This is a genomic window from Hahella sp. KA22 (assembly GCF_004135205.1).
Classification (GTDB): Bacteria; Pseudomonadota; Gammaproteobacteria; order Pseudomonadales; family Oleiphilaceae; genus Hahella.
This window is the reverse complement of sequence record NZ_CP035490.1, coordinates 3,873,934-4,104,619: the sequence shown is the minus strand read 5'-3', so window position 1 is coordinate 4,104,619 and position 230,686 is coordinate 3,873,934. Positions and strand designations below refer to the sequence as shown.

Annotated in this window: 173 protein-coding genes and 1 pseudogene (2 of these 174 running past the window's edge); 103 read left to right on the top strand and 71 right to left on the bottom strand. The window is 55.8% G+C overall.

Annotated features, from left to right (window positions below; genetic code table 11):
* The 9 genes from EUZ85_RS18145 to EUZ85_RS18105 form a co-directional block, all read left to right on the top strand.
* Positions 1-3,436, top strand: partial view of a beta-ketoacyl synthase N-terminal-like domain-containing protein gene (locus EUZ85_RS18145; RefSeq protein ID WP_127970617.1) — the 3' portion only. The gene continues 1,649 nt to the left of window position 1, outside the view; the window shows 3,436 of its 5,085 coding nt (coding positions 1,650-5,085); its start codon lies off the left edge, out of view; its stop codon occupies positions 3,434-3,436.
* Positions 3,420-4,262, top strand: coding sequence for a polyketide synthase dehydratase domain-containing protein (locus EUZ85_RS18140; RefSeq protein ID WP_164887285.1), 843 nt, complete (start codon positions 3,420-3,422; stop codon positions 4,260-4,262). Before EUZ85_RS18145 ends, EUZ85_RS18140 begins: the two co-directional genes overlap by 17 nt.
* A gap of 14 nt (positions 4,263-4,276) precedes the next feature.
* The gene (locus EUZ85_RS18135) at positions 4,277-10,024 is read left to right on the top strand and encodes an SDR family NAD(P)-dependent oxidoreductase (RefSeq protein ID WP_164887284.1); all 5,748 of its coding nucleotides are present in this window, start codon (positions 4,277-4,279) and stop codon (positions 10,022-10,024) included.
* A gap of 60 nt (positions 10,025-10,084) precedes the next feature.
* On the top strand, positions 10,085-10,966 hold the full coding sequence (locus EUZ85_RS18130) for an ACP S-malonyltransferase (protein WP_127970614.1): 882 nt from the start codon (positions 10,085-10,087) through the stop codon (positions 10,964-10,966).
* Positions 10,967-10,984: 18 nt separating this feature from the next.
* Positions 10,985-12,403, top strand: a complete 1,419-nt coding sequence (locus tag EUZ85_RS18125; RefSeq protein ID WP_127970613.1) for an FAD-dependent oxidoreductase — start codon at positions 10,985-10,987, stop codon at positions 12,401-12,403.
* Positions 12,404-12,415: 12 nt separating this feature from the next.
* Positions 12,416-12,970: an isochorismatase family protein gene (locus EUZ85_RS18120; RefSeq protein ID WP_127970612.1), complete on the top strand. Its 555-nt coding sequence runs from the start codon at positions 12,416-12,418 to the stop codon at positions 12,968-12,970.
* Positions 12,971-13,089: 119 nt separating this feature from the next.
* A complete protein-coding gene (locus tag EUZ85_RS18115; protein WP_127970611.1) occupies positions 13,090-20,211 on the top strand; it encodes an SDR family NAD(P)-dependent oxidoreductase in 7,122 nt (2,373 codons plus the stop codon).
* Positions 20,201-23,290, top strand: a complete 3,090-nt coding sequence (locus EUZ85_RS18110) for an alpha/beta fold hydrolase (RefSeq protein WP_127970610.1) — start codon at positions 20,201-20,203, stop codon at positions 23,288-23,290. The genes EUZ85_RS18115 and EUZ85_RS18110 overlap by 11 nt, the downstream gene beginning before the upstream one ends.
* Positions 23,291-23,409: 119 nt before the next feature.
* Positions 23,410-24,654, top strand: a complete 1,245-nt coding sequence (locus EUZ85_RS18105; protein ID WP_127970609.1) for an MFS transporter — start codon at positions 23,410-23,412, stop codon at positions 24,652-24,654.
* 107 nt (positions 24,655-24,761) lie between these two features.
* Here the strand turns inward: EUZ85_RS18105 and EUZ85_RS18100 are convergent, their stop codons facing one another.
* Positions 24,762-25,034, bottom strand: coding sequence for a hypothetical protein (locus EUZ85_RS18100; RefSeq protein ID WP_127970608.1), 273 nt, complete (start codon positions 25,032-25,034; stop codon positions 24,762-24,764).
* A gap of 535 nt (positions 25,035-25,569) precedes the next feature.
* Between EUZ85_RS18100 and EUZ85_RS18095 the strand changes: the two genes are divergently transcribed.
* The 4 genes from EUZ85_RS18095 (at position 25,570) to EUZ85_RS18080 (ending at position 34,450) form a co-directional block, all read left to right on the top strand.
* Positions 25,570-29,439 (top strand): G8 domain-containing protein, encoded by a 3,870-nt coding sequence (locus EUZ85_RS18095; RefSeq protein WP_127970607.1) that lies wholly within the window; start codon positions 25,570-25,572, stop codon positions 29,437-29,439.
* 398 nt (positions 29,440-29,837) lie between these two features.
* On the top strand, positions 29,838-30,563 hold the full coding sequence (locus tag EUZ85_RS18090) for a transporter substrate-binding domain-containing protein (RefSeq protein WP_164887283.1): 726 nt from the start codon (positions 29,838-29,840) through the stop codon (positions 30,561-30,563).
* Between the two features lie 256 nt (positions 30,564-30,819).
* A complete protein-coding gene (locus EUZ85_RS18085; RefSeq protein ID WP_127970606.1) occupies positions 30,820-31,581 on the top strand; it encodes an ABC transporter substrate-binding protein in 762 nt (253 codons plus the stop codon).
* 763 nt (positions 31,582-32,344) lie between these two features.
* Positions 32,345-34,450 carry a DUF262 and DUF1524 domain-containing protein gene (locus EUZ85_RS18080; protein ID WP_127970605.1) on the top strand — a complete coding sequence of 702 codons (2,106 nt, stop codon included), beginning with the start codon at positions 32,345-32,347 and terminating at the stop codon, positions 34,448-34,450.
* 164 nt (positions 34,451-34,614) lie between these two features.
* Here the strand turns inward: EUZ85_RS18080 and EUZ85_RS18075 are convergent, their stop codons facing one another.
* On the bottom strand, positions 34,615-35,496 hold the full coding sequence (locus EUZ85_RS18075; RefSeq protein ID WP_127970604.1) for a LysR family transcriptional regulator: 882 nt from the start codon (positions 35,494-35,496) through the stop codon (positions 34,615-34,617).
* Between the two features lie 110 nt (positions 35,497-35,606).
* On the opposite strand from EUZ85_RS18075, the gene EUZ85_RS18070 reads away from it, so the two are divergent.
* From EUZ85_RS18070 to EUZ85_RS17970, 22 genes are all read left to right on the top strand, one after another.
* A complete protein-coding gene (locus EUZ85_RS18070) occupies positions 35,607-36,515 on the top strand; it encodes an MBL fold metallo-hydrolase (RefSeq protein WP_127970603.1) in 909 nt (302 codons plus the stop codon).
* 121 nt (positions 36,516-36,636) lie between these two features.
* Positions 36,637-37,407 carry a hypothetical protein gene (locus EUZ85_RS18065; RefSeq protein ID WP_127970602.1) on the top strand — a complete coding sequence of 257 codons (771 nt, stop codon included), beginning with the start codon at positions 36,637-36,639 and terminating at the stop codon, positions 37,405-37,407.
* 313 nt (positions 37,408-37,720) lie between these two features.
* Positions 37,721-38,446, top strand: coding sequence for a hypothetical protein (locus tag EUZ85_RS18060; protein ID WP_127970601.1), 726 nt, complete (start codon positions 37,721-37,723; stop codon positions 38,444-38,446).
* 283 nt (positions 38,447-38,729) lie between these two features.
* Positions 38,730-39,779 (top strand): DUF3365 domain-containing protein, encoded by a 1,050-nt coding sequence (locus EUZ85_RS18055; RefSeq protein ID WP_127970600.1) that lies wholly within the window; start codon positions 38,730-38,732, stop codon positions 39,777-39,779.
* The gene (locus tag EUZ85_RS18050) at positions 39,764-40,468 is read left to right on the top strand and encodes a methyl-accepting chemotaxis protein (RefSeq protein ID WP_127970599.1); all 705 of its coding nucleotides are present in this window, start codon (positions 39,764-39,766) and stop codon (positions 40,466-40,468) included. The genes EUZ85_RS18055 and EUZ85_RS18050 overlap by 16 nt, the downstream gene beginning before the upstream one ends.
* A 406-nt stretch (positions 40,469-40,874) precedes the next feature.
* A complete protein-coding gene (locus tag EUZ85_RS18045; protein WP_127970598.1) occupies positions 40,875-42,158 on the top strand; it encodes an ATP-grasp domain-containing protein in 1,284 nt (427 codons plus the stop codon).
* A 623-nt stretch (positions 42,159-42,781) separates the two neighbouring features.
* Complete coding sequence (locus EUZ85_RS18040; protein ID WP_127970597.1) at positions 42,782-43,033, top strand: acyl carrier protein; 252 nt, start codon at positions 42,782-42,784, stop codon at positions 43,031-43,033.
* The gene (locus tag EUZ85_RS18035) at positions 43,026-44,177 is read left to right on the top strand and encodes an acyl-CoA dehydrogenase family protein (protein WP_127970596.1); all 1,152 of its coding nucleotides are present in this window, start codon (positions 43,026-43,028) and stop codon (positions 44,175-44,177) included. Before EUZ85_RS18040 ends, EUZ85_RS18035 begins: the two co-directional genes overlap by 8 nt.
* Before the next feature lie 154 nt (positions 44,178-44,331).
* Positions 44,332-45,882, top strand: a complete 1,551-nt coding sequence (locus EUZ85_RS18030) for an amino acid adenylation domain-containing protein (RefSeq protein ID WP_127970595.1) — start codon at positions 44,332-44,334, stop codon at positions 45,880-45,882.
* On the top strand, positions 45,883-50,469 hold the full coding sequence (locus tag EUZ85_RS18025; RefSeq protein ID WP_129498751.1) for an AMP-binding protein: 4,587 nt from the start codon (positions 45,883-45,885) through the stop codon (positions 50,467-50,469).
* A gap of 8 nt (positions 50,470-50,477) precedes the next feature.
* Entirely contained in the window at positions 50,478-51,719 is a 1,242-nt protein-coding gene (locus EUZ85_RS18020; RefSeq protein WP_241566801.1) for an ACP S-malonyltransferase, read from the top strand.
* Positions 51,716-55,081 carry an AMP-binding protein gene (locus EUZ85_RS18015; RefSeq protein ID WP_127970592.1) on the top strand — a complete coding sequence of 1,122 codons (3,366 nt, stop codon included), beginning with the start codon at positions 51,716-51,718 and terminating at the stop codon, positions 55,079-55,081. The genes EUZ85_RS18020 and EUZ85_RS18015 overlap by 4 nt, the downstream gene beginning before the upstream one ends.
* Positions 55,078-61,656: a type I polyketide synthase gene (locus EUZ85_RS18010; RefSeq protein ID WP_127970591.1), complete on the top strand. Its 6,579-nt coding sequence runs from the start codon at positions 55,078-55,080 to the stop codon at positions 61,654-61,656. The genes EUZ85_RS18015 and EUZ85_RS18010 overlap by 4 nt, the downstream gene beginning before the upstream one ends.
* A complete protein-coding gene (locus EUZ85_RS18005) occupies positions 61,649-64,795 on the top strand; it encodes a serine hydrolase (RefSeq protein WP_127970590.1) in 3,147 nt (1,048 codons plus the stop codon). The genes EUZ85_RS18010 and EUZ85_RS18005 overlap by 8 nt, the downstream gene beginning before the upstream one ends.
* Complete coding sequence (locus tag EUZ85_RS18000) at positions 64,785-70,730, top strand: non-ribosomal peptide synthetase (RefSeq protein WP_210408474.1); 5,946 nt, start codon at positions 64,785-64,787, stop codon at positions 70,728-70,730. Before EUZ85_RS18005 ends, EUZ85_RS18000 begins: the two co-directional genes overlap by 11 nt.
* Complete coding sequence (locus EUZ85_RS31390) at positions 70,616-71,284, top strand: condensation domain-containing protein (protein ID WP_210408479.1); 669 nt, start codon at positions 70,616-70,618, stop codon at positions 71,282-71,284. The genes EUZ85_RS18000 and EUZ85_RS31390 overlap by 115 nt, the downstream gene beginning before the upstream one ends.
* Before the next feature lie 72 nt (positions 71,285-71,356).
* Positions 71,357-77,812 (top strand): AMP-binding protein, encoded by a 6,456-nt coding sequence (locus EUZ85_RS17995; protein WP_127970588.1) that lies wholly within the window; start codon positions 71,357-71,359, stop codon positions 77,810-77,812.
* A gap of 76 nt (positions 77,813-77,888) precedes the next feature.
* A complete protein-coding gene (locus EUZ85_RS17990) occupies positions 77,889-82,883 on the top strand; it encodes an SDR family NAD(P)-dependent oxidoreductase (protein ID WP_127970587.1) in 4,995 nt (1,664 codons plus the stop codon).
* A 12-nt stretch (positions 82,884-82,895) separates the two neighbouring features.
* Positions 82,896-84,005, top strand: a complete 1,110-nt coding sequence (locus tag EUZ85_RS17985) for a cupin-like domain-containing protein (protein ID WP_127970586.1) — start codon at positions 82,896-82,898, stop codon at positions 84,003-84,005.
* Positions 83,998-84,819: a thioesterase II family protein gene (locus EUZ85_RS17980; protein WP_127970585.1), complete on the top strand. Its 822-nt coding sequence runs from the start codon at positions 83,998-84,000 to the stop codon at positions 84,817-84,819. Before EUZ85_RS17985 ends, EUZ85_RS17980 begins: the two co-directional genes overlap by 8 nt.
* Positions 84,820-84,925: 106 nt before the next feature.
* Positions 84,926-85,633 (top strand): GNAT family N-acetyltransferase, encoded by a 708-nt coding sequence (locus EUZ85_RS17975; RefSeq protein WP_241567074.1) that lies wholly within the window; start codon positions 84,926-84,928, stop codon positions 85,631-85,633.
* A gap of 232 nt (positions 85,634-85,865) precedes the next feature.
* Positions 85,866-86,717, top strand: a complete 852-nt coding sequence (locus EUZ85_RS17970) for a 3-hydroxyacyl-CoA dehydrogenase family protein (RefSeq protein WP_127970583.1) — start codon at positions 85,866-85,868, stop codon at positions 86,715-86,717.
* Between the two features lie 92 nt (positions 86,718-86,809).
* Here EUZ85_RS17970 and EUZ85_RS17965 read toward each other — a convergent pair whose 3' ends face one another.
* Positions 86,810-87,556 (bottom strand): hypothetical protein, encoded by a 747-nt coding sequence (locus tag EUZ85_RS17965; RefSeq protein WP_127970582.1) that lies wholly within the window; start codon positions 87,554-87,556, stop codon positions 86,810-86,812.
* A 705-nt stretch (positions 87,557-88,261) separates the two neighbouring features.
* On the opposite strand from EUZ85_RS17965, the gene EUZ85_RS17960 reads away from it, so the two are divergent.
* Positions 88,262-88,939, top strand: coding sequence for a PEP-CTERM sorting domain-containing protein (locus EUZ85_RS17960; RefSeq protein WP_127970581.1), 678 nt, complete (start codon positions 88,262-88,264; stop codon positions 88,937-88,939).
* Between the two features lie 199 nt (positions 88,940-89,138).
* Here EUZ85_RS17960 and EUZ85_RS17955 read toward each other — a convergent pair whose 3' ends face one another.
* Positions 89,139-89,432, bottom strand: a complete 294-nt coding sequence (locus EUZ85_RS17955; protein ID WP_127970580.1) for a hypothetical protein — start codon at positions 89,430-89,432, stop codon at positions 89,139-89,141.
* Between the two features lie 409 nt (positions 89,433-89,841).
* Between EUZ85_RS17955 and epsL the strand changes: the two genes are divergently transcribed.
* The 15 genes from epsL (at position 89,842) to EUZ85_RS17880 (ending at position 105,952) form a co-directional block, all read left to right on the top strand.
* The gene (gene epsL, locus EUZ85_RS17950) at positions 89,842-91,065 is read left to right on the top strand and encodes an XrtB/PEP-CTERM-associated polysaccharide biosynthesis outer membrane protein EpsL (RefSeq protein WP_127970579.1); all 1,224 of its coding nucleotides are present in this window, start codon (positions 89,842-89,844) and stop codon (positions 91,063-91,065) included.
* Positions 91,066-91,174: 109 nt separating this feature from the next.
* Positions 91,175-92,137, top strand: a complete 963-nt coding sequence (locus EUZ85_RS17945; RefSeq protein WP_127970578.1) for an EpsD family peptidyl-prolyl cis-trans isomerase — start codon at positions 91,175-91,177, stop codon at positions 92,135-92,137.
* Between the two features lie 14 nt (positions 92,138-92,151).
* Entirely contained in the window at positions 92,152-92,988 is an 837-nt protein-coding gene (gene epsE, locus EUZ85_RS17940; protein ID WP_127970577.1) for a polysaccharide export protein EpsE, read from the top strand.
* A gap of 28 nt (positions 92,989-93,016) precedes the next feature.
* Complete coding sequence (gene epsF, locus EUZ85_RS17935) at positions 93,017-94,465, top strand: chain length determinant protein EpsF (RefSeq protein ID WP_127970576.1); 1,449 nt, start codon at positions 93,017-93,019, stop codon at positions 94,463-94,465.
* A complete protein-coding gene (gene epsG, locus EUZ85_RS17930) occupies positions 94,465-95,334 on the top strand; it encodes a chain length determinant protein tyrosine kinase EpsG (protein WP_127970575.1) in 870 nt (289 codons plus the stop codon). Before epsF ends, epsG begins: the two co-directional genes overlap by 1 nt.
* Before the next feature lie 29 nt (positions 95,335-95,363).
* A complete protein-coding gene (xrtB, locus tag EUZ85_RS17925; RefSeq protein ID WP_127970574.1) occupies positions 95,364-96,242 on the top strand; it encodes an exosortase B in 879 nt (292 codons plus the stop codon).
* Complete coding sequence (gene epsI, locus EUZ85_RS17920; RefSeq protein ID WP_127970573.1) at positions 96,235-96,915, top strand: exosortase-associated protein EpsI, B-type; 681 nt, start codon at positions 96,235-96,237, stop codon at positions 96,913-96,915. Before xrtB ends, epsI begins: the two co-directional genes overlap by 8 nt.
* Positions 96,916-96,984: 69 nt before the next feature.
* Positions 96,985-98,490 (top strand): hypothetical protein, encoded by a 1,506-nt coding sequence (locus EUZ85_RS17915; protein WP_127970572.1) that lies wholly within the window; start codon positions 96,985-96,987, stop codon positions 98,488-98,490.
* Positions 98,487-100,088, top strand: coding sequence for a lipopolysaccharide biosynthesis protein (locus EUZ85_RS17910; RefSeq protein WP_127970571.1), 1,602 nt, complete (start codon positions 98,487-98,489; stop codon positions 100,086-100,088). The genes EUZ85_RS17915 and EUZ85_RS17910 overlap by 4 nt, the downstream gene beginning before the upstream one ends.
* Positions 100,085-101,350, top strand: coding sequence for a glycosyltransferase family 4 protein (locus EUZ85_RS17905; protein WP_127970570.1), 1,266 nt, complete (start codon positions 100,085-100,087; stop codon positions 101,348-101,350). Before EUZ85_RS17910 ends, EUZ85_RS17905 begins: the two co-directional genes overlap by 4 nt.
* Before the next feature lie 4 nt (positions 101,351-101,354).
* Entirely contained in the window at positions 101,355-102,428 is a 1,074-nt protein-coding gene (locus EUZ85_RS17900; protein WP_127970569.1) for a polysaccharide pyruvyl transferase family protein, read from the top strand.
* Complete coding sequence (locus EUZ85_RS17895; RefSeq protein ID WP_127970568.1) at positions 102,425-103,534, top strand: glycosyltransferase family 4 protein; 1,110 nt, start codon at positions 102,425-102,427, stop codon at positions 103,532-103,534. The genes EUZ85_RS17900 and EUZ85_RS17895 overlap by 4 nt, the downstream gene beginning before the upstream one ends.
* A gap of 2 nt (positions 103,535-103,536) precedes the next feature.
* Positions 103,537-103,980 (top strand): UDP-N-acetylglucosamine--LPS N-acetylglucosamine transferase, encoded by a 444-nt coding sequence (locus tag EUZ85_RS17890; RefSeq protein WP_127970567.1) that lies wholly within the window; start codon positions 103,537-103,539, stop codon positions 103,978-103,980.
* Complete coding sequence (locus tag EUZ85_RS17885) at positions 103,977-104,459, top strand: glycosyltransferase (protein ID WP_127970566.1); 483 nt, start codon at positions 103,977-103,979, stop codon at positions 104,457-104,459. Before EUZ85_RS17890 ends, EUZ85_RS17885 begins: the two co-directional genes overlap by 4 nt.
* 377 nt (positions 104,460-104,836) lie before the next feature.
* Positions 104,837-105,952, top strand: a complete 1,116-nt coding sequence (locus tag EUZ85_RS17880; RefSeq protein ID WP_127970565.1) for a hypothetical protein — start codon at positions 104,837-104,839, stop codon at positions 105,950-105,952.
* A gap of 126 nt (positions 105,953-106,078) precedes the next feature.
* Here the strand turns inward: EUZ85_RS17880 and EUZ85_RS17875 are convergent, their stop codons facing one another.
* Together EUZ85_RS17875 and EUZ85_RS17870 are read right to left on the bottom strand one after the other, a co-directional pair.
* Complete coding sequence (locus EUZ85_RS17875; protein WP_127970564.1) at positions 106,079-107,611, bottom strand: hypothetical protein; 1,533 nt, start codon at positions 107,609-107,611, stop codon at positions 106,079-106,081.
* A gap of 73 nt (positions 107,612-107,684) precedes the next feature.
* The gene (locus EUZ85_RS17870) at positions 107,685-109,073 is read right to left on the bottom strand and encodes an undecaprenyl-phosphate glucose phosphotransferase (protein WP_241567073.1); all 1,389 of its coding nucleotides are present in this window, start codon (positions 109,071-109,073) and stop codon (positions 107,685-107,687) included.
* A 419-nt stretch (positions 109,074-109,492) separates the two neighbouring features.
* Here EUZ85_RS17870 and EUZ85_RS17865 point away from each other — a divergent pair, with 419 nt between their 5' ends.
* The gene (locus EUZ85_RS17865; protein ID WP_164887282.1) at positions 109,493-110,074 is read left to right on the top strand and encodes a rhomboid family intramembrane serine protease; all 582 of its coding nucleotides are present in this window, start codon (positions 109,493-109,495) and stop codon (positions 110,072-110,074) included.
* A 32-nt stretch (positions 110,075-110,106) separates the two neighbouring features.
* Here the strand turns inward: EUZ85_RS17865 and EUZ85_RS17860 are convergent, their stop codons facing one another.
* From EUZ85_RS17860 to EUZ85_RS17850, 3 genes are all read right to left on the bottom strand, one after another.
* Positions 110,107-112,215 (bottom strand): 3-hydroxyacyl-CoA dehydrogenase NAD-binding domain-containing protein, encoded by a 2,109-nt coding sequence (locus EUZ85_RS17860; protein ID WP_206618106.1) that lies wholly within the window; start codon positions 112,213-112,215, stop codon positions 110,107-110,109.
* Between the two features lie 15 nt (positions 112,216-112,230).
* Positions 112,231-113,538, bottom strand: a complete 1,308-nt coding sequence (locus EUZ85_RS17855) for an acetyl-CoA C-acetyltransferase (RefSeq protein ID WP_127970562.1) — start codon at positions 113,536-113,538, stop codon at positions 112,231-112,233.
* A 290-nt stretch (positions 113,539-113,828) separates the two neighbouring features.
* Positions 113,829-114,662: an NPP1 family protein gene (locus EUZ85_RS17850; RefSeq protein WP_164887281.1), complete on the bottom strand. Its 834-nt coding sequence runs from the start codon at positions 114,660-114,662 to the stop codon at positions 113,829-113,831.
* A gap of 288 nt (positions 114,663-114,950) precedes the next feature.
* Between EUZ85_RS17850 and EUZ85_RS17845 the strand changes: the two genes are divergently transcribed.
* Positions 114,951-116,936: a galactose oxidase-like domain-containing protein gene (locus EUZ85_RS17845; RefSeq protein ID WP_127970560.1), complete on the top strand. Its 1,986-nt coding sequence runs from the start codon at positions 114,951-114,953 to the stop codon at positions 116,934-116,936.
* A gap of 187 nt (positions 116,937-117,123) precedes the next feature.
* A complete protein-coding gene (locus EUZ85_RS17840; RefSeq protein ID WP_127970559.1) occupies positions 117,124-117,654 on the top strand; it encodes a hypothetical protein in 531 nt (176 codons plus the stop codon).
* A gap of 200 nt (positions 117,655-117,854) precedes the next feature.
* Here EUZ85_RS17840 and EUZ85_RS17835 read toward each other — a convergent pair whose 3' ends face one another.
* Positions 117,855-118,262: a GFA family protein gene (locus tag EUZ85_RS17835; RefSeq protein WP_127970558.1), complete on the bottom strand. Its 408-nt coding sequence runs from the start codon at positions 118,260-118,262 to the stop codon at positions 117,855-117,857.
* Between the two features lie 392 nt (positions 118,263-118,654).
* On the opposite strand from EUZ85_RS17835, the gene EUZ85_RS17830 reads away from it, so the two are divergent.
* From EUZ85_RS17830 to EUZ85_RS17820, 3 genes are all read left to right on the top strand, one after another.
* On the top strand, positions 118,655-119,827 hold the full coding sequence (locus EUZ85_RS17830; protein WP_206618105.1) for a serine hydrolase: 1,173 nt from the start codon (positions 118,655-118,657) through the stop codon (positions 119,825-119,827).
* Between the two features lie 112 nt (positions 119,828-119,939).
* Positions 119,940-120,554 carry a hypothetical protein gene (locus tag EUZ85_RS17825; protein WP_127970557.1) on the top strand — a complete coding sequence of 205 codons (615 nt, stop codon included), beginning with the start codon at positions 119,940-119,942 and terminating at the stop codon, positions 120,552-120,554.
* 181 nt (positions 120,555-120,735) lie between these two features.
* Positions 120,736-121,221, top strand: a complete 486-nt coding sequence (locus EUZ85_RS17820) for a VOC family protein (RefSeq protein ID WP_127970556.1) — start codon at positions 120,736-120,738, stop codon at positions 121,219-121,221.
* Between the two features lie 118 nt (positions 121,222-121,339).
* On the opposite strand, the gene EUZ85_RS17815 is transcribed toward EUZ85_RS17820, so the two are convergent.
* Positions 121,340-122,266 carry an alpha/beta fold hydrolase gene (locus EUZ85_RS17815; protein ID WP_241567072.1) on the bottom strand — a complete coding sequence of 309 codons (927 nt, stop codon included), beginning with the start codon at positions 122,264-122,266 and terminating at the stop codon, positions 121,340-121,342.
* 117 nt (positions 122,267-122,383) lie between these two features.
* On the opposite strand from EUZ85_RS17815, the gene EUZ85_RS17810 reads away from it, so the two are divergent.
* Positions 122,384-122,767, top strand: coding sequence for a helix-turn-helix domain-containing protein (locus tag EUZ85_RS17810; protein WP_127970554.1), 384 nt, complete (start codon positions 122,384-122,386; stop codon positions 122,765-122,767).
* 34 nt (positions 122,768-122,801) lie between these two features.
* Here the strand turns inward: EUZ85_RS17810 and EUZ85_RS17805 are convergent, their stop codons facing one another.
* Positions 122,802-123,713: a LysR family transcriptional regulator gene (locus EUZ85_RS17805; protein WP_127970553.1), complete on the bottom strand. Its 912-nt coding sequence runs from the start codon at positions 123,711-123,713 to the stop codon at positions 122,802-122,804.
* Positions 123,714-123,841: 128 nt separating this feature from the next.
* Between EUZ85_RS17805 and EUZ85_RS17800 the strand changes: the two genes are divergently transcribed.
* The 3 genes from EUZ85_RS17800 (at position 123,842) to EUZ85_RS17790 (ending at position 126,356) form a co-directional block, all read left to right on the top strand.
* Entirely contained in the window at positions 123,842-124,519 is a 678-nt protein-coding gene (locus EUZ85_RS17800) for a type 1 glutamine amidotransferase domain-containing protein (protein ID WP_127970552.1), read from the top strand.
* A gap of 316 nt (positions 124,520-124,835) precedes the next feature.
* Complete coding sequence (locus EUZ85_RS17795) at positions 124,836-125,747, top strand: NYN domain-containing protein (protein ID WP_127970551.1); 912 nt, start codon at positions 124,836-124,838, stop codon at positions 125,745-125,747.
* Positions 125,748-126,113: 366 nt separating this feature from the next.
* Complete coding sequence (locus EUZ85_RS17790; RefSeq protein WP_206618103.1) at positions 126,114-126,356, top strand: hypothetical protein; 243 nt, start codon at positions 126,114-126,116, stop codon at positions 126,354-126,356.
* A gap of 289 nt (positions 126,357-126,645) precedes the next feature.
* Here EUZ85_RS17790 and EUZ85_RS17785 read toward each other — a convergent pair whose 3' ends face one another.
* The 6 genes from EUZ85_RS17785 to EUZ85_RS17760 all read right to left on the bottom strand — a co-directional run bounded on the left by EUZ85_RS17785 (position 126,646) and on the right by EUZ85_RS17760 (position 133,245).
* The gene (locus EUZ85_RS17785) at positions 126,646-127,419 is read right to left on the bottom strand and encodes an Imm49 family immunity protein (protein ID WP_127970550.1); all 774 of its coding nucleotides are present in this window, start codon (positions 127,417-127,419) and stop codon (positions 126,646-126,648) included.
* A gap of 3 nt (positions 127,420-127,422) precedes the next feature.
* Positions 127,423-128,001 (bottom strand): imm11 family protein, encoded by a 579-nt coding sequence (locus EUZ85_RS17780; RefSeq protein ID WP_127970549.1) that lies wholly within the window; start codon positions 127,999-128,001, stop codon positions 127,423-127,425.
* Positions 128,002-128,279: 278 nt separating this feature from the next.
* Entirely contained in the window at positions 128,280-129,053 is a 774-nt protein-coding gene (locus tag EUZ85_RS17775; RefSeq protein ID WP_127970548.1) for an ABC transporter substrate-binding protein, read from the bottom strand.
* A gap of 166 nt (positions 129,054-129,219) precedes the next feature.
* A complete protein-coding gene (locus EUZ85_RS17770) occupies positions 129,220-131,289 on the bottom strand; it encodes a protein-disulfide reductase DsbD (RefSeq protein ID WP_206618101.1) in 2,070 nt (689 codons plus the stop codon).
* Between the two features lie 88 nt (positions 131,290-131,377).
* Positions 131,378-132,442, bottom strand: coding sequence for a TlpA disulfide reductase family protein (locus EUZ85_RS17765; protein ID WP_127970546.1), 1,065 nt, complete (start codon positions 132,440-132,442; stop codon positions 131,378-131,380).
* 194 nt (positions 132,443-132,636) lie between these two features.
* A complete protein-coding gene (locus EUZ85_RS17760; RefSeq protein WP_127970545.1) occupies positions 132,637-133,245 on the bottom strand; it encodes an FMN-dependent NADH-azoreductase in 609 nt (202 codons plus the stop codon).
* Between the two features lie 111 nt (positions 133,246-133,356).
* On the opposite strand from EUZ85_RS17760, the gene EUZ85_RS17755 reads away from it, so the two are divergent.
* Both EUZ85_RS17755 and EUZ85_RS17750 read left to right on the top strand, forming a co-directional pair.
* Positions 133,357-134,748, top strand: coding sequence for a PLP-dependent aminotransferase family protein (locus tag EUZ85_RS17755; protein WP_127970544.1), 1,392 nt, complete (start codon positions 133,357-133,359; stop codon positions 134,746-134,748).
* A 354-nt stretch (positions 134,749-135,102) separates the two neighbouring features.
* On the top strand, positions 135,103-135,867 hold the full coding sequence (locus EUZ85_RS17750) for an ABC transporter substrate-binding protein (RefSeq protein WP_164887280.1): 765 nt from the start codon (positions 135,103-135,105) through the stop codon (positions 135,865-135,867).
* 107 nt (positions 135,868-135,974) lie between these two features.
* Here EUZ85_RS17750 and EUZ85_RS17745 read toward each other — a convergent pair whose 3' ends face one another.
* The 4 genes from EUZ85_RS17745 to EUZ85_RS17730 form a co-directional block, all read right to left on the bottom strand.
* The gene (locus tag EUZ85_RS17745; protein WP_127970542.1) at positions 135,975-136,205 is read right to left on the bottom strand and encodes a hypothetical protein; all 231 of its coding nucleotides are present in this window, start codon (positions 136,203-136,205) and stop codon (positions 135,975-135,977) included.
* 230 nt (positions 136,206-136,435) lie between these two features.
* Positions 136,436-138,310: a GEVED domain-containing protein gene (locus EUZ85_RS17740; RefSeq protein ID WP_127970541.1), complete on the bottom strand. Its 1,875-nt coding sequence runs from the start codon at positions 138,308-138,310 to the stop codon at positions 136,436-136,438.
* A gap of 560 nt (positions 138,311-138,870) precedes the next feature.
* On the bottom strand, positions 138,871-140,907 hold the full coding sequence (locus tag EUZ85_RS17735; protein ID WP_127970540.1) for a pyridoxamine 5'-phosphate oxidase family protein: 2,037 nt from the start codon (positions 140,905-140,907) through the stop codon (positions 138,871-138,873).
* A gap of 34 nt (positions 140,908-140,941) precedes the next feature.
* Positions 140,942-141,586, bottom strand: coding sequence for a glutathione S-transferase family protein (locus tag EUZ85_RS17730; RefSeq protein ID WP_127970539.1), 645 nt, complete (start codon positions 141,584-141,586; stop codon positions 140,942-140,944).
* Positions 141,587-141,805: 219 nt separating this feature from the next.
* On the opposite strand from EUZ85_RS17730, the gene EUZ85_RS17725 reads away from it, so the two are divergent.
* A complete protein-coding gene (locus tag EUZ85_RS17725; RefSeq protein WP_127970538.1) occupies positions 141,806-142,711 on the top strand; it encodes a LysR family transcriptional regulator in 906 nt (301 codons plus the stop codon).
* 13 nt (positions 142,712-142,724) lie between these two features.
* Here the strand turns inward: EUZ85_RS17725 and EUZ85_RS17720 are convergent, their stop codons facing one another.
* The 5 genes from EUZ85_RS17720 to EUZ85_RS17700 form a co-directional block, all read right to left on the bottom strand.
* The gene (locus tag EUZ85_RS17720; protein ID WP_127970537.1) at positions 142,725-143,957 is read right to left on the bottom strand and encodes a carboxylesterase; all 1,233 of its coding nucleotides are present in this window, start codon (positions 143,955-143,957) and stop codon (positions 142,725-142,727) included.
* Between the two features lie 65 nt (positions 143,958-144,022).
* On the bottom strand, positions 144,023-144,415 hold the full coding sequence (locus tag EUZ85_RS17715; protein ID WP_127970536.1) for a GFA family protein: 393 nt from the start codon (positions 144,413-144,415) through the stop codon (positions 144,023-144,025).
* 13 nt (positions 144,416-144,428) lie between these two features.
* On the bottom strand, positions 144,429-144,866 hold the full coding sequence (locus tag EUZ85_RS17710) for a hypothetical protein (RefSeq protein ID WP_127970535.1): 438 nt from the start codon (positions 144,864-144,866) through the stop codon (positions 144,429-144,431).
* 118 nt (positions 144,867-144,984) lie between these two features.
* Positions 144,985-146,136 (bottom strand): hypothetical protein, encoded by a 1,152-nt coding sequence (locus EUZ85_RS17705; RefSeq protein WP_127970534.1) that lies wholly within the window; start codon positions 146,134-146,136, stop codon positions 144,985-144,987.
* Between the two features lie 18 nt (positions 146,137-146,154).
* Positions 146,155-146,649 (bottom strand): type III secretion system chaperone, encoded by a 495-nt coding sequence (locus tag EUZ85_RS17700; RefSeq protein ID WP_164887279.1) that lies wholly within the window; start codon positions 146,647-146,649, stop codon positions 146,155-146,157.
* Positions 146,650-146,945: 296 nt separating this feature from the next.
* Here EUZ85_RS17700 and EUZ85_RS17695 point away from each other — a divergent pair, with 296 nt between their 5' ends.
* From EUZ85_RS17695 to EUZ85_RS17670, 6 genes are all read left to right on the top strand, one after another.
* Complete coding sequence (locus EUZ85_RS17695; RefSeq protein ID WP_127970532.1) at positions 146,946-149,993, top strand: WGR and DUF4132 domain-containing protein; 3,048 nt, start codon at positions 146,946-146,948, stop codon at positions 149,991-149,993.
* Positions 149,990-151,084, top strand: a complete 1,095-nt coding sequence (locus tag EUZ85_RS17690; RefSeq protein WP_127970531.1) for an AAA family ATPase — start codon at positions 149,990-149,992, stop codon at positions 151,082-151,084. The genes EUZ85_RS17695 and EUZ85_RS17690 overlap by 4 nt, the downstream gene beginning before the upstream one ends.
* Positions 151,084-153,420 carry a DUF5682 family protein gene (locus EUZ85_RS17685; protein WP_127970530.1) on the top strand — a complete coding sequence of 779 codons (2,337 nt, stop codon included), beginning with the start codon at positions 151,084-151,086 and terminating at the stop codon, positions 153,418-153,420. The genes EUZ85_RS17690 and EUZ85_RS17685 overlap by 1 nt, the downstream gene beginning before the upstream one ends.
* Positions 153,410-154,525, top strand: coding sequence for a VWA domain-containing protein (locus EUZ85_RS17680; RefSeq protein ID WP_127970529.1), 1,116 nt, complete (start codon positions 153,410-153,412; stop codon positions 154,523-154,525). The genes EUZ85_RS17685 and EUZ85_RS17680 overlap by 11 nt, the downstream gene beginning before the upstream one ends.
* A 62-nt stretch (positions 154,526-154,587) precedes the next feature.
* Positions 154,588-156,573 carry a hypothetical protein gene (locus EUZ85_RS17675; protein ID WP_127970528.1) on the top strand — a complete coding sequence of 662 codons (1,986 nt, stop codon included), beginning with the start codon at positions 154,588-154,590 and terminating at the stop codon, positions 156,571-156,573.
* Between the two features lie 420 nt (positions 156,574-156,993).
* A complete protein-coding gene (locus EUZ85_RS17670) occupies positions 156,994-157,806 on the top strand; it encodes an ABC transporter substrate-binding protein (RefSeq protein WP_241567092.1) in 813 nt (270 codons plus the stop codon).
* 182 nt (positions 157,807-157,988) lie between these two features.
* Here EUZ85_RS17670 and EUZ85_RS17665 read toward each other — a convergent pair whose 3' ends face one another.
* Positions 157,989-158,780 (bottom strand): ABC transporter substrate-binding protein, encoded by a 792-nt coding sequence (locus EUZ85_RS17665; RefSeq protein ID WP_127970527.1) that lies wholly within the window; start codon positions 158,778-158,780, stop codon positions 157,989-157,991.
* A gap of 222 nt (positions 158,781-159,002) precedes the next feature.
* Here EUZ85_RS17665 and EUZ85_RS17660 point away from each other — a divergent pair, with 222 nt between their 5' ends.
* The 4 genes from EUZ85_RS17660 to EUZ85_RS17645 all read left to right on the top strand — a co-directional run bounded on the left by EUZ85_RS17660 (position 159,003) and on the right by EUZ85_RS17645 (position 163,371).
* Complete coding sequence (locus EUZ85_RS17660) at positions 159,003-160,142, top strand: FIST signal transduction protein (RefSeq protein WP_127970526.1); 1,140 nt, start codon at positions 159,003-159,005, stop codon at positions 160,140-160,142.
* Complete coding sequence (locus tag EUZ85_RS17655; protein ID WP_127970525.1) at positions 160,142-162,025, top strand: bifunctional diguanylate cyclase/phosphodiesterase; 1,884 nt, start codon at positions 160,142-160,144, stop codon at positions 162,023-162,025. Before EUZ85_RS17660 ends, EUZ85_RS17655 begins: the two co-directional genes overlap by 1 nt.
* Before the next feature lie 102 nt (positions 162,026-162,127).
* On the top strand, positions 162,128-162,580 hold the full coding sequence (locus tag EUZ85_RS17650; protein WP_127970524.1) for a MarR family winged helix-turn-helix transcriptional regulator: 453 nt from the start codon (positions 162,128-162,130) through the stop codon (positions 162,578-162,580).
* A 59-nt stretch (positions 162,581-162,639) separates the two neighbouring features.
* A complete protein-coding gene (locus tag EUZ85_RS17645) occupies positions 162,640-163,371 on the top strand; it encodes a siderophore-interacting protein (protein ID WP_127970523.1) in 732 nt (243 codons plus the stop codon).
* Between the two features lie 73 nt (positions 163,372-163,444).
* On the opposite strand, the gene EUZ85_RS17640 is transcribed toward EUZ85_RS17645, so the two are convergent.
* Entirely contained in the window at positions 163,445-163,660 is a 216-nt protein-coding gene (locus tag EUZ85_RS17640) for a phosphate ABC transporter substrate-binding protein (RefSeq protein WP_129498750.1), read from the bottom strand.
* A gap of 108 nt (positions 163,661-163,768) precedes the next feature.
* The gene (locus EUZ85_RS17635) at positions 163,769-164,092 is read right to left on the bottom strand and encodes a hypothetical protein (RefSeq protein WP_127970521.1); all 324 of its coding nucleotides are present in this window, start codon (positions 164,090-164,092) and stop codon (positions 163,769-163,771) included.
* Between the two features lie 126 nt (positions 164,093-164,218).
* On the opposite strand from EUZ85_RS17635, the gene EUZ85_RS17630 reads away from it, so the two are divergent.
* Positions 164,219-164,833 (top strand): histidine phosphatase family protein, encoded by a 615-nt coding sequence (locus EUZ85_RS17630; protein WP_127970520.1) that lies wholly within the window; start codon positions 164,219-164,221, stop codon positions 164,831-164,833.
* Between the two features lie 28 nt (positions 164,834-164,861).
* Here the strand turns inward: EUZ85_RS17630 and EUZ85_RS17625 are convergent, their stop codons facing one another.
* Entirely contained in the window at positions 164,862-165,296 is a 435-nt protein-coding gene (locus EUZ85_RS17625) for a hypothetical protein (RefSeq protein ID WP_127970519.1), read from the bottom strand.
* A gap of 221 nt (positions 165,297-165,517) precedes the next feature.
* Here EUZ85_RS17625 and EUZ85_RS17620 point away from each other — a divergent pair, with 221 nt between their 5' ends.
* The 3 genes from EUZ85_RS17620 to EUZ85_RS17610 all read left to right on the top strand — a co-directional run bounded on the left by EUZ85_RS17620 (position 165,518) and on the right by EUZ85_RS17610 (position 169,531).
* Positions 165,518-166,051: a hypothetical protein gene (locus EUZ85_RS17620; protein ID WP_127970518.1), complete on the top strand. Its 534-nt coding sequence runs from the start codon at positions 165,518-165,520 to the stop codon at positions 166,049-166,051.
* Positions 166,052-166,563: 512 nt separating this feature from the next.
* Positions 166,564-167,595 carry a vWA domain-containing protein gene (locus EUZ85_RS17615; protein ID WP_127970517.1) on the top strand — a complete coding sequence of 344 codons (1,032 nt, stop codon included), beginning with the start codon at positions 166,564-166,566 and terminating at the stop codon, positions 167,593-167,595.
* A 118-nt stretch (positions 167,596-167,713) separates the two neighbouring features.
* A complete protein-coding gene (locus EUZ85_RS17610) occupies positions 167,714-169,531 on the top strand; it encodes a tetratricopeptide repeat protein (RefSeq protein WP_164887278.1) in 1,818 nt (605 codons plus the stop codon).
* A 42-nt stretch (positions 169,532-169,573) separates the two neighbouring features.
* Here the strand turns inward: EUZ85_RS17610 and EUZ85_RS17605 are convergent, their stop codons facing one another.
* From EUZ85_RS17605 to EUZ85_RS17590, 4 genes are all read right to left on the bottom strand, one after another.
* Positions 169,574-170,641: a macro domain-containing protein gene (locus EUZ85_RS17605; protein WP_127970515.1), complete on the bottom strand. Its 1,068-nt coding sequence runs from the start codon at positions 170,639-170,641 to the stop codon at positions 169,574-169,576.
* Complete coding sequence (locus EUZ85_RS17600) at positions 170,641-171,285, bottom strand: DUF4433 domain-containing protein (protein WP_127970514.1); 645 nt, start codon at positions 171,283-171,285, stop codon at positions 170,641-170,643. Before EUZ85_RS17600 ends, EUZ85_RS17605 begins: the two co-directional genes overlap by 1 nt.
* 4 nt (positions 171,286-171,289) lie before the next feature.
* Entirely contained in the window at positions 171,290-171,889 is a 600-nt protein-coding gene (locus tag EUZ85_RS17595) for a DarT ssDNA thymidine ADP-ribosyltransferase family protein (RefSeq protein ID WP_127970513.1), read from the bottom strand.
* Positions 171,890-172,377: 488 nt separating this feature from the next.
* Entirely contained in the window at positions 172,378-173,196 is an 819-nt protein-coding gene (locus EUZ85_RS17590; protein ID WP_241567071.1) for a DUF429 domain-containing protein, read from the bottom strand.
* A gap of 512 nt (positions 173,197-173,708) precedes the next feature.
* Here EUZ85_RS17590 and EUZ85_RS17585 point away from each other — a divergent pair.
* On the top strand, positions 173,709-175,193 hold the full coding sequence (locus EUZ85_RS17585; protein WP_127970512.1) for a ricin-type beta-trefoil lectin domain protein: 1,485 nt from the start codon (positions 173,709-173,711) through the stop codon (positions 175,191-175,193).
* A gap of 66 nt (positions 175,194-175,259) precedes the next feature.
* Here the strand turns inward: EUZ85_RS17585 and EUZ85_RS17580 are convergent, their stop codons facing one another.
* From EUZ85_RS17580 to EUZ85_RS17550, 7 genes are all read right to left on the bottom strand, one after another.
* Complete coding sequence (locus tag EUZ85_RS17580) at positions 175,260-176,267, bottom strand: LacI family DNA-binding transcriptional regulator (RefSeq protein WP_127974506.1); 1,008 nt, start codon at positions 176,265-176,267, stop codon at positions 175,260-175,262.
* Positions 176,267-177,055 (bottom strand): inositol monophosphatase, encoded by a 789-nt coding sequence (locus EUZ85_RS17575; RefSeq protein WP_127970511.1) that lies wholly within the window; start codon positions 177,053-177,055, stop codon positions 176,267-176,269. Before EUZ85_RS17575 ends, EUZ85_RS17580 begins: the two co-directional genes overlap by 1 nt.
* Positions 177,036-177,848: an MBL fold metallo-hydrolase gene (locus tag EUZ85_RS17570; RefSeq protein WP_127970510.1), complete on the bottom strand. Its 813-nt coding sequence runs from the start codon at positions 177,846-177,848 to the stop codon at positions 177,036-177,038. Before EUZ85_RS17570 ends, EUZ85_RS17575 begins: the two co-directional genes overlap by 20 nt.
* Complete coding sequence (locus tag EUZ85_RS17565) at positions 177,838-178,956, bottom strand: ABC transporter ATP-binding protein (RefSeq protein ID WP_127970509.1); 1,119 nt, start codon at positions 178,954-178,956, stop codon at positions 177,838-177,840. The genes EUZ85_RS17570 and EUZ85_RS17565 overlap by 11 nt, the downstream gene beginning before the upstream one ends.
* Positions 178,957-178,967: 11 nt before the next feature.
* Positions 178,968-179,861: a carbohydrate ABC transporter permease gene (locus EUZ85_RS17560; protein WP_206618098.1), complete on the bottom strand. Its 894-nt coding sequence runs from the start codon at positions 179,859-179,861 to the stop codon at positions 178,968-178,970.
* On the bottom strand, positions 179,858-180,724 hold the full coding sequence (locus EUZ85_RS17555; protein ID WP_127970508.1) for a carbohydrate ABC transporter permease: 867 nt from the start codon (positions 180,722-180,724) through the stop codon (positions 179,858-179,860). The genes EUZ85_RS17560 and EUZ85_RS17555 overlap by 4 nt, the downstream gene beginning before the upstream one ends.
* Positions 180,725-180,809: 85 nt before the next feature.
* The gene (locus EUZ85_RS17550) at positions 180,810-182,048 is read right to left on the bottom strand and encodes an ABC transporter substrate-binding protein (protein ID WP_127970507.1); all 1,239 of its coding nucleotides are present in this window, start codon (positions 182,046-182,048) and stop codon (positions 180,810-180,812) included.
* A 583-nt stretch (positions 182,049-182,631) separates the two neighbouring features.
* Between EUZ85_RS17550 and EUZ85_RS17545 the strand changes: the two genes are divergently transcribed.
* Together EUZ85_RS17545 and EUZ85_RS17540 are read left to right on the top strand one after the other, a co-directional pair.
* Positions 182,632-182,853 (top strand): hypothetical protein, encoded by a 222-nt coding sequence (locus EUZ85_RS17545; RefSeq protein WP_210408473.1) that lies wholly within the window; start codon positions 182,632-182,634, stop codon positions 182,851-182,853.
* A gap of 226 nt (positions 182,854-183,079) precedes the next feature.
* Positions 183,080-183,340 carry a hypothetical protein gene (locus EUZ85_RS17540; protein ID WP_127970506.1) on the top strand — a complete coding sequence of 87 codons (261 nt, stop codon included), beginning with the start codon at positions 183,080-183,082 and terminating at the stop codon, positions 183,338-183,340.
* A gap of 403 nt (positions 183,341-183,743) precedes the next feature.
* Here the strand turns inward: EUZ85_RS17540 and EUZ85_RS17535 are convergent, their stop codons facing one another.
* Together EUZ85_RS17535 and EUZ85_RS17530 are read right to left on the bottom strand one after the other, a co-directional pair.
* Positions 183,744-184,139 carry a CesT family type III secretion system chaperone gene (locus EUZ85_RS17535; protein WP_127970505.1) on the bottom strand — a complete coding sequence of 132 codons (396 nt, stop codon included), beginning with the start codon at positions 184,137-184,139 and terminating at the stop codon, positions 183,744-183,746.
* Positions 184,140-184,236: 97 nt separating this feature from the next.
* The gene (locus tag EUZ85_RS17530) at positions 184,237-186,927 is read right to left on the bottom strand and encodes a LuxR C-terminal-related transcriptional regulator (protein WP_127970504.1); all 2,691 of its coding nucleotides are present in this window, start codon (positions 186,925-186,927) and stop codon (positions 184,237-184,239) included.
* Between the two features lie 290 nt (positions 186,928-187,217).
* Between EUZ85_RS17530 and EUZ85_RS17525 the strand changes: the two genes are divergently transcribed.
* From EUZ85_RS17525 to sctV, 10 genes are all read left to right on the top strand, one after another.
* Complete coding sequence (locus EUZ85_RS17525) at positions 187,218-187,823, top strand: hypothetical protein (RefSeq protein WP_241567070.1); 606 nt, start codon at positions 187,218-187,220, stop codon at positions 187,821-187,823.
* 113 nt (positions 187,824-187,936) lie between these two features.
* On the top strand, positions 187,937-188,239 hold the full coding sequence (locus EUZ85_RS17520; RefSeq protein ID WP_127970503.1) for a hypothetical protein: 303 nt from the start codon (positions 187,937-187,939) through the stop codon (positions 188,237-188,239).
* 18 nt (positions 188,240-188,257) lie between these two features.
* Positions 188,258-188,818: a SycD/LcrH family type III secretion system chaperone gene (locus EUZ85_RS17515; protein ID WP_127970502.1), complete on the top strand. Its 561-nt coding sequence runs from the start codon at positions 188,258-188,260 to the stop codon at positions 188,816-188,818.
* Complete coding sequence (sctE, locus tag EUZ85_RS17510) at positions 188,815-189,954, top strand: type III secretion system translocon subunit SctE (protein WP_127970501.1); 1,140 nt, start codon at positions 188,815-188,817, stop codon at positions 189,952-189,954. The genes EUZ85_RS17515 and sctE overlap by 4 nt, the downstream gene beginning before the upstream one ends.
* Positions 189,955-190,011: 57 nt before the next feature.
* A complete protein-coding gene (locus EUZ85_RS17505; RefSeq protein WP_127970500.1) occupies positions 190,012-191,172 on the top strand; it encodes a hypothetical protein in 1,161 nt (386 codons plus the stop codon).
* 247 nt (positions 191,173-191,419) lie between these two features.
* Positions 191,420-192,553, top strand: coding sequence for a type III secretion system gatekeeper subunit SctW (gene sctW / locus EUZ85_RS17500; protein WP_127970499.1), 1,134 nt, complete (start codon positions 191,420-191,422; stop codon positions 192,551-192,553).
* Between the two features lie 49 nt (positions 192,554-192,602).
* Positions 192,603-192,980 (top strand): YopN chaperone SycN-like protein, encoded by a 378-nt coding sequence (locus EUZ85_RS17495; protein ID WP_127970498.1) that lies wholly within the window; start codon positions 192,603-192,605, stop codon positions 192,978-192,980.
* 11 nt (positions 192,981-192,991) lie between these two features.
* On the top strand, positions 192,992-193,393 hold the full coding sequence (locus tag EUZ85_RS17490; protein ID WP_127970497.1) for a hypothetical protein: 402 nt from the start codon (positions 192,992-192,994) through the stop codon (positions 193,391-193,393).
* Positions 193,390-193,773 carry a hypothetical protein gene (locus EUZ85_RS17485; RefSeq protein ID WP_241567069.1) on the top strand — a complete coding sequence of 128 codons (384 nt, stop codon included), beginning with the start codon at positions 193,390-193,392 and terminating at the stop codon, positions 193,771-193,773. The genes EUZ85_RS17490 and EUZ85_RS17485 overlap by 4 nt, the downstream gene beginning before the upstream one ends.
* Positions 193,770-195,860 (top strand): type III secretion system export apparatus subunit SctV, encoded by a 2,091-nt coding sequence (gene sctV / locus EUZ85_RS17480; protein ID WP_127970495.1) that lies wholly within the window; start codon positions 193,770-193,772, stop codon positions 195,858-195,860. The genes EUZ85_RS17485 and sctV overlap by 4 nt, the downstream gene beginning before the upstream one ends.
* 392 nt (positions 195,861-196,252) lie before the next feature.
* Here sctV and EUZ85_RS17475 read toward each other — a convergent pair whose 3' ends face one another.
* Positions 196,253-196,654: a cupin domain-containing protein gene (locus EUZ85_RS17475; RefSeq protein WP_127970494.1), complete on the bottom strand. Its 402-nt coding sequence runs from the start codon at positions 196,652-196,654 to the stop codon at positions 196,253-196,255.
* A gap of 285 nt (positions 196,655-196,939) precedes the next feature.
* Complete coding sequence (locus tag EUZ85_RS17470; protein WP_241567068.1) at positions 196,940-197,740, bottom strand: DUF6216 family protein; 801 nt, start codon at positions 197,738-197,740, stop codon at positions 196,940-196,942.
* 39 nt (positions 197,741-197,779) lie between these two features.
* Here EUZ85_RS17470 and EUZ85_RS17465 point away from each other — a divergent pair.
* Positions 197,780-198,938 (top strand): annotated as a pseudogene (locus EUZ85_RS17465) (IS3 family transposase).
* A gap of 373 nt (positions 198,939-199,311) precedes the next feature.
* Here the strand turns inward: EUZ85_RS17465 and EUZ85_RS32025 are convergent.
* Genes EUZ85_RS32025 through EUZ85_RS17450 form a run of 4 tightly spaced genes read right to left on the bottom strand, consistent with a single transcriptional unit; the run spans position 199,312 to position 201,829 of the window.
* Entirely contained in the window at positions 199,312-199,740 is a 429-nt protein-coding gene (locus EUZ85_RS32025) for a DUF6527 family protein (protein ID WP_370454954.1), read from the bottom strand.
* Entirely contained in the window at positions 199,727-201,175 is a 1,449-nt protein-coding gene (locus EUZ85_RS17460) for a ThiF family adenylyltransferase (protein ID WP_127970492.1), read from the bottom strand. Before EUZ85_RS17460 ends, EUZ85_RS32025 begins: the two co-directional genes overlap by 14 nt.
* Positions 201,172-201,576, bottom strand: a complete 405-nt coding sequence (locus EUZ85_RS17455) for an E2/UBC family protein (protein WP_127970491.1) — start codon at positions 201,574-201,576, stop codon at positions 201,172-201,174. Before EUZ85_RS17455 ends, EUZ85_RS17460 begins: the two co-directional genes overlap by 4 nt.
* Positions 201,577-201,580: 4 nt before the next feature.
* Positions 201,581-201,829: a multiubiquitin domain-containing protein gene (locus EUZ85_RS17450; protein WP_127970490.1), complete on the bottom strand. Its 249-nt coding sequence runs from the start codon at positions 201,827-201,829 to the stop codon at positions 201,581-201,583.
* Between the two features lie 260 nt (positions 201,830-202,089).
* Between EUZ85_RS17450 and EUZ85_RS17445 the strand changes: the two genes are divergently transcribed.
* The 10 genes from EUZ85_RS17445 (at position 202,090) to sctU (ending at position 210,130) form a co-directional block, all read left to right on the top strand.
* Positions 202,090-202,449, top strand: a complete 360-nt coding sequence (locus EUZ85_RS17445) for a helix-turn-helix domain-containing protein (RefSeq protein ID WP_127970489.1) — start codon at positions 202,090-202,092, stop codon at positions 202,447-202,449.
* Positions 202,446-203,258, top strand: coding sequence for an ImmA/IrrE family metallo-endopeptidase (locus EUZ85_RS17440; RefSeq protein WP_206618093.1), 813 nt, complete (start codon positions 202,446-202,448; stop codon positions 203,256-203,258). Before EUZ85_RS17445 ends, EUZ85_RS17440 begins: the two co-directional genes overlap by 4 nt.
* Before the next feature lie 262 nt (positions 203,259-203,520).
* Positions 203,521-204,867: a type III secretion system ATPase SctN gene (sctN, locus tag EUZ85_RS17435; RefSeq protein ID WP_129498749.1), complete on the top strand. Its 1,347-nt coding sequence runs from the start codon at positions 203,521-203,523 to the stop codon at positions 204,865-204,867.
* Positions 204,868-204,880: 13 nt separating this feature from the next.
* Positions 204,881-205,393 (top strand): type III secretion protein, encoded by a 513-nt coding sequence (locus EUZ85_RS17430; protein WP_164887277.1) that lies wholly within the window; start codon positions 204,881-204,883, stop codon positions 205,391-205,393.
* Entirely contained in the window at positions 205,390-206,007 is a 618-nt protein-coding gene (locus EUZ85_RS17425; RefSeq protein ID WP_127970486.1) for a type III secretion HpaP family protein, read from the top strand. Before EUZ85_RS17430 ends, EUZ85_RS17425 begins: the two co-directional genes overlap by 4 nt.
* On the top strand, positions 206,004-207,197 hold the full coding sequence (sctQ, locus tag EUZ85_RS17420; RefSeq protein ID WP_164887276.1) for a type III secretion system cytoplasmic ring protein SctQ: 1,194 nt from the start codon (positions 206,004-206,006) through the stop codon (positions 207,195-207,197). Before EUZ85_RS17425 ends, sctQ begins: the two co-directional genes overlap by 4 nt.
* A complete protein-coding gene (gene sctR / locus EUZ85_RS17415; RefSeq protein ID WP_127970484.1) occupies positions 207,184-207,831 on the top strand; it encodes a type III secretion system export apparatus subunit SctR in 648 nt (215 codons plus the stop codon). Before sctQ ends, sctR begins: the two co-directional genes overlap by 14 nt.
* 104 nt (positions 207,832-207,935) lie before the next feature.
* The gene (sctS, locus tag EUZ85_RS17410) at positions 207,936-208,205 is read left to right on the top strand and encodes a type III secretion system export apparatus subunit SctS (protein WP_127970483.1); all 270 of its coding nucleotides are present in this window, start codon (positions 207,936-207,938) and stop codon (positions 208,203-208,205) included.
* Between the two features lie 36 nt (positions 208,206-208,241).
* Complete coding sequence (sctT, locus tag EUZ85_RS17405; RefSeq protein ID WP_127970482.1) at positions 208,242-209,027, top strand: type III secretion system export apparatus subunit SctT; 786 nt, start codon at positions 208,242-208,244, stop codon at positions 209,025-209,027.
* Positions 209,028-209,092: 65 nt separating this feature from the next.
* Positions 209,093-210,130, top strand: a complete 1,038-nt coding sequence (gene sctU, locus EUZ85_RS17400) for a type III secretion system export apparatus subunit SctU (RefSeq protein WP_127970481.1) — start codon at positions 209,093-209,095, stop codon at positions 210,128-210,130.
* 420 nt (positions 210,131-210,550) lie between these two features.
* Here the strand turns inward: sctU and EUZ85_RS17395 are convergent, their stop codons facing one another.
* The 20 genes from EUZ85_RS17395 to EUZ85_RS17290 all read right to left on the bottom strand — a co-directional run bounded on the left by EUZ85_RS17395 (position 210,551) and on the right by EUZ85_RS17290 (position 229,360).
* The gene (locus EUZ85_RS17395) at positions 210,551-211,033 is read right to left on the bottom strand and encodes a hypothetical protein (protein WP_127970480.1); all 483 of its coding nucleotides are present in this window, start codon (positions 211,031-211,033) and stop codon (positions 210,551-210,553) included.
* On the bottom strand, positions 211,034-211,306 hold the full coding sequence (locus EUZ85_RS17390; RefSeq protein WP_127970479.1) for a hypothetical protein: 273 nt from the start codon (positions 211,304-211,306) through the stop codon (positions 211,034-211,036).
* 18 nt (positions 211,307-211,324) lie between these two features.
* Positions 211,325-212,359, bottom strand: a complete 1,035-nt coding sequence (locus EUZ85_RS17385; RefSeq protein WP_129498748.1) for an IS630 family transposase — start codon at positions 212,357-212,359, stop codon at positions 211,325-211,327.
* A 355-nt stretch (positions 212,360-212,714) separates the two neighbouring features.
* A protein-coding gene (locus tag EUZ85_RS17375; protein ID WP_127970478.1) for an IS3 family transposase occupies positions 212,715-213,874 on the bottom strand; the annotation gives its coding sequence in 2 pieces (ribosomal slippage) (positions 212,715-213,610 and positions 213,610-213,874; 1,161 coding nt in all).
* Positions 213,875-214,115: 241 nt separating this feature from the next.
* Complete coding sequence (locus EUZ85_RS17365; protein WP_127970476.1) at positions 214,116-214,427, bottom strand: hypothetical protein; 312 nt, start codon at positions 214,425-214,427, stop codon at positions 214,116-214,118.
* 369 nt (positions 214,428-214,796) lie between these two features.
* Positions 214,797-215,189, bottom strand: coding sequence for a hypothetical protein (locus tag EUZ85_RS17360; RefSeq protein WP_127970475.1), 393 nt, complete (start codon positions 215,187-215,189; stop codon positions 214,797-214,799).
* 8 nt (positions 215,190-215,197) lie between these two features.
* The gene (locus EUZ85_RS17355; protein WP_127970474.1) at positions 215,198-215,632 is read right to left on the bottom strand and encodes a hypothetical protein; all 435 of its coding nucleotides are present in this window, start codon (positions 215,630-215,632) and stop codon (positions 215,198-215,200) included.
* Between the two features lie 53 nt (positions 215,633-215,685).
* The gene (locus EUZ85_RS17350) at positions 215,686-216,057 is read right to left on the bottom strand and encodes a hypothetical protein (RefSeq protein WP_011397082.1); all 372 of its coding nucleotides are present in this window, start codon (positions 216,055-216,057) and stop codon (positions 215,686-215,688) included.
* Between the two features lie 19 nt (positions 216,058-216,076).
* Positions 216,077-220,381, bottom strand: a complete 4,305-nt coding sequence (locus EUZ85_RS17345) for an RHS repeat-associated core domain-containing protein (protein WP_127970473.1) — start codon at positions 220,379-220,381, stop codon at positions 216,077-216,079.
* A 229-nt stretch (positions 220,382-220,610) separates the two neighbouring features.
* A complete protein-coding gene (gene sctL, locus EUZ85_RS17340) occupies positions 220,611-221,240 on the bottom strand; it encodes a type III secretion system stator protein SctL (protein ID WP_127970472.1) in 630 nt (209 codons plus the stop codon).
* Positions 221,219-221,914 (bottom strand): SctK family type III secretion system sorting platform protein, encoded by a 696-nt coding sequence (locus tag EUZ85_RS17335; RefSeq protein ID WP_127970471.1) that lies wholly within the window; start codon positions 221,912-221,914, stop codon positions 221,219-221,221. Before EUZ85_RS17335 ends, sctL begins: the two co-directional genes overlap by 22 nt.
* Before the next feature lie 31 nt (positions 221,915-221,945).
* Complete coding sequence (gene sctJ / locus EUZ85_RS17330) at positions 221,946-222,743, bottom strand: type III secretion system inner membrane ring lipoprotein SctJ (protein ID WP_127970470.1); 798 nt, start codon at positions 222,741-222,743, stop codon at positions 221,946-221,948.
* A gap of 2 nt (positions 222,744-222,745) precedes the next feature.
* Positions 222,746-223,159 (bottom strand): type III secretion system inner rod subunit SctI, encoded by a 414-nt coding sequence (sctI, locus tag EUZ85_RS17325; RefSeq protein WP_127970469.1) that lies wholly within the window; start codon positions 223,157-223,159, stop codon positions 222,746-222,748.
* A gap of 2 nt (positions 223,160-223,161) precedes the next feature.
* The gene (locus EUZ85_RS17320; protein ID WP_127970468.1) at positions 223,162-223,563 is read right to left on the bottom strand and encodes a hypothetical protein; all 402 of its coding nucleotides are present in this window, start codon (positions 223,561-223,563) and stop codon (positions 223,162-223,164) included.
* The gene (locus EUZ85_RS17315; protein WP_127970467.1) at positions 223,560-223,784 is read right to left on the bottom strand and encodes an EscF/YscF/HrpA family type III secretion system needle major subunit; all 225 of its coding nucleotides are present in this window, start codon (positions 223,782-223,784) and stop codon (positions 223,560-223,562) included. The genes EUZ85_RS17320 and EUZ85_RS17315 overlap by 4 nt, the downstream gene beginning before the upstream one ends.
* The gene (locus tag EUZ85_RS17310) at positions 223,768-224,019 is read right to left on the bottom strand and encodes a hypothetical protein (protein WP_241567067.1); all 252 of its coding nucleotides are present in this window, start codon (positions 224,017-224,019) and stop codon (positions 223,768-223,770) included. Before EUZ85_RS17310 ends, EUZ85_RS17315 begins: the two co-directional genes overlap by 17 nt.
* On the bottom strand, positions 224,003-225,403 hold the full coding sequence (gene sctD / locus EUZ85_RS17305; RefSeq protein ID WP_127970465.1) for a type III secretion system inner membrane ring subunit SctD: 1,401 nt from the start codon (positions 225,401-225,403) through the stop codon (positions 224,003-224,005). Before sctD ends, EUZ85_RS17310 begins: the two co-directional genes overlap by 17 nt.
* 152 nt (positions 225,404-225,555) lie before the next feature.
* Positions 225,556-227,277 carry a type III secretion system outer membrane ring subunit SctC gene (gene sctC / locus EUZ85_RS17300; RefSeq protein WP_127970464.1) on the bottom strand — a complete coding sequence of 574 codons (1,722 nt, stop codon included), beginning with the start codon at positions 227,275-227,277 and terminating at the stop codon, positions 225,556-225,558.
* 202 nt (positions 227,278-227,479) lie between these two features.
* Positions 227,480-228,484: a hypothetical protein gene (locus EUZ85_RS17295; protein ID WP_127970463.1), complete on the bottom strand. Its 1,005-nt coding sequence runs from the start codon at positions 228,482-228,484 to the stop codon at positions 227,480-227,482.
* Between the two features lie 249 nt (positions 228,485-228,733).
* Positions 228,734-229,360 carry a bifunctional 2-polyprenyl-6-hydroxyphenol methylase/3-demethylubiquinol 3-O-methyltransferase UbiG gene (locus EUZ85_RS17290; RefSeq protein ID WP_127970462.1) on the bottom strand — a complete coding sequence of 209 codons (627 nt, stop codon included), beginning with the start codon at positions 229,358-229,360 and terminating at the stop codon, positions 228,734-228,736.
* 87 nt (positions 229,361-229,447) lie between these two features.
* Here EUZ85_RS17290 and EUZ85_RS17285 point away from each other — a divergent pair, with 87 nt between their 5' ends.
* Positions 229,448-230,350: a LysR family transcriptional regulator gene (locus EUZ85_RS17285; RefSeq protein ID WP_127970461.1), complete on the top strand. Its 903-nt coding sequence runs from the start codon at positions 229,448-229,450 to the stop codon at positions 230,348-230,350.
* A 39-nt stretch (positions 230,351-230,389) separates the two neighbouring features.
* On the opposite strand, the gene EUZ85_RS17280 is transcribed toward EUZ85_RS17285, so the two are convergent.
* Positions 230,390-230,686, bottom strand: the 3' end of a protein-coding gene (locus EUZ85_RS17280) for a leucine-rich repeat domain-containing protein (protein WP_127970460.1). 696 nt of this gene lie beyond the right edge of the window; only the last 297 of its 993 coding nucleotides appear in the window; the start codon falls outside the window, past its right edge; it ends in the stop codon at positions 230,390-230,392.

Genomic DNA, 230,686 nt, shown 5'->3' with positions numbered 1-230,686 from the left:
CATGGACCCACTGCTGCCCGATGAACGGCTCAGCTACATGATGGATGTGGCCAATGTCGGCGTCCTCCTGGTGGATGCGCGCACGCGCTCCCGAGCGGAAACGCTGTTTCCCGGCGCCGCGATCATCGACGTCGACGCTTCGCTCGCCCTGGCGACCACAGAGTCCGCCATTGCGGACGACAGGGTTGAACAGGCATTGACGACGGACGCGCCCCCTGACGCCACGGCCTATGTGATGTTCACCTCCGGATCGACAGGCAGACCCAAAGGCGTGGCCATCAGCGAAGGCAATCTGGCGAACTTTCTCTTGTCAATGCAGGCCTCACCGGGCTTTCAGGCTGGCGAGCGGATGTTGGCCCTGACGCCCATCAGTTTCGATATTTCCATCCTTGAGTTGCTATTACCGCTGATGTGCGGCGGTGAGCTGCATATCGTCTCCGATCAGACCCGCGTGAGCGCGGAGCTGTTAGGGGAAGCGCTCAATCAATGGCGGGCGGACGTGGCGCAGGCGACGCCGTCAACCTGGCGTATGTTGCAGCAGGCGGGCTGGCGCGCCGCTGGCGAACTGACCATTCTGTGCGGCGGCGAAGCGTTGGATAAAGAGCTGGCGCAATACCTGCTGCAACAGACCGGACAGTTATACAACATGTACGGGCCCACCGAGGCGACGATCTGGGCCAGCTGCCGCCGGGTGACGGACGCGGACCGGATTCCTCTGGGGCGGCCTGTCTTCAATAGCGACTACTACATTCTGGATGCGGAGGGCGACTCCGTGCCGCCGGGAATGCAGGGCGAACTGACGATCGCGGGCGAATGCGTTGGCAAAGGCTATTTGAACGCGCCCTCAGAGCAGGCTTTTGTCACTTTGCCGAATGGCGTCCGCGCCTATAAAACCGGCGATATCGTGCATTACCTGTCCCATCAGGACATAGAATACGTCGGCCGCCGGGACAGTCAGTACAAAGTAAACGGCTATCGGGTCGACACTGGCGAGGTGAGTCACCGCCTGAAAGAGTTCGCCCCGGACGCCGCCGTTTTCACCGTAGTCAGGCATAAACCGGAAGCGCATCTGTGTTGCTTTGTCTGCGCCCCGGAGAGCAGCGGATTCGACGTTGCAGCCGCGATGCAATGGCTCCAGCGCGCCTTGCCTTATTACATGGCGCCGAAAGCGCTGCATCGCTTGAGCTGTATTCCGTTAACCGCCAACGGCAAAGCGGATGTCAAACTCCTGAGCGAAGCTGCGTTGGCCGACCTACCGCTTATAACGCAGCCGTTACCGGCGTCGTCAGCGTCGTTAGAAGCGGCTCCGCAAGAACCGGGACTGCAGCAGGAGATACGGAATCTACTCCGGGAAAAACTCGATGTCATCGCGCCGGACCTTGATCAGCCTCTTGGGTGGCTGGGTCTGAACTCCATTAGCTACAACCTGCTTGCCGCGGCGATTCAGCAGCGTTTCGGTATCAGGTTTCGCAGCTATGAGTTCTATCAGTTCAACACCATCAACGAGGTGGCCGGGGCTATCCGTCAGCGTCAATCTCCGGAGCGGATCGCCAACTCGCAAGAGCGCCGAACTGATCGTCGCCGTGACAAAAACCAAAACCGAAACAACGATGACAGACTGGCCATCGTCGGGATGGCCGCCACTTTGCCGGGCGGGGACGATGCGGAAAGCTTCTGGCGCGCCTTATTGGATCGTAAGGACTGTATCGCCGCTGCGCCGGCGGACCGCTCTTTGTCGGGCTACCGCGCCGGATATATTTCCTCGGTCAGACGTTTTGACGCGCGCTTTTTCTCTATATCGCCCCTGGAAGCCACCAGAATGGACCCGCGTCAGCGAATGTTGCTGCAGGCCGCCTGGAGAGCGCTGGAGGACGCGGGCTATGCGCCATCTCAATTAGCTGGCGGCCGCATAGGATGCTATATGGCGGCCACCGGCAGCGACTATGCCTTACTGCAGGCTCGCGACGGCGAAAAACAGACGCCGTATTCGCTGTCGGGACATTCGCTGAGCATTCTGGCCAACCGCATTTCCGCCTTTTTTGACTGGAATGGTCCGTCATTTACCTTGGACACGGCTTGCTCCGGAGCGTTGACGGCGCTGGTGAAGGCCTGTCGGGATCTGCAGTCACAGGTCTGCGACGCCGCCATGGTGGGAGGCGTCAACCTGATTCTGGATGCGCAGATTAACGAAGGCCTGGATGCGGGGCGTTTTATGTCCCCGGACAGCCGTTGCGCCACTTTCGACGCCAGCGCCAATGGCTATGTAAGAGGGGAAGGCGTGGGCTGCTTTATGGTCAAGCGCTTGCAGGACGCGCAGGCGGACGGAGACCTCATTCACGCTGTGATTGAAAGCGTGGCGGAGAACCACGGCGGCAAGGCTAATTCGCTGACGGCGCCGAACCCCAACGCCCAGTATCGCCTGCTGCTGGATGCTTACACGCCGGAACTGGCGCAACGGGTCAGCTATATCGAAACTCACGGCACAGGCACCCGCCTGGGCGATCCCATCGAAGTGGCGGCGCTGAAACGCGCCTTACAGGAGTTGACCGACGGCAATACCGCTCAAACGGTCTGGCTTGGCGCGGTTAAATCCAACATCGGCCATCTGGAGCCGGCGGCTGGCGTAGCGTCAGTGGTGAAAGTCATCAAAGCCTTCGAGCACGAACAACTGCCCGCGAATCTGCATTTCCAGCATCTGAACCCGGAGATTGATCTGTCAGCGTCGCCATTTCAGGTGTTGGCGGACGCCATTCCCTGGCGCAGCGAGCACCCGTTGACGGCGGGAGTCAGTTCCTTCGGTTTCGGCGGCGCCAACGCCCACGTAGTTCTTTCCGCGCCCCCGCGGCGGGAGCGCCGTGCAGTGAGTCCGTATGACAAATACCTGATTCCTGTTTCCGCGCGCACCGCCGGCGCGTTGCAGAAACAGGTGGCGGCGCTGGCGCATTTCGTGGCTGAACGCCGCGTGGAGCTAGGGGAGAGCGGATTGCTCGATCTGGCCTTCACGTTGAGCAACGGGCGCGAACATTTCGAGTATCGCCACGCCTGGCTGGTGAGCGGCGTGGATGAATTACTGACGCAACTCCGATCCGGTCATGTTGGCGTGCATGCGCCTCGACACGGCCAATCTCAGAATGAACCAAGCCAGAACAATCAAACGCTGGCCGCAGATGAGGCGATAGCCCCAGGAAACCTTGACGATCCAACCTGTCTGGCGCAGCTGCAATCGCGTTTCCTGCAAGGGCTCCATATTGACTGGCGGCGTCTGTACGAAGGCGCCGGCGCCGCCAAAATGAGGCTGCCGACCTATGCGTTCGACGAACGCGACTATTGGTATACCAAGAATCAGACAGGGCAGTACGCCAAACAGCAAGCAGGATTGGCGCAGGTAACAACAACAGCTAAGGATGGCGAGACAGATTATGAGCGCAAGCGTTAGAGCCAGAGACTCTTTTTTCGATACCGAAGGGCAATGGCGCAGCCTGCCAGCCGGCGATGGATTTCGCGTCAGCCTGAGAGACGATCACCCTTACTTTTCGCACCATCGCGTGCGCGGCTGGAAAGTCCTGCCCGGCGTGGTGTATCTGGAGCTGGCCCTGAGCGCCATCGCCAAGGCGCGGCCGGACTTCAAAACCGGATTTATCGATGACGTGGTCTGGTTGCGTCCCGTTCTTGCGGGTGCGCCAGTGACGGACATCGACGTGCAATTGACGCCGATAAGCCCCACGCGCATTGAGTTCCGCATAGAGCATGCGGGGGAGACGTGCGGCGGCGGCGTTTTGAACGCGCAAACAGTCACCGGGCGCGCTGATCCATTGGCGACGCCCTTGTGCGTGCGCAGCCAGGTCGGTGCGGAAACCCGGGATCACTTTCCGCGAAGCGAGGTCTACGCCGCCTTCGCCGACATGGGGATCGTCTACGGCCCTTACTTTCAGCGCATCAGCTACGTGCAACGCCTCTCCAACAAAGCGTTGTCCTGGCTCAGCAACAACGACGGCGTTTTTCTGGGCTGGGCCAGCCTGCTGGACTGCGCGTTTCAGGCGGGCATGGCGATTTCCATCGGCGAGCGCAGGGAAAGTCTGATGCCGTATTCCCTGGGCCGACTGACCTTACATCGAGCGCTGCCCGATCAGGCCCTGGGCAGCGCCTTTGTGCTGACGGAGAAGCTGTCTCCGTTTCGCACCAACCTCACCATTTTTGACGAAGCCTACACCCCCTTGCTGTCTGTTTTTGACCTGGGCGTCAAACCATCACATTTACAATAAGGAGTATGAGGGATATGGAGTTTGCCGGAATTTCTCAAACGGCTATTGATTCGCTGGTATTTTCTCCCGAATGGAAAACCCTGCCTCTACCTGCGGCCCCGGAGGACGAGGTGGAGGAAGAGCAGCAGCCCCGGATCATCATTGTTCCACCATCGCAAGCGGCGCTGCGCCAGGAAATTGCCGAGCGTTCGCCTCAGGCGGACGTGCGCCTGCTGAACCCTCAATCCATCGATGATCTGGCGCGGGCGGTGGCTGGGAACGCCGCGCTGCGTCTATGTTTCGTGACGCGCACTCCCTGGCGCGCCGCCGTTCCGGATGAAGACGTCAGCGCCTTTTTTCAGCTGCTGAAAGCGCTGGGGGACAAACCTGCGGTCAAGCTGGACGTGTTCACGGACAAAGCCGTCGCCTGTCCGTTGTTTGACAGCGTCACCCATCCTGTGGATGGCGTCTACGTGGGGCTGGCGCAGACTCTGGCCAAGGAGCGTCCGGAATGGACAGTGCGCAGTTTCTCACTGCAAAAACTGACGGCGGACGTACTGCAGGACCTGTTGCGCATATCTCTGCCGACGTTGCCCGGAACGCCAGTCTGCATTGCAGACGGACGCTATGGCGTCGCCGACATGCAGCCGACGACCTTGCGCCCATGGCCTGCGCAATCCGCTTTCCGCCAGCAGGGAACCTATGTGATTCTCGGCGGCGCCGGCGGGTTGGGCGGTAAGCTGGCGGAATATCTGGCCGCTCGTTATCAGGCGAAACTGGTTATCCTCGGGCGCCGTCCTGAGGCTCAAGACTTATTGATGCGACTGCGCGACCTGGGCGCTGCGGAGGCGCGTTATCACTCCGTCGATCTCGGCGACCGCGCCGCATTGCAGGCGGTGCTGGACCGGTACGCGGTGATTCATGGCGTGGTGCATTCTGCGCTGGTGCTGGAGGACGCGTCCTTGACGGCGATGTCCGAGCAGACGCTGTTCAATGTGCTGCGGCCGAAAGTTCACGGGGCCTACAATCTGGCGCGGGCGTTGAAGGGACGGACGCTGGATTTCTGCCTGTTTTTCTCTTCCATTCAGTCCTATATCGCCAATCCGGGGCAGGGCAACTACACCGCCGCCTGTGTGGCCAAAGACGCCTTCGCGGATTTATTGCACAACGGACTGATGATCAACAGCAAAGTCATCAACTGGGGCTTCTGGGGTTCGGTAGGCGTGGTGGCCTCGGAGCACTACCGCGAGCGCATGAAAAAGCTGCAAATCGGCTCCATTGAAGTGGACGAAGGCCTCGCCGTCATTGAGCGGTTTCTGGTGACGGAGGGCAGGCAAATTACGGTGGTGAAGGCCTCAGATCTGGCGTTGAAACGCCTGCATATTACGCCTCATGCAATTAATCAAAATACAACGAATCAAAAGACAACGAATCAAAATACAACTGTAATTAATCAAAATATAACGCCTGCAAGCGGCGCCGACGCCGACCTGATCCCGGCTTATCGCACGCAAGACCCGTTAGTCGCCCGTAACGAAGCGATGTCCGCCGCGTTGCAGGAGTACGCGCGCTGGCGTCTGGGCCAAACATCCATGCCGGAGGCCATTGCGCCCAAGTTCGGCAAGCTGGCGGCGGCGCTTAGAAGCATTAAGGCGGGGCATTCGCCGCAGCGGGAGGAAGTGGTGCGCCGCTATCCAGAGCTGCAAGGGCATATCCGTCTGCTGGATCAATGCATCGAAAATCTGCCAGCCATTTTGCGCGGGGAGACCAATCCGCTGAGCGTGATCTTCCCTGATGGCGGCTTTGAGCTGGTGGAGCCGGTGTACCGGGACAACCCCATTGCGGACTACTTCAACCAGGTGGCGGCCAGAATCGTCGCCAACTTGCAAAAGGCGCGCGCGGGACGTCCTCTGCGCATTATCGAAATCGGCGCCGGCACCGGCAGCACTACTCAGTTTGTGTTGCCGCAACTGACGCCTGACAACGTCAGCTACACCTTTACCGACCTGTCTTTTGCGTTTTTGAACAAAGCCAGACGCCGGTTCGCCGACTATCCCTTTGTGGAATACAAAATCTGCAATATCGAGAAGCCGCCCGCGTTCGAAGAACCTTTCGATGTGGTCATCGCCACCAACGTCATCCACGCCACGTCGGACTTGCCGGAAACCTTGCGGCAGGTGCGGCGTTTGTTGCGTGACGACGGCGTATTCGTGCTCAACGAAATCACTTCCTGCCAGGATTACGCGACCCTGACCTTCGGCCTCACGGACGGCTGGTGGCTGAGCCAGGACTCGTATCGCATTCCCAACAGTCCCTTACTGTCTGGAGACAGTTGGCGGCGCTTGATTTTGCAGGCGGGATTCCAGGGTGTGGACGCCCACGGCGGCGAAGATCAGCAAGTCATCGTCGGCTTCGCCGGGGCGGCCATGCAGCAAAGCGCAGCGCCTCAAAAAACGGCGCTTCAGGCGCAGGATTTTCCGCCCGAAGAGACGTCTCAGGCTGACGCGAAGCCTGCGCAAACCGCGCCTCAGGAAGGCGTCGCCAGTCAGGCGTCTATTGAAGCGTTTTTGCAGGCGGTTATCGCCGAGGTGCTGCAATTCGACCCCAGCGAAATCGAGCGTGACATGCCGTTCAGTGAAATGGGCGTCGACTCGTTGATTTCCATGGAGCTATTGAAACCGATCAAGGAAAAAACGGGGTACTTGCCCGCCACGATTCTGTTCGAATATCCCACTATCCGACAGCTGGCGGAGCATATACTGACCGCCGGGCTGGGCTGGAGTGAAAGAGAGACAAGCGCAGCGCCGGTTGCGCCTCAGGTCGCAGTAGAGGAAACGCCGCCGAAACAGGACAGTCTGGCGGAAATCATGAATCAGGTTCGCGCGGTCATTGCGGACACCATGATGATGGAGCCGGAGGACGTGGAGGCGGACACGCCGTTTCAGGAGTACGGCGTTGACTCCATTATTTCGCTGGAGCTGATTCGTCCATTGAAGGAGATATTCGGATATCTGCCCGCCACAGTGCTGTTTGAGTATCCCAACCTGCGCCAACTGGCGGAATACCTGGCGACTACTGTAGCGACGGCGTCCTCCGAAGAAGTGGCGGCAGACAGTGCGACGGCGCAGGTCTCTAAGGCAAGTGAGCTTCCCGACGATCATAATGATCCAGATGCGCAGCTATCCCCTGTCGATCCAGCAGCGTTGTTATGGCGTCCGGGCGACATCGCCATTATCGGCATGTCGGCGCGCTTACCCAAGGCGCAGGATGTGGCGCGTTTCTGGGACAATCTGCGCCAGGGGCGCGACTGCACCGATGTGATTCCGGCGGAGCGCTGGAAGCAGGAGGGATTCCTCACGGAGGCGCCACTTAATGGTCGCGGCAGCTACACCAATCGCGGCGCCTTTATTGACGACGTGGACGCCTTCGACCATGTGTTTTTCAATCTGACGCCCAACGAAGCCGCGCGAATGGACCCGCAAGAGCGGATTATGCTGGAGCAGACTTACCGCTCAATGCTGGACGCGGGTTATACCCGCAAGCAGTGGGCGGGCAGCGACACCGCGGTGTTCGTGGGAGTGATGAACGGCGATTACGCCTGGCACACCCCAGTGCAAACGACCACTGCGCCGGCGACCTCGCTGTTCTGGTCGATGGCGAATCGCGCGTCCTACTTCTTTGACTGGCGCGGACCCAGCATGGCGGTGGATACGGCGTGTTCCGCCTCGCTAACCGCATTGCACCTGGCCTGTCAGGCGTTGAAAAACGGCGACTGCGAACAGGCGGTAGTGGGGGGCGTGAATCTCATTACCCATCCCCGACACTACGAGCAACTATGCGGTCTGCACATGCTGTCCCGCAGCGAACAATGCAAGCCTTTCGGCGCCAATGCGGACGGCTTTGTCGATGGCGAAGGCGTGGTCTGTCTGGTGATGAAACGGGCGGAAGACGCCATGCGCGACAATGATCGCGTTTACGGCTTCATCAAAGGCTCCGCCATCAACGCCGGCGGCCGCTCCAACGGCTATACCGCGCCCAATCCGGAGGCTCAGGCGGCGTTGATCGGCAAAGCGCTGCAAGCCGCCGGCGTATCCGCCCAGGAGGTGGGCTATGTGGAGGCGCACGGCACAGGCACGGAACTGGGCGACCCCATCGAACTGCGCGCGTTAAGCAAAAGCTACGCGGCGGCCGCGCCCCAGAGTATTCGTCTGGGGTCGGTGAAATCGAACGTGGGGCATCTGGAATCGGCGGCGGGTCTTTGCGGCGTGCTAAAAGCCGTTCTGCAGATGCATCACGGCGAGTGGGTTCCCTCGCTGCACGCGGAGCAACTTAATCCCCATCTGGATTTTGCTCAGACTCCATTTCAGTTGAACAGGGAACGGCGCGCATGGGACCCAGCGGCGCCCAGAGTGTCAGCGGTCAGCTCCTTCGGCGCCGGCGGCGGCAACGCCCATGTGGTAATTCAGGGCGTTGCGCAGGCGTCGCCGCGAACCCTGAGCGACGCTGCGCAGAGCGCAACCCAACCAGAGATCTATGTCATTCCGCTGTCCCATCACAGCAGCGCAGGACTGCAGCAGACTCTGGACGGTCTGCGAGAATGGCTGCAGGGACAGCAGGTGGATATGGACGCGCTGGCGTATACGCTGGCGTGCGCGCGGGATCATGAGCGCTTCCGCCGGGCCCTGGTGTGTCGCGATCAGGCTGATCTGATTCAACAACTGGGACGGGATCTGCAAATGACGGGCGTCGCGTCACAGAAAGAGACATCAGGACAAGCGCAACAAGCGTCCCCACAACAACTGACCCATGACAACGCGGAAAGCGTCGCCGCCCTGTACGAAGCCGGAAACGATTTGCCCTGGCGCGAGTTCTACCCGCAGCGGCGGCTGGCGGCGGTCCCGGAGTATGTGTTCATTCGCCACCGTCACTGGATTGACTCGGTTGAATCCAACTTCAAGGGCTTCCACTCGTTGACGCAGGCTCACCGCATTAACGGGCGCACCATGGCGCCCGCCGCCTGGACTTTGTCGACCCTGTGCGAAAACGCCGATGAAGGCGGCTTCGTCAACATTATGTGGAAAGACATGATCACCGATCCGCACAAGGTGGAGGTGATTGAGGAAGGCGGCCGCACGCTCTTCGTCGGACGCGGCGGCTTTACCCAGTATTGCAGTGCGGAACGAACCCAGGACGTTAGCGCTCCGCAAAATATCTCCGCCGTACTGGCGCGTCTGGGCATGGAAAACCCTTTGCAGGCGATGGACATAGACAACGCTCCGCGCCGGCCTCAGGCGGAAATCTATGCGGGCTTCAAGCAGCGCGGTTATGACTATGGTCAGCCGCTGCAGGGCATTCGCTGGGCGCACATCAGACCGGGCCTGGTCAGAGCCTTTTTACAGGTCGATCACGACTGGGGACAGCTGGTGTCTCCCGCGCTGCTGGACGCCGGCCTGCAACTGGCGATTCTGGCGCCGGAGGGCTCCACCGCAAATACCGGCGGCGGCGAGAAAGCCGTCTTTATGCCCTATCACCTGGGGCGTTTGGCGGTCAACCGGCTGCCGGACAATGAAGCCGTGTACGCCTATTGCCTGGAGAAAACCAGCGCTCAGGCCAGTAAAGCCCGACGCTTTGATTTCTACTTCACCGACAGGCGCGGAGACGTGCTGATCATGCTCGAAGACATGGTGTCTGTCGTGGCGCGTCCGCACACGGAGGACGATGTTGATACGCGCCCCCGGCAAGTGCGGCCAGAGCCCCGGTTTGAAGTCTTTGACCTGAGCTGAGGCCGCCCGGAACGACGGTGAAACCGTCTGATAAACCACAACGATGGAAGTGTTGAAACCATGGAAATACTGATGTTTCCCGGCCAGGGATCGCAACATCCGGGCATGGGAAAAGACGTGTTCGAGCGCTACCCGACCCAGTGTCAGGATGCGGAAGCGGTCCTGGGTTACTCCCTCGCCGAATTGTGTCTGCAGGACCGGGAAGGGCGCTTGAACCAGACCGCTTATACACAGCCGGCGCTGTACTTTGTGTGCTGTCTGACCTATCTGGACCACCTGAGTCAGGCCGGTCGAAGCTTTCATGACTCCCATGACGGTTGTTTGCTCGGACACAGCCTGGGGCTGTTTCCGGCGCTGTTTGCGGCCGGCGTGTTTGACCTGATGACCGGGCTTCGCATTGTCGCCAGACGCGGAGAGCTGATGCAGGCCATCCGTGGCGGCGGCATGTTGGCGGTGCTGGGCGCCAGCGCCGACAGGTTAAGAGAAAAGCTGATCCAGCTTGATTGTTTCGATGTGGATGTGGCGAACGACAACGCGCCGGGGCAAGTGGTGTTGAGCGGCAGGGAAGAACGCATGCGACAGCTATCTCCGCTGCTGGAAAAGGAAGGGCTGCGCTGTGTGCCGTTACCGGTCAGCGGGGCGTTTCATTCCCGCTACATGGAGCCCTGCCGGGTGCAGTTCGCGGACTTTCTGCGGGGTCTCGACCTCAAAGCGCCGCAGAAGACGGTGATTTCCAGCACCAGTGGCGACCCCATTGGCGGCGAGCACCTCGTCGAAGAAATGGCTTTTCAGCTGGTAAAACCCGTGCGCTGGTCGCTGACCATTCAGAGCCTGTTGCGGCGCTACCCGCAGGCGCGTTTTGTCGAGTTGGGGCCGGGACGGGTGCTCACCAACCTGCAGGGAAAAATTCAGCATGCGGTCGCAACCCCCGCACAGGCTTAACCCAGAGAGGTAAACAAGATGAAAGGAAGCAACATCGCCGTGATCGGCGGGGGCGGCGCAGGCGCAATGGCCGCGTGGCTGCTCAGTAAAGACAATCAGGTCACGCTGTTCGAAGCCAGCGACTATCTGGGCGGCCACGCCTACAGTCACCCTGTCGCAACCGAGACGGGAACGCAGTATATCGACATGGGCGTGGAGTATTTCAATGAGCGCCTGTCTCCTAACTTATGCGCCTTGCTGACGCATTTCGGCGTCGACAGTTATGTGGCGCCGCTGACCATGCACGTGGATTTTCCCGGGGAAGGGCGGTTCTGGAACAATCTCAACGGCAAAGGCGAGTTAGGCGCGGAGCTGTTGCAGGAGTTTGACCGCTTTCATCTGGACATGGCCGCCGTGCTCAGTTCCGGGGATGAGCGTTACAAGAAAATGAGCATCGGCCAGTATCTGGACGCAAACGACTATTCGGAAGCGTTCAAATATCAGGCGCTGGCGCCGTTGATGACCGTCTATTCCGGCTGTAACGCGCCGTCCCTGGACTACACGCTGATGTACGTCGCCATTTCCTTCAACATGAATCTGCTGTCGTTCTTTTCGCCGGGCTACTGGCGCAAAGCCAAGGGGGGAATAAACGGCTACCTGAAACGCATCGCTCAGGAACTGGGCGACCGGGTGAAACTGAATACGCCGGTGCAGCGCGTGACCCCGTCCGCCTCCGGGGTCACGGTGGAGTTCAACGGTAAGAGTCAGCGTTTCGATCAAGTGATATTTGCTACTCATGCCGACGTGACTTTATCGATGCTGGCCACCACGGAAACCGTTTACCAGGAGATTTTAGGCGGGTTTGAACATGTTCCCGTGAGGAGTTACCTGCATCACGACGAGAGCTGGATCAGCGCCCAGGGCGAGGGTCTCTACTGTCAGTTCAAAATGCCGGACAGCTTCGATATTACGGCCCCGGAGGCGCAATTCGGCACGCTGACCCGGGTCAATAACGCACTGCCGCCGTATCGGGGCGTGGACAAGCCGCTGCTGGTCACTTTCGATCCGAAAGCCGAGATCAAACCGGAGCGCATCGCCTGCGAAAGATCATGGAAGCTGCCCAAGCTCAGGCCCGTGGACTTCTATCGCAAGACCCGCATCAAAGAGATTCAGGGCGTTAATAATCTTTGGTTCTGCGGCACAGACACCAGCCTGACCGGGCACGAAGGCGCCATTGTCTCGGCGATGGTGATCGCGGATCGGCTGGGCGCCGCCTATCCCTATCGGGACAACACGCTGGCCTACGTACAGTTCAAAGTGATCAAGGACATCATGGGCGTCAACAAGCCGGGGGAAAAATTCGCCTCCTGGGTTGGCGACCTGATCTTCAAGACGGCCAAGGCGCTATCCCTGCACAAAGAGCAATCCCACAAATTCATCAAGGACTTAATGGTTTAAAGGAGTCGGACAATGTTGTTACAGAAAGAAAAAGCGTCTGTGGTTATTTTCAACATGCAGTTGGAGCTGATTCCACTGCTGCAAAACGGCACCCAGTTATTGAACGACTGCCGCTGGCTGGCGGACATGTGTTGCGATCTGCAGGTTCCCACCCAGATCATCGAGCACAAAAAGCTCGGCAAGCTGTCGCAATCTCTGACCGAGGTGGCGAAAGACGCGGAATATCTGGAGAAAACCCACTTCGATTTCATGCAGGAACAGGCCGTCGCTCACTCTGTGGAGGCCGCCAGACGCGATCATTACGTGCTGGCGGGAGCGGAAACCCACGTCTGCCTGTTGCAATCTGCGCTGCGCTTAAAAGCCCAGGGCAAAGAGGTGTTTGTGCTGGCGGACACCTGCTCAGCGCGCTCGCAAACCGACCATCAGGCGGCGCTGCGACGTCTTGAGCAAAACGGCGTGCAACTGATCACCCGGGAAATGTTCTTCTTCGAGCTGATCCGGCATTCCGAATACCCCAATTATCTGGATCTGGCGATGAAATATCTGGATGGGCGCTACATTCGTTAATCGCGCTGGCTGTGGGCGAAAGCATAGCGTCGCTGGCGGCGCTATGGGGATGGTTTGGCTGTAAAAGGCTTCGGCGCAGCAACACGGAAGACTCAACGCATATTTACAGTGGTGTTTGAATGGAAATATTAAGACGGCAATTGACGGAGGTCGCCGCGCCTCCCTACGGCGAAATTCAGGCGGAGCGAGTGCTGGTGGCGACGGACAGCGCCGAGGCGGCGGAGGCTGCACGCCATATGGGCGCAGCGGTTCTGCGCCTGGATCAGGTCGCGGATGAGGCGGCGATGCAGGCCGAATTGGCCCGGATCGACGGCGGTCGGGATATTGTTGCAGTGATTGCCGGACGCAATCAGGCTGTGGCCTCGCTGACTCAGGGGAGCTGGATGTCCCATAGCCGTCGCAGCCTTGAGTTGCTGCGCTGGGTATTCGCTCAGAATCGCCAGATGCGCCTGCTGTCGTTCCATTCGCAATCCGATGCGCTCAGTGCATTATTCGACGGGCTGGCCCGTTCCGCCTGTCTGGAAATGCCCCGTTGCGTCTTCACTTCCGCACGCATTCCCTCCGGTCCTGTTGGGGCATCGTTATCAGGCCGCATCTCCGCCGCGCTCGCCTGGCCGGGACGCCGCCTGCGCTTTGACGAGTCGGGCCTGCGCGCTGAGTCCTGGATCGCCGCGGGGCAGGGCGATGCGGGTCAAACCCCGTTCCACGACGGCGACAATATTGTGCTGATCGGCGGCGCCGGCGGCGTGGGCCAGGAACTGATTCGCGTGCTGCAGTCTTCCCGTCGGCTGAATTTATTCGTACTGGGCCGCAAAGCGCCTGACGCCGCCTTGACGCAGACTTTGAAGGCGTATGGCGTGAAAAGTTACCTGCGCGTCGACGCCACGGACTATGGCGTGCTGAAGGCGGCTTTCACTCATATCGAGCAGGGATTCGGACCGATCAAGGCGGTGTTCAATCTGGCGGGAACGCTGGACGATTGTCTTTTCCATAACCTGAATGCGGAGCGCCTGCACCGGACCCTGCTCGCCAAAGTCGGCGTGGTGTTGAATCTGGCGGCGTTGCAGCAGGATTACCGGCCGCAGTACGTGGTCAACTTCAGTTCCCTGACGGCGACGCTCGGCAACATCGGGCAATGCGCTTATGGGGCGGCCAATGAGTTCGTTGAACTGGCGTCGGAGCAATTGCCTAACTGGTATAGCTTCGCCTGGGGCCTGTGGCGTTCTCAGGGTATGCAGATGACCGACGGGTCAGCACTGCGTCCCATGGAGCCGGGCCCCGCCTGTGAGCGCATGCTATCCGCCTTGGTCGCGGGAGAACGCCATTTGGTGATCTACGACGGCGCAGCGGAAGGAATGGCGGCATTGCGCGGGGACAGGGAGGCTCCAGCGAGAGAGGCGCAAACTCAGGTCGCCCCTGACTCCTCAGCGCCAGTATCGTCAATGTCTGTATCGTTAACAGACAAGGGCGCATTAGAAGAGAAAACGAGACGCTGGCTGAAAGACATCGTACGTCGCCATAGCGGACTGAAAACCCTGAAGGATGATGACAACCTGCTGGACAAAGGCCTCGACAGCGTCGCCAGCATTCAGATCAGCACAGACATCGCGGCGCAGTTATCGCCCGAGGGCGAGTTCAAACTCAGTCGCGCTATCTTGTTTGAGTGCTCCACCATCAGGCAACTGGCGGAGCATTTGATGGAGCGGGCGCAGCCGCTGTTATGCGCCTGTCTGGCGGACACGGACGGCGCTGCGGCGTCCCAGCAAGTGGAAACAGCACCTGCCGAACAAGCGCAAATTGACGCCACAGACAATACGCCTGACGGCAAAGAAGCTAACTCTGAGCATGTCAAAACTCATGGCGGCGGCGCTACCCCAACGTTGACCAATGAACCCAAACTCTCGACGGACGCTTATCGGGACGACGACATCGCCATCATCGGCATGGCGGGGGAGTTTCCCAATGGCGCGACGCCGGAAGCGTTCTGGCGTTCTCTGGCGGAGGGCGAAGACGCTGTGTGCGTCATCCCGCAGGATCGCTGGGACTGGCGGCGGGATTACTCCGCCTCTGCCACGCAGGCGGGTGCCGCTTATGGCCGTCATGGCGGTTTTATGGCGGGCGTCGCTGAGTTCGATCCGGCTTTTTTCAACATTGCCCCGGTGGACGCAGCGCTGCTTGATCCTCAGGAAAGACGGTTTCTGCAAGTCAGCTACCATGCCTTGGAAGACGCCGGCTATTTCGCTTCGCCCACCCAGGAGGTGGGCGTGTTCGCCGCCGCCATGTTCGGCCATTATCAGGACCTGGACGCCCCCGGCAGAGTCGTGAGCAGTTCGTTCGCCGCCATCGCCAATCGCGTGTCCTATGCGTTCGATCTGCAAGGCCCCAGTCTCACCGTGGACACCATGTGCTCAGGGTCTTTGACCGCGCTGCACATGGCGTGCAACAGCCTGCGTCTGGGGGATTGCCGCATGGCGCTGGCCGGCGGCGTGAATATCATGGCGCACCCGGGCAAATACCGGCTGCTGTCGCAAGGCAAGTTCCTCAGCGCCAGCGGCCATTGTCACGCGTTCGGCGTGGAGGCGGACGGCTATGTTCCCGGCGAAGGAGCGGCGGTGGTGGTGTTAAAGACCGTCGCCGACGCCATACGCGATCAGGACGTGATTTACGCCATCGTGCGCGCCACAGCGATTAATTCCGGCGGCAAGACCAGCAGCTTTACGGTCCCGTCGGCGCGGGCGCAACAACGGGTGATTCAGGACGCCATACGTAAGTCCGGCGTGAATCCCGCCCAGGTTAACTACATCGAGGCCCATGGCGCCGGCACCAGTCTGGGCGACCCCATTGAACTGCAGGCGTTGCAAAACGCATACGGCGCTGATCTGGAGGGTGCGGACGCGCCTTGTTACCTCGGCTCGGTGAAAAGCAACATCGGGCATCTGGAATCCGCCGCCGCGATGGCGGGACTCTTCAAGGTGGTCCAGCAGTTCGCCCATGAACAGCTTGCCCCAACACTGCATTGCGCCATTGAGAATCCCTATCTGAATATCGAACAAACCCGCTTTCAACTGGTGCGGGAAAAGCAGCACTGGCCTCTGGCGGGAGCGGTCACCCGCTTCGCCGGGCTCAGCTCTTTCGGCGCCGGTGGCGCCAATGGCCACGTTATTCTGCAGCAGTACCTGGCGAGGGAATCCGCCGGAACAGCTCCGGCGCAATCGCACTATCTTATTGCCCTGTCGGCGCCCAATCGCAGCGGTCTGCGACGGGTGAAACAGCAACTGGCGGCGTATTTGCGCGCGCAGCCGCAAATCAATTTATACAGCCTGAGCTACACCCTGTGTTGCGCCCGCCAACATCACGCCGAGCGGGAATGCTACGTCGTAGAGTCCGCAAGCGTATTGATTGACAGACTGGAAAGCGCAGACAGTCTGCAAACGGACAGTCCGCAAACAAATAGCCTGCAAACGAATAGCCCGGCGAACGGGTCATTGGCGTCGTTAATGCGTGCATACCTGCAAGGGGATCGCGTGGATTTCGCCGCCGTCTTTCCAGTGAAGTCACTGCTGCGAGACGCGCCTAAATATCCTTTCGCCCGCGATCTTTACTGGGCGCCGACGCTGCAGGCGGAAGCTGTTTCGGCAGAGTCTAAAACGGCTAAACCTGTCGGGCCATCTTCAGCGCTGAGACCGGACTCGACGCCCGCCGTACTGTTGGCGCCGGTATGGCGACACACGGAACCCCCAACGCTGTCGAAGCCCATTCCGCTGGTGGCGGTGATGGCGCCGTCAGAGCAGGCATTGCCGACATTGATCGACGGCGCGCGGGTGCTGCTCATCCGTCCGGGCGCGGCGTTGAGTTTTCAGCATGACGTACTGACCCTGCGGCCTGATAACCTGGACGACTATACTCAGGCGCTGAATTACATCGCCCATGAACTGAATCAGGAAGAGATTTATTGGATTAACTGCAACCTGTCCTGGAGCGACGCGTCGGCGTTGAATCTGGCGAAGGCGATGCAGGCCTGTTCGCGCCCTTGCGTCATACTGAACGTCAACGACAGCAGGCAAATCCCGGAGAACATCGCCATGGGCGGAGTTTTCCGAGTGCTGGCGCTGGAGAATGCTCATGTTAGCTACCGGCAGGCGCAGATCGCCATACCTGCTGAGTCCTGGGACCAGCAGGACTGGGGCTGGCTGTTAGCCGAACTGGCCGAAACCGGAGAGGATTTCAAGGAAGTCGAACGCGGTGAAGGTGAGCCCAGGGAAAGAAATAATCAGAAAGGGGAACGCTGGGAGCGCAGCCTGACCTGCATTGAACCCGCTCAGGGAGCACGTCTGCGCCAGGAAGGCGTATATCTGATCAGCGGCGGCATGGGCATGATCGGCAAAGAAATCGCCCAACGTCTGCAAGCGGACTACAACGCCAACGTGATTCTGGTCGGACGGTCAGCGCTGTCGCCAGAGCGGGCGGCCTGGCTGCAGCAATGGCCGCAAGGAGAAATCAGTTATCAGCAAGCCGATATCGCTGACCCGGTTCAAGCGCAGCGCCTGATTGCGGATGTACTGCAAAAGCACGGTCGTTTGCACGGCGTCATTCAGTCCGCCGGCGTATTGAAAGACGCCCAGGTGCAGAACAAGTCGCTGGCGGACTTTTCCGCGGTCATGGCGGCGAAGGTGGAGGGGACCCGACAACTGGACCGTTGCACGGCCCACCTGGAGCTGGATTTCTTCTGCCTGTTTTCTTCCATGTCCAGCATCATGGGCAATGTGGGGCAGTGCGACTACGTCGCCGCCAACCGCTTTCTTGACGAGTTTGCGGCGGAGCGCAATCGACGGGTCAAACAAGGGGCGCGCAAGGGCCATACGCTGTCTATCAACTGGCCGCTGTGGATCGACGATCAGGATAGCGAAAACCTGATGGATCAGTATCGCTCTCTGGCGGATTACCTGCGGCGTCATTATGGGTTTACGCCGTTGACGCTGGCGCAGGGCGCGACGCTCTTCATCACCTGGATTAACGGCGTCGCCGATCAGTATGACCAGGTTATGGGACTGGTGGGCGATCAGGAAAAGATCCGCGAGCGCTTCACGTCGACGACCGTCCAAGAGCCTAAACAACAGGGTAAAAGCGCCAGTCAAAACCCGTCTCAGGCCGTCGCCTCCGAAGCGCAAATCCAGGCGGGGCTGACCCGTCTGGTGCAAGCCTTAACCCGGCTTTCGGAAGAGGATATCAGTGCAGACAAAAGCTGGGGCGACCTGGGCCTCAACTCCGTCATGATGCAGACCCTGGCGCAGGATATTGGCAAGACCTTTGGCGCCCAGGTTCCGCCTAACGCCTTATTCAGCTACAACAATATCCAGCGACTGGCGGAATATCTGCTGCAACAGGGCGCCACTCTGGCGGACGCCGCCTCGGACGACACTGATGCGCAGACCGAGGCGGCGTTATCCGGCGAGTCATCTCAAGCGGACGTTGTTGCGTCGGCGCCGCAGACGTCTGCGGAGGGACGCTCCGAGGAGACAGTATCAGAGCAAGGCTTCGCCATCATTGGCATGAGCGGCGTCATGCCGGGAGCGGCGGATCTGGACGCATTCTGGGAGCTGCTGACGGCGAACCGCAGCGCCATTCGCCGCGTGGAGCGCTGGGGAGATAAAAACTATTACGCGGGAACCATTGACGATATTGAGCGTTTTGACGCCCGCTTCTTTGGCCTGTCCGCCCGCGAGGCGATGCTGATGGACCCGCAGCACCGTCTGTTTTTGCAGACCAGCTACAACGCTCTGACCGACGCCGGGTATGCGCCGGCATTACTGAGTAATGTCGGCGTTTTCGCCGGGGTGCAGTTCAACGATTATCAGACCTTGCTGCAGACCTGGGGGCAAAGCTCGCACCCCTACGCCGCCACTGGCAACGCGCACGCCATGCTGGCCAACCGGGTGTCGTACCTGCTCAACTTCAACGGCCCCAGTCAGACCATCGACACCGCCTGTTCCAGCGCGCTGGTGGCGGTGAATCGCGGAGTGATGTCATTGCAGCGCAACGAATGCGATGTGGCCTTGGTGGGCGCGGTGAGTCTGCTGATCGACCCGGCTATCAGCGATGCCGCGCACAGCATGGGCGTACTTTCTCCGGATCACCGCTGCGCGACCTTTGACGACAGCGCCAACGGCTATGTGCGGGCGGAAGGCGTAGGGTGCGTGGTGATCAAGCGTCTGGCGGATGCGCAGCGGGATGGCGACAGCATTTACGGCGTGATCGAAGCCTCTGCGGAAAACCATGGCGGGCGCGCGAACTCGTTGACCGCGCCGAATCCACAGGCGCAGTCAGCGTTGCTGCAAAAGGCCTACACGCCGGAACTGGCGCAGCGGGTCAGCTATATCGAGACCCATGGCACCGGCACGCAACTGGGCGACCCCATTGAAATCGACGCCCTGCATCAGGCGTTCCGCGCGCTGGCGCCGAACCGACGCGAGGGAAGTATCGCGCTGGGCGCGGTGAAATCCAATATCGGTCACCTGGAGCCTGCGGCGGGAATGGCGTCGCTGCTGAAGGTGCTGCTGTGTCTGCAACATCGGCGACTGCCGGCGAATATCCATTTCCATCGCCTGAATCCCATGATTCGTCTCAACGAGGGCCCGTTCCGTCTGCTGACCGAGAATTGCGCCTGGGAAGCGGCGGTCCCGAGGGTGGCGGGGATCAGTTCGTTCGGATTTGGCGGCTCCAACGCGCATGTCATTGTGTCAGAGCGGTTGCCGTCGCCGGTCGTCAAACGGGCGGAGAGGCCATGCTGGTTAGTCACCCTCAGCGCCAAAACGCCGTACTCGCTGGCGGGCATGAAGGCGCAATTACTGGACCGCCTGCAAGCCTCCGATCACGGGTTGGCGGACATTGCTTTTACGTTGAATACCGGCCGCGAGGCCTTTCCTTATCGCCTGAGTTGGATCGCGCGCTCCACCACAGATCTGGTGGAGCAGATTCGCCAGACTGACGCCGCTCGTCAGGAAAAGTGCGCGGGCAAAGCTTCGCACTGGACGCCTGACCTGTCGCAAAACGACTGGACGGCGGTGATGCAGGAAGCCAAAGCGCAATATCAACAGGGGGCGCTGATTGATTGGACGCCCTTGTTTACGGACGGCGCTTATCGTCGTCTGCATTTACCGGGTTATGTCTTCGATACGAAGCCTTATTGGTTTGAACAGGCGGCGGACAGCGCCGCGATGAAAGAGGTGAATCATGGAAGTTAAAGAGCGCCTTGTTGCGCTGTTTGCAGAGGCTCTATTAGCGGACCCAGGCGATATTGAGACGGCGGCGGAAGTCGCCTCCCTCGGCGTGGACTCTATTCTGGCGGCGCAATTGAGCAAGCTGATCAATCGCCATTTCGACATTGCGATCACGCCGACGGATATCTACGAGTGCATCAGCCTCGACGGGCTCGCCGTCCGCGTCAGCAAGGCGCTGGCGGACAAGCCGCAAATAGGGGCGTCGGGCCAGTTGAGTAAGACCACGCAGGCGGCCCGGGGCGAAGATCTGCAAGACGACATCCAGGATGACGCCATTGTTGTCGTGGGCATGGCGGCCCAGTTCGCCGGTTGCGACGGCCTGGAGGCCTATTGGCGGGCGATCATGCAGAGGACTTCCCAACTGACGGCGACAGAGCGTTGGCCTCGCTCGGGAGCAGGGGAGTTTGTGGGAGGCTTTCTGCCCGACTACGACCACTTTGACGCCGGATTTTTCAAAATCTCTCCCAATGAAGCCAAGTGCATGGACCCGCAGCAACGCCTGCTGATGCAGTCCGCGCAGCACGCCATTGACGACAGCTACCTGGGACTGGACGAATTGCGGGAGATGCAGTGCGGGGTATTCGCCGTCAGTCTGCCCGGCGACTATAAATTCGTGGTGGCGGGACGTCCTGACCAGGCGTTCAGCACCCACAGTTTTCTGGGCAATGCGACCTCGACCTTGTCCGGCAGGATCTCCTATTTCTATGATTTCAACGGGCCGTCGCTGACCCTGGATACCGCCTGTTCTTCTTCGCTGAGCGCCTTGCATGAAGCCTGCCTCAATATTCAGGCGGGCCATTGCGGCGCGGCGATCGTGGCGGCGGCTTCTGTGTTCAGCACGCCGGAGCTGTTTGAGTTTGCGCAACGCTCCAACATGTCGTCGCCAAGCGGGCGCTGTGCGGCGTTCAGCGATGATGCGGATGGTTTTACGCCGGCGGAAGGCTGCGCGTCGATTATTGTGATGCGCTACGGAGAAGCCCGACAGCGAGGGCTGCGTGTGTACGGCGTTATCGCGGCGACAGGTTTGAACCATGACGGCAAGAGCAACGGCTTGATGGCTCCGAATGCCGCGTCGCAAAGAAAACTGATCAGCGGGCTTTATCAAAAGCATGAAGTGGATATTGATCAGCTCGCCTATGTGGAAACCCATGGTACCGGCACCCATCTGGGCGATCCTATTGAAATGCGCGGTTTGACCGGGGCGTTCAAGGACAGCGGCAAGGATTACGACTGTCTATTAGGCGCGGTGAAGCCGATTATCGGACATACGCTGGTGTGCTCCGGGCTGGCCGGCATCATCAAGGTGCTGCTGAGTTTCAGGCACGAGACGATTCCGCCGTTTCCGCCTCTGCGCAAAACCAATGCGCTGATCGACTTCGCCGGCTTTCGCATGAATTTCGAACCCCAGCCATGGCCGCAGGATAAAACCTTGTGCGCAGTCAGCGCCTTTGGTTTTACTGGCTCCAATGGCCACGTATTACTGCAAAAAATGCCCTCTGTAAGGCGGAAATCCACTGACCGCTGGACAGGGGAGGCGCTGCCGTTCTGTCTCTCGGCGCAGAGTCGCCACAGCCTGATCGCCATTGTCGGGCGGCTTCATCAGTTAGTCGGGACTTTGGCCGAGGACGCCCTTTATGACCTCAGCCAACTGTTGCTGCGCCGTCCTCGCTACGGACAACACTGTGTCGTCATCGCCGCGAGTAAGTCTGATTTGCTATCCGCACTGGCGCAACTGGCGCATGAGTTGGACGCCGGAGAAGCAGTGCGAGATGCGCCTTTGGCCGTGCGAGAGCTTGCTTTGTCCACAGAGAACCTGGCGTTGGTGACGCTGTGGCGATCTGGTGAACAGCAGGACATGCGCCGCCGATTAGAGGCGGTCGCCTCACTGAACCCAGAGGTGAACGCGCCGGTGTATCCGTTTGACGGCAAACGATACTGGATTGATGACCGTGAAGACGAGCAAGTTGCCGACGCTTCTGTGTCCACCCAGGCTGATTCGGCGCTTTCCACCGAAGCCATAGTGAAAGAGTTGCGCGCCGCGGTGTCAGACCTGCTGGGGTTTGCGCCAGATGAGCTGCCCAAGGACGCGTTAATCGAAGATCTCGGGCTGGATTCCCTGTCCGCCCTGAAACTGCTGGCGCCTTATCAACAGCGCGGTCCCGGGCTGCAGGCGCATGATTTATTCAAGTACCGGACGCTGGCGGATCTGGCCACCGCTATTGCCGCGTCAGGCGCTGATAGCGCGACGCTTGTGGAAGAGACGGTGACAGCGAAAGCGCCGAGAGAAACCACGACGCCAATCGCATCCGGCCCCATGGCGCAATGGCTGAGCTATGGGGAAGGGCGGCCCGTTATCCTGGCGCCGCCTCTGAACACCAGCGCAGAGGCCTGGACACAGCAGATCAATGCGCTGACTCAGTCCGGGCGGCGGGTATTAATTCCGATTTATCCCGGCCACAAGAACTGTCCGTTCGACGCCGCCGCTTTCTCGTTGGAGAGCTTGGCGGAAGACATGGCGGTTTTTATTAAACAGGAGTTAAACAGCGGCGCCGTCGATCTGGTGGGCTGGTCTCTGGGGGGATGCTTGTCCTGTCTGATCGCCATTCGTCACCCGGATTTAGTGCGCTCGTTGACGTTGATCAGCACGGCGCCGAGCTTCGGCGAGGACGTATTCGGCAATACGCTGGATTTGCATGATGAACTGAGGGCGCATCGCGACATTCTTGAGGTTGTATTTGACGGCGCGGAGGATATTGTCGCCAGCCTGGGCTCCGGCGCGCCGATGAACGTGCTGCGTTATTACTACGACGCGCTGATGCGCTTTGACGTCAATGCGCGCCTTGGCGGGATCGCGATACCCGTGTTGCTGATCCATGGGCAAAACGACTGCGTCATCGATGAAGCCACTTTCGATCAGTTACGCCGCATTCCTCAGGCCGCCGAACTGGTTGTGGAGAAACACGGACATTTCATTCCTCTGACTGCGAGCCGGTTTTTTAATACGCAATTACTCCGCTTTCTCAATGGGGAGGTTATCGGTTAAGACGAAGAAGTTTCGGCGCACTGGCCAGGGTTAAGAGGCGAATAAAGCGCCAAATCAAATAGCAAATAATGGGAAAAATATAGGGCGTCCTCCTAGGGCGCTCCAGTACGAGAGGTTTTATGACAAACATAAGGATGTTGAGTTTAATCGGCATTTATCTGGTTATCTTCATTGATAATCTGGGCGCCAGCCTGATTATTCCCATGTTGACGCCCATCGCCCACGATCCCGTGGCCGGGCTGATCAGCGAAGGCTCTGAAGGTTTCCGTAATGGCGTTTACGGCGTGGCGCTGGGGGCGTTTTCCATCGCCATGTTTTTCGGTGCGCCGTTGTTGGGTGCGCTTTCTGACGGGCTGGGAAGAAAGAAGACGTTGCTGCTGTGCCTGAGCGGCCTGGCGATGAGCTATGTGTTTCTGGCGCTCGCGTTGGCGTTCAAGAGCCTGTGGCTGTTCATGGCCGGGCGCCTTATCGGCGGTTTCTTTTCCGGCAGTCTGCCCGTCGCGCAGGCTTCCATTATCGATGTCACCGAGGAGAAACAGCGGGCCAGGTATATTGGCTACATCATGTTCTTTGTCTCCCTGGGCTATGTCGTCGGCCCATTGATCGGCGGTTATCTGAGCGATCCCGCGCTAGTCCCCTGGTTCAATCTGCAAACGCCTTTTATCTTTGTGGCGGCGCTGTCCGTGGTGAATTTGCTGATCCTGCTGCTTGTATTCCAGGACCAGAAACGGGACGTCGAGAGCCGCGCGATGGCGCTTCCCAATCCTATAGCAAACCTGCTCGACGCAGTCAGGATCAAGGATATCCGCACCTACGCCTTGCTCCTGCTGTTGATGCTGGTGGGGTGGAATACCTTCTTCCAGTTTATCGGTCTGTATCTGACTGGCGGGCTCGGTTTCGGTCAGCAGGAAGTGAGCAGCTTCGTCTCCTGGGTCGGCTTTGGCCTGGCGGCGGCGTTCCTGTTTCTGGTGGGCGCCGCCATGAAAATGCTGAAGCCTCTGGGCATGGTTGGACTGGCGTTGACGCTGATGGCGCTCTGTATCGGCGGAACCCTGCTTAGCACACACCCCTACGCGCTGTATCTGCTGGCGGTATTGGGCGCAGTGGGCTTTGGCCTGTCATATAGCGGCTTGATGGCGCAGCTTTCTATCAGCGTCGATGCGAGCAGACAAGGCTCCATGATGGGCATGGCCGCCGCCATCGCCGCCTTCAGCGCAGGCTTCTCCGGCTTCGCCTTCGGCTTTGTGGCCAACATCAGCGTCAACGCCCCCATCGTCTCCGCGCTGCTCTGCGTCTGCCTGGCGATTCTGGTTTGCTGCAAAGAACAATTGAGCCTGACGCGGCAGGTGAAATACGCGGATTAGCAAAATAATAAACAACGCTGTCCCGTTAACGGTCAGCGTTTGAATGTCGCCGCCTGATTGTCGGGTTGTTTAAACGAAAAGCAGGCGGTTTATGCATCATGAAGTAATTAATCCGACACTTTGATCCATGTTTTTATATCCGCCTGCCAGCTATAACCGAGAAGCTTTAATCTGTTGGACCTTATTCTTTTAAAATTAATATCATCCGAATCAGGAAACATGACGCTCATTCCCTGACGAAAGTTATCAAATTGATCGCCGAACAAAGCCTGATCAAACTCCGTTATTTGCTGCGATGAAAACAAACGGGAAAAAGCCTTGAGCGTTTCCTTTTCCCAGGTTTCGTCGAATTTCTTCATTTCACTAATAAGTTCTGACACGAAAAGATCTCCCTTTCTATATGTCGCTATGTCGCTGAATAATCTAAATGAGGCTTGCAGGGCCTGTCAGCAGGACTGTGGGATCATACGAAACAGGTTACAACGACGCATAATTAGAATATGAAAACCTATCATTGGTGATGCAGATTAAGTTGCATATTAATTCTGATAATTCTTTATTTATCGTTATGCCGTATGGGTTATTAAGATTGCCCTAGAGGATTAACTGTGAACTTATGTTAATGTTCACTTGGGATACGGATAACGGAAACATCGCATTAATTTGATTGCCGCGCCAGCGGTTATTGGCTTGATGCATTTCGGTTATTCGCCTTAAAGGATGAGGTTCTGGTTTCGGCGACAAGATAGCAATGCCGAACTTTTTACTTAATTTATCTATGTCGAATCTGAAACGTTTAAGGGTGATTTTGGATAGGGGATTTCTACGTCTGTTAAGGACGTTGTCTCCCAACGCCTTTAAACGGGGTTCAGGCGAGCCAGAGCTAAGAATCAATGCACTGTGGAAGACTATAAAATGAACTTGGGTGACACGAATAATCATACTGACGAGCCGGCGCGCGGCTCAGTCTTAAGACGCAAGGGGGCGCTCTCCATACTGACGACCGTCGCGGCGCTGACGTTTTACCAGAACGCCATGGCGGTGACGGCGGTCAGCGAGGGCATTATGACGCCCATCGGCGACTCCGGCTTTGAAGCGCCGGATGTTCCCTCGGGAGGCTATCAATATCTTCCCAGAGGCGGTGAGTGGGCCTTCGCCGATGGCGCGGGCATTACCGAAAACGGCTCTGCGTTTACCTCATGCAACCCCGCCACGCCCCAGGGTCAGCAGGCCCTGTTTATTCAGCAGACAGGGCAGGTGCAGAAAACCATTACCATCCCCAGCGCAGGCGTTTACCGCGTCAATCTGCAAGGCGCGCAACGTGGATGTATCAACTCTGCTCAAGGGCAAACGCTGCGCGTATCGCTCGCCGGCAGCCAGATTGGCCGAATCCGCCCCCAGGACAGCAATTATCGCCTGTATCATTCCACGGCGATGTGGCTGGAACCCGGTAAATACCAATTATTGTTGAGCGGTTTGAGCGCCTCTGGCGATAACACGGCTTTTGTCGACGACGTGCAGTTGGAAAGGCTGCCTTTGTGGTCGGAAGCTTCGTCCTGGCTGGAGAACTCGGTTCCCGGTCCGGGCGAAGAAGTCTACATTCCCGCCGGCGCCACCATCGCGCTGGATAACCTGAACGCAGCGAATGTGATCATCAACGAGGGCATTCTCACCGCGCCCGTCAACCGCGACTTTACCTTGGATGTGGCGGAAATCCACGTCATGGCGGGCGGCTTATTGGAGCTGGGCAGGGAAGAGGCGCCGTTCAATGGCCAGGGCGTGATTACTTTGCTGGGAGATAATCCGGCGGCGGAATCCAAGCTGATTCACGCCATGAACGGCGGTCGTATCGAAATGCATGGCCAGCCCCAGCGATCCTGGACGCAACTGGGCGCTTCCGCTGCGATTGGCGACAACAGCATCACGCTGAAAGAGACCGTGAACTGGCGAGCGGGGGATCGTATTGTCATCGCCTCCAGCGATTTCGACATGAATCACGCTGAGGAATTTACCATCGTCAGCCTGAGCGGCGACAGAAAGACGCTCACGCTCAATGACCGCCTCGCTTACAACCACTTTGGCAAACTGCAGGAATACAGCGATAACGGGCAAAACTGGACGCTGGATGAACGCGCGGAAGTGGGCCTGCTGTCACGCAACCTGAAGATTCAGGGAGACGCAGACAGCGGCCGTATCGCTTATGGCGGCAACATCATGGTGATGCGCGGCGCCTTCGGTCGTCTGTCCAATGTGGAGTTGACCCGTATGGGGCAGCGCCGCAAGCTGGGCCGTTATCCCTTCCATTGGCATCTGGCTGGAAACGTGGCCGGGCAGTACATTCGCAATTCCAGTATCCACCACACCTACAATCGCGCGATTACCATTCATGGCACGAACAACGCGGCAGTGGAAAACAACGTCTGCTACGACAACCTGGGTCATGCGGTGTTCATGGAGGACGGCAACGAAACCGGCAATCGCATTGTCGGCAATCTGGGCATGGTGACCCGAAAGCCCGCGCCGGAATACGCGCTGCTGCCCAGCGACTTCACCAATGGCCGATTGCGAAACGCCAGTGGTCCGTCCACTTTCTGGATCACCAATCCCAACAATATTGTGCAGAATAATCACGCTGCCGGCTCCGACGGGTCCGGCTTCTGGTTCGCCTTTCATCAGAATCCGAACAGTCCGGTTTTTCAGCAGGGATTGAATCCCAATGTGCAGAACCTGCCCGCCGGCGCTATTGACAATAACACCGCGCACTCCAGCTTTCACGGCTGGTTGCTGGGTATGGCTCCCACCCCCAATGACGCTTCACAGACGCCTAATCTGAACAATGACTACATGCCCCAACAGGAGCCGGTCATTAATGGGCTGACGGTATATAAAAACTACCTGGGCATGTATTCCCGCGTAGGCGGCAATCGCGGCAAAAGCACCTACAACGATCTGATCGTGGCGGACAATTATGAAGGCGAGGCCAGCACCTGGGTGACGGACTACAACCGCGTGCTCTGGGTGGGCGCTTCGGAAAACTACGAGCCAGTGGCGCCGTTGGGGCTATCCGCGTCCAGCGGCGTGATCGGATTGGCGATCGGACATATTCTGTATGACGGGCCGGTGCGTATTCGCGATTCCCATTTCACCGGTTTCGAACGGGATAATTTCACCCTGTTCGACCAGTGGGGCGCCAACATCAAATACTCAGGGCATTCCCTGCATAACACCACAGTATCTCCGGGCAGTTATCAGGTGCGCTATCGCAATGACTACATCGGCCCGGTCTGGTTCAACGGCGCGATTTACGATGTGGACGGGACGTTCACCGGCCAGCCCATGACCGCCATCACCCAGGACCATCCCATGCTGGTGGACGGTAACAGCAGCCGCATCAAAGATGGGCTGAGCGGCATGGAAAGTCGCCGTCGTTTCGCCTACGTGGAGGTGCGTCCTTCTGATGAAATCTGGCTGCCGCCGGCGCCGCTGGTCAGCCGCAGACGTCAGGACAGCACCTTCTTCCGCAGCGACGGCGCCCGTTATACCGAGTCCCGCAAGGAAATCGAAGGCGTTAGTCTGTTGCCGATGGTCGACGGCGCGTATAACTACAGCTACATCTATCACGACCAGATCCCCAGCATCACCCGCTTCGATTATCACAGCATGAGCAGCGGCGAGTACGTGACTCTGGAGCTGCCGGGCGTGGCGCCCAGCGTGTATGTCTATCTGGGAACGCCAGCGGGGCAGTACGGTTTCGCCGGCCCGCTGATTCAGTTGGGTTCCGTCGGTCCCTGGGCCGCGCTGCGGGCGTTTGACGGCAACGCCTGGGCTTATGAAAACGGCAGCTTGTTTGTACGTTTCAAAGCGCCCGCAGGCGCGGATTTCAGAAATCCCGGCGAACTGGGTTCTATCTTCGTATGTTTGAATCCCGGGTGCGCGCCCGGCGCCAACCGCCCGCTGGCTCCCAATGTCTATGTGCTGAACAAACAAGGCGGCGTCAGAACCTCGTTTCAGAAGTTGTTGCGCAGCAAGAGCTTTATCTCCACCGCCGCCCAGAACAGCGCGCTGGAGCCGACCGACGAAGCCTGGCAGTTTGACATGACGGACTGGGACCGCGACGGCTACATGGATATCGCCGGTTTCAAAAAGCGCAATACCGGCACGGGAACCACGGAAGTGCATATCATGGACGGCAAGAGCGGATTGCAGCGTTTTATCTTCCAGTCCGGCACGGCGCTGGGCTACATGAACGTCAACGATGACATGGCGATACGGGACTACAACGGCGACGGCCAGCCGGATATCTGGGCCATCTTGCATAACACGACGGGCAGCGGCCGCACCGAGGTGCATGTGCTGGACGGGAGAAACCCGCAGAACTTCCTGTTGCATGACGCCACAGGACTGGGGTTGCGACCGAACTCGTCGGATGAGTTCCTGATCAGCGATTATGACCGCGACGGCAGGCCCGACCTCTGGTATATCTCCAAACAGGGCGGCTCCAACAGAACGGAAGTGCACATACTGAGCGCCCAAAGCGGCTACGACAATTTTGTCGTGCATTCGGCGACGGCGCTGCATGTCACCAACGACAACTGGAGCTTCCGCGTGGCGGATTTCAATGGCGACGGCGCGCCGGATCTGATCGGCTTCAAACGCAATGGCGTGAACAGTACGGAAATTCATGTGCTCAACGGCGCGAATAACTTCCAGAACTTCCTGTTCCAAAGCGCCACCGAACTGCCCAAAGGCGCCGCCGACAACGTCTATCTGATTAGCGATCGCTAGCCTTTCTCATGCGCCGGAGTTGAATCGGACTCCGGCGCTCATTTCCCGATCCCCGAAAAGAGTTGGATGGCGCTTCGCTTATCCAACCTACAACTAACACCCCCTCCCAAAGTAGGTTGGAAAAGCGCAGCGCCTTCCAACATTCAAACGCTCAAGGCTGCACCCATGCTCAAAACTACCGCCACCCCCAATATTGTCTCCCAAAAGGCCCTCGCACGGCGGTTCTCCAATTTGTTGGCGATCTGTTTATAAACTAACCTTATTAACAGTTGCTGGCCGCTGCGCCACGCCACCCTGGGGATATGTAAACAATGCCGTTCGACCTTCGCCTGATGAACTTGCGCCCCGAAGTTTATCGGCCTACGCCAATGATCTATCTCACACAGAGAGGTTTAAGCATGAAGGCTCTTTCTACCTTGATTCTGACCATGCTCGTTGCGTTTTCCGCTCAGGCGGAAACCGTCACCGCTGCGCAGGACCCTTGGCCGCCGTTTATACAGGAGGGGAGTGATCCCGGAATATCCATTGCGCTGCTGAAAGCGGCAATGGAGAAAGAGGGGTACACGGTGGATTTCAAAATCCTGCCATGGAAACGGGCGTTGAATGATGTGATCAACGGCAATATCGACATATTGCCCGGCGCCTGGTTCACGGAGGAGCGCGCCAAGGTGCTGAATTACAGCAACTATTACGCGCAAAACAGCATCAAGTTTATCAAGCGCAAAGGCGACCCGTTTGAGTTCAATGGCCTGGATAGTCTCAGCGGGAAGAAGGTCGGCATCGTCAGCGGTTACGGCTATGGCGACGAGTTCACCCATGCCACTAATTTCTCCAGACCGGAAGCGGGGACGATTGAGGCCAACGTTAAAAAGCTGTTGAGCGATCGCGTGGACCTGACTCTGGAAGATGAGATCGTCGCCAAATCTGTCATGAAGGACGCTGGCATCGACCTGGGCTCGGTGGAGTTCACCAGTAACGCCCTGTCGGTGAACGACCTGCATGTGGCCACCGGCAAGGCCAACGCTCAGGGCCAGAAAATCATCGACGCCTACAATCGCGGCCTCGCCGCCATCAAAGCGGACGGAACCTACGATAAGATCCTGGCGGATTACGGGGTCAAATAACCCGTCCACTTTTACCCCTGCCGCCAGACAAGCCGGCCTCGTGCAAACGGGCGGGGTGGTCTGGCGGCTGAATTTGCATTGATTTACAAATGTGTCATGCAAAAAAGGAGATGATCAGAGCAGACTGCATTAACTGGTAGCCACTGTAACGTCCAAGGCGTTTACGGTAGCGAGCGCGTACGCTGAGGCGGCGTCAATTGGACGCAAGGAAAGCCAACGCTTTTCACAAGCCTTTGCAATAAAAGTTAGAGCAAGAATGACCCTACGAAAGCTGTTGGCGGGTATCTTTCTGAGAAGCCTCCTCGTTCTCCTGATCGGGATATGGCCGAAGGGCGGGGCGCATGCGGAAGTCTTCAGGGTGCTTGCTCATAATACGGAGTTTCCTCCCTATTTTTTCTATCAGGATGGAGTCGCGACCGGCTTTTACAAAGACTTCTTCGACGCCCTCAGCCGTATCACGGGCGACACATTCATCTCTCAAACTCACCCCTTGGCCCGCGGCCTGATGATGTTCAATGAAAATCTGGTGGATATCGAGTCCGGCGTAAATCCCGCATGGCGGGCAGGGGAGAAGACCCTGGGGCTGTTCACCATTCCCTATGCGCAGTCCGTCGACATCCTGCTATTCGGACGCAATAAAAGCCTGCCCGTCGAAGCGCCCTCAGACCTGATCGGCAAACGCATCGGCGTCGTGCGCGGCTACCAATACCCAACCTTCACCAAACTCTTCCAAAGCGGCGCCATCGAACGCTACGACGTCAACGGCGAATCCCAACTCCTCACCATGCTCCTCGCCGGCCGCCTGGACCAAGTCATCATCAACAAAGACCTCGCCCTCTACCGCATGCGCGAAAACCCCGTCTACCGAAGCCTCGAACCCGGCTTCGAAGTCGGCGGCGTAAACGTCATGCTACGCATCCACCCCAACAAAGCCGCCGCCCTGGGTCGGCTGAATGCGGCGATTAAGGCGTTGATTGATAGTGGGGAGATTGAGGGGATATGGGATAAATATCGGTAATGGAAGGAGTGTTCGAGCATTAGGAAAGATGCTGACGGATAGTGTTATGATTTTTCCTGCCGCATGCCCAAATCGGGCAACGCCCAACCCAACTAGAAACCTGCTCAAGCAATGAACGAATTTAAAGACGGGTATCAATGAATAGAACAGTAAAATGGCAAAAAGGCTCTCCAAAATGGGAGGGGATTTTTCTAGCGTCAACAAAGTTTCCCAACGGACTCGGAGAAAACCAGCTACTGCGGTGGAAAGACAATTGCTGGTATGACCTGCCTGGAGAAGAAAAAGTACCTGATACGCATATCATTGTCGGATTCATCTCGACTACAGAAATAGTCGCCCGCTTTCGAGGCGAATGGCCTGAGTGGGATACGGAGGAATAGGGCCTTTCTTTTAACGAAATGCTGGGGAAATTTAAAAGTCCTGTTATGCTTCCTTTAATTCCTAAAGCCTGATTACTTGAAGCAGCAGCCCATAAGCTGCTGTCATCTTGTCTGTATGGAGTAACACAAGAGTACATCGTCTGAGAAACCGGACATGGGCGCGCCACAGTGGTATTGCGCTATAAAGAAGCGGCGCAGAGGGTAAATCAAGAAACCATCTCTGCTGTTGTTCGGCTGCGGCATTCGTGATCTGTTGTTGGTCCAATCTGCAGTCTCAGTGAATCAAGCCCCTAAGGACAGGAAACGCGGTATGCAGATTACTGAGATTACTTTTGAATACAACTGAGCAGATGTGTTCAATGTTAGATGGAGCTTGATGTGATATGAAAGCAACTGAAGCGAAACTGTTGGAGTTTTTGAAAAAGTCACCGCAATTTGTCATTCCAATTTATCAACGAACGTACTCTTGGAAAGAAAAAGAATGCCAGCAGTTGTGGGATGATATCATTCGCAGTGGCAATAATGTTGATATCAATGCCCATTTCATGGGGTCTGTTGTTTATGTCGAGAAAGGCCTCTACTCTGTATCGTCTCAAACACCACTCTTAGTAATCGACGGTCAGCAACGCTTAACAACTATTACCCTTTTAATTTCAGCGTTAACGGAGGTGATTGGTGAGCAAGAGCCCTTAGAAGATTTCAGTTGTACCAAATTAAAGGGCTATTATTTAACCAACCCTCTGGAAAGCGGTGAGAAGTTCTACAAGCTGGTGTTGTCTCAAGCCGACGATAAGTCATTAAAAGCTATTATCAAGGGGCTTGAGCAGCCAGATAATAGATCTATTCGTGTGGTTGAAAACTATGAGTTCTTCAAGTCGAAGCTGCAAAAGCTTATTGATCTGAAACCAGTTTGCAGTGGACTGGCAAAACTGATGGTTGTTGATATTTCACTTAACCGGGAGCAAGACAACCCTCAACTTATATTTGAGAGCATGAACTCAACGGGAAGGGAGTTGAGCCAAGCGGATTTGATCCGCAATTATATTCTCATGGGGCTAGAGCCTGAGCATCAAACCCATCTCTACGAACAATATTGGCGACCAATGGAGCTGACATTTGGGCAGCAAGCATATAGCGATTACTTTGACAGCTTTATGCGTCATTTCCTTACCGTAAAGACTCGTGAAATTCCTAAGATTGGTGAAGTATATGAGGTGTTCAAGGAGTATTCGAGACGACCGTCTATCGCAACCAAAGGCGTAGATGAACTGGTTAAAGATATTAGGAACTATGCAGTTTTCTTCTGCGCTTTCGCTTTGGGTAAAGAAAAGGATGAGGAGTTAAAGCTAGCCTTTAAAGATTTGCGAGAACTCAAAGTTGATGTTGCCTACCCACTGTTACTTGAGTTGTATTCAGACTTTTCAGGTGACCTGTTGAGCCACAGCGAGTTTTTGTCCGCTGTGCGTATCATCGAAAGCTATGTATTCAGGCGCGCTATCTGTGAGATCCCAACAAACTCCATGAACAAAACCTTTGCTCGAATGGGTATAGGCCTTAAAAAGGATCGTTATCTTGAAAGCATAAAAGCCGCTTTCCTGCTGTTACCGTCCTATCGACGTTTTCCTGGCGATGAAGAGTTCCATAGAAAAATTCAAACCAAAGACATTTATAACTTCCGCAGTAAAAGTTACTGGTTGAGGCGCATGGAAAACTTTGGTCGTAAAGAGCGCATTTTGGTCGATGAGTACACAATTGAGCACATCATGCCTCAAGCCGACAATAAAGCAGAAAAGCTACCTTTGGTATGGCGCTCTGAATTGGGAGATGAGTGGGAGCGTGTTTGGGAGATTTATCGCCATACTCTAGGAAACTTAACTTTAACAGGATACAACACAGAATATAGCAACAGTGCGTTCATCGCTAAGTGTGAACATGAGTATGGTTTTAAATTCAGTCCACTTAAGATGAATGAAGGGATTGCTGTTGAAGCCAAGTGGGATGAAGCTGCTATTCAAAAGCGTGCCAATAAGCTAGCAAATAAAGCGACCGAGGTATGGGCAAAGGTTGAGTTGCCTAAGGATATTTTCGATGCATATAAACCACAAATTGAGCAATCAACGGCATATAGTTTGGCGGACCACCCTCAGCTGGTGACTGGGAAAATGGCTGATATTTATCAGGCATTCCGTAAAGCGGTGTTGGGGCTGGACCCATGTGTGACAGAGGAGGTGAAAAAACTTTATGTCGCCTTTAAAGCCGAAACAAATTTTGTCGATGTGGTGCCTCAGGCGAAGAGACTCCGCTTGTCGCTCAACATGCCTTTCGCCGAAATCGACGACCCTCGTGGACTGTGCAAAGATGTCACGAACTTAGGGCGTTGGGGGAACGGTGATGTCGAAGTAGGTTTCGACAACTTAAATGATATTCCTCATATCTTGGCTTTAGTTACACAAGCATTTGAGCGACAAATTGGTGCAGACGATATCTGACGTAAGCCGATGTCATTAATTTTTCGAGTTAAAAAACAACAAAAAATGACAGATAAACTAGCCAAAAGTAGTTAGTGGTGAATGCATAAAAGGGGTGTCCAGTGCTTACGAGTGCTTCAACCTTTAGCAAAGATATATTATTACAACGAATACAAAACTATCCCTTAACCCAACTCCAACCGCTCCCCCAGCAATTCCAAAAACCACCTCACCCGATAGGGCAGAAATTGTCGAGTGGTGTAGAGGGCGGTGACGGTGAAGTTTTCGGTGGGGGTGGCGGGGAGGAGTTCGATTAGTTTGCCTTCTTGCAGGTCTTGTTCGTAGAGCCATCTTGGGCCCCAGTTGACGCCCAGGCCGCTTTTTACGAAGTAGGCGATGGATTTGAGGCTGTTGGCCATGATGGCGCTGCGGATTTTGACAGCGGGGAAGTGGCTGCCGTCCTGGAATTGGATGTCGGATTTGGCTTGCAGTTGGGAGTAGAGCACGAAGTGGTGTTGCGCCAGATCGCTGATCTTTTTCGGGGTTCCGTGGGCTTTCAGGTATTCCGGGCTAGCCGTCAGCACTCGTGGGATTTCTCCCAGATACTTGGCGTACATTTCCGAGTCTTCGATGCGGCCGAGGCGGATGGCGACGTCGATATTGCTTCTTGGCAGATCAGCGATATCCGCCCCCAGGATCAGCTCGACGCTTAGCTCAGGAGCGAGCTTCAGCATCTGCTCGACAATGGGAGCGATGAAGGTGTCTCCCAGGTCCACGGTGGTGGCGATTCGAAGATGTCCCTTGATGTCTTTGCTGTTGCTGAAAATCTCTTCTTCCAGAGCGTCCTGCTCGTTCAATAGCCTGCGCAGTCCCTGATAGTAGGCTTTTCCCAGTTCGGTAGGCGTGGTTTGGGCGGTAGAGCGGTTCAGCAGCTTCGCCTTCAGGCGTTGTTCAAGTTTGGCGACCTTTCGACTCACCGTCGAAGGCTCCATGTTCAGTTGCTGCGCCGCCTGTTTGAAGCCGCCTGCTTCGACGACGCGTATAAAGATCGCTTCAGGGGAGCTCATCTTATTGCACTTTTTGCATTTAGGTTTTGCAATCCTAGGTATTCATATCAATAAGTGCAACTAAATATACTGGATACAGATTCACATTAATTCGCATTTGGGTATCTGGTATGAAACATACATTTAAACGCATTTTTGCATCCCTCGTCGTCTCACTGGCGACCATACTGATCTGCGCGCCCGCCAAGGCGGCGCTGCAGGAAACCGTCTATAAAGTCGCCGACAACCTGTATTCATTCAGCATGGACGGCGGTTACATCTCCATGTTCGCCATCACAGACAAAAGCGTCGTTGTCTTCGAGACGATGAACTCACAACATGCGCAAGCCATGCTGACCGCTATCAGAAAGATAACCGCCAAGCCTGTAAAATACGCCTTTCACAGCCACAATCACTGGGATCACGCCAGCGGCGGTCAGGTGTTTATTCAGGCAGGCGCGCAAACCATCGCTCATGAAGAAGCGGCGGCCTGGATGCGGGCCAATCCCTATCCGGACATGACGGCGCCGACATTAACCTGGAAGGGCGATTTCAAGCAGTTCGATGTCGATGGTTTAAAGATCAACCTGCATTATTTCGGCATGAATCATGGCCTGGGCATGACCGTTTTCTACCTGCCGCAAAGCAAAACCGCGTATCTGGCGGATATCGTGACGCCGAACCGGGTTATCTTCTCCGTCGTGCCGGACTTCAATCTGCGGGAGTGGGAGAGAACCCTGAATGAGGTGCTTAAACTCAACTTCGACACCGTCATTTTCTCTCACAACGAAAAAGCCGAGCCTCTAAAAGGCGGCGACAAAGAGGATGTCAAAGCGCAACTGACTTACCTGCAGGATCTGCGCGCCGAGTTCTATGCTGAACTTAAGAAAGGCACGCCTCCCATGGCCATAGCCTCTACATTGCGGTTGCCCAAATACAAAGACTGGGTTGGCTATGACGAATGGCTGTCGATGAACGTCTGGCGCATCCTGGCGGATGAATTCATGGGGCCGTTCCCCTGGCGTCCTGCGCAAGATTGATCATCCCGCAGACGCTCTTCCGAGAACGGCGGGCCTGCGTAGATCAGGCCCGCCGTCTATAACTGGTATAACCGATATAACCGGGCATAGCAGGGACCGCCCTGAAAGAAGGAAACGCATCATGTTGAGTGAACTGAGCAACAAAGAGAAGGTCTTCAAACTGCTGAAAGGCATAGAAACCGGCGACCCGGACGCCGCCAGCGTCGTCAACGAGAATCGGTACGTGCAGCACAATCCACATACCGGCGAGGGAAGCCTGGGACTGGCGGAGCTGTTCAAACAAATCGCCAGGACCGGACCTAAAGTAACGATGGTGCGGGCGTTTGAAGATCAGGATTTTGTGTTCGCCCACATGAAATACGAGTTCTCCTCGGTAAAGGCGGCGTTTGAGGTGTTTCGTTTCGAGGACGGCCTGGCGGTGGAGCACTGGGACAATCTTCAGCCTCTGGCGGGTCCAAACCCTTCCAGACACGGCATGCTGGATGGTCCACAACAATCCAGCGACTTGCATCTGACGGAAACCAATAGAACGCTGGTGCGGGAATACGTGAACGAAGTACTGATAAATCGACAATTGCAACGGCTGGAGGACTTCGTCTCCGGCACAGGCTTTATCCAGCACAATCCCGAGATGCGCGACGGCGTTGCATCCCTCCACGAAGCTCTGTCCTTACGCGAAAATGATCGTTACGCCTTAACCTACACAACCTTGCACCGAGTCCTGGCGGAAGGCGACTTTGTTCTCAGTGTCAGCGAAGGCCTGTGGCGCGATACGCACAGCTCATTCTACGACCTGTTCCGAGTGCAAGCAGGCAAACTAGTCGAGCATTGGGACACCATAGAACCCATTCCTCCCAGGTCGCAATGGAAGAGTGACAATGGGAAGTTTTGATTCTGCATTTTTGCCTTCTAAGGGCCAAAACTGACGCGAAAGTATAACTCTGAAGGCTTCAAGGAGCTGCGATATTTTCTGATTAATGCAGTCTTAGTATTTATGTGGGTGAATTTAGGCTGCGTATACACTTCGTATTATAGATATATAGAAAACCTACTTTTCTCAATAATCATCCTCGATTGGCCTAATAAACTTTAGTTTAGCTATAAAGATTCAAGACTATCTCCGTTAACAAATGTTAACATTTTGTGAGTGATTGCAATTTATATTTTTGTGGGGTGATGTTTTATTTTACGGAAAGGAGGTCAAGGTGATGCTGAACAAGGTGGGTTTATCGGTACTTTTAGTTTCAGCTGTATTGCTGCTGGGAGGATGCTTTGGGGTTGTGGTTATTCCTCAAAACCCTCTAATGTCTGACTCTAAAAAAATAGAAGAATTAAATTCAAAGTATAGCAAAACTTCGTTTGATGGAAGTGTTAAAGAATGCATAGTCAAGAAAGATAAAGATTGCATGAAAAAAGAGAGGGATATAATTATTAACGAATTGATTTTGTTAGTTGATTATAACTATCAAAGCTATGAGGGGAGCTTAATCGCTGGTAAGGCGAAATCAAATTTTGGCTTTGGTATGGCTAGCACGATTTTATCTCTTGGATCTGCAGTCTCAACCGTCACAGATACAAAAACCATTATTTCTAGCATTGCCAGTCTAACTTCTTCAACTCGTACAGAAATTGATAAGAACTTCTATTATGAGCAAACGGCTCAGGCACTTATTGTCAAAATGAAGGCGCTGAGGGCTACTAAGAAGCTATCCCTGATAAAAGGTATGGCTATACCATATATTGATTACACCATGGAACAAGGATTGGTGGATATTTTGGAGTACTACCGTGCTGGTACGTTGGCCAATGCGGTACAGAGTATTTATGAAGATGCAGCTCATCAGAATAGGAGCGCTGAACAGGCTAACATGGAGGCTCAGGACAAAGTAAGGAAGACAGAACTGAAGGCCGCAGGCTTCTTAGAGAAGTAAAATGTTGTAGCTTCAAGCCATACAAATACACGATATGGCTTGAAGCGTGGCCGCCGTTGCAGCCAATGGCGACCGACCTAAATAGCCTTATGACTCCCTCTCTGGTTTGATTTAGCACCTATGTCGGAAGGCGATACGTTTTCCCCCAATTTTTACAAATAAAACGCCAAAACTAATCGGCAATAGGACTACACTTAATATATACATAGGCCCGCTTTCGTCCCTTAATCATTACCGGGAACCCTCGGGGTATTCCGGCTTGTCTGTGGTGAGGAGCTGCGATATGAACAGACTCTCTCTCATCTGGAAAATCACTCTTCCTGTTATTGTTGTTTTCACTTTATCCGTCATCGCAATCTACATTTATATCCCCAAAGCGGTTGAAGCCAACGCCATCAGCGAGGCCACCGCGTCGGCGGAGCAGGTTGTGCAGCAGTTCAAGACGTTGCGTGGTTACTACACCAAGAATGTGGTGCAGAAGGTGCTGGGGAATTCAGGTATGAAGGCGTCTTTTGACCATGATAAGGAGAAGGATGCGATCCCGTTGCCGGCGACCATGATTCACGACTTGAGCAAAGAGTTTTCACAAAAAGGCATGACGCTGAAACTGTACAGCGCCTTCCCGTTTCCCAACCGCTCCGAGCGGCGTCTGGATAGCTTTGGGCAGGCCGCCTGGGCCAGTCTGACGAAAAGTCCGGACACCACTTTTTCACAGGTGGACAAGGATGCAAAACTGGGGTCTATCGTGCGCGTTGCGGTGGCTGACAAGATGGTCGCGCAAGCCTGCGTCTCCTGTCACAACACCCGGGCGGATACGCCCAAAAATGACTGGAAACTGGGGGACGTCAGAGGCGTTCTGGAAGTGGATATCAATATTGACGGTCCGCTGGCCAATGGACAGGCGCTGGGCTCCAAAATAGCGGTTTTGCTGGCGGTGGCCCTGCTTGCAGTATTGGGACTCACCGCCTTCCTGTACCGCATGCTGGCGCACCGTCGCATTAATAACATCGCCATTGCGATGGAAGAAATTTCCGGCGGCGGCAGCGATCTCACGCGCAGGCTCGATGCGGACGGTAATGATGAAATCAGCCGTATCGCCGCCGCATTCAATAACTTTGTCAACGATCTGTCGCAGACCTTCACCAAGATTGTCGCCTTGACCCGCGACGTGGCGGCGTCCGCCAAAGAGCTGTCGGACATCACCGACCAGAGCAACGACGACATTCATCATCAGCAACGACGACATTCATCATCAGCAACGACGACATTCATCATCAGCAACGGCAGACCGAAACCGCTGCGGCGGCGGTCAATCAAATGGCCAGCACGGTGAATCATGTGGCGGAAAACGCATCGCAATCGTCATCGGCGTCCGCCAGCGCCGATGAAGCTGCCAAGCAGGGCCTGCAGGTTACTCAGGCGGCGTCGGCGGCGATTGCGCAAGTGTCCGAAAGCATGCAGGACGCCAAAGAAGTCGTGAACAAGCTGAACGAGGACAGCAAAAGCATCGGCGCCGTACTTGATGTCATTCGCGGTATCGCTGAGCAGACCAATCTACTGGCGTTGAACGCCGCCATCGAGGCCGCCAGAGCGGGCGAGCAAGGTCGGGGTTTCGCCGTGGTCGCCGATGAAGTGCGGAGTCTCGCGCAGAAAACCCAGGCGTCCACAGAAGAGATCCATCACATGATCGAACGACTCCACTCAGGGGCCCAGGCCATGGTGTCGGTGATCGAGCAGGCGTCGGGTAAAACCGCGCAATCCGTGGAATATGCGCAACGCACATCCGAAACCATCAATCAGGTGTCGGAAGCGATAAAAGTCGCCAGTGAAATGAGCGCGCAAATCGCCGCAGCCGCCCGGGAACAGCATTCCGTGGCGGAAGAAATCAATAGAAACATCGTGTCCATCAACGAAGTGACGGGGCAGTCCTCAGATCGAGCGCTGCAAGTCGCCAAGCGAGCGGAAAATCTCTCCGCTTTGGCGGATGAGCTGAGTACGCTGACCGCACGGTTTGGAGCATGAAAATCCTGGGAACGCGCGCCTTCGATTGTCGCCTTCAGTCGACGACTGTGAGGGCGCCGTTTTCAGGCCGCTGTCGATCAAGAAACCAGGGCGACCTTCGTCTGCTCCGGCGCTGCCTGATATAACCTCAGTTGTTGGAAGGCGCTGCGCTTTTCCAACCTACACGTAGCGAACAATCTATAAACCGTAGGTTGGATAAGCGCAGCGCCATCCAACACTCTTATTTAATATTCTTATTTAATACTTTTACTCAACAGTCTTGCCCACTTTCACCGAAGCGCTCTCTTTCTGCTGCAAACACTTGGGAAACCTCATGAAAGACCACATAACTTCATAGCCTCGTAAAGGCGAGTCGATGTTGTTTCGCTGGGGAACGCCGACTGAGTGATGAGATAAGGAGTTTTGCGTGAAGAAAGCCAAGGTGCTGGTGATTGGGGGAGGGCATATACAGCTGCCGCTGATCGAGGAAGGCGTGAAGATGGGGGTTGAGGTGTTTGTGGTGGATGACAGGGATGGGATTATTGATCCGGCGCTTGCTGAGCGCATTCAGCGGGTTCCCTTTAACCGTCATGATAAGAAAAGCATTGTCGAGTACGCGTCTGCGCATGCGTTCGACGCCATCGTTTCCGCTGGCAGTGACCGTTCGATCAAACTGATGGCGGAGTGCGCCGCCCAATGTGGAGTAAACACCTATCTTTCAGAAGAATCCGCCGCGTTGCCTCTGGATAAATTGCGTATGGCTGCGCTGTTGAGAGCCGCTGATTTACCCGCTCCCCGCTATGACTTTGTCGAGTCCTATGAGCAGGCCGCCTCGCTGGCGGAAGCCTTGGGTTACCCCGTGGTGGTCAAGCCGGTTGACGGTACGGGACAGGAAGGCGTGGGAGCCGCCGCTGATCCAGAGCAGTTAAAATCGGTGGTTAAATCCGCCATGAACGCCTCCGTGAAATCGCGGGCGATTATTCAGGAGTTTGTGGAAGGCGTTGAATACAGCCTGAGTGGGTTTATCTACCGCGGTCAGATTGCTCCATTCATCGCCTCATATCGAGGCAGTCCGTCGCGGACGGAAGCGGGATTCGGCGTCGCTTTAACCAAACAATATCCGACGGATCTTCCGGCTGAATTACTCGATCAACTCAGAGCCGACATGGAAACCGCGCTGCAACAAATGGGCGTCGATACCGCGCCGTTTTTCGCCCAGGTGATCGTCACGTCCTCCCACGCAAACCAGTACCGCATCATCGAAGTCATGCCCAGAATCGGCGGCGGCGAAGAAGCCCGATTCGTTCGCGCCGCAACGGGATTTAACCTCGCCAAAGCAACCTTGCTGGCGGCTTTGGGTTGGGACTTCAACGTCGACGATCTGGTGGACGCCCACGGGAATAACGCCGTGCTGCTCAGGTTTTTCACCACCGAAAACGGCGTACTAAAAAGCATCGACGGCCTGGATGAGGCTCAGTCGCTGGAAGGCGTCAGGGAGGTAAAAATCTATCCCCGCATCGGTGACACAGTGACCTCTCTGAACGACAGCAATGACCGCGCCGGATACTTGATGACCGTGGGCGCAACTCAGGCGGAAGCAGAACGTGTGTCGGCGCTGGCGACGGCGAAGGTCAGGCTGGAAGTTGAGGCGGTAGTCAATGATGAAACTGCGCGCGGTCATGCTCCGGTTATTAATCAGGCAGACAAATAGCTTCCTTCTATTTGTCTGCAACGACAGGGCCTGCACATGTCAGGCCCTGTCTCCCGCGGCTTAACGCCGCGCAGGCGCGTCCATGCGCCTGATGATTAACATGCCAATATCATTGCCATGTTAATATCTTAAACTAAAGCGTTGGGGCAGGGAGGGAATCCGAAGCGCATCATAACCTTTCGGTAAGGTAAGTTGACCTAGTCTTCATTGATGTTTAGGCAGATGATTTAACAGGCGCGTTTTGAGGCGCGTTTTCATTGCCAGGAGGTTGCTATATGCGGAGTCCCAACTTTGTCCCAAATTATTCGGGAAAGATGCATACCTTCTGATATTCCTTAAATGAAAAAGAGCGATTTCGTCGTTACCGGTCATGTGAAATCGATCAGTTTGCGCGTATTGCAAGGGATAACGAAGGTTTTTGAATTCATCGCAAAGCATTAATTTTTTTAAATAAAATCAGTGATGTGGGAGATTGCGCCTATCGATAGGGTTGATATATGATTGCTGCAGATTGGTTCGGCGCCCCAAGATGGGGCTTGAAAAAGAAAGCCTTTTCATAAAAAGCCGAATCGATTTATCAATGGAAAGACTAATGGAATTTAAGCTCGCAAAGGAAAGTAGTAATGGACGTATCTGCGCGTAAAAAATTAGTGTCTGAATACCTGAGTAAACTCGCTGGAAAACAGGATTTGGACGACTCAGTCGACATCTTCGAAACAGGTCTGGTTAACTCCCTGGCCGCTATCCAATTAATCTCCTTTCTCGAAAAAAACTTCAGAATCAAGGTTGAAATAGACGACCTTGATAACGCCAACTTTTGTAGTATTCAGGCTGTCTGTCATTTCTTGGAGAGAAAGGCGGTGGTAAATGCTTAACCGTTTTCTATCGCCTTCTCAAAACCAGTGGCTGCACGCCTTCGAACAGTTCTCCGCCGATGAAGTCGCGCCTTATGCCGATGAGTGGGACCTGCAAGAGGCGACTCCCGCCTCGGTAGTGAAAAAACTCGCCACTAACGGCTGGCTGGGCGGCCTGGCGAAAGAGGAAAGCGGCGGACTTGGTTTCGACGCCACCACTTTCGGGCTTCTGAACATGGCGATCGGGGCGGGAAGCGGCTCATTGACGGGCTTGCTGAACGTCCACTCAATGGTGTTGAAAACCATTGAGGACTGGGGAACGCCGGAGCAAAAGCAACAGTATCTGACGCCGTTGGTGAAAGGCGAGATCATCGGCGCGTTTGCGCAAACCGAGGTCGGCGCCGGAGGCGACTCCAAGAATCTGTCGACGCAGTTTGTCGACGATGGCGACGCCTTGCTGGTCAACGGACAAAAGACCTGGATCACGTTCGCCCAGATCGCGGATCTGTTTCTGGTGTTCGGTAAATACCAGGGGCTGGACACCGCTGTTCTGATTCCCAAAGAAACGCCAGGATTCACCATCACCGCCAAGAAAAACATGCTTGGCTTCAAGAGCGCCTATCTGGCGGTGCTCGACTTTGTCGACGTGCGGATTCCCAAGTCTCACATCATCGGGAAACCCGGTTTCGGCCAGAACCTCATCTCCAATAGCGCTCTGGACTACGGCCGCATCAGCGTGGCCTGGGCGGCGCTGGGCGTTCAACAAGCGGCGCTGGCGGCCTCCGCGCGCAGAGCCAACGCCCGTTCCACCTTTGGTGCGCTGCTTGCGGACCAAGGCATCATTCGCGGCTACCTGGCGGAAATGTCCAGTAGTCTGCTTGCCTCCCAACTCATTTGCCTGTCAGCGACAAAAGCCAAGGAATCCCGGGACGAAGACGCCCTGGAGCAGATTCTTCAGGCCAAGCTTTTTGCATCACATGAAGCCGGTACGGCGGCGGCCAAAGCCGTCCAGATTCACGGCGGCCATGGCTGCGACGAGAGCAACGGCGTCAGCCGTCTCTATCGGGATGCGAAAATTTTGCAGGTTGTCGAAGGCAGCAATGAACTTCAAAAAATGCTGATCGGCAAGGAAGTATGTAATCGATACAGCTATAGCGCTGTATAGACTATTTCATAATCCGCTTCTCACCATTTCTATCCTCCAGGCTTGAGACCCAAGGTCTCGGCTGACGGATGCCTGTCGCCCCGGGTTCGTCTGTAACCCCGGGCGCGCTATGGCTCAGGAGCGACTCAGCCAGCAATCAAAGGACTCCGGCTCTATGGACACTGGTCGACTTATTACTGATTTTTTCGAGGACACGGCGCGAGACAACCCCAACCCGGCGATACGCTGGGGCAAGGGGGAGACTTTATCCTGGTGCGAACTGCATGAGCGCGCGCTGCTACTGGCTCAATATCTGATTGATGAGCGTGACCTGCGCCAGGGTGAATGCGTCGCCATTGGCCTGGAGCGAAGTCCGGCGTTTGTGGTGGCGGCCTACGCCGTGATGCTTGCAGGCGGCGTGTATTTCCCTCTGGATGCGAAAACGCCCGTTGCGCGCATGGCTTCCATGCTGCAGACGGCGCAGTGTCGCGTTGCGTTTTGCAGCGCCGCCCAGGCTGGCCAGATTTCCCAGGCGGGACCGGATCTGGCGCTGATTCTGGCGGAGCGGCTGGAGGATATCTATGTATCCAAACCTGAAATAGACGCGATGCGGAACGCGCCGCGATTGCAGGCGACGGACCCGGCTTACCTGATCTTTACGTCAGGCACTACGGGAACCCCCAAAGGCGTGCTGGTCAATCACGGCGCCTTTATCAACCGACTGCAGTGGCACCAACAACACAGTGCGATGACAGCGTCGGACATCATTCTGCAACGCACCGCGCTGACCTTTGACGTATCTCTGTGGGAGCTTTTTCTGCCTGCGTTGAACGGCGCCAGCCACTATTTGCTGCGCCCAGGTCTGGAGTCATTTCCCCGAGGCATCGTGGCGGCGCTGCAAAGTGAAAACATCACCGTGGCGCACTTTGTCCCCAGTCTGCTCAAGCCGGTACTGCAAGAGTTGCAGCCTGCGGAGACCGCCCTGCGCAACGTTTATGTCAGCGGCGAATCGCTACAGGCCAGTCTGGTCGCCCAGTTTCAGACGCAGTTCGGCTCCCGCTGTCTGCTGACTAACTTGTATGGCCCCACGGAAGCCGCCATTGACGTGAGCTATTACGATTGTGACGCGCCCGCGCCGCAGGCGGTGCCGATCGGACGACCGCTGACCGGGTGCGAGTTATATATCGTCGACCCGGACACGCTGGCGTTGAAGGGCGAGGCGGAGCACGGGGAGATCGCTATCGGCGGACTCTGTCTGGCTGAAGGTTATTACCAGCGTCGGGACCTGACGGAGAAGGCGTTTGTCATGCATCCGCAACTGCAACAGCGCATTTACCTGACCGGCGACCTGGGATGGCGTGAAGATGGCGACCTGTTTTTCTGTCAGGGCCGTAAGGACACCCAGGTGAAATTGCGCGGGCTGCGTATCGAGCTGGGCGAAATAGAGCATCACCTGCTCAGTCATCCGGCGATTAACGAAGCCGTGGTCTGCGTGGTGGAGGACGAAGAGGGCGAACAATGGCTGATAGCCGCCATCGCGGCGAGCGGCGACATGCTAGAGACACAGGAAATGCGTCAGTTTCTCGCTGCGCAGATGCCCGCTTACATGTTGCCGACCCGATTCTGGCAAACCGGTAAATTGCCCCGGTCCAGCTCCGGCAAGCTCAACCGCAAGGCGATTGCGGAGACTCTGCGTGAGCACTTCTTCGCGGAGGCGGTAGCGTAAATGATGAATACGCTGACATTTGAGTTGTCCCGGTCACAACAGACCGTTTTCAAGATGGAAGCCTTTCATTTGTCCGGGCGGCGGTTTTATCTGGGCGGCGTGGCGCGCCTGCACGGCGGTCTGGCGCTGGAGCGTCTGGCGCAGGCGGCTGAAGCGGTCATTCAGGCCGAGGATGTCTTTCGCATTGGCTTTGTCGCCGATGCGTCCGACGCGCTGTGGCGGGGCGTGCGTCATGAGGCGCCATGGGCGGACGTGCAAAAGGTGGATTTCAGCCAGCATCCTGATCCGGAACAGGCGTTCTCCCAGTGGGCCGAGCGTCAGCTGCTGCTGGAAGAGGATCTGTCGCGAACGCCGATCCGCGTCTTCGCCGTCCAGTATCGCGACCAACAATCCGGCTGGTTTGTGAAGGCCCACCACGCCGCTGCAGACGGAGCCGCACTGGCGTTATTAATGGAACGCCTGGCGGCGGCGCTGGAAGGCGACGCCTGTGGGCTGGTCGGGAGCCCTGCTTTTTCCGTCATGGCTGAGCGGGAACAGGAGTACGAAGCGTCTCCACGCTGGAGCAGGGACGCGCAATACTGGCGCAGCCTGTTCGGCGAATCCGCCCCCGCCGCTCAGCAAAGCGGCCGCCAGCCCATTGGCGACTACCGGGGCGGGGAGGCGCGCAGCCGGCGCGTGCGCTTGTCTTTACGCGCTGATCAAAATGCGTTGCTGAGTCGGTTCAGGGCTGGAGGCGGTTCCGTGTTCCGTCTGTTTTTCGCCGCCGTCGCCTATGCGCAGATGGTGGTGGAAGACGGCGACGGGGTCCTGGTGCAGGCGCCGATGCTGAACCGCTGGAGCGAGGACGAAAAACGCGCCATCGCCATGGCCGTGGCGCCGGTGCTGGTTCCGGTATCCCGCGCGGCGGGCGAGACCGTGGCGGACTGCTATCGCGTGCTGCGCAAGGGGCTGCAAAAAGCCCTGGCGCATTCCCGATACGCCCCCGGCGCGCGCTGGGGCGACTTCGCCTCACAAGACTGGAAACGGGTCATTCCTGCGTTCGGCGTGTCCTATCAGACCGGCGCGTTTCAGCCTTCCGTCTCTGGCGCCCAGGTGGAAATCGACCATTTGCAGGCGGTGGAAGCGCTGTTCGCCACCGTGCATATTCATGATCGCTTCGAAGATGGAAGCATCAAGCTGGAAGCGGATTTTCGTCGCCAGTGGTCGGAGCCTCAATGCCTCGCTTTTATGCAGACGGTGGTCGATTACGCGATGGAAGCGGCTGCGGACGTGATGACCGCCGCGGAGGCGATGCATCAAGCAGATAAGACAGAAACGACCTTCGCGCCGCGGGTTGATGGCGCCGACGCAGAGTCCACGGCGCCCATCGGCGTGCGCATCAGAGATGCTTTTCAGCGTTACTCCAACCAGATCCTGTTTAGCGCCAGCCCTGAAAGTGATCCCATTTATTACCGCCAGGGCTGGGACTGGATGCGCGCGCTACGTGAACAACTTCGTCAGCAACGCGCCGACGACGACCGACCCGTCATGATCCTTGGGCGCCGCACGCCGGCGACGGTGCTGGCGTATCTGGCGTGCCTGATCGATAACATCACCGTGGTTCCTGTTTGTCCCACGACGCCCGCGGCCAGGCTGTTAACTATCGCGCGAAATTCCGGGGCGTCTCTGTGCCTGTACGTAGAGCCTGATCAGAGTCTGGCGGAAAGCCTGGAGCTGCCGTTGGCGCTGCTGGACATGTCCGTTCCGCTGGAATGGTCGAGTCACCAGGCGCCAGAGTCATCGGTTTGGTCCGCAACAATGGCGCCGACGCCGGACGCCTTAACGGACGCAGTCCAGGATAAACCGGCTTATATCCTGTACACCTCAGGCTCGACGGGAGAGCCTAAAGGCGTGGCGATCTCTCCTGTGGCGCTGGCGCATTACGCCGTGGCGGCCACTGAGGCGTACGCCGGGGAACGACCGTTCAATACCCCGCTGTTCACCTCCTTTGGATTCGACCTCACCCAGACCAGCATTCTGGTTCCTGTCCTGTCCGGCGGGTTTATGCAGCCTCATGAACAGGATATTCGCGATAACCCCGAGTTGCTGCGGACGCTGCTGGCGGATGAGCGCCTGTCCGGGGTGAAATGCACGCCCTCCCATTTGTCTTTGCTCACCGAGCACAGCGTTCCGCGGTGCCAACCGCTGACCTTTGTAGTCGGCGGCGAAAACCTGTCCGAGGGACTGGTGCGTCAGGCGTTACGTGTTTTCCCGGCGGCTAGCTGCGTGGTGAATGAATACGGTCCTACGGAAGCAACGGTGGGCTGCTGCATTCATACAAGTCACAGTTCGACTGTAGCCGCTGAAGACAGCGCAGGCGTCACGCCCATTGGCGCGCCGCTTGGCGCTGCGCGGATGTCGGTGCGCGACGCCAGAGGCGAACCCATGCCGCAAGGATTTCAGGGCGAGTTATGGATAGGCGGCCCGGTGCTGGCGGAGGGTTACCTCAACAACTCCATGCAGACTGACGCCAAATTCGTGCGCAGTCGTCGGGACGGACATCGCTGGTATCGCTCCGGCGACCTGGGCGTGCTGGACGCCCAGGGGGAGCTGCACTGTCTCGGGCGCATCGACGAAGAATTCAAAGTGCGTGGTTACCGCATTCATCCCACGGAAATTGAAAAAGCAGTGGAAAGCGCGCTGGCGGCCCTCGGCGCGGAGGATCGCCAGGGCAAGATAAAAGCGCTGAAAATTGCCGCCGCCAACGCCTCGCATACATCGGACGGGGCAGGTGAGAACCGCGAGCTGGTGGCGCTGTGCAGCAGCGAACCGATCCCTCACGACAACCCGGATTTTCTGGCGCGCCTGCAGGACAGACTGCCCGACGCCTGGCTCCCCGGCCTGTACTGCACGGTGGCGCCCTGGCCGGTCAACGCCAACGGCAAAGTGGATATGAAGGCGCTGACGGCGGCGGCTCACAACGCCCTGGCGGCGACGCTGACGCCCTCGCGCAGCATTGGCGCTCAGGACGCCGACGCCGCACAAACCTATACCCTGCCTGAGTGGTTGAATGACGACTTTTTCGCGCCGATCTGGCCCCAGGGCGTGGACCTGAAGGCGTCGTTCCTGGCGCTGGGGGGCGACTCCATCAAAGCCATCCGCCTGGCGGCGCTGCTTGCGAAGCAGGGCGTCCGCGTCGGCGCAGGGGAGCTGTTGTCCATGTCCGCCCTGGGCGCCGTGCTGGAGAAAGCCTGCGCCAACGGTCAGACGCAGCATGCCGGCGAGGCCATCGCCATTGGGGACGTCGATGCGAACTGGATCACCCATCTGCCCAGCGTGCGCTGGATGCGGGAGCAAGGCTTTCACTATCCGGATCGCCTGCAACAGGGGGTGACCCTGGCGGCGCCGTCGTCGCTGGCGCCGGAGCGCATTCACGCCGCCGTTCTGGCGGTGCAGGCGCGCCATAAAATCTTTGCGCTGAGAACCAACGCCGACCTTAGCGCGTGTCACTTTGAGTCCGCCTCTACCTCGCTGGCCGTACATGAACTGGCGACAGGGGAGTCGCTCATGGCGCGGTTGCGTGAGTTGCAGGGCGCAGTCAGCCTGCAACATCAGCCCAGCGTTCACGAAATCGTTTGCGATCCTGCGTCGAACCAGAACTATCTGATCTGGGTGTGCCATCACCTGATTTGCGACGTGCATTCCTGGATTTATTTACTGGATGAACTGGATCAGGCCCTGGGCGACGCGACTATCGCCGGCGGAGAGGTGGAGGCCGGCGCGTTCCTGTGGGGGAAATGGCTGCGCGATCACGGCGGCGAAGCGCCGGTGACGCCCTGCGGGGATGCGGCGGCGACGGCGGAGCCGGTCAGGTTGACGCTGACGCTGTCGGGCGCGGACATTCAGGACATGGAGCGGCGGCTCAAGGCGGAGCGCACCCAGTTGCTCGCCGCCGCGCTGATGGCGGCGCTGGATGAAGACAACGCCACGCCGGCGCAGCCCGCGCTGCTGTTTGAACATCACGGTCGCGTTTTTTCGGAAGCGAACGTTCCCCACGAATGGGACGGCGCGCTGGCCAATGCGGTGGGCTGGTTCACCGGCTTCCATCAGGTGAGCCTTGATCCGCTTGCGCAAGGCGCGTCGGCGCAGTTGCGAGAGATCAAGTCCCGTTGTTGCGACGGACGCCAGAACTGGCTACGTCATCTGGGCGCGCAGACCCAGCGGGTCAGGCCTTTGCTCTGTATCAACGACATTGGGCGGGGACTGAGCGGGCAGTGGCGTCACTTCACGCTGACGCCGTCGTTGTCCGGGGGCTTCCGTCACCCGCAGGAACGCAGTGTGGCCGACTTCGACCTGCTGGTGTTTGACGAGCGCGAGTCCGGCGCGGTTAGCGTGGAGTTACGTCTAGGCGTTCCTGGCGCCAGCGAGACGCGCGCCATCCAGTATCTGACGCAACTGAACGCCGGACTGTCAGCCTGGCGCGACGCACTGCTGGGCGAGGGCGACGCGATTTCTGGCGCGCCGTCCGTCCTGCTTCCCTCGGATTTTCCCTTTTGCCAGCTCTCACAGACGGAGCTGGATCTCATCATTAACGGAGCCGCAGTATGAGAACCGCTATGGATTCAGCTAAAACCGTCTTTCTTTTTCCCGGAGTGGGCGCCCAGCAGCCGGATATGTTCGCCGAATTCCTGGTCTATCCCGAGTATCGGGAGCGCCTGCAGGAAGTGTCGGAGCTGTCCCAGGTCAACCTGCAGGAGGTGATTCATGGCGAGCGCCGCGACGCCCTAAAGCAGGTGCGCGTCGCCCAGTTGGCGCTGACGGCGACCACCGTCGCCATCGCCGACATTTTGCGCAAGCACTGCGGGCTGGTTCCCGATTTTGTGATGGGACACAGCCTGGGGCAATATCCCGCCATGTGCGCCGCCGGCTATCTGGATCTGGCTACGCTGACGCAGGTGGTCAATCTGCGTTCGGAGATCGTCGAGGCCTGTGCGCGTCAGTTCGAGCAAGGCGAAATGTGCTGGGTGCTGCACGCCCCGGCCGCGACCGTCGCGCAGGAAGTGGAGAAGGCGAGAGCAGAGGATGGGGTGAATATCTACATCTCCGCCATAGACGCCTTCGATCAGGCGACGGTCTCTGGAGAAATGGCGGAGATTAGACGTTTTGCGCCGCGGATGGAGGCCATGGGCGGTCTGCTGTATCCCCTGAAGATCGGCGGACCTTTCCACTCTCCGCTGATGGCGGAGGCGCGCGCGCAACTGGAGCGCCAGCTTGACTTCCTGCCCACCGCACAACCGGTCGAGCAGCTGTCCCGCCTGGTCTGTAATGTGAGCGGCGCGGAAACGCCGGCGGCGAACATAAAAGCCTCCATCCTGCAACACCTGACGTCGCCGGTGCAGTGGTTGCGGAGTTTGCAGTATGTGGCGCAAAACGGCGTCACCCGTTATCTGGAAATTTCCCCCAAATCCGTCCTGAGTTATCTGACCCAGCGCGCGACCTTGCCTATGCAATCGGTTTGCGAGCCTCAGGACCTGTTCGCCTTCGCACAGACGATGAGCGCGCCGCAGAATCGCCGCGAGCAGTTTCTGCAGCGCTGCTGTTATCACCTGTACAGCGCGAAACTGCCGGTTCTGGATGATCCCGGCGCCGTGCAACAGCTGCGACGCATCAGAAACGAAGTAAAGGAGACGCTGGCTGATGCGGACCGCCAACAGGACAAAAACGACAGACAGGCTGCCTTCATTCACGCCCGCACCCAGCAGTGGCTGAACATTATTGAAGACGCCGGCGCCGTCTCTCTGGCCATCGACAAGCGCAGGCTGCAACACCTTTACGACGCGGCGGAGCGTTGCGCATGATGTCGTCAAACTACATTGAGGAGTTGCTGCAGGCGACTCCGCAAGCGAGCGGTTTGCTGTTTCATGCGTTGAAGGACGGCAACAGCGCCTATCACATTGGCGTGTCCTTTACTCTGCGCACGCCGGCGAGCGAGGCGGAAATTGGCGACCTGTGGCGGCGAATCCAAACGTCGCAGCCCGCCCTGCGATCCGTTTTCCTGTGGCGTGGCCTGCGTACGCCGCATCAGGCGGTGTATGCGTCGCCCCGCATTGCTTTGGATTATGCGCCTCTCGCTGCGTCAGACCACAAAGCCCGCTGTCTCGACTGGCTGGCCCAGTCCAAGGCGCGGCCCTTCGAGCTGGACGCCGAAGTGTTCCGCATCGCCTGCCTGCATGACGTTGCAGCGGGGACGCTGAGCATTGCTTTCTGTTTCCATCACATACTGATGGATGGCTGGAGCAGCTCGTTACTGGTCTCCCTGTGGGTGCAGGGCCTGCGCGGCCAGGCTATCCCGCCGCTGGCGTCGCGGCTGTATTCGCAGCAGCTTTGGAAAGGGCTGGACCCGGAAGCGCTGCAACGCAGTCGGGAGTATTGGCGTGATGCGTTGCAGGGCGTTGACGATCGGGATGTGGCGGTCACGACTAAATTACTGGATGAACCTCTGTTCCGTCGCGCGACATCAAAATCAAACACTGACGCCGCGCCGCTCGCAGAGACTACCGCAAAAGCCGGGCGTCTGTGGCCGCAGGCCCGTAAGGCGGAGATCGAGGCGCTGTGCCGTCGCGCCGGCGTGACGCCAGCAAGTTTTGTGTACCTGTGTTGGGCGCTGACCTTAAGCAAGCTTACCTTTCAGAAAACCGTGGCGTTCGGCTGCGCCTTTTCCGGGCGCGAGGCGGCGTTGGCGCAGAATGCAGAGCAGCAGCCGTTGGGACTGTTCACCAACACGACGCCGCTGTTGCTGACCCTGGACGGGGCCTGGACCCTGGAAAAGGCGCTGCGTGCGATGTTCCAGACCTTGCAGCGCACTCAGGCCCACGAAAAAACGCCGCCGCTGCTGATTCGGGAAATAGCGGGACAGAGAGAAGAACTGTATGACTCGCTGGTCGTGTTCGACAACTATCCCATCGACCCCAGTTTGCAGGACGCGTCCTACGCCACCAGCCTGACTGATCTGCATACCGAGGAAACCACCCATTTCGGCCTGACCCTCACAGTTTCCGGCGCGGACGCCTGGAAAGTCGAGTTAAGCGCGGGCGAAACCTTTAGCGGCGATCCCGCCGCAGTCACCGCGGCGTTTCACGCCTTCGACAGTCTGGCGGCGGATCTGGTCGCGCAGGCGGACGACGCGCCGATTGCGGACGGCTTGTTACAGCTGGTCCCGGATCAGGCGCAGGCGAGCCATCTGGTGGCGGGAGCGACCACTGCGACGGCGGACATCAACGCTGCCTTGCAGGGCATACGTCAGCGCCTGATCGAGGCGCCGCAAAACATCGGCCTGATCGACGGCGACCGGCTCATCGGCCACGGCGAACTGGCGCAACGCATCGCCGCCGTGCAGGCGCAATTAGCGCGCGCAGGCTTTGTGGTCGGCGACAGGGTAGGCGTGCATGCGCCGAAAGGCGAAGGATCGACGGTGGCGATTCTGGCGATCCTGTTCAGCGGCGGCAGCTACTTTTATCTCAACCCGAAAGACCCGACGTCGCGCAGGCAGACGCTATTGGAACTGGCGGGCTGCGGCATTGTGCTGAGCGACGCCGCGCTGATCCCCGAACTGGGCGCGGATAGCGGTTGCCTTCTATTGGAAATAGAGGAAAGAGTAGAGATAGGGACGATAGGGGAGACCGAGGCGTCGCCCGCTGCACAGATGGACAGCGATCCCTCGACCTTGCGGTCCCAGCTTCCGGTTTTGTGCTCGCAACGGCGTCCCGAAGACGAGTTTTATTTCATTTTCACCTCCGGCACCACCGGCGCGCCCAAAGGCATCTCCATTCGCAACGAGTCCGTCGCGAATCTGCTGGACTGGTTCATTGGTGAAACCGGCCTCACCCAGGCGGACCGGGTGCTGGGACTGACGGACCTGAATTTCGATCCCAGCGTGGAAGACCTGTTCGGCAGCCTCTGCGTGGGCGCTACGCTGATATACCCCCCGCCGCTGGTTTTACAGGAACGCGCGGCGTTTATTCGCATGATGCAGGAGACAGAGGCGACTCTGGTCAACTTCATCCCCGGCGCCATTGCGCCGTTGCTGGAAGACGCTCCCAGGCTGCCCGCCATGCGGTTGTGGATCTTCGGCGGGGAAGAACTGCCGTTGCGCTTGCGGGACCAGCTGCTGGCTCAGGGATACGCGGTGAGCAACCATTATGGCCCCAGCGAGACGACCGTGGACTGCCTGAGCGCCAGACAATCGCTGGATGCGGAGATCGCCATTGGCTGGCCTATTCAGAACGTCGTCGCTTATTGCGCGGATATCTTCGGCAAGCCGCTGCCTCCCGGCGTACGCGGCGAGCTGTGGGTGGCGGGGCGTGCGGTGGCCCGGGGCTACGCCACAAACCCGGTCGAGACCGCCAGAGCCTTCGTCAACTATCAGGATCAAAGGTTCTATCGCACTGGAGACGCGGTGACCTTTTCTCCGGCGAGCGGATTCAACTACCTGGGACGCATCGACGATCAGGTGAAAATCAACGGCGTGCGCATCGAGCCCCGCGAGCTGGAACGGGTGGTGGAAACCATGGCGGAGGTGCAGGCCAGTTGTCTGCTGCCGGTCAGCGACCCAGGCGGCAAGCGGCAATGGCGGCTGTTCGTCGACAGCGCTGCGCCAGCGGCGCAACTGGAGCCCCGGGTTCGCGAGCACATTCGCCGGCATCTGCCGGAGTCCTGGACCCCGTCGCGAATTCTGGCGGTGAACGGTTTTGCGCGTACGCTCACCGGCAAAGTCGACCGTCGGCGACTACTCGATATCGCCGCCCGGCAGGCCCGGGAAGACGCTCAGACAGCGGCGGCGCAGGCGCCGCTGACGGACCCGGTGGAAGCGCAGGTGCAGGCGATCTGGCGCGACATTCTGGAGACCCCGGCAGTGGCGTCGGACATCAACTTTTTCGACGCCGGCGGCGACTCCATCAAAATTATTACCCTGCAATCGCAACTGCAGCAACGATTCGCCCGGGACATTGGCGTGGCGGTTATTTTTGAGCATCCGACCATCGCTTCCTTCGCCGCCTGGATCAGGCGCAGCGAAGCGTCCGCAGAGCATACCGGCGCGCAGACGGACCCGGCTGACGCCGGCGCTGCGTCCACCCAGGCACATATCCTGTCGTCCGCCCGTTCCGGCAAGAACCGGCTGGCCGACAGACGGCGTAAAGTAAAAGGAAGTTCAGTATCATGAAGCGAGAATTTAGCGGTAACGAAGTCGCCATAATTGGTATTTCCTGCCGATTCCCCCAAAGCCCCGACTGGCGCGCGTTCTGGCGCAATCTCCTGGCCGGGCGCGAGCTGGTGTCGTTTTTTTCCAGGGACGAACTGTTGGCCGCCGGCGCGCCATCGGACCTCATCGACCTGCCCAACTACGTGCCGGCCAAAGCCGCGCTTGAGGATGCAGAGTGCTTTGACTATGAGTTTTTCGGCTATTCGCAGCGGGAAGCCCAGAAAATGGACCCGCAATTGCGGGTGCTGCACGAAGTCAGCTACAACGCCTTTCTCGACGCCGGGCTGAATCCAGGCGCGTCCTCTCTCAACGCCGGCGTGTTCATCGGTTCGACGCTGAACATGGAGCGACTGGAGCAGTTCGCGGGCGCCAGTCAGGACATTGCGGAAATGTTCGACGTCGGCAACTACAACGACCCCGCCGCCTTCGCCACGCAGATCGCCTATCGTATGAAACTGCAGGGGCCGGCGGTGCATGTGCAGACCGCCTGTTCGACCTCGCTCTCCGCCGTGCACCTGGCCTGCAAGTCCTTGCTGGCGGGAGAGTGCGACATGGCGCTGGCTGGCGGCGCATGTATTACGGACCCGGTGACAGGCGGCTACCTGTACCAGAACGGTATGATCCTGTCGCCGGACGGTCACTGTAAGACTTTCTCGGATCAAGGCCAGGGCACGGTTAACGGCAATGGCGTGGGCGTGGTGTTGCTAAAGCTTTTGGAAGACGCTCTGGCGGACGGCGATCCGATTCATGCGGTGATCCTGGAGTCCGGCATGAACAACGACGGCGATCGCAAGGTAAGCTTTGAAGCCCCCAGCGTGCAGGGTCAGGCGGATGTCATTTCCCGGGTGTACCAACTGGCGGATATTCCGTTCTCCAGTCTGGGCATGATCGAAGCCCACGGCACCGCCACGGTGCTTGGAGACCCCATAGAAATTCAGGCGTTGAACAAAGCAGCGCAGGCGTTGACGCCGCCGGAGCAACTGGCGCAGTTTCGTTGCGCCATCGGCAGCGTAAAATCCAACATGGGGCATCTGGATGCGGCGGCGGGCGTCGCCGGTCTGATTAAGGCCGCCTTGAGCGTTCGCTACGGCAAAATTCCCCCCACGCTGCATTTCAACCAGCCCAACCCGCACCTGGAGCTGGATAAAACCCCTTTCTGGGCTCCTACCCAGGCGGCAGCGTGGCCAGCGGATCAGCCCATACGCCGCGCAGGGGTCAGTTCATTCGGCATCGGCGGCACCAATGTCCATGTGCTGCTGGAGCAACCGCCGCGCATCGGGGATCTGGGCGCAGCCAATTCTGTGGAGAGCGCCGTGCATACCGCCGTGAAGACCGCTGAGACACAGACGACGGCGCAGAGGCATATTCTGCCGCTGTCGGCATCCTCGCCGGCGGCGCTGGCCCGGTTGGCGCAAGCCTACGCCTTGCATCTGGACCTGGAGCTTGCAGAGGGCGGCGCGGATCTGTCGCTAATCGTCCGGCAGTTGCAGGACAACCGCAGCGAGTATTCCTGTCGCGCGGCCTTTGTCGCCACCGACGGCGCGGACTGGAAGCAGCAGCTGGACGCATGGGAATGGACGGACGGCGCCGAGAAGCCCAGAGACGAACAGGTCTGGCTGTTCCCGGGGCAGGGATCGCAATCCCCGCAAATGGGTCTGCGTCTGGCGGCGGAATTTCCCGAATTCGGCGAACGTTATTTCCGTCTGCTGGAGCAGGCGGCGCAATTACTGATCACAGAACTGGGCGCGCAGCCCGGCGCTGAGCGGGACGCCCTGATCGAGCGCCTCAAACAGCCGGAATCCTTGTCGACGCTGTATCTGCAACCGCTGATCTATGCGCTGCAAACCGCCCTGGGTGTTTGGCTGCGCCAGCTGGGCTGTCAGCCGGCGGCTTTGTGTGGCTTCAGCCTGGGGGAATTCGCCGCAGCGGCGGTCGCAGGCGTTTTCACCCCTGAAGAGGGCATGACGCTGGTGGTCGCCCGCGCCAGGCTGATGGACGCCACGCCCAAAGGCGCGGTGTTCGCCGTGAGCTGCAAGCAAGGCTTTGACGATGCATTTCCCGCTGAGTTGTGGCGGGTTGCGGAACTGAGTCCGGGAACCTGGACCCTGGCGACCTCGGAGGAGGGCGCTGCGGCGGCGGAAGCCTGGCTGACGCGCCAGGGACTGACGTTCAAGCGCGTCGCGGTGTCCCACGCCTTCCATACGCCGTTGATCGAATCGGCGGCGCGGGCGTTCGGCGAAATGCTGCAATCCTGCGCGCTGCAACCGGCGCAATGCGCCATTTTCTCGACCGCCACGGGCCGCAAGCTCGACGAGCGCGACATGTGCGATCCGCAATACTGGGTGCGGCAAATGCTGTCGCCGGTGCAGTGGGGCGCGGCGCTGGCGGAAGTGAATGCGGCGCATCCTGATGCGCTCTATACGCAAATCGGAACCGGCGTGGATTTGCTGCAGCATGCGCGTAAATGGCTGCGTCTGCAGGCGTCAAGATTGACGCCAAGTCTGGGCGCCGCCGGCGTGGAGCAAGAGGCGACGGCGCTACGCCAGTTTATCGCCAAAACTTGGACCCAGGGCGCGCGCATAGTCTGGCCCAGATTGCATTCCCTGGAGGCGCGGGATCAAGAAAGCCTGCGCAGCCATCTGCCTGGTCACGCCTTTGAGCGTCGCGTCTGTGCGCCACTGACGAAGGCGCGTTCATTACCTGCATCTTCCGCACAGGATTCAAACAGGGTCGCTTCGCTGTTCTTTGGCTCGCATTTTTATGGTCAGGAATGGGAAAGCATTGGCGCGCAACCGCCCGAACGTTTGCCGATGGATGAAACCCCGGATATCTGGATTATCTGTCGTCAATTGACGCAACGAGAACGGGATCTGGCGCAGGCGCTGGAAACCCGCAACCAGCGCTGTGGAGTGATCGAGTGCGGCGAGTGGCGAGGCGATTTCAGCAGGGTTCATGCTGAGTTGCAGGACTGGCTGACGCAGCAGGGGTTGCGGGCGTCTGCGGCGATGGACGTGATTGTCACCGGGTTGCTGGATGACCTGGACGCCACACAGGCGCAATTCTGGGCGTTCTGGCTGCCGGTGGCGCTGGCCAGGTGGAGCGCGGCGCAGCCGTCCTCGCCGAGATTAAGACAGGTATTTCCCGCCGTCGGCATGGCGGCCTGGGAGGGAACGGAAACCCTGAGCGCGGAAAAAAGCCAGTTGCTGGGCCCATTGCTGATTGCGCCGGAAGAGTACACGGACCTGTCAGCCCTGTGCATAGACCTGGCGAGCGAGCAGGCGGACGGCCCTGATGGGGAAAGCGTCGCCCAGGCTCTCAAACCCTGGCTGGAGCACGGCTGGCGCGGCGGCCAGTTGTATTGCCTGCGACGCGATGCGTTCTGGCGTCGACGTGTGAGCGCACGGATACAGGAGCAACCTCTGGCGCGCGCGCTCCCAGACATCAGCCGCAACAGCTGGGTGCTCATCACCGGCGCCAATGGCGGCATGGGCGCGGCGATTGCGGAGCATCTGGCGGAGGTCTACCACTGTCATCTGCTGTTGCTGGTGCGCAAGTCTCTGCCGCCGCGACGGGACTGGGCGGCGGAGATCGCCAGGCAGAGCGCCAACGCTGAGTTTCTGCAATGGGTGCTGAGCCTGGAATTCAAAGGTGGCCGCGTCACTTTGCTGCAGGGGGATCTTGGCGACGAAGCAACTCTGAACAAGGCTTTCGCGCCGGTGTTCCAGCTCGCGGCGCAGGGCGTTGGCGTCGACTATGTGTTCCATACCGCTGGTCGCGGCGAAGGCGCCATGATGCAGATGCGCTCGGAGGCGGAATCCCTCGCCACCCTGGCGCCGAAAGTCACGGGAACCCGTTTCCTGTGCGACAACCTGGAGCGGCTGGGGAAACCGACCCTGTTGCTGTTCTCCAGTCTGGGCAACCTGCTGCCGAAGGAAAAAGTCGGTCAGGTCGCCTATGTTTCCGCCAACGCCTGTCTGGAGGCATACGCCGAACAGGTGCGTCGACGGGGCGGCCGCGCGCTGGCCATCGCCTGGGACGACTGGGCGGAGTCCGGCATGGCGACGCGCTCGGCGCAGCAACTGGATGACGCCCTCAAACAGCCTGTGCGGTCCGAAGCGGAGCATGCCTCGCTGTGGCGCCGCCCCCTGGACGCCAGGCGGGACTGGTGGCTGGACGAGCACCGCATGGATGCCGCCACGACGGTGATGCCGGCCATGGGCATGGTGACGCTGGCCTATCGCGCCATCGCCGCACAAGCGCTGGCGCAACGGTTTTCCCTGCACGGCGTCGCCATTGAAAGGCCGCTGGTGGTGCAGGACGGAGTAGAGTTAGACGTGGCGGTGGCGTTCTCCGACGACCACGCCGCTTTCACGATTTTCTCCGGCGTTGGCGCATTCTCCGCAGAGTCCTGGACCCGCCACGCAACTGGCAAAATCCGCCTTGGCGATAGCGCAATCTCATCGCAACAGGCGGGCCCGGAGCCAGTCGGGGGTAAGGAGACAGTCGGGGACGAGGAGTCAGTTGGGGAGAGGGAGCCTCTGTTCCGCGCTCGCGATGGTGTCGGCGTCAGCCCCAAAGGCGCGCTGGCCTTCGGACCGCGCTGGCGCAATGTGATCGCGGTGGATCGCGTCGCCCCCGACGCCGTCGCTGTGCAATTGCAGCTGCCGGCGGCTTATCAGGGCGAAGCGGCGGCGGAGGGGCTGCATGTCGCATTGCTGGACACCGCCACCCTGATCGCCTCTCCGGAACAGGAAGACGCGCAATATGCGCCAGTGTCCATCGGCGCCTTCACGCAGTATGCGCCCATGTGCGACCGGGTCAGGAGCCGGGTGCAGGTCAGCGATCTGGGCGCCGGTAAATTGCTGCAGGTGAAAATCTATTCGGATGCGAACGCCTTGTTGGTGGCGATCGACGACCTGCTGCTGGTGGATGCGTCTGAAGCGTTACGCAGTAATGACTCGGCCCGTCACGCCGTCATGCGTTTGCGCAATGGCGACGCCAGCGACGGCAATTTCGCCTTCGAATCCCGCCAGGAGCCGCGCCGGGAGCCCGGCCCGCTGGAGGTGGAGATTCAAGTCAGGGCGGCGGGTCTGAACTTCAAGGATGTCTTGATCGCCCTGGGGGTTTTACCCGCGCCGTCCGATCCAAGCATGACCTTCGGCCAGGAAGCGGCGGGCGTCGTCACCCGGGTTGGCGCGGAGGTGACGAAGGTTCGCGTCGGCGACCGCGTGATGTGCGCGGGACACAGCTGTCTGGCGGACCATGTCCTGATGCCGGAGCGGGTGGTGGCTCTTATCCCCCCTGTGCTCGGATATCAGCAGGCCGCCGGCGTTCCTGTCGCGTTCACCACCGCCTGGATCGCTCTGAAGCATGCCGCCAATCTCAAACGGGGCGAACGCATACTGATCCATTCCGCCGCTGGGGGCGTGGGCATGGCGGCGATGCAGATCGCGTTGCATCTGGGGGCGGAAGTCTGGGTCACCGCCGGCAGCGAAGAAAAACGCAATCTGCTGGTGAGTCTGGGCGCCCAGGGCACGGCGAACTCCAGAACCCGTGAATTCGGCGACGTTTTCCGCGAGCGCCTGGGCGAACGGCCTTTCCAGGTGATTCTCAACGCGCTGGCGGGAGAACTTCTGGAAGAAAGCGTGTCTTTGTTAGCGCCGCAAGGTCGTTTTCTGGAGCTTGGCCTGCGGGACATCCTGCAGGATTGGAAGCTGGGATTGTCGATTTTTGCGAAGGGCGGCAGTTTCCACGCCGTGCAAGCCGGGGCGGAGCACCCTGCTTACAATGAAGCCTGGTCCGAGGTCGTGGCGCTGCTGGAGCGGGAGGCGCTGAGACCGCTGCCCACCAAAGCCTACGCCGCCAGAGACATCGCCGAGGCGTTTCAGTTTATGGCCCAGGGCAGGCACATCGGAAAGATCGTCATTGCGATGGAGACGCGTTCGGAGGAGCGAAGCTTCGCCGCCAAACTGCGGGAAGAGGGACTGTCGAACCAGGAAGGAACACGTATTGCCCTGGCGATGGCGACCCTGGCGCGCCAGACCTCATCGTCTTTTGCCGCTGTATCCAAACTGCCGATCGGCGTCGTGCTGGAGAAACAACTGAGCACTCAGCAGATGCTGTTCAGCGCCAGCGCTTCTCAGGGCGCGCCGGACGCCGCCGATGAGGCGGAATCTCTGGCGGGCGCGGACGCGGAAACGCTGCTGACGGCGATGCGCGCCATGCTGGAAAGCTTCCTGGGGACGGACGGGCTGGATGTTGACGCCAGCTTCTTCAACCTGGGAGCGACCTCACTGGACCTGATCCAGTTCGCCAAGCGACTGGAGCAAAGGCTGGCCCGTGAGATTCCGGTGGCCCTGCTGTTTAAAGCCGCCTCCCTGCGTGAGTTGAGCAAGGAACTGGCGCCGACGGAATCCGCCCCGGTCGATCCCGCGCCGTCTGCGCAGGCGGACCTTGGCGACAAGCGACGGGCGCTGCAGGCCCGTCGCAAGTTGCGGGGCGCGAGCCAGCGTCAGGAGAGCGAAGTCAATGAATAATGTCGGCTTAATCCGCATTGGCGTACTTCTGATCAGCCTCCTGTTTGCGTTGACGGGACGCGCGTTCGCCGACATGGCGGGCGTCAAGCCCGCGGCGGACCTGGCGCAGACGGTCAGCGAGCTGACCCGGCGCTGGGACGCGTCGCAGATCCCCACCGGGGGACTCAGCGTGGTCGTCAATGGTCAGGCGCAAACGTTGCGTCTGGGAGAGCAGGAAGCCGGCGTATTCGAGCTGGCGTCCTGTTCGAAAGCCTTCACCGGCCTGTTGATCGCCGTACTGGAGCAGGAAGGCGCGCTGAGCAGGCAGGATGCGATCACGCGCTGGATTCCGGAGCTGAATCAGCGTCCGGAATTGGGATATTCCGCCATTCGCCTGAATAATCTGCTGTTCCATAGCAGCGGCCTGTCCGGGGATACCCTGGACCTGCTGCGCCCCAGCGACGCCGCCAACGCTCTTGAGCAACTGCCGGGCTTGTTACGGGACACGCCGCTGGCTTACCCGGTCGGCGCCAGGGAAGAGTACGCCACGCTGAACTACAGCCTGTTGGGGCTGGCGGCGGAACGGGCGACGGGGAAATCCTTCGCGGCCCTGTTACGGGAGAAAATTTTCCTGCCTCTGGGCATGAAGGACACTTTTGTGGAAGGCGACCCCGCCGCCACCGCGCCGCGCATACCGGGCTATAAGCTCAGCTTCACCGTCGCCAGACCTTATGAGGCGCCGCGCTATCTGCAAAACACCCCGGCGGGATACATCCTCAGCACGCCGGAGGACATGGCGTTGTGGTTGCAGTTTCTGCTGCAGCCCCCGCCACAGCAAAGCGACGCGCGTCTGGACGTCCTGCAATGGGCGTTGCAGCAGGCGAAACGTCCCTATGGCGGCGACAGCGACTCAGGCTACGCCTACGGGTGGGATGTGGAGGCGGGCGCCACCACCAGTTGGAGTCATCCTGGGCAGAACCCCAACGCCGGCGCCTATGTGGCGTTCGATCCGCAAACCGGAGTCGGCGTTGCGTTGCTGGGCAACAGCAACAGCCCGCAAGTGATTCAGCTGGGCCGGGCGGTCTTCGAACATCTGCGAGGCGCGTCGCCGCAGCCTCTGCCGGAGCGCTTCGCCGCGGATACGGGAGACTGGGGCGCGACCGTCGCCGCCGTGGTTTTCTGGTTGTGCGCGCTGCTGACGCTGCCTGTACTGCGGCGTCTGCAAACGCGTTCCGCGGAGCCGGCGGATGGCGAAGGCAAGGGCTCCCAGGTGGACGCGGCCATTGTGCAGGAAAGTTTCGTGCAGTCTGCGGAAAGGGTGAGCTGGCGCGCATTCCTGGGACGCCTGCTGGTGCTGAACGTCGCGCTGGCGTCGGTGCTGATGATCGCGCCGCCCCTTACCCTGGGACTGGGATGGGCGAACCTGCTGGTGTGGGGCCCAACAAGTCTGCTGGCTGCGGCGGCGGGACTGGTGGTCTGCGTCAACGCTCTGAGCCTGTTCTTTTTCCAGGCGTCCCGTCACAGCGACAAGTTCAACAGCAAAACCTTTTCGTCGCTGATGATCGCCAAAGTGGTCGGCCTGACGGTGATTTCCGGCCTGCTCAACTCGGCCCTGGTGCTGTGCATCATCCAGGCGATTGACAGCCCGGCGGCCAATCTGGCGTACAGCGCTGCGCTGTTGTTCAACTGCATCTATTTCTACATTTCCGCCCGCAAGGCCGCGGAACTGCAGATCATGCGGTTCGGCCACGCTTTCGTGCAGGGCTGGCGCATGGAGATCATCCGTAAGCTGCTGGCGTCGGATTACAAAAGCGTGGAGCGACTCTCGCCTGGAAAAATTCAGTCCGTGGTGGGTGAAGATTCCCAGGAGCTGGCCAAAAGCGTGCTCGCCTTCGTGCCGTTCTTCGCCAACCTGCTGACGATTGTGTTTCTGTTCGCCTATCTGATGGCGTTCAAATCCGCGCTGGCGACGTCCATTCTGCTGGCCTGCGCGGTTCCCATGATTGGCCTGTACTACTACGTGTCCGAGCGCGCCAACCGCATCATGCCGCAGGCGTTGCAGACCCGCAGTGAGTTCATGGACACCGTCGAAGACCTGCAGAAGGGCTACAAAGGGCTGCGCCGGGAGGCGGTGAAACGCAGTTTCCATCGTCACGCCCAGGCGGTGTCAGACCGCTTCAAGGGACTGAGAATTCAGTATGACCGCGGCTTCCTGAGCGCGTTCTTCATCGGCGAGTCCCTGCTTACGGTGTTGCTGGTGGCGGTGGCTTTGCTGTTTCCGTTGCTGATTCCCCGGTTCGACGGAGATGCGTCGAAAGAGTATCTGATCATCCTGCTGTACCTGATCGGTCCTTTGAACGCGGTCATGTCGGCGATGCCCGAACTGGTGCGGCTGCGCAGCCTGATGCGCAATATGGTGGCGTTCAGTCAGTCCATCCAGAGCGTTGAGTCCGGCGTGGCGGGCGCGACTTTGCAACAGGCCAAAACCCTGCAACCGGTCAAAACCCTGCAGCTTGAAGGCGTTCGCTTCAACTATCCCGCGCCGGGAGGGGAAAGCGAATGCTTCGGGGTCGGGCCGGTCTCCATGACGGCGGAAAGGGGCAAGGCCTACTTCCTGACAGGCGGCAACGGCTCCGGCAAGAGCACCCTGGCGATGATTCTGGCGGGTCTCTACGCCCCCGCCCAGGGCGCGCTCAGGATAGACGGCGTCGAGGTGTCGCAAAGCCAGTTGCTGGAGCACACCCGCGCCATCTTCAGCGACAACTGGCTGTTCAAGCGGGTATACGACCCCGCCCTGATCGCGGCGCGGGACGCCATCAACCGCAACATCGCGCTGCTGGGCATGGCGGATAAGTCCACCCTGCTGGACGACGGCGCCTTCGACAACATCAAGCTGTCCACCGGGCAGCGCAAACGCCTTTCTTTGGCCATGCTGCTGGCGGACCCCAGTCCGGTGGTGGTGCTGGATGAGTGGGCCGCGGACCAGGACCCGCGCTCCAAATCCCGGTTTTACAAGGAATGGGTCCCTATGCTGAAAGCCCAGGGACGCATCGTTTTTGTCGTGACCCATGATGATGAGTATTTTTCCGAGGCGGACGCCCTGATCACCATGAAAAACGGTCAACTTATTGAGTTCAAAGAAGATAGTTATGTTTACTAAATCGTTGTCAGACAGTAATTCTGGCCATCTCGACCAAACCGACCCTGGCGTCGACGCCGTCGCGGACGATTGCGTGCACGACCTGTTCGAGCGTCAGGCGGCGCGCACCCCGGACGCTGTTGCGCTGCGTTTCGGCGCGCAAACCCTGACCTATGAGGCGTTGAACCGCCGCGCCAACAGACTGGCGCGTGAACTGCGCCGTCAGTATGGCGACGCCATGGCCGTCGTCGGCGTCTGCCTGGATCGCGGCATGGACGCTATCGTGGCGGTGCTGGGCGCGCTCAAAGCCGGCGCGGCCTATGCGCCGGTGGACATGAGTTATCCGGTTGAGCGTCAGGCCTATATTCTGCGCGACTCCAATGTCTCGGTGGTGATTTCCCGCGGTGAGATAATCCGCACGCTGCCCGATGCCTTCGCCTTCCTGGATATGGACGCCTATGACTTTTCCGGCGACGCAAACGACGATGAGGCGCAGAATTCGCCCCGCGCCTGCGCGCCGGAGGATCTGGCGTACCTTATCTATACCTCCGGCTCCACGGGAACGCCCAAGGGTGTGTGCATGCCCCACAAAGCCCTGGTGAATTTACTGGACTGGCAGATTCGCGAGCAGGGCGACTACGCAGGTAAGAAAACCCTGCAGTTTTCCCCGCTGAGCTTTGATGTGTCGTTTCAGGAAATCTTCGCCACGCTGGCCAGCGGCGGCGAACTGGTGTTGATGGCGAACGAGCTGCGGCTGGACCCGCTGGCGCTGCTGACGCTGATCGAGTCCCAGCAGGCGCAACGGATATTTCTGCCCTATGTGGCGCTGAACAGTCTGGCGCTGGCGGCGGTGGCGGAGGATCGCTATCCAGGCGGGCTGCTTGATGTAGTGACCGCCGGCGAGCAGCTGGTGATCACCCCCGCCATCAGGCAATTCTTCAGCGCCTTGCCGAACTGTCGTCTGCATAACCACTACGGCCCGTCGGAAAGCCATGTGGTGACGGCGCACACTTTGACCGGACATCCCCGGAGCTGGCCGGATCTGCCCTCAGTGGGGGCGGCCATCGATCAGGTTGAGCTGTTCGTGCTGGACGAGAACAACCGTCCGTTGCGCGACGAAACGCCGGGTGAGCTGTGCATTGGCGGGCTGCAACTCGCCTATGGCTATCATCAGCGTCCGCAGGAGACCGCCGCCCGGTTCGTCGATATCGATGTGGACGGCGGCGGGCCGCGGCGCCTGTATCGCACGGGGGATCTGGCGCGCTGGCGGCCGGACGGGCTGCTGGACATTCTGGGCCGCATCGATTTCCAGGTCAAAATACGCGGCTACCGGGTTGAACTGGGTGAAGTCGAAGCCATGCTGATGCGGCATCCTGCGGTGCGCGATGCGGTCGTGGCGGCGCAGGGAGAGGATGCGGACAGCAAATGTCTCGCGGCTTTCGTGCTGGTTTCGGAGCGGGCGCTACAACGACAGACGCCAGAGGGCGTTCAGGAAAGCATTCGCCGTTATATGCAGGAGCAGGCGCCGGACTACATGAGGCCCGCGGCGGTGGTCATCATGGAGCGTTTCCCGTTATCCGCCAGCGGCAAGGTCGACCGTAAAGCCTTTCCGGTCATCGCCCACAGGGCGGCGAACAACGGCGACGCCATGCCGCCCGAGACTGCGCTGGAGCGCCTGCTGGCGGAGGTGTGGAGCGAGCTGCTGGGGGTTCAGGACATCGGCCGCAGCGCGCACTTTTTCAACCTGGGCGGCCACTCGCTGCTTATCGTGAAAATGATGCTGGCGCTGCGCCGTCGCGGCTTCATCGTGGATGCGCACACTCTGTATCGGCACCCGGTCCTGGCGGATCTGGCGACGCAGTTGCGGCGGTTTGACGCGCAGCAGGGGACGGCGACTTTAGCGGCGAACGAAACCCGGCCGACGTTGTGGTCGCAACTGAGCCAGGAGGAACAGACCGCCATCGCCGCCGTCACGGGCGGACCCGCCAACATCAAGGACGTCTGTCCTTTGGGGCCGCTGCAGCAGGGCATGTTCTATCATACTCTCGCCAATCCGGCGGCGGACCCTTATGTGTTATGGCAGGCGACCCGGTTCGCCAGCGCCGATCTGTTGCATGGCTATCTGGATGCGTTGCGCAACACTATCTCCCGGCACGACGCTTTTCGCGTCAGTATTGCCTATAAAGGGCTGGCGCAACCGCTGCAGGTGGTTTGGCGAGAGGCGCCGTTGGCCGTAGAGGAAGTGCATGCGGAAAGAGAGGGTGAAGACGCCGTGACCGCCCTGAAGCGGCGCTGCGCCGCATCCGCGCAACGCTTCGATATCGCCAGGGCGCCCCTGCAGCGTTGTTACTACTGCTATGACGCCCAGAACGGGCAATGGGTGTTGCTGCACCTGCTGCATCATCTGGCGGTGGACCACGCCACTGTAGAAAAAATGCAGCAGGAGATAGAAGCGCAACTGCTGGGCAAAGCGCTGGCGCCGGTATCCGCCGTGTCGTTCTCCCAGACCCGGTCCGGCCTGTATTCCGACATCAATACTGCGGCGCGCAAAACCGACACCGCAGAGCGCAAAGCCTTCTTCGACGCCATGCTGCAGGACTATGAACCGGGGCCCGCGCCCCTTGGCCTGGAACAGTATCTGACCGGCGAAGATGCGGTCACGGAAGCCTGGCGCTCGCTCTCTCCGGCGCAATCCGCGCAGATTCGGCGGCAGGCCAGGGCGCACGGCGTCAGCGTCGCAGCGATTATTCATCTGGCCTGGGCCCAGGTAGTGGGCTGCCTGAGCGGTCGCGATGACGTGGTGTTCGGCACGGTGCTGCTGGGACGCATGTTCGCCGGCGACGAAGCGGAGAGCGCCATGGGGCAGTTCATCAACACGCTGCCGATTCGTCTGCGTCTGGGGGCGCTGCCGGTGCTGGAAGGACTCTGGAACGCCCAGGACAGGCTGATGCAATTGGTGAAGCATGAACAGGCCTCCCTGGCGCAGGCGCAAAAGTCCGCGCAGGTTCAGGGCGAGACGCCGTTGTTCACGACCATGCTGAACTACCGTCACAGTGACGTGCGCAATGTTCCGTCGGCGGACCCGTTTCAGGCCCTCAATCCGTCCGCCGTAGAGGGCGTCAGCTACTCCGGCGTGATGGAGCGCACCACCTATCCGGTGTCGGTGAATGTGGACGATTTTGGCGATGATTTTGTGGTCAACGCACAGGTGACGCAGGGACATGATCCAGAGCGGGTGTGCGACTTTTTTGAGACGGCGCTGCGGGAAATCGTCGGCGCCCTGGAAGCGGCGCCGGAAACCCGCCTTGGCCGCCTGAGCGCCATGCCTGAGCAGGAACGTGATCTGGTGGTGCGACGCTGGAATCAGACCCAGGCGGACTTTCCTGGCGAGGCCTGCCTGCATTGGTTGATCGAAGCGCAGGCTGCGCGCACGCCGGACGCGGTGGCAGTGGAATTCGGCGAGGAAACACTGACTTACGGGCAGTTGAACCGCCGCGCCAATCAACTGGCGCGCTATCTGAAGGAAGACGTGGGCGTCGGGCCGGACGCCATCGTCGGCGTCTGCGTGGAGCGCAGTCTGGAAATGGTGGTGGCCTTGCTGGCGGTGTTGAAAGCCGGCGCCGCCTATGCGCCGCTGGACCCGCATTATCCCGGCGACCGTCTCGACTACATGTTGCGCGACGCCGCTCCGAAAGCGGTGCTGACTCACGCTCAAGTACCCGCGGACGTTAATGCGCTGCTGGCGGCCTATGCCGTAGAGCGCGAGGCGCGCCTGATTGATCTCAATGCCACGTCGGCCTGGGAGCACAAGCGCAGCGTCGATCTGAGCCGGGAAGAAACGGCGGTGAACGCCTCTCATCTGGCGTATGTCATCTACACATCCGGGTCCACCGGACGCCCGAAAGGCGTGATGAACGAACATCGCGGCGTGGTGAACCGTTTGACCTGGATGCAGAAGGCCCACGCTTTGACGGCGGAGGACGCGGTGCTGCAAAAAACGCCGTTCAGCTTCGATGTCTCCGTGTGGGAATTCTTCTGGCCGTTGATGTACGGCGCGCGCCTGGTGGTGGCGAAGCCGGAGGGGCACAAGGACCCGGTTTACTTGAGCGACCTCATTCGCGCCCGTCGCATCACCACCCTGCATTTCGTGCCGTCCATGCTGTCGCCGTTTCTGGATCAGGCGGCGGCCAGCGTCAGCGACAGCCTGCGCCATGTGTTTTGCAGCGGCGAAGCCTTGCCTGCTCAGAGCGTGCGTCGATTCCGGGAGCGATTCCCCGGCGTTGAACTCTATAACCTGTATGGACCGACCGAGGCCGCGATAGACGTGACGGTGTGGGATTGCGTGGGCAATGAGGTCGGCGCGACGGTTCCCATCGGCCGTCCGATCGACAACATCCGCCTTTATATTCTTGATCCGCACCGCCAGCCCTGTCCGGTCGGAGTCGTTGGCGAGCTGTATATCGCTGGCGTGGGCGTGGCGCGGGGCTATCTGAATCAGGCTGAATTAACCGCCGAAAAATTCGTCGCCGATCCATTCTGCGCTGACGGGGGGCGGGCCATGTATCGCACGGGCGATCTGGCGCGTTTTCTACCGAATGGCGACATTGAGTACCTGGGACGCAATGACTTTCAGGTCAAACTGCGCGGTTTTCGCATTGAGCTGGGCGAGGTGGAGGCGGCGATTGCGTCCCACGCCAGCGTCAAGGAATGCGTGGCGCTGGTGCGCGAAGATGCGCCGGGAGACGCCCGTCTGGTCGCCTATGTCACGGCCGCGCCGTCACTGGCGCTGGCGAACGCCGAAGACGTGGACGCTCAGGCAGACGCGTTGAATCTCGCGCTGCGGGAACATCTGCAAGACCGCCTGCCGGCGTTCATGATTCCTTCCAACTTTGTCTGGCTGGCGACCATGCCCGTCACCAGCAATGGCAAACTGGATCGCAAAGCGTTGCCGGCGCCGTCTTTCAGCGCCGCGGCTCCTTCTGAGGCGCAAGCGCCCAGGGAGGGCGTGGAGGCCAGACTGGCGCAACTGTGGCGCGCTCTGCTCAACACCGACGCCATTGGCCGTCAAACGCACTTTTTCGAAGCCGGCGGACACTCCTTGTTGGCGGTGGCGCTGATGGCGGGCATTCAGCGGGAGTTCAATCTCGCTTTATCCCTGAGCGCAATCGTAGCGCATCTGGATCTGGAGAGTCAGGCCGGATTGATTGAAGCCGAATTAGCACGTTCTCAGGCGGAACAGACTGCGGACGCGCAATCAGCGACACTTATGTCAGCGTCAACTAAGCCGCCAGCATCAACTCAGTCACCGACCCAGGGCATTCGGGCGCTGCCTGCGCAAAGAGCGATTTACAAGGCGGTGAAACTGAATCCCGGCGATCTCAGCAACAACAGTTTCGTGGCGCTGGCGTTTGATGCGGAGCCGGATCTGAAGCAACTGCGCAATCTGCTGCAAACGGTGTTTTCACGCCATGAGAGTCTCAGCGCGCAGTTTACGCTCGCGGAAGGCGAACTTTTCCTGCGCCCCGCCAAACGCTTCCTGTTTCGTCTGGAAAAACGGCACAGTCTGGGGAGTCTGGAAGAGGATGTGCGCGACTTTGTGCGGCCGTTTTCTCTGGAGGATGGGGTAAACGTGCGCGGTCGCTGGGTATCCGATGCTCAGGGCGGCGTTTTGTTGCTGGATTTCTCTCATGCCTGCATTGACGGCTCGGGACTGACCCAGGTTCTGCATGAGCTGTCGGCGGACGCCGCCCAGTCCGACGCCGGCGGCGATCTGAGCGCGTACTCCGAGTTGTTCTACAGCCCGGCCTTCGCCCTCAGCGACGCACACACGCGGATTACTGGCTGGCGCAACTGCAAGGTTGGACGCCGTCCTCGCCGGCGGTCACTGCTCAACCGCGCACCGGCGCATGGCTGGTCTCTGTGGACGCCGACTGCAAGGCGCGCATTGAAGCGCTGACCGCCAGACTGAAGATCAGCGTTCCGGAATACTTCATGGCGGTGTTCACCCAGTTCAAGAGCGGGCTCGACCAGCAGGCGGAGCAACTGGTCTCCATGATCTTCCACGGCCGCGACAATCTGGCGCAACAGACGGTCATCGCGCCGCTGATGACCCTGTTGCCTGTGCGGGTGGCCATGGGGTCGGAGCAGGGGGGCGCCTTGTTGCAAGAGGTGTCCAGTGCGGTCCGCGAGGCCTGCCGCCATTACCTGTACGATGCGGAGGACCTCGGCGCCCGTCATCCTGACCTGTCCAGAGAGGCGCTGTATCCCTCCGCCTTTTTCGGCTACTTCAATAAAGACGGCTTTACCGGCCGCATCGCCGGAGTCCCCTGTCGCCAGCTTGAGCTGACCGGCGTGGCGGGAGCGCAGTCGCAGTGGAGCCTGACCTGCGAGGTGGCGGAACATGACGCCGGCTTTGAAATCAGGCTGGAGGCATTGGCGTATCGCGCCGAGGCGGCGCAGGAAGACTGGGGCGCCCGCTTCAAGGAAGCGCTGCAATGTGCGCTGGATTGAAAAAAGAATCCAGGCAAACACGGATAAGCAGAAAGGCATGGAGACGTAGTAAAAATGGAGAAGCAGTAAAACATGGAAATGCTCACGAATGATCCCATTGCAATGAATGCAAGGAAACAGGCGCTCAAAGCCTATGTCCGCCAGCAGTTGGCGGCGGACTATCAGGAGTGCCCGTTTTTTGTGATGGCGCAGGCGACGCCTGAGGCGAACGCGACGACGACCATTACCTGCGCGCTTCCTGAGGCGCTTAACCGCCGGATTTACGCGATGGCGTCCGCCTCTCCGTTGCACCGGCTATCGCTGTTCTCCGCCTGTATCAAGTATCTGGCGTTTGCGCACAGCCACGAATCCCTGGGCGCGCTGAACTGGGCGATAGGCGCCGGAGAGCTGGGGCAAGGCGGCGCGTCTGCGCCCGAAGCGCCGACGAACGGCCCGAATGACGGCTTTTATGTCATTCCCGCCCAGTGGCGGCTGACGGAAACAGAATTGGCGCAACCAGTCAAACACCTGATCGGCGCGGAGCTGAGGCAATGGAAGCAGGTCGCCGGACTGGTCGCCGGCCTGTCGCCGCAAAGCGCCTCCGCCGACATGTCGGCGGGGCCGCAGGTGCTGGTGGGCTATTCGGAAACGGGAGCCCCCTGTGCAGGCTTTGACGCCTCGCAGTACAGGCTTTGTATTGGCGTTGAGGCGCGTCCTGAAGCAACCCGGGTGCATCTGCGCTTTAACCCGGCTCAGGTGGACCCGGCGCTGGCGACGCTGTTGCAGGAGCGTCTGCGGACGCTGATGGAGGCGATGGCGTTCGACCCGGGTGGCGTGCTCGGGTCCATGCCCTGGATTCCAGCGACGGAGCAGACGCGCATCGATGCGCTGTCCGCGCCGACTCAGGGCCGACCGTTGGCTTATCGCAATGTCGCCCAGGCGATTGCGGCGTCGATTCGCGATCGGGGCGAGCAGGTGTTTCTGGAGTGCGACGAACAGACGGTCAGCTTTAATCAGCTGGACGGCTATATCGACGCGTTGCTGCAAGCTCCCGACTGGCCACAGTGGGACGCCCTGGGCGACTATGTTTTGATCGTTGGCGATAAAGGGGTGGAGACCACACTGGCGGCGATGGTTTGTATGCGCATCGGCAAACCGTTCTGTCTGCAGTCCCGACAATCGCCAATAGAGCAGCTATCCGATGTGGTGGCCCTGCACGGGACCCAAACGGTGCTGTTGCAGGATGGCGGCGGCGAGCTGGAGCAACGCTTTGTCGCTCAGGGCTGCCGCGTCGTTATCCTGCCGTCATACAGCGGCGTAATTGTGGCGTCCGCACCGGCGTGTGGTCGCGATGAAGCGTTGCGCAAGGGCGACGCGGCGTCACTGGACGACCCTTTGTGCGTGGTGATGACGTCCGGCAGCGAAGGCAAGCCCAAAGGCTGCGTCAACACCCACCGGGCGCTGCTCAATATCTGTCAGGAAGAGCGCGCCCAGTATCACACGGATGACTCGCGGGTCGCCTCGCTGGCGAACCATACCTTTGATTACTTCGTGCTTGAGTGCGTGCTGGCGCTGACGGAAGACGTCGTCATTGTCGTGGCGCCGGAAGCGGCTCGCACCGACGCGGCGAAGTGCGTGGATTTCCTGCGGGAGCAGCGCATTGATCTGATGTTTACGACCACTGTGCTGGCGGAGGACATCATGGCGCAGGGGGATATCCCCAGCCTGCGGCAATTGTATTTCGGCGGCGAAAGCCTGCGCGCGTTCCAGAAAAATAACTACGAGCTGATCAACGTCTACGGGCCCAGCGAAACCGGGGTGCTCACCACCTATCAGAAGATCACCCGCAATGATCAGAAGATAACCATCGGCGGGCCATTCAATGGCTGCCAGTGCGTGGTGGCGTTTCCCGACACCCTGCAACCCTGTCCGATCGGTGCGCCGGGTGAACTGCTGATCGGCGGCGCCGGAGTAGGCGCCGGTTACCTGAATCGCCCCGATCTGACCGAAAACGCCTTTATCGAGCTGGACAACGGGGCTCTGCAGGGTCGCTTTTATCGCAGCGGCGACATCTGTTGCTGGGACGCGAACGGCGAACTGGAAATTCTGGGCAGGCGGGACCGGCAGTTAAAAGTCAATGGCTTCCGCGTTGAACTGGACGCCGTCGAGAGAAAGGTGCTGGACTTGCCTGGCGTGTCCCAGGCGGCGGTAATCAGTTTGACGGACCAGCGGGGACATGCCCGGCTTGGCGCTTTCATTGTCGCCAACGATAGCGGCCTCAACGAGCGTGATGTGCGGGAGATGCTGCTGCAGCGTACGCCGGCCTACATGGTTCCCAGCCAGATTATTCTGACTCCCTCATTGCCGTTGACCCGCAACGGCAAGCTGGATCGACAGAAGCTGAAGCAGATGCTCAGTGACGTCGCCAACAGCGACCTCGGCCCCCGTCCCCAAGGGCGTACCCAGGAGTGGCTGGCGGTGTGCTGGGCGCGACATCTGGAGTTGGATGTCAGCGCTATCGGAGCGGACAGGAGCTTTTTCGCTTTGGGTGGACACTCTTTGCGAGCGGGCAGGGTGCTGGCGGAAATACAACAGGAGTTCGGACAGGGGGTGTCACTGCTGGAGTTCTTTAAGCATGACGCCATCGCAAGTCTGGCGGCGCTGATCGACGCGCGCTGCGCCGGGCAGCGGGACGGCGCCGGAAACGCGTTCTCCAGCCTGCTGGATAAGGCGGCGGAGGCCGGCGAGGTGGTTCGGGGCGAGCTGTCCCCTCAGGAAGCCCGCTTGTATGCGCAGTACCGACTGCATCCAGACTCCATGGCCTATGTGCTGGAAATAGACATTCCCCTTGCGCGGGATGTCGCCAGCGACACGGTGAAACAGGCCCTGCAGGCCTTGCTTGACCGCCATGCTATTTTGCGCACGCGTTACCCCCTTGATGAACAGGGCGCGCCTTGCGCAGAAGCGCTGGCGACCCTCGACGTCGACCAGGTGTTGATCGGCGCTGACGCGGACTGGAGCAGGGCGTTCGCCCTGGAGCGCGGTCCGTTACTGCGAGGAAGCCTGCTGGAGCCGCAGACGGAGCGGGCGCGGTTACATCTGCAGGTCCATCATATTCTGGTGGACAAGCCCTCGATGGAGATGCTCAAGCATGAGTTTGAGCAGCTTCTGCGCGGAGAGCGGCCGTCGCCATCCAGCCTGAGTTACCGCCGTTATGCGCAGGCGCTGGCGCAAGCCCGTCAGCTGCCGCTCTGGGGGGAAGCGCAGGCATTCTGGAAGGATTACCTTGAGGATCTCGATTTTGATCCTTTCGGCCATGGCGCCGTGGATGACGAAGATGGCGTGAAGTACTCCTCCTGGTCTCTGTCTGCGACGGAGATTGAGGCGGTCAATCGGGTATGCGCCCGCCACAATGTCACGCCGGCGGTGTTCTTTCTGGGGATATGGGGACTGGCCGTGGCGCGGGAGGGCCGCAGCGATGGGTTTTCTATCTCCGTGGCGAATGCGTACCGTCCGCCTCAGGCGCAAACCACGGTGGGCATGTTCGTGTCTTTGTCTCCCTGCGCGTTTCGTTTTGATCGCGACGAAGAATGTTTCGACGCCTATCTCAAGTCCCTGGCGGAGGCGCAGTGGCGGGCCATGGAACAGCTGTTCTTTCCAGTAGAGGAAGTGTTTGCGTTACTGCGTCACGACCCGAGGGTGTTTGGCGCCAACCCACTGCTTAACGTCGCCTACTCCTATTTCGACGCCGAAGAGGAAAGCGACGCTCTCGCCAGCGACGGGACGGATAAAGAGAACGACAACGAGGCCCATGGCCCGTTGAACCTCACCGTCTTCCACGGCGGCGACCACAGTCGCCTGGTGCTGGAATATCAGCGCGCCGCCTTGTCGGACGCGCGGATAGCGAAGCTCGCCGCAAGCTATCGCGATATCCTGCGGCAGGCGCTTGGCGACAGTTCAACGCCACGACTGAAGGACCTGCTGGTTGCCGGCGACATCGCCGCCCAGGCGTTCCGGCCTGCGCAACGGCGTGAAGCCTATGGCTCCATTGAAGATATTTTACGCCAGGGTTTTCTGGCCCTGGGCGATCGTCCCGCCGTGATTGACGACGAGGGCGAGCTGAGTTGGGCCGAGTTCGCGTCACTGACCGGGAGCTATGCAGACCGCCTGAACCGCTCAGAGATTCGGCGCGCACTGATCCAAGGCCGTCCCGGACGCCGGTTGCAGGCGTTTCTGGCGGCGTGCTTTCTGACGCGAACCACTTATCTCGCCCTGGAGGAGGGAACGCCACAGGCTCGTGTAGAGGAAGTGATTCGCCATGGGCAGCCGGATATCGTGCTGAATGCGGACGATGCGATCGCCGCCAGGGACGTCGACTGGCGCCAGTTTGCGAGCCTGAAGTCCATGGAGACCAATCCCATCGCATGGATACTGTACAGTTCAGGCACCACAGGTCGCCCCAAGGGCATTTGCGTCGCGGCGCAGACCGTCGCGCAATATCTGGATTCGCTGGTCCGCACGCTGAACCTGCAACCCGGGGCGCGCGTAACACAGCAATTTTCACCCAGCTTCGACGGCTATCTGGAAGAAGTACTGCTGGCCTGGGCTGTGCAGGGAACCAGTCTGGTGACTGACCGCTACAGCCTGCTCGACGAGCGCAGGGCGAAAGCGTTTCTGGCGCAGCGCCGTCCCGATGTGATTTCTGCGGCGCCGGCGCTGTTTTCCGCCTGGAACCGTATGGAAAACCTGGCGCCGCTCCCCAAAGTGTGCATCAGCGGAGGAGACTTTCTCGCCTTCGGCGATATCGACCGCCTGTTGGAGCGCACCCAGATCTGGAACAGTTATGGTCCGACGGAAACCTGCATCGCCGTCTCCATGGCGAACTGTGCGGGCATGGATTCGGGAGCGATGCTGTCCATCGGCGCGCCTCTCGACCATGTCGCCTTCGCAGTGGTGGACGCCCAGGGGCGTCGCCTGCGTCCGGGGCAGTGGGGCGAACTGTTGATCTACGGAGACTTTGCGCAGCACGGCTACCTGAATGAGGCGGAACTGACAGCGCAGAAATTCGGGAGCGATGATCAGGGCGCTTATTTCCGCACTGGCGATATGGCCATGGTGGACGCCAGTGGCCAGTGTTTCCTGAAAGGGCGCATGGACGACAGCTGCAAGGTGCGAGGCAATTTTATCGGCCTTGGCGAACTGGAGAGCCGGGCGGGACAACATCCCGGCGTGATCGCGGCGGGAGCGGCGGTGGCGCTGGCGGGAACGCCGGAGGCCTGTCTGGTGCTGGCGATTGAAGGCGATGAGAACGGTGGTTCAGGACTACAGGAGCATCTGGCCCGGCATTATCCGCGCTCCCATTTGCCTTCCGCCATCTTCCCGGTGACGCGTTTGCCCCGCACCGAAACCGGCAAGCTGGATCGAGCGCAAATCGTCGCCCTGTTTCAGACGTGGCGTGAACGCGCGCAGGCAGCCCCGGACGCCACGGACCCGGCCTGGGACGGAGAGCTGGGGGAACTGGCGGTGTGCTGGCGTGAATGTCTGGGTTTCCAGGGAGCGTTGACGCCAGATTCGGACTTTTTCCAGGTGTCCGGGTCGTCTTTGAGCGCAGTGCGCCTGGCCAGCCAGATCGAGAGGCGGTTCGGCGTGCCGTTCAGTCCGGTGGATGTGTTTCGCCACGCCACCCTGGCCGCCCAGCGGGCCCTGATCGCAAACCGTCGCCAATCCCGGCATATGGCGGGGGGATGTCTGCAGGAGCGCTTGCTGAATGCGGACGACGCCAGACTTCCCAAGTGGGTGCTGCTGCCTCCCGCATTAGGCGGACTGGTGGAGCTGCAAGGGCTGGCGGATGCGTTGGCGGGGACCGTGACGCTATCGGTGCTGGCCTTGGAGCCAAACGCCGCGGTTGATCTTTCTGCGGAGGCGTTGCAGACCGCGTTGGCGGACGCCTTATCGGCGCTGGCGGCGGCGCTCCAGGAAACGCCCGCGCGCCCCCTGTGGCTGGGCGGCTATTCCCTGGGGGCGGAAATGCTGGCGGCGTTGCTGACGCAGCGTCCGGAATTAGGCCAGGACGTTGAGCAGCTGGTGTTTCTTGATCCCAACCTGCAAACCAGTGTGTTCGACGGGCCGGCGCTGTATGCGGAGTTCCTGGCGTTGTTCCGGGATATCGCCGCGTCCGCTGAAGACAGTGGGACAGCAAAAGCGCTGGCGGCGATCGAAGACGAAGCGGCGCTGCGGGAAGCCTCGCCGTCTCTGTTTATGGAATGGCGTTACTACCGGTTGCAGCATCAGCTCATCCAGCCCGCGCGCTTCCCGGAGCGATTGTCGGCGTCCCCGTTGAACCGCATTCCGACGCGGGTGTTTCTCTCCGACGACGCCGACGGGAAAAGCGCCGCCGCGTTGCTGCGTTCCGCGCCGGCGAATGCGCTGATACGGCGCCTGCAAGGGGATCACGTTGAGTTTTTGCGAGGATTGGGGGCCGATGATGTGTCACCCACAGATTTCTCCCAGGCGCCGCCCGTTGCGGCAAGTCAGCCCGAGCCGGTTTAGTGTTCAGGGGCGTTGCAAGGACCACAAGGATTTATATCAGACGACCTCGTCTGAGAGCATAACAAGGTATGGAATTATGAGTGTTGTAGAGATTAGAGAAGATCTGGATATCGCCGTTATCGGTCTGGCGGGTCGCTTTCCCGGTTCCGACAACTGCCGTGAGTATTGGCGCAACCTGCTCATGGGCGTGGACGGCATTTCTCATTTTAGCGACGAAGAACTGCTCAAGGCCGGGCACGACGCCAACAAGATACGCAACAAGGACTTCGTGGCGGCCAACGGCGTGCTGGGCGGGGCGCAGTATTTCGATGCGGAGTTCTTCGGATACAGCCAGGCGGAGGCGGCGTTGATGGACCCGCAAACCCGGCTGATGCTGGAGTGCGTGTGGCATGCGCTGGAGAACGCTGGCGTCGATCCCGACAAACGCGGACGCAGCATCGGTCTGTTTCTGGGCGCGCGCAGCACCGTGCAGTGGACCATGCAGGCCATGTTGTCCGAGCAGGTGGATAACGTTGGCGGTTTTCTGGCCTCGCAACTGGCCAATAAAGACGCCATGAGCACGCTGATCTCCTGGAAACTGGGACTGCAAGGGCCGAGCTTCACCATGCAGACCGCCTGTTCGACGAGTCTGGTCAGCATTCATCAGGCGGTGCAAAGTCTGTTGAACGGCGAATGCGATTTTGCTGTGGCCGGCGGCGTCAGCCTGTTGTTGCCGCAACAGAACGGGCATCTCTATCAGGAGGGCATGCTGTTCTCCAAAGACGGCAAAACCCGCGCGTTTGACGCCGACGCCAGCGGCAGCGTGTTTGGCAGCGGCCTGGGCGCGGTGGTGTTGCGCCGAGCGGGGGACGCCATCGCCGACAATGATCCCATCTGGGCGATTCTCAAAGGCTCCGCCATTAACAACGACGGCGCCCGCAAAGTGGGTTACACCGCCCCCAGCGTGAAAGGGCAGGCGGAAGTGATTCGCGCCGCCCTGCAACTGGCGGAAGTGGACGCCGCCGACGTGGATTTTATCGAGTGCCACGGCACCGCCACCGGATTGGGGGACAGCATTGAGTTCATGGCCTTGCGCGAGGTATTCGGTGAGACCGGCGCCGACAGCGACACGCCGAACCAGTGCGCGCTGGGCGCCGTTAAAAGCAATATCGGTCATCTGGACTCCGCCGCCGGGGTCGCCGGATTCATCAAGATGGTGCTGGCGCTCAAACATGGCGTGATACCGCCGACGCTGCATTTCCAGCGTCCCAATCCGCAGCTGGATTTTGAAAAGTCGTGCTTCTATGTCAACACTGAAGCGGAGCCTTGGCCGTCGCAGGACGGCAAGCTGCGCACCGGCGGCGTCAGCAGTTTCGGCATTGGTGGAACCAACGCCCATATTGTGTTGCAGGAATATGCGCCAGCGCCGACGAAGAAACCTGTCGAAAAAGAGCAGGGCGAACCGCTGTTCTTCCCTTTTTCCGCTATCAACTCAGCGTCGTTGACGCAGCATCTGGAAGCCGTGTCCCAGTGGCTGGTGACGCAGGAGAATCCTGATCTTCGCGCGCTCTCTCATACGCTGCGCAAACGTCACAGCTTTCCCTGTCGGGCGCTGCTGGCGGCGGATTCCCAATTCGCCTTAATGCGGGAAATCGAGCGTTATCTGGCGCTCGCAGAGGATGGCGATGCGCCGTCCCTGATCCGTTCGACCCTGGCGTCACTGACGCCGGAAGTCCTGAATGGGATGCCTGCGCCTCTTGATAAAGACAGTATCGAAAAATGGCTTTCCGGCGTGAGCAAGGAATTGCCTCGGTCTCTGTGGGGCGATCAATCCATACCGCCCCTGAAAGAGGTTCCGGGTTACGCTTTCGCCCGCGAAGACCACGGCGCAGGCCATGTCTCGGATAAAACCTGGGGACGCATCGCGGACGTTCTGTCGGCGCCGGAAGGCGGCAATCTCTCCAAAAACGCGGCGGGCATGCTGACGCCATTCTGGAAATCCATACGGCTTCGCAAAACCCCGGCGCAATCCGGGTCCCGGCGCGTGCTGCTCGCCCCGGCTTCGACAGAGGCGCTTACCGCAGGGCTCTCCCGGCATGATATCGAAGTGCTCGACTGCAACCCTTTATGTTCAGTGCAATTGCGCGGCGCACTGGCGGAGCTGGCCGCAGGCGCGCGAAGCGAGCAGGCGCTGACGTTAACGCTGGCGTTTCCCGCCGACGGCCTGTCAATGAACACCGAGTCTCTGCAGACGCTGGCTGAACTGGGCAGGGCGCTGACGGACGCTGATTTTTCAGGGTATGCGTCCGTGCATATCTATTTGCTGGCGCCTTCATTATCGGCCGTGGACGACCCGCAGCAGGACGCCGATCAGGTGCTGACGACAGCCGCGCTGAAATCCCTGGCGTTGGTGGCGCCTCAGGAGATCCCCGGCATCGCGTGCGCCTGTGTGGAGATCTGCAATCCCAGTGAAAAATGGACGCCGGCGGCGCTCGCCAGCGTACTGGCGTCTCCCATGCATGGTCCTCTGAAGCTGAGCGCAGAAGGACTGTTCGTAGAGGACTTTCGCAGTCCTGACGAAGACGAAAACGAGGTGCTGGATGCGTCGCATTTTACTGGCGGGACCTTCGTGATTACCGGTGCGGGGGGCAGAATGGCCAGAGCGATGGCGCAAACTATCGCCCAGCGCTTTCAGGGACGACTGGCTCTGATCAGCCGTCAGCCAGCGGACTCGCCCGCCATGAAAGAGCTGCGGCAGAAACTGACGGCGGCCGGCGCTGGCGCGGTGGAGGTGTTTCCCTATGCGCTGGAATCAGAAAGCGACGCCCTGGCGCTGTTTGAGAGCATTCGCCAGCGTCTGGGTGAAATACAGGTGGTGATTCACGCCGCCGGGGTGACGGATGGCGACTCCTTTGCGCCGCTCGCCCAGCTCGACGCAGATCGCTATCTGGCTCAGCTTGGGCCGAAAGCGCGGGTTGCGCAGACGCTGGCGCGGGTGTTCGAAAGCGTGCCTGTGGAGATCTGTTTTGTCACCTCTTCCATGTCCGCGTTTTTCGGAGGCATCGCCCACGCGCCTTATGCGGCCGCTAACCTGTTTCTGGATGGCTGGAGCCAACGGCGCAACAACAGACTGACGGCGACCCGCTGGGTGACGGTGAACTGGGAGACCATCCACTTCGAGGAAGCGTCTCAAAAAGACGCCAACGCCTGGGGCGCCAACGAAACCGCTCTGCTGGGAGCGGAGTTCCCCGCCTTGTTCGAACGCAGCTTGCGCGAGTTCGACCGCGAGAATCAGAAGATTTTCTCAGCCGGACAGTTTAGCGATCGTTTGTACGCCTGGGGCGGTCGGCGCCCGGCGAACGGCGAGGGACATTCATCGTCCGCGCTCCACAGCATTAAGCTGAAGCCGAGACCGGCGACCGTGGCGGCGGCGTTTGCCGCGCCCGGCAACGCCTTGCAGGAAGAGATTGCGGCCATCTGGAGCGGCATTCTCGGCGTTGAAGGCGTAGGGATCGACGATCGCTTTATGGAGTTGGGCGGCGATAGTCTCAAAACGATCGTGATGGCGGAGAAAGTGTACAAGAAGCTGGGCAAGCGGATCGCCATACAGGATTTCTTCGCGCAGCCGACTATTCGGGAAATTGAACGTCAATGTCTGCTGGAGCAGGAGGACGTCAAAGTCCCTGCGCTGGACATTGATCCCGCCGCGCCCATATTGGCGAGCGCGGATCAGGAACTGCTTTACATGCATCAGACCACCTTTCAGGACGCCAGTTATAACATGCCAGTGGCGTTCGAGTGTCCCGCGTCATTCAGTCCCACCGCGATTGCGGCGGCGATTGAGCAGGTGGCTGACAGGCATCTGGTGTTGAAGTGCCTGTTCAAGCGACAGGGCGCCAACCTGATGATGGAGCCCCAGGTTCTGGCCAAAGCCAGTCTGGCGGTGTTTGAAAGCGCTGCGACGGAGGCGGAGAATCGCGCGCGGCTGCAGCAGTTCGCCGCCATGCCCTTCGATCTGCACGCCACGCCGCCCATTCGCGCCATGATGATAACCAGCCCCGGCGCCGGGCGGCCTCATCAAGTGTTGATCGTCGTCCATCATATTGTTTGCGATGCGGTGTCGCTGGGCATCCTCGCAGACGATTTGCAGAACTTTCTCGCCGGGCGGCCGGCGCCGCCTTTGGAATACAGCTACGCCGCGTTCCGTCAGGTGCGACAGGCGGCTGAAAATGAGGAAAAAATCCGCAAGGACAAAGCGTTCTGGCTCGCCAACTTATTACCGTTGCCGGCGCCGCTGGTGTTACCGCGGGTGGAAGGATGCGATGACGGCGACGAAACCGTGCGCAATCAGGGCGCCACGCTGGCGCAGGCGCTGCCCAGACAGGTTGGTGAAGACATCAAACAGCTGTGCGAGGAACTGGGGCTGCCGACCTTTACTTTCTTCCTCGGCGCGTTTGGCGTGCTGATGAGCAAGATCGCCCGCACGGAATCGTTACTGCTTGGCGTTCCGGTCACCGGGCGCACGCAACCGGAAGAGATGCAGCTGGTCGGGTATCTGGTCAACATGCTCGCCCTCAAGCTTGAGCCGGAGGCGGAGTTCCCGGTGGCGGATTATCTGCTGGACCTGAACGAACAATGGGCCGAATGCGCGCCATACCAAACCTATCCCATGAGCGCGCTTTTACAGGACCTGAGCGCAGAGCCCTACTGTCAGCATCGCCAGGGCAAACACCCTCTGTTCGATGTGGTTTTTGGATACTTGCCGCAAAGCCTGAACGGGGGCGCTGAGGAGGCTCAGGAGGCCGGGCTGTCGCGGCTTGATATCAGTTCGGACACCGCGAAGTTTGATCTGGTGCTGGAGGTTTCCGAAACCCGGGACGGCTTTGATTGCACCATTCAGTATCGCGAACACATGTTCGAGCAGGCGACAATTCTGGCGTTGTTCCAGTACTACTTTGAACTGGTGGGCGCCATCCTCGCCGATCCGGAAACGGAAGTGGGGGACTTGCTGCAAAACCTCGAATACCAACCCGTCCAAACAGACGCCGCGCAGATGGCGGAAAGGGATGTGGACTTAGAGTTTGATTTTTAGGGAAGGGCGGTTATGAGCTTTATTGGCGATGTATGGAATGCGCTGGGCGATGTGGCGTTGTGGTCCTATGAGGAAGCCAGCATCTATCGGCGCAAACGGGAAACGCAGCCGTTGATGGATGAAAACGAGGCGGCGTCGCGCCTGCAAGAGGCGGATTACCGCCATGTGGAAAGAGTCTCGGATATTACCTCGGCGACGTTCAGCGAACGCTACCTGATGCGCAATGAGCCCGTCATTGTCGCAGACGGACTGCGGGACTGGCCGGCGCAACAACTATGGAGCTTCGACTTCTTTAGCGAGGAGTTCGGCGACCTGTCCGTCCGTTTGCAGGACGCGGGATTCAAACCGAAAGACAGCGTCGAGTTGCGCGCCTACCTGAAGCAGATTGCTGCGCTTCCTGCTGTAGAGCTGGGATGCATGAGCAATGAGCTGGACTACCTGCGCTATACCTATGACTCCTTTTTCAAGCATCTGCTGTTCACCTGGGGGTTCGGTCATCGCGTCAAAACGCAGTCGTTCAGCTTCCTCGCGTTTCAGCGCATTCAGCGGCACTGGGGCCGACCTTATTTTCTGCCCCAGAGCGGCTATCGGATTCCCTGGGTGCAGATGGGCTCCTTAGAGCCGAACAAGCGTATGTGCCAGGACTGGGGACTTTATTTCTCCGCGCCGGGCGCCTGCACCCGTTTACATGTGGACGGCATGCGCACGAATGCGGTGTTGTGTCAGGTAGTGGGCAAAAAAGCGGGATGGATTTTTTCTTCGTCGCTGGAAGGCGCCGCCAGAACCCTTGCAGAAGGTCGCTCTTTCGCCCATTCGCCCGCCGCCGCCAATGAGCCTGGCGGGCAGGCGGACAGGATTTGGCGCTTCGATCTGGAGCCGGGAGAAATCATGCTGATTCCCAAGGGACTGACTCACGAAGTGCATACCCTGTCCCCCAGCATTTCCCTGACTTACAACTTCGTCACCAGCCAGGAGTACGACGATTATTATAAATTCAAAAGCGCGCGCGGTCCGGGATGGATCGCCAGCGCTCCTATTGCGGCGGCGCCGGCGTTCAAGTCGGTATATCAAAAGCGCGCCGCTTCCGGGATTGACGCCAGGGAGGAGGCAAGCCTTGTCTGATTCAGTCTTGTTTGCAGCGAAAAGCAGGCCGCACGCCGCCGCGCAATTGCTGTTTATGCACCATGCCGGGGGCTCCAGTTACACCTACATGCAACTGGCGCAGAATCTGTCCGATTCGATTGAAGTCTATTGCCTGGAGCTGGCGGGACGAGGCGCGCGTTTTCTGGAGCCTCTTAACGCGGACGCTGATGCGGTCTTAGAAGAGATTCTCGACGCCGTCGAGCGATTGCAGCTGGGGCGCGACAAGCCCTTGATGCTATGCGGCCACAGCCTGGGCGCGGAGCTGGCTTACCAGACTGCGCACAGACTCAGGCGCAAGGCGCCGGAGATGCGCCTGGGAGTGATTCTCTCCGCCCGCGGCTATATCGATCCTGTTGACCTGCGCGGAAGACCTCGGGAGTCTCTGTCAGACGACGAGATTCTGCGCCTGCTGGAGCAATACGAAGGTACGCCGCCGGAGGTGCTGGCGGACCCTGAGTTGCGGTCATATGTGATTGGCGTGATGCGCAATGATCTGACGCTGTTGGCGGTCCTGGCTGGCATGCCGAAGCCGCCGCTGGACGTTCATGGCTTTATCGCGGGAGGAGACAGCGATAACCGCGTACCGGTGTCCCGTCTGGCGGGATGGCGGCGGGCGTTCGTTGCGCCCCTGACCCAGCGGGTGTTCAATGGCGGCCACTTTTATCTGTTCGCCGATAACCAAGTGGCGCCATGGATTGAAGCGCGGGTCAGCGAGTTAACGGGCTTGCAGGACAGTCGCGCCTGCGCGGCGCCAAGCAGAGAGAAACAGGACCTGACATCACAGGTATTGTGATTGAGTGATTGGCGGACAGACGGAAGCGACCTGTCCGCCGAATTAATGACAACGAAGTCGAGAGAGAAGTATGTCTGTATTTTCATCAACGATAATGGATTTTTGGATGACCCCTTTTACCAAGGGGGAAGTTCTGCTGCAAACCGGGAGCCTGACGGTCATCGCCAATGCGGCGTTGCCGGAGGAAAGACGGCTGATGGTGCTGGAATTGTCGGACGGCCGAGTCATGGCGGTCATGACGCCGGTGATGGCGGACAAGCTGGGCTTCTATCAGCTGGACGCCTTGTCGACAACCGCTCTGCGCCAGGCGCTGCAGGACACGGGAGTGGCGCTGCATGGCGCCGATGAGATCTTTTATTTCTCTGCACAGGACAAAGCAAAACTGATGCAGGAAACCACAGAAGGCGACATCCGCCCGTTAAATATTGAGGATGAGGCCGTCTTCGCCGAATTCCAGGCGTCCGCGACGGAACAGGACCTGGATGACGCTTATGTCGAACTGGATCACTGGGAGGTTTGCGGCGCGTTTATTGACGACAGTCTGGTTTGCGCCGCCAGCATGTACCCCTGGGACAGCTATCCCGGCGACCATACGCGCATCGCCGATCTGGGCGTGCTGACGCTGCCGCCCTTCAGAGGAAAAGGATACGCCCGCAAGGTCGTGCGCGCGATTTGCAGACGCGCCAGTGAGAGGGGATATGAACCGCAATACCGTTGTCAGTTCGATAATCAGGCCTCGGCGTCATTGGCGAAGGCGGCAGGGCTGACCTGGTTTGGAAAGTGGGAAGTGATCTCGCCGGATTCCGCTGAATAAACGCCGGAGCAGCCTGGTGACGCACAGAAGCCGTTTGTTGTTATAAACATGGCAATGATATTGGCATGTTAATCACCAGGCGCATGGACGCGCCTGCGCGGCGACAAGCCGCGGGAGACAGGGCCTGACCTGTGCAGGCCCTGTCGTTGCAGACAAATAGAAGGAATCTATTTGGCTGCCTGATTAGTCAACGGAAAACAGATTTTTAAAGCACAACAAGGAAGAAGTTTGTATGTCAAAACTAAACATTGCCGTGATTGGCGGCGGTAATATCGGCTCCAGTCTGGCGTTTGATTGCGCACTGCGCGGCCATCATGTCGTCGTGGTTGAAAAAGACGAGCCGTCCTGCGAGCAAAGTCGCGCCCGCGTGCTGGAGACGGCGGGTTACGCGCCGTTGTTCAGCCCACTGGCGAAAGGGAAGAAACCACAGGATATTCTGGACAACATTCGCTGGACGAATGAGCTGAGCGCGATCTCTGATTGCGCCTTCGTGGTTGAGAATATCCCGGAAAACATTGAGCTTAAACAGGCGCTGTATACCCGCATGGCTGAGTTTATTGCGCCCAATGCCGTTCTGGCGGCCAACACCTCCTGCATTCCTATCACCAAACTGGGGTCTTTCCATAAAACGTCGGCGCAGGTCATTGGCGTTCACTTCATGAACCCGGTTTACCTGAAACATACCGTGGAAGTGATACTGGGCCTGAATACGTCAGAACAAACCAGAGACCGCTGCCTGGAAATGCTGGCGATGCTGGGCAAAAAATCGGTGGTGGTGAAGGACGGCCCTGGTTTTGTCTCCAACCGCATCTCCCACCTATTCATGAATGAAGCGGCGTTCGCTATTCAGGACGGCATCGCGCAACCTGCGGATGTGGACGCCATCTTCAAGGAATGCTTTGGCCATAAAATGGGGCCGCTGGAGACGGCGGATCTGATCGGCGTAGACACGGTGGTGAATTCGCTGGATGTGCTTTATCAGACATTTCAGGATTCGAAATACCGGGTCTGTCCGTTAATGCGCAGTATGGTGGATGCCGGTCATTTGGGCCGCAAGACCGGCAAGGGTTTTTACTCTTACTGACTTTTATTCTTACTAGCTATTACTTTAACTAACGCGACAAGCCGCGAAAGACAGGGCCTGACCTGCGCAGGTCCTGTCGCTTAACCTGAAATTCAGGCGCCCAACAGCGCCTGCTCAATCTGCTGCAGATAGCTGCTGGGCAGGGCGGGGTAGTCCCAGATAAAGAGACCGCCAATGTCGTTTTGAGTCACCTCATTGAGGAAGTAACTCAGGTTCTGCTGATTCAATCCTGCGGGCGTCAGCGCCAGTATCACCTGCTTGGCGGGAACGCCGTTGGCGATGGTGCGCTTTATCGCCGGACCTACGTTGGCTTCAATGTCGCTCATGCTCCACATGGCCTCGGCGTAGCACATCAGGCAAAAGCGATTGACCGCGCCTGATTGCGCCATGGTTTTGACGGCCTGATTAATTTTGGTTCCCTCACTGGAGGCGCTGGGGTTGTTGTAATCCCAACCGGCCAGAAAGGTGTAGCTGCACTCCTTGTTGAGGGATTTCAGCTTGCTCATCGTCTCAACCAGCATGTCCACGTTCATGTAGCACTCGTCATCAAAATCCACGCCGGCCCAGTTCTTGGTTTGGGTCGCATTGACGATGGCGCTCACTTCCGTCGCGTTCTGGGGCATATTGTTCGGCGTGCAGCCACCGCCGCCGTAGGTCCAAAGCACTTTGCCTGATCCGCCAGGCGCAGCAGTCGTGTCCGGACTCCACCCCGGAGACTGAGGCGTGCCGGTCGTTAGCCCGGAAAGGTTGGTTACCATGCCGTACATGGTGTAAGAAAAAGATTGAGGAGAGGAGTCTGCAGGGTTTTGCGTCCAGCCGCCAATCACATAATCGCTCATAGCAATTTCCTTATTCCAGTGATAGAACAATACAACCCGACTCTATCAGCTTAGTTCAAATCCACCGCCCCGGAAGGAGTGGCGTTATTACTTATATGAAGGCGTAATTTGCAAAGGGTTATTTTTATTGGATATTTGCATATAGAGCGCATGCGTGAGGTGAATTTATAACCAATTGTTATGATGCGCTATGTATGGAATAAATCACGAAACGATAAAAATAATTATGTATCCGTAACCTGATTGATACATATCCGATTTATTTTGTTTTCAAAAGATAAAAAAGAACGCGGCATATATTGGCGTTTGTAATATCCAGAAAGGAAATGGGGAAAAACCGCATGAACAGGCGCGCACAGACCTGTTTAAAGTCAGATGCGGCGCGGATTATTCGATAGTTACGGGGATATGGTATTAAGTACTGATGACGTTGTCTGCGCAGAGGTACACTCTGTTCAGACAGGCGCCCCCTGGGACGCCGGACTGAGTCAGAACTTTTTACCGCCTCGTTCGACATCATGATCACCCAAAGAAAAAGTATGTAACGATTGTTGGACTTTTATTGCGTCAACAGTTGTTTTCTTTTTATACGAGTGAGTATTATTCATGTCGGCGACGTCGTATTTCTATTATGAGTCGTATTAGTTAGAAATTTAGTATCGCCTATGGAAATGGACCTCAACCCAATAAAACAAGGAGTTAAACATGAATCCTTTTAGAGGGGCAGTCCTGGCGACAATGCTTTCAGCAGTGAGTATGGGCGTTAGCGCCAGTACACTGGTTTTTGATTTTTCGGGAAGCGTCGACCTGACTTTTGACCCAAATTATCACAGCCAGCAAACGATTGACGAATACACTGACATATTTATGGAGGATGCATCCTATGCGACGTTCCTCGGTCAGATTATTCTTCCCAACTTCGATAATTACCTGACTGGTACGCACCAGGTGAGCCTCAACTCCAATGGCCTGAATCTGGCGATTGTGAGCGGCATGCTTGGCGGTATTGAAGGGACCCGTCAGGAGGCGCCGGATGGCGTCACCTGGACCCCCGACAGCACCCAGGATGGCGACAGCGGCGTATTGACCATCGTAGACGGTAATATCACCAGTTTCCAATGGTATGCGGGCCCGGCGAACGAAGGCATTATCGGCGCTTATAACAGCAGCGTTTTTGATGGATGGAAAACCAGGCTGGGCGAGATCAACCTGAACCTGAATGGCGCCACGGATTCTATCTTGATCGGTGACGTTTACTTCGCTTCCAATCAGTTCGGCACAGCCGCCGTAACCATGGTTCCCGAAGCCGACGCCTACGCCATGTGGATGGCCGGCCTGGGCATCGTGGGCTACGTGGCCCGTCGACGCAGCCAGAAAGCGTAAGCTTTCACTTTGTAGTTTGCAGACAATTTGTCGTTCACTGACAGATAGGTCGCTTGCAGACAAATAGACGGACGTTATTTGTCTGACGGATTAATAGTCTGAAACCCAAGCGGGAGACATGGGCGACCAATACTCCCGCTCTCATAAGCGTCTGCGCATCGCCGACCTATTATGACGGCGACGGCTGGCGCGCATACGCCTAATCAACGGCGATGCCGCAGACCTCCAGTTCCTTGCCAATGACTCTGAGGAGGTCAGTCAGGCGCCCGTAATAAATATAGAACTCCTCCGCGCCGACATGCCCCTTCAAACGCTCCAGCGCATCACAGGCGGAGATAATCAGACGCCGAACCTGGACGGGGGTGTCCGGTCTGGCTTTGAGGTCCTGCAGTTGCTTGCGCTTGCCGTCGATAACCTGTTGCTTGGGGGCGTCGCACACGTTGTCGTCAATGAGCAGCTGGCGCCAGTCGCCGTCAATCAAAGATTGAGTCATCCTTTTTGTTCTCCCTAATCACAGCTTTTTGTGGTCCCTAATGGCCTGTTTTGTTGTTCCACTGCTTAACCTAACCAGTCTAGCTCAATTCCGACTGACGCGCGGCCAATCGTACAACCTACGTCATCGAAGCAACCCCGTGGCGAAGCGGCTGCGTGCTTGCAACGCCCTGCGCCGAGTTAGTCTTTTTCGTAATAGTAAGGAAACTCAATCTCCTCTAGAATGGCCCTCGTTTGGTTCTACGCAGACGCCATCCAGGGATCTTGGATTTTCCGTCGCCAGAAGCGTGCGTCATGGCTTTGACTCTCTTCATGCAAGTCATTCACGACATACGCGCACGGTGTTCGGCGTCTGCCTTAAAATTCTTTGGAGCGCAGGATCGCGTTCTTAATGTGAGTGACGAATTCAAATGTTCTGTCCGATCAAACCTACCGCATGGATTACAGCGGGCTTGTCATTGTTTTACTGCACGGCGGCGCAGGGTAAAGTCGGCGACGCCTGGGAATTCAGCGCAGGCAGCCTTTTGCGTCATGAGGACAACCTGTTCCGGTCGACCTCCGATAACGAAAGAAACGAACAGATTGTGTCCACCTTCGCGGCGGTCAGCGGCGAGCAGGCGATCTCCCGTCAGAACCTGAAACTGGACGCCCGGTTTTCCGATAATCGCTACCATCATTACGACTACCTGGATTACTCCGCCTGGGAAGCGGAAGCAGCCTGGGACTGGCTGGCCACCAGTCGATTGCAGGGCGTGCTCGGCGCCGACTACAACGAATCCATCAACAGCTTCGCCGACTTCTCCGGAACCGAACAGAATATCCGCACCCGCCGTCGCTATTATCTGGACGCGGACTGGCGTGTAGTCGGGCGTTGGCGACTGCTGGCCGGCGGCGCCCATTACCAGCAGGAAAACAGCTCGTTGTACCGCGTCGAAGGGGACTATCAGTCTGACTCTTGGGAACTGGGCGCAGGATATGACACGCCCTCCGGCAGCAATATTTCCGTGTCGCTGCGCAATACGGACGGCGATTACGCCAATCGTGTGATCAGCGCGGCGGACCGTGTGGACTCCGGTTTCGAACAGCGTCTTGCGGAGATGCGCTTCCTGTGGATTTTCAGTGGCAAATCAAAAATTCGCGGCAACCTTGGCTATGTCGAACGTGAACACGATCACTACGGCGAGCGGGATTACCAGGGCGCCATTGGCGGGCTGAGTCTGGATTATCAATGGACGGGATCAACCAGCGTAACTGCGGCGATTGAACAAAATCTGGTGTCCTATCAAAGTTCGCCGGTTACAGATGTCGATAAAGTGATAACTGGTCAGGCTTACTATAACAGCAGCTATTATCGGCGACGTCTGGTCTCCATCGGGCCGCTGTGGCGCTACTCCGCCAAGGTGAGTCTACATGCCCGCTGGCGCTATGAAGAAAGGGACTATCAGGGCGGTTTGCTGACCGCCATGGATGGGCGTAAAGACCGCTTGCAAACGCTGGTTTTAGGGGGCGATTGGAGCCCCGTCAACTATGTCCTGATAGGCGCCGCGTTGCAGCGGGAGAGGCGTGCTTCGAATCAAACGAACGCAGATTTCAACAGCGATATGGCGACCCTGTCGTTAACCTTTACTTTTTAGTGAGAATCACTATCACTGGAAAATTTTTAGGTTTAGTATGTAGCCCACATGTAGGAATGTGTAACTGTGTGGTCAATCGCGCCGCACATATTAACTAAAGGATTTAGCAATGTTTCTCCATAGAACTTCCTATCCGAAGTTTGTCTTTCTGACCGCCCTGACGGGTTCTTTGGCCGGGTGCGGCGGCGCAGGCGAGGCGACGGACGCAACCCAGGTAGTCGCCAAAGTCAACGGTTCGGAAATCTCTATACATCAGCTTAACGCCATACTCGCCAAGCAGCCTTCCCAGGGCGTCAGTTCCGACACGGCGCGGGCGCAGGCATTGGATGAGCTGGTGGAGCAGCAAGTCGCCTACGACAAGGCGGTGGAACTCAAGCTGGACCGCAGTCCCGACGTGGTCATGGCGATTGAATCCATGAAGAAAAGCATCATCGCCCGCGCTTATCTGCAACAGGTGATTGGCGCGCTGTCGCAACCTTCCCAGGAAGATATCCATCAGTATTACGCAGAACATCCCGCGTTATTCGCAGAACGCAAGCTGTACAGCTTGCAGGAAGTCGCCATTGAGCCGCGGCGAGAACTGCTTGCGCCGCTTAATGAAAAAGTTAATAGCGCAGAGCAACTGGAAGACATCGTTTCCTGGTTGAAATCCGAGGGCGTGCAATATCGCGTCAACGCGGCGAACCGCTCCGCGGAACAGATCGGTCTGGAGCTGTTGACCCAGGTAGCCAGGCTGGAAGACGGCGCGATGACCTTGTTTCAGGGACCCAACAACTATTTGGTCGTCAGAGTGACGGCCTCGCAGCAAAGACCGGTGTCGGAAGAGGACGCTAAACCCCGCATTACACAATACCTTCATAATCTGAAGGTACAAAAGACCGTTACCGAAGAAGTCGAGCGCTTAAAGAACAGCGCCGCCATTGAATATGTCGGCGACTTCAAGCGGCTCGCCATCCCTGCGGCAGGCGGGGAGGCTGGCGTGGAGATAGGAACTGAAAACAGCGGCGTCGAGGGCGGAGAGGATATCCGCAATGCCGAGGCCGTTTCTTTACAACTGGGAAGTGATGCGTAACGGCGCCTAAAAACATGGAAGCTTTATTTTCTTACGTCATGCAATTGACGCAAATGCGAACAAAGATAGTGCTGGGTCTGTTGACGCTGATCCTGTTCACCCCGGCTCGGGCGGAGGTCGCCGGCCTGAATTATCGCCTGGCCCCCGGGGATGCGATTCGCATCAACGTATTTCAACAACCGGACCTGACTCTGGACACCCGTATTTCCGAAAACGGAAGTATTACTTACCCGCTGATCGGCAGCCTGCAATTGGGCGGAGAAACGCTGGCGGCGGCGGAACAACAAATCGCCGCAGGCTTGCGCCAAGGCAAGTACGTGAAGGACCCGCAAGTGACTATTACGCTGCTGGAAATTCGCGGCAATCAGGTTTCGGTGTTGGGGCAGGTAAGCCGCCCCGGCCGCTTTCCTCTGGAAACGCAAAAGACCCGACTTTCCGACGTGCTGGCCATGGCCGGCGGCGTCACCGCCTCAGGCTCAGACATTGTCGTGGTGTCCGGGATTCGCGAAGGCAGACCGTTCCACAAAGAAGTGGATTTTCCCGCCATCTTCGCCCAGGGGGAGCGCAACGCTAATATCCAGGTGGCTGGCGGCGATGTGATTTTTGTCGATAAAGCCCCGGTGTATTACATCTACGGCGAAGTGCAGCGTCCCGGCGTCTATCGGGTCGAACGCAACATGACCGTACAACAGGCCCTGGCCCAGGGCGGGGGAGTCAGCCTGCGCGGCACCGACAATGGCATCAAGGTGTATCGCAAGGACGCCAAAGGCGATGTGGAGTTGAAAGAGTCGGAGCTGTACGACCTCGTGCGCGCCGATGACGTTATCTACATTCGCGAAAGTTTGTTCTAGGAAAGATCTGTTGCAGGAAAGATAAGTAATGACCTTGAAACATGTATTACTGGTTCTGTGGGCGCGGCGCTGGGTGGTGCTGAGCGTCCTGCTGGCCACGATAACGACCACCGCCGTGGTCAGCCTGCTCATTCCCAAAGAATATACGGCCTCCACCACCGTGGTGCTGGACGTGCAGACCCCCGACCGCATTGTCGGCATGGTGCTGCCGGGCATGATGTCGCCAGGCTATATGGCGACGCAGATGGATATCATCACCAGCGATCGCGTCGCACAGGGCGTAGTGCGCCTGCTGAAACTGGACGAAAACCCGGAAACCCGCGACAAATGGCTGGAGGAAACCGGCGGACAGGGAACCATCGCCGTGTGGATGGCGCCGGGTCTGAAGAAGAACCTGGAAGTCAGTCCCGCCCGGGAAAGCAATGTCATCAGTGTAGAGTTCAGCGCCACGGACCCCCGCTTCGCCGCCACCGCCGCCAATGCTTTCGCGCAAGCCTATATCGACACCACGATCGATCTGCGGGCGGAGCCGGCGAGAAAATACGCCGCCTGGTTCGAGCAGCAATACGAAACCCAGCGCGAGCGCCTGCAAAGAGCTCAAAAGGCGCTGTCCAATTTTCAGCAGGAAACCGGCATTGTGGTGACCAATGATCGTCTGGATTTTGAAAACCAGAAACTGGGCGAGCTGACCGCGCAACTGAGTCTGGCCCTGGCGGAAGGCACGGATTCCTCCAGCAAGCAGGGCTTCAACCAGGGTAGCGACACGCTGCCGGAAATCATGCGCAATCCGCTGATCATCCAGCTCAAAACGGACATTGCGCGCATGGAGTCGCGCCTGCAGGAGTTGTCCGAAGACTATGGCGTCAACCACCCGCAATACAAAAGCGCCGCTTCCGAACTGGCCAGTATGAAATCCCGTCTGCGCATGGAAACCGCCAAGATTGCGGAATCCATTTCCACCGTGGGGCGCGTCAGCAAAGCCAAGCAGGCGGAACTGAAAGAAGCCATCGAAGAACAGAAAAAGAAAATGCTGGAGCTGAAAAGTCAGCATGACCAGATTCAGATTCTGTCTCATCAGGTGGAAACCGCGCAGCGTGATTTCGACGCCATCAGCCAGCGTCTCACGCAAAGTCAGCTGGAAGCGCAAACGGTGCAGACCAATGTCTCCGTATTAACGCCGGCGTCGCCACCGCTCAAGCACAGCAAGCCAATGTTATTTCTCAATCTTGTCATTGCGGTGATGCTGGGAGGGTTATTGTCCGTCGGCGCGGCGCTGATTCTGGAATTACGCAATCCTATGGTGCGTTCGATAGAAGACCTGCAATCCGCACTTGGCGTTCCCGTATTGGCGCAATTGAGTAAAGCGCCAGTATCCATGATGAAGAAAAAAGAAGGGAAGACCGATTCCGCCAGACCGTCGGGACTGCAAACCGACGCGATGGCGGGCGGCTCTTATCCATTGGCGGGAGAAGCCTGATGAACATGGAAGCTCAAAACCTCAGCAGTCATTCGCCATCCATTGGCGCTATATTGATCGACAGCGGGCGACTGGAGCCCGCCGCCGCGGAGCAGATTCTGCGCTTGCAGCAAAACAAGCCCGGTCTGCGCTTCGGCGACGCCGCCATGCAACTGGGTTTGCTGGATGAGCAGGATATTCAGTTCGCTTTGTCGCGGCAGTTTGTTTACTCCTATTTGCAGGCGTCCGACGACCGCATCAGTCAGGAAGTGGTCGCCGCGTTTAATCCGTTCAGTCATATCGTCGAGCAATTGCGGGCGCTGCGCAGCCAACTGCTGCTGCGCTGGTTTGACGCGCAGATCGGGCGCAAAGCTCTATCCGTGGTCAGCGCCAATCATGGCGAAGGCCGCAGTTTTGTCGCCGCTAATCTGGCGGTGGTGTTCTCGCAACTGGGGGAGCGCACATTGATTGTGGACGCCGACCTGCGCGCGCCGCGGCAGCATGAGCTGTTCAAGCGCGCGAATAAGTTTGGTTTCTCCACGGTGCTGGCCGATCGCATTCCCTGGCGGGAGGCGGTGAGGCGGATTGAAGGTCTGCAGGGGTTGTTTTTGATGACCGCCGGGGCGATTCCGCCCAATCCCCAGGAACTGCTCAGCCGGCCGCGTTTTGCAGGTCTGATGGAAGAGCTGAAGGAACACTACGACATCGTTATCTTCGACACTCCGCCGGGAGCCTCGGTCTCCGACGCGCAGCCGATTTCCGCGCAGGCGGGCGGAGCGCTGGTGGTGGCGAGCCAGCACAAAACCGCCGTCGGAGGCCTCAAATCCCTGGTGGCGAATCTGAAGCAAAACGGCGTCGCCATCGCCGGGAGTTTATTAAACAAAACCTGACACTCACGCGCGCGAAGCACTGAAACATCATGCAGCAGACGATCACCCGACCCCATATTCCGGCGATTAGCGAATGGTCGCCCGTACTATTAGGCGTTGTCGTGCTTTATCTGCCCACCTACTACGATCTGGCCGGTTCTTTATGGGCGTCGGGTGAGCAGGGGCATGAGCCGATTATTCTCACTCTGGTGCTGTGGTTTTTCTGGAAGAAACGCCAGGACATCCACCAGCTTGAGTTCGCTCCCGCCTCCCTGGAAGGCGGCGTCGCCCTTGGCGGCGGCCTGATTCTGTACGTATTGGGACGCTCGCAGGATATTTTGCTGTTCGAAGTGGGGTCGCAGATTCCGGTGGTCGCAGGGCTGCTTTTGCTGCTGCGGGGGCGCGAAGCGGTGAAAATGATGTGGTTTCCGCTGCTGTTCATGATCTTTATGGCGCCGTTGCCGGGACCGCTGGTGAGCGCGCTGACGCTGCCCATGAAAACTGCGGTGTCCTGGTCCGTGGATCAGGTGCTCTACTGGGCGGGCTATCCGGTATCCCGATCCGGGGTGATTCTGCAGGTCGGCCAATACCGCCTGCTGATCGCCGATGCCTGCGCGGGACTGCATACCCTGTTTACTTTGGAGGCGATGGGGCTGTTCTACCTGCATATCGTGCGCCACGAATCGATCTGGCGTAACGTCGCCCTGGCTATCGCCATTGTTCCGATTTCATTCGTCGCCAATTTCATCAGAGTGCTGGCGCTGACCTTGATCACCTATCACTACGGCGATGAGGCGGGGCAGGGGTTTCTGCATGGATTCGCCGGTATCGTGCTGTTTGTCAGCGCGTTGTTGCTCATTATCGGCGTCGACTCGATTTTGCATCTGGCGCTGAAACCGGCGACAAGGAGGAGACAGGCCAATGCGTAATCACAAGACCAGTCTGATCGCCTGCGCGGCCATGGTGGTCTCAGCGGTAACGGCGTACGCCCTGACGCCAAGGGTCATGCTCTCGGACCACATCGACAAGGTAAAGCTGGATGCGATGATTCCTGAAGTGTTTGGCGGGTGGCGCGAAGTCACGCAATCCGCCAACCAGATCGTCGATCCGCAGACCCGGGAGACGATCAATCGCATTTATAACCAGACGCTGACCCGCACCTATGCGGATGAATCGGGTTACCGAGTAATGGTTTCCATTGCATACGGCGAAGACCAGCGCGACGCCATTCAGATGCACTATCCGGAAGTCTGCTATCCGGCCCAGGGCTTCACCCTGGCGGACAAGACCTCCGGGCTGCTGCAGACCGATTACGGTCAGATTCGCATCACCCGTCTGCTGACGTCACAAGGGCAGCGCCATGAGCCGGTCACCTATTGGGCGACGGTGGGCGAAAAGGTGATCGCCAACAAGGTCGACAAGAAATTAAAGGAAGTCAGTTATGGCTTCCGAGGATACATTCCGGACGGACTGCTGTTTCGCGTGTCCTCCGTGGATAAAGATTCCATGCGCGCGTTTCAGAAACAGCGGGAGCTGGTGGATGCGCTGTTAACGGAAATTTCGCCAGCGTCGCGACAGCGCCTGGCGGGTTTGACTCAGTAAGGATTCACATAACAGGTTGACGCAGTAAATAACCGGAAGGACTCTTACATTTAATCGAAAGGATGTTCGATGATTTTCAGTCAGCAGTTGCAGGCGGGCGCAGACGGCGCGTCGGTATTATTTGAGCGATACGGGGTGGAGGCGCTGATCATTCTGGGGGCGCTGGGCGCCGCCGTTGTGTTTGGCATGGTGGCCTCCACGGGCAACCTGTTGCTGGCGGGTCTGGCGGCGGGCATGATCGTCGGCCTGCTGGCGTTCGCCAACGCCGCTATCACCCTGTGGCTGATCCTGTTTTTAGGGCTGTTCGTGGCCGGATTAGCGCCTATCTGGGCGGAAGGCCTGAGCAAGAAAGCAGTATGGGGTATTTCCGTACTGGGCCTGATTCTGTTCCTCAGCGCCGCCTCGCGCCGCCTGCTCAATCCCGCCAGCGCCGAGAAGCAGCCTGTTTTTATCTGGTTGGCGCTGGTGTTTGTTGGCTACGCACTATTGAACGGCGCGGCGCAATCGACACTCTTCGAACTCGCCAGCGGATTCAAACGCTACTTTCAGGTCATGGGCGTCTGTTTCGCGCTGGCCTGGCTGAGTTTTTCCCGTGCGGACTTGGATCGCTGGGTGCGGCTTTTCGCAGCGCTGGTGATCGTGCAATTGCCGTTTGCGCTCTATGAGCTGCTCAAGCTGGTTCCGGTCAGAGAAAGCCTGCAATACGCCTATCCCGGCATGATCCCCATTGACGTAGTCGCAGGCACTTTCGGCGCAACCCGCTACGCCGGCGGCGCTAACGCCGAAATGGCGAGTTTTCTGGTGATCGCCCTGGGTTTCCTGCTGGCCCGACGCAGCGAAAAGCTGATATCGCCGCGTCACTTCGCCGTCCTGGGGCTGTTCGCTTTGACGCCGTTGTTCCTCGGTGAAACCAAGGTCGTGGTGATTTTCCTGCCGTTGATGTTTGTCACCCTGTACGGCCGTGAGCTGGTGAGAAAACCCCATCTGGCGGTGCTGGCGTTGATCGTCGGCGCACTGCTGACCCTAGGCGCCGCCTACGCGTATCTGCAATTGGTGAAAGCGCAAAGTCTGTCGGAAATGCTGTCCGACACCATGGCGTACAACATGGGCGACAAAGGCTATGGCGGCTACTACTTGAACCGTCTCACCGGACTGCTGTTCTGGTTTCAGCAGCAAGGCCTGCATGATCCTGTGTCTTTCTTTTTCGGCTGCGGCATCGGCTCCGCCCACGACGCCACCGGCGGAACCATCGCGCTGCGTTATCCCGGCTTCGGCGTCAGCCTCACTGCACTGTCATCCTTACTGTGGGAACAGGGGCTGCTGGGCTCTCTGCTGTTCTACGGCATATTAGTCTCGGCCTGGCTGACCGCCGGCAGGTTGCGCGCCGCGCGCTTCGGTCGCCGGATCATGGCGGACGCCGCCGGCATTCAGGCGGCGCTGAGTATTTGTATGATCTACCCGGTGTATCGCAGCACCTTGCTGGAGGGGTTGCCCTTTCAGATTCTGTTCTGGGGCATGCTGGGTTATCTGGCGTGGCTTTACCGTGAGTCCCGACGTACGGAGGAGACGGTATGAGTCATCCTTATTCACGTCAGGCGCTGATTTCCGGCACGAAGAAGTTCTTGTCCGGCAAAGTCATATCGGCGCTGTTGACCCTTGGCATTCTGTTAGTGACGGTGCGTTTGCTGCCGGTGACGGAATACGGCGCCTACGTCACACTGCTGGCCATGACGGAAATCGGCCGTTCCCTGGCGCAACTGGGGCTGGCCTGGCTCACCGCGCGGCAGCTTCCCGAGTATCGTCTGAAGGCGGATGGCCGTCGTTTGGTCGGGTTCTGCCGCCGCGTCGTAGCGTGGCAAAGCGCGGCGCTTATTGCCTGCGCCTTGCTATTCGCAATGCTGATGGACGCCTATCTCAGCTGGGCGGGACTAGAAGCGTTCCGTCCCGCCGCGTTGGTGTTTCTGGGCGTATTTCTGGTGGAAGGCGTTGGCCGCTTCCTGCGGGAGGCGGTGCTCGGACCGCTGCTGTTACAGGGGGGCATTCGGGCCAGCATGGTAGGACGGCAGTTGCTTTACCTGGCTGGGTTACTCGTGCTGTGGCGGCTTTCCGGTTCCGACCTTGCCCAACCAATACTAATACTTTTACCGTCGGCGCAAACCCTGGCGCAGCCTGGGATGGGCCTTTACGCGGTGGTGCTGATCGAACTCGCGGCGTCCGCGTTTGGGACCACCGTCGCGCTGGCGTGTCTGATCAAATTCTGTCGCTCGATGCGAGGATTACAGGGAGAGGCGGGGTGGACGGAGCCGTCCATTCGCCAGCAATGGTGGCTTTCCCTGCACATGTATTTCGCGCACTTGCTAACTCTGCTTTACAGCCCGCAGGCGCTGGTCAATCTGTTGCAGAAATACCTGGGGCCGGAGGCTTCCGCGGTGTTTGGCTTCCTGCGCACCTTGAATGACCAGATTGCGCGCTACCTGCCGGCGTCGCTGCTGTTCAGTCTGATCCGGCCGAAACTGGTGGCGGTTTACGTTAATGGCGGCGGGACCTCTGAGCTGAGTCGCCTGACTAATTCCGCCGGCAAAGTCAGTCTGGTGATTCTGCTGCCGTTGGTGTCCGTGGCGGCGGTGTTCGGCGACGAGCTTATCCAGCTTATTTCCGGCGGCAAATTCAGCGACTCCGGCTACCTGTTCTTCGGATTCCTGTTGTGCCTGATCCCATACAGCCAGCGGCTTTTACTGGAAACCGCCGCCGTGACGCTGGATCAGGCCAACCTGTGCAAATGGGGCGCGGCCCTGGGGTTGATCACGTTGCCCAGCCTGTGGGCGCTGCTGCATCTGGGCTTCGGCGTGTGGGCGGCGGTGATCGCCATCGGGCTGGGACATGTGCTGTTCAACAGCTTCATCATCGCGGGCCTCAAGCAGCGTTGCGATTACGCTTTCGACTGGCTCAATCAGACCAAACTTATTCTGGCCATGGCGGTGGCGATCATTCCCGGCGCGATCAGCCCGGAAGTCTCCGTCGCGGCGCTCGGCTCCGGCCTTATTCCATTGCTGGGTTATTCACTGCTGATTGTTGGCGCTTTTGTGGTGTCAGTGTGGTTGCTCCGGCCTTTCACCGTAGAGGAGACAGGATTGTTGAAAACGCTAGTTAAGAGAGGCGCGCGCACGGCATGAGAACGATGAGACTGCTTTATCTGACGCCTGGGTTGTTTCCCGCCAGACGAGTGGATGTGGGCCTGCTTTTTGGCGATGGTTTACCACGCCATGGCGTGTATTCCGACATTGTCGCGTTTCGCAAACCCGGCGCGCAGGAACAGGAGGAGACCTGGGGCGGCGGCGAGGCGATTCTGGCGAAACCGCCGCGCCGGCTCAAACATCTCGCCGTATTCATGCATATGTTCAAGGCGCTGGCCCAGTCCCGACGCGACCGGCATGACGGCGTACAGGTGCGGGACATGCCTTTTATCGCGCTAATGGCGCTGATATTCACCCGACTCAAAGGTATGCCGTTCCTGTACTGGTGCTCTTATCCCTATCCGGAAGGCCAGATAGACCGGGCGCGCCGGGCCAATGGTTGGAAGAAAATCACTTCACTGCCTTTGCTGTTGCGCGGACTGCTGGGACGCTTTGTTCTGTACCGGCTCGTACTGAGCCAGGCGGATCATATCTTTGTGCAGTCGGAGCGCATGAAGCAGGACATGGCGGGCCGCGGCGCGCCAGCGGAACGTATGACCCCGGTTCCCATGGGCGTGGATCTGGAGCGCATGCAGGCTTCCGTAGCGGCTTTTGATGCGGACGCCACAGACGATGTCTGCGTCGATCAGCGCATGCGGGGCCGACGCGCGCTGATTTATCTGGGCAGCCTGGATTACGTTCGCAACATCGAAACCCTGTTTGAAATGGCGTCGCTGCTGCGCTGGCGTCTTCCCAATATCGTTGTGGCCATCGTCGGCGACACCAACGATCAGCAACACAAGGCCTGGTTACAGGAACGGGCGCGGCAGTTGGGCGTTGACGATATTCTGATCTGGACCGGCTGGCTGCCGATGCAGGAAGCCTGGCGTTACATTCGTCAGGCGGAAGTGGGCTTGTCGCCCATTCCCAGGAGCGAGCTGCTTGACTGCTCCTCGCCGACCAAATTGATCGAATACATGGCGCTGGGCGTGCCCGTCGTCTGTAACGATAACCCGGATCAGCAAATGGTGATCGACCAATCCGGCGCGGGTTTGTGCGTTCCGTACACCGCTGAAGCATTTGCGAATGCAGCGGAAACCCTGCTCAAGGAATCCCCGGACATGCGTCGGCAAAGAATGGAAAACGCTATTCGTTATTTAAGAACTCACAGGGATTATCCAGTCATTGCAAGGAAATTGGCTGGAACCTACTTCGCCATCCATGAGAAAGCCTGTCACGAGGCTCTGAAGCAAGGAAGTTGAAATCATGACCCCGATATTTTTACCTCTCATCGGTCAATACCAGAACATCGGCGACATCATCCTGAGGCGCCCGTTGGCCAAGTGGCTGCAGGGCGATTCGCGGTTGCATGTGTTCACCGGCGACGCCCCCGCCGGTTATACCGAGGCGCTGCAGTTGCGCCCGGACGATCATGTCTACACCTCGTTTCTGTCCTGGTATCGCGCCGGCATGGAAGCCAGTCGGCGCCAGAAAAGCATCTATCTGTTCAAGCCCGGAGAAATTCAGTTGAGCCTGAAAGGCATGAAAGAGCATCTCGGCGTCCTGCCCATGGCGAAACGCTTCAAGGCGCGAGGCGGCAGCGTCGCGCGTCTGGGCTCCGGGGTGCGCAATTTCTCCAGCTTTTATCGACGCCTGATAACACCGTCCTTGAAAGTCTCCGATCTCACCTACTGGCGCGATCAGGGCTCTTTCCAATACCTGGGACACGGCGGCGTGATGCCGGATCTGGCGTTTGCGGAAGGCGGCGAGCTCAGTCGCATTTCCTCCATGGAAAACCGTCGCTATCTGATTGTGTCCATGCGCGGCGACCGACCGGCGCCCAACGACGCCTGGCGTAAGGCCGTCCGCGACTTCGCACAGAAACACCATCTGGAAATCATGGCGGTGACCCAGGTGCTGATGGACTCCGCGCGCTCCCGCGAGCTGGCCGGCAGTCTGGGCGGACAGGTTCTGGACTGGGACGGTCATGATCATATGCAACAGGAGCAGCGTTTGCGGGACGTCTATCGGCGCGCGGCGCTGGTGGTCAGCGACCGCCTCCACGTGCTCATCGCCGCTTATACGGAAGGCGCCGCGCCGGCGGGTCTGACCACGGATAACTCCAGCAAGGTGGACCGGCATTTCGAGGCCATCGGATTGAAAGGCGTGGGACAAAGCGCCGCGACCTGGTCTGCGGAGCGCATCGGTCAGTTTCTGGAGGATACGCTGCGACAACGGGAGAGTTATCTGAATACGCTGGGGCAGGCCAGAGTGTCCCTGGATGGCGTTCGCAAAGAACTGGTTTCTTTCGTGGAGGCGGTGCGGGGGCGTGAAGCATGAGCGTAAGCAAGTCGACGCCCGTGATATGGCACGTAGGGCGACACGGCGAGGTGGCGGGCGGTATGACTCAGGTGATCAACGCCTATCTGAATTGGCCGTTCGCCAACCTCAAAGTGGAGGTCATCCCGTCCCGGGACGGCTCCAAAGGCATTAAGGCGCTGGGGCTGTATTTCAGCGCCCTGTGGAAAATTCTGCGTTTGCGTGGACGCAGAACCAAGGACGCCATGGTGGTGCATCTGTCCCAGGACGGTTCTTTCGTGCGTGAGGGCAGTTTGCTTACTCTGGCGCAACTGCTGGGCTTTGGCGTGGTCGCGCAATTACACGGCAGCCGTTTCGCCGAGTTCAGTCGGCGTTATCCGAAACTGGTGCGTTTTGTCCTTTCGCGGGCGAATTATGTTCATGTTCTGAGTGAAGAGACTCGCGTTATCGTGGCCCAAACCCTGGCGCCGGAGCGCATTGTGTATATCCCCAACGCAGTGGCGACCGGCCGGCCGGGGAATAAGGAGAATCTGGCGGTGTTCGGCGGCGGCGTCACCTATCGCAAAGGCGTGGATGTACTGGCGCAGGCCTGGGAAGAATTGCAGGCTGAGGGCGATGTTGATCCGACGCTTAACGTCGGCGCCTGGAAGCTTGTCATCGCCGGACCGGTCATTGATGCGGGAGTGGTTCCCGAGGCGCTGCGCAACGCTGAATTTGTGGGGGGGCTGTCCCATAAGGCGCTCATGGAGCTGGTGGACCGCGCCGCCATTGCGGTGCTGCCTTCCAGAGACGAGGCGATGCCGATGTTTATTCTGGAGGCGCTGGCGCGACATTGTTGTGTGATTTCGACGCCGGTGGGCGGCATCGCCAATGTATTGAGCGATGGCCGGGGCCTGCTGGCGCCGGCGGGGGATATTCAGGAATTGCGCCGGGCTTTGCGCTACGCAATCAGCGATGATGACGCGCGCGCGGAGCTGGCGGCAAGGGGACACGCCAGTTTTGCGGATACCTTTTCCGCAAATGTGGTGTACCCCAAACTGGCGACGCTTTGGTTGAGCATCGTCAACCGGCCCAGGGCCGGAAATCTGTCTCAAAAAAGGAACTTTCAGGGAATGACAGGAGAATAAAAATGAAAAAAATACTTTTAGTCGCCTCAGGTGGGGGACACTGGGTGCAACTACAAAGACTGCGCGGCGCGTTTGAGGACCACAAACTGTTATGGATGACCACCGTAAAGGACTACAGTTCTCCTCACAACGAGCCCTGTTTTATCGTGCAGGACGCCAACATGTGGAACAAACTGGCGCTGCTGAAAATGTTTCTCCAGGTGGCGTGGGTGATGCTCAAGACCCGGCCGGATATCGTCGTCACCACCGGCGCGGCGCCGGGATTCGCCGCCATTCTGTATGGTCGAATTTTAGGGGCGCGCACCATCTGGATAGACAGCATCGCCAACGGCGAGGCCCTGTCCCAGTCCGGCGCCAAAGTCGGCAGATGGGCGCATGTGTGGCTGACCCAATGGGAGCATCTGAGCAAGCCCAGCGGGCCTCATTACTGGGGGGCTGTGCTGTGATTTTCGCAACCGTAGGCACTCAACTTGCGTTTGATCGCATGATCAGCGCGCTGGACGATTGGGCGGGACGTAATCAGGACGTGGTGGTTTACGCGCAGACCGGGCCGGCCGCATACATGCCGCAACACATGGGCTTCGCGGACTTTCTGGCTCCGGGCAAGGTGACCGACTACATGCGCGAGGCGGAGCTGATCGTCTCCCACGCGGGCATGGGCTCCATTATCACCGCCATGTATTTGCGGAAGCCGGTGATCATCATGCCGCGCAAAGCGTCTCTGGGCGAGCACCGCAATGAGCATCAAATGGCCACCGCGAAATGGCTGGCCAACCGCAAAGGCATCATTGTGGCCTGGGAGGCGTCGGATCTGCCGCGCCTTCTGGACCGGCGAGCGCAACTGGAATCCGGCCCGGCGATCTCCGAAGTGGCGGATGGCGCTTTGGTTAAAAAGCTGTCACGTTACATTCAGTCCCTGCAATGACGACTACTATTAATAAGGTCAGACTAACTAACAGGAGTCATTCCGCTAGGAGAAACCTACAGCCACCTCAACATAATCCGCCCGCCGGCGCGACGCAGCGCCGGATATCCAGCAGCCGCGTAAGCGTCTTCCGGCGAGCGCCGTTTAGAGCATCAGTTGTCCACCGCGAAGTGGCTGGCCAACCGGAAAAGCATTATCGGGCCTGAACGACTTCGACTTATCCAAGCATGGGTGGAGGTCCCCGTCATTGCAATCGGGCCCTTTTAAATCCGTGGTCGCGGATGAACCTTTGGTTAATACACTGCCAAGCCGTACTCGGTCGCTGCGGAGCAGCGCCATTTTTTTAGTCAGTCTAACCAACAGGAGTCAGAGTGCTTATGGACAGGCCGACAGCCAACTCGACCAAGTCGCCCGACGTTACGAAACGACGGGCGCTTCTACTTACCGCTCTGGGGTGTTTACTTCCGCCCCTTGATTCGGTCCAGGCGGAAACGCCGCAACTGGACTGGTTTTGGTCATGTAACGACGGAAATCGGGTCGTTTTCAGCTCAGACTTCAACGAAGGCTTATATTTCCAGGACATCCAGCCGGGCAAAACTGCAGAACCCAAACTAGGCACCAATCAGTTTTCCTGCGTGCGCAATTGGATCAATGAACAGAAAACCACCATGGGATTTGGCGGCGCCTTTATCAACTATGAAGGCGGCGACCTCACCGAACGCTGGGCGCAAGTGCAGCCGGCGCTGGATAATCCCAACAACAAGGTGCTCGCTTTCGCGCTGAAAAAGCCCAACGTCAATAACGAGAAAGGCAGAGTGCAGTTAGACGTCACTGGCAAGACCGGCTTTAAAGAGTTAAAGCTGAAGGTGCGCATGTATCTGAGCAACAGCTTTAGCATGCTGCGGACCTACCCGAAAACCATTGACTGGCTGTCCCTGTCTTCCTGGTGGAACAATCCCCATTGGGATGGCAATCCTTATCCGTTCGTCGTCAGCGTGAATATCAACAAACCCAGCATAAAGGAGGGACAAAACCAGCTGCGTTTCGCCGTGCGGGCGCGCACTTTCAATCAAACCACGCAGAAGTGGGACGACGCGCTATGGCGAGAAGTCAACCAGACCTTTGAAGTCCCCGTGGGACAGTGGATCTCTCTTGAGTACACCTTTATTGAGGGGGATGCGGAGACCGGGCGTTTCCAGATGACTGCGGCGTTGGACGATCAGGAGCCCCAGACTATTTTCGACATTCACAACTACACCCGCCATCCACTCGATCCTTCTCCGGATGGCATCAGTATTATCAGCCCCATGAAACTCTATACCTCTGCGGAGTTGATTGATTACGTCACCGCCAACGGTGGGCTGCTGACGATTCAGTGGGATGATATGAAGATGATTGGCTGCAACACGCTGGCGGATTGCGAGCCCGATCCGTCCATTCCGGAAAAAGTCAGGATGGCGATTCCCAAAAGACCCAGTTTGGAGTTGGATTAGCGGAAGGATTCATCAGCGGTTCGCCGAGCCTGCTTTGGCGGACTCGGCGAACCGATTCAGTATCGTCTATTTAATTGCACTTAGTTCAGTTATTCATTTACCTACCGACTTCAGTCGCGGCCAGACTCACTCCCACTGCACCTTGGGCAGCTCTTCCTTGTAGTTATCAAAGCGATTACTGAGGGAAAGTTTGTCAGTCGTCCTTGAGGCCACGTGCAGGCAGCGATTCAACATCGCGGGCCAGAGCGGGCGATACAGGTCGAGGGTGGCGACATCGCTCAGGCCTTTCGGCAGTGTTTTCCATAGTGGCGAGAGCAGGGAAAAACTGTTGAACTTGCGCACGTCCAGAGACATGAAGGTGCGGAAGACGTCGAAGAAGACAAAGGGCTGCACCGGCGTGAAGAACTGGCTCGCCATAACGCAACCGCCGTGGGTGATCCAGCGACCGCTGCGTCCGTACAGCGCTTCATACAGGAAAATTTTCTTCCAGCCGTCGCAGTTGAAACGCGCCGTGGCGGCATGGAAGTTGTCCAGCAACAAGGCTTTACCGGCGGCGTCCAGCTGACGGTAGCGGTAACGAATCAGATCTTCCGGCGTGATGAAGCGGAACATCAGGGAAGGGAAGATACGGAACAGCGTCCCCCAGGTGGACTCGATATTAAAGTAATACCCCCTTTGCAGGGTGCCGCCCAGGTAACCGTCGACGAACAGATTGCCGTCGCCCCATGCTTCGTAAAAATGACGGTACACCACCAGCAACTCGGAGAGTGGTCGCGACACCAGTCCTTTGAACATCTTTTCGCCCAGCTGTTGCGAAAGCTTGGGATAACTGAGGTCCAACAGGGAAAACTCGCGGTAGTCATCGAAGAAGCCCGCGAACTTGCGGGCGACAGGCCGGTCGCCGGTATTCGCCGGTCCGTAGGTGTAACCGTAATGTGTCTTGCCGAGAGACAGCAGATACCGGGAGTCCAGACCGCCGCTCAAAGGCAGGATCTTTTTGCGATCGCCGAAGATTTCCAGGCCTTTGCGCATCTTTTCATTGACGTTGTGCAAGTCGCCTGAGCCGTTCAGGTAATCGAAATAGAACGACGTGCGGTCGCGGGACATAATCGCGCCCACTTCCAGCCGCTCGACGCCTTTGAACAAGGTATAGCCGCCAAACAGATGCCGCTTGATGTTCAGGATGTTTTGCAACACCGGGTCCACATCCTTGCCGTCTGCGATATAGCAAGGCGCCGGCGCGACGCGCAGCGTCTCGGACTGCGCATCCTGAAAGTGCGGAACCAGCGCGAAGGGGTCCGTCACCAGATAGTACGCGCCGCCGGTTTCGATATAGAACAGGTAGCTGCCGGCCTCGATCAGCGAACACACCGCTGTGCGTTCCTCTTCCGTCTCCGCCCGGAAGAAGGCGCGGGCGAACTCGCTGATGTTGCCTAAACGTCCGTTGAAGACAAAATGTCCGCAGCCCACGGCCAGTGAGCGCGACGCTTCATCCGCGTAGGCGACGCCCTCCGGCCAGTTGGCGCGATGCACATCTACTAAAATGTGAGCGCCAAGAGGGGAATTGAACTCATGTATGTCCGCGGGGGCGCCAATCGAAGAAGAAAATAACTCTACCTCGGCTCTTGCGTTGGTAACGTTAATGTACAGGCCTTTCATTGCAAATATCTCTCAATTAAGTGGGAGGTCATATCCATTGCGCGTCAACCGGATAATGTTTCAGGCTCCGGTTTCAGTATGCGTACTCGTCCTTGTAGACCATGCCAACAGTCATCAGGATGATTTTCAGGTCCAACGCCAGCGACCAGTTGCGCAGGTAGTCGAGATCGAACTCGATCCGCGCCTGCATGCGCTCCAGGGTTTGTGTTTCGCCCCGCAAACCGTTGACCTGAGCCCAACCGGTGATGCCCGGCCGAACTTTGTGGCGAACCATGTAGCCTTTGATGAGCTTGCGATACTGCTCGTTGTGCGCCACCGCGTGGGGACGGGGGCCGACAATGCTCATCCTGCCTTGCAGCACATTGATGAACTGGGGAAGCTCATCCAATGAAGTTTTGCGCAGGAAACCACCGATAGGCGTGAGTCGCTTATCGCCGTTTTGCGCTTGTTTGATGACATCGCCGTCTTCGCAGACGGTCATGGAGCGGAATTTGTAGACGATGATTTCTTCGCCATCCAAACCGTAACGCCGCTGTTTGAAAATGACAGGGCCAGGCGAACTGACTTTCACCATCACCGCGATCACCGCCAACACCGGCGCGATCATCACTAATATCAATGCGGAAAGCACAATGTCGCTCCAACGCTTGATCAATCCATTGACGCCCCGGAACGGCGTATCGCAGACAGAGACGACCGGCATGCCGGTGACCTGGTAAACGTTGCCCTGGATCAGCTTGGTCACGAACATATCGGGAATAAACGAAATGGATGCGGTGGTGTCGCCCAGGCTATCGAGAATCGCCAGAATGCGAGGCTGCGTCGTCATGGGCAGCGACAGGTAAATACTGTTCACTCGCTGCGCTTTGCAGTAGTCGTATAACTCAGAAAAATCCCCCAGCACCGGCCAGCCAGCGCCTTTTGGCAGTCGGTCCGCCGTTCGGTCGTCGAAAAAGCCCAGTATTTCGACGTTGTAATAGGGGCTGCGGGACAGGCGCTTGGCCAGTTCCAGTCCCTGTTCGTTCATGCCCACGATGACCACTTTCTGTCGATCTCCGCGCAGTTGCAGCAATACCGTGAAGTAGCGGAACGCCAAGTGCGCGCTGACTTGTAAAGCGGGGCCGATCCACAGCCAGTGGAGAATGGTGGACAGTGAGAATAAGTCGATCGATCGCGTGGCGTAGCCTAAAGACAGAATCAAAAAGGCGATGACGAACCAGCTCAATAGTATGTCGACGAGACAACGGGTCAAGGGTTGGTGCAGTCGTGATTGCCCGGGGAAGGCGACGCAGAATGCAAATAACGCGGAGATCATCGAGGGCGCTTCAATCGCGTCTTCGAATAAATAACTCACCAGCAATATGCTGATGAACAGGGCGAGGGGATCTAACAGCGCCTCGCAAAACTGATGCAGATTTTTACGGCCAAAGCCGATCTTCATTGATCGTTGCAGGTTGTCCATGTGTACCTCTAATCCTTGTGTACATCTAATCCTTTACTTCCTTGGTTCTTTGTCCTACTAAAGAGCGTCAATCTCCTCTAGGGGCCGGAGGTGGGAGGGCTTGGAACAAATGTTCGCGGGCCCCAAAAAGGCGGCGTCAGGGGCCGCGGTGAAAGTCCGTGTCTGTTCATCGTGTTAACGTGCGTCTGCGCCCGGGGTATGATAGTTTCCATTTATACCGAGCCAATATGTCCTTTTAATTTCAATAAGTTAAAAACTTTCGCAGGAAATCCAGCGCGTCCATGCCTTCTTTCTATGAACAGCTAAAAGAAAGAGTCGCCGTTACTTACACTTCAATGATAATCATTCTCGGGATTATACTCGTTTTTGTCTCTATATGGTTAAAAAACGGTGAATTTTGGCATGTCTCAAGTCATGTCATGTTGCAATGGGGCGCCAACTTCAGTCCGGAAACACTGAACGGGCAATGGTGGCGGCTTGGTACGGCGGTTTTTCTCCACTTCGGCGTCATCCACCTGACGCTGAACGTCTGGGCGCTGTGGGATGGGGGGCAGTGGGTGGAGCGCATGTACGGGCATACGCGTTTTTTACTCATCTTTATAACGTCCGGGATCGTCGGCAACCTGTTTTCCCTCACATTCCATGTCGTCAGTGTCGTCTCCGCAGGCGCTTCGGGCGGCATATTCGGCGTGTATGGCGCGTTGCTAAGTTACCTCTGGCTGAACAGAACCCGCGTGCCTTTGATTGAGTTCCGCTGGATCTTCTTCGGCGCCGCCATCTTTTCCCTGCTCACCATTGTCTTTGGTTTCCTGGTGGACGGCATCGACAACGCCGCCCACGGAGGAGGGCTCATTACCGGCCTGATCCTGGGAGCCCTATTAATCCCCGGGGACGCTCGCCGACTTTCCCCAGCCAGTCTGGCATGGGTGGCGGGGATGGCGAGCGCCGCGCTGATCGGGCTGCTGATAGTCATGCCTGAGCCTGCTTCCATCCAGCCATAGATTCCTGCTCTCTTCTTTCCTTCATGGCGGCATCAGACTTCTTCGCTCGCCTTCGCCCCCAGGACAAGTGTGTCCCAACCTTTATCCGGTGAGAAACGGTCGCCATAGTCCTGCGTCATCAGGATGAGCTGGCGCTTTATTGGCGTGGGGCCGCAGGCCTCAATATAGCGGAATGGACCACCTCTGAAAGGCGCAAAACCTGCTCCCAGCACCATCGCCAGATCGCCATGGTCTGGGTGTTCAATGACTTTTTCCCGCAGACAGGCCACGGCTTCGTTCAACATGCGGTAGATCATGCGCTGGCGGATGGCTTCCATTTCCGGGTCCTCTGGTCGCGACACCCTGTTTTTTTGCGGTTCGCCATCCTTGTACTCATAAAATCCCTGACCGGTTTTGCGACCGAGACGGCCTTTGGACACCCAGCTTTTGAACATTTCCGGCGCGTCGCCACGAATCAATCCGCTCATGTGCTCTGCAACATCCAGACAAATATCGACTCCCACCAGGTCCACAGTCTCCGCTGGTCCCATGGCCATGCCGAACTCTTCCGCCGCCGCGTCCAGCGTCTCTGCCGGGATGCCCTCGTCATACATCATCATCGCTTCCAGCAGATAGGGCGTCAGCACCCGGTTCACGAAGAAGCCAGGGGCGCTGTTAACGGGGGTGGGCGCGCGTTTGATGAGAGAGGCGAAGGCCATGGCGCGCTCAAACGCCTGTTGAGAGGTTTGGTCGCCTTTAACCACTTCCACCAGCTGCATTTTGTCGACCGGGTTGAAGAAGTGGCAACCCACCAGGCGCTCGGGACGGGCAAGTCCTCGCGCTAACTCATCAATGGGGATGCTGGAAGTGTTGGTGGCCAGAATCGCATCTTCTTTCATGCGCGGCTCTATGTCCTTGTAAAGCTGCAGTTTGGCTTCCCGCTTTTCCGGAATCGCCTCCAGCACCAGATCCGCACGGCCCAGACCGATGCCTTCGGGGTCCGGCGTCAGGCGATCCCGCGCGACCATCGCCAGCCGTTTGTGCTCAAGCTTATGCCGGAACAGCGCATCCGCACGCTTGTACGCCGTGGCGATGCTTTCGGGGTCTTGATCCTGCAAGGTGACGCGCAACCCTTTGAGCGCGCACCAGGCGGCGATATCGCCTCCCATGGCGCCGGCGCCGATGACATGCACATGACGAATCTGGTCCCGGGCCTCACTACCCATGCTTTTCAGCTCCTGCTGCAGCAGAAAGGTGCGCCGCAGATTCTGTGAGGCGGGGGTGCGGCTCATGGCGACGAAGGATTCCGCTTCTTTGTACAGCATTTTTTCCGTGTCCCGCCCATGATGGTCCCAAAGGTCGACGACGGCGTACGGAGCGGGATAATGGCGGCGATCCGCGCGTTTGCGCAGTCGTCGTTCCAGTTCCGACGCCACCGGGCCACTCAACATTGAGGCGTTCAGAATCTTGCCGCCGAGGCTGGGTTCATGGGGCTTGGGATTGTCCCGCAGGATAGCGAGCACGGCGTTGGCGAACTGACGCCGCGGCGCGATGTGGTCCACCAGTCCCAGTTCCTGAGCGCGTTCGCCGGAAACCGGTTTACCACCAAGAATCATCTCCATGGCGTCGGTGACGCCGATCAACCGGGGTAAACGCACCGTGCCGCCCCAACCGGGATGAAGACCCAGTTTCACTTCGGGAAAGCCGAGCCTGGCGTCAGCCGCGGCGATGCGGAACCGGCACGCCAAAGCCAGCTCCAATCCGCCACCGAGGCAATAGCCATGAATCGCCGCCACCGTAGGATAGGGCAGCGCTTCGATCCGGTTGAAAATCTGTTGGATGGACAGAATACGATCGACAGGTCGTTCAAGGCTTTGCAGTTGCTCGATCATGTTGATGTCGGCGCCGGCGATGAAGCCTGCGTCCTTGTCGGAGATAAAGGCCAGGACGCCTGGCGCCCCTGAGCTTGTGTCCTGTTGCTCCAGCAGGTCGACAATGCGGGTCAGTTCCCCCAGCGCCTCCGTTCCCAACAGGTTGGCGGAAGCGTCTTTTTGATCCAGTCGCAACCAGAGAATATTGTCGGCGTCCCGCTGTAGACGCCAGTGCATAAAGGCGGATCGTTCCAGTTCGGTGATGGGGTGGGCTTCTTGAGTCTGCTCCATGGTTAGGTTCTCCCTTTACGATTCGATATTTTCCACCAGCATCGCGCCGCCTTGTCCGCCGCCGATGCATAATGAAGCGATGCCGCGTCGCGCCTGATGACGACGCAGAACGTGGATCAGGTGAAGGACAATGCGGGCGCCGCTGGCGCCGATAGGATGGCCAAGCCCGATGGCCCCGCCGTCTACGTTCAGGCGCGTCATATCCAGTTCTCCCATGGCTTGCTCCAGCCCCAGCTGCTCTCGACAATAGGCGTCGTCGGCCCATGCGTTCAGACAGGCCAATACCTGCCCGGCGAACGCCTCATTGATTTCCCAGTAATCGATGTCGTCCAGGCCCCAGCCTCGTTGTTTGAGAATGGCGGTTGAGGAAAGGGTGACGCCGAGCCCCATCATGGACGGATCAAGCGCGGCCCAGGCGGTATGGGAGAGACGGGCGATGGGGGTGAGGCCGTGTTTTTTCAGGCCCCGTTCGCTGGCCAGCAACAGCCAGCAGGCGCCGTCGGTGATCTGCGAGCTGTTGCCGGCGGTGACGCTGCCGAAGGGATCAAAGGCGGGTTTCAGTCGCGCCAGAGACTCTGGCGTGGTGTCCGGACGCATGCCGTTATCTTTGCCAAAAAAAGTCCCGTCGGGGGAGTACAGCGGCGTGCGCTCCTCTTTAAAGTAACCCGCTTCATCGGCATGGGCCAAACGTTGCTGGCTGAGCGCGGCGTACTCGTCCATGGCCTGTCGCGACACGCCGAAATGCTGCGCCTCTTTTTCTGTGGTCTGTCCCATGTTCAGGCCGACGATGGGGTCAGTCAGTCCTCGCAGTAGTCCAATAACCGGCTGTACATATTGGGTTTCGAACTCTGGAATGAGCTTGATTTTTTCCAGCGGAGAGTCCGCTTTACGCCAATCCGCAAGCCAGTTGAGCATATCCTCGCGCAGTAGCACTGGAGCGTGGCTCATGGCTTCCACGCCTCCGGCCAGAATCAAATCGGAGCGCCCGTCGGCGATACTGGCGGCGGCGTTATCCAGCGCCTGCATGCCCGAGGCGCAGTTACGATGTACGGTGTAGCCGGGCGTCGCCTCGCCGCATCCCATCCTCAGGGCGGCCACGCGACCAATGTTGGCCTCGTCAGGGCCGGCCATGGTGTTGCCGAGTATCACTTCATCAATCGCCTCCGCGTTAAACGGCTGCCGCAGCAGCAACGCTGCTCCAGTCTGCGCAGCGAGATCGCCGGCGTGAAAGGGGCCGGGTCTGTCGCCGGCTTTGATAAAGGGAGAGCGGGCGCCGTCTACCACATAGACGGGCTCGGAGGGTTGAGATTCCTGTATAGACATAGGTTTCCTCGCTTCAGCAGTTGCAGTCCATTGACTGTTGACCGGGGCAAGAAACATGCCCCGACCGCCACAGCCTTGGCATGGCGAACGGAGGGAATGCGCCGGGCTGACGGTGAGCGAAAGAGTGCTGTGAGGCGAGGGCGATAAGCCTGATATGCGACGTTGTTTCCGTCAGACTTGCAATGCTTTTGTAAGGCTTACAAGAGCGCGTAATAGTCGTATTTCATCAATTTTGTGCGCAACACGGCGTGTCGTTGTTTCAGGCGACACGCTTAGTTAGGGCTGGGCTCCTATTGCCAGATATTGGCGGGCGGGTATCCAGGTGGGATGGCGAGAGTGATATTGGGTATGAAGTTGGCTTCCTTCATCGGCATATTGGCTTTTCCGTAATTATGCTCGGTGAAAACGTCCCTGTAGCCCGCGGCGATTTTGTTCCAATCGGCAATATTGGGAGTCACCCATTCACACTTCACCATGCAGGTCGGGTTCTCAGGTATTTCTCCAGGCTTGGCGAATCGCATTGCATGAGTGGAGCCCCCGTCTTTGTGATAAACCATAAGCACCTGATTGGGCTTGACGGAGTACAGGTCGGACACTGGGGCTGTTGTCACTTTACCGTGGTGGCTATAGCTGGCGTGGGTCAGCTGCTGATTGGTCGTCCATATGAGCCCGAACTCCCAGTCATTGGTGTGTCCGAAGGCGTCTGCGCCTGCAACGACTTGGTCTTTGACGAAGTACAACGCAAACATCTGGGAACAGTATTCGTTGCCGTTTGCGCTGACGCAGGTCGCTCGGTGCATGGTGTTGCTGTAGCTTAACTGGTTCTGATAAGCGCAGTGGCCGTCCAGGGAGCCGGAGTTTTTAATGCCAGGATTGGGTTTCATATCTTTTGACACGCCAGCGGATGGCAGGCAGCCGTCAGTATCAAAATCAAATCCGATCGTGTATTCCATGTCAGCGGCGGCGGTTGTCGCAACGATAGGGATAAAGCAGGCGTTTTGATTAGAAGGGCACTTATCAACGTGGCTCCAGTCCTTCGCCAACGCATGGTTGCCGTGAAGAGATATCAACACAACGACACTTAGAGCCGCCGATACAGGGATAGCGGTATTCATTAATTTCATAATACAAATCCTTGTCATATCAGAATTATCACAAAGCAGTGTAGTCGAAACGCCATGCCAGCAATGGAATGTCAGTCAGTTTTTAGCGCAGAAGCTCCAGGGAGGACAAAACCGGGGGACGCGCCGGTTTCACTCACAATTCGCAAATTCTTCAAGTTAATCGATTAATTTTATCGAAAAAATTGAACCAATTCTCCAGACGCCCTTCTAACAGGTGCTCATGTTAGTCAATAAAAACAACAAGCTGCATGAGAATCCTAAGAAGTTAATTAATTTGGAGAAGTACACGTGAGAATACGTGAAATTATTGTAGGTACGGGCATAGCTGTGACCTCCCAGATGGCGTTTGCTGAGATACCGGCGGGCTTGTTTAACCTTGCCGGCAAGGACAGTGGACTGTGCTTTCAAAGCAACGCAACGATGGGATTGGTCCAGTTGGCCTGCTCAGCGGACTCCCTGTTGTGGAACGCTCGCCAGAACCCTGACGGGAGTTACCAACTGGCCACCACGGTTGAGAACAGGGAGTATTGCATTAATGTGCCTGGCGTCGCCGGAGCGGACGTCAAGCTGGGCGATTGCCAGGCCGCAAGGCCGCTGAATATCGCGCCGTTAAGGGATGGTTATCGGATAACTGAGGCGGGCACGGAGCTCTGCCTGAATATCGCAGGCAATCGATTCACTGACGGGGCGAAGCTGATGCAATTCGGCTGCACGACCGGGGACAATGAAAAGTTCGACCTCAAACCGGCCGCGAAAACGGTGGTTGGGGAGTGGAGCGATACCTTCGAGCTGGGTCTGGTGGCGATTGCGTCAGCGGTTCTACCCGACGGGCGGCTGGTGTTCTGGTCGGGGTCCACGCCGATCAGTTTTCATGGCGATGACGTCACCTATACCGGCACGTTCAATCCCAAAGGCGGAGAACTTTCTCAATATGTGGTGAAAGATACCTATGAGATGTTCTGCCCAGCCACGGTGATGGACCGGGATGGCTCCCTGCTGATTCTCGGCGGCGGAGGCAACCAGGCCAAGCGCAAATATGTGGTGACCTATAATTCAGACACCAACGATTGGGTGAGGGAAAACGACCTGGAAAAGGCCCGCTGGTACAACAGCGCAGTCGTCCTCGGCGACGGCTCTGTTTTTACCATCGGCGGCGACGGGGATAACTCTTACTCCCTTTTTGATAACGCCAAGGGAGAAATCTGGAATCCAGACACCCGTAGTTTCAGGTATTTGAGCAATACCAGGGACATTGGTTACGACAAAATCGAAACCATTATTGATATCGACGGCAGACAAAACAGTGATTACGGCCTGGCCCGTGGGCAGTATTACCGTAAACTCGCCGTCATGCATGACGGTAGCATTCTGGAGTACGCGCCCTACAAAAACTTCGTGCGTCACACCGTCGAAGGCGAGGGCAGCTCCACGCTGACCGGCCTGGGACGTGAGGATGGACCGAAGTACATTCAGGGCGCCACCAATGTCCAGTACAGCGCGGACAAGCTGTTGCTAATGGGCGGAAACGCCCGGTTTGGTATTGAAGACTACAAAGACGATCAGGCGGAAATCAATGTCAGTGAGTCACTGTATTCCGTCTATGAAATCGATCTGAAAACCGGTGAATCCGTGCGCAAGGAAAACATGCACCATCCCCGGTATTACGCCAACTCGGTGGTAATGCCGGATGGCGGCGTTTTCACGGTGGGCGGTTCCCGGGACAGCCACCTGTTCGATACCAGCGAAGCGGTGTATACGCCGGAAATATACGATCCGGTCAATGATGAATGGACCGAAGTCGCTCAGCATCAGGACCCCAGAGACTACCACTCAACCGCCGTGCTGCTTCCTGACGGCAGAATCTGGGTCGCCGGCGGCGGAGCCTGTGGAGCGAGTTGTAAATTCAACTACACCACGGCGGAAATCTACAGCCCTCCGTACCTGTTCAAAGGCGATCGTCCGGAAATCTCCCTGGTCGACAATGGGCCGACGGGATATAACGGAAAAATCGGCTATAACAAGGATTTCGACATCAGCTCTAAACAAACCATCAGCTCTGTTGCGCTGATCCGCTTGTCTGCGGTCACCCACTCATCCAATACCGATCAACGACGCATCGAACTGGAGGTGGACGCCATGGACAATAACTATTACCGACTGACCACGCCGTTGAACTCCAATATCGCGCCTCCTGGCTACTACATGCTGTTCGCGCTCAATGAGAACGGCGTGCCCTCTGAAGCTAAAATGGTGAAGTTGGACAATTCGTTGTAGGGAACTCCATAGGAGTATTTAACCCACATTTTCTTCATTGAAAAATGAAGCAAAGGCCAGTCCCATGCTGGCCTTTTTTCGTTTTGTTCGAGAGGTGCGTGAGTCACGCAGGTTAACCCATAACCTTTCCGTAATGTGCGGCGGCATAGTCTTACTTTTCGCAATAAAAACAATTTAAGGAAAGCAAATGACAATAATCAAAAACGTTGCAATGGGCTGCACTACGGCGCTCAAAACGGCTGGCGCGGCCAAAACAACCTTGTGCTCCGGGGAGTTAACCGTTTGTACGGCCTTCATCTTTAAAGTAAAAGATACTCAAAACGCCACTATAGGGGTGGGTATGTCCCACAGAGGCGTTGAAAGCGCAAACAGCTTTCAGAAAGCCTTTAAAGAAAGTATCCGACAATTTGGCGATTCGGTGCATATAGAGCCTGTGGCGGTGCAAACAGCGCCCAGCACTTTTATTGGGCACTCGAAAGCTGGCGCCGACCCAAGCATTGAGTTAGGAAGCCATGAGTGTACGATTGATGCGCTCATCAACGATTTAGAAACGTTGAAAAGTGATAAAAAAATTATTATCGATCTTTCTCCATTAAGGTCGATGGCGTGCACAGCCGCCAAAAAAGACTTTGCAACCAGTGAATGCAGTGCGACCTTTGATAGCAAAGGTGATGTTAAAGTTAGCGAGCCGGCGGCTGGACTTTGTGTGATCTTATAGCGCAAATTTACATGGCGCCACAAAACGCATTAGGTTAATAAAAGTAATCATCCGCTAACGTCAATGAGTGGGTGATTTTTTCTCTAACCTCTAGATAAATTTCAATTGGCCGACTGTTTCATTTCATATATACACTAAACGCCCGCATAATAGTCACGATCTCGCGGGCGTACAATGAGCATGCCTGTTAACTCTATACGTTACGGCTGTGTGTCGTAGACTAAAGCGCCTTCCGGTATTTTATACCAGTCCTGTTTTTCACTGACCCAGACGTGAATAGTTGGGTTAATAATACTGGTATCCGAGAGGGTGGATGGCTTCAACATCAGATGCGAAGGATTGCTCGGGTTGTAATGGTATATATGATTGGCGCACACCGCACAAAACTTGGCTGAGCTTGTATTTCCGCTGGCTGCGACTCTGCTCCACTCGCTCATTTCCCCATGAATATCAATCGCATCGGCATCTATCATTGCGGTTATGCTGAAAGCGCTGGTGGACAGCTTCTGGCATTGCTTGCAGTGACATGCAGCTATCGCAACAGGCGGTTTAGATAGCGTGTAGGTAACCTGTCCGCATTGGCAGGAGCCATTAATCGGGTATTCCATTGGAAAGAACCTCTATATCTTATTTTAGTATCACAATAACACAGTACTTTATCATAACATTATTTCGAAATGGCTCTGCCATTTTATTGGATTAATTTTAAACATAAGTCGGTAAAACTTTATTCATACTGTTTAATGTGTGGTCAAGCATTATTCGCTTGTATCAGTTTGTACAAGTGCAAAAAAGTATTAATAAATACAGGTTTCATATTTGTTTTAAATAGCCCCGAACTCTCTAATGAAAGCCCTTGATTGCAAACCCAGCGTAATAGCGGGGAGGCTATGTTAGGAGTGATTATGCTAACTGATAAGGCGCATCGGCGTGATGCCTCAAACAACTGCTCGACCATCGTACGACGACTGATATAACGACTGATATAAGGGAACTATCCATGATTTTAATAAGACGATCTTTACTCAAAATGGGCATAGCAGGCCTGATCGCCCCCCAATTCGCCATGGCGAAATCCACGCATGACGCCTCGCGTTCCTTCGATGTCTGGCGGGAGCAATTTGAGTCAGGTATTCAACCGCGCATGCATGCCGCTCATGTTGCGGGCGTTTCCGTGGCCATCATGTCTAAAGACCTGGGCGCGCTTTATTCCTCGTCCTTTGGTTACGCCGATATTGGTAAGGGACGCAAGCTCACTGTGGACACGCCTATGCATCTGGCCTCAATCAGTAAGCTATTCACCAGCACCGCGCTGGTGCAGTTATTTGAGCGTGAAAGGCTCGATCTGGACTGTGATGTGAACGAGTACGTCGACTTCGCGGTCAGAAATCCCCATCGTCCACATGACTCGATCACGCCACGTCACCTCCTCACGCACACGTCCAGCATTTCTGATGAAGGACATGGCGATCCTTCCTACGAAGGCGATCCCAGACAAAGTCTGGACAGTTTTCTAAAAAATTATCTGGTGAAAGGAGGGGACGCCTACACGCTTGAGGGGTCTTATAGTCGAGCGCGGCCGGGGCAAAAGTGGGATTACTGCAATGTGGCGATGGCGCTGGCGGGATATGTGATCGAGTGCGTCAGCGGCCAGCCCTTTGCTTCATACGTGGAAAGAAACGTGCTTGAACCTCTGGGAATCTGGAACGCCCACTGGTATCTGCGACAGTTCGACCCTGACGTGCTCGCTAAACCTTATGATTATCAGAACGGCGGCCTTGTTGAGTTACCGCAACAAGGCTATCCGGATGCGCCCGCCGGCATGCTGCGCTGTTCGGTGGCGGATCTTTGTAAAGCCGTGTGCGCCATGATCGGCGGCGAAAACAGCAGAGACATCCTGTCGCCAAGAGCCCCCAGGGAAATGCTGCGGCGACAGGTAAAATCCACGGTTTATCCCTATCAAGGCCTGGGCTGGATCTTGGAAGGCGTCAATGAACGCCAGTTCGTCGGGCACAGCGGCCGGGACCTGGGCGCCGCCAATATCCTGGTTCTGACCGAAGACCTGAGCCACGGCGTGTTCGTCCTAATCAACTCGGAACTCGATGAAGACGGCGAAGCATTTCGCAGTGCGCTGGTGGAAGAGTTATTGGTGGGGGCGTCACTGGCGGTTTGATCTGGTCGCGAACGACGCAACCGTAGGCGAGGGGACCAATAAATCACTTTGCAGATCAGGCTTGTAGCGCTTACTATTTTTTTCCCCAATAGTGATTAGCGAGACAGCTTCAATGAGTGATGCATTTATTGTCGCCGGAAAGTTACATCTGTCTGAATCTGAGTATGAGGCGTGGCTGGCCTCGCCCGCCGCGGGCGTCGACTCCGTGTCGGACTGGGATGCGATGTATCGTAACTGGTATTGGAGTGACAAGACGCCCCGGATTGACTGGGAGTCTGCTTCTACGACCACAGAACAGGCTCTGTCTAATGTGCTTAAACTGGCCATGGGCGGCCCTTACTTTGTCCTGTTGAAATACGACGCCGATGGGGAAGCATTTCGCTTTTTCGTGATGTCTGTAATGGGGCCGGATGAACGTTTAGCGGAGAAGTTAATGGCGCTGCTACGATCCGCCTCGGCGTTTAAAACCGATGATACGCCGGATGCAGTTTTATACTGGCCCGAACTAAGCGGTGCGATCGACTTCGAAGGCATGTTGTCAGTGGCCCTGGTGCGCCCCCAAACAAGCCAGTTCGCCGACATGGCGCAACTCAAGGAAGCGGGACTTGATAAGAAGAAAATGACCGCCAACTACAAAGATCTCGAATCCTGGTATGGCGACTTCATCAGTAACAACCAGACTGATCGCTGGCAGTCGCCGGAGTTTGTGGATGCTCGGTTTTTGTGAGAAGTAATTTGTAACGCTTTCTCTTCATGTTGCTGGCGGTCGTTTTTAACTTGGCAGGTCAGGTGACTGATATTTCCGTTGAAAGTTGAGTTTTTCCGAATCGCTGTCGAAATGAGGTAACGCTGTACGACTACTCAGTGTTCAGGAACTAATGAGTTAGCCTTAATTCAGGAGAATAATCATGACCAACCTCGTTACCTGTCTGTGGTTTGACCACGGTGAAGCCAGCAAAGCGGCTGAGTTCTATGCCGCCACTTTTCCCGATAGTCATGTCGGCCGAGTCAACATGGCCCCCGGTGATTTTCCCGGCGGTCGGGAAGGGACCGAGTTGACCGTCGAGTTCACGGTGCTTGGACGACAGTTTGTCGGTCTCAATGGCGGTCCGGTTTTCACTCCCAATGAATCCGTCAGCTTCATGGTCGTGACGGAGAATCAGGAAGAAACGGACCGCTATTGGAACGCCATTATCGACAATGGCGGCGCGGAAAGCGCCTGCGGCTGGTGCAAAGATCGTTGGGGATTTTCATGGCAAATCACGCCGCGACGACTGCTTGATCTGACCACAAGTTCCAACCCGATCGAGGCGAAGCGCGCGTTCGAAGCGATGATGACCATGAAGAAGATCGATATCGCCGCACTCGACGCGGCAGTGGCGGATATCTCCTGAGCGCCCGATGAGACTCCGCCAACCTGATGGAAAGGCAGGGTGGAGTCTCGGCAACGCAGACACAAATAGTCGACACAAATAAAAGAGAAGGAATGGGGAAATAAAGGAGTAGGGGGGATCAAGCTTTCCCCCGTACCGCCTTGTATTCACCCAGACACCAGTTCTTTAAGGTTTTTAAATACTCTTCTCCCGCATCTTCAGATGAAAAGTGGGAGGCGTTTTCAAAGATGACGAGTTTGCTCAAGGGGATGTGCGATGCAAGATAGTCGGCGTTGCTGACATCAACGAACGGATCGAGTTTCCCCCAGGTCACCAAGGCAGGAACCGAAATGCTCCGCAGGCGTTCCTGAATCCAGGGAAGATCCTGAGCGTAGGCGCCAAAGAAACTCATGGCGCAACGATGACTCTGCAGATCATGGGTTATCTGGTAATACTCTCGAATTGCATTTTTTGTGGGCCGATAACGCTTGTAACCCTCTTTCACTGCGACCATAAAGTTAGTCTTCATAACCGCCTTTCTATTAAGCCCCTTCGCAAGCCACCTGACGAAACCTGATTTGATAACCGCCGTCAAAATGGGAGACATTTTGGGCGGATAACTGCCAGGACCGTCAAAAATATTAATGCTCTCGAAGCGTTCAGGATGAGCAATAACAGCTGCAAGCGTGGTGGGCACGCCCACATCGGGGCCAATCAGGTGCGCCTTCTGAATGCCAAAGTGATCCATTATTTCAACGACGGCTTGCCCCAGTTTCCTCGGCGTCATATCACTTTCATCTGCTTTGGTAAGTCCGAAACCAGGAATGTCGAAGGCAAGCAGATTAAAATCATGAGAGAGCCTTTCCCAAAAACTCTCCCAGATGCGGATGCTTTGAGGTAAGCCATTAAGCAGCACCAGTGTCGGGGCGTTTTCTTTGACGTGGCGGACATACCGCACGTTAAATTTGCCGACAGCTACGTATCTGGGTGTAAAGAAATCAATGGCGGATTCTGCGCGGCGGGTTGAATATTCATTTAGCGTCAGGTTAAGTAGAGATTGAGTCATAAAATTGTCTTCAAGTAGGTTACTAATGTGTACTAACATACAGAAAAGAATTTTGGACAACAATTAGGCACTAAAATCTGCCCTAGTTACCTTTTGATAACCTGTGAGTGAAGAGCAATGAGCACCAAGACCAAAAACGGCAAGCGAGTTTTCTTACAAAATGAAGACTGTCCGATTCGAAATGTGGTCAGTCAGGTAGGGGATAAATGGTCGATGCTGATCTTATTCAGCCTCGTTGAAGGGCCAGATCGCTTCAATTCGCTGAAAACCAGAATCGAAGGCATCTCTCAGCGCATGCTGACGCAAACCTTGAGAGATCTGGAGCGGGATGGATACGTTAACCGCACGGTTTATCCAGAAGTCCCGGTAAAAGTGGAATATAAACTGACTCCGCTGGGAGAAGGTCTGGCCAAGTCACTCTGGAAACTGGTTTCATGGGCCAACACACACCATGAAGAAATACGCAGCGCTCGACGGGAGTATGACCGGGATAATGATTAGTTTTGCAGCATGGCTGCCCCGTATTAAGCAAAAATCACAGGTCCGTCGAGTTCTGGGTTAGGTGTTCAAACAGAAAATCCACCGCCAGTTTAACTTTGGGTATCTGATATCTGGCATGTAAGTACATCAGGTAGAGACTGGCCTCAGTTCCACGGCGCACCGAGATGGGCCGATTCAGCTCGATAGGAGTGAGCTCGCCTCGATTGACGTACCTCGCAAGCCCCCATTCGGGCAGTAATACAAGACCTCGATGCTGGCAGGCCATCGCCACCAAAGTCGCGCCATCGTTACTGATCATGAGTGGTGAAATCGGTAGCTCGTACCAGCCGTCAGCGTCCTGGCCGTACCATTTCAGAACTGAACTTGGTCCGCGGTAGAGCAGGGCCGGGTGATCCTGCAGATCCTCCAGTGTGCGAGGCGTCCCATGTCTTTTTAAATACTCTGGAGACGCGGCAAGGAGATAATTGTGACTATGGATTTTGCGGGCGACCACCCGCTCTTGAGTTAAAAGGCTGCTGCGAATGGCGATATCAATACTATCGCGTCCCATCTCCACTACAGCGTCACTAAAATGCAGGTCCAGAAGAATCTCCGGATAATGTTCATTGAAGGCGATGACGGCTGGCAGCAGCAATTGGCTAAAACTTGGCATTGCGCTAATGCGTAATGTGCCGCTTGGCGTTCTGCTGTGCAAACTGACCATTTCCTCGGCGTCATCAAGCTGGGCCACTCCCGCGCGCACTTTTTCAACATAAATCAAGCCAATCTCCGTCAGCCGCACAGTACGGGTTGTGCGGTGGAGCAATTCCACCCCCAGGTCCGCTTCCAGATCAGCGATGCGGCGGGAAATGGAAGAAGCCGGCACGTCGAATGACTTCGCCGCCCGTGAAAAGCTCAGTGTATCCGCTACTTTGAGTAGATACTGCATGGCGCGTAACTTGTCCATTGCGGGTTCTCAGACTGTGATTATTGTCATTAAGACAAAAGTCATTTCAGCATTCAACCTATTCTGCAGCTGATGGGTTTGACCTAGGATGTTTAGCAATCATCATGAACCCAAACAGAGAGATAATTATGAAAGTTTTATTAGTGTTGACGTCACATGACCGGCTTGGAGAGACAGGCCACAAGACGGGATTCTGGTTGGAAGAGTTCGCAGCGCCTTACTATGTATTTAAGGATGCTGGCGCAACGATTACTTTGGCTTCGCCAGCCGGCGGCCAACCGCCAATCGATCCCAAAAGCGATGAACCAGGCGCCCAAACCGCTGCAACTGAGCGCTTTCATCAAGATCAGGAAGCCCAACAACAGCTGGCGACGACAGTCCCTCTGGCGTCCGTTGACAGCGCTGACTTTGACGCCGTTTTCTATCCGGGCGGACACGGCCCGCTTTGGGATCTGGCTAACGATTCGAAATCCATCTCTCTCATCGAAACATTTGCGCAAACTGGCAAGCCTGTCGGGCTGGTTTGTCATGCTCCGGGCGCGCTGATCAAAGTACGCGACGAGAAAGGAAATCCTTTGATCGCCGGCCGTAAAGTCACAGGCTTCTCCAACAGCGAAGAGGACGCAGTAGGACTGACCTCCGTCGTGCCGTTCTTAATTGAAGACGAGTTCCATAACCTGGGCGGTCATTATGAGAAGGGCGCTGATTGGCAGCCTCACGTTGTCACTGACGGCCTCCTGGTCACCGGACAAAACCCCGCCAGTTCTGAAGGCGCTGCTCAGGCTTTACTGGCTTTATTGAAGTGAAGTGATCAACTGGCAACAGTCCGGGTGAGGGCGTCCGGACAATTTTTGTCGGGAGACAAGGCGAAGAAAGAGCTCGGCTTTGAAGCATCCGTTTCACTGGATGAAGCCGTGAAGCGGACGCTCTTATGGTTCAAATCAGCTGGTTATATCAACGCCGCGTGTGGTGAGCGCGATCCTACATAGAAGACGATTCAGGGCATTTTCACAGAGTCCAAGGCCCCCCACTTATAAATGTTACGAATTAGTGGGGGCGGCCGAGATTCCGCCAGATATAATGAGTAAAAAGGTTATAAGCGACTCAGAGCGGAAGTGACACATGAAATACGATGGGCTAAAAGCCGGAATATTCATCGACAATGACAATTTGATCTATGGCCAGGATCGTGAGGGGCTGGACTACAGCGCCATCATAAAGTTTGTGGAAGATCTAGGAATGCTTGTTATTCGAGCGAATACCTACATGGCGGTTGATGAAGACAGGGAGCAAAAAGACGCCAAATATCGGCAGGAGCAACGCAAACACCGCAGTGATATCCGCAATGCCGGATTCAGGGTGTTCGAAAAGCCTTTGAAAAAGTACCAACAAGAAGACGGGACCGTCTACGCAAAAGGCAATGTGGATCTGGAGTTGGCCGTGGACGCTTTGCTCCAGACCGACAATCTCGACTATGTTCTACTGGGTAGCGGAGACGGTGATTTTTCCCGCGTCGTATCCGCATTGCAGCACAAGGGAAAAAAGGTGGAGGCATTCGCTTTCGATAATATTTCCACTGAACTGAGTCAAGGCGTGGATACTTTTTATCGTCCGGATGGCGAACATGGCCATAAGATCCACGGGTTTCTGAAGAAAAATCAGGCCGCCCTCAAACAACCAACCAAAACGGAAAAGAAAGAGAAGGCCACAAAGCCTGTTCGTGAGATCGCCACCATTAAGGCCGGCTCCTGGAGAGAAGATAAAGGCTTTGGTTTCTTAACGGTGAAGGATGAATCCGGAAAAACGAGCGATCTTTTTTTCCATGTATCACATGTCCGCTTTTCTGGAGGAACTCGCCCCACGAACTCAGAGATGACCACTATTGCAAAAAGTGGGTGTCAGCTGGAGTTTGAGCGAGGAACAAGTGAAAAAGGCAACAAAACCTGCGCTGTAAAGATCATTCCGGTCGCAGCGGAAGGGGAATTCGTTGAATATCTTTCTTTACGAGATATAAGCTCCAGAGTGCTTGCTTAGGCGCAAAGAACGTCCAAGGGAGGCAAATAGGAGTTGCCGCCTATACAAGCTTCTCAGGCCTTTTCTTGTAACTTTGGCCCCAGTCGTCATGAAGGGCTACTTGGGCCCGGGGGCTTAGCGATCTAATGTCCACTAATGTCAATTAGTGGACATTGTATGTATGGCGAATATTACTGCTCACACGGTTTTATTCGTGTTCACTATCCAAAATCCCCAAATTCACCAACCGCAAAACTATCCAATGCAAATGACCTGACCAGGCAAATTATCTTTCACCAGCAAAAGTGATTAAGATCCCTTACAGGATTCACGTCCGCACCAACATCGGTGTTTGAGGCCAACACGCACGCAAAGGAGAAAACATTCGTGTTTGATCATGTCGTATTTGGAGTCAGTAACTACGCAACCAGCAAGACATTCTACCTTACGGCGTTGGCGCCACTTGGCGTCTCGGTTGTTCAAGAAGGTCCGCTTGGTATCGAACTGAGTACGGACGGTAAATCGTCACTGTGTTTATTCGAAGCCAAGGAAAAACCTGCGCATTTACATCTGGCGTTCCTCGCGAAAAACCGCCAGCAAGAAATTACAAAAGAGACGTTATCTCCATAGAGGCCTCTGTCTTGCTCGGTATATCCATAAATGCGCATAATATATATTATGTTAAATTGGATATTGGAATCAGGAAGCGCACACCGACATCTGTTCTGTTAAATGATTTAAAACTGTGCCCTCGCGCTACTACGCCGCCGTTTCCAACTTGATCGTTAAAGTCGATATTCGCCAGGAGTGATATCGTAGCGTCGCTTGAGTGATATTTGAGACAAAGTGCGATCTTTTTCCAGTTGCTGCGAGCATGAACGTGATACAGGTCAAGTCGAAAAGGCCTTAGTTGAGATGGTCATGTAGTTAGTACCTCCGGTGTTTTCCAGCTATGGTCGCAGTAGGCAAGTGAAATCGGCTCGCGCAAAATGGAAGGAATAAACGGGTAGTGATCCTGCACCATCAGCCCTCGTCTTCGAGCCAGGATCACAAGGGCTAGCGCCTCCACACACAAATGGCCTTCAGTTTGCAACCGCTCCATTTCTACGGTGTCGGCGTTGGCAAGTTTCAGATAGAGGGTTTTGTGATTCTCCCAAAGCCGGGCCATTGCCTCCTCAAACAGCTCTGTATCCCCTGCATGGAAGGCGAGACAGATGTCGAAACGAAAGTCCTCTTGGGCCAAGGTATCCTCGTAAGCAGTTAAGACCGCCTCCCCATGCTGCCCGTTATTTCGGTAAAAAACCTCCATCAGGTAGTGTAAATAAAGGAAATCCTCCTCGTACTCCAAATCCGGATTGTGGGTTTGTCGCGAAAGGCTGGCAATTTGGCGCGCTCCTTCCTCATCACCACTGGCCACAGCATCAAAGAAAGGAACACCCAAACCCGTTGCCTTGTCGTTTTCGTTCGCCTTCATGAGCCATTGTTTGTAGGCACGACCACCACGATGGAAACAATCCAAGCACACGTCGGGACGCTCCCTCATGAACAGATCGCTGATACCCCTGATGCGGTAGTGGGAATTGAGGGCAAGAACATCCGCCAGCACGGCACGGGAAGCGATGATGGAGGGAACCAAACAGGCCACATCGTAGGCTGCATTTTCGAAGAAAACGGGCAACAAGTGGTTTGACATCGGCTAGACGATTTCCAACTCATCCAAGAGCAGATTGGTTGTCTCAGCAGCCTTCAAAGCATTGGTAAGGGCTTCACTGAAAACGATATCCGTTTTGGAACCGGCGATCCGAAAAATATGAGGGGCATGTTCCAGCTTCGCGCGACAGAGGATCAACTCTTCAAAATATTCGATGGCGCCATCGTCATCCAGCTCCACCTCCGCTGCGTCATAATCAAGGCAATCGAAGATCTGCAAGGGATTGATGAATCGCAAATCCTTAGAATGTACCTTGTTCTTGTGGTTGATCAGGGTAAACGGTAAAAACTCAACACCCTCAGGCGCAAACTCGCGCACAATGGCCTCCACTTTCGAAGATGCGATGAAACACCCTCTGGTATTGCCCACGATATCTTCCAGTTTTGCGCCCGGATTCTCCTCGCGCAGATACACCTTTGCATCTTGGGGAAAGTAGGGTGTTGCCGGCATGCCCGTGGTAAGAGTGAAGCTATACTTTCCCATATCCTTGGGGGCGTCTTCGATTAGACAAAGCCTACTGTTGTTCAAGTCCCCGGTGGATCCGAAGTGAAAGTAAGACGTCATGCGTTACTCCTCTGTTTCTATTTGACGAATATAGCAGTGTGCTCTCACGGAAAAAATTACAATCAGCCCCCCTCACCTGATAACAATTTCATACTCATGCTTCTACTGCGAACGCTGGCACGATATTTTTCATACCCGGACCAGGGCCTGCTGAAGCAGACATAGAAGTAATCAACGGCTTTATCGTGAAGAGGTATGAACCTGATTTGACGATCAACGCCCATACTTTTTGCGAGAAACTGGGTGCTTTAACGCATTTCTATGATAAAAAACGCTGGCTAGGGGCTGTAATTCCCCTGAATGCTATCATCCATCATTTTTTGGTACAGCCCGCTTTCTTTGATCTTCGCGAGCCCCTCATTAAACTTCTTCACTAACTCGGAACTGCCCGGATACTTCTTTGATACAAGAACAAAATAATCCGACTCTCTATATGGTTTGGAGTAGGTTATCTGTTCAGCTTCGCTCGGCGATAACTCATTTTTTATCATCTCAAGACCAACCAGCATCTCCGCAGGATATAAATCTATGCGTCCAGACACCAGTTTCTTCAAGTTATTGGAGTCATTAGCGATACGGGCTACATTGAATACGCCCTCTTCCTCAAGTTTATTGAATTCATCGCCATAACTGTACGAAATGGCGGCGCCAAATTTGTAGTCTTTCAATTCGGAGAGATTCTGCCAATCAACCACCTTTCCCTTTTTGTGAAAGAAAACTGACTGCAGTGCAAAAACAGGGTCCGTATAGAGGAAATCCTGCGCTCTTTCATCGCTATAAGTCCAAACGATGGTCGCCGCCAGTTCCTTTCCTTCCTTGGCGTCAATCAAGGCTCTGGCCCAAGGATAAAAAACGTATTCAACATCAACGCCGGCGGCTTTGAATGCTTCTGAAACGATATGCGAAGCAAGGCCGAAATGTTTATAACTTTGAGAAGTGAAAGGCGCCCATTCGCCGTTGGATATTTTAATCGTCTCAGCACTAGCGTGCGCACAGGTGAGTATAGAAAAGGCTAAGAATATTCTCTTGAGAATACTGGAAATGATAACCATGAGTAGGCCTCACTCGTCATAGCGTATTATGAGTCTAGCACCCGCAGTAGTGGTGACTAAGAAGAGCTGCATCCTAGTAAATGAGTATAGAGCAGTTCAATAAAAGTACAGAATGAGGTATGGGAACGGCGATAATAGCGCCTTTTTCACTGGCTAATCCATTGATTTATTGAGACTTCCCTACACTAACCTGATTAACTAATATCGATGGCGTCAGGATTTGTGGCAACACCGTGGGGGTGCTTGTTCCTTTTTTATACCATAGATAGAGGGGCACGCCTGATCGGCCATGCTGGGATAAGAATTCGGTTATCTTGCTATCGCCGTTGGTCCAGTCGCCGATCATGGTGACGACATTGCGTTGTTTAAACGCTTCTTTTACGTCGTTTTGATCGATGGAGGTCTTTTCATTTACTTTGCAGGTCAGGCACCAATCGGCGGTGAAGTACAGAAAGACGTCTTGTTTTTCCCGCAATGTACTCAGCTGATCCTGATTAAACACAAACGCTTCTGATACTTCTTTCTGCTCATGTTGAGGAGAAGCTTGAGTGGGCGGTATCCAGCTGATCACCGCCAGTAAAGGCAATATTGTTAACGAGATTGCGGGCCACCATTGGCCTCGACGTTGCGATTGCTGCCATAAGCCGGTCATCCATAAGCCAAAAGCCGACAACATCGCGGCTGCAAATACGGATAACACATAGTCATTGTTTGATTGGCGCATCAAAACCCAGATTAAGCCAATGACGGTCAAAAACATTGGCAGAGAAAGAACGCGTCTGGCTGTCGTCATCCAGGCCCCGGGTTTCGGTAAGTGGGCGCGTAAAGTGGGGATAAAACTCACCAGCAATAGTGGTAACGCCATGCCGAAACCCAGGCCCGCAAAGATCATGAATGCTATACCGACAGGCAACACCAGCGCCGCCCCCAAGGCGGTCGCCATGAATGGCCCGGTACAAGGTGTGGCGATAAAGGCTGCTAAAACCCCGGTCCAAAATTCGCCGATTGCTCCTTTTTTATCTTGCAGTCGAGAACCTGAAGTCATGGATCCGATTTCAAAGAGGCCAGCCAAATTGAAGCCAATCGCGCTCATCAAGACGATCAATGTGGCGATCACCCCAGGGCTCTGGAGTTGAAACGCCCAGCCGATTTGATGCCCCAAGGCTCGCAGGCCCAGGATCACACCGCCCAGTAAAACGCATACCAGGACGGCGCCAAACGTATAAGCCGCAGCGCCTGACCTGGCGTCTTTTTCAGATTCCTGGTGTGTCAGACTCAGTATTTTTAAACTCAATATAGGAAACACGCATGGCATGATGTTGAGCAGTACACCGCCCAGGATCGCACCGAGAAAAGCCGTGATCCCGAGCAGCCATGTATCTTTAATAGAGGAATCGCCACCGCTATTTTTCGCTTCAGATATTAAGGCCGCGCGCTCAGATTTATCCGCTTCAAAACTCAGCGCCATGCCGTTGTCCAGCACCAGGACGCCCTGGAATCGCTCACCCTGTTCATCGCCCGCTTGCGTTTGCATGCGAAGAACATCGCCGTCATGGAAGAGAGACTGCCTCGCGTTATTGACAATCCTATGATTAGTGATGGGATAGATATGAGCGTTATCGCTCTTAATTGAGCCGGGTAGCGGCAAGGCGAGAATAAACTGACCGTTTTCGACGGAAAACTGGCCTTTGGCGTCCAGAGGTTTGGCTAACTTTTGTCGCCACTGGGCGAACTTATGCGCACGGACTTTGGAAATGCGACCATCGCCGACCCTCAGCGTGGTTTCTACCTGTTGCCGTTCAGGCAGGCACACAGAGGGGCTGCAAACCAGATAGTTGACGTCGACTTTTATAGGCAGTGAACTTCCCTCCGCGACGTTTTTATCAATCTTTACCCGTGTCAGTAGAGTAAATTCGCCAGGATAAACATAGTTCATGATGTCAGCGGTTAAGAGCTGACTCGGGGCCGGGTATTGCATCTCCCCTACTGTCACGCCTTCAGGAAGTTCCCAGCTGAATTTGGTAGGAAATCCCGCATCGCCAGGGTTAAGCCAATAACCATGCCAGCCTTGCTGGGGCGTCATCGTTAACGCAAGCTCCAGCGTGTCGCCGGTAGTGGGATGGTCCGATTCCGGCGTCATCGCGATAGAAAGCAGACGCTGATTTTCCAGTGGTTCATTCGCTATGGCTGGTTGCGAACATAGCAAGACAACCAACCAGGTCGTCACTACTTGCATGAAGAGTTTCATTCAGCGCCTGCTTGCGATATTTCCTGTTAGTTCAGCTATTTCCCGTTAGTTTTCAGCTATTTCGGGTTAATTCAGCTTATTTGAAGGATGAGAGAGTGTGTAAGGCGGCCTCGAAATCCTCGTCCTGTATCGAAGATTTCAGGCTAATAACGCCGTTAGGTTCAATGACCGTGATAGTGGGTATTTGATTGACGCCAAATTGCTTAAACAGTTCTCCGTCGTCATCGAATACGATTGGCGGGGTGGCTGCATAACTCTTGCGATAATCTTTAAGGTCAGCGGCCGACGTCCATAAGTTGCTTGAAACGGTCACCCACTGCACATCCGTCGATTTGGATTTGCTCTCCAGCAGTTCACGAACCTGCGTGCAGGCTTTTGAAGTCCTGGGTTCCGTTTCCTCTAGATACCATTCACACCATGGCGCGAAGAACACAACAGCCACTTTTTTGCTGTTTGACGTGTTAAAACGGACATTAAACGACTGCTCATCGATGGTTGAAAAAGAGATATCCTGAGCCGTATCTCCCTTTTGATAACCATCGTCTTTGAGCGCCAGGTCAGGGTTGTTAAGTGGTTTTCCAGCCGGCTTTTCCGCCACGACGTTATCCAGCGCCTGATGTAACGCCAGATCATCTTTATGGCCGAAATAGGCGAACTGCCCTTTTTTATCAATTAATACGTGCTGCGGCGTAACGCGTAATTGAAATGCGCGGGCCAGCTCACCATTGTCGATGGTGATCGGCATGGTTAAGCCGACTTTTTTCCGAAACGCCGTCACGGATTCCAGGCTGTCGCTAATCCCCGTATTGATTGCAACGACCTGAATTTTATCGCCGTACTTTTTATAGATTTCTTCAAACCCCTGCATCTGTTCGCGGCAAGGCCCGCACCAGGTCGCCCAGAATTTAAGATACACGGGCTTTTCGCCGTATATTTGAGCAAGGTCGATCGTTCCGCCGTCAATGTCCTTGATCTTGATGTTGGGCGCCGGCGCGCCCAACAGAGATTCTCCGGCAACCTTGGCCCGGCGCTCGCCTTCGGCTGCATAGTCTGCGTCTTCCGCATGGCAGGCTTGAGAGAAAACACTCAGAGATAACGCAATTAACGGTATTTTCATCAAGCCCTTAAGTTGTACTCGCATGGCAATTTTCCTGATATTTATTAATCAGGCAGACAAATAGCTTCCTTCTATTTGTCTGCAACGACAGGGCCTGCACAGGTCAGGCCCTGTCTCCCGCGGCTTGTCGCCGCGCAGGCGCGTCCATGCGCCTGGTGATTAACATGCCAATATCATTGCCATGTTAATATAAACGTGAAAGGTTGGAATTCTGGTAACTAGATATTCATCTCTTCAACGCTGGAGATCGCGTTGGGCACGGCGGTGTTGCGGGTCAGCGGATCGTGGGTTCCATCAACTCGCACGATATTCACATCGGTGACCCCAATGTACTCAAACGCTACTTTGACATAGGGGGTAAACTGGTCATGACTGACAAAGGGGCCGCTTGAAAAGACGCTTCCGCTCGCCATCACGACATACACTTTTTTATCCTGAACCAACCCTACCTTGCCGCCCGCTTCCGTAAACTTGAAGGTCCGCCCTGCTCTGGTGACGTGGTCAAACCAGGCCTTCAATACAGAAGGCAATCCCAGATTCCACATCGGTGACGACAGGACAATCATTTCGCTGGCGAACAGCATGTCGATCATTTTGTCTGAGAGTTTGACGGCGCTTATTTGCTGCTCGGTTCGTTCTTCAGGCTTCGTAAAGAACGCTCCAATAGTGAATCCATCCAGGTGCGGCAACGGGTCTTGCGACAGATCAAGAACCACTTCATTGAGATCCGGGTATTTCAATTTCAGCCGGTCGACAAGATAGTCGGATACTTCCCTCGACGCGGAACCGTGCAGGTTTGGACTCACTTTGATGTGCAAGAGATTCATACTACTCACCTTCGGAATAAGGATATCGATGACAGCGGACTGGTGATGAATTATGGGGAAAAATGACGTATTTTAAGGGTACAAAAGTTGTATTTTTAGGTAGGACATAGGGTGGGTTACAAAGATATCTATGATCGCTTTATTAACGCCATACATAGCGGCGATCTGAAGCCCGGCGAACGGGCGCCATCCATCCGCAATCTGGCGCAGGAGCTAGGCGTCGCCAAAAAAACCGTGGAGTCGGCTTACGATATTCTGATCGGCGAGGGCTACCTTGTCAGTCGAGGGCCCAAGGGAACCCTGGTTAATCCGGACTTGGTCATTGACGCCGCATACCGGGATCATGCGCCCAGCAGGCTTGATGACCCGGATTTAAGGAAAATCGTGGATTTTCGGGATGCGCGTGGGGTCTTTCAGCTTGGCATTCCGTCGCTGGATGAGTTTCCCTATAAAAAGTGGCTGCTTTTATCGGGAAAAGTGACCCGTTCCATGACTTATGAGGACATGAACCACCCGTCCGTCATGGGACACCTTCCCCTTCGGCAAGCGATAGCCAACTACCTGAATATTTCACGGGGCATAGACTGCTCTGCCGACCAGATCTTCATCACCAATGGCTACAATTCCAGCCTCAGGCTCATACTTGAGGCGATGGCGTCGGGCGCCGATAAAGTCATATTTGAGGAGCCTGGTTATTTCTTTGGTCAAAAGCTGTTAGAGAGACGAATTCAAAATCTCGACTACGCGCCCGTGGATTCGGAAGGCGTCAATGTCGACTTTCTGGTCGCCCATCATAGCGACGCGAAATTTGTCATCACCACCCCCTCCCATCAGAGCCCCCTTACTGTCAGCCTGTCTTTACCGAGACGGCATCAGTTACTGAACTGGGCGCAAGAGAATCAGGCATGGATCATCGAGGATGACTACGACGGAGAGTTTCACTTTTCCAGAAAGAATATCCCGTCGCTAAAAAGCCTGGATGTCTTCGACCGGGTTATCTACGTCGGGACGTTCAGCAAAACCATCATGCCATCACTGCGCACGGCTTATGTGGTGATTCCCAAAGCATTGATCCCTCAGTTCTACGAGACAGCGGAAATCGTCGAGACAGGGTTGCCTCTGCTCCCGCAAAAAATTCTGGAGTTATTTATCTCCTCCGGCGCTTTCTTCAAACACCTTAAACGCATGCGTTCTCTGTATGAATCCAGAAGAAGAATGGTGCATGACGCGTTTATGGAAATGTATGGCGATTACTTCGATATGCCGCTTCAAAACGGCGGTATGCATATTGTCGCCTTCCTGAAACACGGCGCCAAAGACAGAGAGCTTTGCAATATATGGCAGTCGCATAACCTGCAAGTGCTGCCGCTTTCCATGTGGTACGCCCAGAAGAAACACAGGAAATACGGACTGGTCATGGGGTACACCAATATCAAATCCAAAGAAGACGCCCTCTCGGCGCTGCGCCTCCCCTATCAGCAGACGCGGGAGCTATTTTCCTAGTTGCGCCTGTTGCTGAACGCTGTATGGAGAGGCGATGAAATCACCAAGGTGACGCAGCGGCCCTTACTCAGTAACTGCTATAATCATTCTTATTTATGCTCTTTCACACCAGAGGGCCCGCACACACTAACCATTTATATCTCCGTATGGACGTTACAGCGCAACAATCCAAGATTATCAAGGATCTGCCGCCCACTCCCCGCGGTAAGGTCAAGATACCCAACTTGCAGGTTCTTGATACTGTGCTGTATGTCGCCGGCTATGGCGGCAAAAGGCGAGGTCCACCTGAAAGCTCGGCCGTTGGGCGCAACAAAACACCCCAGTCCCAGTGTTTCACGCCCTTTGGAGGCTCCCATGAAGCGAATAAGACTAGCGTTGTTAGGCGCACTTCTAATAACCATTAATGCAGCAGCTGGCGAAATCTCCTTTCTGACGCATAACCTGGAGGGACAGGTTTATACGGACCAGAATGGTGAGCTGAGAGGAATAAAACATTCAGGCAAAAGGGCTTTCAATATCGAAGTCGTCAGGGAATTAATGCTTACCATGAAGCATCCCACTCAATTTCTGGAAGTCCCCTTCGCCAGAGGCATGCAAATGGTCACGAGCAGCAATGATCTGGCTCTGTTTAATGTCAGTAGAACGCTAGATAGGGAAAATATTGTTAAGTGGGTTGGCCCCATTCAGAAAGAGTCGGACTATTTTTATGAAATGAAATCAGCTCCGACAGGCATATCAAAATTAGACGACGCCAGAAAAGTGTCCTCAATATGCGTTCTTAATGGCGCGATACACCATAAAATCCTTAGCAGCTACAACTTTAGTAATATTTATACCAACGTAAGCTACGTTGGTTGTTTCAACATGTTGAAAAAAGGAAGAGTTGATTTAACTGTTTCGGCCGCAAGTACAGTATTAAGCAAGCTAAAAGAAGCAGAAATCTCACCAGATCAAATTCAGCAAACGCCGGTGGTGCTGCTGGTGTCAGAAGGCTATATTGCTTTTTCCAGCAACATTCCTGACAGCACCATTGATAAGTGGCAAGAAGCCCTTGATCACCTAAAGGATTCTGGCGAGTATGAAAAACTCTATCAGCTCTATTTTTTACCTGATGACTAAAACTCCCAGCAGTCACAATGCCTGCTTGGCGCCGCCGTGTCCCTCCGCGAAAAGAACGCAGCTCGGATAAGCAAAGCGCCCTCCGACGCATCCCCAAGCCCCTAACGCTATTCGTTTATAAGCTTAATATAGTCATCATATCGCGGGTAAATACCGTAATCAGGCTGCGATTCAAGATACAACTGCTCAAGCTTGAGCGCCATCGCGTCAAACTGCAGGATCACTTCGCCGGCCTGGTTGCTTTTGTCTTCATCATCACCGTCGATTTGCTCTTGGAGCCGTCTGATTTCCAGCTCGGTAAGACGAATCAGGTTTAATATTTCTGCTGTCGTTAACATTAGGCGGTTTATCCTTCCTGCATCCATTGGCTTCGGATTTTCTCCAAAGTTCCGTCCAACAACAAGGACTCATAGGCTTCGAAGAGTTTAATCAGGCTTTCCACATCCACGCTTTTGGGATATCTCATTGAGTTTAGGTTAGAAAGAGTAAATTAAGAGGTGTTACGGAAAAGAAAAACCTGACCCCAAACGAGGCCAGGTTTTAATCATCAAGGACCAAAAGTCTACGGCTACAGCATTTCCACCTTCACGTCAATCCAGGCTTTGGCGCTGTCTTCTACGCCGCCTTTGGCGATGGGGGTGATGCGGAAGCCGCCCCAGTGGTCGGTGTAGGTTTTTCCGATCACCAGTTCTGAGTCGGTTTGGTCGATCAGGGCCCAGGGGGAGTCTTTGCCGGGAGTCAGGGAGCCGGGGGTCATGTCCAGGAGATGGGAGGTGTGTTTCCAGAAATCCGGGTCTTTCTCGTTTTCCATATATCCCTGCAGGTTGAGCAGCACGCCGTTTTTGGTGTTTTTGTAGCGGTAGTGAGTGGTGCGATACTCAACCCAGTAGGTGTAGGCGCCGTTGCCGGACTTCAGTTTGAGGCCGATATAGCCTGGCGCGTTGGTTCCACTGCGGGTTCCGTAGTCGAAGGCGTAGATGCGATAGACGCCCGAGCTGTTGATCAGGGGAACTTCGCTGTCGGTTAGCCAGCCAAAGTAGCTTTTGTACATCAGGTTGTACTCTTCAAGCGTATGCGCGCCCATGCCCATCATGCTGTACACGTTGCCATAATTGAGGCTTTCTTTTTCAATATCGCCTGTGCCGATAATTCTTCCGGGGCCAGCCTCGACCGCCTTGGCGTGCCTGAGTCCCATTGCGTGTCCCATTTCATGGGCGACCACGCCGGGAGTGTGATGGTAGATGGACATTAATGGCGGCCCGGCGCTGGAATTAAAGTTACCCACTTGCGGCGCCGTCATCATAATGATGTTTGCTGCTCCAGGATTACCGGGATCAACGCCAGTCTCACGAATTTTTCTTTCGTACAACTCTCTCCAGGCGAAGAAATCATTATCGTATTTGGACTTACTTTCGTTAATCCGGATAACGGGCTGCGACAGGTCATAAGTCACCGTGAAACGGCCGTAAGATTGCTCCTTGTAATACTCGTTCACCTTCTGCAGGTCCTGCTCCAGGGTGTCCCATTTGAAAGGGGCGTCCGTAAACTCGAAGCGGTAAACCAGAATGTTCACGGAGTTGTATTGGTAGCCGTCATTATCCGTCGGGTCGGGGGTGTCCGTGGAGCCGCGACAGGATGTGGCGCCGAGATCAACCACCAATGACGCCGCGGACTTGGCGCCAGTCACGGTGATGTAGGTCCAGTAACTGGACGGGTTCTTGATGATCAGACACTCGCCATTGCCATTCTTGGTTGAGGCTGGATCAGAGCCGTCCGTTTTCGGCCAGCCGCCGTTCTTGGCGTACAGACTTAAATTGCCGCTTCCATGCCCAGTGCTGATAGCAATGCTTTGATACTTTTCCGAATTGCCGATACTAAGGTAGTTAGGGGCCGCGTCGGGCATACAGATGGCTTTGCCGTTGGTCAGCGTTCTACCGCTGTATGGCCCTTCCTGGCTACAGACATTTGGAAGAGTGGCCTCAGGCGCCACGCCCAGCTGCACGGTGTAATCTTCCGTTTCCCCGTAGCCGAAATCACCGCAGGCGGACTGCGACGCGCCCTCATAGGTCATTGATACTCGCATTCGGGTCAATAACGGCTCCGAAACAACAGGGAGTTTTAATCTGCCCTGAACTGCGCCCTCTCCGGACAGGTTATCGAGCACCATTTCATCATCTTCAAACACGCCGTTCTGGTTCAGGTCAAACCAGACACGCCAATGCTCTCGATAGGAATTCAGGCGGTATCCTGGGGTCAGGGTTATGTACCCGGAACGAATATCAATGACTTGATTCGAGAAGTCGGAGTAACCTTCCCCGCCCTGTTGTGCGACAGGCTCACCAGACTGTTTCTTTACACCATCAATGTTAATGCTTTCAATCCACTCATCCTGCGACACACCGTTCGCAATACAATACTGAACATCTGCAGGCTGATTTGGCATCAGCGTTGACGCCTGTGCGACAGAACCAGAAAAACATATAGCCGCCGCAACGAAATTAAATAACGTCGAATACTTTTTCATAATAAAGTAACCGTCAATCTATGATTCATTCCGGCTTTTATTTGTATTTAGTGGTGAAGCCAGAATGAAAGTCTATGAGTGACAGATAGATCATTCGTTATGCGTTTTTGCTGGCCGCAGTGATTAACTCCCAATCTATTCATGCCGTCTTTTAGTAATGACAGAGTCGTTCTCCGATAGGCTTCTCCTCCGTTTTGCGTTAGTTGGTGGACACCCGCCCAAACCACGCCGGTATGGCATTGGCGCCATGACGATCAACAAACAACCAACGCCAATATACTACCACTGTATATTGTATACAATATACGAATGCATAAATTTTGCTCACGTCCAGGGGAGCTTAGAGATCTATAAAATACGAAAAGAAAAGAGAATGATATGTTATATATCAGATAGATAAATTGCTTATCTAGAAATAGGATTACTTACAGGCCGCCTGCTGGCAACGCGCCAAGAACAGCATCCATGCCCCTGAAAGGCTAAATATCAATCACTACCTCTGCGCTACCTTCAGCGGGTTTGGCGCAACAAAGAAGCGCATTTCCTGCTTCCGCGGAAAAGCTTGTGGGCGTTTGATAGGCCACACTTCCCTTCTTAATGGGCGCCATGCAGGCGCCGCAGTTACCCGACCGACAACTGAATGGCGCCGTGACGCTGAGTTTTTCAGCGAACGCTAATAGACTGCCGTCATCAGAGGACCATTCGCCCGATACTCCGCTTTGGGAAAAACTAACTTGCGCTTTGCCGGCGATATTGGCGGAGGAATCTATTTCCCCGATCGTTCCTTCACCGAAGAATTCATAATATATATTGGCTTTCTGGACGCCAGTTGAAACCAATGCTTTATAGATGCTTCTCATAAAACCTTCCGAGCCGCATAAATAAAAATCATATTGATCAAAAGGCAATATGTGCTTCAGCAGTTCAATAGATATATGTCCTTCTGAATCATGGTTTTTATGGGGCTTATCTTGCGGTAATGGTCTGGAATATACCGTATGAAGATGCAACCAATCGTACTGCGCCGCCAGTTGCGTCAACTCATCTGCGAAGAGATGAGACTGACTGTTTTGTGTGGCGTGGATAAACCACACCGGCCTGGCGGCTGCGCCCTGGTTCACCTCATGAATAAGCCCCTCCAACATGGCGATCATCGGGGTTATACCGACGCCAGCGGAAATCAGCACGACGGCATGATCATTTTGCCGGAGCGTAAACTGTCCGGCGGGCGCGCCTGCATGAATCACATCGCCGACTTGAATATGATCGTGTAGCGCCTTGGAAACCTCGCCATTTTCTTCCCGCTTCACCGTGATGCGATAACGGCCGGCGGCGCGGCCGGAGGACAAGGTATAGTGACGCTTTAACGGCTGTTTATGGCCAGGAAGGCGTATTTCTACCGGCAGAAACTGCCCGGGAATGTAGTCTTTGATCGTTTCGCCGCTGTCCGGAGCCAGATAAAACGACGTTACTTTGTCGCTCTCTCTACGTTTTTCCATCAATTTGAGCGATTGATATGTAGCGGCGGCGGACGGCTTGCGATCTTTCCACACGCCAGTTCCATCGAGAGCCGGAGACAGCTCTTGCAGTTCCCCCGTTACCGGCATGAACTTTTCGAGGTAGGTGGACTTTTCCACGGTGACAGCGATGACGCGCTGCGCGCCTTCGAACTCATTCAGTGAGGGATGATCCCAAAGCACTTCGGCGCGCCCCGCCGCCAACAGCACATTTCCTGTCGAGAAGTCGGGGAAAAACAGACCGACTCGACCGTCAGACTCGATATTGCCCAACGTATTGAAAAAGCGGTTGCCGCTGAAGTCCGGAAACAACAGGGTATCGCCCTCCACTTTCACGAAACCCGGTTTACCGCCACGGTGGGAGGCGTCAACGCCATGGCGTGGATCGCTGTCCATTAATTGGGTGCGGGAAGCGATAAAGAAAGTATCTGATTGCGTTATCAGCGACTTTGCCTGTTCAGCAATGCCGTCGACGACCACGGCGCTATCAACGGACAGAGCGGCGGACTCGTCCTTTACCCACTGCAGTTCACGGGTTTGTATGTATTTAGGGCAATTACCGAAACTGAGTTCCACATCAATGCTGAATCCCGTTGCGGCCACTTCACCGATTACTCCATTCATACGATTACGTCGACGGGTATGTAGCTGAATGCCCAGCATCCCCACCTTCCGGCCTGGGGCGAAATCCAGGTTCAATAGGTGGGTCAGGGCAGGCAATGCCTGCAGCTCCAGACGAGTATCAGTGGGAGAAGTGATAAACCCGGAGTGACCGGAGAGCGCCGCCGCCCCCGGAAACAACGGCATGCACCAGGGAAAGCCTTGCTGGTCGACAAGGCCCAGGATGACAAAGGGCAGCTCGCAGAAAAACTTCCGATGCTGCATCGGCATCGCCTTACGGATTCCCCCGGAGTACTGCGCCACCTGGTCCGCAACGCCAAGCCGCTTTTGCACCGCGATTTCCGCCGCGTGAAACGGAGAGTTTTCTGGCTGAGTCATAACTTGCTCCTCAATTGGATTAAACCCAAGAGATCTATGCTGTCGCTAAAGGAGAGCGCTTCATGCCAACAAATCCGGGATGCGCTTCAATTCTCTCCAGCCAGGCGCGAATGGCGGGATATGGCTGCAAACTGACGCCGCCCTCCGGCGCATGAGCGATGTAGCTATAACCCGCCACGTCCGCCAGGGTGATGCGATCGCCGGCAAGGTAGTCACGGCTCGACAGCAGGGGCTCCAGGACGCCAAAAAGTGACTCAGTAATGGTTTTGGCTCGCTCATAATCCAGCTTCATGCCAAAAAGCTTTACCAGGCGCACGGTGCAAGGGCCCTGCGCGATTTCTCCCGCCGCGACGGAGAGCCAGCGCTGTACTTGCGCCGCCTGCTCCGCTTCTTTGGGTGACCATTCGTCGCCATGGCTATATTTCTGCGCCAGATAAGTGATGATAGCGTTGGAATCACCTAGCACGAAGCCATTGTCGTCAATGGTGGGAACCTGTCCAAACGGGTTGATTTTCAGATACTCCGGCGCCTTGTGCGCGCCGTTCGCCATATCCAGATCAATCGTTTCATAAGGCAAATCCAGGAATGAAAGCATCAGCTCAACGCGGTGGCAGTGACCTGACATGGGATTGCGATAGAGTTTGATCGGCGCTTGTGTATTGGAAAAATGGGCGTTCACGGTGTTCTCCTGTTATCGGGGTATCCCCTGCTTCGATGTTTCCTGGTTTTAGTCGCTTCTCCGCTCGTTCCCTCGCGGCCCTGGTACTGACACGGGGTTGAGCTGTATGAGTCGTCGTTAAGCATTATTATTCATGCAAATACCGAAGTAATTGACGCAATTTACAATTCACTCTTACACTCATCGCAATAATCAGAAAACGAAAATCAGGGTGACGGCGTGGATAAACTGCAAACCATGCAGGTGTTTATTGAGGTGGCGAAACAACAGAGCTTCAGTGTCGCCAGTGAGGTTCTGGGGCTTTCCGCGCCGGCGGCCAGTCGCGCTATCGCCGCGCTGGAAGAAAGGCTGGGGGTGAAGCTATTTAATCGCACCACCCGGTTGGTGAGGCTAACCGAACCCGGCGCCCGCTTTTTACAGGACGCAAAGCGCATCCTGGAGGATCTGGAAGAGGCGGAAGCCGCCGCGTCAGGCACCTACGCAACACCTGCCGGGACGCTCGCCATCACTGCGCCGGTGCTGTTTGGCGAGAAGTACGTCATGCCTATCGTGACGGATTATCTGGCGAAACATTCGAACGTCACCGTAAAGATCATTCTGCTCGACCGCGTCACCAATCTTCTGGAAGAAGACTTTGACGTGGCGATACGCATCGGCCACCTCAAGGACTCCAGTCTGTACGCTACTACGGTGGGTCACGTGAAGAAGATCGTGTGCGGCGCGCCGGCGTATTTTGAACAACACGGTTATCCTGAAACCCCGGAAGATCTGGCCAATCACAGCATTATTTTTCCGGCTCGCTTCGAGCACACCAATGGCTGGTATTTCCAGGTTCAAGGCAAAAAAGAACTGGTTCGGCTCAATCCCAGACTACGCTGCAATCACAACGGCGCTGCACTGAAAGCGGCGTTACTGGGTCAGGGCATCACCACCTTGATGACTTATCAGGCGGCGGAGGATCTGAAAAACAAACGTCTGCAACGAGTGCTGACTGAGTTTGAGGAAGAGCCATTGCCGGTCAGCATCATTCATATGGAAGGCCGCCGCGCCAACGCCAAGACGCGCTGTTTCATCGATCTGGCCACACAAACATTGCGGGATAACCCATTTCTTTTTATGCCGTGATATCTGAGCGACGCTAGTCTGACTCGACAACTCTGGCGCCATCTGAGTCCGACGCCATGACCCAGTCCAGGACTTCCATATGCTCAGCAAAATAAGGGTTGAAGGTGAGTCGGGACGTTGCGTTATCAGACCCATCGCCGCCGTAGGCGGTACGCCAGGTATCCGCGCCGCTTTCGCAGAGGATTTGATTTTCCTGCGACTGTCCGTTATCGCAGATTCTCAGCTTGCCATTGACGCCGTACTCCGGGTTGTCCGGCGCAAACAGGACGCCCATGTGAGACCCGTTGGCGATTCTGAGTTCAGGCAGGTTCATGCTATAGGTCAGAATGCGAGGATTGCGCTTGCCGATATCATCGCCTTGCCAGATCAGCCGGCTGCCTGGATGGGTAAACGACTGGCTGAAGCGTTCCCGCAAAAACTGGGTGTCGATGATACTGTCATTTGCACTGGCCAGAATGAATACCGGTCGCGCAAACCCGGAGCTGCTCATTTTCTCGCGCACCTCCAATACCGTTTCATAAAACATCGCCGCCGCATGCATGGGAAGCGAGTTGTAGCGGAGATAGTTGGACTCTTCATCTCTGTCCGCCCAGGTAATGAAATATTTGGCGTATTTGGAGAAGGCCAGCAGTCGCGAGCGGGCTTCAAACGCCGGTGAAAACAGGATTAATCCGGCGATATCCTCGTCATTGTAGGCCGCCGCCGTGACCAGGTTGGCGCCCGTTGAGAAGCCGCCGAGCCAGACCTCTTCCGATGTGGATTTCAACAGTTCAATGTGATGCTGAAGGCTGATCTTCCAGCTGTCCAGCGTGGCCAGATTGAGGTCCGCGACCTTGCTGCCGTGACCCGGTAACAGTATCGCTCTCACAAAGTAACCTTTACTCACGAGATGACTGGCGACATCTGTGAACGAAAACGGCGAGTCCCCAAGGCCGTGAACCAGCAAAACGCTTTTATTGTTCGGATGCGTTGGCGTCAGCTCAAAAGGCAGATTGGCTTCCAGCTCTCGTTGCCGGTTTTTGGTTTTAAACGCCCGATTCTCAAGCAGCCACGCCTTGGTTTCGGCGACGTACTCATCAAAGCCCGACTGGTAATCATACTGAGGAAGATGACTGGAGGCCGTGAACTCCGGGCTTTCTTTCAACTTGTGACAGGAAGCTAAAGTGAGGATCGCCATCAGTGAAATAAGACCACGCGCAAGCGTGTTCGTGATCACGGTGTAAAGAACCAAGTTTTCTATACGCATCAGATAACATCAGTTTGAGAAATTTAACCACTTATAGCGAAGATAAGGGGCGGCGCAAGCCCTCCCTATTCTTCAGCGCGACTGGCGTCGTCGCGATCGCGCTCGTAGTGTCGAACGGAGGGAAACGGCGGCAACCAGGACTCGCGACGGCACATCCAGAGTTCATACGTCGGCGTGAGTTGATCTGGTGCGTCCAACGTCCCCAGATTCACCTCGATTTCGTCACCCGTGCGAGAGAAAACCGAAGAGCCGCAACGAGGACAGAAACAGCGACCCGCATAGTCACCTACCTCCCCTGTCACCGTCACCGCATCCTGAGGGAAAATCGCGGACGCATGAAACAAGGCGCCATGATGCTTGCGGCAATCCAGACAATGACATACGCCTACTCGATAAGGACGTCCTGTCGCCGTCAAACGCACAGCGCCGCAAAGACAACCGCCGGTGAACTGTTGCATGTGCTGAACCTCTTCACTCTTCCTTTAGCTCATAAACATAATGATATTTTAAGTACTCGCAATCCCATTCTTCGCCAAGCAGTGCGGAAATTTTTTCTTTGTAATAGACATAGTCGTTGGGGTATTGCTTTCTATATTCATCAGGCGGAATTTCAAGCTGATCCTTGAATATCCGCCTGAACTCGTCTGTTTTTATAGACGATTTAATCTCACTGGCGAGTTGTTGATAATAGCTTTCCGTGCTCTCGGCGCCGCCTTCCCGCCAATACTTTTCCCAGCGCTCAGGATTATGCGCTTCACAGAAATCGCGGGCTTCCGTTGAGTGTATTGTCTTATTCGTAGCGCAAGCAGACTGAATTGCGAACAGGCAGGAAAACAGAAAAGCGGCAAACACCTTGGACTTAATGAGACCAATGCTGATAAAAGACTTATTCTCGCTGATATGCCGCATGAACTTAACCTGGTTTCCTCTTTGAAATGCTTACCGCCTCGTAATTTAACCACTCTCCCTGCATAGGGAAAGAGTGGTCATTTGTATCAGCGTCTCAGACTGGCTTGTTATCCTGTCATCAGGACCCGAAACCCAGCTGGGTTTGAGCGGCTTTAAGCAAGTCGCCGACAGTGCGTACTACGCTAGCTCCTACGCCGCTGGTGTCCGCTCTTTCCTTAATGGTGGTCGTCACGTTTTCAGCATCCGCCCGGCTCATTAGAATCTGCATGGCGCCTCCCGGCGTCTTCACGTGGCCGCCCAGCTCCTCAGTCGGCGCAACGGTGGAGGTGAGAACCGTCGTTGCTTGAGTCACTCTTATCACATGAACGTCATACACGTCTTTAGCATCCGTGCTTCCAAGGGGCAACCCGAAAACAGCGGCGATGGAGCGGTTCGGGTCCGCCTTGTCCACCGTACGGATAGCCTGTTCCAGCGCAGCCCGGGTGGTGAAGTACGGTGAGTAGGCGCTGGGCGACTCTCCACGTTTGGTAATCTTGACCAATTCATCGCCCACATTGAGCTGCAAACGCGTGGGGAGCCTTTCTCCCGACATGACCTGTTGCAGGGCGATATTAAGCCGAGTCTGGTTATTGCTGGCTTTCTTCTCGGCGGTTGAGTCATCCCAATCGGCGGTATTGCGGGCAATGTTCGCCATCAGCTGTTTGCCGTCGGCATGGGTCATCAGAAACTCCATCGCCGCCGCTTCTGATACGCCTTTAGGGACAAAGGTCGCAAAAGAATGTATGTCATGCAGGTCAAGAGAGTCGACAGTAGCGTTGCTTTCGCCGCGCCCCCTTTGTTCAACGTTCACATGGGGTTTTAAGTTATGCCAGGTTTCCCTGATATGACTTCTGCTCGGCGCCAGGCCAATCCTGTCCATCAGAGTCGCATACATATTCCCTAAGAGCCCCCTGTCGTCTTGCAGCTGTCTGGCGTGCTGAAAGACCTCTAAAACCGTTCTGCCGGTCAAGGCTTGCGTTCTGTCCTGGAGAGCGGTCCCTATGGCCTGTCCCGCAATTCTTTCTCCAAAGGCTTGCCGCATTACTTTTGCAAATTCGTTATTAGCGTTTTGGTTGTCACTATTTATCTTCTTCTCTGCGCTGGCGGACGTGACATGGCGGGCGCCCAGATTTCCTGGAGCGGTCACAGTATTATCGTTGTTAACCACCAGTCTTCCTTCGTTCTGACGGGCGGCGGTCACAAAGCTTGAAAGAGTAATTGGATTGGGCATGAGATGAGCTCCTGTGTTTTAAACTTTAACCAAGTAATCAGTGGATTGGGTGGAGGATATTTGGTGAGGATCAGGCAGTTCCTCAGTCTGTTCGACTGAGTCCTGTAAAGAGCGCTTCAGCGACTCCGCGCAGTCCACAAAAGCGACCAGCAGCGACTCCAGCGCGCGGGCGTCCAAGCCGTCGACGGGATGCTGGTAGCTCATGATGGCGTGGCCGTCGTCGCTCAGCCCCACCGTGGCCCCGCCTGTTTTTCGCCAGAACAGATTGGCCGCCAATAGCAGCTTGTATCTGGCGTTAAGGGACTCAAGTGAGTGGCTGGAAGCGTCGACGACCTCACCGAGACTGCTGTAGATAATCAAAAACATTTCATTCGGGCAGAGCTCAAAATTGACAACGATATTGTCGTCAAAGACAAGCTGGGCGGGCGGTTCATCCTTAAGATGAAAGTCAGGCAGTCCAATGGAACTGCCGAGTTCCGTCAGCACGAGGGATAACTTTTCTCTACCGTTCACGTTTGTGCTCCACATACTGATTTTTAAGTACAAAAGGTGTCGTTACAGATCACAGAATAGGGAGAGACAAGAGACTGGGTTATCTATCGACCGGTCTATTTTGGGTTTGGGATTTCATATATGACCGCCTCGCCATTACCGCGACTTTGACGCCTGTTTACGGCGCCCGATTGTGTGTCCGGCTTTTCAGGAATTAATGTTGCGTTTTTTGGTTTTATCTCGACGTGCAGTCGGCTAGAGTGCGGCTTTTACTTTATTGATTTCATTGTTCACTTATAAGATTCAGGGGGACGCGCGTGCGTAGGCTGACATTAAAAGACGGCGCTTCGGATAAGTTCTGGGAAATAGACTTACAGGGAAATCAGTACACTGTCCGTTATGGCAGAGCCGGTACGGATGGACAGTTAAAAACCAAGGCATTTGATTCAGAAGCCAAAGCAAAGACTGAGCACGACAAACAGATCGCCGCCAAACTGAAAAAAGGGTATGTCGAGGACGGCGCGGCGACAGGCGCCCTTCCCGCTCAGGCAGTAACCGAGTCCCCCAAAGCAAAGACGCCCTCGCAGAAGAAAGCGACTTCAGAAGCGTCCGAGGCGGCGCCTGTCGCCACGGACGCCAGACCTATCGCCGCTTATGCGGATGAGCCCGTTTCTCTGGGGCTGCTTCCTGTTGACTGGCGCTGGGTTGCCTGGCGACCGCTGGAAGACGCCGAGCCCCCCTCGCCACGCCCCTTTGACATGGCGCATTTGATGAAAACCTTCTCTAATATTCGCATCGATAAGTCCAGCTACTGGGGCGACTTTGATTGGCGAACGGCGGAAATTCCGTTGCGCATGAGCAAAGAGGAAGCCACGTTCTGGCTCGTCGCCATGGCAAACAATCGCCGGACGGTTGCTGAACGTAAAAAGCACCTGAAAGAGTGGGATTTCACTCAGCCGGTGGACTATAAACAGGTGCTCTACAGTGAAACGCTCAACACGCCCTGGCTGATGATTCCTGCGTTCAACCTGCTATCTGAACAAGAATTTCTGGACCTGATTCTTACGGAAAAAGATGCCCGTTATCACGGCTCGGACCTTCAATGGGAGCGGGTTCGCGGCCTGCAACATGTGCTTCCTTTGTTGTCCGCGCCTGCAATTCAGCGACTGCAAGAGGCCGCGAAGGCGCATGTCAGTGTAGCGAACTGGCCAGTGTCGGATTTCTACAAAACCACCAACTACTTTGTTCTGGCCGCCGTGCTGGGTCTGTCCGACCTGTTGACGAGCGTGGTGGAGTCCTGGGACGACAAGCTGTATAGCGGCGATGGCTGGCACGACCATTACCACAAACCCCAGGAAGTCATTTTCGGTTTACAGGACCCTGAGCGGGTCAGTCACCATTTCCGGCGCCTGAAGTTACGCCTGTCCAACCCTGATTACATTCGCGCCTGGCTGGCGCATACCGGGCTTGAGCACTTGGATTACATCGAAGAGTCGCTGAAACAGGAGTCCAACCGGGATCAGGCGGAAAACCAGATGTCCGCGTTGATCGCCGTCAACGCAGCGCAAGTCGCTCCGGTCATGCTGGCCCTGACCAAGTCGTCAAAAGCGCCGAAAATGGCGAAAAACTGGCTGGATGAACATCCGCAGGCGGCGGTGACCGGGTTGGCGGACTGCATCGCCAATCATCATTCAGGGGCGCTGCGCCGGGAAGCCGTGGCCGCACTGCGTTTGATGAAGCGCAAAGGCTATGGGGAACTCATGCGGCAGGCGGCGGCGCATCAGCCGGCTATCGCGCAGACGATTGAAGACGTGCTGAATTATGAGGACCCCGCTGATAACCCGCTGACCGACGCAGAAACGCCAGACTGGTTACAAGCGGGGCTCACCCCGAAAGCAAAGGCGAAGCCAGTGGATTGGATCGACGCCAACGACCTGCCGTCCATTATCATGGGAGGCCGTGCTCTCAACGCCCAGCATGTGGCGGCGCTGCTCCTGACCCTGAAAACGGCGGACAGCCAGCAGGCGCCTTTTTTCCAGCAACTTAAAGAACAAACAGACGGCGGCTGCCTTGACGCGTTCGTCTGGGCCCTGTTTGAAGCCTGGTTGTCGGAGGGCGCGCCCTCGAAAGAGAAATGGGCCATGATGGCGATGGGTTACCTGGGCGGCGACGAATCGGTCATGAAACTGACGCCGATGATTAGAAAATGGCCCGGCGAATCCCAGCACCAGCGCGCGGTGTCCGGCCTGGAAGTGTTGCGCTTGATCGGCTCTAAAACCGCCTTGATGCAACTCAGCGGCATTTCCCAGAAGGTGAAGTTCAAAGGCGTTAAGTCCAAAGCGCAGGAGTACATGGAGCAAATCGCCGCCGAAAAAGGGCTGACCAAGGCGGAACTTGAAGACATGGTGATCCCGGACTGCGGGCTGGATGAAAAAGGCCGCAGGGTGTTTGACTATGGCCCCCGCCAGTTTCACTTCGTATTGGGCTCCGACTTGAAACCGAAACTGAAGGACGACAGCGGCAAGCTGCGTGATAACCCGCCCAAGCCTTCCGCCAAGGATGACGCGGAGCTGGCCAACGACTCCTTGCAAGAGTGGAAGCTGGTGAAGAAGCAGATTCGCGATATGGCCAAGATTCAGGCGGAGCGGCTGGAGCAGGCTATGGTAGTGGGACGTCGCTGGAAGGCGGAAGACTTCAATACTCTAATCGCCCGTCATCCATTAATGACGCACCTGGCGAGGCTGCTGCTTTGGGGTGGATATCAAAACGGCAAGCTGGCCGGGACGTTTCGTTTAACGGACGAACAGGATTTTGCTGACGTCAATGACGACCCGATGGCGTTGGACGAATTTGATGAAGTCGGGCTCGTCCACCCTCTGCATCTGACGGAAGAGGACAAAAACGCCTGGGGCGAAATGTTCAGCGATTATGAACTCCTTCCTCCATTTCAACAGCTCAGCCGGCCGGTGTTCGCCCTGAGTGAGGAAGAGCTGGAGCAGCAATCCATGTCCCGTTTTGAAAAGATGAAGCTGCCGGCCCCTACGCTGGTCTTCGGTCTGGAAAAACAAGGCTGGGCCCGGGGCGAGGCCATGGACGCAGGTGGGTTCGACGAGCACTCCAAGCAGTTCGCCGCCGCCAATGTCACCGCCGTCGTCAACTATGACGGCGTCGTCGGCATGGGGTATATCGAAGCGGATGAAACGCTGGAGACCACCGAGATTGTCTTCGTGCAGGGCATGCGCCAGCCCTCCGGTTATGGCTGGGATCAAAAAGATAAAATACTGCCGCTGAAACAAGTGGACCCCTTGGTGATCAGTGAAGTGATCAAGGATCTGAATCAACTTGCAGCGAAGGCCGAACAATGAGTGATTTAGCCCTTCAGCGCCCGCCGGCGGAGCAACGCTACGCCGAAGAGTTGGAGCAACTGGCCGCCAAAGACCGTGCAAGCGTCAAACCGCCGGGCTGGAATCTTTCCCCGCTGGCGGTCATTGACTTTATATTGGGCGACAGCCGCCAGAATATCAGTCCTAAATTTGTGGGGAGACGGCGCTTCATAGAACGTTGCGTGGCCACTCTGGCGACTAATCGCGGCCTGATGTTGATCGGACCGCCGGGCTCCGCCAAAAGTTATTTGAGCGAACTGCTCGCCGCGGCGATTTCGGGCGACTCCGGGTTAACGATTCAGGGATCGGCGGGCACGACCGAAGACCAGATCAAATATACTTGGAACTACGCTCTGTTATTGGAGAAAGGACCGGGGCCTGAGTCCCTGGTCCCGGCGCCGGTCTATCAAGGCATGCAACAGGGCAAGCTGGTGCGATTTGAAGAAATCACCCGCTGTCCCCTGGAAATTCAGGACACCCTGCTCTCCATTTTGAGCGATCGGGTGCTGCACATTCCCGAGCTGGAGCAAGGCGCCAGCGCCGTATTTGCGCGGCAGGGGTTCAACCTGATAGCAACCGCCAACACCCTCGACAAAGGCGTCAATGAAATGAGCGCGGCGCTGAAACGCCGCCTCAATTTTGAAACGGTGCAGCCCATCGCCAATATCGAGGAAGAAATGGCGTTAGTCGCGAGAGAAACGGACGCCTTGCTGCGACACGCCGGCATCCCGATGACCTTACCGGTCGATAAAGCCGAGGTGCTGGTGACGGTATTTCATGAATTACGCAACGCCAAAGTCATCGGCGGCGGCGCCCTGGAGCCGCTCAACTCCGTCATGAGTACGGCGGAGTCCGTCTCCGTGGCCTTCGCCGCGTGCGTGCAGGGGTATTACTACAACCAGGGCGCAGTCACCGCCGAGCATCTGGTTTCTGCGCTGGGCTCCACCGCCGCCAAGGACTCCAGTGAAGACCTGAAAAAAATACGACACTACTTGCATCATGTGGCGGGCAAGCGCAAAGGCTCCGCCTGGACTGAATTCGCCAATGCGAAACAGGCGCTAAGTGACCACTGATGCATTCTGACCGTATTCATTTTTTCCCGGTTCGTCATCACAGTCCGGCCTGCGCCCGCGCGGTGTATGAGTATGCGATGGCGCTGCGGCCGCAGGCCATCCTGATCGAAGGCCCCAGCGAATATAACCCGCAACGGGAGGAGCTGTTCCTCAGCCACCAGTTGCCGTTGGCGATCTACACCTATGTCGCCAGTGACGACCACCGGGCCGGCGCCTACCATCCCTTCTGTGAATACAGCCCTGAGTGGCGCGCGCTACAGGCGGCGAAAGATCTCAAGTGCGAGATCGCGTTCATTGATTTGCCCTGGCCGGAGATCTGCGCATTGCGACTGCAAAGCGCCGACGAGGACGTTCAGGACCAGGAGCATCGCTACGCCGATGGCGAATTAAGGCGCAGTCGATACATTCAGACCCTATGTCAGACCCTGAAAGTGGAAGACTTTGACGCCGCCTGGGATGAGCTGTTTGAAATCGATCCAGCATCTCCCGTCGAGCTGCAACAGAAAGTCGCCGCCTTTTGCCTGGCGATTCGGACCTTTGAAGACGAAGACCGGGCGCAACGGGGACTCCCTCCCGACCCGGTCAATCAGGCCCGGGAGCGCTATATGGCGGAGCGGATTCGAGACGCAAGCGAACGCATGGCAGGCGATATTCTGGTGGTGACGGGAGGTTTTCACACTTCCGCGCTGTCTGAACTGATCAAGGCGGAGACGCTCCCCCCGGTTTCTACCGACTCCACGCAGACCGCGTCCTGGCGGGAACAGGGCGCCGCCCTCACCCCCTACAGCTACGCCCGTCTGGACGCGCTGACCGGGTATCAGTCCGGCATGCCCGGCCCCGAGTTTTATCATCAAGTCTGGCTGGCGCGCTCAAACGACACGGAGTTCCAGACGCAGCCGCTTGTCGACGCCATTGCGCAGCAATTACGCCAGCGCAAACTCACGTTCAGCACCGCCGACCGCATTGCTGCGGAATGCAGCGTTCGGACTCTGGCGGCAATGCGCGGCCATCCGGCGCCCTGGCGCCAGGATCTGTTCGACGGGCTAAGCAGCGCCACCATCAAAGACGAACTGGCTCACGGCGGCTACCACCCCATGCACGAAGTGATTCATGAGGTATTCCGGGGAGGTCGTCAGGGACGCTTGCACGATGAGACAAGCCTGCCGCCTTTGGCGAGGGACATCGACGCCCTCCTGCGATCACTGGATTTATGGCCGACAGCGACGCCTCGCCTCGTCTCGCTGAACTTGCTCGAAGCCGGCGATCTGCAGCGCAACCGTATATTACGACGCCTGCAACTCCTGAACGTTGCGGGATTTGAACTACTGTCCTCGCCGGATTTTGTCGCCCGGGACGATCTCATGGAGGCGCAAGCGCAATGGAAGCTGCAATGGTCGCCGGAATTCGACGCCGGAAAAATCGAAGCCTCAAGATATGGCGCCTCACTGGAGGAGGCCGCCAATCAACGTTTGCTGGAAATGATGCGACGCAAAGGCCGTCTGGCCGACACGGCGGAGCTGCTCATTCTTACCGCGCTGTGCGGGCTGGCCCGCCACACCCGCAATCTGACGATGGAGCTGACGCGGCAAACGAGCCTTTGCAGTGATTTTGTGGAAGTCGTCTCTGCCTTGAACCACCTGAGCTATCTGCAACGATATGACGATATTCTTGAGTGGGACAATGTCGACGCCACTCGTCCCCTGAGCAACGCTTTATATGAGCGCGCGCTGTTTCTACTCGACTCGTTGGGGCGTCCCGACCAGGGGTTTGAGTTTGTGGAGGCCATTCGCACCCTGCTGCACTGTCATTTCGCGCTTTCGCAGGATGCAGGATGGTCCAAAGAGCCCTTTGCGGACAGCTTGCAGAGCCAATGCAAAGAGCCAGAGCAGTCGCCGGAAATTCGGGGGGCGGCTTTGGGCGGCTGCTTTATGTTGGGCGTCACTCCCGGCGAGACCATCATCCCCTTTGTGCGGCAGATCGCCACATCGGAATTGGGGGATTTTCTTGTCGGCCTGTTTCGCATCGCCAGAGAGACCGTGCAACGCCATCCTGATTTGATCAATGTGATTCATCAGGTGGTTCAGGGTTATGACGCGCATGAGTTTATGCAGGCGTTGCCCAGCCTGCGTCTGGCGTTCACTTACTTCACGCCGCGGGAAAAACTGTATTTGGCGGATCATCTGCCCGGAATCGCAGCGCCTGCACATGCAGGGACAGAGGTTGAGGCATTCACTCCAGAACTGAAGGATATTGAAGACGCCATGAGGTTTGAGAACGCCCTGCTCGCCACCGCCCGCGATTATGGCATTGATCTGGAGACCGCCTATGAAGGCTGAACAACAACTAAGGTGGCGTCTGATACTCGGCGAAACTGACAGCGAACACCTGAATCCTTCCATGACGCCGCAGCAATGCCAACAGGATAAGTTGCTGGATTACCTCTACGGTCAGGAATACCGCCGGGACAATCGCAATATCCGCGGCGGAACCCTGGATGATTCCTCTCTCACCATTCCTGAGTGGATTAACGGTATTCACGAACTGTTCCCCAAGGAAACCATTGAACGCCTGGAGAAAGACGCGCTGGAGCGCTATCAGATTCAGGAGATGGTGACGAACCCTGAGCTGCTGAAGCGGGCGCAACCCAGTCTGACCTTGTTGAAAGCCATTCTGCACACCAAACATTTGATGAACCAGGAAGTGCTCGCTCTGGCGCGAACCATGGCGAAACGGGTGATCGCTGAACTGCTGGAAAAACTGGCCCGCCCGATGCGCCACCCGTTCCTGGGGCGTGTTCATCGCTTAAAGCGCAGCCATCTCAAGATCGCAAAGAACTTTGACGCCAAGGAGACCATTCGTCGCAATCTGAAGCACTACGACCGCGAGCGCGGCAGACTGGTCATCGAAACGCCCTATTTCCATTCCCGCATTCGGCGGCAAAGTGATAAATGGCGGCTCATCATCCTGGTGGATCAATCCGGCAGCATGATGGACAGCGTGATCTACTCCGCGGTGACCGCATCCATTTTCTGGGGCATTCAGGCGCTGGACACTCATCTGGTGGTGTTCGACACCAATATTGTGGATTTAACCGCGCATTGTCAGGACCCGGTGGAAACTCTGATGAAAGTGCAGATGGGCGGTGGCACCGACATCGGCTACGCCATGCAGTATGGCGCTTCGCTGGTTTCTCAGCCGACCAGGACCCTTCTTGTGCTGATTTCCGATTTTTGCGAGGGCGGCGACCCTCGCCGCCTGTTGAGCATCACCCAGGATCTGGTTGAAAGCGGGGTGCAGGTGCTGGGACTGGCGGCGCTCGATGAGCGCGCTAATCCGGTTTATGACCAGCGCATTGCGCAGCAAATGATGAATATCGGCGCGAAAGTGGGCTGCATGACGCCGGGCGAGCTGGCCAATTGGGTGTCCGAGGTCATCGAGTGACGACCGATGACGCTGTAAAACGATAAATCGATGATGTTGGGGCCTAGAGTGAGTGACTTTGAATGACCATGCGCCGTGATGATCTGCTCAGCATGACGTTGCAGGACCTGGAAGGTTATTCCAACCGGGGAACTGTCAAGCGGGCGCAGAAAGAACTGGAAAAACTACGTGCAGAACTGGCTGCAGGCGAGACACTTTTGTCGGAGGATGACGCCGGCAATCTGGCGGCGCAATGGCCGGACGGCGTCATCACGCAACTGGGGGTGAAGGAAGCCTTTCCCCATGGGCGTTGCTCCTGCCCGTCCACCACTACCTGTCGCCACCTGATTACCTTGGTGCTGGCCTATCAGGAAATCCGTGCGAAAGACGCAGAGACGCCTGTCCCGGTCGCCTGGAACCCGGGAGATATCAGCGACGAGTTGATGGCGACGGCATACGCTCCAGCGCAAATCCGTAAAGCGAAGAAGTGGTTTCAGGAAGGCGTACTGGCGGAGTTGGCCCTCAGCGAGAAGCCGCTGGCGATTATTGAGACGATCGGTGTGGCGGTCCGCTTTTTAGCTCCGGGCGATCCGCGCTATGTGCAGTCCGATGGCGATGAGGAACTGACGGCGGTGGCGGCGATTATCGCCATACTGGCGTTCAGGCGGCTCCCGCAGGGCCAGACGGCCGGTTATGTCAGCACCTGCCCACCGCCCCCTGCCGAACCGGAAGCGTTGCGGTCCGTCGGCGGCCTGTTTGTTCGCCTGCTGCAGGGCGGACTCTCTCAACTGGAGCCAGGAATGCGGGATAAGCTCCGCCGCGCCGCCCGGCGTATGCAGGCTCATGACTGGCTGTGGCCGGCCAGCCACTGTGAGCGTCTGGTGGAGCAGATCGACCGCTATCACCGCCGAGACGGCTCCTTTTCCCCTTCTCAGGCGATCCGCCACATGGGCGAGTTCCTCTGTCGGCAACGCGCCCTCGCCTCGCCGACGCTGCCTGCGCCGGAAGTCGTAATTAGAGGCGGAGGACCAAAAAGGGTCAGGGAGCGAACCGGCAAGTCGCGCTATATAGGCCTGGGTTGCCGCATGCGGGAGGAGCATGGCGGCGTCTTCGCAGAGGTGTTTCTACAGAGCGTCGACACTGGCGGACTGGTGATTCTGGAGAAACGTCAAAAAACCTCGAAGGCGGAAGACGCTCCCCACTCCTATTATCAGATCACCCAACGCATGTATGTGCTGCAGCACTCTATCCAGGACTACGGCAAGGGGCAGGTGTTAACCTCCGGCGCCAAACTATCCTTGGATAATCGCATGACGTTTGGTCGCCAGACCGCGGTTAATCCACAATCCTATCAATGGTCGACACTGCGTCAGAACCTGCTAATGGAGGACTTTGATGAACTCCGCAGGCGTCTGGCCACTCGCCTGGCGGGGCCGTTTCGGTCTCTTAAGGCCAATGAAAATTTTTATGCGATCAAAGTGAGTGGCGTCGCCAATCCCCGTTTCGACGCCGCCTCCCAGTGCGTCAAAGCCGACCTTGTGGACGCCAAAGGCGCCAGTATCGCGCTTGCGTTTCCCTACTCAACGCGCGGGGCGGGAGGCGCTGAAGTACTGTTGCAACTACTGCGAATGCATGGCTCGCACATCAACTACGTCGCCGGTTCGGTCACGGAACACACGCACGGGTTGATGATCGAGCCCATCAGTGTCGTGTACTCCGTGAGCCAACAAGCCATGATGCTGCAACCCTATGTCGACGCCAGCTTGCCCGGTATACCTGCCGCCCATACGCTACCTGCGGAAAATCGCCTTGCCCTGGAGCAGTCAACCTTGTCTCGGCTATTGGAGGAGCTGGACCAATTACTCTGCGACCTGCTAATCACAGGGATTAGACAGGCGGCGCCCAATGCTCAATCCCGGTGGCGAGAATTAACGCAACAATGCGAAGCCATAGGACTGCACAGGCTGAATCGAATCCTGTCCGCCGCCATTGACTGGCGTGACGACGCCGCAGCAATCAATCCCCCCGCTCTGCTTAACCTGCTGGTTTATCTGCGTCTTAGCAAGTAACCCGATGCAGTGAACAGAAAGATAATTGAGCATTGGAATAATCTGAACCAAAAGAATGCATAACCGATAAATGCGGGCCAGATAAATGCAGGTTGGAAATGTAGGTTGGATAAGCAAAGCGCCATCCAACGCATCGCTCAGAGACTTTGCACTCTAATTATTATTAATATGGCAATGATATTGGCATGTTAATAACTAGGCGCATGGATGCGCCTGCGCGGCGGCTAGCCGCGGGAGACAGGGCCTGACCTGTGCAGGCCCTGTCGTTGCAGTCAAATAGAAGGAAGCTATTTGACTGCCTGATTAATAGTTAAACGCAATCTGTCAAAAAAAGTAACAACCTCAGGCTTGGCGTCGCCAAACTGGCCAATCTGCTACGCTTTTAGAAGCTATGCATGATGACTTTAGGTGATGACCGTGATGATGACGCGCCGCTGGCGTTTACAGATGTTTCCGGTTCGACTTTTCCTGTGTCTGGGGTTGCTATGGAGCGTTTCATTGTTCGCGCAGGAGGTGATTCATATCGGCAGCGGCGAATGGCCGCCTTATATTTCCGAAGATGCGCCCAATTTTGGTCCCACCTCGCAAATTGTTTCCGAGGCGTTTGCGCTGGTGAATATTGATGTGACGTACGATTTCCACCCCTGGAATCGCAGCTTCTTTCTGTGTCAGCAAGGAGACCTGGACGCCACTATTGCCTGGGAAAAGACCTCTGAGCGGGAGCAGGATTTTGTATTCAGCGAGATGCCGATCATCATTGAACGCACCGTGTTCTTCTACTCGAAGCATCGTACCTTGTCATGGGAGGAAATCTGGTCTCCGCCGGAAGACGCTCAAAAACTGCGTGTCGGCGCCATACTGGGCTACAACTACGGGAGCAAGCTGGATGAAGCGGAGCGGACGGGATTGTTTACGGTGCGCCGCAGCGACTCGGAAGCCACCAACTTCAGGCAACTGATCAAAGGTCATATAGACCTGTTTCCCAGTGATCTGGTAGTGGGGCTGGAAGTCTTAAGAAAGCACTTTGACGCGGGGGAGCGTCAGCAAATCAGGTATCTGCCGGAGCAATTGTATACCGCAAAACTGTATCTGATATTTTCGAAGAAATCGCCACGGCATGCCTGGTTGAAAGCGCAGTTTGATAAAGGCATGCAACAGCTGATTGACTCCGGCAGACTGAGCAATCTGCAAATAGATCCCAGCCTCAGTCCCGCCAGCGTCTCGGCGCACTGACCTCCTACCTCAATACTTACCCTCAATCCGCTAATCTGCGGTAATGGCCTTCCACGATGCCTTCCAGATGATGCCGCCAGCGACGGTCATCAGCAGGTGTTTCATCAGAGCCTCCTGTGCGCTGGGCGTTCTATCGAGTTTAGCTCAGGCATAACAACTGACTGAGAGGCTGAAGACCCGTCTCATGGATTTGGAGGCGGAGTGAACGGGACGCCAATATCCTCTTTCCATAGCGTCTCGTAGCGACCGCTGTCCCTCAGTTTTCGCAGTCCCCGGTTGAATGAATCCAGCAGAAACCGGGCGCGGACAGGATCGATGTTTCTGGAAATCAGCAGGTGCTGGGCATCCACGGAGATCGGCTTGGGGTGATAGGTGATATTGGCCGCGTCCTGGGCGGAAATTTCGCTGCGGGCGATCTGCAGCCCGACCTCGCGATTGACCGCAAACAACTGAATTCTTCCCGCCGCCAGCTTCCTCATATTCAATAGGTCCGTGGACACTCGCTCAAATACAAAACCATCGCGCACCTCCGCCCTGGCGAGGGTCGGACCATAGAAATAACCCAGCGTCAGTCCAATTTTGTAGGGTTTGAGGTCTTCAATGCTGCTCCAGTCAAAGTTCAGGCTTTTCAGATGGAAGAACACTTTGGTTTCGATAAGGACAGGATCGCTGTAAGAGAACTGCTGAGCCCGCTCCTTTGAGTAGACCCAGCCCGGCGTGCCGTCGTAATCTCCTTCGGCGGCCATGCGCAACGCTCGGTTCCAGGGCAGAAAAACATACTCGACCTTGATGTGCTCGGCAGCGAAAGCTTCTTCGACAATATGAGGGAACACGCCATAGTGGCTCAGCGTCGAGGAGAAGAATGGCGGGAATTCGCCGATGGACAGCCATACTTTGTCTTCGGCGCGGGCATGCAGGGTCGCCATGATGCTAATCAGGATGCAGGAAAAGAACATTCTGCGCAGCCACACCATTACTTCATGCCTCGCTCAGGGCTTCAAATCTTCGCGCCGCTTTGCAGTGAAGTATAGCCATAAAACCGCAGACCTAACGTCAGCCCTGTCGTTTCCTTTTTTGGCTCCGCGATAGCGACCGCCTTAAACACGCTAATTCCGCCTGTTAGCAATGCGTATCGCGGATCTCGGTCTATTCTTTGAGGGAGGATATTGAAAAGACGGGCAAAAAGGGAGGTTGCGATGGCGGAGATTTATCAGTCGACATACCAGAATGGCGCCTGGAGCCAGCCCCTGCCCTCAGCCAGCAGCGCGCAATGGGTCATCGCTTTTGGCTCCAAGGACATCATGGACGATCCCGACATCCGCGAGCAGGTCCGACGGGCTTTCCCTCAGGCGCAGATTACTGGCTGCACCACCAGCGGGGCGATTGAAGGAGCCAAGCTATTCGACAGCTGTATCTGCCTGACCGCAGCGACCTTTGCTTCCTCTCGGATAGAGGCCCTGTCCGCCGACTTCCATGACTTTGGAGACAGCGGCGCTTTGGGCGCGCATTTAGCGGAACAATTGAACGCCGAAGGGCTCGTACACATTTTTGTCATATCGGATGGGCATGTCGTTAACGGTTCCGACCTGATTCGCGCCATATGTAAGAAGTTGCCGGACACTATCTACATGACGGGCGGTCTGGCGGGAGACGGTACGGAATTCAAGGAAACCAAGGTCTGGTTGAACGATCAGTACAACAGCGGACAGGTCGCGCTTATCTGTTTCTATGGAGCGAATCTCCGAATCGGCAAGGGCAATTTCGGCGGCTGGAAGCCGTTTGGCCCCTTTAGAAAGGTCACCAGATCGAATAAAAATGTACTGTATGAGCTGGATAACAAACCCGCCCTGGAAATCTACAAGACCTATCTGGGCGAGTACGCCAATGAGCTGCCGGCGTCCGCCCTGCGCTTCCCAATCGGCTTGAAGCACTCCACCGCCACGGAATTGGTTGTTCGCACCATTCTCTCCATCAATGAAGAAGACCAAAGTATGGTGTTCGCCGGCAACGTGCCCGAGGGCGCCAGTTGTCAGATTATGCACGCCAACTATGAAAACCTGATATCGGGCGCGGGCTACGCCACGGAGAAAGCCATCAGCGACATAGAAGGCGCGCCTTCGCAACTGGCGATCCTGGTCAGCTGCGTCGGGCGGCGGATGGTGTTGGGCGTCAGAACGGAGGAAGAATTGGAAGAGGTCAAAGAGATGATATCCGAGGGATGTCATATGGCGGGATTTTATTCTTACGGCGAGATTTCCTCAGTGATCTGTAGCGACGGACGCTGCGGCTTGCTGAACCAGACGATGACGGTGACGCTGTTCGAAGAGGCTGGATAATGCACAAGCTGTTATTACGACAACTGAAGCGAAGTGCTTTGTCCGATCTGCTGGAAGCGCACCCGCGTTTTTTGGAGAGCGTTTCAGACGCCTATACCCAGCATGAGGATGAGATACGCTTCATCGAGCACTCCCTGTTCGTCGTATCCAATGAGTTAAACGAGCAAAATGCGCTGCTTTCGCGGCAGGTTCACGAGTTGAGCCAGGCAAATGCGCAGATAAGCCGCTCCGAGGCCGAACTAACCGCGATTCTGGACGCCACGGGAGAAGCCATTATTTCCTTCGACTGTAACGGCGAGCTGTCCCTCCTGAATCGGCAGGGCAAGAACTTCATCAGCCAGTTGCAGGCGGACATGATATTTGAGGAGCAGCTGCTTCTGATATGCAAGAACCCCACGGAACTTGAAGAGACCTTTGAGGCCATACGCAAAGACCCTTTTATCAACGTGAATGGACTCATTGAATTCAAACGTCGGCGCTATTATGAGTTTTACTCATCCCCGAAAGTGGTGGACGGCCAACTGCAGGGCCGCGTCTGGAGCTTCAAGGATGTTAGCTCGCAGAAAATCACCGATGACATCATCCGTTTTCAAGCATTGCATGACAGCCTGACGGGGCTTCCCAATCGCAACTGTCTGAACCAGCTTCTGGAAAAGCAGCTGCGCTTTCACAATTTCCACCTGATGAAACTGGCGGTTCTTTTCATCGACCTTTCCGGCCTCAAGAAAATTAATGACACTCAAGGCTTTGAAGTCGGCGACGCCATACTGATCGACTCCGTGCACCGCATCATGCTGCGCTTGCGGGATAAGGACATCATCGCTCGTTTCGGCGGCGATGATTTAATCGCTATCCTGCGGGATATCCCCAGTAACGACTGGGTTATGTCCGTCTGCAAAAATATTGAGAGAGACATTAGCCAACCGATAGAGTTCAGCAATCACCTTTACTTTATCTCTTGCCACATTGGCGTGAGCATTTACCCGGAAGATGGCGAAGCCGTGGGCGATCTGGTCCGGCGCGCAGATCTGGCCAAATACCATGGCTTTAACCATGACGTCGCCATACAGTTCTTCAGCTTCAGCATCGCTGAGGAGGAAATGCGCAGGCAAACGGTAGAAAGCCAGTTGCGCAAGGCGATCGAGAATCTTGAACTAACGCTCTATCTACAGCCCAAAGTAGATCTTAAATCCGGCGCAATTAAAGGGTCAGAAGGACTGATTCGCTGGGTAAAGCCGGATGGAAGCATCATCCCTCCCGGCGTTTTCATCCCTATCGCAGAGAATACCGGCATGATACGGGACATTGGCCGGCTGGTGGTGCATGAAGCCTGCAAGATTCTGGCGAACTGGGAGCGCCTCGGCATCACGGAGACGACCATCTCCGTCAACCTTTCTATCGCCGACTTTAATGATGGCGCTTTGGTCGGCGACATTATCGGCGAACTTGAGCGCTTTAATGTGTCGCCCTCCAGGCTGATTCTGGAGGTCACGGAGTCACTGTTCATGGCGAATAAAGACTTGGTGAGAAACGCTATGCTGCAACTGGAAAGTCAGGGAATCAAATTCGCCCTGGACGACTTTGGCACGGGCTACTCCTCCCTCAGCTATTTGCAGGAACTTCCCTTCTCCTACCTTAAGATTGACCGATCATTCTTAATCGGCGTCCTTCAGGATGCGAAGAAGTCCGCCATTGCGCAAACCATTATCGATATCGGCAAAAACCTGAATCTGGCGCTGGTGGCGGAAGGGATTGAGGACGCGGAGACGCTGGAGTTCGTCAGAGGGAAAACGGACAACTGTGCGCTGGTGCAGGGGTTCTATTTCTATCGGCCCATGCCCCATGCGGATTTGACGGAATTGTTATTGAAGCACATCTCCTAACTCATCAGCTGCCAACTCATCCATAAATCGAACACTTATTAGTTGACAGTATCAACCAATGCCATTATGGTTGACACAGTCAACTAACTAAATCTGTGAATCATGTCCGAAACCCATGTCCCGGAAACCAGCGTCGGCGAGTCCCTGCACCGCCTGCTCCATGCCTATAAACGCGCGATGCGTCAGGCCTATCAGGAGGTCAATCTGACCCTGGCGGTCTCCCACATACGCTCGTTGAAAGTGATCAACCACGCCCGTGAAAAGAACACTATCTGTACCGCCCAGGTGATTGCAGAGCGCCTGCAGCGGGACAAGGCCCAGATTACGCGCGTCGTGAAAGATCTGCTTGAGGAAGGGCTGATCGAAAAACGGGACAACCCTGAAGACCGTCGCAGCCAGCTACTGCTATTAACTCAGAAAGGCGTCGATGCGTACAAGACAATAAAAGAGGTGGAAGCGCTGGCGGGAACCCGCATGGCGCAAGGCCTCAATGCTGATGAGATCAGGGAGTTCGTCAAACTCGCGAATGCGATGGCGGAAAACCTCAAACACTGAATACAACCGCTCTTGAGCTACGGGAGCGCTATCCGTTTTATTGATTTTGTGAGGATATAATGAGCAGACCTGCGCCACGCGAACTGACCCTGGTTCGCAGACAATCAATTACTCCCAACATGCTGCGCGTCACCCTGGGCGGCGACGGCATCCACAGCTTTCCTGCCGACCAGGAAAGCGCCTACGTCAAACTGATGTTTCCCCGCGACGGCGAACAGCGCCCGCTGATGCGCACTTACACCGTGCGCGCGCAAAGAGAAGATGAGATCGACATAGATTTCGTCATTCACGAAGACGGCGGCCCCGCCTCCACTTGGGCGATTCAGGCGGAAATCGGCTCGCAGATCCTGATCGGCGGCCCTGGTCCGAAAAAACTGGTGGATGTGGAAGCGGACTGGTTTCTGGTGATCGGCGACATGACCGCCCTGCCCGCCATCAGCGTCAACCTGGAACAGCTTCCCTCCAATGCGAGGGGCTATGCAGTGATTGAGGTGATCAGCGAGGCGGATATCCAGCCCCTCAAGACCCCCGCCAACCTCGACGTGCACTGGCTGATTAATCCCCATCCCGGCGTCGACAGCAACCTGCTGCTGAACAAAGTCCGCGACCTGCCCTGGCTGCAAGGACGTCCTTCCGTCTGGTGCGCCTGCGAACTAAACAGCATGCGCCAGTTGCGGGACCACTTCCGCGCCCAGGAAGGACTGGAAAAAAGCGACCTGTACATCTCCAGCTACTGGAAACTCGGCGTCAGCGAAGATGAACACAAAGTGCTGAAGGCGGCGTTGAATTAAAAAACGGGGCGTAAAGCCCCGTTCTCTTTTGGAAACAGCGATGTTAAACGCACATCGGCGCTCTTCTCACCGTTTATTTCCATCTGGTTTTACGATTCGTCTTCCAACTGCGCTGAGGCCTTGTGGCGTTGACGGTTTCAAAACCGTGGGGAAAGCAGCGCGAGCAGCCGGACTCTTCCCCCAGAACCACTCTCGAAACCATTGTGCCGGACACCTTCTTAGGTAAATCCGCCAGCCCTGCTTCATTGCTCCCAAACGCCCTGATAAGACGAACTTCTCTTTTCTTCACTCTTCTCTCCTTTAGGAAAATACCTAAAAGAGAGCACCTTTTAATATTGCTACTAGCATGTGTTGTTTAATTAACCACTACAAATTTCGGGGGCGGACTCTACCACATTCAACTCTTCGAAACCCTCTCCTCAATCACCGCCTGCACCCATTCCCGGTATTTGGCGCTGGGCCTCAGCATTTTCATTAAATCGCCTGGCTCAATGTCGTCGGGTAGTCCCGGCTCGATGACAAAGCGTTCGAACCAGGCTTCGCCGTTGCGCTCCCAAGCGGTGTCGACGATTTCGTCAATGAGTTCCTCCCGTGTGGCCTCATCGCTGGCGTCGGTTAATTCCGCCATGGTTTCCGGTTCGGACAGAATCATCTCCGCATAAGATTCCGCCGAGGCGCGCAGGCCTTTTAACGTCTCTTCTTTAAACTTGTCGAAGTTCATTTTCTTTCTCCCCCCAAAAAGAAATAAGAAATTGCTTACCCTCGACAATAATCCAGGTTAGCCCTACAGTGCCAATCTTTCGGTCGTTCAGAATAGAGAATCAGTGAAGTAGTGGAATGGAACGAAATGGATAGCATGAAAGTCATCCTGGCGCGGCACGGCCAGACGGTCTGGAATCAACAAGGTCGCCTGCAAGGCCGCCTCAACTCCGACCTGACGGACCAGGGCAAAGCGCAAGCAGACAGGCTGGCGACGGAAGTGAAGCAATACCGCTTCGCCAAGGTCTATTCTTCACCCGCCATACGTTGTATGGAGACATGCAAGGTTATTTCGCCTGATTTTGAAATAAACGATTTGCTGCAAGAACAGAACTTTGGCTCCTATGAAGGCCTGTCCCTGCATGACATAGACCGAAGAGACCCTTCCGCCAGGGCCATTATCCGGGGAGAACATCCGTCCGCAAAAGCCTGCCGGAATGCCGAAAGCCTGTTGCAAGTCGCTCACAGAGCAAACCGGTTTCTAGACATGGTTTCAAGCAACCATCGTCACAACGAGACGATACTGGTCCTCACTCACGGTAATTTCTTAAAGGCGCTAATCTGGTGGATACATGCCCAAGACCAGGCCAGCGCCAGCCAGTACACCCACTTCAATTGCGCCTATTCCGAAATCACGTATTCGAACAATGAATGGACAGTGTCTTTTTGGGGCAAGGCTTCGCATCTTATTGGGGTGTTGTGAGAAAACAGGCGCCCTTTGCATCCCCTCCTTACATATTATGATGCGACCGGTCCCGCGTATTAATGGGACGGGCGAAGGAGGATCTGCCGCGGCCGGCGGTCATTTCCGCATAGCCTGAGCGGTACACGACGGCTTTTTCCTCCAGGCTGTAGAAGCTGCGGGCGCCGCGTTCGTTGCGGTCTTCGACGCGGATGGAGCCGGAGGAGATATGCACGAACCCTTGATATCCGGTGACCTCAACAAAGACATGGGTTCTGGAAAGTTTGGTGCAGAAGCGCTCCACCCAGGGCGACAGCGCGCCGGCGTATCCGCCGCCGCAGGCCAGTACGTGCACATCGATGAAGTTCAGGGGCAGACCTTCCTCACGTAAGTCGCCCGCCATCTGTTCCGTGGTGAACGCTTTGAACACCCCGCCTACCCAATGCTCCGCCTCTCTATCGTAGTGCTGACGGTTTCTCGGCAACCAGCCGTTCTCCTTGTTTCACGTACGCAGATTAACGGCGCATTCTTAGGAACCTTAAGAGTTGTTTTTAAAGTGAAATTCAGAAATCAGAAATTTTTTTATTTTCTTTGCATCCAAATGCCGCGTCCGTGTCGTCTTTATCTACGAGTTTCAAATTCAGGGTCCGAGACCCGCTAGCCATACTTAGATAGATCACACTTAGATAGATAAAGGATAGAAAGATGAAAAAGTTCGCCGCGCTGACCACTCTGATGATCGCCACCGCTGGTTTCACTTCCTCAGTATTCGCCGAAGGCAAAGCGGATCGTTATTGCGATGAGAAATATTCCAGCTCCAGCAAGAGCTACAGCGCCAATAGTTACGCCAGCGCTGACAGCTACGGCAATTCCTACGACAACGCCGGCGGCCTGCTGAAAACTTCTTCAGCCAGCGCCAGCTCCTCTAAGGTCGTCACCAAAGTCACCACCTCTGTCGGTGAAGTATTCGCCAACGCGCAAGGCATGACCCTTTACACCTTCACCAAGGACAGTAACGGCGCATCCGTCTGCTACGACTCCTGCGCAGACAGCTGGCCTCCGTTTTTCGCCAAGAAAGACGCTAAAACCTGGGGCGACTTCACCGTTGTCGCTCGCAAAGACGGAACCTATCAGTGGGCTTACAAAAACCAGCCTCTGTATCTTTGGGTCGGCGACCGTCAGCAAGGCGACGCGACGGGTCATGGCGTAGGCGACGTGTGGTACGCCGCTCAGCCTTAATCATTCACCAAGCCTCTTCCTTTGCTGGTTAAATAGCCATATTGAGCGCTGATAGCGACCAAGCCGTCAGCGCTATTTTTTCATTCTCCACACAAACAGTTAACGCCACACCTGCGTTTCCTGTGAGTCCCTCGACAGCGTTCAAAGAATTTACACCTTCTTAATTTTCAGCTTGTTTAAAATTCAATCTAACCCCCGCGCCAGGGGCGTTTAGGCCTATCGTTAGATTGCACAAAAACGATACAAAACAGACGCTTAGCTTTGTATACATAATCCTCGATTTTTGCGAAATTATCCTTAATGGAATAAGCCTTTTGGCCTTTAGTGGAAATGCTTATATAACGAATTTACAGTTCCCGGATGGCCACTTCCTGAAAGAGTTAAGAAACACCCCAATAAGCGGGGTTCTAAAGAGATTGGCCTGTTTTGTGCCTTATAGGTTCCCTGAGCAATCTCAAGAAATTTTTCATTGCAGTACTAAATCTAACTACAACCCACACCAGGAGGTAACAATGAAAAGATTAGCGTGCTCACTCGCACTAACCGCGTTTCTGCCGTTTACAGCGATGGCGGACTCTATCTCTCCCACTACTTACTCCGCGACGCTTGATGTCGGCGAAAGCGTGACCATCACCAAGACAGTCACCGTTGACGCTGAAGCGAGCACATCCAAGGTAGACGTATTCTTCCTAATGGATGAAACCGGTAGCATGAGTGGAGAGATTGCAGCGGTTAAAGCCGCCGCCAGCTCTATACTGGGCACAGCAGCGGGCTTTGGCGACATTAACTTCGGGGTCGGCGGCTATCGTGACGCCAGCGATTTCTTCGCTTATCGCACCCTGACCGATATGACCAGCGACACCTCAGCGGCCCAAGCGGCGATCAACACCTGGACCGCCGGTGGCGGCGGCGATTTCCCCGAAGCGAATATCTACGCGTTGGAACAGGTCGCCACCACCATTTCCTGGCGTCCGGACGCAGAGCGCATCCTGCTGTGGTTCGGCGACGCAACGGGCCATGACCCCTCTTTGGGCTCAACTGAAGCCAGCGCTACCGCCGCTTTGCAGGCAGCCAGCATCCAGGTTGAAGCGATTGACGTCGCTAACTGCACTTTCGGCTTCTGCTTAGACGGCACCGGTCAAGCTACTCGCATCACCAATGCGACTGGCGGCACCTATCACGCAGGCATCGACACCACCACATTGGTAGACACTATCAATGACGCCATTTCGACCGCTATTTCTTCTTATACTGAAGTGGCGCTCGATATCTCTGGCGCGCCTCCCGGCATGGTTTCCGTGTCTCCTGCGTCTTATAACGGCTCTTTCACCCGCGACAGCGCTGCGACCTATGATTTCGAAGTCACCTTCACCGGCACTACTCCCGGCACCTACGACTTCGACATCTACGCCACTGTTGACGGCGGCAGAGTCGCTACCGAGCGCGACCACATCGTTGTCGGCGCAACTGTTCCAGAACCCGCCAGCCTGGCGTTGATGGGTCTGGGTCTGGTTGGCTTGCTGGCTCGTCGCAGAAAAAGCTAAGTAATCCGCTACAAATAAAGGGCGTTGTTTAACGCCCTTTTTTTTTATCCCGCATATTGGATTACACTCTCACAAAAGCATGATGCTAATTTGTCTGAGAATTATAAGGTCCCTATCGATGAACAAACGCCTCTCTTTAGCGCTGGCGATTTTTTTCGCCGTTGGCGGCAGTCACGCCGCCATTACGCAACCCAGCTCCGCTCAGTCCGACAGCAGCCTTTTCTTTCTTGACGCGCCTCCCGCCGGCGGCGAGCTGCAGCCCGCCAATCAGGATCTCGCCACCGCGCTGGACCTGATTCGGCAGCAAAAGTTTATGCAAAGCCAGAAGCTGCTGGATGATATTCTCGCCAAAGAGCCGAATAACTCACTGGCGCTGGAGCTGAAAGGCACGGTGCTGGCGTTGCAGGGAAAACTCAAGGAAGGGCTCAAGCAGCTACAAAAAGCCACGCAATTGGCGCCAACGCAAAGCTCCGCCTGGACCAAACAAGGCGACGTTCACACCGCCCTGAAAGAACCCAAGAAGGCGTTTAACGCTTACAAAACCGCCGTCGGCTACAACGACAACGATGCGCGCGCGCATCAACGGCTGGGCTTGATCTATCAGGAACAAGGCGAGGTCGCCAAATCTATTGAGCACCTGGAGAAAGGTCTGGCCAACACGCCAGAGGGTTATGTGGGCGTCAAACTTAATCTGGCGGAGCAGTACGTCAAAAATGGCGAATCAGGCAAAGCCATCAAACTGCTCTCCCCGATTATTGACGCCACCAGCGACAACGCCGTCGCCCTGGTGCTGCTCGCCAACGCGTACGTCGCCAACCAAAGCCCTGAGGCGGCAATTCCCCTGTTCCAGAAAGCGCTGAAATTGTCGCCGAAACAACCTGCGCCCCTGCTTTCTCTGGGCATCGCCCAGCGCGACGCGGGTCAGCTGGATAACTCACTCAACAGCTTCAACCAATTGCTCAAATTAAAGTCAGATTGGGGGCTGGGCTATTTCCAGCGCGCGCTGACCTACACCAAGAAAGACGATCACGATAAAGCCGTCAGCGACTACCAAAAAGCGCTGCAAGACAAAGCGCTGCCGGAAAATCTGGCGGTGCAGGCCGGCGATTACTTCGCGCAATCCGGCAAACATGAGCTGGCGGAGAAAGTCTATAAAGACCTGATCAAGCGGTCCAAGACGCCTTTCCCGTACTATCAGCGTCTGGGCAGCCTGTATCAGCTGCAGAACGACCCGGTTAAGGCGAAAGCGGTATACAGCGACCTGTTAAAGACTTACCCGGACAACCCACAGAGTTATCTGTACGCAGGCTCCTTTCACGCCTTCACCCGTGACTACGCCGCCGCCGCGGACCTGTTTGATAAAGGGTTGCAACGGGCGCCGGACTCCGGCTCCCTGCGCATGGCCAAAGCCGTCGCTCTGAAACAACTGGGCGAGCTGGATAAAGCCCAGCAGGAAATGGAAACTCTGGTCAAAAATAATCCGGAATCTCACGAAGGATTGTTCCTGTTAGGCTCTCTGTATGAGGAAGGCAAGAAAACCGATCAGGCCATAGACGCCTATCGCCGCGTCCTGCATCTGAACGACTCCCACCTGGGCGCGTTGAATAATCTGGCGTACCTGCTGGGCGAGACGGACAAACTCAAGGAAGCGGAGAAACTGGCCCTGCAAGCCGCAAAACTCGCCCCCATCAACCCCACCGTTCTCGACACGCTGGGCTGGATACAATTCCGTCTGGGCAAAGTTGACGATGCGGAAACCAACATCGGCAAAGCCTACCAACTGGCCGCCAATAACCCGACCATCAACTACCATTACGCCAAAGTGAAACAGAAAAGCGGCCAGACGGCGGAAGCGCAAAGCCTGTTCAAATCCTCCCTCAGACTGGGCCTGGCCTCCCCCTGGAAAACCGACGCAGAAAAACAACTGCAGAACTAACCCGATCCGGGAGCGCGGGCGGCCCGCCCGCACTTCCCCTCTTTAAATTGAAGCCGTCTTCATTCGATCTATTGCGAATTGCAAGCTTCTGTCATCAAATAAAGCAAGCTTGCGCTCAGCCCATTTCTTTCCTGATGGCCAATGAGCAATACCGCCCTTAATGGACTCCAAAGTAGGTTCGCACCCTTCTCTTGTTAGCAACCAGTCAACAGTGGCAAGCAACTCCATCCCAAAGGGCGATTCAAAGCCACTAATTATCTCGCTGGCTTTTTCTAATGCAGGCAAATAATCCTGCCCCTCAGTATTCAAATAAGTTTCAACGTATTCTCTTTTGGTATCGTTAAAAGCGATGACGTCCAGAGGGTCACTGTCAGGAATGCGCTTATCAGACTTAAGGTAGCTACCATCTAGAGCATTCAATAAATGAGTTAAGTTATTAGCGTAAGGCCCGTAGTAATTGGCTTCAAAATGAAGCTCCAAGTCATTTTTTAAACCTTGCGCATCAATTACTCGCTGTAAAAACCAAGCAAGCTTTTGAATTTCGAGTAAGCTGCACTCCATACCGAGTATCCAATAGCGACGCACAAGTTCAGCGACCATTGCTCGTGAAGTGGTAAGCTCGCTTACACCCGCCTTTTTTGAAACGTTTTGATATTTTGCTGTGGGTTCATAAACCCGAATATCGACGCCCTCAATATCAGTAAGGGCTTTTTCAATGCGGCGCTTCACGTCCTGCCAGCTTAAACCACCATTACCGGCACCTAACGGGGGGATTGCAATTGACTTTACATGGTGTTCTGTAATAAATCGACGCAAATCCACAAGCCCCTCATCAATCCACTCCATTTTGGACTTTGCGCGCCAATGCTGCTTCGTTGGGAAATTAACAATCCACTTCGGCCCCATCAGCTCGTCTGTTTTAGTGATGAACATCTTCCCTGTGACCACATCTCCTGTTCTACAGGCCCTGACATAAGCCTGCATATTTTGCGGAAAGCGCTCTTTAAACATCAGAGCAATGCCCTTTCCCATCACTCCAACGGTATTTACGGTATTCACCAGCGCTTCCACTTCCGCCTCAAGTAAATTACCTTGTGCATACGAAATCATTAGAAATACCACCTTGGCCGCGCATGAACTGGCATGGCCATTTGTCGCTCGTGCAACCAACCATCCAATCGTTTTTTTGTGTTTTCAGTGTAACAAACCATGCCCTTTAAGGCATCGACTGGACAAGATTGATGTATCAGTGCCTCAGCCTGATATCGCTCGAATTTGGCTGGGTCATTAGGGTCTCGCTTGAAATCTCTGGACTGGATAATAGTCCAATCAATATTTTCTAGGTCGTCTAGGTCAGTGAAGAAGTCGGTCCAAGCGTAATATGCATGCCCATTGGTAAAAACAAAGGGTAGCCCCATTTCGCTGACACGGTACAAGTCGGAAACGAGAATTACAATCTCCTCATTCGGCCGCTGTTTAATTCCTCCCCATCCGCTGTGAATATTTTTCATCATTGGGGAGAACGGAGTGAAATAGAAAGGCACATAGTCATTCAAGTATCCTTTTGGCCCCACGGGAACTGCATGCGTCGCGCGTTTGTCAGTTAACTCAGGATTACCAATACTCACCCAATTAGACGAGCTAACTGGACTGTTTCCACAGTGCAAACCGTGGTCTAGAATCCAAGGAACATTTTCACGATGAACAATGCGCCAGATGAGCGCTTTCTGTGGGTTCAAACTGGTATAGATCATTGTATTAATTAACAAACATAGTCGGAACTAGGTTGACATGTAGGTCAATGCCAGCCTCCTTTAGCAGGCCAAGTACGATAGACTTATCTTCGTCTGTTTTCACAAATATTGAATGGAAATTGGCAGCACTCACGGCTGTTGGCGATAAACACTCCGCCATACATGCCTGTTTATAATCAGAGTCTGCACCGTAGCAGTGATCGGTGCTTTCCATCAGCGCCCAATTAATTGCTTCAATTCCCTGGTCATACTCCATAATTACGACTTTTTCGCCATTGTTAAGAGATAAGGGGTGTCTTGGAATAATTTTCCAAGACCTTGCTTTTGCATGAGATCTTCGTACCGCAATCAAAATAAAAGGAACGTCTATATTCCCACGCTGAGCTGCGTAGTCAAAAGGTGTTCTAGAAAAAAAATGAAAGGGTACATAACTATCTAAACTTTGCTCGGCACGGGATCGAATTATCTCAGAATCAGCAATATCCTCGAAGGAATTTGCCTGCAGCTCAGCACGCGCCATTAGCCCATTAGCAAGAATAGATGGCAGGTTCTCCAGCGCAGTCAGATGGTAAACCAGCATTTTATTTTTAATATCCCTCGGCATTGCATTATCCTCATTTCCTTCAACAGTTCCTGTGCTACGACTGAGTCTGGCGGCACATAATAAAATCTAGCTCATTTAAATCACCGCACAGTAATCCTGCAATTAGGCTGGGTAGCATTAAGGCGGCCTGATGCACTCCCAGCGCCATTGCCGCGTCAATCTGACACATCCAACTATTTGGCTTAACAAAACCATTCAACTTATTGATATTAATGACATTAAAAAGAGAGCAACACAGCGTCGGAAGGCGCTTCGCTTTTCCGGCCTACCCAACTCGCGACGAAACACAAAGCCTGCTCAAGCCCTGACTGTCCTGGGAGCGCGGGCGGCCCGCCCGCACTTCCCCGACATCTTCCAACTCATAAACGTAGGTTGGATAAGCAAAGCGCCATCCAACAAACGGATTTAACAAACAATCTCAATCCATTAAATTAATTGCATTTACTCACATGAAAACATAGCGTCGGAAGGCGCTGCACTTTTCCGACCTACTTGGTTTTGTAGCTTTTCATCTTTACATCCAATCCATCTCTGGGGACGAAGATCCAGCCTTCCGACAAAGGGGTACCGGGTTCAGGCTGTTGGAGCTGTTCGGGCTGGTTCACGAACAGCCAGGCGATCAAGGCGCAGATCAGTGCGTCCCGTTTGTCGTCATGGTCGATGTTCGCTATAAATGCGGCGTCTCGCCAGTGATCACGTATGGGCTGCTTGTCGCTGCGCCGCTCAGAGCAAAATGGCTCCAGCAGCGTCGCCATAAGGTCGGAGTGTTTGCAGGACGACGGATAGGCTTCGATTGCCTGAAGCTGACCATCCCCTTCCCAAACACCCACGGATTTTCGCCGAGACGCGAATTTTGCGAGCGCATGCATGCCTTTCGTGGCCTGACTGCCGATCATATCTTTGACCACAGACAGTGGCGTCAAGCCATGTTGGAATAAAAAACGCTCAGTGAAACGGAACAGATAAGGGTTGGCGGCGGACTCATCCAGCCGGTCGACTGGAGCTCCACCAGTGATCAGTTGCTGCAACGCCAGGGAGAAGCCCAAAGGCGTATCGATTGCTAGGGTCACAGCAGGAAGTGCCCATTTGACCTCGCAGCAATCAAGCAGCGCCTGAATCCATTCCGCCGTGGTGGCGGCCTGATTGATAACTGTCCGCAAATTCCCTCGCCAGGGCTTGCCCAGCAGGTTGCGCTGATTATCCAACACCGCCAAGGCGTCACGGCTTTTACTGTTGCTATCGCAGTTCCAGCCGCCCACATCCCAGCCGATGTAGAGCATGTCCCAGCAAACGTCGGTTCTATCCATTTTCACACCCGCAAATCAGCGCATGCAGTGATAAACGTAGGTTGGATAAACGCAGCGCCATCCAACAATCAGCATTAAAAATATCTTACAACCAACTGTATTTGAATGCATTAATCCTACGTAGACATAGCGCTAAACCTCGAAAGGCGCTGCGCTTTTTCGACCTGCTGTTAATTCCGGCCGCTGTTGTAGCGCCCGCCGTTTCAAGGCCGATCTGCGTCGCCGTCAGGAAAGAGATCGCGCCGCCGCATAGCGATCCCGGCGGCGTCGCCAGCCATCCCGTTGCACGGCCATGCACGAATAACCTTCAACTCCGCTTCACTGCGCTGTCATTTGTTTTTTTCAAGATGACATCGTGGCGGCCACTGCAAACGCCGGGGCCGAGAGGCGCATCTGTTTCTCGGCTCTGGATATCACACATCTTTCGCGTTAAACGCGCCTGAGGTTTTCAGCGATTCTGCTGCAAGCACGGGTGGCGTTTGGCCGGAAATTGAGCAGAGTTGAGATATCGCATGTTATTCAAATGGAAAACGCCCGCCGTCCTGGCCGCCGTTTGCTCCGTCGCATTCTCATTGGGATTCAGCACAGGCGCCAACGCGGGTGAAACGTTCTATCCGCCGTTCCAGGCCAAAGCCGCCAATGACAATCATCGTTTTGACGAGTTGTACTACGCGCAACCTCACAACAGCTTTGAACATGGAAGTCGTTTGAGCGAGTGGCTTGAGCGCGGTTATCGCACCCTGGAGCTGGATGTCATCGACCGCGGCGACTGGGAAAGCTGGGATAAAGGCCCCTACGTCTCCCACAGCGCCTCCCCCGGAAATCAGAACTGCAGCGCAGGCAGCGACGACCAGCTTGGTCATTGCCTGGACGACGTAGTGAGCTGGATGAACGGTCACCCCAACGCCATGCCGCTGGTTCTGTTCGTCGACATGAAAGCCAGTTGGGACCCGTTGAACGCCTGGTATGCCTCGGAAGTGGAGCAGCTGGATGAGTTTATCGGCAATTACCTGAACAGCCGCCTCGGCAACCGGTTCTATCAGTATCAGGACCTGATCAACCGCCTTAATCCACATTTCCAGTCCAACTATCGCAACACCTTGAAAAACGTGGGCTGGCCGAAGGTCTCGGAGCTGAAAGGCAAACTGATCGTGGTGTTGACCGGGGGCTTTATCGGCGACGTTAACGGACGTATGGAGACGGCGCTGATGAATCGTTTCGGCGCTCAGTCCACTTTTCTGTGTCCAGACATCGACACCGCCGACGCGGACGAATTCTCTGGCGCCATCGACTCCATGTCCGCCGAACATTCCACCTACTTTTTCTGCGGCAACGTGAAAGCCGGCGACCATTATCAGCTCACCGCCAACCGCGCGGCTCAATATAAACAGATCATGCACCTGTGGGGCGCCGCCGGAGATTTCGCCAACACTTCCTACGAGAGCGCCTGGCTGGCGGTGGCCCACGGCGTCTCCGTGATCAGCTGGAATCTGGACGCGCCCTCCTCCACGCCTGGCTGGACCGCCAGCTCCATTCCCCTGGTTGGCCAGCGCCGGGGCTTACCGGGGTACTTCAAAATCAAACCCAAGGTGAGACCGGAGTACTGCCTGGATGTGGATAAGGCGCAGTACGGCAATGGCGGCGACCTGCTGTCCTGGGCCTGCGGCGGCGGGGATAATCAGCAGTTCGTGTATACCGCGGAAGGCCAGTTACGCCCCAAAGGCGATAACCGCTACTGCGCTGACTTCAGTACCGGCTCCGCGGACAACGGCGACAAAATGCACTTGTGGGATTGCGACGGCGGAAGTTCCGAGAAATGGCGCATCACCGAGGCCGGCGAGTTCCAGAACCTGGACAACAACGGCAGCCATTGCATGGATATCCCCGGCGGAACTGCGGAATCCTCCGAACAATGGCAAATCTGGCGCTGCAGCGGCGGCGACAACCAGAAATTCTATCTGGAATCCGTGTCGGACTGGCCGCAGACGTCTTTTTAGCCCTAAATGACTGCGAAAAAGCCCTTCTGAACCGTTTCAGGGGGGCTTTTAAACCGCCACAAGCCATCAAGAATTACGAGTGGTCGCCCGCGACACCAGCCAGGGGGCGACGCGGCGGGAACGGGCCATGGCCTGGCCCTGGGTCAGAATGATCTCCAGATTTTCCATGACCGCCTGCGCCAACAGCTCCACGGGCTGGCTGATGGTGGTCAGCTGATAACCCGGCCATTCAGCCATGGGCACGTTGTCCGCGCCGACAAACTGAATATCTTGCGGCGTCTTTCGGCCCAGTTGTTGACGTATCGCGTCCATGGCCCCGAAGGCGAGCGCGTCGCAGGCGCAAAAGAGGCTGTCGATTTCCGGACGACGTTGCAGTAATTCCAGGGCGCTTTGATAACCGCTTTGATAGCTGTAATCCGGGTTGTCGCAATGGCCCAGCGGTTCGACGCCCTGGTCCCGCAGACTGTCTAAGAAACCTTGCTTGCGCTCCTGAGAAGCCTGTCCGTCGGGACGGCCGCCGATATAAGCAGGTCGCTGGGCGCCGGAATTCACCAGATGCTCCGCCGCCAGGCGTCCAGCCATGCGGTTATCGGTCTGCACCGAGCAGATTTTGCCGAAAGGGTCGTCGCGGCCCATCAACACAGAGGGAATTCCCATGGTCAAACAGATCTGCGTCGCCTGCAGCGACAACGAACCGGCGGCGATAATCGCGCTGTCCACCTGATAGGCGCCCACCAGCTGCAATGAGTTATTGATGTCGCCGGATTCATCCGGCGTCACCAGCATGGAAACCTTATCCAGCTTCTGCAGCGCCTGAGTCAGCGCGTAAAACACTTGGGATTCGTAGGGATTGGCGAATTCCGCCATCACCACCGCCACCAGACCGCTCTGTTGTCCCGTAAGTGAGCGCGCCAGGGCGTTGGGACGGTACCCGAGTTTTCTGGCGGCGGCGATGACACTGTTGCGCGTCGATTCCGACACGCTGGCGCCAGGAGTAAAGGTGCGGGAAACGGCGGAGCGTGACACCCCCGCCAATCTCGCCACATCATCGGATGTAATGCGTTTGTCCTGCATCACCAGGCGGTCTCCTCTTCCCTGACCAGATCAAACAGTTCCGGTCGGGCGATCCATACTGGTCCGCCCCGGGTCAAACGCTCTCCGCACAGAAACGTGGAACTGCGTAAGCCCGCCTCGGTTGCGATCAACTGTCCCGCCAGGGCGTCCCAACTGTTCAGCTGAGGCTCGTAGAAACCGTCGGTCAGACCGATAATCGCCTGACTGAGTCCCACCGCCGCCGACCCTGTCTGCCGGGTCACACAGCCCGCCTCGGTCCAACGGCCCATGATAGAGATGGCCCGCTGCGCATTGTCCGACTTCAGGTTATAGCCCAGACCCAACACAGCGTTATCCGCCGTCACTGGCGTCGACTCAATCTGATAACGTACGCCGTTGCGGCAGGCGCCCTGGCCTTTGGCGGCGAATAGCATCTCCCGCCTAAGGGGATGATAGATCAGTCCCATATCAGGCCCGCCGTCGGTCACCCGACACAGAGTGATAGCGAACTCTGGAATGCCGCGCAGAAAATTGGTAGTGCCGTCGATGGGGTCTATCACCCAGACACATGCTGCGCCGCCATGCGAGCGGGAAGTCGCCGCTAAGCCAAACTCTTCGCCAAACAGGCCGTCATCGGGACAAAGCGCCTGAATGCGCCGCCGTATCAGGCTCTCCACGTTCCGATCCGCCTCACTGACCAGATCCTGGCGGGCCTTTCGCTCCACTCGCAAGGAAGCGCGCTGACTGAAATAACTCAGCGCCAGTTCGCCGGCTTCCCGCAGAATCGCTTCAGCCTGCTCCCGCTGCATAGCGTTCTCCTTGCTGATCTAATCGCGCGTTCAGTGGCGCGCCGGTGATGCAACACCAGCGCTCCCCATCCTCCGCCACCGACACATCGACGCGAGATCGGATGGACTCGGCCACAGCGGTATGCTGGCCGTCTTCAATGTGATACAGCAATAAATGACGAGGACGGGCGCTTTGCAATTGGCGCAGGCAGCCGGGCAAGTCGCCATGATGGCTGCCCTCGCCCTGCTCCATAGGAGAAAAACACTCCTGCATGGCCATCACGCATCCCCTCATCAAGCTGGCGCTTGCGGCGGTCGGACGACCGTCTCCGCTGTAAAACAGAGAGCCCGTAGGATGGGAAACGGGCCCTTTTTGCTCCAGGCGCAACGCCAGATTGCTAACGCTGTGCTGGGTCGGCGCCGTTTGCAGCGTCCAGGGGCCGATTTCCGTGGTCAGGCTGGCGTCGCGCCACTGAATAGCGAAGGGCAACTGTTCAGGCCAGGCCGCATAAGTGGACATCCACTCCAGGTGCGCCTGCTGACCGGGCTGACAAAGAATCTGCAAAGGCTGACGCCGCCCGGCGGAGCCCCACTGGTTCAACAGCGCGGTCAAGCCGGAGGCGTGATCCGGATGAATGTGGGTCAGATAGATCGCGTCGATAGCGTCCGCCGCCAACTGACGCCGCCACAGCGCCTGGGGCACTGTTGGTCCGCAATCGATCAGCAGGCGGAAGTCCTGTTCCTGCACCAGTACCGCGGCGTTCACCCGATAACGGTCGTAGGCTTCGCCGGTTCCAATAATCTCAAGCAGCATGGGCGCGCTCCATCTGCGAGGCCAGACTCATCGCATGCTCGTCAAACAGATGCAGCATGTCCGGCTTTAATCTGACGCCCACCTCGGTTCCGGCGCGAGGCGCTCGGGTAGTTGTCTCCATGATCAGACGATGCGTTTGAATACGTCCATGCACATAGGCGATATTGCCCAGCTCCTCCACCACGTCAACCTGCATGCGCAGGTCGCTGCTGTCGTCGATGACGAGCCCCTGAGCGCGTATGCCCAGCTCCAGTTGCACGCCAGCTTTCAGGCCTGCTCCCCCCGCATTCAAGTTAAATCTGGACGCGTCGACCTGAATCGCCTGCCCCCACGGCAGCTCCAGAGAAACATCACGGGCAGTCAGCGCCCTCATGCGCACGGGCAGAAAGTTCATGGCGGGTGAGCCGATAAAACCGGCGACAAAGCGGTTGGCGGGCTGATGATATAACTCCAGGGGCGTACCCACTTGCTCGATAACGCCATTGCGCATCACCACGATGCGGTCCGCCATGGTCATGGCTTCTTTCTGGTCATGGGTGACGTAAATCATGGTGGCCCCCAGGCGCTGATGCAGTTCGGACAGTTGCACCCGCATCTGATCCCGCAGTTTGGCGTCGAGGTTGGAAAGCGGCTCATCAAACAGAAATACCTCCGGCTTGCGCACGATCGCACGCCCAATGGCCACGCGCTGACGCTGACCGCCGGACAGCTCCGCCGGTTTGCGCTGGACCAGCGGTTGCAGTTGCAGCAATTCCACCGCCTGTTGAATGCGCCGCTCCCGCTCCGGTTTGGCGACGCCGGCCATTTTCAGGCCAAACGCCATGTTGTCCCACACGGTCATGTGGGGATACAACGCATAGGACTGGAACACCATGGCGATGCCCCGGTCCACCGGGTCCAGCTGATTCACCAAGCGCTCGCCGATACGGATATCGCCGCCGGAAACAGTTTCCAGCCCGGCGATCATGCGCAGCAGTGTGGATTTGCCACAGCCAGAAGGCCCCACCAATACCAGAAACTCGCCGTCTCTGACCTGTAAGTGGATATCCCGCAGCACGGTCTGTTTTTTGTATTGCTTGCCCAGGTTTTGCAATGTAACGGAAGCCATCAGCGAAATTCCTATTTCATTTGCATGGCGAAGCCACGCAGTAAGTAACGTTGAACATATCCCGCCATCAACAGCATGGGTAACGAAGACAGCAGGCCAATCCCCATCAGTTGCCCCCAGAAAGTCTCGTTTTCGGTGATGAAATTGGACACGTACAGAGGCAAGGTGAAGTGACTGGGCGTAGACAGATACAGCAAGGCGAACAGGAACTCGTTCCAGGCCATGATCAGGGTGAAAATAAAGGTGGCCGCCAAGCCGGGACCACACAGAGGCAGCACGATATGCCAAAGGCGACGCAGTAAACCGGCGCCTTCCAGGCTGGCCGCTTCCTCCAGACTCAGGGGTACGTCGCGCACGAAGCTCAGCAGCATCCAGATGCAAAACGGCAGTGTGTAAACCTGATACACCAGAATCAGGCCCAACTTACTGTCCAGCAGTCCCAGGCCTTTCAGCAATTGAAACAACGGGATCGCCACCACAATCGGCGGCATCATCTTGATCACCAGCACCAACAACAGAAAAGTGTGATCCAGCCGACGGGGAAAACGAAAACGCACCAGGGCGTAACTGGCCAGAAAGCCCAGCGATAACGCCAGCAAGGTGGCGCCCACGGCGACGATCAGGGTATTCGCCAGACGTCCGGGAAAGCCGTCTCGCCATAAGGCTTCAAAGTGCGCCAGAGTCGGATGCGCCGGGAGCAAACTCAGACTGTCGCTGACGTACTCCCCGGAAGGCGTAAAGGCGATGCCCGCCATCCACACTATCGGCAGGGCAAAAAACGTCAACGCTGCGCCCAGAGCAAGGTAGAACCCCAGGGTTCGCGCAGACAGACGTGAAACGCCAGAGAAAGGCGCCGCAACAGTGTCAGGAAAAACAGGGACTGACGTTTGTTTGATCGCACTCATGACTTAGCTCCCACATAGCGCCACGCATACACCGCGCTCAACGCGCAGGCGATGGCCAGCATCAACAGCGCCGCGGCGGACGCCAGACCGAGATTGAAAAACTTGAAGCCCTGTTTGTAGATAAACAGCGACAGGGTTTCTGTGCTGTTCCCCGGCCCGCCGCCTGTCAGAGCGTAGACTTTGTCGAACAGCTTGAAGGTGTCGATGGATCTGAGCAGCAGCGCCAGCAGCACCTGAGGCATGATCAGCGGCAAGGTGATATGTCGAAACCGTCGCCAGCCCCGCGCGCCGTCGGTCAGCGCTGCGTCCTTGATGTCCGCGGGAATGGATTGCAGGCCGGCGAGGATGATGAGGAACGCCATCGGCGTCCATTGCCAGATATCCACCAGCATCACGGAAAACAGCGCCATGTCCGGGTCAAACAGCCATTGCACCGGCTCCAGCCCCAGGCTGAGCAGCGCATTGTTCAAAAAACCAAAGTCATAGTGATACCAGGCGCGCCAGATGGCGGAACACACCAGTGTGGACAGCATCATCGGATAGATGATCACCGGCAGCGCAAAACGGCGTCCGGTGAACTGACGGTCGAACAGCACCGCCAAGGCCAGTCCGAGGCCGACCTGCAGCAGCGACGCCAGCACCGAGAAACTCAAGGAGTTCTTTATGGCGCCGGCGAAAAACCAGTCTTCCGACAACTCCACAAAGTTGTCCAGACCGACGAACTGACGCTCGGCGCCGACATAATCCACATAGGAAAACGCATTGATCAGAATCTGACTGATGGGATACAGGGTCAGCATCGCCAACAAAAGTGTGGCGGGTGACATCAGCAGAAGTAACTGCAGGCGGGAACGAAACAGCATTTAAATCTCCATGAAAACGGCGGCGAAGAGCCTGCTTCGCCGCCTGCGCGCTTGTTCTTAAAAAGTCGTTGCGGTGGCGCGTTCGTTAACGCTTCAGCGCCCGGTCGATCTTGCGATTGGCCTGATCCAGCGCGGTGCGCGCATCCATCTGCCCGATCATCGCCAGTTGCAGGTAATCCCCCAGAATGCTCTCCACTTCGTTCCATTGTTTGATGCGGGGGCGCGCTTTGCCGTGCTCTAACGCTTCCAATTGATTGGGATACCAGCGGTACTTCGCTACGACGTCTTTATCGGTGTACACGCTGCGACGGGTTGGCGGCAGGCCCAGTTCCAGCGCCAGGGTTTTCTGGTTGTCCGCGCTGGTCAGGTAGTTGAGGAAGTCTCGGGCGTTCTTGTCATGCTTCGCATCCGCCGTCACGCCCATTTGCCAGATCCCCAGCATGGGCGACGAACCGTTCACCTGCCCCGGCGCGGCCATTACCTGCATCTCCTGCACGACTTTGGATTGGCTGGGATCATCCATGGACGGCGCCCAGGACGGCCAGACTTCAATGGCGATGGCCGTCTTGCGTTGTTGAATGGCGTCGCGAACTTCCGTGGAGTTATACACTTCGATGCCCTTGGGCGCGTACTGCTTCAGCTCCAGAAAAGATTCCAGCGCCTGCACGCCCTGTGCTGAATTTACTTGAGGCTTTCCGGCGTCATCGACAATAACGCCGCCATGGGCCCAGAACAGGGGCAGAAAGCCGGTGACGATGGGGTTGCCCTTCTGGCCGCGAAACACCACGCCGCTGGTGTCCGGGTTCTTGGCGGAAATGGTTTTGGCGGCGACTTTTACGGCGTCCCAGTTGGCGGGTTTGCTCAGGCCGTATTGATCAAACAGCGCCTGGTTGTAGGCGAACATGGCCACGTTACCAACGATGGGCAGTGAATAAGCCGGTCCCTCGGCGACGGGATAGCGGGAAATATCCAGCGTGGCGGCGATGAAATCGCCGGTAACCTTGCCCTGCTCTTCCAGATTCGCCAACCAGCCGTTGCCCATGAACTCCGTGGCCCAGGTATCGTCCAGCAACACCAGATCGTAGGCGCCGGACTTCTCGCGCAGGGAGATCACCAGCTTTTCATAGAGACTGCCGTAGGGCAGTTTCAGTAATTCGATATCCATGTCGGGGTGCGCTTCCTTATAGCGCGCAACCGTCGCATCCAACGCCTGGCCGTAGATGCCGTCGCGTCCGGCAATCACCAGATCCGCCGCGTTGGCGCCGGCGGCGCCCAGTGTCAGAGACGCGGTCAGCGCCAGTGATAATGCACTTCTACTCAACATGATTGACCCCTTGTTATAACGATGTATGTCAGTGATTGACCAGCGACCGCCCCGCCCTTTGCACCCGTGTGCAAAATTTCCAACCAGCGAAAGCGATCCCGGTAACAGCCTGATAATTCGTGGCGGCGCTCACGAAATGCAGTGTGCGGCGGCCAGATGACAACAAAGTGAAAGCGGGTTTAAGGTTTTTAGTGCACGCGCGTGCAAGGTGGGACTGAGATGGTTGATTCTGGACGAAGGGAGTCTGTTTCGGCCCATCCATGCTCCCAAAACAAGGACATACTCTTCTGGCGTTCTCCAGCGTACACTAACGCAACACAGGTTCTTTATCTGGTAGCCATGCGCCAACCAAGTCGCACGCACATCCTGAAACCTATAAACCGGGTTTAACCCACCTACACTCAATAATCACATACCTTTTGTGGGCTGATAGCTCTATGGAAACGATCAAGCTATTAACATGGCAATGATATTGGCATGTTAATCACCAGGCGCATGGACGCGCCTGCGCGGCGACAAGCCGCGGGAGACAGGGCCTGACCTGTGCAGGCCCTGTCGTTGCAGACAAATAGAAGGAAGCTATTTGTCTGCCGGATTAATAAGTACTGTAGGAAAGATATTAGCGGGAGATGACGCCGGCTTCTTCGTGAAGGTGCTTGATGATACTGAGAATACAGGCGGTTACCTGATTATCACCTCAGCGAAAGAGTCATTTGAAGATGGGCACGACGGTTGGGTGGAAAACATGGCGTCGCTGAAAAAGTACTTCGAAGAGTCTCAATGGGTAGTTGAGTGGAAGGCATAGTGCTATATGATTTGGCTAAAAGCTTTCAGGGTTGGCTAATTTGAAGCCTCACATCAGAAGTCCACGGCCAAGCAGTCTACATGGGGGATTAAGCAGCGGGACTACTATTGGAGGATCAAGAAAAGCTAAAGCAGAGCTATTTCCTGGAATATAGGAAAAAATGTGCAGAGCGGGTTAGCCTAAAGAATATACCGTCCTGGTTTATCAAAAGTAGGAAAAGTACAGAATGACCTTGGATGACATATTGGATCAGTTTAAAAGTCACAGGCTGGGTGTAGTTGATACAGTTTTGGAAGTAATGAATTTAGTAGTAGCCAACCAAGACAAATCAATTTTAGAGTCCATTCCTGACCAAGTTAAAAATGAATTAACTCTAATGTTGGAGTCTTATCATAATTGTGGTCATATTGAAGTTATTTCAGGTGGAGGAACCATAATAGATCTTACCGAAGAGTTTAATATCTTTGATCAGTATATGGCCCAATAAGCATTTTTCGGCATGCTCTTGTTACCTAAGATGATCCACTTGGAGAGCTGTTCTAATGAGTCTCGTGTTAGCAACCATTACGTTCCTTCTACCCACTCTCCTGCTTTTAAAGGTTCGGTCGCGGCTTCTGTTAACCCTGGCCTTTCTGTGCTCGACAGTTTGTGCTGTGGCACTAATATTTATGTCGTTGGACCCGCCACTTGAGTATATTTTCGCAAGCTTCATCGGGATTGCTGTTGCTTCACAAACCTTGAGGGCTAAACTTTCAGATGCTGAATCTTCGGTATGAGCATTCAGGGAAATCCTGAGCTCATAATTATTGGTCCACGGTGAGTTGCTGAGACCAAGACTCTTACTACTGAATTCCGTTATAGCACAGCTCTCGTCATCGCACCCATACTCATCAGCTCCCCAATATCCCCCCATAAGCTTCCGCCTGATTAGCAAGAGTTTCCATGGCGGTTTCTAGGTCGTGTAGCTGGCAGTCGTCCAGGGGGAGTGTCTGGAACAGGATGACGCGGTTTTGTTGGTCCAGTGCGACGACGCTGGAGGTTTGCAGGCTGTCCAATAGCGACTGTTGCATCAGGTGTTTGCCTGTTTGAGTGTGCTCAGGCCCTGCTCCTGGTAGTTCTTCCAGATCAATTTGCAAGTAGATGCTCCCGCTTTGGGAAAAGCAGCGCACCGCCAGATTATCGATATACACCACATAGTGCAGATTGGCGTCCGGCCGGATCATGGCGATCTGGTGGCGTTGGCAGAAACGAAATAACAGGCTTTCGAACTGATTGTAAGTGTGCATGGGCGTCTCCTTGAATTTTAAGGCGTAAGTATCCTGCTCCAGACGCCTTGAGGCGTCGGAGGTTATTCAGATCTGGTTCTGTTTTTCCCGGAAGGCGTCAGGCGGTGGCGACGTTGTATTTATTGATCGCCGCCACCCGGTTGGCGGCGCCCAGTTTCCGGTAAATGTTATGGACGTGAATCTTGATCGTGCCCAAAGAACGGCATAGGGCGTCGGCGATTTCGGGGTTGGACATGCCGGTCACCAGCAGATCCAGTACCTGTTTCTCACGTTTACTCAAGGCGGCGAGATTGGCGCTGTCATCGTCATCCTGCGCGATATCCTGGCCGTAATGTTCGATCAATCTGCCGACATAGGCCGGATAACGTCCCAGCTGTTTGGCCGCTGACAACAAAGGTTTCATTTCCGGCGCGTCTTTTCTCACCAGAGAATGTACGCTGCTGGTCATGCGACCGACATGCAAGGCGTCGTGAAACACCTGCTGCGCTTTTTCCTCTCGCCCCAGCTTTTGTAACGCCAACGCCTCGATCGCCAGCGCTTGCGTCAGCAACAAGCCGCAACGATGTTGCTCCGCCCAGGCTCTCACCTGACGCGCCGGTTCCAGGCTTTCTTCGGGACGGTTCAAGGCGAACAGCACCTCGCTCAGTATTAATTGCTCGTGTTGGGTGGCGAAACAGGCCTGGTCATAGTGACCACCCCAGGCTTGCAACAGGTGCAGCGCCTCGCGTTCGCCGCCTTGCGCCAGCAGTCTTTGCGCCTTGAGCGCAGGCAATGAAAACAGCGTCCGCCGCACAGGATGGGGGATTGAGTGCTGCAGCACCTCCGCTTCCAGCAACGCTTCTCCCGCGTCGTCCCAGCGGGCCTCGCGGATCGCCAACAACATCTGCGCCGCCGCCAGATTGAAACGCAGTTCCGCTGGCGCGCACAGGCCGTGCAACACAGAGGCATCTTGCAATCCTTGCTTCACTTCTTCTGTGGAAGCGTTTTCCAGCATGCCGAACAAGGTCGATGCGCTGGTCCAGGCGAACCCATGCGGCAGGTCGCAACCTGGCGCGACGCGCTCCCGCAGCGAGGCCAGTCCACTGCGCCACAGGTCCGTTTCTCCGGTCAGATAATGCAGCCAGCCCAACACCGGGATCACCTGGGTCAACATCCCCGGATCATCCGCCAGGGCCGCCTCCATGACTTCGTTAAGTCGCTTTCTGGCCTCATGCAAACGCCCCTGATGCAGTGCATGCAGCCCCTGGTGATAGCGGGTCAGCAGGCAAGACGAATCTTGCTCAGCAAGAGACTGATCATGACCCGTGAGGTAAAGCGCCTGAGTAGACGCTATCAGGGCGGACGCCTCCTGCAGCCACTTCGCCCTGGAGGCGGCGTCGTACACCCCGTCGGGATGATCCAGCGCCTGCGCGGACGACAACAGCGACTGCGCCTGTTTGAAGTGAATAAGCGCAGACGTGGACGCTGACTCAAACAACGCCTTCCGCCCCAATAACATCTGCAGAAGCGGCCGTTGCCCGACGATATGCGCCGGCACAGCCGCCAGCCACTGAACCACCTGCGTCCAGCATCCAGCACTGACAAGGGAGGGATACAGCTTTTCCAGCAGATGCACGGCGGCCCGCCAATAACTGTTATCAATACACAAACTAATTGCCGCCCTGCCCTGGTTGTTGGCCAAACGCCATCTGAACGCCTTATCGAACAGAGCAGACGCCTCCGCGGTCGATGTCGCGTCCTGGCGCAGATGCTTCCGCAAAGGCCGGCGCATGCGGTACTCATCGCCTGACTGCGTCGCTTTGACGATCAATCCGGTGTGATGAATCATCACCTGAATCAGAGCGGGAGATTCGCCAGGAAACAGGCACTGACTCAGTAAATCCCGATTAAATTCGCTAATCGGCGCTAGTTCATGTAACCGCGCCGGTATGTCTTTCTGTAATAGCTGCAACGGCTGCATCACCTGCTCTGCCATATAGCGATGAAAATCTGGCAGCGCGTTGAGTTCTTCTTTGGTGGCGAACGGCGTGTTGCTGTTGGCCATGCGGTTCGCCATGGCGCAGAAGAAGATCGGCCAGCCATCGGTTTGTCGCCACAGTTCGCTGATCTGCGTCTGCATGCCTGGGGCGCCAGGAGCGGCATAACGCCCCAGGAGCCCTTCCGCCTGCAACGCCCGCAGATACTGTTTGCCTTCCTCCAGCGTAAACGCCAGTTCGTCGGCGTTGAGGTGCTGAACCCGGTTCCAGGACGTGGAGGCGAACAGCGCCGGAGCAGGCGGATTTCTGGATAGCAGGCATAAGCGGTGCGCGGCCGGCAGGTCACGCACCAGACAGGAAAGCAAAGCAATGGCCTCAGGCGCGTCCAGTAAATGCAGGTTATCCAGCACCAGGGTCAGAGAGGCGCCAGTGCGACGCGCAGCTGTCTCCAGCTCGTCGATAAACAAGCGGCTCCAATGCGCAACGCCGTCCTGCTCATTCAGCAAGTCCAGCTCTTCTTTGCAGCCCAGAAAACCATAACCGGCGCTGGCGAAAGCGGCTAACAGTCCGCCGCCCAGGCGCAAGGGACGATTATCGCTGCGCTCAGCCGTGAACCAGATAACGCGGCCTTTCTGCGGGGCGGCCCAATCCTGCATCAGCGTGGTTTTACCAAACCCGGCGGGCGCAGTCAGACAATGAATCTGCGCCTGTCTGGCCGCCTCCAGCTTGCGCGTCAAACGGCTGCGGGAAATAACGATTTGCGATGCCAAAGGAAAGGAAAACTTTCCCTTCAAAAACTGCCCTGTGTCCATGTCGTTTACCTGTGTCGTTATCTGTTCGTCTTGTTATCGGCCATCGTTGCGTGGCGCATTTTCAGACCGCTGCTCAGCGGCCGTTTAACTCATTTACGCCGCCCCTCCGGAAAAAGTTACAGGGTCTCGCGAAAAAATTTTCAGCGGCAAAATCAGCCGGTCGATATATGTCGTCGCTCCCCCGCTTTCAAAAATACTGGCCCTGTCGGCGGATCTGGCTGCGACGGCGACGCCTTGCGCGTCCCGCGCCAAGCCCGTCCGCCATAGCTAACTGAACAGGCGAACCGCATATGACCAAGCGACTCGCCGCTTACTTTGAAAGAGGAAACACCATGGAAAACATCGGCGGAATTTCTTCCCTCGGCGGAGATAAATTTCAGATCAATAATCAGGTCATGAGCCTGGCGGAACTCATCATGTTTCTGGAGATCGAGCGCGCCAATAATCTGGAGCAACAGTTGGCGGACGAATTGCAAAGCATGGCGGCGCTGAACAATCTGCTCAAGCAGGCCAACGCCATGCTTTCCATCGCCCGCACCGAGAAAGGCAAGCTCGAAGGCGAAGGCAATAGCACCATGCCCCCGGAGATGATTGATTTCTTCGAAAAAAATGACATCCAACAGGGCCTCAGCAAGTACGACAAGGAGCACAAAGGCGTGCCTCACAGCGGTCTGTATCTGGACAGCGACGGCTACGATTTCTGTCAGAACAGCGATGAGTGGGAAACCTCCATCGAGAACCTGAAGGCCTTTATCGACGGCCTCAACAGTCGCAGTCAGCTGGAGATGATCCGCATCAGTTCATTGATGAAGAAGCGGGATGAGTCGCTGACGCTGCCATCCAACACCAACAGCAATATCCACCAGACCAACCAGGGCATCCTCGGCAAGATCTAAGGCTGTTGCTTTGCTTAACGCCCGGTCCCGGATCGGGCTTGTCTGGTCATTGAGGATTGCATGCCTGAGAGACTGCATACCTGAAAGACTTATAAACGAAAACAGGAGGAACTATGTCCACCGCGACGGAAAATCTCTCTTACCAACTTATCTACGAAATGGAGCGGCTGCACGCGTCGGTGACCGCCTCGTTCGCCGACACCGACGCGCTGATGGCGCAATGGGGAGTGAACCGGGAAACCCTGGCTCCTTTAATTGCGCGCGGCAAGAGCCGTTTGTCAGAGGCGGAGCGCGGCGAACTGGCGCGACGGGAGCAGGCATTGCGCAACCGTTCCGAACACGCGCTTGATCATCAGCCCACTGCGCCGCGACTACAGCTGGCGCGCATTCAACTTGGGCTGATCAATCGCATTTGACGCAAAAGGAGAAGCATTGTGACGCAACAAACCAACCCATTCACCAGCACAGACGCCGCGGCGCTGCTGCAACAGGTTATGCAGGGCGGCGGCGCTCTGGCCATCGCCCGAGGCATCACGCAGGAGGAAATCGAGGCGATCTATACGATCAGCTACAACCTGTATCAGCAGCGCAAATTCGAGCAGGCGGAAAAGACCTTCGCGTTTTTATGCCTCTACAGCCACCTGGACGTGCGTTTCTGGACCGGACTGGGCGCCTGCCGCGAGTCTCTGGGCAAGTATGCGGAGGCGATTGAAGCCTACTCCTACTCCGCCCTGCTCCAGCACGACAATCCCGTGCCGCCGCTACAGGCCGCCAAGTGCTATCTGGCGCTCAACGACCTGAAGCAGGCTCGCAACGGTCTGACGGCGGCGCTGCATTGGTCCCAGGGACGCCCCCAGCATCAGACGACTTATCACAAGGCGCAGGAACTGCTGGGCGCGATCGACAACAAAACTCAACCTCAGTCCAGCACTCAAACCAACCCGACTTCCAACCCTCAAACCAGCACTCTACACAATCAAGGAGACGCCCTATGAGCACGATAGGCGCTTTGCCGACAGACGTCCTGAACGCCGATTTGCCTGAGCTGTTTCTGGCCAGTCAGGCAACCAATAACGCCACGCGAACTTCACGCGGGGCTGATTCCTTTACCCCATTGCCGGCGGTTGACGCCGAAAACACCGGCGGCGCGTCGTCCCTGGTGGCGCTGACGCCGCCTAAAGCCACCGTCGACCTGTTGCTGGCGCTGCAAAGTCTGCAGGTGAAGCTGGACGAAGAAGGCGTCAAAAGCGGCAAAGAAGACGCCAAGTTTCTCGCCCAGGAAAACAAGGAACGCCACAAAGAAGTGATGGAAGCCCTGCAAAAATCCATCAACGAGATGGAAAAGGCCAAGAAGTCCGGCGTGTTCGCCAAAGTGTTCGGCTGGATCGCCGCGGCCGCCACTTTGATCGCCGGGGCGGCGATGATCGCGACCGGCGCCGGAGCCATCGCCGGCGGCGTCATGATGGCGCTGGCGGTGGCGGTGGCGGTGGACCAAATGGTCGGCATGGCCACCGGCAAAAGCGCGGTGTCGGAACTGACCAACGCCATCGCCAAAGGCCTGGCCAACGTCATGGGCGAACCGGCCAACGCCATCGTCGCATCAGTGATTGTGGCCGCCGTCTTGATCATCGGGACAGCGGGAGCGGGTATGTACGCCTCCGCCACCACCTCCGCAGGCAAAGCCGCCTCGGTCGCCTCCAACTCCAGCAAAACGGCCGCCACCGCCGCATCCGCAGGCAAAACCGCCGGCGCCGCGACCCAGGCCGGCGCGACCGCTTCGTCTTCCAGCCAGGCGGCGACGAGCAACCTTAGTAAGCTGGCGCAGTCTCTCAGCGAATGGCCGTTACTGCATCAGGCCCGCAATATGTCCCTGTTCGTGTCCAGCGGCGCGCAAGTAGGCGGCGGCGCGGCGGGCGTCGATGCGTCCGTACACACCAAAGAGGCGAATGACGCCAAAGCCGAGGAAGCCCTGGTGCGCAAGGTGATCATGCAGAATCAGGCCGGCATCGAACAGGCCATTGAGCATGTCAAGAGTCTGACCTCAAACAGCGAAAGCACCCTGAGTCAGATGGTCAATTACATCAATCAGGAACAGCAGACCAATCAGACGTTGATCCGGGATATGGCCTGAGCCCGACGCAAACCTGACTGGCAATGTTTTCCTACACGCAACCCTTGAGGTAAAACCATGAACATCAGCAATACCGGCCTGGAGCTCAATATACCGGCGCCGGCGTCCCTGTATTCAACGCAAAACGCGTCCGCATCGGCTGCGCGCACCGCGCAACCGACCGCCCTCACAGCGTCAAGACAGCTAGGCGCGGAGACGCCCTTCCCGCCTGCGACAAGACTACTGGACGAACCGTCCAGCTTCGAATCAGAGTTTGACGCCAACGCCCTCAGCTTCAAGCTGAACGGGACCAACCACGGCGCCGACACCTTCAAAATCATGGAGGCGATTCATAAGATTTTTATCGAAATGCGTCGTCAGGCCGCTGAGTCCCGCCAGGACGCCTACTTGTCCCAGTGGACCGCCCTGGAAGCGAAAGCGGAAGAGATCAAAAGCGCCGCCAGGAAAGACCTCGCCGCGTCGGTAGTGAATGGGGCCATGTCCATGGCCGGCGGCGCCCTTGGCATGTATGGCGGCGCCCGAGCGATCAGCCAGACCAATAAGGCCATGAAACTGGACATCGCCAAGTCCAAGCTGGACGCCCCGGCTCCACAAAAAACGCTGGAACTGGAGATGCCGCAGCCAGTGATTAAACCGCCTGCTCCGGGCAATACAGGCTCCGCCGCGACAACCACCAACAAAGCCAACACAGGACAAACGCCGCCAACAGCCAGCACTGCCCAGGTGAACAAGACGCCCGCCAACGGGTCCGCTCAAAGCAGTCAAAATAAGCCCGCCGTGAACGCGGAGACGCCCAATAAACCCACAACTCATGCGGATGCGGAGAAAGCCCCGGACGCCGCCAACGCCAACAAACCCAAAGAAGCGGCGGACAAGCCCAAAGAGCACGCCGACGGGCCAGATACGTCAACAAAATCCGCGGAGGTCAAACACCAGGAGTTAATGTCCGACGCGCAAAACTACAGCAGCATCGGCATGGTCGTCGGCCAGTTCTTTACCGGCTTTGGCGGCCTCATCGCCGCGCCGTTGAGCTACTCCGCGGAACTGGACCGGGCGGAGAAAGAGCAACAGGACGCGCAAGCCACCAAAGCGCAGGCGGACGTGGAAAGCGAAGTGGAGTTCGTGCGCGCCGCCAGCGAAGGCGCCAAAGCCATCCAGGACTTCCTGGATCAATTCATCACCTCCCGCGCCCAGGTCAACAGCAAAATCATGGCTTGATAAAGCGCTCGCCTTTTGTTGTCCCGCGTTGATTAGCCATGACTTAGCCGGCGGCCTGTTGCGCCGGCTCTTTTTCTTATCAACCAGGCAGACAAATCGCTTCCTTCTATTGGTCTGCTACGACAGCCGTTTATATCCACCGATCTATTTCTCTTCCCGCCTCTGAACGCAACACTAGCAACAACTTAAACGGGCTTGGCGGCGATTCCGCTCCCTGTCGTTTTTCGGTATCACACAGGTTTTGTCTATGTCTAATCTCACAGGCGGCGTTTCATTTCAGACGGACAGGAGCTATCGCACCGACGCGATGAGCGCCTCGGTCGCGGCGGGGAACTGGCGCGGCGAGGGAGTGAGTCTGACGAGCAATGACAAGTCGCTGTTCGCTTCTGCGGCGGAGGAGATGTCTTTTCTGCGCTCCGAGAAAAAGAGCGAGGACCTGAGCAAACGCAAGATTGGCGAACGGCCGCTGTATAAAACCCAGGCGCTGGAAAAGGCGTTGGCGTACGTGGAGAAAGCCAGGGAGCTGGATAAGGAAAAGCAGCTCAAGCCGTTTCTGCATCAGCTGTTAGCCCACAACGATACCGCCAAAGCAGAGACTCGTCAGCGCGCCGCGCAGCAGTTTGAAGATCTGTCTCAACAGTATCTGGCGCTGGTCTTTGTGCGTGACCAGTTGCGACGTAAACGCAAGGCGGGGGACGCCAGTGTCGATGCCCTGCTGGCGTCTGTGGAAGCCGCGCTCGACGATATGCTGGAGGAAAACGGCGCCGCGATTCTCGCAGGCGTCAATGTGGCGGAGGTCGCCATCCAGTTCGGTGACCGCCAGCTTGGCGCGCTGAATGAACTGCGTAAGCTCTACCGTGACGCGGTGCTGGATTACGGCAGTCTCACCGACACTTTCCGCAAGATCCTAGCCCAGTATGGCGAGGAGCGTTTTTCCGAATCTGTCGCCTACCTGATTTCCGCATTGGGCGCTGACCTGGGATCGGAAGGCCCCTCACTGCCCAAAGAGCGCCTGCGCATGATTATCGAGGATCTTTATGCGTTACAGGCGTTGGAAGGACTGGACGCGGAGTGTCGCGATTTTCTGGCGCAACTGGAGAGAATCTACCGCGCTCAGGCCTCGCTCAATAAATACGCGCTCATGGAGCAACTGCTCGCCCTGCTGGAGAAGAAATGGGTCGGCGTGGAGCAACTGGGCGGCGTACTGAAGGCATTAAACATTCCGCCCGCCATGACCATCTATTTCTGGCGCGGTTTCAAGGAGCTGATGCGTGCCATTCCGCTGAAAGCGTACCGCGACCCGTTTGAGCGGGACAAGCTGCTGACCGTCATTCAGGAGCGCCTGGATCTCAGCATTGAGCAAGAAGCCGAACAACCTTAAGGAGGCCCAAAGTGACAGCCATTTTCCCCTTCGCCAAGGAGTCGCGCTCATGATGCAGGACGCCGCCGTTCACCTGACGATTACCGAGTTCCTGCAACAATTGGGATTTGCCGATTTTATCTGGCGCGGCGAGCCGCTGACGCTGGCGTTTGAGCGCTCGGGAACGCTGATGATCGAGCCTCGCGAACAGGGTTTGCTACTGGTGCGGCTGCAGGAAATCAGCGAGTACGACTGCGAGGACTTAATCCCCAAAGCGCTGCGCGCGGTGCATTACGATCAGCCCTTGCCGTTGCGGGCGCACACCGGGATGAAAGGCGCCAGTCAACTGGCCTTCATCGTCGCGCTGTCCCGTCAGCAGTTGTCCATCGCCGGTCTCAACGAGGCGCTGGGCGTGCTCGATTATCTTCATCAACAACTGAATCAATAGGCAGGTGATCCATGGATCTGGTGACTTTCACCGAAGGTGTGCAAAGCATTCGCGTCCACGATAACGACGGACAGGACGCCAGTACGACCGCAAACGCTCCTTCCCGGCCTTTCGTGCCGCGAGGGGAATCCGTCGTCCAGCACACGGAGAAGCTGTTTCTGCGTCATGCGACCAGTCAGGAGATGCTGCGCACCCTGATTGGGACGTCCGGCGCCACCGGGGTCGACCCTCAGGATTTTGACGACGTGGCCGCGTCCACCCAATCCGCGCTAACGGCGCTGGAGCAGGAGGCGGAAGCCAGCAGCGATCCCGAATTCCGGCAAACGCTGCAAAGCGCCGTCGCCATTCTCAACGCGCTGTATGAAGACCGGCAATGGCTGCGCAGCAACCTGAGCGCCCTGGAAAAGCCATGAGACCAACTCAATCCGTCGCCCCGCTTCCACTCGCCAGCGTCACGAGCAGACTGCAACCGCAGCAGGCGGCCTGGCTGCAGGAGGTGACCACCGTGTTTCTGCAATGCCGTCAGTACGCCAAGGCGCAACCGCTGCTGCGTCTGCTGATCAGACTGGCGCCGGACGATCCCGCGCCGCTGCGACAGATGGCTTATCTGTGTTATCAGCTCGACCGCTACGAACTGGCGTTGAAGTACTGCAAGGCCTGCGAGAAACGGTTACAGGGCGCGTCGGACTCGCGCTTGTCGCTGCTGCGCAGCCATTGCCATCTCAAGCTGGGACAAAGGGAGCCCGCGCTGACTCACTATCTGCAATTCTTAGCCACAAGGACTCCGTCATGACCCTCGCACGCCTGAACCAGACCCTGCAATTAATCGCCGGGCGCAAAGACATTCTGTTCGCCGCCATGCTGGTGGCGATCATCTTCATGATGATTCTGCCTTTGCCCACGGTGCTGGTGGATATCCTGATCGGCGTCAACATGGGGCTGGCGGTGGTGTTGCTGATGGTGGGGGTGTATCTACGTTCGCCGCTAGAGTTCGTCGCCTTTCCCTCTGTCTTGTTGATCACGACGCTGTTTCGTTTGTCGCTGTCCATCACCACCACGCGACTGATTCTGCTGCAGGCGGACGCGGGCTCCATCATCGAGGCCTTTGGCGGCTTTGTGGTGGGCGGCAATCTGGTGGTGGGGCTGGTTATCTTCCTGATCATCACTGTGGTGCAGTTTCTGGTGATCACCAAGGGCTCGGAACGGGTGGCGGAAGTCAGCGCCCGTTTCTCGCTGGACGCCATGCCCGGCAAACAAATGAGCATCGACGGCGATATGCGCGCAGGCGTCATCGACGTGGACGAAGCCCGCCACCGCCGTTCTCAGGTGCAGAAAGAAAGCCAGCTGTACGGTTCCATGGACGGCGCCATGAAGTTCGTGAAAGGCGACGCCATTGCCGGCCTGATCATCATCGCGGTGAACATCCTCGGCGGCGTCGCCATCGGCACGCTGCAAAACGGCATGACTTCCGGCGAAGCCCTGGAGCTATACGCCCTTCTCACCATCGGCGACGGACTGGTGGCGCAGATTCCCGCGTTGTTTATCGCCATCACCGCTGGCGTCATCGTCACCCGGGTCACCACCGACGAGTCGGAAAACCTGGGCGCGGACATCGCCAATCAGATCGTCAGCAAGCCCCAGGCTATCCTGATCGGCGGCGGTCTGTTGTTCACCTTCGCGCTGATTCCAGGCTTCCCCACCCTCACCTTTATCGTGCTGGCGTTAACCTTGACAGGCATTGGCGTGTTCACGCTCCGGCAATCCAAAAACGCTGGCGCGGACAAGCATCCTCCACTGTCCGCCATGGCGGCCGCCGGCCAGCCGCCGAGCAAGGCGCAGCTCAACGAAGCGGAAGAGTTTACTTTTACCGTCCCGCTGCTGGTGGACATTGCCGCCGACGCGGAAGACGCCCTGGCCCCGAATGCGTTGAATGAGGAGATTCTCAAAATCCGCCGCTCCCTGTATCTCGACCTGGGCGTGCCGTTTCCGGGCATTCATCTGCGCATCAATCACGGATTGAGCGACGGCCGCTATAAGATTCATCTGCAGGAAACGCCGATTGCGGAAGGCTTTATCAAGCCCAGGCAGTTATTGGTGCGCGATCAGAAGGAGCAACTGGATCTGCTGGCCATCGAGCATAACAGTGAAGTGGAACTGCTGCCCGACGCCCCCGCCTACTGGGTGGAACAACGTCATCAGACCTCGCTGGACAAGATGGAAGTCGCCTATCTGACCCCGCCTCGGGTGTTGAGTTATCACTTGTCGATCATCCTGAAAAAGTACGCGCAGGAGTTCATCGGCATTCAGGAGACTCGCTTTCTGCTGGAGAAAATGGAAGGACGCTACGGGGAGCTGGTGAAGGAGGTGCAGCGCCTGCTACCGATTCAGAAAATCACCGAAATACTGCAGCGTCTGGTGTCAGAAGACATTTCCATCCGCAACCTGCGCAGCATTCTGGAAGCCCTGGCGGAATGGGGTCAGAAAGAGAAGGAAACCGTGCTGCTGACGGAGTACGTGCGCAACAGCCTGCGTCGCTATATCAGCTACAAATACAGCAACGGGCAGAATATCCTGCCGGCGTATATGCTGGATCAGTCTCTGGAAGACGCCATTCGCGGCGGCGTGCGCCAGACCTCCTCCGGCGCCTACCTCGCCCTGGAGCCGGACACCACCCGCAAGATCGTGGACATCGCCAAACGCACCGTGGGCGACTTGAATCCCGGCGCGCAAAAAGTCGTGGTGATCACCTCCATGGACGTGCGCCGCTACCTGCGCAAACTACTGGAAAGAGACATGCGCCAACTGCCGATACTCTCCTACCAGGACCTGACGCCGGAAATCACCATTCAGCCGCTGGGAAGGATCGCGCTGAGCTATTAATCAGGCAGACAAATAGCTTCCTTCTATTTGTCTGCAACGACAGGGCCTGCACATGTCAGGCCCTGTCTCCCGCGGCTCTCCGCCGCGCAGGCGCATCCATGCGCCAGATATTACCATGTCAATATCATTGCCATATTAATATTAAGGAACCTCTGAAAAACTACCTGCGGCCGCCATTGCGGCGTCAAAAGTCGGCTCAAAATGCTCATTTATTCTCGATAAACTGCGCTTTTTCGCCGACTTTTTCCTTGCCCTGACGGCCTCGCCAACGTTTTTCAGAGGCTCCTTATTCCAACAGACAAGCAGTGTTAAAATGACAGCCTGACAAGGACAGGGCCCGCGTAAATCAGGCCCTGTTTCTTATCCCTGGTCGCCATATCAATCAATACCCATCAAGCCGACTGATCCGGCCGATACACCTGAACACTCTCCTGCTCATTGGGATCATTACGGGACACCAAGGCAATGGCCTCCTCCGTATCACTCAGATTGATCGGCTGATGCGGCACCCCGTCAGGAATAAAAATAAAATCCCCTTCCTTGTTCACCACCGACTTCGACAAATTCTCGCCATACAGGGTCTTAACATTCCCCTTCAGCAAATAAATCGCCGTCTCAAACCCATCATGAAAATGCGGCTCCGCCCGCGCCGAAGGCGGAATCACCACAATATTCATCGAAATCCCGGTAGAACCCGCCGTTTTCCCGGAAATTCCCAAATAATTAGGCAACTTCTGAATCGTATCAATCGTCCCCTCCGGCCTCACCGTCACAATATCTTTATCCAGATTCATACGTACCCTCACTTGTATTGTTGTGTTGAACCCCACCGACGACCTGATGACCAAACAGGCCGGATAAACAAAACACTGTTCAAAAATAAAACTCAGCTATCCGATAAAAGTACACCAAAAATCCGCAATTCTCCCAACACATTTCCACTCTGGGAGTGTGGGAGGCTTGCATCAAAAGCATTCTAAAAATACACGCCGCATGAACTCGGCGTAAACTGAATAAGCAAAACTATCGTGTTTTACGTCAAGGGCTCTCATTTGATATTGCAGACTTTTTGCAGAAGTCTATAAGATGCGTCTTAGCCGAGCCTTCTTTAATCTACGGTATAAGTATTTTCTTCCCATTAGGGCGTCAGCACCTTTTACTATCTCGCGCAAAAGGTAAAGGAAGATAATCATTAAAGATAAAAACGATATAATCCCAAGCGTCCACTGCTCATCAATGACATTGTCAATTCTATTAATATCTTCAGAGCTGCTAAAAGATTCACAGACTACGCTGACACTTTCCTCACTAAGCATACTTGTTGCAGAGAGTGACTTCAAATCAAAACTTGGCTTAGCACAATCTTCTTTTGTAATATTCCACTGTCGAGCAGCACTATTAAAAGGTAGAAGAATATTAACACTTGATGCATTCTCATGATTAAGCCACAACCATTGTTCTTCACCCTTAAACTTAAGTAAGGCAGAGTCTGACATGGCTAAAGAAAGAAAAACAAATGCTAAAATGTAAGCAAAAGAGCCAGCAGAAATCTGCGCAACAATCAATCTACTTTTGACTTTGTAAATCTTCCTCTTTTCGAGATCAAAAAATCCTCTAAGCTTAGAGAACCTACGCATATCCATATCATGGACATCAAGCCAATGCTTAAATAGGCTGATATCCTTTAAAGATTTAGCCCTGAATTTGAATTCCGTATTGAATCGTTCAATATCTTTTTGTTCTTTTGAAAAGATTTCAAGTGAGTCATCATAATACCCTTTCTTTCCAGTAATCATTGAATACAGCCGACTTAATACACCATAAGATGTACCCGATCTCGACCGAAACCAACTGTAGTGGTCTAATAGTCCCGGACACATTAATAAGAGACAATACCCGTCAACGATTAAGGTGTCAGCATGAGTCAGAAAAGGTCGTATAAACAGTATACAAAAGAGTTTAAAGAAGAGGCCGTTTCCTTGGTGCGCGACCAAGGTTATTCCGTCCCAGAAGCGGCTAAATCCCTCGGCATTAGCGCCAATATGCTCTACAAGTGGAAGGAAAAAATTGAAGCCAGCTTGAAAACCAGGTTCTGGCTGAAGACGAGCGCGCCGAGTTAAAACGGCTTCGCAAAGAAAACAAAGAGCTGCGCATGGAAAAGGAAATTCTAAAAAAGGCTTCGGCCTTCTTCGCGAAAGAAATGAAATAAAGTTCGCCTTCATTCAAGCAGAGTCGAATCGCTTCCCTGTGAAAGTGCTTTGCCGGGCTCTGCGTGCAAGTCGATCAGCATTCTATGCCTGGCGTCGGCGCTCCGCGCCGGTGATCCATTTTGATGAGCTTCACCTGCATCGGCGAATGAAGCGACTGTTTAAAGCTTCTCGATGCAGTCTGGGCAGTCGAGAGATGATGAAGAAGCTACGCGAAGAAGGCTTTCAGGTGGGACGCTACCGGGTTCGCAAGCTCATGAGGCGGCTTGGTCTTCAGGTCACGCAACGCGTTGCTTACAAACCCACTACAAGGCGCAAACACCATCATGCGGTGGCGGATAACTTGTTGAATCAGAATTTTAATCCTACAACGCCCAATCAGGTTTGGGCTGGCGACGTGACCTATCTGAAAACAGGGGAAGGCTGGATGTATCTGGCCATTGTCATGGATTTATATTCCCGAAGGATCGTCGGGTGGCGCATCGACAAGCGCATGACAACGAGCCTGGTCAGCCAGGCGCTGATCAAGGCTTATAATTTGCGGAAGCCGCCCAAGGGCTTGGTATTCCATAGTGACCGAGGCTCTCAGTACACCAGCGGACATTATCGAAAACTACTGGAAAAGTATGAAATCAGGGCAAGTATGGGCGATGTGGGAGCCTGTTGGGACAATGCGGTGGTTGAACGCTTTTTTGGGAGTCTTAAGCATGACTGGATATTCAAAATCCCCCAGCCCACCCGGGAACACATGAAGCAGGATGTCGCAGCCTACATGAGATATTACAACCTCGAAAGACTGCATACGGCGAACAATGATATGTCGCCGGTTAATTATGAAAATTCTCTAAAGAAAGTGTCCGGTGGGATTTGACCAGAACAAACAAACAACCACCATGAGCAGAGTAAATGAAACACCTGGAACTATCAGAGAACTTACTTTTGCAACAAACTCATCCATAATAAACACTCACGAAATAGTTTTACGATACAGATTTCAGAAAAGTATATTAAAAACAAAATACAATCAGCACAAAATAAAAATTACGAACAAACAACTACACTCACCAAACTCAATGATTGCCTCTCTTTACGTCATTAAGTAGTTTTGGACGCATCTTGAATTTACATTATATTAAGCCGATACCATATTAGCGGTAGATCGATTTTTGATCTTAGAGTTCTCGCCAATTTTCAAAGGTAGGATTTGACTTGATATACCTATGAGAACAAGGCTTTAAGTTTAACTATACCGAAGTGACTCTTCCCCTCCTCAAATCTGGATGAGTGCCGGTATCCGGGCACCAGAATACACGCCCTTCCTTTAACCAAAAATGGCTTAAGCATCCTTTGTCACGCCAAACGGAAGGTTGTAGTGTTGGGTGTCCAGAAACAGCTTTTGTCAGTTTCCAACTAGGAGTATGAACCTCCTGTAGCGATAAGGTGATGACATCTCCACATCCACACGGACACAGGAATAAGGCCCATTTTGGCTTTCCAGATGTGGTGACGTAATAAAATGTTTTTTCCTCGATGTCTTTATTCTTTGGCGGTTTTTGCACGGAGGTTATGCAAGCGAAATGAACGGGGGGTAATGATCGCTTGGGCGCGTGCTCCGTTTCCGCTAGGCTAAATAGTCCCTCTAACCAACTGACTATTCTTTTAAATATACTCATCACGCTTTCCTAATACAGGCCGTTTTAGTCTGTAAGTCTCTTTCATTAATAAAAATTTCCGCTGCCTACAATACGGACATTCATTATTGGATTTAGTCTGGCGGCTGCTAAGCTCCATATTCACAAAATCGATCTGAATCATATCTCTACGAAGTTCAGGGGGCCGACGCCGATACGGCTTAATCAGATCAAACAGCGTTGCTAGAGCAAAATCTGCTGTGGCGCTGGTAAAAGGTCCAACACCGGGGGCCTCTTCGCCACCATCTTCAAGATATCTTTCCTTTAACTCTTCTTTGGTTAAGTTAGGGTTTTCACGCTTTAGAAGCTGGGTCTGTATCCACTTTTCATGAATAACTCCCTGGCAAAAAAGGCATTCCCCACTTTCAGGTAGAATGGTACTGATCCGGCCAAAATGATAACGAAGTACAGGTTGACCTCTCTTATCATCCATGATTCGTCCACCAAGACCGAGGTCGATATATAGTTGAGCATAAGCATAGATGGCTATATTCATCACGTCCCTGCCAACAAAGTCATCCGTACAGCCCACAACCACATCACAGCTAGCAAGCGCATCTAACGCTTTGGGGTCAGAATCAATTATTGACTCGTAGGCTCCGACTTTCACGGACACACCAATATCTTCAATAAAATCTTTTAGTTTGCTGGCTTTATTTTTTCCGACATCATTTCTTTTCAGGCCTCTCACTCGGTTGAGATTGCTCAATGCCAGATCATCGCCATCTATCAATACAAGCTCGCCAATACCAGCTCGTGCCCCCAATGTGGCAAAGGGGCTGCCAGTCCCTCCTGTACCGACCACGCCGACACGCAAGGATTGCAGCATATCTACAAAAGGCTGACCGAATGCAGTGGCTCCCCGCTTATGTATTTCGGAGTGGTCTTCACTGCTTTCCCGATAACCATAGATTTTCAGAGGGTCGGTCGTAACTAACGTGTGTCTAACGGGGAGGGCTTTCTCTGGCAAAGCTGCTGCTCTGACACGAGCTTTCCATCCACTCTTAGTCCAGAGCATTGCTACGAAAGTAATGTCTTTACCATTCCGATTGCTGATCGCTTTTAACAGAGTTATTTCGTTGTCGTCATCTTTGATTGAAAACTCATTTGGTCCTTCGGGATGGTTGTGGACAAAGCCAAAAACTAGTTTTTCTTCTTCACACCTCCGAAATACCTCCCTTAATGGAGCTAGTTTGAAATCAACATGGGAGGGGGAGCTACTATTAATCCACGCTTTATCAAAAGGTATCACGTCTTGGGCAATAAAGCGGTCCGAGTCCGGCAAGCCATCCACATTGATATGAAGTCTGCGGAATAGCACTATGGCCGCTCGCTCCTCTCCTTTTGAAGGTTTTTCAAAGTAATTTACTAGCTCATTATGCTGGGAGCCAAGTAATGTTAATCTTGCTGCATTCATTTTGCGTCTGGCCTCCGAAGCGCCCAGTCAATTCTCCTCAAAATTGTTTCAATGCCATCTGCACCTGGTCTCCAAACAGATTTTCCATGGTGCCAATGCCTGGACCAGCGACAAAACTCCTTTTCCTGAAACATCCTGTTGTCACTGCCCCCCATATTGTTGGTCGCGGGGATCAGCTTCCCATCCAGGCGAGACAGTCTGGGGTTTGTCCAGAACATGTCATTACCTGCTTGCGGGTAATTATTGGGAATGACTATCAATACATCACACAGTTCGTGATCGTAAATGCCTTTCGGTAGCTTGTAGTCCGTCAAGACCAAAAAGCGCAGGGCTTCGTCCTCAATGTACGAAAAACCTTGCGCTTCCATCTCTTTATAATCTTCGTCCAGCAGTATGGGCATATCTCTATGCCCCCGCTTGAGAACCAACGGATTGGGTTGAAAAGCGGTCTGGACCTGGATGTTCAGTAAGGTTAATGACCCTTTCATTCTCAACGGGTACATCAGGTTGACCCGGCACCTTCCAAAAGATCTCTACATCGTCTGGCAATGAGCCTAACTCTCGCAGTTCTGCACCGGTGATGACGTCCTTGTCCCAGTCGAAGCGCTCATTGTCGATGAACAACTCGGGGCGGTTTGATTCTTCACTACTCATTTCACTTCCTCACTCTTCTTTACGAATGACCTTGAACGTTGTCTTGGACGAGATCTTTACATTAAAGAAACGTCCTTATTCGCGTAACTCGTAATGCCTTGATGATTGCTTCGTTGATGCTCATCACTTTTCGGTGGAATTATTGCCATCCCGCCCCATTAACATGTGTTACGACAAAATATTAACCACGGTTAATATAATCATTCACCTAGGCACAAATGTCAACGGGTGTTAAAATTCTTATTAACAGGAGTTAAAAAATGAGTGACAAGAGACAACAAGCTGCAATTATTAGCAGTAATATCAAGCGGTTAAGATCTTCTATCAATTGGACGCAGGCTAAACTTGCGGAGGAAGCCGGTATTACTGGCGCCGCCTTAAGTAAAATTGAGCAAGGTGAAAAGCGGATACCTACCATTGTCGTCCTGAGAAAAATTGCGTCAGCGCTGAAGGTTCCCGTGCACGAAATTACAGGAGAAATCGCGGATACTGTCTCGCTAGAAGATGAAGAGACCCGGGCTTTCCACCGTAAATGGGGTATGCTTGAGGAGTTGAGCAAAGACGATCAGGAAATGCTTATCAGTATGGCGGAACGACTAAGGAAGATGACCAAAAAATGATACAAATTCAGAAAGGAATCGCAGAAGCCGAAAGTTTATTAGAGGACCTCGGGTACGATACGCTGCCGGTGCGACCGTTTGATGTCGCCCGGTCTATTCACTCAGATGATTTCAAACTTAGCATGGAGCTTCACTCCTTCGACTCCGATAAAATTCTCGGTCGCGCAGAAGGGAACAGCAAAGGTGCTTTGGTTTACATCAATTCTAATATTCCCGACCCAGGCAGGCTAAACTTTACTGCAGCCCACGAACTAGGGCATGTATGTATGCACATTATGCCCATGGTAAAGTACTCTTTCGAATGTGGAACAAAAGAACTATCGAATCAGTTCAATGATCCCATCGAACAAGAAGCGAACGGTTTTGCATCGGGGCTATTAATACCTCAACAATTAATCTCTAAGCTGACGGACGGAGATATCAATTGGTCAAATATTGATATTGTTTCCAGAGCTTGTGAGGCATCTTTGGAAGCCACCTACAGGAAAATGGCCTACTCCAGTAAATCACCTTCGGCATTAATCATTCATCAAAACGGGCAGTTTATAAGATTTGTGTCTATGAACGACTTTGCCTATTTCATAGAGCCAAGCCCACTTACAAGGGAACAACAAACAAGCCTTACCGATGTGAGAACTGAAAACCATCCTACTGATTTTGACGAAGCTGATGCCATAGACTGGGTAAACCCTTATTCAAAACATGGACGTTTATCTACAATTTATTACAGCTCAATTCTCCTCAATGAGGGCTTCAGCTACACTCTTCTGGCCTATGATGACGATTGCCTAGTAGATGCTAAGGATTAGATTAAACCTATGCTGAGACAGCTTACTTATTTCAATGTCTGCTTCTGGTCGAATACGAACATATTCTGACAAGAGATACGAGCCAACATTCCATCATTAGGACAACCTTAAAAAATCTAAACCATCCTGCGAACTTCTTATTACAGCGCCCCCAAAAAAATTAGATCCCCCGGCTGATACAGCCTCTCCCTCTCCCCCTCTAATCTGCCCCTAAACCAAATATCAATCCGCTTTCGCGGTGTTTTTTCAGGGTGTGGATGCTATGGATCAGACAGTCTTCAGTGATAGCGCGTTTTCCGCGTCCAGGGCCAGGTTGTTGCGGTCGTTGGTGGAGCAGGCGGATTTTGCGCAGGTGCGGGGGCGGGTGACGCAGGCGGTGGGGACGATTGTTAAGGCGTCTGTGAATGGGGTTCGGATCGGTGAGATTTGTGAGTTGGTGGACCCGGAGTCGCAGCGTTCCATTCTTGCGGAGGTGATCGGGTTTTCCAGGCAGGAGGCGTTGTTGACGCCGTTGAGTGAGATGGAAGGTTTGTCCGCTCATACCGAAGTGATTCCCACGGGCCGCAGCCATGAGATCCAGATCAGCGAGGGTATTTTGGGGCGTGTGCTGGACGGCCTGGGCGCGCCTATTGATGACGGCGAGCCTCTGACGAGCGGCGTCCCTTATCCTATTATCAGCGCTTCCCCTAACCCATTGACCCGCAGACGGGTGGAAACGCCCATGACCACCGGGGTGCGCGCGATTGACGGCATGCTCACCTGTGGCGAGGGGCAACGCATGGGCGTGTTCGCGGCGGCGGGGGTGGGCAAGAGCACCCTGCTCTCCATGATCACCCGCCATACGGACGCCGACATCGTCGTGATCGGGTTGATCGGCGAACGCGGTCGCGAAGTCAGAGGGTTTATCGAGCGGGATCTGGGTGCAGAAGGCATGCAACGCGCCGTGGTGGTGGCCGCCACCTCCGACCGCCCCGCCATGGAGCGGGTGAAGGCGGGCTACGTGGCCACGGCTATCGCCGAATACTTCCGCGATCAAGGCAAACGGGTGCTGCTGCTCATGGACTCCGTCACCCGCTTCGCCCGGGCGCTGCGGGAAATTGGCCTGGCGGCGGGAGAACCTCCGGCGCGCAGAGGCTTTCCCCCCACCGTCTTCGCCACCCTGCCCAAACTGCTGGAACGCGCCGGCCCTGGGGCCAAAGGCGCGATCAGCGCGCTCTACACCGTGCTGGTGGAAGGCGACGACATGACCGAGCCGGTGGCGGACGAAGTACGCTCCATTCTGGACGGCCACATCGTGCTGTCACGCGCCTTAGCCGAATCCGGCCACTTCCCCGCCGTGGATATTCTCGCCAGCAGCAGCCGCCTGATGAATGACATCGCCACGCAGGAACAACTGCAACAGGCGCGACGGCTGCGGCAGCTATTGGCCCGCTACAAGGAAATCGAGCTGCTGGTCAGGATCGGGGAATACCAGCCGGGAACGGACCCGCTCGCCGACGCCGCGATCAAGGCCATCGAACCCATTAACCAGTTCCTGAGACAGCATGACGGCGCCCCCTGCTCCATGGCGGACACCTTGGCTCAACTGCAATCCCTGGCCCAACACTAACGGAGACTCAGCCATGATCGCCAGCATCGCCGAAATCAAACAGCACCGGACAAACCGTCAGGCCAGACAAGTCAAAAGCCTCGAAATCGCCCTGGCGGACCTGCGCGAACGCAGAAGTCAGTCCGCCCACGCATTCACCGATTTTCAGCAATGGCGTCGCCGCGAAAGCGACCGCCTGTTTGCGGAATTGGCCGGTAAACCCGCCAGCCTGCAAGAGGTGGACGACTACAACAGTCGGGTGGCGTATTTCAAAGTTCAAAGTAACGACCTGGCGAGCCAGCTCAAACAGATTCAAGCAGAGGAAGCCACCGCCGAACAAAAGCTGCAAGCCGCGCTGGACCAATTGAAAGCAGCGCAAAAAGCGCAGGAAAAGTTCGCCATTCTGGCCGAGGAATTTCAGGGAGCGCTGCAGCAGGACCGCATTCGCCTTGAGGAACTGCAGGCGGAAGAAATGGCGGCGGACAGCCTTCGATTTCCCGCCGGGGCCACGGCGGGTTTCGGTTTGGAGATGGAGGCGTCGAGATGAATGCGCAGCGACCGCAAGGGGAAATCAGGAGCGCCGCAAAAGAGCAACATGATGCGCCCAAATTCCGCAGCAATGAGCACAGAAAACCAGCGTTGGATGAAGAGGCGTTAGCGCGCTTTCAGCGGCAGCTTGAACGTGGGGAGCAGGAAAGTTCCGATCAGAGAGACGAAGCCCTTCACTCACTGCAAAGCGGCTATCTCTCCCCATTGCATGATCCCCGCAATCAACTCGCCACGACAAACGCGGCGACGCCGACGTCGCCTACGGAGGAACTTGCGGATCTAGTGGCGAAGCTGATTGACCAGATGTATGTGAAGCGCGCCGAAACACCCGGGCTGCATGAAGTCCGGATGGATCTGAAAAGCCCGCAACTGCCGGATACCACGCTCAGTATCGCCAAAGTGGACGGCGTTTTGACGGTGCAGTTCGCCACCGCGGCGGCCGCCAGTTATCAGCAACTGCATCAGAGCCGGGCGAGCCTGCTGCAATCATTGCAACGCCGATACGGACAAGACGGCGTCAAGGTCAAAGTAGACATTGTGCATGGGCGTGATACAGATTCGATAGCCGATGCCTACGCCCAGTCAGCTGAATCTATCGGGAGACCGCTGTGACCGCCTTGCGTATACATGCAGCCTCCGTCGCCGCGAAGCCATTGGCGCTCCCCCAGGTAGACCCGGTAGCGCTGCGACTGCAGTCGTTATTTCCTATTGGTGCAGGAACCATATTTGAACTGGCGACGAGGCCTCTTGAGGTACAGTTTGTCGCTCCCAATGAAGCTCGTCTTCTTAACTTCAGCGTGCAACTTCGACTTGATCAATCCTCGGCGTCGTTACGCTTCGATCAACGCTTTTTGGACACTCTGCTCTCAGCGTTAGATGACCACGCAGGCCAGCCCAATGAAGAAGCGTTAGCGTCGCTGCCGTTTGAGAAAATCCCGGCAATGCTACAACTGGCGTTGCTGCAGGCTGCGCTGGCGCCGTTGATTGATCAGATATCCGCGGCCAGCGGCTTGCACATTGAAGTCGAGACGATACTTCCCATTCCTGCCCAGGAGCAGGATTCCGTCAGCCTGTTTTGTCGGTGTGTTTATGGTCGCCAAACAGGTTGGGCGTCGGTCGCCCTTTCTCATGAGACTCTCGATCTGGCGCAGGACGCTTTCGGTTTGGCGCAAGACAAGACGCCACTCTACTGGTCGCAATCGTCTTCGACGCTGGCCATCACTCATCTGCCTCTGACGCTCAGCGCGTGCATTGATGGTCCCGAACTCACTTATGACGAACTCCGCCAATTGCAGTTGAACGACATTGTTCTGCTGCCGCCGGCCTCGATCAATCCAATCGGCGATTCACCCGCCGTTGGCGTTTATTCTGTCGCGCTCAGCGTCTGCGGCAGGCGTTTGGGCTACGGGACATTGCAGCGCCAGGACATCACTCTCACCCATATCAATACGGACCCACCTATGACACACACAACGACTCCCAACAACGATACGCCGTTGCAGCCGCTGCATGACCTTCCCGTTGAGGTGGTCTTTGAGGTCGCCCGGCGCATCGCCACCCTTAGCCAGATTCAGTCTCTGGCGCCCGGGCAAACGCTCGCCCTCGACAAGCCTTTATCCGGCGCCGTCACGCTGCTGGTTCAGGGTCAGCCCATCGCGGAAGCCGAACTGGTGCAGGTAGGCGATCAGATCGGCGCCCGCATCACCCGCTTGTCGCTCACACCTGTTGTCTCCGCTGAGACTGGTCCCATACAGGAGAGCGAGCAGCAGAAAGAACAGGAGAACGAACATGACGTTGCCTGATCCTTTTTACCTGACCCTCGGGTTGGCGGGCATCGCTCTGATCCCGTTCTTTGCGGTGATGGCTACGTCCTTCGTGAAGATCGCCGTAGTCTTAGGGTTACTGCGTAACGCTTTAGGCATCCAGCAGATCCCGCCGAACATGGCGCTCTACGGGCTGTCCATCATCCTGACCGCCTACATCATTGCGCCGGTGGGCATCTCTGCTTACAACGAACTCAGCCGTCAGCCGATCTCCCTGGAGAATACGCAGGAGTTGAAAGCGCTCGTGGACACCGCTTCGCAGCCTTACAAGGCGTTTCTGCAACGGCACGGCTCGGAGGATGAGCAAACGTTTTTTCATGAGACGGCGGCGGAAATCTGGCCGGAAGACGTCGCGAAAGGACTGGAGAAAGACAGCTTTTTTGTGCTGATTCCCGCCTTCACCGCCAGCGAACTGACCAGCGCCTTTGAAATCGGGTTTCTGATTTATCTGCCGTTTCTGGCGATCGACCTGATCATCTCCAACATCCTGTTGGCCATGGGCATGATGATGGTCTCCCCCATGACCATCTCCCTGCCCTTCAAGCTGTTGTTATTCGTGCTGATGGACGGATGGACGCGTCTTATCCATGGGCTGGTGCTCGCCTATCAATAGCCGGCAGCCATTCATCCCATACACAGAACCGCCGCAGAACGGACTCAAGTACGGACAAGCATTTGAGTAGAGACCGATAAAACCGGATGACAGAGAGTGAAGCTATGACCGAAGCCGACGTTATTCAATACACCACGGAAGCGCTGATGCTGGTGCTGATCCTTTCCATGCCGCCGATCCTGGTGGCGACCTTTACCGGCGTGCTGGTCAGCCTGTTGCAGGCGGTGACGCAGATCCAGGAACAAACCCTGGGGTTCGCGGTGAAGCTGGTGGCCATCGTCGCCACCCTTTACCTGACCGCGCGCTGGCTCGGCATCGAGATGTACCAGTACACGGTGCTGGTGTTCGACGCGATTCCCGATGTGGCCGGTTGATGCAAATGAAGAGCCGATGCAAGCGAAGAACGACTGATGAATATTGAACTGATCTCCCACACGTTGTTTGTGTTCTTTATGTCGTCCGTGCGCATGTTGGCGATGTTTATGATGCTGCCGTTTCTGTCCAAACAGGCTCTGGGCGGCGCGATGATCCGCAACGGCGTGGTCGCCAGTTTTTCCCTCATCACCTATCCGCTTGTCGAGCATGGACTGGACGCCCAGACTTTGGACGGGCTGCATCTGCTGCTGATTATCGTTAAAGAAGTCGGCATTGGCCTGGCGATGGGATTTGTACTGGTGATGCCGTTCTGGGCTATCGAATCGGTGGGCTTTTTCATTGATAACCAGCGCGGCGCCACCATGGCGAGCGCGCTAAACCCGTTGTCCGGATCGCAAACCTCTCCGTTGGGGATTCTGCTGACGCAATCGTTGGTTACCCTGTTCTTTATCAGTGGGACGTTTCTGCTGATGCTCTATGCGCTGTACAAGAGCTACGCGGTCTGGCCTGTGTTTGCATTTTTCCCTTCTCTCTCACTGGACGGCCCTGGCTTCTTCCTGGCGCAACTAGACACCTTGATGCGCCTTACCGTGCTGCTGGGCGCGCCGGTGGTGATCGTCATGTTCCTGACCGAGTTTGGCCTGGCGTTGATCAGCCGCTTCGCGCCGCAACTGAACGTGTTCATCCTGGCGATGCCGCTGAAAAGCGCGGTGGGACTGGCGCTGCTGTGCGTCTACGCAGGCTTTGTAATCCATTATTTCAGCGAGCTGCTGGCGGATATCGACGGTCTGCTGCAACCGCTGTTCAACCTCTTGTCTTGAACAACCGTCAGTTAGTGTAAGCCTTCACGACCACCCATACAGATAAATGTAAGAAAGCCAAAGCGATGAGCGAAAAGACCGAGAAGCCAACCCCAAAAAAACTGCGCGACGCCCGCAAAAAAGGCCAGGTTGCGCACAGCAAGGAGCTGGTGTCCACCGCCATGATGATCGCCATGTACGGACTCCTGTTCGCTTCCGGTTATAGTTTGGTGGAAGCGCTGCAAAGCCTGATCGATTTGCCCCCACGCTTTTACGGTCAGCCCTTCGAGGAAGCATTACAGGCGGTGCTGAATGGTGTGTTCGAGAAGAGTCTGGACATCCTGCTCCCTTTTATCCTGTTGGTGATCGTCACTGCGGTGGTCGCTAATGTCGGGCATGTCGGCCCGTTGTTCGCCATGGAGTCGGTCAAGTTCGATCTTAAGAAAATTGACCCGGTGGAAGGCGTCAAGAAACTGTTTTCAGTACGGAGCTTGGTGGAACTGCTCAAGTCCATCGTAAAAATCCTGTTCCTCTCCATCCTGATCTACTGGGTGATCACCTCCAATCTCAACGACATCAGCAAACTCCCCCACTGCGGATCAGACTGCATCATGTCCTTTATCGGCCACCTGATGCTGCAACTGGCGATGGTGTCCATGTTCGCGTTTGTGATCGTAGCGGTGCTGGATTTTCTTTATCAGAAGCACGAACACCAAAAACAACTGCGCATGACCAAGGATGAAGTGAAACGGGAATATAAAGACGCTGAGGGCAACCCGGAAGTCATCGGCCAACGCAAACAGATTCACCGTGAAATGCTGGACGGCGGCATGATCAGCCAAATCAAAAAAGCCTCCGTCATCGTCACCAACCCCACCCACATCGCCATCGGCATCTACTACGACGGCGACAAACGCAGCCTGCCAACCGTCATTATCAAAGCCAAAAACACCACCGCCCAAAGAGTAAAGAAAATCGCCGCCAAAGAAGGCATCCCAATCATGGAAAACATCCCCCTTGCCCGCGCCCTATACGCCCAAGCCGAACTGGAGAACTACATCCCTTCAGAGTTGATAGAGCCGGTGGCGGAAGTGTTGAAGTGGGTGGCTGGGTTGGAGAGTTAGGAGGTTGCAGGTAAGAGGTTTTAATCCGAAAGCCTGCATCAGCTGTTTTGGTTTAATGACCAGATATCTATTACCTCTTCAACTTCGCGCCAAAAGGGACTCGCATTATCTTAGCCTCGGATATCGGTTTTCTTGCATCAAATGTTACGCTGAGCTTGGAGAAGTCATCATTTCAGCGGGCTTAAGATGATTGACGTACTTCACGGTGCAAAATATGATCAGATTGAGTGGTCGTAAGTCGCCTATTTTATTAGAAAATTTTTATTTGGCTACTTACTGGATCTAATAGATGTTAACGAACCATCAGCATCCAGAGTAACTCTTCCTGTTTACTTAAGGTTAAACTGAAGCACCGTCATGAGCTCTTCATTTAAAATTATGAAAGAATGATAAGTGGAAAAATAAAAGTTTTTTTACTTATTAATTTTTCTTACTCCACTGAAATGCTCTGGCAAGTATTTCCACACTTGAGCGCTCTCCGCTTAGAATAAAGTGCTTGCAACCCCACTTGCCTGCATTAACCTCTTGGCTAAAAATTGAGTTTTCGACCGTGTAAAACTGTGAGTCTGGGCAAGTATTAGATAAACTCCACTCAGAATCAAAGCGCTTCATCCAGTCCGATATAGACTCACCCATACGACGCATACCTGTTATCTTTGTTAAATCAAAGGCTGATTCATCCAAGATACTTCTGTCGCTAAATGGGGGGCTTACCTTAATCCACCCTAGCCCACTGAAAGAAAGTGTAATTATCTTTTCTCCTAGATTCGTATGTTTCCCGAAAAGACCTAAAAACTTAATATAACCTTCCTGGTTTAGCTCTGAAAAATTCAGAGTTAAATCAGGTGTCGATGGACTGACTTGCCATGGAACTTGTACATTTAGCAACACTTGCTTGTTCATTTATGAGTCCTTTGGTGTTTCAATTATTTCCAGTACTTCTAAATCATTCTTCCCAGGTGTTATTGCTATTTTCTCGCCTGGTATTTTTAGGTTTGAGTTAATAGGCTCATCAAGTAGTCGATTCAATTCTTTTTTTGTAGGCTCTACTATTTTGATATTTGTAGGTCTTAGTCCTGCTTTGCTTAAAGCAGCCAATCCTCTGTTATTAATTGTTACGAGTTGTCCTTCATACTCAAAAGCTTTAATGAGAATGTCATCAGAGGTTATTAACAAGGCATCGATATAGGCATTCTATGCCGCATATTTGATGCTTGGGTGATTAAAGTATTTTTTCACCCTCTCAGGTTTCTTTTGCAACATACACATATGTGATTGAACTTTCTTTTTGAGATCCCCTTTCTTTCGCGCCGGCTTACCACCGTGAACTCCCGCTTTTAAGTCACAATTCAGGTATTCGTCCGGGTTCAATTCCGGGGAATAGGCGGGTAAATAGAATACTTCAATATGGTCCCGGTTCTCCTCAAGCCAGGCTTTCACCACCTTGGCGTGATGGACTCTCAAATTGTCCAGTATCAGGAAAACCTTGCGTCTGGCGTCTTTGATCAGCCGCTTCATGAACCCTGTCAACCGGTCCGCGTCCATTGTGCCGTCATAGATTTGAAACCGCACTTTGCCCCGGTTGTTGATCGCTGAGATCATATTGGTGGACTCCCGCCTGGCGTTCAGGCGAATCACCGGCGTTTTCCCTTGAGGCGCATAGCCCCGCCCATGCTGGGCGTCGCTTCGCAGCCCTGTCTCGTCTCCCCAATAGATCTCCGCCCCTTCCGCCTTGGCTCGTCCCTTGATGACCGGGTAGTCCTCCTTCAGCCACTTCTCGACTAGAGACGGGTTTTGCTCATACGCTTTTTTCGCCGGTTTCTGTGGCGTGAAACCCCAGGCGACCAGATAATTGCCGACCGTTCGGATCGCCAGCTGTTCTCCCGTCTCCTGCGCAATGAGCTGCTGCACCGCCTTACGGGTCCAAAGCGCATACTCCAGCTTGAGCTGATCCGGGCTGTTATCGGTAATCAAAAGCCTGATTCGGTTCTCCTGGGTTAGCGTCAGTCGCTGTCCTGAACCGGGCTCTCGTCCGCGGGGCTTTGACTTAATCCCGCTAAACCCTTGCGCTTCATAAGCTCTGATCCATTTACCCACCGTCAGGTTATGGACACCGACCTTATCGGCTATTTCGTGATAGCTGTATCCCTGCTTGCGCAGTCGCACGGCTTGTTTTCTTTTTTCTTCCTGCGCGGCGGCAGGTAATGAGCGAGCATCATCTATAATCATGCGGGCATTGTATCATGCTTATATCGGCGCCGGATTAATAGTCTCCAATTTCTATTTCTGTTATGGCTGAATTAATGACGTCAACATCCCCGGTTATAGGGTTTCTGGGCGAAGCTTGGTACTGTATCGAAATGATTCCTGAATCAGGCAGGTTGAAGTACTCATTTAGAATAAGACTGCCCTTGTGTGAGCCATGAGGCTTGATTTCTATATAGTCATCAGGAAACGAAGATGGCTTTACTTTTATATTTATCCTTCTTTTTATCTCTTTTCCTTCTGCATTTAATGACAAGCATGAAATTGTGTATATACCATTATGGAAGGCAAGCTTTTTGTTCAGGAAGTAGTGTTCTGGTCAAATCCCACCGGACACTTTCTTTAGAGAATTTTCATAATTAACCGGCGACATATCATTGTTCGCCGTATGCAGTCTTTCGAGGTTGTAATATCTCATGTAGGCTGCGACATCCTGCTTCATGTGTTCCCGGGTGGGCTGGGGGATTTTGAATATCCAGTCATGCTTAAGACTCCCAAAAAAGCGTTCAACCACCGCATTGTCCCAACAGGCTCCCACATCGCCCATACTTGCCCTGATTTCATACTTTTCCAGTAGTTTTCGATAATGTCCGCTGGTGTACTGAGAGCCTCGGTCACTATGGAATACCAAGCCCTTGGGCGGCTTCCGCAAATTATAAGCCTTGATCAGCGCCTGGCTGACCAGGCTCGTTGTCATGCGCTTGTCGATGCGCCACCCGACGATCCTTCGGGAATATAAATCCATGACAATGGCCAGATACATCCAGCCTTCCCCTGTTTTCAGATAGGTCACGTCGCCAGCCCAAACCTGATTGGGCGTTGTAGGATTAAAATTCTGATTCAACAAGTTATCCGCCACCGCATGATGGTGTTTGCGCCTTGTAGTGGGTTTGTAAGCAACGCGTTGCGTGACCTGAAGACCAAGCCGCCTCATGAGCTTGCGAACCCGGTAGCGTCCCACCTGAAAGCCTTCTTCGCGTAGCTTCTTCATCATCTCTCGACTGCCCAGACTGCATCGAGAAGCTTTAAACAGTCGCTTCATTCGCCGATGCAGGTGAAGCTCATCAAAATGGATCACCGGCGCGGAGCGCCGACGCCAGGCATAGAATGCTGATCGACTTGCACGCAGAGCCCGGCAAAGCACTTTCACAGGGAAGCGATTCGACTCTGCTTGAATGAAGGCGAACTTTATTTCATTTCTTTCGCGAAGAAGGCCGAAGCCTTTTTTAGAATTTCCTTTTCCATGCGCAGCTCTTTGTTTTCTTTGCGAAGCCGTTTTAACTCGGCGCGCTCGTCTTCAGCCAGAACCTGGTTTTCAAGCTGGGCTTCAATTTTTTCCTTCCACTTGTAGAGCATATTGGCGCTAATGCCGAGGGATTTAGCCGCTTCTGGGACGGAATAACCTTGGTCGCGCACCAAGGAAACGGCCTCTTCTTTAAACTCTTTTGTATACTGTTTATACGACCTTTTCTGACTCATGCTGACACCTTAATCGTTGACGGGTATTGTCTCTTATTAATGTGTCCGGGACTATTAGACCACTACAGTAGCTTGTTTCTCCTGTGTTACTAAAAGTGACAGTGATACTTAGAACTCCATTGGTGCTGTTTGTGATTATACTTGCTGCTACTTTATTATCTTCCATTGCTATCACGTCTAATAAAACTTGGCCAAAGCATAAATTGGTTGATAGATAGTTTCGAATCCTCTTTTATCTCTATTAATCTTGGTCCGAAGCACCTAGCTCCTCCTTGGTCCATTCGTCCAGATCCATACCGCCAATTATCACATCTACTAAAAATGAAAAGATATGACTGCGGTCGAGCTTCTCTGATAGTACATACTTAAGATAACTTTCAGCTCTCAATTCATCCAGTTTGTAGTAAATATCCCTGGCTCGTGATTTCGTTATTTCATCAACCTCTTGAAAGCTTGAAAACATACTCTCCTCGCTTGGGTCGATGGTGGCGCCGATTGCGGCTTCAATCTTCCTTAAGTACATTTCAGGTATTCTTACGTCTTTACTTGCCATTTTCTTGTCCATTTTTATATGTTTTTTCGTAATTATTTAAGGAATCTCTGAAAAACGTTGGCGAGGCTGCCAGTGCAAGGAAAAAGTCGTCGAAAAAGCGTGAATAAATGAGCATTTTGAGCCGACTTTTGAGGCAGCAATAGCCTTAGCTTGCCGCCCAGGAGGCCGACGGGGTCTTGGTTGATGGAACGGCTGCTTTGGGAAGCATAGTACCGATGGCGGTTGAAATGGACGCTGCATTCCCTAGCACAGATCATTTCCTGGGTCGCCCCAAACTATCAAAGTAGTGGTTATAGACTTCCATCCTGGATGAACGCTTGAGACCCGTATCATACTACCTACCTTCAATGTACAGGTATTATTTTGAGCTTATCGAGTCCAATCCCAATCCGGTTCTTGCATAGTTCTTCTCAGAAACTCCTCTCCCGTCATCAATTGATCAAAGTCATTATCGACTACCACAGAAATTTTTTTTGCAATAATATTGATTATATGCTTGGCAAATTCGACGCTTCTATAGTTGCACAAATACATATTAAATGATGAGGAAATATTTTCATAAACAAAATCTAACTCTTCCGAGTCATATGACTCAATGATACTAGGAATGTCTCTAATCTTGAAAAAGCTCTCTTTATTTTCTTTTTTTGAAATATATATTTCAGCATGGTCGACGCTCATAAAGTATTCTTTGCCAGAGAAAAGCAGACTGATATTGTTCAAAACTACATGTGAAGGTGTAAAAATAATAAAGTCTTTCATGCTAATGCCTATTCTCTGTACTTTGAAATCATATCCAATAACTCATCAACATCGTTGGTAAACTGGAAGCCAGCTTTTTGGACATTTCCTTTTAAGTTCCACGAAATATCTGGTTTTCCTGTATTTGCAAACTTATTGGCATCAAAACCAATAGCGGGCATTCTTGTGATATCTGAGCTCTCTTGAAGTTGCTGAACGAGACCTTTCCCTTTTCCCGTTTTAACTTGAATGACTACTCCATTTTTTAATAGAACATCTAAGTCGGTTATATTTTGAGGCGGCCCGATCCAGTCTTTTTCTTGCACTTTATGTATTGGTATTTCTACGTACTTAACCATGCCAGGAAACTTCTTCTCAATAGCATTTACAAGTTCTGGATTCACGTTCTGTAGAAAATGGCTGGCTTCTTTGCGCCCGCGATGGTGGAAATCGGGGATTTTCATAGGCAGAGGTAGTGCAGGGGATAGTTTTTGTCTATTTGAGCTCCGCATTATTCTTATTTGAATGCATTAAGATTTGTTTTTCTTTTTATCCAACTTGCCAATTGAGATGATATTTCATATCTTTTGGAGAAAATATGTATTTCAAAATCATTATATTCTTTTATTTCTTTTTCAAGGTCTGAAGGCAGTAACGAGTCTGTGTAGCTTACATAATCAAGCCCATATAATGCATTGGGGGCGTCTTGTGGGGCTCCGTATAGGGCAACTCTAAAATTACTATTCTCTGCAATAAAGGAGACAACGTCATCTCTGTGAATCTCTTTGAATTCTATAAAGTTAAACGTATTTTTTATCTTTTCAAAAACTGTATGTATTTCGAGCTCTGGCTCAATACATATCATTCCTATAAATCCAGGGTGTTTCACTTGTGGCTCCAGATAGTTATTAGCTGTCTATGAAAGAGGGAGTGTCTCCGTCTTTCATGTTTTTTGATATTTCTTCGCTATTCCATATTCTAAAATCTATTTTTTCCTCCTTTTTAAATCCAGTTGGGTCATCGTGTTCATTTTTGTATGATCTATTTTTTATCGATTGACCTTTCGGATACTTGCTTTTTAATTGAATGTCTAGATCGTCTATATCACTTATTAAATCATCAGAAGCTAAAGACCTCAGTCCTTGCCATCTATTGCGATTACTTCTCATTGCGTCACTAACAACAAAAAAGTCGACATCCCAACCCTGCTCATCTGTATAGGGTTTATCATTTTTGAAAGCAACGCTTTCATCGAATTTTACTCTCTGCTTCGCTTGACCAAGCTTGTGTGGTCCTTTCATGCCTGTGGTCATACTTCCTCTAAAGCCAACTTTGGCGCTAGGGTCCATTTCTTTGACTTTAGCAATGATTGATTTTAGCGCAGGCATTTGCGCTATATCTTCCATGATCAGCTTAGCCCTTTGTTGAGCTGATAACATGGCGTTATTTTTTATATCTAACTCTCGCAGGTAGTTAAACTCAGCTGCACGCTGTGCGATATTTTCAGCACTGTAAACACTGTCCTTGAGTGCAGGGGAAGTCGGAGGACAATCCCCTGGCTTCGCCGTCAACCCAAACGGGTCAACCCATCCCACCGGATTTGGCGCATATTGGTAGGCATTGGCGCCGCCCAGGAGGCCGATGGGGTCTTGGTTGATGAAGCGGCCGCTTTGGGGATCATAGTACCGGTGGCGGTTGTAATGGAAGCCGGTTTCTTCGTCGTAATACTGACCTTGGAAGCGTAGCGGGTTGTGGACGCTTTCCACGTCTTGCAACGCCAGGGCGCCGTAGGCTTTGTAGCGGGCGGACCAGACCAGGGTTCCTTCGGCGTCGGTCATTTCCTGGGGCGTGCCCAGGTGATCCAGGTGGTAGTGATAGACTTTTTCGTCCTGGATGAACGCCAGCGGACGGAAGGTGTCGGGTTCGTAGACGTAGACTTTGCGCAGGTGCTGGCGTTGTTCGGACAGCAGCACGTCGCCGTTCCACAGGAATTCCGTCTGCCCGAAGGCGTCCTGTTTTGAGATACGGCGGCCTAAAGCATCGTAACGGTACTCGGTGCGCTGGCCGTCTTTCTCCACCGCAATCAGCTGGTTCTGCTTGTTGTAGACGTAGCGGGTTTCCAGTTTGCCGCCTTTGCCGCGACGCTCCCGCACCAGGTTGCCAGCGTCGTCATAGTCGAAGTGGCGATCGCCATAAAAGTCCAACCGGTTGGCTTTTTTGGTGTGCGATACGCCTGACTGAGTGTCTGAGAGAATGTTGCCCGCCGGGTCGAAGTCGAACTGCTCATTGCAGTAACTCTCCACCTGCTTAAGGCGGTCCAGGGCGTCGTAATGGTAGCGGGTCGTCCCTTTCTGCAGATCGTCGATCAGCGCCAGATTGCCATGGTGGTCGTATTGGTAGCGACGGTCGATCAGTTGTGTTTTGTTCGCTTCATGGCCGACGCGATGGCGAGTCAGGCGACCCATCAGGTCGTATTCGTATTGGGACCGCAACGCGCCCTGCTGGCGGGCGACTTCACGACCCTGTGCGTCGCGGGTGATCTGCGTCAGCAGGTTGTCGTTGTAGCGGGCTTCGCTGAACAGGCCATGTTGATCGTAAGCGAAGTTAAGCCGGGTTCCGTCCGCTAACTGGGTTTGCGTGCGCAGTCCCAGGGGATCGTAATCATGCCGCAGCACATGCTGGTCCTGACGCTCTTCCGTTAGCTGCCCCAGGGCGTTGTAGGCGAAGCGCAGCTGTCGGTGAGGGTTGCTCGCTTCAGTGAGCCGTCCCGCCGCGTCATAGTGGAACTGGCTGATCTCACCGTCCGGACTGTGTTTTTCCCGCAGCCGGCCCAGCGGATCGCGGCTGAAGCGAGTGGTGTTGGCCTGTTCCGACGGCAGGTCGATGTGGACGCCTTCCAGATGAGAGAGCAAATGACCGGCGCGGTTGTACTGATACTCCTGAATGCGGCCGTCGAAGCCGATTTCCCGGATCAGACGCTCATTGCGGTCATAGCCCAGCTTGTAGCGCTCGCCCTTCTCGTTGATCAGGCCAATCAGGTTGCGTTCTTTGTCGTACAGGTACTCAAACACCTGTCCGTTGGGATCGATCTTTTTGCGCACCTGGGACAGGCCGTCGTACACGTATTCCGTGCAGCGACCGGCGGTGTCGATAAAGTGAGTGAGCTGGCTGTTGGCGTTGTAACGCAACTGCACGGCGGAGCCGTCCGGATGCTGCACGCGAGTGACGTTGCCGAGCAGGTCGTATTCGTACTCGGTGGTGCGCTGATCCGCGTCCACAACCGCGCCTATATCGCCGTCTTCGTTCAGCAGGTACTCGGTGCGGCGGCCGTTGACGCTTTCGCTGACTAATTGCGCCAGCGCATTCCAGACGAAGGTTTTTTCGTTGCCGGCGGCGTCGGTGATGGTCTGCGGCAGGCCGCGTTCGTTGTAGACATAGCGGGTCTGGTTGCCGAGGGGATCGGTGACGCTGGTCAGCAGCCCTTTGCCGTTGTACTCGCGACGCCAGCTATGGCCCAGCGGATTGATCATCTCCACCGGCTGGCCGCGGTGGTTGTAGCGGATTTTGTAAGACGCGCCAGTGGCGTCGGTCAGTTGCGTTAATAACCCCTGCTCGTCGTAAACGTAACGGGTGACGCCGCCTTCCGGGTCGATATGCTCGACCAGCTGGCCTTGTTTGTTGTAGGCCATGCGCGTGACCCCGCCCTCGGGATCGATTTCCTTGATGATCTTGCCGCGGTGGTCGTAATGATAAGTGGTTTTGCCGCCGTTGCTGTCGAAGGCGTGGGAGACTTTGTTCCGGGTGTCCCATTCGAAACGGTAATCGTAAATGCCGCGATCGCCCCACTGACGCAGACACTTGCCGCTGGGGCTGTACTGACTCCATTCAAAATAGAAGCTGAAACCGGTTTTCAGGGTGCGGCGGGTGATGACGTGATTCCGGTAAGCGTAGCTCTCGCTGGCGCCGGCCCGGTCTGCGGCGCGGATCAGGTCCTGCTGCTCATCGTATTCGTAAGTCGCCAGCGCGACGGCGCCGTTGGCCTGGATCGACTGGACTTCGCACATCAGTCCCTGGGCGTTGTGCAGGATATGCAGACGCGGTCCCCAACTGGCTTGCAGGAGGGTGATGGGGCGTTCGTAGCCGTCCACGTCCTGCCAGTAAGCAATGTCGATGCGATTGCCCAGGGCGTCCACCAGGGCTTCCAGGCGGTAGGCGCCATTGCCGCCGACGAAGACTTTATCCGGCTGTCCCAGCTGCTGCAGCGCATAGGTGTTTTCGTCCACCCGATGCAGGGTCATGCGCTCCGCGGCGTTGCGGCTGGACTGTTCGATCAGGGGACGCGGGAAGTCGATATAGCGGCCTTCGTCGCTGGTGAAAGTGATGCGGCCGTTGTCCTCTTCCAGGGTTTGACACAACAGGTGCGTCCAGCCGACGCCCAGGCCGCGCTGATGGTTGTTGGAGCTTTTATAGGTGCGCTTCCACACCAAAGGCATGGGACCGGGCAAGGTGAAATCCACCAGGTCCAGCAGCTCCTCGCCGGTGATCATGCTCACCGGATCGCCGCTGACGCAGGCTTCGTCGTTGGCGGTCTGGGTGTCGCCGTTATCGTTGTGGCCGCTGGCGTCGCTGACGGATGTTTCTTCAGGACTGGGCTCTGACGAAGCAGGAGGCGGCGGCGCGCCGTAGCTGGTTTTTTCGCTCTGGACGCTGGCCCAGCCCACATTGCCGTTGAAAGAAGGATGGCTTTCCGCCATGGGATTGGAGGCGGCCGCGCCGCCCGCGGCGGTTCCCGCCGGACGTTTCGGCGACGGCGTCTTCACCGGCTTCAGGCGGTTCAGCAATTGGGTGGCGGCGTGGGTGTTGGACTGCCCCGGCGTCAGCGTTTTGTTCTTCTCAACGATCAGGGGATGAAAAGGCTTTTCCGAACTATCCACAACCAGCAACACATTGCCATGGCGCGCTTCGCGAATCAGGGTGTTGCGCCAGGTGTTGAACGACGCTGCGGTGCGGCCGGGAAATTTGTTGGCGGTGGACTGGAAATGACTTCCCTGCAGCGAGGCGATAAAGGCGTCGAACTCTTTGCCGCGCCCGTCTCCGTCACTCAGACATTTTTCGATATAACCGATGGCGGTGGTGGGCGACTCAATGCGCGTCAACTCATCGGCGACGATATCCAAGTGATGTTTGACTTGGAAGCGACGGGGGTAATGCATGCAGGAAACATCCCTTGTTAAAGGCCACTGGGGCGGAGACGGATAAATGATAATTGGAAAAGCGACAAATCTGGCCGCATTGGCGACCGGGCGCGCTACATTGTACGTTTGGCCTGTTGGCGGCCCAATCCACCATTCGGCATATGCCATTGGGGAAAAGGCCCGTTGACCTGCTGGTAAGTGCTCTGACAAGAATGCGGGCGGGCCGCCCGCGCTCCCGGAGGAACCTTTAGTTCTGGGGGGCGGCCAGGGCTTGTTCCACCAGCGTATTCAGCTTGGCGAAGCGGTCGGAGATGGAGCCTTTGATTATGCCGGCGTCTCCCTGCAGCACATAGGCGTCGCGGGAAAGTCGTGGGTCCGCTGTGATGTCGAAGTATTCGATGCCCGGAAAGTGAGACAGGACATCCGGCAACGCCGCTTTCACTTGAGCTTCCATTTCTGGCGCGACATGGACTGTGACGCGATAGTCCTCGCGCAAGGACGCCAGGCCGGATTCAATCAGGCTCGCGATTTTCACCTCATCGCCGATATCGCCAAACAGTTTCTCCACGCTGAGCTTCACCAGCTCAATCAAATCCGATTCCGCCATCTGCAACATCTGATGGGCCCGCATACTGGCGGTGACCAGACGCTCCGCGCTTTCCTCTTTGGCCTTCGCCAAGCCGTCTTGATAGGCGTGTTCTAACACCTCCTGCGCCCGTCTTTTCGCGTCAGCCAGGATAGCATCCGCTTCGGCGCGGGCGGCGTCGATGAGCCTGTCCGCGTCATACCAGGACTGGTAATCAAACGCCTTAATAAGGCTATTTCTAACTTTAACTTTCTTTTGTATGTTTCTGATTAAAATGAAATTGGCTTCCATTTCGACATGACCTCTTGGGCAATTTTAAAGAGCAATCCCCTCGCCTTTTCCACGGCGTCAGGGTGGCCTGCATCCAACGTTATGTCGGGCATTTCATCATTTGTAGGACAATGCGCGAAGCAATGGGACTGTTGCTTGGAGAAGAAAAACGCCAGGCGTTTTTGCGCAGGTGGCGGCAGATTCGCTGACGCCGTCGCCAGCAACGTTACTCCCGCACATTGGATCATTTTATAGACTGCCGGCGCATCCTCGTCGGCCAGCGCGGGGATATGATCCCAGGCGGCGCCCACCATAAACTGAACCCGCTCCAAAGCGAAACAATAGCCCTCCTCCCCAAACGCGACTTTTAATTCGCGCTGACGACGTCCGCAAATGATTCGCTTCAAGCCCCGATGATGGAGCGCCAATCCCGCCCACATGGCGAGTTGAGGGATATTCAACGTAGTTTGCGTCAGCAACTGTAGTAATGGATCGGCAAACGCCTCCGTGTAGACGGGCTCTAAAGGCTCCGGCTGCTCCAGCAAAAAACGGTTCAGGGTTCTTGCGGCGTCAGACTGACGTCGCATGGCGGCTAATCGAGTAGGCGTCAGCCAGGGCGCGAACCAGCTGGCGTCAGCGTAAATGCCCGGGGCGCCGTTAAATCGGGCCGCCTGAATGAGAAGTTCTGCTCGCATTGACGAACTCACCTTGGGGTCACCGTGGACATTACGCCTGCTCTATGGCCAGTGTGTGAGCACTGCGTTGTTTTATACGTCGATACAGCAGCAGATTGCCGCCTAGAGCGCAGATCAACAGCAGCCCGCCTATGGCGAGCAATCCATACAGGCGATCGATCGAGCCGGCGGCCACATTTACGGAAAGCACGCTTTCCATCGTCGCGCCGCCAGCGACCGGCGCGGCCTGGGTCGGAAATAGCGCGACGGCGATGTTGTCATAGCTGAGCCCTTCAATGCTGTTGTTCACCAGCAACTTAATCTGCGGCACGAAATCGTCCAGATTGACAGTGCTTTCATACTTGATGAACACCGAGGCGGAGGACACTTGCAACGGCGCTTTTTTGTTCTCCACCTCCGGCATCACCACATGCACGCGGGCGGTAATCACCCCATCCAGTTGCGACAGGGTCGCGGCAATCTCCTGAGACAGGCCGTATATGTAGCGCGCCCGTTCTTCCAGAGGTGAAGAAATCAAACCGTCTTTCTTGAACAGCTCGCCAACGCTGGTGAAGTCATCGCGGGGGTATCCCCGGCTTTTGAGCAGACGGATCGCTTGGGACAACTGCGCGCGCTCAACGCTAAGAGCAACAGTCTGCCCTTTCTGGCCTGGGACTTTTTCCGCCTCCAGGCCCTCCTCCAGCAGAATCGACAGCATCTCCGCGCCTTCTTTCTCGGTCAGATCGCTGTACAGCGTCTCTTTACAGCCGCTCAGGACGAAGCCAAGCAGAAAGCCCAGCAAAAGCCGCATTCGACGAGAGAATCGGTATGGTGTGGATGTGTTTTTCATGGCTACTGACTCTTGAGCAACGTATCCAGGTTCTGCGTGCTCTTGCTGACGGTTTTACTGATAAGCTCACCCTGCAGCGTCAGTTGGGCGAGGTCCATCTGCAGCTTGAGCATATCGCTCATGTTAAGTGGGTCGGCGCTATTCAGGGTGAGCTGCATCGCCTCCACTTGTTGGTCATAGCCGGACTTTACGTTCTGCATGCCTTGCAGCACTTTATCTCCCAGTGTGCCTTCCGACGCCTCAACGCCCAAAGTCAAAGGTGAGCTGTCCGCTATTGAATTCGCCATACTGTCTGGTTGCAACTGTAGACTTTGCTGGAAATGCTCCAGCGCCGCCGGGTCAGCCGTCAGTTCCGGGGCGGCGAGTTGATCTGAATTGAGAAAATTCAGGCTGTATTGAATATTGATAGGGTCCATGGTTACCTGCCTTCTATTTCATGCTGAATGATGTCTCGCGCCAGTCTGGCGGCGGTGGCGTCCGGCGACTGGGACGCCTTGGCCAGCAGCGCCCTCGCCTCCTCTTCACAGCCCTGCTGCAACCAGATCAAACCTTGGAAACAGTTCAACACCGGGTCGCCGTTCTGGCCGTCTCCGACGCTATGTCCGCAGCCGCGCCCTGGTTCCTGCAGCCGCTCCGCCAACGCCAGCCCCAGGGTCGACGCGGGGTTGCCCGGTTTGATCCGGTTCACTGTCGTGAGCACTTTGCGAGCGTCATCGACAGCGCCTTCGAGCAACATGTCGAAGGCTTCCAGAGCCAGTTTGCGCAGAATTAATTTATCCAGAACCAAGTCGTCGATACTGGCGTCCATGTCTGCGCTCACTGCATTTTCTGCACGATGCTGGCGATGGTGTCCTTGAGGGACTTGATCGTCGTGCTCTGCAGGTTGGTGATCAGTCCCCACTCCTGGACCTTCTGCTGAAATTTGATCAGATCCGTGGAGTTATTGGGGTCCATGCTGTTGGCGAAGGAGCGCAATTCCTCCTCCTTCAATGTCGCCTGGCGACCCATCGCATCGTTGATTGCATCAAAATTGAACGCCATATCGGCTTCCTCCATCGTCTGTGTTGTTTATTCGAGTTTCGTTAAATAACGGGTTGTTAAATCCAGAGCGGTTAAATCGGCGGATCACCAGATCCACCGCCGCATCCAGATCCGCCAGCAGGTAATACTCTGACGGCTGGCATCCCACCCTCAGGCGCGCTTGCAGTTGCCGCTGATAATCCACCAGCAACTGCAGCCACTCTTGCGGCGTACGTTCGCTAAAGTTGTCTCCCATTTGCTTCTCCTGTGGTTCCGTTGTCATGGATCTGACGGGGCGCGCCGGAGCCGACGCGATACTTGATCAATTCCTCGCCGCGCCGCAGGACGACAGCGTCCTTGGCGACCTGTTCCAGAAAATAGCCATCGCTGACATGGGCTCCCAGGCCGTAACGGCGCCCGTTCGCCAGCACAAGATGGGGAACCGCGCCCAGGCTGACGCTACGAATCGCCAGCGTGGGCCGAGCGTCGGCGATGACAGCCAAGTCCAGTGTCCCGCCGAAGCGCTCCTGAAACTTGCGCTGCACTCTGCGCCACGCCTCGGAATCCTCCAGACGAATATCCGAGGTAATGGACAAACGCCCGTCTTGCGCATTGACCAGCACTTCCTTATCGAGCCCTTCCTCCTGCAACCACTGTTTCAGTTGATTCAGTCGGCTTTCCGGTCTCTCTACGCGGTCCTGAATGCGGGTCAGACCGGGAATGTCGGCAAGCAGCAACTCTTTTTGTCGTAACCAGTTGTCCAGATTCGCTTCGACGCCGCTGATCACCAGCTCGCCAGGCTGATCTGCGAGGCTGACAGCCAGATGTGATAACTGGAACTGTTGTAGCAGGGTTTCCGTTGAGCGTTTGACGCTCTCCATGACGCGGATATCCAGCTCGAACGGCGCATTCAGCGCCTGCAGACGCCGCTTCAGGTCCGCTGCTTGCGCCGCAGTATCGACGTATCCGCTGATCACCCACCTGTTCGCGCCGTTGCTCTGTCTCTGTGGATTGACGGCGAGTCCTTCGAAACGCCAGTCCTGAGCGACAATACCGGCGAGATCCAGGGACGCTTGCGGCTGGATAACGCCAGCGTCGAGAAAGCGGCTGTTGAAGATCACGCCGCCGGCGATGAAACACAGAAACACCGGTAGCATGAGTTTGGAGGTTCGTGGCAGTCCCCTGCGGACGTTGTCCCGACGCTTGTCCACGGGATCTTTCGCATGCTCCGACTCTGCTGCGGCGGGAAGATTAGACGCGTTTGCCTCAGCCACCTGATGCGGCTTCGGCAGTGAAATTTCCGGCCAACGCTGGTTGGTCGGGCCAAAACAGAAATGCAGCATCCCCAGAGAATAAATCGCGTAGACATCGACTTTTACATCCAGCTCGTCGACCTCCCGCCCTTCGCACAGCAACGCCACGCTTGTCTCATTGCCCGTCTCATTTGCTTCTTCCCGTAGCAGGCGCAGGCCGTCCACTGCCACATCCAGCGTAAACGCCAGCTCGGGCAGCAGCTTGTCGTGCAACACGATGTCTCCTTCGTCTGCAGAACCGACCCGGTAGGCGCGGTTTTCGAGACGCATTTCCGCGCCTGCGTGAGGCCCGGAGAGCAACTTGATCATCCACTGTGCGCTAGTCATTGCTGTACTTGTGTCCGGTTTATGAGTGAAGCGTTTGGGTTGCGGCGTAGCTGTATGGAAGTCGCCGCGCTTGTGTTAACAGTGCCGTAGCTTGTGTTAACAGTGCCTTAGAAAGGCGCCCGCAACCATATATCCACAGGCCTAATTGGGGCCTACGGCGTATTAAGTTCCGGCGCGGTGCTCAGATACTTGTTGATCAGGGATTCCAGCCGTTGGTTGTACTTAATTTCAGCCGTGTCGGAGCCGACGATGCGGGGTGAAATCAGAAACAGTCTGGCTCGTTTCTGCAGCTGGCTGCCGTCGGTACGGAACAGGCGCCCCAATAGCGGAATATCCCCCAGCACGGGAATTTTGCTGCGGGTGCTGGAATCCTGATTGAAGTAATAGCCGCCGACAAGCAGGCTGCCGTTGTCGTTCACCAGGGCTTCGGTGGTGATGATGCTTTTGCTGACGGCGGGTATGTCGTCCACCGCCTGTCCGGTCTGCTGGCCGTCTTCGATATTAATATTCAGATGAATTTTATCGCTGAGATCGCCTTTCACGATATGCGGCGTCACTCTGACCACTGAGCCGACGGATACCGGAAACAAGTCCACTTCCCGATCGCCCACCAGCCGCACGAAGAAGGTAGTGCTGTGATCCAACACCGCTTCGATGTTATCCAGAGTAAGAATCGTCGGCTGGGACAGCACGCTGGCGTCGCCATCTTCCGACAGAGCCCGAATGCGCGACAGAAACAGATCCTGCGGATTGGTCAGCAAGGTGGAGAAGTTAGCGCCGTCGCCCACCACGAAAGACAGCTCGTTAGGACTGCGCGGCAAAGCGCCTTGGGAGAGATCCGCATTGGTGAAACTGCCGTTGCGTCCATTGATCTGCCACTCAAACCCCATTTCGTTCAGACGATCCGTACTCACGTCGATAATCGAGACTTCAATCTCCACCTGGCTTCTAGGCTGGTCCAGAGAGTCGATGAGTTCCTGATAGAGGGACATTTTGGATTGGCGATCATGCACGATGACTGCATTCAGACGCTCGTTGGCGATGATATAGCCTGCCGTTTCCGAGTTGACGCGGCTCTCCTCGCTTCGCACGGAAGCAACCTCTCGGTTGGCCTCCTGAGAGGGCGTAATTTCCGTCGGTCCGTAACGCCCCTGAGCCAGTCCTTGCCCTTTCAGTTTGGGAAGGGTTCTCGGCGCAATTGCGTTGACGGTCGGTTCAGATATGCGACGACCTAGAATCGCTTGTAACGAGGAAGCCACACCGGGAACCGCTATTCTTTGGCCGCCAATCACCATGGAGCGATCATCCGCCCAGGCGTGCTTGAGTTCAAACACCTGCACCACAAAGGCGTCGCCGGTTTTGGGCTTGCCCTGTTGTCCAGAGCGCAGAATATCCGCCACTTCCTGAACCAGCTGGGTATAACGGGGCGGCCCGGACACCATTACGATTCCTTCCCCGGGAATGGCTCTGAGAGTATAGCGTCGGTCCAGCACGCCCAGGTTCGTCAGGGTTTTGATCAGGCGTTGAGATGAGACGTCCTGCAGATGAATCAGATCTGTCTCCACTTCACTGGCGCCGTATACGTAGAGCACCTGGCCGTCGTAGTACCACAGCAGGCTGTGCAGCTTGGCCAGTCTGTCGATAAAGTCTCGGGCTGGCGCTTTTTCGAAGCGGCCGTTGACCACGCCCTGCACTTTATCGCTGACCACCACCGGCGTGTTGATCGCAGCGGCGAACTGCTGCAACAACTCCTGGATGGGCTCATTTTCCGCATAATGGGCGTAGCTGAGTTTGGCCCACGGCCAGCCCTCAGCGCGCACCGCCGCATTCGACAGGCACATTAACAATACGATTAATGACAGTAGCGGCCTCATCTTCTATTCCTCTGGTTTGTGCAGGCTAAGCAGCCTTGTGGATTCAAACTGAAGTCAGATTAGAGGGGTGGACGGTTTGGCCATATCAGCCTACCGATGTATTTGTGCAACATGGCGGAAAGACAAAAAGCCAGCGCCATCAAGTCTCGCCAATATCTATCTCACCACTGACGAGCCTGGATGACGCTCAAATCATCGCCTCTTAGCTGGAGAAAATATTCATGCGATTTAGAAACGACATAAAGTTCGCGGCGCCAGCCTGCAGGCTGCTGCTTATGGTTTTCTGGAATTTATCCATCAGGTTCGGGTTGGCGGTGGACGCGGATTTCAATACCGCCTTGTAAACGTCGATCTGCTGATCATTGTTTAGGTCATCGAATCGCGTATTCGCGTCTAATTCCTGATCCCTCACCAACTGCGCCGTCTTCCTGTCTATCAAACCATCGAACCCCAATCCTTCTTTCTTCATAAAGACTGAAAGCTGACGGCCGAAGAAGGAAAGCTGATCGCGGGTTTCCTGCATGGTGACGTTTCTTTGCAGAGACGCGCCCACACTCAGTTCTCCCCACATCCGATTGTGCTCCCGGGACTCATCCAGAGGCGGTAGATCATCGAACTGCGCCAGTTTTTCCAGTGCGATGATTTCTTTTTCCTGCTGCAAACGGATATTAAAGTCATGCTCAGTCCCAGGTACGCCATCAGACCAATTGTCAGTCCGTTGTCGCGCATTATCTTGAGCTTGCCGGACTTCATCCGCGCTTAAATTATCAACATCAAACGCCAGAAAGTCCTGAAACTGCCCCGCCACCTGCGCCGCGTCGCCTGTAGCGTGATGCGTCCCGCTAAAAGAGGTCAAGGCCTGCTCCTTGAGCCGCTCATGGTGATTGGCCCGATCCATATCGTTAAAAAGAGTCTCCGCATTGCCTTCCATACGAGAGAGCGGAACCCTGTAATTCTGCTCCCGAACGGACATATCCCGCAGTGGATTGTTCGGCAGTCGGTTGTACACCGCCGCCCTGAAATTTGCGGCGCCTTCAAAAAAGCCGCTGAACATGGAGCGGCCATTCTGGTCCTGCTGCGCCACAGGATTTGGGTTATGCGCCAACACAGGAACCCCCGCCCCGGGTTGGTTAGCCACACCACCGCCAGCCTGAACATGATCTTGAGGGGCGATTGGCCCTACGCCACCGCCGTCACCAATAGTCATAATAAATACCTCGCCTTATCGATCTTAAAGAAAATGACTGATATGGCGCCGCAAGTAGAGAAAACTGCGGGCCATAAAGGCAAAGTAATCAGGGTGGGAAGAGACAGGTATCGGTCGGTGGATCTATTTTTTCTGCTCGGTGTTTGTGGATAAACTGCGCCACTAGAGAGAGGCTATTTGTCCGCCAAATTAATAACGGAACGCAGAATAGGTTTTTTTTAGGCTCTGGCGCGACGGTTTGTTGAGCCCTTAACGGCGTTTCCTCGCGACAAGGAAATACACATCTTTCGTCGTCTCGGGCATCCATTTGTAATCAAACTCAAACCCTGCCCTTTCCATGCTCGCTTCAAGGCCTTTGCGGGACAGAAACTTAACGTAAGGCATGAGTCTCAGTAGCCTGCCCACGGGGGTGATAAGCCGCAAATAGGGCCGCGTATCCGATAAACATGCCGTGTTGCTAATGAAAACACCGCCTGGTTTCAATAACCTGTACACCTGTTGTATCGCCTGATCTGGATCGCGCAATAAGTGCAGAATATTCAACCCAAGAATCGCATCATAAGATTCTGACTGCCCGCTATAGTCGTCCAACGTCGCCACATCGAATCTTAATCCCGGGACAGATTGATCGCGCAGTTTCGCTCTGGCGATATCTATCATTTTTGAGGATGCATCCGTCGCCAGGTATTCAGCTACCCGAGGCGCATGCACTAGCGCCGTCGAGCCAGTCCCGCAGCCAAATTCCAGGACGCGCATGTCGGCGCTAAAAAACTGTTGGGTAACGGCTAGCTTTTTCTCGTAGGCGCTAACATCGGTCACTGGCCTTCTGGCGTATCGTTCAGCGGCGTTGTCCCAGAATTTAATTGAGAAGTCCATCTGAGTCCTTTTGGTTGTTGGCGATTAACTATTAGGATTTTACCTATACGTAGTTATTGCTAACATTGCTGAATATGAATGATGGTTATGCATATTTGTATGGAATGGCGTCCGGTAAATTTTGATTGGAACCAGGCGCGGGCATTTCTGGTTACAGCGGAAGAGGGATCTCTTTCCGCCGCCGCTCGCGCACTGGGCATTTCCCAGCCGACACTGAGCAGGCAGGTGAGCGCACTCGAAAAAGAGCTTAGCGTCGCACTGTTCGAACGAGGGGCAAAAGGACTGGAGCTAACGCCTAATGGGTTGGCGTTGTTAGGCTATGTCCGCGCTATGGGCGAGGCGGCGGGAGGTCTATCCATGGCGGCGTCGGGTCATGCCCGATCGGTGGAGGGAACAATAGTTATTTCCGCCACAGAGGTGACGGCCGCCTTTATCCTGCCTTCCATCATCATGAAGCTGAGAGCGCTATATCCCGGCCTCCATATCGACATCATCGCATCCAATATAGCCAGCGATTTAAAACGTCGGGAAGCGGATATCGCCATCCGCGCGTTCCGCCCTACTCAACCGGATTTAATCGCCAGAAAACTCAGCGATATAAAAGCAGCGCTTTATGCCGCGCCAAGCTACCTGGACAGGATCGGCCGTCCGAAAACTCCAAAGGAATTCAGCAACGCCCATTTCCTGGGTTTCAGCACCAACAATGACGCCTATATCAAGGCGCTGAAAGAGCATGGATTTGAACTAAGCGACAAAAACTTTCCAGTGAAGACTGACGGCCACTTAGCTCACTGGGAAATGACCAAACAAGGCCTCGGCATCGGCATCGGCGCCATGCCAATTGAAATTGGCATGGCGCCGTCAGTCGAAAGAGCCCTTCCTAATTATGAAGCATTCAAAGGCGAAAGCTGGCTCGTTTCTCATCGAGAACTGAAAATGAACCTGAGAGTCAGAACCGTTTTTGACTTTTTGGTGGGGGAATTGTCATAGTTTACAAAAAGCCAGACTCAGACACATTAACGCCTAGCATCAATTACAATTTAGATATACGTTTGAGTCCTTTTTAATAAAGAATACATTACAAAACTCCGAATCGAGATTCTCAACGTTATTAAACAGAATATTTATCCCTGAAAATTTTTCAGGCTTGTCATAGATATCGTGTTCTTCCGCGGCATAACTTCCATATATCTCTTCAACATCTTCATTAAAGCTAAGACTTACAAAGGCTCTAACAAAACCGTGATGGCCTTCCACAGACCTTTTTAGTTCAGGTAAAGCAGCTATCTCCACCGGCAACTCTTTCAATTCATTCGCGCTCAGATC

Bases quoted from the DNA above. Each gene is read 5' to 3' on its own strand.
- EUZ85_RS18140 (WP_164887285.1), top strand. From the start codon at position 3,420: ATGAGCGCAAGCGTTAGAGCCAGAGACTCTTTTTTCGATACCGAAGGG.
- EUZ85_RS18135 (WP_164887284.1), top strand. From the start codon at position 4,277: ATGGAGTTTGCCGGAATTTCTCAAACGGCTATTGATTCGCTGGTATTT.
- EUZ85_RS18130 (WP_127970614.1), top strand. From the start codon at position 10,085: ATGGAAATACTGATGTTTCCCGGCCAGGGATCGCAACATCCGGGCATG.
- EUZ85_RS18125 (WP_127970613.1), top strand. From the start codon at position 10,985: ATGAAAGGAAGCAACATCGCCGTGATCGGCGGGGGCGGCGCAGGCGCA.
- EUZ85_RS18120 (WP_127970612.1), top strand. From the start codon at position 12,416: ATGTTGTTACAGAAAGAAAAAGCGTCTGTGGTTATTTTCAACATGCAG.
- EUZ85_RS18115 (WP_127970611.1), top strand. From the start codon at position 13,090: ATGGAAATATTAAGACGGCAATTGACGGAGGTCGCCGCGCCTCCCTAC.
- EUZ85_RS18110 (WP_127970610.1), top strand. From the start codon at position 20,201: ATGGAAGTTAAAGAGCGCCTTGTTGCGCTGTTTGCAGAGGCTCTATTA.
- EUZ85_RS18105 (WP_127970609.1), top strand. From the start codon at position 23,410: ATGACAAACATAAGGATGTTGAGTTTAATCGGCATTTATCTGGTTATC.
- EUZ85_RS18095 (WP_127970607.1), top strand. From the start codon at position 25,570: ATGAACTTGGGTGACACGAATAATCATACTGACGAGCCGGCGCGCGGC.
- EUZ85_RS18090 (WP_164887283.1), top strand. From the start codon at position 29,838: ATGAAGGCTCTTTCTACCTTGATTCTGACCATGCTCGTTGCGTTTTCC.
- EUZ85_RS18085 (WP_127970606.1), top strand. From the start codon at position 30,820: ATGACCCTACGAAAGCTGTTGGCGGGTATCTTTCTGAGAAGCCTCCTC.
- EUZ85_RS18080 (WP_127970605.1), top strand. From the start codon at position 32,345: ATGAAAGCAACTGAAGCGAAACTGTTGGAGTTTTTGAAAAAGTCACCG.
- EUZ85_RS18075 (WP_127970604.1), bottom strand. From the start codon at position 35,496: ATGAGCTCCCCTGAAGCGATCTTTATACGCGTCGTCGAAGCAGGCGGC.
- EUZ85_RS18070 (WP_127970603.1), top strand. From the start codon at position 35,607: ATGAAACATACATTTAAACGCATTTTTGCATCCCTCGTCGTCTCACTG.
- EUZ85_RS18065 (WP_127970602.1), top strand. From the start codon at position 36,637: ATGTTGAGTGAACTGAGCAACAAAGAGAAGGTCTTCAAACTGCTGAAA.
- EUZ85_RS18055 (WP_127970600.1), top strand. From the start codon at position 38,730: ATGAACAGACTCTCTCTCATCTGGAAAATCACTCTTCCTGTTATTGTT.
- EUZ85_RS18050 (WP_127970599.1), top strand. From the start codon at position 39,764: ATGGCCAGCACGGTGAATCATGTGGCGGAAAACGCATCGCAATCGTCA.
- EUZ85_RS18040 (WP_127970597.1), top strand. From the start codon at position 42,782: ATGGACGTATCTGCGCGTAAAAAATTAGTGTCTGAATACCTGAGTAAA.
- EUZ85_RS18035 (WP_127970596.1), top strand. From the start codon at position 43,026: ATGCTTAACCGTTTTCTATCGCCTTCTCAAAACCAGTGGCTGCACGCC.
- EUZ85_RS18030 (WP_127970595.1), top strand. From the start codon at position 44,332: ATGGACACTGGTCGACTTATTACTGATTTTTTCGAGGACACGGCGCGA.
- EUZ85_RS18025 (WP_129498751.1), top strand. From the start codon at position 45,883: ATGATGAATACGCTGACATTTGAGTTGTCCCGGTCACAACAGACCGTT.
- EUZ85_RS18020 (WP_241566801.1), top strand. From the start codon at position 50,478: ATGGATTCAGCTAAAACCGTCTTTCTTTTTCCCGGAGTGGGCGCCCAG.
- EUZ85_RS18015 (WP_127970592.1), top strand. From the start codon at position 51,716: ATGATGTCGTCAAACTACATTGAGGAGTTGCTGCAGGCGACTCCGCAA.
- EUZ85_RS18010 (WP_127970591.1), top strand. From the start codon at position 55,078: ATGAAGCGAGAATTTAGCGGTAACGAAGTCGCCATAATTGGTATTTCC.
- EUZ85_RS18005 (WP_127970590.1), top strand. From the start codon at position 61,649: ATGAATAATGTCGGCTTAATCCGCATTGGCGTACTTCTGATCAGCCTC.
- EUZ85_RS18000 (WP_210408474.1), top strand. From the start codon at position 64,785: ATGTTTACTAAATCGTTGTCAGACAGTAATTCTGGCCATCTCGACCAA.
- EUZ85_RS17995 (WP_127970588.1), top strand. From the start codon at position 71,357: ATGGAAATGCTCACGAATGATCCCATTGCAATGAATGCAAGGAAACAG.
- EUZ85_RS17990 (WP_127970587.1), top strand. From the start codon at position 77,889: ATGAGTGTTGTAGAGATTAGAGAAGATCTGGATATCGCCGTTATCGGT.
- EUZ85_RS17985 (WP_127970586.1), top strand. From the start codon at position 82,896: ATGAGCTTTATTGGCGATGTATGGAATGCGCTGGGCGATGTGGCGTTG.
- EUZ85_RS17975 (WP_241567074.1), top strand. From the start codon at position 84,926: ATGACCCCTTTTACCAAGGGGGAAGTTCTGCTGCAAACCGGGAGCCTG.
- EUZ85_RS17970 (WP_127970583.1), top strand. From the start codon at position 85,866: ATGTCAAAACTAAACATTGCCGTGATTGGCGGCGGTAATATCGGCTCC.
- EUZ85_RS17965 (WP_127970582.1), bottom strand. From the start codon at position 87,556: ATGAGCGATTATGTGATTGGCGGCTGGACGCAAAACCCTGCAGACTCC.
- EUZ85_RS17960 (WP_127970581.1), top strand. From the start codon at position 88,262: ATGAATCCTTTTAGAGGGGCAGTCCTGGCGACAATGCTTTCAGCAGTG.
- EUZ85_RS17955 (WP_127970580.1), bottom strand. From the start codon at position 89,432: ATGACTCAATCTTTGATTGACGGCGACTGGCGCCAGCTGCTCATTGAC.
- epsL (WP_127970579.1), top strand. From the start codon at position 89,842: ATGTTCTGTCCGATCAAACCTACCGCATGGATTACAGCGGGCTTGTCA.
- EUZ85_RS17945 (WP_127970578.1), top strand. From the start codon at position 91,175: ATGTTTCTCCATAGAACTTCCTATCCGAAGTTTGTCTTTCTGACCGCC.
- epsE (WP_127970577.1), top strand. From the start codon at position 92,152: ATGGAAGCTTTATTTTCTTACGTCATGCAATTGACGCAAATGCGAACA.
- epsF (WP_127970576.1), top strand. From the start codon at position 93,017: ATGACCTTGAAACATGTATTACTGGTTCTGTGGGCGCGGCGCTGGGTG.
- epsG (WP_127970575.1), top strand. From the start codon at position 94,465: ATGAACATGGAAGCTCAAAACCTCAGCAGTCATTCGCCATCCATTGGC.
- xrtB (WP_127970574.1), top strand. From the start codon at position 95,364: ATGCAGCAGACGATCACCCGACCCCATATTCCGGCGATTAGCGAATGG.
- epsI (WP_127970573.1), top strand. From the start codon at position 96,235: ATGCGTAATCACAAGACCAGTCTGATCGCCTGCGCGGCCATGGTGGTC.
- EUZ85_RS17915 (WP_127970572.1), top strand. From the start codon at position 96,985: ATGATTTTCAGTCAGCAGTTGCAGGCGGGCGCAGACGGCGCGTCGGTA.
- EUZ85_RS17910 (WP_127970571.1), top strand. From the start codon at position 98,487: ATGAGTCATCCTTATTCACGTCAGGCGCTGATTTCCGGCACGAAGAAG.
- EUZ85_RS17905 (WP_127970570.1), top strand. From the start codon at position 100,085: ATGAGAACGATGAGACTGCTTTATCTGACGCCTGGGTTGTTTCCCGCC.
- EUZ85_RS17900 (WP_127970569.1), top strand. From the start codon at position 101,355: ATGACCCCGATATTTTTACCTCTCATCGGTCAATACCAGAACATCGGC.
- EUZ85_RS17895 (WP_127970568.1), top strand. From the start codon at position 102,425: ATGAGCGTAAGCAAGTCGACGCCCGTGATATGGCACGTAGGGCGACAC.
- EUZ85_RS17890 (WP_127970567.1), top strand. From the start codon at position 103,537: ATGAAAAAAATACTTTTAGTCGCCTCAGGTGGGGGACACTGGGTGCAA.
- EUZ85_RS17880 (WP_127970565.1), top strand. From the start codon at position 104,837: ATGGACAGGCCGACAGCCAACTCGACCAAGTCGCCCGACGTTACGAAA.
- EUZ85_RS17875 (WP_127970564.1), bottom strand. From the start codon at position 107,611: ATGAAAGGCCTGTACATTAACGTTACCAACGCAAGAGCCGAGGTAGAG.
- EUZ85_RS17870 (WP_241567073.1), bottom strand. From the start codon at position 109,073: ATGGACAACCTGCAACGATCAATGAAGATCGGCTTTGGCCGTAAAAAT.
- EUZ85_RS17865 (WP_164887282.1), top strand. From the start codon at position 109,493: ATGTTGCAATGGGGCGCCAACTTCAGTCCGGAAACACTGAACGGGCAA.
- EUZ85_RS17860 (WP_206618106.1), bottom strand. From the start codon at position 112,215: ATGGAGCAGACTCAAGAAGCCCACCCCATCACCGAACTGGAACGATCC.
- EUZ85_RS17855 (WP_127970562.1), bottom strand. From the start codon at position 113,538: ATGTCTATACAGGAATCTCAACCCTCCGAGCCCGTCTATGTGGTAGAC.
- EUZ85_RS17850 (WP_164887281.1), bottom strand. From the start codon at position 114,662: ATGAAATTAATGAATACCGCTATCCCTGTATCGGCGGCTCTAAGTGTC.
- EUZ85_RS17840 (WP_127970559.1), top strand. From the start codon at position 117,124: ATGACAATAATCAAAAACGTTGCAATGGGCTGCACTACGGCGCTCAAA.
- EUZ85_RS17835 (WP_127970558.1), bottom strand. From the start codon at position 118,262: ATGGAATACCCGATTAATGGCTCCTGCCAATGCGGACAGGTTACCTAC.
- EUZ85_RS17830 (WP_206618105.1), top strand. From the start codon at position 118,655: ATGATTTTAATAAGACGATCTTTACTCAAAATGGGCATAGCAGGCCTG.
- EUZ85_RS17825 (WP_127970557.1), top strand. From the start codon at position 119,940: ATGAGTGATGCATTTATTGTCGCCGGAAAGTTACATCTGTCTGAATCT.
- EUZ85_RS17820 (WP_127970556.1), top strand. From the start codon at position 120,736: ATGACCAACCTCGTTACCTGTCTGTGGTTTGACCACGGTGAAGCCAGC.
- EUZ85_RS17815 (WP_241567072.1), bottom strand. From the start codon at position 122,266: ATGACTCAATCTCTACTTAACCTGACGCTAAATGAATATTCAACCCGC.
- EUZ85_RS17810 (WP_127970554.1), top strand. From the start codon at position 122,384: ATGAGCACCAAGACCAAAAACGGCAAGCGAGTTTTCTTACAAAATGAA.
- EUZ85_RS17805 (WP_127970553.1), bottom strand. From the start codon at position 123,713: ATGGACAAGTTACGCGCCATGCAGTATCTACTCAAAGTAGCGGATACA.
- EUZ85_RS17800 (WP_127970552.1), top strand. From the start codon at position 123,842: ATGAAAGTTTTATTAGTGTTGACGTCACATGACCGGCTTGGAGAGACA.
- EUZ85_RS17795 (WP_127970551.1), top strand. From the start codon at position 124,836: ATGAAATACGATGGGCTAAAAGCCGGAATATTCATCGACAATGACAAT.
- EUZ85_RS17785 (WP_127970550.1), bottom strand. From the start codon at position 127,419: ATGTCAAACCACTTGTTGCCCGTTTTCTTCGAAAATGCAGCCTACGAT.
- EUZ85_RS17780 (WP_127970549.1), bottom strand. From the start codon at position 128,001: ATGACGTCTTACTTTCACTTCGGATCCACCGGGGACTTGAACAACAGT.
- EUZ85_RS17775 (WP_127970548.1), bottom strand. From the start codon at position 129,053: ATGGTTATCATTTCCAGTATTCTCAAGAGAATATTCTTAGCCTTTTCT.
- EUZ85_RS17770 (WP_206618101.1), bottom strand. From the start codon at position 131,289: ATGCAAGTAGTGACGACCTGGTTGGTTGTCTTGCTATGTTCGCAACCA.
- EUZ85_RS17765 (WP_127970546.1), bottom strand. From the start codon at position 132,442: ATGCGAGTACAACTTAAGGGCTTGATGAAAATACCGTTAATTGCGTTA.
- EUZ85_RS17760 (WP_127970545.1), bottom strand. From the start codon at position 133,245: ATGAATCTCTTGCACATCAAAGTGAGTCCAAACCTGCACGGTTCCGCG.
- EUZ85_RS17750 (WP_164887280.1), top strand. From the start codon at position 135,103: ATGAAGCGAATAAGACTAGCGTTGTTAGGCGCACTTCTAATAACCATT.
- EUZ85_RS17745 (WP_127970542.1), bottom strand. From the start codon at position 136,205: ATGTTAACGACAGCAGAAATATTAAACCTGATTCGTCTTACCGAGCTG.
- EUZ85_RS17740 (WP_127970541.1), bottom strand. From the start codon at position 138,310: ATGCCAAATCAGCCTGCAGATGTTCAGTATTGTATTGCGAACGGTGTG.
- EUZ85_RS17735 (WP_127970540.1), bottom strand. From the start codon at position 140,907: ATGACTCAGCCAGAAAACTCTCCGTTTCACGCGGCGGAAATCGCGGTG.
- EUZ85_RS17720 (WP_127970537.1), bottom strand. From the start codon at position 143,957: ATGCGTATAGAAAACTTGGTTCTTTACACCGTGATCACGAACACGCTT.
- EUZ85_RS17715 (WP_127970536.1), bottom strand. From the start codon at position 144,415: ATGCAACAGTTCACCGGCGGTTGTCTTTGCGGCGCTGTGCGTTTGACG.
- EUZ85_RS17710 (WP_127970535.1), bottom strand. From the start codon at position 144,866: ATGCGGCATATCAGCGAGAATAAGTCTTTTATCAGCATTGGTCTCATT.
- EUZ85_RS17705 (WP_127970534.1), bottom strand. From the start codon at position 146,136: ATGCCCAATCCAATTACTCTTTCAAGCTTTGTGACCGCCGCCCGTCAG.
- EUZ85_RS17690 (WP_127970531.1), top strand. From the start codon at position 149,990: ATGAGTGATTTAGCCCTTCAGCGCCCGCCGGCGGAGCAACGCTACGCC.
- EUZ85_RS17685 (WP_127970530.1), top strand. From the start codon at position 151,084: ATGCATTCTGACCGTATTCATTTTTTCCCGGTTCGTCATCACAGTCCG.
- EUZ85_RS17680 (WP_127970529.1), top strand. From the start codon at position 153,410: ATGAAGGCTGAACAACAACTAAGGTGGCGTCTGATACTCGGCGAAACT.
- EUZ85_RS17675 (WP_127970528.1), top strand. From the start codon at position 154,588: ATGACCATGCGCCGTGATGATCTGCTCAGCATGACGTTGCAGGACCTG.
- EUZ85_RS17670 (WP_241567092.1), top strand. From the start codon at position 156,994: ATGATGACGCGCCGCTGGCGTTTACAGATGTTTCCGGTTCGACTTTTC.
- EUZ85_RS17665 (WP_127970527.1), bottom strand. From the start codon at position 158,780: ATGGTGTGGCTGCGCAGAATGTTCTTTTCCTGCATCCTGATTAGCATC.
- EUZ85_RS17660 (WP_127970526.1), top strand. From the start codon at position 159,003: ATGGCGGAGATTTATCAGTCGACATACCAGAATGGCGCCTGGAGCCAG.
- EUZ85_RS17655 (WP_127970525.1), top strand. From the start codon at position 160,142: ATGCACAAGCTGTTATTACGACAACTGAAGCGAAGTGCTTTGTCCGAT.
- EUZ85_RS17650 (WP_127970524.1), top strand. From the start codon at position 162,128: ATGTCCGAAACCCATGTCCCGGAAACCAGCGTCGGCGAGTCCCTGCAC.
- EUZ85_RS17645 (WP_127970523.1), top strand. From the start codon at position 162,640: ATGAGCAGACCTGCGCCACGCGAACTGACCCTGGTTCGCAGACAATCA.
- EUZ85_RS17635 (WP_127970521.1), bottom strand. From the start codon at position 164,092: ATGAACTTCGACAAGTTTAAAGAAGAGACGTTAAAAGGCCTGCGCGCC.
- EUZ85_RS17630 (WP_127970520.1), top strand. From the start codon at position 164,219: ATGGATAGCATGAAAGTCATCCTGGCGCGGCACGGCCAGACGGTCTGG.
- EUZ85_RS17620 (WP_127970518.1), top strand. From the start codon at position 165,518: ATGAAAAAGTTCGCCGCGCTGACCACTCTGATGATCGCCACCGCTGGT.
- EUZ85_RS17615 (WP_127970517.1), top strand. From the start codon at position 166,564: ATGAAAAGATTAGCGTGCTCACTCGCACTAACCGCGTTTCTGCCGTTT.
- EUZ85_RS17610 (WP_164887278.1), top strand. From the start codon at position 167,714: ATGAACAAACGCCTCTCTTTAGCGCTGGCGATTTTTTTCGCCGTTGGC.
- EUZ85_RS17605 (WP_127970515.1), bottom strand. From the start codon at position 170,641: ATGATTTCGTATGCACAAGGTAATTTACTTGAGGCGGAAGTGGAAGCG.
- EUZ85_RS17600 (WP_127970514.1), bottom strand. From the start codon at position 171,285: ATGATCTATACCAGTTTGAACCCACAGAAAGCGCTCATCTGGCGCATT.
- EUZ85_RS17595 (WP_127970513.1), bottom strand. From the start codon at position 171,889: ATGCCGAGGGATATTAAAAATAAAATGCTGGTTTACCATCTGACTGCG.
- EUZ85_RS17590 (WP_241567071.1), bottom strand. From the start codon at position 173,196: ATGGATAGAACCGACGTTTGCTGGGACATGCTCTACATCGGCTGGGAT.
- EUZ85_RS17585 (WP_127970512.1), top strand. From the start codon at position 173,709: ATGTTATTCAAATGGAAAACGCCCGCCGTCCTGGCCGCCGTTTGCTCC.
- EUZ85_RS17580 (WP_127974506.1), bottom strand. From the start codon at position 176,267: ATGCAGGACAAACGCATTACATCCGATGATGTGGCGAGATTGGCGGGG.
- EUZ85_RS17575 (WP_127970511.1), bottom strand. From the start codon at position 177,055: ATGCAGCGGGAGCAGGCTGAAGCGATTCTGCGGGAAGCCGGCGAACTG.
- EUZ85_RS17570 (WP_127970510.1), bottom strand. From the start codon at position 177,848: ATGCTGCTTGAGATTATTGGAACCGGCGAAGCCTACGACCGTTATCGG.
- EUZ85_RS17565 (WP_127970509.1), bottom strand. From the start codon at position 178,956: ATGGCTTCCGTTACATTGCAAAACCTGGGCAAGCAATACAAAAAACAG.
- EUZ85_RS17560 (WP_206618098.1), bottom strand. From the start codon at position 179,861: ATGAGTGCGATCAAACAAACGTCAGTCCCTGTTTTTCCTGACACTGTT.
- EUZ85_RS17555 (WP_127970508.1), bottom strand. From the start codon at position 180,724: ATGCTGTTTCGTTCCCGCCTGCAGTTACTTCTGCTGATGTCACCCGCC.
- EUZ85_RS17550 (WP_127970507.1), bottom strand. From the start codon at position 182,048: ATGTTGAGTAGAAGTGCATTATCACTGGCGCTGACCGCGTCTCTGACA.
- EUZ85_RS17540 (WP_127970506.1), top strand. From the start codon at position 183,080: ATGACCTTGGATGACATATTGGATCAGTTTAAAAGTCACAGGCTGGGT.
- EUZ85_RS17535 (WP_127970505.1), bottom strand. From the start codon at position 184,139: ATGCACACTTACAATCAGTTCGAAAGCCTGTTATTTCGTTTCTGCCAA.
- EUZ85_RS17530 (WP_127970504.1), bottom strand. From the start codon at position 186,927: ATGGACACAGGGCAGTTTTTGAAGGGAAAGTTTTCCTTTCCTTTGGCA.
- EUZ85_RS17525 (WP_241567070.1), top strand. From the start codon at position 187,218: ATGACCAAGCGACTCGCCGCTTACTTTGAAAGAGGAAACACCATGGAA.
- EUZ85_RS17520 (WP_127970503.1), top strand. From the start codon at position 187,937: ATGTCCACCGCGACGGAAAATCTCTCTTACCAACTTATCTACGAAATG.
- sctE (WP_127970501.1), top strand. From the start codon at position 188,815: ATGAGCACGATAGGCGCTTTGCCGACAGACGTCCTGAACGCCGATTTG.
- EUZ85_RS17505 (WP_127970500.1), top strand. From the start codon at position 190,012: ATGAACATCAGCAATACCGGCCTGGAGCTCAATATACCGGCGCCGGCG.
- sctW (WP_127970499.1), top strand. From the start codon at position 191,420: ATGTCTAATCTCACAGGCGGCGTTTCATTTCAGACGGACAGGAGCTAT.
- EUZ85_RS17495 (WP_127970498.1), top strand. From the start codon at position 192,603: ATGATGCAGGACGCCGCCGTTCACCTGACGATTACCGAGTTCCTGCAA.
- EUZ85_RS17490 (WP_127970497.1), top strand. From the start codon at position 192,992: ATGGATCTGGTGACTTTCACCGAAGGTGTGCAAAGCATTCGCGTCCAC.
- EUZ85_RS17485 (WP_241567069.1), top strand. From the start codon at position 193,390: ATGAGACCAACTCAATCCGTCGCCCCGCTTCCACTCGCCAGCGTCACG.
- sctV (WP_127970495.1), top strand. From the start codon at position 193,770: ATGACCCTCGCACGCCTGAACCAGACCCTGCAATTAATCGCCGGGCGC.
- EUZ85_RS17475 (WP_127970494.1), bottom strand. From the start codon at position 196,654: ATGAATCTGGATAAAGATATTGTGACGGTGAGGCCGGAGGGGACGATT.
- EUZ85_RS17470 (WP_241567068.1), bottom strand. From the start codon at position 197,740: ATGTGTCCGGGACTATTAGACCACTACAGTTGGTTTCGGTCGAGATCG.
- EUZ85_RS32025 (WP_370454954.1), bottom strand. From the start codon at position 199,740: ATGAGTATATTTAAAAGAATAGTCAGTTGGTTAGAGGGACTATTTAGC.
- EUZ85_RS17460 (WP_127970492.1), bottom strand. From the start codon at position 201,175: ATGAATGCAGCAAGATTAACATTACTTGGCTCCCAGCATAATGAGCTA.
- EUZ85_RS17455 (WP_127970491.1), bottom strand. From the start codon at position 201,576: ATGCCCATACTGCTGGACGAAGATTATAAAGAGATGGAAGCGCAAGGT.
- EUZ85_RS17450 (WP_127970490.1), bottom strand. From the start codon at position 201,829: ATGAGTAGTGAAGAATCAAACCGCCCCGAGTTGTTCATCGACAATGAG.
- EUZ85_RS17445 (WP_127970489.1), top strand. From the start codon at position 202,090: ATGAGTGACAAGAGACAACAAGCTGCAATTATTAGCAGTAATATCAAG.
- EUZ85_RS17440 (WP_206618093.1), top strand. From the start codon at position 202,446: ATGATACAAATTCAGAAAGGAATCGCAGAAGCCGAAAGTTTATTAGAG.
- sctN (WP_129498749.1), top strand. From the start codon at position 203,521: ATGGATCAGACAGTCTTCAGTGATAGCGCGTTTTCCGCGTCCAGGGCC.
- EUZ85_RS17430 (WP_164887277.1), top strand. From the start codon at position 204,881: ATGATCGCCAGCATCGCCGAAATCAAACAGCACCGGACAAACCGTCAG.
- EUZ85_RS17425 (WP_127970486.1), top strand. From the start codon at position 205,390: ATGAATGCGCAGCGACCGCAAGGGGAAATCAGGAGCGCCGCAAAAGAG.
- sctR (WP_127970484.1), top strand. From the start codon at position 207,184: ATGACGTTGCCTGATCCTTTTTACCTGACCCTCGGGTTGGCGGGCATC.
- sctS (WP_127970483.1), top strand. From the start codon at position 207,936: ATGACCGAAGCCGACGTTATTCAATACACCACGGAAGCGCTGATGCTG.
- sctT (WP_127970482.1), top strand. From the start codon at position 208,242: ATGAATATTGAACTGATCTCCCACACGTTGTTTGTGTTCTTTATGTCG.
- sctU (WP_127970481.1), top strand. From the start codon at position 209,093: ATGAGCGAAAAGACCGAGAAGCCAACCCCAAAAAAACTGCGCGACGCC.
- EUZ85_RS17395 (WP_127970480.1), bottom strand. From the start codon at position 211,033: ATGAACAAGCAAGTGTTGCTAAATGTACAAGTTCCATGGCAAGTCAGT.
- EUZ85_RS17385 (WP_129498748.1), bottom strand. From the start codon at position 212,359: ATGATTATAGATGATGCTCGCTCATTACCTGCCGCCGCGCAGGAAGAA.
- EUZ85_RS17365 (WP_127970476.1), bottom strand. From the start codon at position 214,427: ATGGCAAGTAAAGACGTAAGAATACCTGAAATGTACTTAAGGAAGATT.
- EUZ85_RS17360 (WP_127970475.1), bottom strand. From the start codon at position 215,189: ATGAAAGACTTTATTATTTTTACACCTTCACATGTAGTTTTGAACAAT.
- EUZ85_RS17355 (WP_127970474.1), bottom strand. From the start codon at position 215,632: ATGAAAATCCCCGATTTCCACCATCGCGGGCGCAAAGAAGCCAGCCAT.
- EUZ85_RS17345 (WP_127970473.1), bottom strand. From the start codon at position 220,381: ATGCATTACCCCCGTCGCTTCCAAGTCAAACATCACTTGGATATCGTC.
- sctL (WP_127970472.1), bottom strand. From the start codon at position 221,240: ATGGAAGCCAATTTCATTTTAATCAGAAACATACAAAAGAAAGTTAAA.
- EUZ85_RS17335 (WP_127970471.1), bottom strand. From the start codon at position 221,914: ATGCGAGCAGAACTTCTCATTCAGGCGGCCCGATTTAACGGCGCCCCG.
- sctJ (WP_127970470.1), bottom strand. From the start codon at position 222,743: ATGAAAAACACATCCACACCATACCGATTCTCTCGTCGAATGCGGCTT.
- sctI (WP_127970469.1), bottom strand. From the start codon at position 223,159: ATGGACCCTATCAATATTCAATACAGCCTGAATTTTCTCAATTCAGAT.
- EUZ85_RS17315 (WP_127970467.1), bottom strand. From the start codon at position 223,784: ATGGCGTTCAATTTTGATGCAATCAACGATGCGATGGGTCGCCAGGCG.
- EUZ85_RS17310 (WP_241567067.1), bottom strand. From the start codon at position 224,019: ATGGGAGACAACTTTAGCGAACGTACGCCGCAAGAGTGGCTGCAGTTG.
- sctD (WP_127970465.1), bottom strand. From the start codon at position 225,403: ATGACTAGCGCACAGTGGATGATCAAGTTGCTCTCCGGGCCTCACGCA.
- sctC (WP_127970464.1), bottom strand. From the start codon at position 227,277: ATGAGGCCGCTACTGTCATTAATCGTATTGTTAATGTGCCTGTCGAAT.
- EUZ85_RS17295 (WP_127970463.1), bottom strand. From the start codon at position 228,484: ATGACTATTGGTGACGGCGGTGGCGTAGGGCCAATCGCCCCTCAAGAT.
- EUZ85_RS17290 (WP_127970462.1), bottom strand. From the start codon at position 229,360: ATGGACTTCTCAATTAAATTCTGGGACAACGCCGCTGAACGATACGCC.
- EUZ85_RS17285 (WP_127970461.1), top strand. From the start codon at position 229,448: ATGCATATTTGTATGGAATGGCGTCCGGTAAATTTTGATTGGAACCAG.